Origin of the sequence: Deinococcus aetherius, assembly GCF_025997855.1 — a bacterium.
GTDB classification, from domain to species: domain Bacteria; phylum Deinococcota; class Deinococci; order Deinococcales; family Deinococcaceae; genus Deinococcus; species Deinococcus aetherius.
Genome location: NZ_AP026561.1, coordinates 56,811 through 287,496 on the forward strand (window position 1 = coordinate 56,811; position 230,686 = coordinate 287,496).

Annotated in this window: 189 protein-coding genes, 4 pseudogenes, 2 CRISPR repeat arrays and 1 riboswitch (1 of these 196 running past the window's edge); of the genes and pseudogenes, 94 read left to right on the forward strand and 99 right to left on the reverse strand. The window is 68.7% G+C overall.

Features of this window, described 5'->3' with window-relative positions:
• Positions 1-82: 82 nt before the first annotated feature.
• Together DAETH_RS16560 and DAETH_RS16565 are read left to right on the forward strand one after the other, a co-directional pair.
• Positions 83-367 (forward strand): DUF3006 domain-containing protein, encoded by a 285-nt coding sequence (locus tag DAETH_RS16560; protein WP_264777820.1) that lies wholly within the window; start codon positions 83-85, stop codon positions 365-367.
• The gene (locus DAETH_RS16565) at positions 364-1,380 is read left to right on the forward strand and encodes an excalibur calcium-binding domain-containing protein (RefSeq protein ID WP_264777821.1); all 1,017 of its coding nucleotides are present in this window, start codon (positions 364-366) and stop codon (positions 1,378-1,380) included. The genes DAETH_RS16560 and DAETH_RS16565 overlap by 4 nt, the downstream gene beginning before the upstream one ends.
• A gap of 470 nt (positions 1,381-1,850) precedes the next feature.
• Here the strand turns inward: DAETH_RS16565 and DAETH_RS16570 are convergent, their stop codons facing one another.
• The 4 genes from DAETH_RS16570 to DAETH_RS16585 are packed head-to-tail and all read right to left on the reverse strand — an operon-like array spanning position 1,851 to position 6,812.
• Positions 1,851-2,864, reverse strand: a complete 1,014-nt coding sequence (locus DAETH_RS16570) for a hypothetical protein (RefSeq protein WP_264777822.1) — start codon at positions 2,862-2,864, stop codon at positions 1,851-1,853.
• A gap of 55 nt (positions 2,865-2,919) precedes the next feature.
• The gene (locus DAETH_RS16575; protein ID WP_264777823.1) at positions 2,920-4,641 is read right to left on the reverse strand and encodes a hypothetical protein; all 1,722 of its coding nucleotides are present in this window, start codon (positions 4,639-4,641) and stop codon (positions 2,920-2,922) included.
• A gap of 39 nt (positions 4,642-4,680) precedes the next feature.
• Positions 4,681-6,516, reverse strand: a complete 1,836-nt coding sequence (locus DAETH_RS16580; RefSeq protein WP_264777824.1) for a beta strand repeat-containing protein — start codon at positions 6,514-6,516, stop codon at positions 4,681-4,683.
• An 11-nt stretch (positions 6,517-6,527) separates the two neighbouring features.
• Positions 6,528-6,812 carry a hypothetical protein gene (locus DAETH_RS16585; protein ID WP_264777825.1) on the reverse strand — a complete coding sequence of 95 codons (285 nt, stop codon included), beginning with the start codon at positions 6,810-6,812 and terminating at the stop codon, positions 6,528-6,530.
• 297 nt (positions 6,813-7,109) lie between these two features.
• Between DAETH_RS16585 and DAETH_RS16590 the strand changes: the two genes are divergently transcribed.
• Complete coding sequence (locus DAETH_RS16590) at positions 7,110-9,950, forward strand: ATP-binding protein (RefSeq protein ID WP_264777826.1); 2,841 nt, start codon at positions 7,110-7,112, stop codon at positions 9,948-9,950.
• A 946-nt stretch (positions 9,951-10,896) separates the two neighbouring features.
• The gene (locus DAETH_RS16595) at positions 10,897-13,017 is read left to right on the forward strand and encodes a UvrD-helicase domain-containing protein (protein WP_406585123.1); all 2,121 of its coding nucleotides are present in this window, start codon (positions 10,897-10,899) and stop codon (positions 13,015-13,017) included.
• 213 nt (positions 13,018-13,230) lie between these two features.
• Here DAETH_RS16595 and istB read toward each other — a convergent pair whose 3' ends face one another.
• Together istB and istA are read right to left on the reverse strand one after the other, a co-directional pair.
• Positions 13,231-14,031, reverse strand: a complete 801-nt coding sequence (gene istB / locus DAETH_RS16600; RefSeq protein ID WP_264776794.1) for an IS21-like element helper ATPase IstB — start codon at positions 14,029-14,031, stop codon at positions 13,231-13,233.
• Positions 14,028-15,314 (reverse strand): IS21 family transposase, encoded by a 1,287-nt coding sequence (istA, locus tag DAETH_RS16605; RefSeq protein ID WP_264776795.1) that lies wholly within the window; start codon positions 15,312-15,314, stop codon positions 14,028-14,030. The genes istB and istA overlap by 4 nt, the downstream gene beginning before the upstream one ends.
• 423 nt (positions 15,315-15,737) lie before the next feature.
• Between istA and DAETH_RS16610 the strand changes: the two genes are divergently transcribed.
• Positions 15,738-18,224 (forward strand): NACHT domain-containing protein, encoded by a 2,487-nt coding sequence (locus DAETH_RS16610; protein WP_264777828.1) that lies wholly within the window; start codon positions 15,738-15,740, stop codon positions 18,222-18,224.
• A 1-nt stretch (position 18,225) separates the two neighbouring features.
• Here DAETH_RS16610 and DAETH_RS16615 read toward each other — a convergent pair whose 3' ends face one another.
• The 3 genes from DAETH_RS16615 to DAETH_RS16625 form a co-directional block, all read right to left on the reverse strand.
• On the reverse strand, positions 18,226-18,435 hold the full coding sequence (locus DAETH_RS16615) for a hypothetical protein (RefSeq protein ID WP_264777829.1): 210 nt from the start codon (positions 18,433-18,435) through the stop codon (positions 18,226-18,228).
• Positions 18,436-18,715: 280 nt separating this feature from the next.
• Entirely contained in the window at positions 18,716-18,976 is a 261-nt protein-coding gene (locus DAETH_RS16620; RefSeq protein ID WP_344870182.1) for an RNase H family protein, read from the reverse strand.
• Positions 18,977-19,090: 114 nt separating this feature from the next.
• On the reverse strand, positions 19,091-19,666 hold the full coding sequence (locus DAETH_RS16625; RefSeq protein ID WP_319993756.1) for an HU family DNA-binding protein: 576 nt from the start codon (positions 19,664-19,666) through the stop codon (positions 19,091-19,093).
• 25 nt (positions 19,667-19,691) lie between these two features.
• Between DAETH_RS16625 and DAETH_RS16630 the strand changes: the two are divergent.
• Positions 19,692-20,403: pseudogene (locus tag DAETH_RS16630) on the forward strand (IS6 family transposase).
• 124 nt (positions 20,404-20,527) lie between these two features.
• On the opposite strand, the gene DAETH_RS16635 reads toward DAETH_RS16630, so the two are convergent.
• From DAETH_RS16635 to DAETH_RS16655, 5 genes are all read right to left on the reverse strand, one after another.
• Positions 20,528-21,022 (reverse strand): hypothetical protein, encoded by a 495-nt coding sequence (locus DAETH_RS16635; protein ID WP_264777830.1) that lies wholly within the window; start codon positions 21,020-21,022, stop codon positions 20,528-20,530.
• 215 nt (positions 21,023-21,237) lie between these two features.
• Positions 21,238-22,755, reverse strand: a complete 1,518-nt coding sequence (locus DAETH_RS16640; RefSeq protein WP_264777831.1) for a ThiF family adenylyltransferase — start codon at positions 22,753-22,755, stop codon at positions 21,238-21,240.
• Complete coding sequence (locus tag DAETH_RS16645; protein ID WP_264777832.1) at positions 22,752-23,291, reverse strand: MPN domain-containing protein; 540 nt, start codon at positions 23,289-23,291, stop codon at positions 22,752-22,754. Before DAETH_RS16645 ends, DAETH_RS16640 begins: the two co-directional genes overlap by 4 nt.
• The gene (locus DAETH_RS16650) at positions 23,288-23,725 is read right to left on the reverse strand and encodes a hypothetical protein (RefSeq protein WP_264777833.1); all 438 of its coding nucleotides are present in this window, start codon (positions 23,723-23,725) and stop codon (positions 23,288-23,290) included. The genes DAETH_RS16645 and DAETH_RS16650 overlap by 4 nt, the downstream gene beginning before the upstream one ends.
• A 3-nt stretch (positions 23,726-23,728) precedes the next feature.
• Positions 23,729-24,043: a hypothetical protein gene (locus DAETH_RS16655; RefSeq protein WP_264777834.1), complete on the reverse strand. Its 315-nt coding sequence runs from the start codon at positions 24,041-24,043 to the stop codon at positions 23,729-23,731.
• A 352-nt stretch (positions 24,044-24,395) separates the two neighbouring features.
• Between DAETH_RS16655 and DAETH_RS16660 the strand changes: the two genes are divergently transcribed.
• From DAETH_RS16660 to DAETH_RS16675, 4 genes and pseudogenes are all read left to right on the forward strand, one after another.
• Positions 24,396-25,592, forward strand: coding sequence for a helix-turn-helix domain-containing protein (locus DAETH_RS16660; RefSeq protein ID WP_264777835.1), 1,197 nt, complete (start codon positions 24,396-24,398; stop codon positions 25,590-25,592).
• Between the two features lie 20 nt (positions 25,593-25,612).
• Positions 25,613-26,500, forward strand: coding sequence for a HipA family kinase (locus DAETH_RS16665; RefSeq protein WP_264777836.1), 888 nt, complete (start codon positions 25,613-25,615; stop codon positions 26,498-26,500).
• On the forward strand, positions 26,497-27,372 hold the full coding sequence (locus tag DAETH_RS16670) for a DUF3037 domain-containing protein (RefSeq protein ID WP_264777837.1): 876 nt from the start codon (positions 26,497-26,499) through the stop codon (positions 27,370-27,372). Before DAETH_RS16665 ends, DAETH_RS16670 begins: the two co-directional genes overlap by 4 nt.
• A 233-nt stretch (positions 27,373-27,605) precedes the next feature.
• Positions 27,606-27,956: pseudogene (locus DAETH_RS16675) on the forward strand (IS6 family transposase); the annotation flags it as partial.
• Between the two features lie 98 nt (positions 27,957-28,054).
• Here DAETH_RS16675 and DAETH_RS16680 read toward each other — a convergent pair.
• Positions 28,055-28,736 (reverse strand): annotated as a pseudogene (locus tag DAETH_RS16680) (IS6 family transposase).
• Between the two features lie 311 nt (positions 28,737-29,047).
• A complete protein-coding gene (locus DAETH_RS16685) occupies positions 29,048-29,272 on the reverse strand; it encodes a helix-turn-helix domain-containing protein (RefSeq protein WP_264777838.1) in 225 nt (74 codons plus the stop codon).
• Between the two features lie 104 nt (positions 29,273-29,376).
• Between DAETH_RS16685 and DAETH_RS16690 the strand changes: the two genes are divergently transcribed.
• The 5 genes from DAETH_RS16690 (at position 29,377) to DAETH_RS16710 (ending at position 36,304) form a co-directional block, all read left to right on the forward strand.
• On the forward strand, positions 29,377-30,027 hold the full coding sequence (locus DAETH_RS16690; RefSeq protein ID WP_264777839.1) for a hypothetical protein: 651 nt from the start codon (positions 29,377-29,379) through the stop codon (positions 30,025-30,027).
• Between the two features lie 170 nt (positions 30,028-30,197).
• Positions 30,198-30,779 carry a hypothetical protein gene (locus DAETH_RS16695; RefSeq protein WP_264777840.1) on the forward strand — a complete coding sequence of 194 codons (582 nt, stop codon included), beginning with the start codon at positions 30,198-30,200 and terminating at the stop codon, positions 30,777-30,779.
• A 1,412-nt stretch (positions 30,780-32,191) separates the two neighbouring features.
• Positions 32,192-34,135 (forward strand): hypothetical protein, encoded by a 1,944-nt coding sequence (locus tag DAETH_RS16700; protein WP_264777841.1) that lies wholly within the window; start codon positions 32,192-32,194, stop codon positions 34,133-34,135.
• Complete coding sequence (locus DAETH_RS16705) at positions 34,135-35,169, forward strand: TniB family NTP-binding protein (RefSeq protein WP_264777842.1); 1,035 nt, start codon at positions 34,135-34,137, stop codon at positions 35,167-35,169. Before DAETH_RS16700 ends, DAETH_RS16705 begins: the two co-directional genes overlap by 1 nt.
• A gap of 292 nt (positions 35,170-35,461) precedes the next feature.
• Positions 35,462-36,304 carry a nucleotidyltransferase domain-containing protein gene (locus DAETH_RS16710; protein ID WP_264777843.1) on the forward strand — a complete coding sequence of 281 codons (843 nt, stop codon included), beginning with the start codon at positions 35,462-35,464 and terminating at the stop codon, positions 36,302-36,304.
• 436 nt (positions 36,305-36,740) lie between these two features.
• On the opposite strand, the gene melA is transcribed toward DAETH_RS16710, so the two are convergent.
• The 6 genes from melA to DAETH_RS16740 all read right to left on the reverse strand — a co-directional run bounded on the left by melA (position 36,741) and on the right by DAETH_RS16740 (position 43,513).
• A complete protein-coding gene (gene melA / locus DAETH_RS16715; protein ID WP_264777844.1) occupies positions 36,741-38,087 on the reverse strand; it encodes an alpha-glucosidase/alpha-galactosidase in 1,347 nt (448 codons plus the stop codon).
• 108 nt (positions 38,088-38,195) lie between these two features.
• On the reverse strand, positions 38,196-39,506 hold the full coding sequence (locus DAETH_RS16720; RefSeq protein WP_264777845.1) for an ABC transporter substrate-binding protein: 1,311 nt from the start codon (positions 39,504-39,506) through the stop codon (positions 38,196-38,198).
• A gap of 110 nt (positions 39,507-39,616) precedes the next feature.
• The gene (locus DAETH_RS16725; RefSeq protein ID WP_264777846.1) at positions 39,617-40,537 is read right to left on the reverse strand and encodes a carbohydrate ABC transporter permease; all 921 of its coding nucleotides are present in this window, start codon (positions 40,535-40,537) and stop codon (positions 39,617-39,619) included.
• Positions 40,538-40,602: 65 nt separating this feature from the next.
• Complete coding sequence (locus DAETH_RS16730) at positions 40,603-41,529, reverse strand: carbohydrate ABC transporter permease (protein WP_264777847.1); 927 nt, start codon at positions 41,527-41,529, stop codon at positions 40,603-40,605.
• 15 nt (positions 41,530-41,544) lie between these two features.
• Entirely contained in the window at positions 41,545-42,558 is a 1,014-nt protein-coding gene (locus DAETH_RS16735; RefSeq protein WP_264777848.1) for a LacI family DNA-binding transcriptional regulator, read from the reverse strand.
• 142 nt (positions 42,559-42,700) lie between these two features.
• Positions 42,701-43,513, reverse strand: a complete 813-nt coding sequence (locus tag DAETH_RS16740) for a hypothetical protein (RefSeq protein WP_264777849.1) — start codon at positions 43,511-43,513, stop codon at positions 42,701-42,703.
• A 174-nt stretch (positions 43,514-43,687) separates the two neighbouring features.
• Here DAETH_RS16740 and DAETH_RS16745 point away from each other — a divergent pair, with 174 nt between their 5' ends.
• The 7 genes from DAETH_RS16745 (at position 43,688) to DAETH_RS16775 (ending at position 53,181) form a co-directional block, all read left to right on the forward strand.
• Positions 43,688-45,697: a tetratricopeptide repeat protein gene (locus DAETH_RS16745; protein WP_264777850.1), complete on the forward strand. Its 2,010-nt coding sequence runs from the start codon at positions 43,688-43,690 to the stop codon at positions 45,695-45,697.
• A gap of 555 nt (positions 45,698-46,252) precedes the next feature.
• Positions 46,253-47,260, forward strand: a complete 1,008-nt coding sequence (locus DAETH_RS16750; RefSeq protein ID WP_264777851.1) for a LacI family DNA-binding transcriptional regulator — start codon at positions 46,253-46,255, stop codon at positions 47,258-47,260.
• Positions 47,261-47,371: 111 nt separating this feature from the next.
• Entirely contained in the window at positions 47,372-48,622 is a 1,251-nt protein-coding gene (locus DAETH_RS16755) for an extracellular solute-binding protein (protein ID WP_264777852.1), read from the forward strand.
• 75 nt (positions 48,623-48,697) lie between these two features.
• Complete coding sequence (locus tag DAETH_RS16760) at positions 48,698-49,675, forward strand: carbohydrate ABC transporter permease (RefSeq protein WP_264777853.1); 978 nt, start codon at positions 48,698-48,700, stop codon at positions 49,673-49,675.
• 1 nt (position 49,676) lies between these two features.
• Positions 49,677-50,555, forward strand: a complete 879-nt coding sequence (locus tag DAETH_RS16765; protein WP_264777854.1) for a carbohydrate ABC transporter permease — start codon at positions 49,677-49,679, stop codon at positions 50,553-50,555.
• Positions 50,552-51,814 (forward strand): glycoside hydrolase family protein, encoded by a 1,263-nt coding sequence (locus DAETH_RS16770; RefSeq protein WP_264777855.1) that lies wholly within the window; start codon positions 50,552-50,554, stop codon positions 51,812-51,814. Before DAETH_RS16765 ends, DAETH_RS16770 begins: the two co-directional genes overlap by 4 nt.
• Positions 51,815-51,837: 23 nt before the next feature.
• Positions 51,838-53,181, forward strand: coding sequence for a GH1 family beta-glucosidase (locus tag DAETH_RS16775; protein ID WP_264777856.1), 1,344 nt, complete (start codon positions 51,838-51,840; stop codon positions 53,179-53,181).
• Between the two features lie 224 nt (positions 53,182-53,405).
• Here the strand turns inward: DAETH_RS16775 and DAETH_RS16780 are convergent, their stop codons facing one another.
• The 4 genes from DAETH_RS16780 to DAETH_RS16795 form a co-directional block, all read right to left on the reverse strand.
• On the reverse strand, positions 53,406-53,873 hold the full coding sequence (locus DAETH_RS16780; protein WP_264777857.1) for a hypothetical protein: 468 nt from the start codon (positions 53,871-53,873) through the stop codon (positions 53,406-53,408).
• A 347-nt stretch (positions 53,874-54,220) separates the two neighbouring features.
• Positions 54,221-54,688, reverse strand: a complete 468-nt coding sequence (locus DAETH_RS16785) for a hypothetical protein (protein ID WP_264777858.1) — start codon at positions 54,686-54,688, stop codon at positions 54,221-54,223.
• 372 nt (positions 54,689-55,060) lie between these two features.
• Positions 55,061-56,173 carry a glycosyltransferase gene (locus tag DAETH_RS16790; protein ID WP_264777859.1) on the reverse strand — a complete coding sequence of 371 codons (1,113 nt, stop codon included), beginning with the start codon at positions 56,171-56,173 and terminating at the stop codon, positions 55,061-55,063.
• A 33-nt stretch (positions 56,174-56,206) separates the two neighbouring features.
• Positions 56,207-57,385, reverse strand: a complete 1,179-nt coding sequence (locus tag DAETH_RS16795; RefSeq protein ID WP_264777860.1) for a glycosyltransferase — start codon at positions 57,383-57,385, stop codon at positions 56,207-56,209.
• Positions 57,386-57,788: 403 nt separating this feature from the next.
• Between DAETH_RS16795 and DAETH_RS16800 the strand changes: the two genes are divergently transcribed.
• Entirely contained in the window at positions 57,789-58,085 is a 297-nt protein-coding gene (locus tag DAETH_RS16800; protein ID WP_264777861.1) for a hypothetical protein, read from the forward strand.
• Positions 58,086-58,355: 270 nt separating this feature from the next.
• A complete protein-coding gene (locus DAETH_RS16805; protein ID WP_264777862.1) occupies positions 58,356-58,604 on the forward strand; it encodes a hypothetical protein in 249 nt (82 codons plus the stop codon).
• Between the two features lie 71 nt (positions 58,605-58,675).
• On the opposite strand, the gene DAETH_RS16810 is transcribed toward DAETH_RS16805, so the two are convergent.
• From DAETH_RS16810 to DAETH_RS16820, 3 genes are all read right to left on the reverse strand, one after another.
• Positions 58,676-60,679 carry a PIG-L family deacetylase gene (locus tag DAETH_RS16810; RefSeq protein ID WP_264777863.1) on the reverse strand — a complete coding sequence of 668 codons (2,004 nt, stop codon included), beginning with the start codon at positions 60,677-60,679 and terminating at the stop codon, positions 58,676-58,678.
• A gap of 221 nt (positions 60,680-60,900) precedes the next feature.
• The gene (locus tag DAETH_RS16815) at positions 60,901-62,064 is read right to left on the reverse strand and encodes a glycosyltransferase family 4 protein (protein ID WP_264777864.1); all 1,164 of its coding nucleotides are present in this window, start codon (positions 62,062-62,064) and stop codon (positions 60,901-60,903) included.
• Between the two features lie 290 nt (positions 62,065-62,354).
• The gene (locus DAETH_RS16820) at positions 62,355-64,184 is read right to left on the reverse strand and encodes a right-handed parallel beta-helix repeat-containing protein (protein ID WP_264777865.1); all 1,830 of its coding nucleotides are present in this window, start codon (positions 64,182-64,184) and stop codon (positions 62,355-62,357) included.
• 304 nt (positions 64,185-64,488) lie between these two features.
• Here DAETH_RS16820 and DAETH_RS16825 point away from each other — a divergent pair.
• Both DAETH_RS16825 and DAETH_RS16830 read left to right on the forward strand, forming a co-directional pair.
• Positions 64,489-65,227 (forward strand): annotated as a pseudogene (locus DAETH_RS16825) (IS6 family transposase).
• A gap of 68 nt (positions 65,228-65,295) precedes the next feature.
• Positions 65,296-66,114 (forward strand): SGNH/GDSL hydrolase family protein, encoded by an 819-nt coding sequence (locus DAETH_RS16830; protein WP_264777866.1) that lies wholly within the window; start codon positions 65,296-65,298, stop codon positions 66,112-66,114.
• Positions 66,115-66,200: 86 nt separating this feature from the next.
• On the opposite strand, the gene DAETH_RS16835 is transcribed toward DAETH_RS16830, so the two are convergent.
• From DAETH_RS16835 to DAETH_RS16845, 3 genes are all read right to left on the reverse strand, one after another.
• Positions 66,201-67,172 (reverse strand): Ig-like domain-containing protein, encoded by a 972-nt coding sequence (locus DAETH_RS16835; protein ID WP_264777867.1) that lies wholly within the window; start codon positions 67,170-67,172, stop codon positions 66,201-66,203.
• 314 nt (positions 67,173-67,486) lie between these two features.
• On the reverse strand, positions 67,487-68,857 hold the full coding sequence (locus DAETH_RS16840) for an MBOAT family O-acyltransferase (RefSeq protein WP_264777868.1): 1,371 nt from the start codon (positions 68,855-68,857) through the stop codon (positions 67,487-67,489).
• A complete protein-coding gene (locus DAETH_RS16845; RefSeq protein ID WP_264777869.1) occupies positions 68,847-69,950 on the reverse strand; it encodes a hypothetical protein in 1,104 nt (367 codons plus the stop codon). Before DAETH_RS16845 ends, DAETH_RS16840 begins: the two co-directional genes overlap by 11 nt.
• Before the next feature lie 568 nt (positions 69,951-70,518).
• Positions 70,519-70,603, forward strand: a riboswitch (cyclic di-GMP riboswitch).
• Positions 70,604-70,959: 356 nt separating this feature from the next.
• Here DAETH_RS16845 and DAETH_RS16850 point away from each other — a divergent pair.
• Positions 70,960-73,386 carry a carbohydrate-binding domain-containing protein gene (locus tag DAETH_RS16850; protein WP_264777870.1) on the forward strand — a complete coding sequence of 809 codons (2,427 nt, stop codon included), beginning with the start codon at positions 70,960-70,962 and terminating at the stop codon, positions 73,384-73,386.
• 411 nt (positions 73,387-73,797) lie between these two features.
• Positions 73,798-75,771, forward strand: a complete 1,974-nt coding sequence (locus DAETH_RS16855; protein WP_264777871.1) for a right-handed parallel beta-helix repeat-containing protein — start codon at positions 73,798-73,800, stop codon at positions 75,769-75,771.
• 267 nt (positions 75,772-76,038) lie between these two features.
• Here the strand turns inward: DAETH_RS16855 and DAETH_RS16860 are convergent, their stop codons facing one another.
• The 5 genes from DAETH_RS16860 to DAETH_RS16880 all read right to left on the reverse strand — a co-directional run bounded on the left by DAETH_RS16860 (position 76,039) and on the right by DAETH_RS16880 (position 82,535).
• Positions 76,039-77,241 (reverse strand): glycosyltransferase family 4 protein, encoded by a 1,203-nt coding sequence (locus DAETH_RS16860; protein ID WP_264777872.1) that lies wholly within the window; start codon positions 77,239-77,241, stop codon positions 76,039-76,041.
• Positions 77,238-78,131 (reverse strand): glycosyltransferase family 2 protein, encoded by an 894-nt coding sequence (locus tag DAETH_RS16865; protein ID WP_264777873.1) that lies wholly within the window; start codon positions 78,129-78,131, stop codon positions 77,238-77,240. The genes DAETH_RS16860 and DAETH_RS16865 overlap by 4 nt, the downstream gene beginning before the upstream one ends.
• 37 nt (positions 78,132-78,168) lie before the next feature.
• Positions 78,169-79,494: an O-antigen ligase family protein gene (locus tag DAETH_RS16870; RefSeq protein WP_264777874.1), complete on the reverse strand. Its 1,326-nt coding sequence runs from the start codon at positions 79,492-79,494 to the stop codon at positions 78,169-78,171.
• A complete protein-coding gene (locus DAETH_RS16875) occupies positions 79,475-80,755 on the reverse strand; it encodes a flippase (RefSeq protein WP_264777875.1) in 1,281 nt (426 codons plus the stop codon). The genes DAETH_RS16870 and DAETH_RS16875 overlap by 20 nt, the downstream gene beginning before the upstream one ends.
• A 100-nt stretch (positions 80,756-80,855) precedes the next feature.
• Entirely contained in the window at positions 80,856-82,535 is a 1,680-nt protein-coding gene (locus tag DAETH_RS16880; protein ID WP_264777876.1) for a tyrosine-protein kinase domain-containing protein, read from the reverse strand.
• Positions 82,536-82,960: 425 nt separating this feature from the next.
• Between DAETH_RS16880 and rfbF the strand changes: the two genes are divergently transcribed.
• The 6 genes from rfbF (at position 82,961) to DAETH_RS16910 (ending at position 89,445) form a co-directional block, all read left to right on the forward strand.
• Positions 82,961-83,731: a glucose-1-phosphate cytidylyltransferase gene (gene rfbF, locus DAETH_RS16885; protein ID WP_264777877.1), complete on the forward strand. Its 771-nt coding sequence runs from the start codon at positions 82,961-82,963 to the stop codon at positions 83,729-83,731.
• Between the two features lie 4 nt (positions 83,732-83,735).
• A complete protein-coding gene (gene lhgO, locus DAETH_RS16890; protein ID WP_264777878.1) occupies positions 83,736-84,980 on the forward strand; it encodes an L-2-hydroxyglutarate oxidase in 1,245 nt (414 codons plus the stop codon).
• Positions 84,977-86,041, forward strand: a complete 1,065-nt coding sequence (locus DAETH_RS16895) for an NAD-dependent epimerase/dehydratase family protein (protein ID WP_264777879.1) — start codon at positions 84,977-84,979, stop codon at positions 86,039-86,041. Before lhgO ends, DAETH_RS16895 begins: the two co-directional genes overlap by 4 nt.
• Entirely contained in the window at positions 86,038-86,586 is a 549-nt protein-coding gene (gene rfbC, locus DAETH_RS16900; RefSeq protein WP_264777880.1) for a dTDP-4-dehydrorhamnose 3,5-epimerase, read from the forward strand. The genes DAETH_RS16895 and rfbC overlap by 4 nt, the downstream gene beginning before the upstream one ends.
• Positions 86,583-87,884: an NAD(P)H-dependent oxidoreductase gene (locus DAETH_RS16905; protein WP_264777881.1), complete on the forward strand. Its 1,302-nt coding sequence runs from the start codon at positions 86,583-86,585 to the stop codon at positions 87,882-87,884. Before rfbC ends, DAETH_RS16905 begins: the two co-directional genes overlap by 4 nt.
• 307 nt (positions 87,885-88,191) lie before the next feature.
• Positions 88,192-89,445, forward strand: a complete 1,254-nt coding sequence (locus DAETH_RS16910; protein WP_264777882.1) for a LacI family DNA-binding transcriptional regulator — start codon at positions 88,192-88,194, stop codon at positions 89,443-89,445.
• A 64-nt stretch (positions 89,446-89,509) separates the two neighbouring features.
• Here the strand turns inward: DAETH_RS16910 and DAETH_RS16915 are convergent, their stop codons facing one another.
• From DAETH_RS16915 to DAETH_RS16945, 7 genes are all read right to left on the reverse strand, one after another.
• A complete protein-coding gene (locus DAETH_RS16915) occupies positions 89,510-90,766 on the reverse strand; it encodes a glycosyltransferase family 4 protein (protein ID WP_264777883.1) in 1,257 nt (418 codons plus the stop codon).
• Positions 90,763-92,061, reverse strand: coding sequence for a UDP-glucose dehydrogenase family protein (locus tag DAETH_RS16920; RefSeq protein ID WP_264777884.1), 1,299 nt, complete (start codon positions 92,059-92,061; stop codon positions 90,763-90,765). The genes DAETH_RS16915 and DAETH_RS16920 overlap by 4 nt, the downstream gene beginning before the upstream one ends.
• On the reverse strand, positions 92,058-94,058 hold the full coding sequence (locus tag DAETH_RS16925) for a heparinase II/III family protein (protein ID WP_264777885.1): 2,001 nt from the start codon (positions 94,056-94,058) through the stop codon (positions 92,058-92,060). The genes DAETH_RS16920 and DAETH_RS16925 overlap by 4 nt, the downstream gene beginning before the upstream one ends.
• Before the next feature lie 19 nt (positions 94,059-94,077).
• A complete protein-coding gene (gene asnB, locus DAETH_RS16930; RefSeq protein WP_344870026.1) occupies positions 94,078-95,952 on the reverse strand; it encodes an asparagine synthase (glutamine-hydrolyzing) in 1,875 nt (624 codons plus the stop codon).
• A 128-nt stretch (positions 95,953-96,080) separates the two neighbouring features.
• Positions 96,081-97,496: an exopolysaccharide biosynthesis polyprenyl glycosylphosphotransferase gene (locus DAETH_RS16935; protein ID WP_264777887.1), complete on the reverse strand. Its 1,416-nt coding sequence runs from the start codon at positions 97,494-97,496 to the stop codon at positions 96,081-96,083.
• Between the two features lie 636 nt (positions 97,497-98,132).
• Positions 98,133-99,194, reverse strand: a complete 1,062-nt coding sequence (locus DAETH_RS16940; protein WP_264777888.1) for a spore photoproduct lyase family protein — start codon at positions 99,192-99,194, stop codon at positions 98,133-98,135.
• 81 nt (positions 99,195-99,275) lie between these two features.
• Positions 99,276-100,064, reverse strand: coding sequence for an aminoglycoside adenylyltransferase domain-containing protein (locus tag DAETH_RS16945; RefSeq protein WP_264777889.1), 789 nt, complete (start codon positions 100,062-100,064; stop codon positions 99,276-99,278).
• Between the two features lie 77 nt (positions 100,065-100,141).
• Between DAETH_RS16945 and DAETH_RS16950 the strand changes: the two genes are divergently transcribed.
• Positions 100,142-101,347 carry an MFS transporter gene (locus DAETH_RS16950; RefSeq protein ID WP_264777890.1) on the forward strand — a complete coding sequence of 402 codons (1,206 nt, stop codon included), beginning with the start codon at positions 100,142-100,144 and terminating at the stop codon, positions 101,345-101,347.
• Between the two features lie 221 nt (positions 101,348-101,568).
• Here DAETH_RS16950 and DAETH_RS16955 read toward each other — a convergent pair whose 3' ends face one another.
• The 5 genes from DAETH_RS16955 to DAETH_RS16975 form a co-directional block, all read right to left on the reverse strand.
• The gene (locus tag DAETH_RS16955) at positions 101,569-102,654 is read right to left on the reverse strand and encodes an NAD(P)-dependent alcohol dehydrogenase (RefSeq protein ID WP_264777891.1); all 1,086 of its coding nucleotides are present in this window, start codon (positions 102,652-102,654) and stop codon (positions 101,569-101,571) included.
• Positions 102,655-102,814: 160 nt separating this feature from the next.
• Complete coding sequence (locus tag DAETH_RS16960) at positions 102,815-104,350, reverse strand: mannitol dehydrogenase family protein (RefSeq protein ID WP_264777892.1); 1,536 nt, start codon at positions 104,348-104,350, stop codon at positions 102,815-102,817.
• Positions 104,351-104,457: 107 nt separating this feature from the next.
• The gene (locus DAETH_RS16965; RefSeq protein ID WP_264777893.1) at positions 104,458-105,315 is read right to left on the reverse strand and encodes a carbohydrate ABC transporter permease; all 858 of its coding nucleotides are present in this window, start codon (positions 105,313-105,315) and stop codon (positions 104,458-104,460) included.
• A 1-nt stretch (position 105,316) separates the two neighbouring features.
• Positions 105,317-106,249, reverse strand: coding sequence for a carbohydrate ABC transporter permease (locus tag DAETH_RS16970; protein ID WP_264777894.1), 933 nt, complete (start codon positions 106,247-106,249; stop codon positions 105,317-105,319).
• Between the two features lie 86 nt (positions 106,250-106,335).
• Positions 106,336-107,664: an ABC transporter substrate-binding protein gene (locus DAETH_RS16975; protein ID WP_264777895.1), complete on the reverse strand. Its 1,329-nt coding sequence runs from the start codon at positions 107,662-107,664 to the stop codon at positions 106,336-106,338.
• A 245-nt stretch (positions 107,665-107,909) separates the two neighbouring features.
• Here DAETH_RS16975 and DAETH_RS16980 point away from each other — a divergent pair, with 245 nt between their 5' ends.
• Together DAETH_RS16980 and DAETH_RS16985 are read left to right on the forward strand one after the other, a co-directional pair.
• The gene (locus tag DAETH_RS16980) at positions 107,910-108,935 is read left to right on the forward strand and encodes a LacI family DNA-binding transcriptional regulator (RefSeq protein WP_264777896.1); all 1,026 of its coding nucleotides are present in this window, start codon (positions 107,910-107,912) and stop codon (positions 108,933-108,935) included.
• Positions 108,936-109,041: 106 nt separating this feature from the next.
• Positions 109,042-109,395, forward strand: a complete 354-nt coding sequence (locus tag DAETH_RS16985; protein WP_264777897.1) for a hypothetical protein — start codon at positions 109,042-109,044, stop codon at positions 109,393-109,395.
• Between the two features lie 89 nt (positions 109,396-109,484).
• Here the strand turns inward: DAETH_RS16985 and DAETH_RS16990 are convergent, their stop codons facing one another.
• The 7 genes from DAETH_RS16990 to DAETH_RS17020 all read right to left on the reverse strand — a co-directional run bounded on the left by DAETH_RS16990 (position 109,485) and on the right by DAETH_RS17020 (position 115,780).
• Complete coding sequence (locus DAETH_RS16990; protein ID WP_264777898.1) at positions 109,485-109,907, reverse strand: hypothetical protein; 423 nt, start codon at positions 109,905-109,907, stop codon at positions 109,485-109,487.
• Positions 109,908-109,920: 13 nt separating this feature from the next.
• Positions 109,921-110,523, reverse strand: coding sequence for a YceI family protein (locus tag DAETH_RS16995; protein WP_264777899.1), 603 nt, complete (start codon positions 110,521-110,523; stop codon positions 109,921-109,923).
• A gap of 27 nt (positions 110,524-110,550) precedes the next feature.
• The gene (locus DAETH_RS17000; protein ID WP_264777900.1) at positions 110,551-111,420 is read right to left on the reverse strand and encodes a VOC family protein; all 870 of its coding nucleotides are present in this window, start codon (positions 111,418-111,420) and stop codon (positions 110,551-110,553) included.
• Positions 111,421-111,517: 97 nt separating this feature from the next.
• On the reverse strand, positions 111,518-112,312 hold the full coding sequence (locus tag DAETH_RS17005; protein WP_264777901.1) for a helix-turn-helix domain-containing protein: 795 nt from the start codon (positions 112,310-112,312) through the stop codon (positions 111,518-111,520).
• Between the two features lie 272 nt (positions 112,313-112,584).
• A complete protein-coding gene (locus DAETH_RS17010) occupies positions 112,585-113,421 on the reverse strand; it encodes an SDR family NAD(P)-dependent oxidoreductase (RefSeq protein ID WP_264777902.1) in 837 nt (278 codons plus the stop codon).
• A gap of 2 nt (positions 113,422-113,423) precedes the next feature.
• Positions 113,424-114,914, reverse strand: coding sequence for a flavin-containing monooxygenase (locus DAETH_RS17015; RefSeq protein ID WP_264777903.1), 1,491 nt, complete (start codon positions 114,912-114,914; stop codon positions 113,424-113,426).
• On the reverse strand, positions 114,911-115,780 hold the full coding sequence (locus DAETH_RS17020) for an alpha/beta fold hydrolase (RefSeq protein WP_264777905.1): 870 nt from the start codon (positions 115,778-115,780) through the stop codon (positions 114,911-114,913). The genes DAETH_RS17015 and DAETH_RS17020 overlap by 4 nt, the downstream gene beginning before the upstream one ends.
• 191 nt (positions 115,781-115,971) lie before the next feature.
• Between DAETH_RS17020 and DAETH_RS17025 the strand changes: the two genes are divergently transcribed.
• Positions 115,972-116,607, forward strand: a complete 636-nt coding sequence (locus DAETH_RS17025) for a TetR/AcrR family transcriptional regulator (RefSeq protein WP_264777906.1) — start codon at positions 115,972-115,974, stop codon at positions 116,605-116,607.
• On the opposite strand, the gene DAETH_RS17030 is transcribed toward DAETH_RS17025, so the two are convergent.
• Positions 116,556-117,491: a DMT family transporter gene (locus DAETH_RS17030; protein ID WP_264777907.1), complete on the reverse strand. Its 936-nt coding sequence runs from the start codon at positions 117,489-117,491 to the stop codon at positions 116,556-116,558. The genes DAETH_RS17025 and DAETH_RS17030 overlap by 52 nt on opposite strands.
• Before the next feature lie 295 nt (positions 117,492-117,786).
• On the opposite strand from DAETH_RS17030, the gene pcaDC reads away from it, so the two are divergent.
• From pcaDC to DAETH_RS17090, 12 genes are all read left to right on the forward strand, one after another.
• Positions 117,787-118,989, forward strand: a complete 1,203-nt coding sequence (gene pcaDC, locus DAETH_RS17035; protein WP_264777908.1) for a bifunctional 3-oxoadipate enol-lactonase/4-carboxymuconolactone decarboxylase PcaDC — start codon at positions 117,787-117,789, stop codon at positions 118,987-118,989.
• Positions 118,986-119,723 carry a protocatechuate 3,4-dioxygenase subunit beta gene (pcaH, locus tag DAETH_RS17040; protein ID WP_264777909.1) on the forward strand — a complete coding sequence of 246 codons (738 nt, stop codon included), beginning with the start codon at positions 118,986-118,988 and terminating at the stop codon, positions 119,721-119,723. The genes pcaDC and pcaH overlap by 4 nt, the downstream gene beginning before the upstream one ends.
• Positions 119,723-120,355: a protocatechuate 3,4-dioxygenase subunit alpha gene (gene pcaG, locus DAETH_RS17045; protein ID WP_264777910.1), complete on the forward strand. Its 633-nt coding sequence runs from the start codon at positions 119,723-119,725 to the stop codon at positions 120,353-120,355. Before pcaH ends, pcaG begins: the two co-directional genes overlap by 1 nt.
• 9 nt (positions 120,356-120,364) lie before the next feature.
• The gene (gene pcaB / locus DAETH_RS17050; protein WP_264777911.1) at positions 120,365-121,714 is read left to right on the forward strand and encodes a 3-carboxy-cis,cis-muconate cycloisomerase; all 1,350 of its coding nucleotides are present in this window, start codon (positions 120,365-120,367) and stop codon (positions 121,712-121,714) included.
• Entirely contained in the window at positions 121,711-123,009 is a 1,299-nt protein-coding gene (locus DAETH_RS17055; protein ID WP_319993757.1) for a thiolase family protein, read from the forward strand. Before pcaB ends, DAETH_RS17055 begins: the two co-directional genes overlap by 4 nt.
• Positions 123,006-124,358 (forward strand): 3-oxoacid CoA-transferase, encoded by a 1,353-nt coding sequence (locus DAETH_RS17060; RefSeq protein WP_264777912.1) that lies wholly within the window; start codon positions 123,006-123,008, stop codon positions 124,356-124,358. Before DAETH_RS17055 ends, DAETH_RS17060 begins: the two co-directional genes overlap by 4 nt.
• Positions 124,359-124,454: 96 nt before the next feature.
• Positions 124,455-125,105, forward strand: coding sequence for a hypothetical protein (locus tag DAETH_RS17065; RefSeq protein ID WP_264777913.1), 651 nt, complete (start codon positions 124,455-124,457; stop codon positions 125,103-125,105).
• A 329-nt stretch (positions 125,106-125,434) separates the two neighbouring features.
• Positions 125,435-126,280: a DUF4394 domain-containing protein gene (locus DAETH_RS17070; RefSeq protein ID WP_264777914.1), complete on the forward strand. Its 846-nt coding sequence runs from the start codon at positions 125,435-125,437 to the stop codon at positions 126,278-126,280.
• Between the two features lie 94 nt (positions 126,281-126,374).
• Complete coding sequence (locus tag DAETH_RS17075; protein ID WP_264777915.1) at positions 126,375-127,118, forward strand: cadherin-like domain-containing protein; 744 nt, start codon at positions 126,375-126,377, stop codon at positions 127,116-127,118.
• Positions 127,119-127,233: 115 nt separating this feature from the next.
• Positions 127,234-127,758, forward strand: coding sequence for an RNA polymerase sigma factor (locus DAETH_RS17080; protein WP_264777916.1), 525 nt, complete (start codon positions 127,234-127,236; stop codon positions 127,756-127,758).
• A complete protein-coding gene (locus tag DAETH_RS17085; protein WP_264777917.1) occupies positions 127,755-128,744 on the forward strand; it encodes an anti-sigma factor in 990 nt (329 codons plus the stop codon). The genes DAETH_RS17080 and DAETH_RS17085 overlap by 4 nt, the downstream gene beginning before the upstream one ends.
• Before the next feature lie 16 nt (positions 128,745-128,760).
• Positions 128,761-129,867, forward strand: a complete 1,107-nt coding sequence (locus DAETH_RS17090; RefSeq protein WP_264777918.1) for an NHL repeat-containing protein — start codon at positions 128,761-128,763, stop codon at positions 129,865-129,867.
• Between the two features lie 510 nt (positions 129,868-130,377).
• Here DAETH_RS17090 and DAETH_RS17095 read toward each other — a convergent pair.
• From DAETH_RS17095 to DAETH_RS17120, 6 genes are all read right to left on the reverse strand, one after another.
• Complete coding sequence (locus DAETH_RS17095; RefSeq protein WP_264777919.1) at positions 130,378-130,671, reverse strand: hypothetical protein; 294 nt, start codon at positions 130,669-130,671, stop codon at positions 130,378-130,380.
• Between the two features lie 17 nt (positions 130,672-130,688).
• Entirely contained in the window at positions 130,689-131,861 is a 1,173-nt protein-coding gene (locus DAETH_RS17100) for a zinc-dependent alcohol dehydrogenase (RefSeq protein ID WP_264777920.1), read from the reverse strand.
• A gap of 9 nt (positions 131,862-131,870) precedes the next feature.
• Positions 131,871-132,608: an SRPBCC family protein gene (locus DAETH_RS17105; protein ID WP_264777921.1), complete on the reverse strand. Its 738-nt coding sequence runs from the start codon at positions 132,606-132,608 to the stop codon at positions 131,871-131,873.
• A 247-nt stretch (positions 132,609-132,855) separates the two neighbouring features.
• Positions 132,856-133,530 carry an amino acid ABC transporter permease gene (locus DAETH_RS17110; RefSeq protein WP_264777922.1) on the reverse strand — a complete coding sequence of 225 codons (675 nt, stop codon included), beginning with the start codon at positions 133,528-133,530 and terminating at the stop codon, positions 132,856-132,858.
• 77 nt (positions 133,531-133,607) lie between these two features.
• Positions 133,608-134,384 (reverse strand): transporter substrate-binding domain-containing protein, encoded by a 777-nt coding sequence (locus DAETH_RS17115; RefSeq protein WP_264777923.1) that lies wholly within the window; start codon positions 134,382-134,384, stop codon positions 133,608-133,610.
• Between the two features lie 196 nt (positions 134,385-134,580).
• Positions 134,581-135,432 (reverse strand): VOC family protein, encoded by an 852-nt coding sequence (locus DAETH_RS17120; protein ID WP_264777924.1) that lies wholly within the window; start codon positions 135,430-135,432, stop codon positions 134,581-134,583.
• A 199-nt stretch (positions 135,433-135,631) separates the two neighbouring features.
• On the opposite strand from DAETH_RS17120, the gene DAETH_RS17125 reads away from it, so the two are divergent.
• The 12 genes from DAETH_RS17125 (at position 135,632) to DAETH_RS17180 (ending at position 149,793) form a co-directional block, all read left to right on the forward strand.
• Positions 135,632-136,771, forward strand: coding sequence for an HD-GYP domain-containing protein (locus tag DAETH_RS17125; protein ID WP_264777925.1), 1,140 nt, complete (start codon positions 135,632-135,634; stop codon positions 136,769-136,771).
• Between the two features lie 138 nt (positions 136,772-136,909).
• Positions 136,910-138,229 carry an MFS transporter gene (locus DAETH_RS17130; RefSeq protein WP_264777926.1) on the forward strand — a complete coding sequence of 440 codons (1,320 nt, stop codon included), beginning with the start codon at positions 136,910-136,912 and terminating at the stop codon, positions 138,227-138,229.
• Complete coding sequence (locus DAETH_RS17135) at positions 138,172-138,756, forward strand: PTS transporter subunit EIIC (protein WP_264777927.1); 585 nt, start codon at positions 138,172-138,174, stop codon at positions 138,754-138,756. The genes DAETH_RS17130 and DAETH_RS17135 overlap by 58 nt, the downstream gene beginning before the upstream one ends.
• Before the next feature lie 53 nt (positions 138,757-138,809).
• Positions 138,810-139,946 carry an N-acetylglucosamine-6-phosphate deacetylase gene (gene nagA / locus DAETH_RS17140; protein ID WP_264777928.1) on the forward strand — a complete coding sequence of 379 codons (1,137 nt, stop codon included), beginning with the start codon at positions 138,810-138,812 and terminating at the stop codon, positions 139,944-139,946.
• The gene (locus DAETH_RS17145; RefSeq protein WP_264777929.1) at positions 139,943-140,974 is read left to right on the forward strand and encodes an SIS domain-containing protein; all 1,032 of its coding nucleotides are present in this window, start codon (positions 139,943-139,945) and stop codon (positions 140,972-140,974) included. The genes nagA and DAETH_RS17145 overlap by 4 nt, the downstream gene beginning before the upstream one ends.
• 425 nt (positions 140,975-141,399) lie before the next feature.
• Complete coding sequence (locus tag DAETH_RS17150; protein WP_264777930.1) at positions 141,400-141,762, forward strand: response regulator; 363 nt, start codon at positions 141,400-141,402, stop codon at positions 141,760-141,762.
• Positions 141,763-141,770: 8 nt separating this feature from the next.
• Positions 141,771-142,184, forward strand: coding sequence for a chemotaxis protein CheW (locus DAETH_RS17155; protein WP_264777931.1), 414 nt, complete (start codon positions 141,771-141,773; stop codon positions 142,182-142,184).
• 36 nt (positions 142,185-142,220) lie between these two features.
• Complete coding sequence (locus DAETH_RS17160) at positions 142,221-143,522, forward strand: ABC transporter substrate-binding protein (RefSeq protein WP_264777932.1); 1,302 nt, start codon at positions 142,221-142,223, stop codon at positions 143,520-143,522.
• A gap of 37 nt (positions 143,523-143,559) precedes the next feature.
• Positions 143,560-145,413, forward strand: coding sequence for a methyl-accepting chemotaxis protein (locus tag DAETH_RS17165; RefSeq protein WP_264777933.1), 1,854 nt, complete (start codon positions 143,560-143,562; stop codon positions 145,411-145,413).
• An 11-nt stretch (positions 145,414-145,424) separates the two neighbouring features.
• Positions 145,425-148,172: a hybrid sensor histidine kinase/response regulator gene (locus DAETH_RS17170; RefSeq protein ID WP_264777934.1), complete on the forward strand. Its 2,748-nt coding sequence runs from the start codon at positions 145,425-145,427 to the stop codon at positions 148,170-148,172.
• Entirely contained in the window at positions 148,169-148,993 is an 825-nt protein-coding gene (locus DAETH_RS17175; protein ID WP_264777935.1) for a DUF4388 domain-containing protein, read from the forward strand. The genes DAETH_RS17170 and DAETH_RS17175 overlap by 4 nt, the downstream gene beginning before the upstream one ends.
• 23 nt (positions 148,994-149,016) lie before the next feature.
• Positions 149,017-149,793: a response regulator gene (locus DAETH_RS17180; RefSeq protein ID WP_264777936.1), complete on the forward strand. Its 777-nt coding sequence runs from the start codon at positions 149,017-149,019 to the stop codon at positions 149,791-149,793.
• A gap of 55 nt (positions 149,794-149,848) precedes the next feature.
• Here the strand turns inward: DAETH_RS17180 and DAETH_RS17185 are convergent, their stop codons facing one another.
• The 7 genes from DAETH_RS17185 to DAETH_RS17215 form a co-directional block, all read right to left on the reverse strand.
• Entirely contained in the window at positions 149,849-151,078 is a 1,230-nt protein-coding gene (locus DAETH_RS17185) for a hypothetical protein (protein WP_264777937.1), read from the reverse strand.
• A 572-nt stretch (positions 151,079-151,650) separates the two neighbouring features.
• Entirely contained in the window at positions 151,651-152,172 is a 522-nt protein-coding gene (locus DAETH_RS17190; RefSeq protein ID WP_264777938.1) for a hypothetical protein, read from the reverse strand.
• Between the two features lie 2 nt (positions 152,173-152,174).
• Positions 152,175-154,526 (reverse strand): molybdopterin oxidoreductase family protein, encoded by a 2,352-nt coding sequence (locus tag DAETH_RS17195; RefSeq protein ID WP_264777939.1) that lies wholly within the window; start codon positions 154,524-154,526, stop codon positions 152,175-152,177.
• Positions 154,527-154,712: 186 nt separating this feature from the next.
• Positions 154,713-156,236 (reverse strand): family 10 glycosylhydrolase, encoded by a 1,524-nt coding sequence (locus DAETH_RS17200; RefSeq protein WP_264777940.1) that lies wholly within the window; start codon positions 156,234-156,236, stop codon positions 154,713-154,715.
• 62 nt (positions 156,237-156,298) lie between these two features.
• A complete protein-coding gene (locus DAETH_RS17205) occupies positions 156,299-157,399 on the reverse strand; it encodes an ABC transporter permease (RefSeq protein ID WP_264777941.1) in 1,101 nt (366 codons plus the stop codon).
• A gap of 115 nt (positions 157,400-157,514) precedes the next feature.
• Positions 157,515-158,486 (reverse strand): ABC transporter permease, encoded by a 972-nt coding sequence (locus tag DAETH_RS17210; protein ID WP_264777942.1) that lies wholly within the window; start codon positions 158,484-158,486, stop codon positions 157,515-157,517.
• A gap of 91 nt (positions 158,487-158,577) precedes the next feature.
• The gene (locus tag DAETH_RS17215) at positions 158,578-160,347 is read right to left on the reverse strand and encodes an ABC transporter substrate-binding protein (protein WP_264777943.1); all 1,770 of its coding nucleotides are present in this window, start codon (positions 160,345-160,347) and stop codon (positions 158,578-158,580) included.
• A gap of 204 nt (positions 160,348-160,551) precedes the next feature.
• Between DAETH_RS17215 and DAETH_RS17220 the strand changes: the two genes are divergently transcribed.
• Genes DAETH_RS17220 through DAETH_RS17230 form a run of 3 tightly spaced genes read left to right on the forward strand, consistent with a single transcriptional unit; the run spans position 160,552 to position 163,594 of the window.
• Positions 160,552-161,706: an anhydro-N-acetylmuramic acid kinase gene (locus tag DAETH_RS17220; RefSeq protein WP_264778076.1), complete on the forward strand. Its 1,155-nt coding sequence runs from the start codon at positions 160,552-160,554 to the stop codon at positions 161,704-161,706.
• The gene (gene murQ, locus DAETH_RS17225; protein ID WP_264777944.1) at positions 161,703-162,599 is read left to right on the forward strand and encodes an N-acetylmuramic acid 6-phosphate etherase; all 897 of its coding nucleotides are present in this window, start codon (positions 161,703-161,705) and stop codon (positions 162,597-162,599) included. Before DAETH_RS17220 ends, murQ begins: the two co-directional genes overlap by 4 nt.
• On the forward strand, positions 162,596-163,594 hold the full coding sequence (locus DAETH_RS17230) for a serine hydrolase domain-containing protein (RefSeq protein WP_264777945.1): 999 nt from the start codon (positions 162,596-162,598) through the stop codon (positions 163,592-163,594). The genes murQ and DAETH_RS17230 overlap by 4 nt, the downstream gene beginning before the upstream one ends.
• A gap of 38 nt (positions 163,595-163,632) precedes the next feature.
• On the opposite strand, the gene DAETH_RS17235 is transcribed toward DAETH_RS17230, so the two are convergent.
• Positions 163,633-164,091 carry an HU family DNA-binding protein gene (locus tag DAETH_RS17235; protein ID WP_406585121.1) on the reverse strand — a complete coding sequence of 153 codons (459 nt, stop codon included), beginning with the start codon at positions 164,089-164,091 and terminating at the stop codon, positions 163,633-163,635.
• A gap of 367 nt (positions 164,092-164,458) precedes the next feature.
• Between DAETH_RS17235 and DAETH_RS17240 the strand changes: the two genes are divergently transcribed.
• Entirely contained in the window at positions 164,459-166,147 is a 1,689-nt protein-coding gene (locus DAETH_RS17240) for a long-chain-fatty-acid--CoA ligase (protein ID WP_264777947.1), read from the forward strand.
• A 69-nt stretch (positions 166,148-166,216) separates the two neighbouring features.
• On the opposite strand, the gene DAETH_RS17245 is transcribed toward DAETH_RS17240, so the two are convergent.
• Positions 166,217-168,793: a YhgE/Pip domain-containing protein gene (locus tag DAETH_RS17245; protein ID WP_264777948.1), complete on the reverse strand. Its 2,577-nt coding sequence runs from the start codon at positions 168,791-168,793 to the stop codon at positions 166,217-166,219.
• A 71-nt stretch (positions 168,794-168,864) separates the two neighbouring features.
• Here DAETH_RS17245 and DAETH_RS17250 point away from each other — a divergent pair, with 71 nt between their 5' ends.
• Positions 168,865-169,446 (forward strand): TetR/AcrR family transcriptional regulator, encoded by a 582-nt coding sequence (locus DAETH_RS17250; RefSeq protein WP_264777949.1) that lies wholly within the window; start codon positions 168,865-168,867, stop codon positions 169,444-169,446.
• Here DAETH_RS17250 and DAETH_RS17255 read toward each other — a convergent pair.
• Genes DAETH_RS17255 through DAETH_RS17265 form a run of 3 tightly spaced genes read right to left on the reverse strand, consistent with a single transcriptional unit; the run spans position 169,443 to position 171,862 of the window.
• Entirely contained in the window at positions 169,443-170,135 is a 693-nt protein-coding gene (locus DAETH_RS17255; protein ID WP_264777950.1) for a helix-turn-helix domain-containing protein, read from the reverse strand. The two genes, DAETH_RS17250 and DAETH_RS17255, sit on opposite strands and share 4 nt — an antisense overlap.
• A gap of 24 nt (positions 170,136-170,159) precedes the next feature.
• Positions 170,160-171,137 carry an alpha/beta hydrolase gene (locus DAETH_RS17260; protein WP_264777951.1) on the reverse strand — a complete coding sequence of 326 codons (978 nt, stop codon included), beginning with the start codon at positions 171,135-171,137 and terminating at the stop codon, positions 170,160-170,162.
• A gap of 20 nt (positions 171,138-171,157) precedes the next feature.
• Entirely contained in the window at positions 171,158-171,862 is a 705-nt protein-coding gene (locus DAETH_RS17265; protein ID WP_264777952.1) for a histidine phosphatase family protein, read from the reverse strand.
• Between the two features lie 369 nt (positions 171,863-172,231).
• Here DAETH_RS17265 and DAETH_RS17270 point away from each other — a divergent pair, with 369 nt between their 5' ends.
• The 11 genes from DAETH_RS17270 to DAETH_RS17320 all read left to right on the forward strand — a co-directional run bounded on the left by DAETH_RS17270 (position 172,232) and on the right by DAETH_RS17320 (position 186,915).
• A complete protein-coding gene (locus DAETH_RS17270) occupies positions 172,232-174,541 on the forward strand; it encodes a CRISPR-associated endonuclease Cas3'' (RefSeq protein ID WP_264777953.1) in 2,310 nt (769 codons plus the stop codon).
• Positions 174,542-174,554: 13 nt separating this feature from the next.
• On the forward strand, positions 174,555-175,253 hold the full coding sequence (cas5c, locus tag DAETH_RS17275) for a type I-C CRISPR-associated protein Cas5c (protein ID WP_264777954.1): 699 nt from the start codon (positions 174,555-174,557) through the stop codon (positions 175,251-175,253).
• A complete protein-coding gene (gene cas8c / locus DAETH_RS17280) occupies positions 175,250-177,160 on the forward strand; it encodes a type I-C CRISPR-associated protein Cas8c/Csd1 (RefSeq protein WP_264777955.1) in 1,911 nt (636 codons plus the stop codon). Before cas5c ends, cas8c begins: the two co-directional genes overlap by 4 nt.
• On the forward strand, positions 177,157-178,077 hold the full coding sequence (gene cas7c / locus DAETH_RS17285) for a type I-C CRISPR-associated protein Cas7/Csd2 (RefSeq protein ID WP_264777956.1): 921 nt from the start codon (positions 177,157-177,159) through the stop codon (positions 178,075-178,077). The genes cas8c and cas7c overlap by 4 nt, the downstream gene beginning before the upstream one ends.
• Before the next feature lie 55 nt (positions 178,078-178,132).
• The gene (cas4, locus tag DAETH_RS17290) at positions 178,133-178,738 is read left to right on the forward strand and encodes a CRISPR-associated protein Cas4 (RefSeq protein ID WP_264777957.1); all 606 of its coding nucleotides are present in this window, start codon (positions 178,133-178,135) and stop codon (positions 178,736-178,738) included.
• Positions 178,735-179,763, forward strand: a complete 1,029-nt coding sequence (gene cas1c / locus DAETH_RS17295) for a type I-C CRISPR-associated endonuclease Cas1c (protein ID WP_264777958.1) — start codon at positions 178,735-178,737, stop codon at positions 179,761-179,763. Before cas4 ends, cas1c begins: the two co-directional genes overlap by 4 nt.
• Positions 179,760-180,053, forward strand: coding sequence for a CRISPR-associated endonuclease Cas2 (cas2, locus tag DAETH_RS17300; RefSeq protein ID WP_264777959.1), 294 nt, complete (start codon positions 179,760-179,762; stop codon positions 180,051-180,053). Before cas1c ends, cas2 begins: the two co-directional genes overlap by 4 nt.
• Positions 180,054-180,235: 182 nt before the next feature.
• A CRISPR array of direct repeats spans positions 180,236-182,126; the repeat unit is 37 nt; unit sequence GTTACAGCCGTCTTTTAGGGCGGCTGAGGATTGAAAC.
• Between the two features lie 280 nt (positions 182,127-182,406).
• Positions 182,407-183,846, forward strand: coding sequence for an argininosuccinate lyase (gene argH, locus DAETH_RS17305; protein WP_264777960.1), 1,440 nt, complete (start codon positions 182,407-182,409; stop codon positions 183,844-183,846).
• Between the two features lie 33 nt (positions 183,847-183,879).
• Positions 183,880-185,124: an extracellular solute-binding protein gene (locus DAETH_RS17310; RefSeq protein ID WP_264777961.1), complete on the forward strand. Its 1,245-nt coding sequence runs from the start codon at positions 183,880-183,882 to the stop codon at positions 185,122-185,124.
• Positions 185,108-186,049 (forward strand): carbohydrate ABC transporter permease, encoded by a 942-nt coding sequence (locus DAETH_RS17315; RefSeq protein ID WP_264777962.1) that lies wholly within the window; start codon positions 185,108-185,110, stop codon positions 186,047-186,049. Before DAETH_RS17310 ends, DAETH_RS17315 begins: the two co-directional genes overlap by 17 nt.
• A complete protein-coding gene (locus DAETH_RS17320) occupies positions 186,046-186,915 on the forward strand; it encodes a carbohydrate ABC transporter permease (protein ID WP_344870023.1) in 870 nt (289 codons plus the stop codon). Before DAETH_RS17315 ends, DAETH_RS17320 begins: the two co-directional genes overlap by 4 nt.
• 129 nt (positions 186,916-187,044) lie before the next feature.
• Here DAETH_RS17320 and DAETH_RS17325 read toward each other — a convergent pair whose 3' ends face one another.
• Both DAETH_RS17325 and DAETH_RS17330 read right to left on the reverse strand, forming a co-directional pair.
• Entirely contained in the window at positions 187,045-188,094 is a 1,050-nt protein-coding gene (locus DAETH_RS17325) for a helix-turn-helix transcriptional regulator (RefSeq protein WP_264777963.1), read from the reverse strand.
• 45 nt (positions 188,095-188,139) lie between these two features.
• Entirely contained in the window at positions 188,140-189,750 is a 1,611-nt protein-coding gene (locus tag DAETH_RS17330) for a tetratricopeptide repeat protein (RefSeq protein ID WP_264777964.1), read from the reverse strand.
• 477 nt (positions 189,751-190,227) lie between these two features.
• Positions 190,228-194,936: direct repeats of the CRISPR family, unit length 37 nt; unit sequence GTTGCAGCCTGCCTTTGGGTGGGCTGAGGATTGAAAC.
• Positions 194,937-195,080: 144 nt separating this feature from the next.
• On the opposite strand from DAETH_RS17330, the gene DAETH_RS17335 reads away from it, so the two are divergent.
• Positions 195,081-195,353: a hypothetical protein gene (locus tag DAETH_RS17335; RefSeq protein ID WP_264777965.1), complete on the forward strand. Its 273-nt coding sequence runs from the start codon at positions 195,081-195,083 to the stop codon at positions 195,351-195,353.
• A gap of 71 nt (positions 195,354-195,424) precedes the next feature.
• On the opposite strand, the gene DAETH_RS17340 is transcribed toward DAETH_RS17335, so the two are convergent.
• The 13 genes from DAETH_RS17340 to DAETH_RS17400 form a co-directional block, all read right to left on the reverse strand.
• On the reverse strand, positions 195,425-196,501 hold the full coding sequence (locus DAETH_RS17340) for a phosphotransferase family protein (protein WP_264777966.1): 1,077 nt from the start codon (positions 196,499-196,501) through the stop codon (positions 195,425-195,427).
• Positions 196,498-197,301 carry an SDR family NAD(P)-dependent oxidoreductase gene (locus DAETH_RS17345; protein ID WP_264777967.1) on the reverse strand — a complete coding sequence of 268 codons (804 nt, stop codon included), beginning with the start codon at positions 197,299-197,301 and terminating at the stop codon, positions 196,498-196,500. Before DAETH_RS17345 ends, DAETH_RS17340 begins: the two co-directional genes overlap by 4 nt.
• Before the next feature lie 3 nt (positions 197,302-197,304).
• Complete coding sequence (locus DAETH_RS17350; RefSeq protein ID WP_264777968.1) at positions 197,305-197,721, reverse strand: type II toxin-antitoxin system VapC family toxin; 417 nt, start codon at positions 197,719-197,721, stop codon at positions 197,305-197,307.
• Positions 197,718-198,047 (reverse strand): AbrB/MazE/SpoVT family DNA-binding domain-containing protein, encoded by a 330-nt coding sequence (locus tag DAETH_RS17355; RefSeq protein WP_264777969.1) that lies wholly within the window; start codon positions 198,045-198,047, stop codon positions 197,718-197,720. The genes DAETH_RS17350 and DAETH_RS17355 overlap by 4 nt, the downstream gene beginning before the upstream one ends.
• 48 nt (positions 198,048-198,095) lie before the next feature.
• Complete coding sequence (locus DAETH_RS17360; protein WP_264777970.1) at positions 198,096-199,352, reverse strand: acyl-CoA dehydrogenase family protein; 1,257 nt, start codon at positions 199,350-199,352, stop codon at positions 198,096-198,098.
• A complete protein-coding gene (locus DAETH_RS17365) occupies positions 199,349-199,684 on the reverse strand; it encodes a hypothetical protein (RefSeq protein WP_264777971.1) in 336 nt (111 codons plus the stop codon). Before DAETH_RS17365 ends, DAETH_RS17360 begins: the two co-directional genes overlap by 4 nt.
• Positions 199,681-200,127, reverse strand: a complete 447-nt coding sequence (locus DAETH_RS17370; RefSeq protein WP_264777972.1) for a PaaI family thioesterase — start codon at positions 200,125-200,127, stop codon at positions 199,681-199,683. The genes DAETH_RS17365 and DAETH_RS17370 overlap by 4 nt, the downstream gene beginning before the upstream one ends.
• Positions 200,124-200,630, reverse strand: a complete 507-nt coding sequence (locus DAETH_RS17375) for a macro domain-containing protein (RefSeq protein ID WP_264777973.1) — start codon at positions 200,628-200,630, stop codon at positions 200,124-200,126. The genes DAETH_RS17370 and DAETH_RS17375 overlap by 4 nt, the downstream gene beginning before the upstream one ends.
• Entirely contained in the window at positions 200,627-201,076 is a 450-nt protein-coding gene (locus tag DAETH_RS17380; protein ID WP_264777974.1) for a PaaI family thioesterase, read from the reverse strand. The genes DAETH_RS17375 and DAETH_RS17380 overlap by 4 nt, the downstream gene beginning before the upstream one ends.
• Positions 201,073-201,531 (reverse strand): MaoC family dehydratase, encoded by a 459-nt coding sequence (locus DAETH_RS17385; RefSeq protein WP_264777975.1) that lies wholly within the window; start codon positions 201,529-201,531, stop codon positions 201,073-201,075. The genes DAETH_RS17380 and DAETH_RS17385 overlap by 4 nt, the downstream gene beginning before the upstream one ends.
• Before the next feature lie 66 nt (positions 201,532-201,597).
• Entirely contained in the window at positions 201,598-202,374 is a 777-nt protein-coding gene (locus DAETH_RS17390; protein ID WP_264777976.1) for an SDR family oxidoreductase, read from the reverse strand.
• Between the two features lie 111 nt (positions 202,375-202,485).
• Positions 202,486-203,343, reverse strand: a complete 858-nt coding sequence (locus DAETH_RS17395; protein WP_264777977.1) for an alpha/beta fold hydrolase — start codon at positions 203,341-203,343, stop codon at positions 202,486-202,488.
• Positions 203,343-205,139: an acyl-CoA dehydrogenase gene (locus DAETH_RS17400; RefSeq protein ID WP_264777978.1), complete on the reverse strand. Its 1,797-nt coding sequence runs from the start codon at positions 205,137-205,139 to the stop codon at positions 203,343-203,345. The genes DAETH_RS17395 and DAETH_RS17400 overlap by 1 nt, the downstream gene beginning before the upstream one ends.
• Positions 205,140-205,302: 163 nt before the next feature.
• Between DAETH_RS17400 and DAETH_RS17405 the strand changes: the two genes are divergently transcribed.
• Positions 205,303-206,277 carry an NADPH:quinone oxidoreductase family protein gene (locus DAETH_RS17405; protein ID WP_264777979.1) on the forward strand — a complete coding sequence of 325 codons (975 nt, stop codon included), beginning with the start codon at positions 205,303-205,305 and terminating at the stop codon, positions 206,275-206,277.
• Positions 206,277-206,750: a MerR family transcriptional regulator gene (locus DAETH_RS17410; protein WP_264777980.1), complete on the forward strand. Its 474-nt coding sequence runs from the start codon at positions 206,277-206,279 to the stop codon at positions 206,748-206,750. Before DAETH_RS17405 ends, DAETH_RS17410 begins: the two co-directional genes overlap by 1 nt.
• A gap of 200 nt (positions 206,751-206,950) precedes the next feature.
• Here DAETH_RS17410 and DAETH_RS17415 read toward each other — a convergent pair whose 3' ends face one another.
• Positions 206,951-207,931: an aldo/keto reductase gene (locus tag DAETH_RS17415; RefSeq protein ID WP_264777981.1), complete on the reverse strand. Its 981-nt coding sequence runs from the start codon at positions 207,929-207,931 to the stop codon at positions 206,951-206,953.
• Positions 207,932-208,089: 158 nt separating this feature from the next.
• Between DAETH_RS17415 and DAETH_RS17420 the strand changes: the two genes are divergently transcribed.
• The 11 genes from DAETH_RS17420 to DAETH_RS17470 all read left to right on the forward strand — a co-directional run bounded on the left by DAETH_RS17420 (position 208,090) and on the right by DAETH_RS17470 (position 219,788).
• Entirely contained in the window at positions 208,090-208,239 is a 150-nt protein-coding gene (locus tag DAETH_RS17420) for a hypothetical protein (protein WP_264777982.1), read from the forward strand.
• On the forward strand, positions 208,236-208,673 hold the full coding sequence (locus DAETH_RS17425; protein WP_264777983.1) for a response regulator: 438 nt from the start codon (positions 208,236-208,238) through the stop codon (positions 208,671-208,673). Before DAETH_RS17420 ends, DAETH_RS17425 begins: the two co-directional genes overlap by 4 nt.
• A gap of 659 nt (positions 208,674-209,332) precedes the next feature.
• Positions 209,333-210,703: an LCP family protein gene (locus tag DAETH_RS17430; protein ID WP_264777984.1), complete on the forward strand. Its 1,371-nt coding sequence runs from the start codon at positions 209,333-209,335 to the stop codon at positions 210,701-210,703.
• A gap of 173 nt (positions 210,704-210,876) precedes the next feature.
• On the forward strand, positions 210,877-212,376 hold the full coding sequence (gene glpK, locus DAETH_RS17435; RefSeq protein WP_264777985.1) for a glycerol kinase GlpK: 1,500 nt from the start codon (positions 210,877-210,879) through the stop codon (positions 212,374-212,376).
• An 88-nt stretch (positions 212,377-212,464) separates the two neighbouring features.
• On the forward strand, positions 212,465-214,042 hold the full coding sequence (locus DAETH_RS17440) for a glycerol-3-phosphate dehydrogenase/oxidase (protein WP_264777986.1): 1,578 nt from the start codon (positions 212,465-212,467) through the stop codon (positions 214,040-214,042).
• 156 nt (positions 214,043-214,198) lie between these two features.
• Positions 214,199-215,230, forward strand: a complete 1,032-nt coding sequence (galK, locus tag DAETH_RS17445; RefSeq protein ID WP_264777987.1) for a galactokinase — start codon at positions 214,199-214,201, stop codon at positions 215,228-215,230.
• A gap of 52 nt (positions 215,231-215,282) precedes the next feature.
• A complete protein-coding gene (gene galE / locus DAETH_RS17450) occupies positions 215,283-216,284 on the forward strand; it encodes a UDP-glucose 4-epimerase GalE (RefSeq protein WP_264777988.1) in 1,002 nt (333 codons plus the stop codon).
• A gap of 187 nt (positions 216,285-216,471) precedes the next feature.
• Entirely contained in the window at positions 216,472-217,599 is a 1,128-nt protein-coding gene (locus tag DAETH_RS17455) for a substrate-binding domain-containing protein (RefSeq protein WP_264777989.1), read from the forward strand.
• Positions 217,596-218,351: a molybdate ABC transporter substrate-binding protein gene (modA, locus tag DAETH_RS17460; protein ID WP_264777990.1), complete on the forward strand. Its 756-nt coding sequence runs from the start codon at positions 217,596-217,598 to the stop codon at positions 218,349-218,351. Before DAETH_RS17455 ends, modA begins: the two co-directional genes overlap by 4 nt.
• Complete coding sequence (locus DAETH_RS17465; protein WP_264777991.1) at positions 218,348-219,124, forward strand: ABC transporter permease; 777 nt, start codon at positions 218,348-218,350, stop codon at positions 219,122-219,124. Before modA ends, DAETH_RS17465 begins: the two co-directional genes overlap by 4 nt.
• Positions 219,125-219,146: 22 nt before the next feature.
• On the forward strand, positions 219,147-219,788 hold the full coding sequence (locus DAETH_RS17470) for a DsbA family oxidoreductase (protein ID WP_264777992.1): 642 nt from the start codon (positions 219,147-219,149) through the stop codon (positions 219,786-219,788).
• A 6-nt stretch (positions 219,789-219,794) separates the two neighbouring features.
• Here the strand turns inward: DAETH_RS17470 and DAETH_RS17475 are convergent, their stop codons facing one another.
• Positions 219,795-221,207 (reverse strand): replication initiator protein A, encoded by a 1,413-nt coding sequence (locus tag DAETH_RS17475; protein ID WP_264777993.1) that lies wholly within the window; start codon positions 221,205-221,207, stop codon positions 219,795-219,797.
• Positions 221,208-221,939: 732 nt separating this feature from the next.
• Here DAETH_RS17475 and DAETH_RS17480 point away from each other — a divergent pair.
• On the forward strand, positions 221,940-222,716 hold the full coding sequence (locus DAETH_RS17480; protein WP_264777994.1) for a ParA family protein: 777 nt from the start codon (positions 221,940-221,942) through the stop codon (positions 222,714-222,716).
• Positions 222,713-223,585, forward strand: a complete 873-nt coding sequence (locus tag DAETH_RS17485) for a ParB/RepB/Spo0J family partition protein (protein ID WP_319993758.1) — start codon at positions 222,713-222,715, stop codon at positions 223,583-223,585. The genes DAETH_RS17480 and DAETH_RS17485 overlap by 4 nt, the downstream gene beginning before the upstream one ends.
• A 48-nt stretch (positions 223,586-223,633) precedes the next feature.
• Here the strand turns inward: DAETH_RS17485 and DAETH_RS17490 are convergent, their stop codons facing one another.
• The 7 genes from DAETH_RS17490 to hpaB all read right to left on the reverse strand — a co-directional run.
• Positions 223,634-224,344, reverse strand: a complete 711-nt coding sequence (locus DAETH_RS17490) for an HAD family hydrolase (protein WP_264777995.1) — start codon at positions 224,342-224,344, stop codon at positions 223,634-223,636.
• A gap of 91 nt (positions 224,345-224,435) precedes the next feature.
• On the reverse strand, positions 224,436-225,806 hold the full coding sequence (locus DAETH_RS17495) for a glycoside hydrolase family 32 protein (RefSeq protein ID WP_264777996.1): 1,371 nt from the start codon (positions 225,804-225,806) through the stop codon (positions 224,436-224,438).
• A gap of 82 nt (positions 225,807-225,888) precedes the next feature.
• A complete protein-coding gene (gene hpaI, locus DAETH_RS17500; protein ID WP_264777997.1) occupies positions 225,889-226,665 on the reverse strand; it encodes a 4-hydroxy-2-oxoheptanedioate aldolase in 777 nt (258 codons plus the stop codon).
• Positions 226,643-227,503 carry a 2-oxo-hept-4-ene-1,7-dioate hydratase gene (gene hpaH / locus DAETH_RS17505; protein WP_264777998.1) on the reverse strand — a complete coding sequence of 287 codons (861 nt, stop codon included), beginning with the start codon at positions 227,501-227,503 and terminating at the stop codon, positions 226,643-226,645. Before hpaH ends, hpaI begins: the two co-directional genes overlap by 23 nt.
• Positions 227,500-228,597 carry a sulfite oxidase gene (locus tag DAETH_RS17510; protein ID WP_264777999.1) on the reverse strand — a complete coding sequence of 366 codons (1,098 nt, stop codon included), beginning with the start codon at positions 228,595-228,597 and terminating at the stop codon, positions 227,500-227,502. Before DAETH_RS17510 ends, hpaH begins: the two co-directional genes overlap by 4 nt.
• Before the next feature lie 108 nt (positions 228,598-228,705).
• Entirely contained in the window at positions 228,706-229,692 is a 987-nt protein-coding gene (hpaD, locus tag DAETH_RS17515; RefSeq protein ID WP_264778000.1) for a 3,4-dihydroxyphenylacetate 2,3-dioxygenase, read from the reverse strand.
• Positions 229,685-230,686, reverse strand: partial view of a 4-hydroxyphenylacetate 3-monooxygenase, oxygenase component gene (hpaB, locus tag DAETH_RS17520; RefSeq protein ID WP_264778001.1) — the 3' portion only. Its footprint extends 486 nt past the window's final position; the window shows 1,002 of its 1,488 coding nt (coding positions 487-1,488); its start codon lies beyond the right edge, outside the window — the gene reads right to left on this strand; it ends in the stop codon at positions 229,685-229,687. The genes hpaD and hpaB overlap by 8 nt, the downstream gene beginning before the upstream one ends.

Genomic DNA, 230,686 nt, shown 5'->3' on the forward strand with positions numbered 1-230,686 from the left:
GATTTCTATCGCGCAGCGGGGGTCATGACTTGCGGCTCAAGTTGAGCCCACGCGGCGCACCTTCCTGCGCTACGTTGCGAGCATGACCTCGGAACCGCCCGAGCCGATGCTCACCGGCCGCCTGACCGTGGACGCCCTCGAAGGCCACCTCGCCCGCGTGGAACGGGAAGACGGCTCTCTCCAGGACTGGCCGCTCACGAGCTTGCCCAGGGGCGTGCGGGAGGGCGACGTGCTGCGCTGGCACGTCGAAGGTCGCCACCTAACCTTCGAGATCGATCTCGAAGGGACGAGGGAACGGCGTCAAGCTGCCCAGGCTCAGCTCGACGCCCTGAATGGCGCCGTTCCTGCCGGGGAGATCAACTTATGAGGCGGCTCCTGGCCCTCGCTGCCCTCTCCCTCGGCTTGGCCTTAGCCCAGTCCTCCGGTGCCCTGTCCATCCGGTTCCTCGACGTGGGGCAGGGCGACGCCGTGCTGGTGACCAGCCCCGAAGGCAAGTCCCTCCTGTATGACGGCGGACGGAGCGAACCCGTCCTGCAAGCCCTGCTCCGCCAGTACGGGGTGAAGAGCCTGGACCTCGTCGCCGCGAGTCACGCAGACGCGGACCACATCACCGGGTTGATTCCCGCCATCAACCTCTACAAACCGCGCTTCTTCCTCAACAATGGCATCGCGGGAACCACCCAGACCTGGGGGAAGCTGGTGACGGCCGCCCAGAAGGCCGGAACACAGGGCCTGGTCGCGAGGGATCAAGTCATCAACCTGGGCAGCGTGAAGATCACCGTCCTCCCTCCTCCACCCGGTCTCCCGAAGAACGAGCAGAACCTGAACTCGATAGGGCTCCTCGTGCAATACGGGTCTTTTCGCGCCTTGATGACCGGGGACAGTGAGACTGCGGAGACCGCCGCCTGGCTGAAGAAGTACCCCGCGAGCTTCCTCGGCCCGGTGGACGTGTACAAGAGCATTCACCACGGCGCCAAGAACGGGGACAACCTGGCGTGGCTGAACGCGGTTCGGCCGAGGAACGTGGTCGTCAGCGTCGGACCGAATAACTATGGGCACCCGACGGCGGAGGCGCTCGCCCTCTATCGGCAAGTGGGGGCGACGACGTACCGCACGGACCAGCAAGGAACAGTGACCGTGGTCGTGCAGCCGGGAGGGCGGTTCGCCATCACGACCGAGCGCGGGACACCTGTTCCTGCGAATCGCGCGACCACACCCGCGACCCCAGCCCCTGTTGGCCCGTCGGTCACCACACCCGCACCACCTTCCTACCGGACCTGCGCCGAGGCGCGGGCGGCGGGTGCGGCCCCCCTTCGGCGGGGGCAACCCGGGTACAACCCCGCAACGGACCGCGACGGGGACGGCGTCGCCTGCGAGTAAACGTCGGGTCGGGCGGGAGAGCCCTGGGCCTCTCCCGCTAGCATGACCGGGCGTGGCATGCACACTGCGGCTGGATCGCTGAACTATGGTGACCAGAGCTGCGTGTAGTGCCGGCGCCTCCCCCACACTCGCCCCCATAGTTTCCGATGCCATGTCACCATCGACGGTCGTGACTTTAGTCGTAAAGGTGTGCTTTCCAGGAGCGAGGAAGGTCATGGTCAGGTAGGCCGTCTGCCCCTCGTAGGTGTAGGCGTCGGCCCTGGAGGTCTGCCCCTACACAGCGCAAACACACCACGTCCACGGTCACCTCGGTCCCCACACGCGGCAGCCCACACGTCCACCCTCATCTCGGCGCGCCCCGGCAGCCCTTACTCGCGACGGTCGCTGCGGTGTTCCCGCAGCGCGAGAGCTGGCCACGGAGGACTCCGTGGCCAGCTCTCCCCTGTTCCCAGCGGCAGGACTCCCCGCACTCACAACAGGGCGGACTGCCTGTGCCGTTTGGGAGCTGCCACGAGTTGTTCGTCGATGTTTTGCACGAGCCTCTGCCAGGAAAACACGATGACGGCTAGAACGATCAGGAACGTCAGCACCATCACCAGGGTGCCGAGCAGATCGTCTGATGTGCCGGACAACCGGTTGGCGAGGCTGTCGAGCAGCGCACCCAGGGTGATCAACCCACCGAATGCGCCCCAGAGCGTCAGCAAGGAGGCGAGCAGGTACCCCCACACGGGGCCCGCCTGCCGGTCGGGATGCGCGGCCAAAGAGTGCAGGGTGGCCCGGTACAGGAGCGGGGCGGCCAAGCCGAGCAGGGTGAAGACCACCCCGGTCAAGGTCACGAGTGGAGTGACACTTTCCGCGATCTTCGTGACGCCGCCGACCGTGGTAATCAACCCCGTGATAAGAGCCAAGTTGCTGCCCCAGGATTTTTCTGGTGCCCACTCCGCCGCGAACATTTCCTGCCCCAGCGCTCTCCGCACCCGCAGGGCGACGCCCAGAATGAAGAGGCAAGCGAGGACGAAGGGCCACAGCAGCCGTTGCACGCCCGTTCGACCCAGGAGAGAGGGCTTCTCGACCGCAAGGGGGGTGAGGATGGCTGGGCCTCCCTGGGCGGCGCGCAGCACGAGATGACCTTCCAACACTGAGCGTCGCCCGAGCAGCGTCCCCAATGCGGCAGAGTTCACCTTCACCCGGACGGTCCGTGCCCGTTGCGGCTGGATTGGCGTGAGGGCCGTGCCCGCTGCTTCACACATTGGCACGGCGGGTGCGTCGAACGCCACCGGCACGCTGTTCACACCATTGACCCATTCCCCCTCCAAGGTAGCGGGAGTGGTTCCCCGGTTCATCACCGTGACGAAGGTGCAGGGCGAGGCGGCACGGATGTCCAAGGGGCGAGGAGTTCCCGGCAGCAGTTCAATTCCCTGGGCCCCAGCCACTGAGGTCCCCAGCAGCGCTGCCCATACCAGCGGACGCATCCATCTGTTCATGCTCTCCTCCTAGACTTCGATTTCCGAGTGATTGTGCTGGGCGCGGGACAAGGGCTTACCTCACTTGGGATGCAGAGAAGTTGCCCTGCGCGTCCTTCGTGACCTGGACCTTGAACACGGGAAGGAGTGAAGTGTCGCCGCCACCTCCACGTTCCGGCCCGACGTCCAGACGAACCGGATCGTAGGAGCGGTTCTGTGTGCCCAGGAGGACCGTCGCCGTTCTGCCGCTCGCCCGGGCGTAGTTGTTGAGGCCCACGGCATAGATGCCGGGTTGCAGCTTCGCCGTGTCGCAGGTCGCATAGTAGTGCTCGGGGCCGTTCGCGGCCGTGTTGTCCACGTCGAGGTAGCCCACCGAGCCCACGCCGTTGCCGTAGTACACGTGGCTGCCGTCCGGCTCCGTCACGTGCAGGTCCACGTCCCCCGGGCCGTCCCAGGTGAGGGTGACGGTGAAGAAGCCTGCCGACGCGCCGGAAGCGGGGGCCTGCAAGACCTTGAGTTGGTCATCCATGTACCCCTTCACCAGTGGATAGGCGGGCAGGCTCGCGTTCAGATACGTTTCCAGCATGAAGTGCCCGGTCGGGTCCTCCAAAGGCCGGAAGGGAACATCCACATTTGGCCCCTGCGTGAACCCCAGGCTTGAGCCAATCGCCCCGATGATGAGGTCTTTGCTGTTGAGGACGTAGGGCCCCCTCACCGTGGCGCTGGCAGGGGCGACATGGACAGTCTTGAGGCTCTCCGTCGTTAGGGAGGGCTTCACCCGGTCATACACCGCGTTGAGAAACAAGTTCCCCTGGGAGTGGGCCACCGCGAGAATCTTCCTACGCTCCAGAATCAGGGCGTTCATCTGGGTCACCATGCTGTGCACCAGCGCTTGGTCCGGCGCCTGCCGGATGACCTGCTCGGTGTACCGCTTCGCGGCGTCAGCGACCGTTTGCCGGAGAAATTGCAGCGCCAGATCCTGGGGAGAACCCGGGAGAATGCGGTCACTCGTCCTGCCCCGGAGGGCCTGCCAGATTAGTTCCCACTGGCCGCGAATCTCGGGTGTCTCCCGCTCCTTTTGGCGGAAGGACTCCGCGAGGTCCCCCAGCAAGCCCGCGGTCGGGTTATAGAACCGGCGGTACAGCAGGAGTTCGTTGTTAGGACCGTAGGTCCGGCCGTACAGGTCGTACAGCGCGATGATCACGTTCCCGGCGTCCATGAAGGTGTTCTGCACGCCGTTGAAGAATGCGATGACGTACCCGGAACTGGCGCAGGCGTCTGAAGGTACAGCCGCGGCTTGTCCCCTCAGGCTGGCGGCGGACGAAACCGGGGCGTCGCAGGAGGGCACGTCGTTCAGTACGGCCCCCCCAACGCTCTGCTCGAACTTTAGGTAGGCCTCCACCCGTTCCGCCGTGTTCACGGTGAAGTCGAACACCTCGTCCGTTACCCCGGTGTGGTCAGAGACGGCCTGCGACGCGCAGGCCAGGGTGCGTTGCAGGTCCGCCCCGCGCTCGTAGGCGGAATCCCGGGTCATCGGTGTGGTGAGCAGGCTTTGAACCGCACCGGCGAACGCCGACACACGCTGCTTCTGCACATCGCTCAGCGGATACTGAGCAATGACTCGGTCGACGTCGTCCCGAACACCATTGCTGTTCGCGTCAAGTCCGGCCACAGAGGCTGACCGGTCGAGGTCCACCTCACCCGTTGGGGAGGGGGTGGGGGGCAGGTGGGCGTGGTCGGGACAGGCGGTGAGCAGCAGCGGGACGGTAATGAGAATGGACAGATGGACTGGACGCATGGCCGCTCCTCCGTGGGCAGGTTTGCTTTAAGGCTGGGATCATTGCTCCGTGAGAACGTTGTCCGGCGTATTTCCGCTGACGCTGCCCCCGGCCTGTGAGTAGCTGGCTCTCCTCGTGTTCAAGACACCCCCGCCACGCGTCGTCGCGCTGTTGCCCGTGACGCTGCCTGCCGTAAGGATGAGCTTGCCGTCGTTGTAGAAGCCGCCTCCGTTCGATCCTGTCGCCCGGTTCCCACTCACAACCGCGCCCGACAGGGTGAACTCACCTGCGGGGTCCACGTTGAAGGCTGATCCGATGAACACTCCCCCGCCGAAGGGCGCCGTGTTGCCGCTGATCGTGCCCCCGCTGGCGGTCATCTTCGCCCCGGCATACAGACGTACGCCGCCCGCGCCCTCGTTTCCCTGGTTGTCGGGGACCGCATTGCTGGTGATGGCGCCGCCCGTCATGGTCACCTGACCCCCCACGGTGAGCCCTCCTCCCGTCCGGGCCGAGGTGTTGCCGCTGATCTCGCCGCCCGCGAGGGTGAACTTGGCCGTTCGGTTAACCCGCACGCCGCCGCCGCCGTCCGTCATGGCCGTCACGGTGTTCCCCGTGATGCGCCCACCATCCATGAGGGCGTCCGTGTAGGACCCGAAGACGGCGCCGCCACCCGAATTCCTGGCCGTGTTCCCCCGGATCAAGGCCGTTCCGCCTAAGTGCACGGTGGCCGGGAACTGCTGAGGGATGTTGCTGCTCAGGCCCCCACCGTTTTCCGTGGCGGTGTTCCCCTCGATGACGCCGCCGGTGAGGTCGAGGTCGTGCCAGGTCTGGAGCCCACCGCCGTACATGCTGGTGTTGCCCTTGATCGTCCCACCCGTCACGCTGGCCTTCGCGCGCAGCCACAAGCCGCCCCCGGCGTTGTCCGCCGTGCCGGTCGTCCGGTTGCCCTCCACCGTGCCGCCACTCATGGTAAAGGTGCCGTATAGAAATTCCGTGCAGTCGTTCGTGGTGCAGCGGGCCTGGGCGGCGACGCCCCCGCCGTAGTACGTGGCCGTGTTGTTGCTGATGGTGCCACCCTCGACCGTCATGGTTCCGGTGGTGAACACGCCGCCGCCCGCACAGCCGCTGGCATCTGAAGCCGAGGTCCCGGTGAAGGGCAGGGTGCAGGCGTTGCCGCTGATGCTGCCCGACTTCAGGGTGAGGGTGCCGGTGGTGATGTTGCGGATGCCCCCCGAGGTAAAGGTAGCGGTGTTGCCGTCCACCTTGCCGCCGTCGATGGTCAGGACACCCACGTTATAGATCCCGCCGCCCGCACCCGTGGTCTCGTTCTCCAAGTCAGGGGTCGGGGGGCTAGCGTCGTTACCCGTGACCATGGTGCCGCTGTTCAGGAGGAGGACCCCACCCTGAAGGTTAGCAATGCCGCCGCCGTTGTTGGCCCGGCCACCGCTGACCGTCGTGCCGTCGAGCGTCAGACTGCCCTGATTGGCAATAACGCCGCCATAGGTTGCCAGGGAGGTGGCCTGTGCGCCGATGCCACCTCCGGCCCCCACGAGCGTGATGGGGCTGCCCACCCCGCCCTTCAGCGTGCCTCCCTTGAGCGTCACCTCTGCTCCGGAGGCGACCTCCAGCACCCGGCCCTTTCCGGCGGCGTCGAGCGTCACCCCGTTCGCCACGAGGGTCACGTCCTTGTCTATGGTCAGCGGGCTGGCGAGCGTCACCGTGCCGGAGGTGGTAAAGCGCAGGGTGTCACCGTCTTTCGCGACGCTCAAAGCCTCACGCAGGCTGCCGGGGCCGGAGTCGGCCGTGCTCGTAACGGGGGTTCCCGGCAACCTGGTCGTGGCGCAAGCGGCGAGCATGAGCGTCAGGGTCAGGGCGGGCAAAACGGTCTTCTTCATCGGAGTCCTCCTTATTCCTGCCGGGTCCCAGGGGGAAAGCCCAAATTCAAGGCAGGGGTGCGGCGGGGTGCGGAGGGTGACGCCAGCAGGGCGGAGCGGATTGTGGGCTCAGGGCAGGCTGGGCGGGCGGGGGCGCACACCTCGCGCTCCAACCACTCCAGCAGCGCCAGCGGGCTGTCGAAGCTGAGGGGCCTCGACAGTCCAGAGCCACTCACCTGAGCCCACCACTCCCCACCGATGTCCTGCCAGCGCACTTCGAGGCTGAACCGGGCGCGGCACTCCACGGGTGGCGTCATCTCAGAGCTCCCGGGACGGGTCGGATGACCCGTCGTCCGGCAGCAGCGGCAAATGGGTTTCCTTCATCAGGAACAACAGACAACACACCTCCCTTCGCGCGGACGCCTGGTCTGCGCGGCTGTGGCCAACGGACGACTGGGGACGGGACAGGCGCCTGGAAAGGAATCGCGCCGCGGCTTGGAGAGCCGCATTCACCGTACCGGCCCGGCCGTTGCAGAGCCGTTGCACTCCCGGGGGGTCAGGGGATTACAGTGAACTGTCACTCACGGACACCGGCCCCTCTTTCCGGAGGACCCATGCTCGAGCTGACCGTCCTGGGCCCCCCCCACTGCACCCTGGGGACAAGCCCCCTGCCCCTGCGTCCACGCCGCCTGCTGCTGCTCACCTACCTCCTGCTAGAGGGTCCCCTCGACCGCGGCCCCCTCGCGGCCCTCTTCTGGAGCCACCTGGAAACAGGGGAGGCGCGTGCCAAGTTACGCCTGGAACTGCACCGCCTTCAGCATTCAGTGGTCGGCCCCTGGCTCAGGCTTGCGGGGGAACGGGTCGGCCTGGAGGCGGAATGTGACGCCCGGCGCGTCGAGGAGGCCGTCCGGGAGCAGCGCTGGGAGGAGGTCGTCGCGCTGAGCCGGGGTGAACTGCTCCAGGGGCTGGCCGACGACGCCCCGGGCGTGCAGGGCTGGCTGGAAGCCCGACGTGAGGGGTTCGCCCTGCAACTCCGTGAGGCGCTGGAACATTCAGCCGAACGCGAGGAGCGTGTGGGGCGGGTGGAGGCCGCGCTGACGTACCGTCGGCGACTCCTCGCCCTAGAGCCCATGTCAGAGGCGTATTGCGACGCCCTGATCTTGCGGCTGCGTGCCCTTAGCCGCAGTGGCGAGGCGCATACCCTCGAAACTCGCTTCCGCGAGCGTTTTCAAAAGGAATTGGGGTACGCGCCGCAACTTCGCTCCATGGTGCCCGGCGTCCAGGCGGCTCTAAGCCACGAGGTCCCGGTCCTCCCGCCTCGCCCTCCTGCGCGCCCCAGTCTGCTCGATCCCCCTCTGGTCGGCCGCGAGGACCTGTGGGCGGCGCTCGACCATTGGTGGGCCTCCCCCACCCCCGTGGCGCTGCTCGAGGGTGAGGCGGGCATCGGCAAGTCGCACCTCGCGGCGGACTGGGCCCAGCACCACGCGGCGAATATGACGGTCGTCCTGCAAGGGGTGGAGATGGGGCGCCAAGTGCCCTACTACGCGCTGGTCGAGGTTCTGCGCCACGCCCCGCCCGAACGGCTGCATGACCTGCAACCGGTCTGGGCCCGGGAGCTCGCCCGGGTGTGGCCGGACTGGCCGGGGGCGCTGGACTCGGACCTGGGGGAGCGTCCCCCCGCAGCCGGGACTGCCCTAGGGTTGCTTGAAGCCCTGTCTCAGGCGCTGCAACTCGTGGTGCAGGACGCGCGCCTGGTCCTGCTGGAGGACGTGCACTGGCTGGACGACGCCACCCTTGGCGTCCTTGAACACGTGCTCCGCCGCTGGGGGACGGGAGGGAACGCGCCACGGTTCCTCGCGACCGCCCGGCCGGGGGAACGGGTGGAGTCCCCCCAGCTCCATGCCTGGCTGCTCGACCTGGAGGGGAGGAACATGCTGCGGCGTCTGCCGCTCACCCCCCTGGGCGAGTTGGCCGTCCTCAAGCTGATTCGGCAACTGTCGGGCTCCCCGCACGCCACGGGTTTCGCGCGCCGATTGGCGCGGCTGAGCGGGGGCAATCCCTACGCGCTGCTTGCCTTCGTGCAGGGCCTGTTCGAGCAGGGTGAACTCGCCCTAGCCCCAGGGGGGGAGTGGCTCCTTACGCTGTCTCTGGAGGCGCTTGAGGCGCAGCTCAACCCCAACCTGCGAGAGGTGCTGCTCACCGCTGTTACCCGCCGGGGTGAGGTGGTGCTGCGTTTCCTTGGGACTGCCGCGCTCCTGACCCCGCCCCTCGACTTCGAGGCCGTTCGTCAGGGGGCCGGGCTGGAGGAGGAGCAGGCCCTCGACGCCCTGGAAGTGGCCCTCGCCCACCGGTGGCTTCGGTCCTCGGAGGGTGGCGGCTACCGGTTTGGGCACGACCTGCTGCGCCGCGCGGTGGAAGCGCAGCTCACCCCGGAGCGGGCGAGGCGACTTCACCTGCGCCTGGCCGCCCACCTGGAGCACGCGGGGACCAGCCCTGCTGCCCTCGCCCATCATCTGGAGCAGGGCGGCGAGCGCGCCCGGGCCTACCCTCTCTGGCGCGCGGCCGCCGAGCAGGCCGATGTCGTGTGGGCCCACCACGAGGCGCTGAAGTTCCTGAGTCACGCCCTGGCCTGCACGGACGACGTGGAGCAAAGGACCGACCTGCACTTGGAGCGCGGCCGTCATGCCCGGTTCCTGAACGCCCTCACGACCTGGGAGGCGGAACTGGACCAGGCCGCCGCCCTGCTGCACCCGATGCCGGGGCAGCCCGGCGGGCAGCGCTGGGCGATCCAGCGCACGCACCTGCTGTGGCACCGGGGAGAGCGGGCAGCGGCCCTTGCCTTCAGCACGCCGTGGCTGGAACCACGGGCCTCCGAGGAGGGAGTGACCCTGCTGCATGACCGAGCCTGGATCCTGCTGGAGTTGGGCCGTCCGGCAGAGGCCCAGTCCGCTCTCCAAGCAGCGCAAACGGCGCTGCCCGACCTTTCGGCCCGCCTCAGGGCCAATCTGCTCAACACGCAGGCCTCGGTCTGCTATGAGTTACAGGACGTTCCAGGGGGTCTCGCCTGCGCCCAGGAAGCCATCGCCCTGTTTCGGGATTTGGGAAATCGGCCGGGTATGGCCTCGGCGCTGACCACCCTGGCCTGCCTGCACTATCTGCAGCAAGACGCCCTTGCGGAGCGGAACGCCCTGGTGTGGGGCCTTGAGTGTGCACGCGAGGCGGGGCACCTGCACCTTCAGCGCAGTCTGCTCAACCTTCTGGCGCTGTTCTGCCTGCGGCAGGCCGAGGGGATGGAAGGCCTTTCTTACGCGACGGAGGGCCTGGAACTCTGTGAAGATCTTCAGGATTCCCGGGGCGCGGCGCAATTCTCAGAATACTTACACGCCCTGTCCGGGCTGCGCCACGCGGCTGGAAAGGGGTTGGAAGAGCTAGGAACAGCCGAACCGCGGGTGTGATGACAAGGAGGAAGGAATGATCACGCTGCTGCTGCCCGCCTTGACGTCCACTGCCGTAGCCGGTGGGACGCCATCCGCTATATACACCAATTGTGAAGTGGACCCGGTGAAGTGCAATTGTGAAGTCGACCCAGTGAAGTGCTTAAAAAAGACGGCTGGCCCCGCCGCCACACGTGCCTCTAGTCCCAGGCCTTCCCCTTGCCAACCCGCCAACCCCAATTACGCCTATAAGCAACTCATTGTGAGACAGGCGCCTCCAACTCGAAGTAGTCGCCTTCAAGGATACACACACGTGACCGTGATCCTGAAAAGCAAGGTGCTGGGTAATGGACGGGGTGTTCTTTCCGTTAAAGACACTGTGTTGGGGAAACAGCTGTTGAAAGGATTCACGGTGACTAACATTTTCAAAAGGGATGGACTGATTGTTGTGGAGTTGTGTTACCCGGCTCGTCCCCTACCATAAAGGTCACCCTACGATATGAAGCTCTGCCGAGGCGCGCTTTTTCCCAAGGCCACGCCGCAGGGGTAGTCGCCTGGGGAAGCAAGCAGCCCTGAAACTATCTCCGGGTGCCACAGTGGCCACCTGCGTGACTCGAACATCTGCCCGAATCGCACCGGGCAGATGCAGCTCCGCTGGACTTGGGGCGTGCGACTTGAGAGTGAATTCAAACGTGTCGGGAGCGCTGAGTGCGAGCGGCTCTGCTGAGGGTGGCGACGGGCGTCGTTCACCTGGGCTGCTTCACATTGCACGCCGTAATGGGGGGAGATACTGCGTCTCCCACGTGCTGGCCTGCCTCCTCGCTTTGAAAGGACTGACGATGCCTCTCCCCTCTCCTCATAGGACACTGCGGTGACGTACGTGTCCTGGAAGGGCGGGCGGCTGAGGACGGAGACGGCGAAACCACGAGCGATCCCTCGGCACTTCACGCCGCAGCAACGCGCCTTTGTGGTCGCGGTTCGAGAGACGGAGCGACACCTGGTCCTGCGTGCAACCGCCGGGAGCGGGAAAACCACGACCTTGACGGAAGCGGCCTGGCACCTCGACATCACGCGTCCTGTCGTGTATTTCGCGTACAACAAGCACTCGGTCACCGACGTGGGTCCTCGCTTGCCGCCCCGAGTCTGGGCGAGCACCCTGCACGCTTACGGCCTGCGGGTGCTGAGTCGGGAGCGGAACGCCTCCTTAGACGTGGACGAGGACAAGAGCCTGCGGTTGGCGGGGCTGTTGTACGCGGGGGAGCGCGTGGAACGCCGCGTGCTGCGCGCTGCTGCTCGTGCGTGGGATGCCGCCCGCGAGCAGGCGTTGGACGGTGGTGCGCATGAGGACGATCTCGTGGCGCTGGCCCTCGCCGCCGAGTGGCCTGCGGAGCAAGGTCTCAGCGCTCTCCGGCGAGTCCTGCACGGGATGAAACGGCTGAGCTTGCACGACTGGCAAGCCGGAGGGCGGCCGGACTTCACCGACTTTCTGTGGCTCCCGCTGGAACTCGGGTGCGCCGAAGGCACCCTGGGTGTGGCGCTGGTGGACGAGGCCCAGGACCTCACGCCCTTACGGCAACGCTTCGTCACGCACCTACTTGGTTTGAGCGGCGACAGCCGCCGAGCAGGTCGTCTGATCGCAGTCGGAGACCCCGAGCAGGCCATCTATACCTACGCGGGGGCAGACCCGCAAGGCTTGTGGCGGCTCGCCGAGCGCTTGAGTGCTCAGGAGTTGCCGTTGAGCGTCTCCTTCCGCTGCCCGGTGAGCCATGTGCAACTCGCACGGAATGCGAGTACCTTCATTCAGGCGGCCCCGCAGGCGCGGCTGGGGACGGTCGAGCACCTGGCAGCGGACACGGCGACGTACACGCGTGGGGACGTGATCCTCTCTCGCCTGAACGCGCCACTGGTCCGCGCCGCCCTGCTGCTGATGACGCGGAACGTCAGCGTCAACATTCGGGGTCGTGATCTGGCGATCCGTCTGGAGACGGCCGCGCAGGATGCCTTCCCGCTCCCCTTCACGAAGGACGAGATCAAGGACCTCGTGAACGTCGTGTACGAAAAACGCGCTACGCCCCTGGTCAAGAAGGCCAAGGAGGGGGACCTGGCGGCGAAGAAGGCGTTGGGGGAACTCAAGGACCTGTGCGCCTGCCTGCGCCTGTTGGCCTTACGCGCGGTGAACGTCGCGGGTGGGATGGCCAACGTGACCGACGTGATGGACGTGTTGCGAGGCCTGTACCACGAGGACGCGGACGTGCTGCTCAGCACCGTTCACCGGGCGAAGGGCCTGGAGTGGGAGCGGGTGACGCTGCTGTACCCGGAATTGATGCCCTCCCCGCACGGGGATCCCGAAGAGGAGCGCTGCGTGCTGTTCGTGGCCCTGACGCGCTCCAAGGACACGTTGCGCTTGGCGTACGGAAAGGAGAGTTGGGCGAACGGCTGGAGATTAGAACCTGCCACGCTGCCCGAGAACGAGACGACGCCCCTCCAAGAGGCGGAGATCGTGATGCCGGAGGAAGCGGAGGGGCAGCCAGCTCAGGTGGAGGACGCGCCTCCTCCCCGGCGGTTACCAGTGCGGCCGGTCCCGCCCCCTGCGGTGAGCGAGCGGGTTCACCATGCCCAACGCTTGCGGGAAGTGCAGGTGCCCCAAGACGTTGAAGACCCGCGCGGCTTGCCCTTGTACGGCGGGCCGGATCCCATGCTCGTCCTCGCGCTACGCGAGCGTCTGGAAGTCCTGTTGGAGGAACCCCGCCCGGCGCTGCGGGAGTGGGCGGAAGGCTCGCTCACCCTGCTGCGGACGGTGGGGAGTCGTCAGGTGCGGGTGCACGCGGCGACCTTGAAGCAAGTGGAGCGCGCGGCGAGTCAGGCCCGCCTTGCGGTCCCCTTGATGCAGGCCCTGACCGCCACGCAGGTCCCGGTGGTGGTGTTCGAGGCGCACTTCGCACGGGTGCGAGCGGGGCAGGTGATGCGGCGGGGCGAGCGGGTGTGGAGCGTGACGGTGGACGGGCAGGCCCTGCGCTTTGAGCCGCGCACCGGGGAAGTGTTGGGGGAACTCTTCACGCCGCTTGCCCCGCACTTACAACGGAAATAGGAACGCTGGTCCTGATCGTCCAGCGTCCGGTCAGGCGGACTCAACTCGCGTCCAAATGGGTGTGAGTGTCTCGAAGGGGGGGTCGAACAGGCCGGGCTGGCCGCCCTGCTTGAACACTTGCTGGAAGTTCTCGGGCCGCAGCGCCTTGCGCTGTCAATGTCGGGTTCGTCGTGAGCAGTTTCGGCGGAATGGGTGTGACCACCCCCCTGACGTTTACGGCCGCTGCACCTCCTGACTCGCCTCGCTGTTCCCCAGCAGCGCGCTGGGGAACAGCCCGGACTTTTTCTTCTCCCGCAGGCGATACGACTCGCCCTTGATGTTCAGCACATGGCTGTGGTGCAACAGGCGGTCCAGAATGGCGCTTGCCACCACCGGGTCCCCCAGTACCTCACCCCAGTCGGCGAACCCCTTGTTCGCCGTCAGAATCACGCTGCCCCGCTCGTACCGCGCGGCGACCAACCCGAACAGGGCGTTGGCGGCTAAACGGTCATACGGCCAGACCCCGAACTCGTCGATCACCAGCAGCTTTGGCTTGGCGTAGTACCGCAGGCGGTGTTCCAGTCGATTCAGGGCCTGCGCTTTGCGCAGGTCCTCCATGAGCTGCCCGGCCCGCACGAACAGCACCGTCTCCCCGTGGGTGATGGCGGCCAGGCCCAACCCCACCGCCAAGTGCGTCTTCCCGACGCCGGGCGGGCCCAGCAGGATGACGTTCTGCCCGTCCGCGGCGAACGACAGCGTGCTCAGCTCCTTGACCAGGCGCTTGTCGACACTCGGCTGGAAGGCGAAGTCGAACTGCTCCAGGGACCGCATAAAGGGCAAACGGGCCTGCTTCAACCGCCTGGCACGGCCTTCCTCGTCCCGGGCCGTGACCTCGATCCGCAACAGGTCGGCCAGAAAGTCCGCGTACGGCAGCTCCTTTTTGGCCGCCGCGTCCAGACGGCTCTCCAGCAAGCTTGCCGCATGCGGCAAGCCCAGGGCCAGCAGGTCATCCCGGCACCGCAGGGTGGCGATCATGCCTCACCATCCCGGAACACGGTCGCCAGCACCTCTTCCAGGGTCGCCGTCTCCCCAACGGCGACCAACGCCTCGTACTCGGCCAGCGGGCGTTGCTCGACCCGCATCTCGGGCAGGCCCTCGGTCTGGGTTGCCAGCAAGGCCCGGCGGCGCCGGGAGTCGTCTCCGGGTGTGGGCAGCCCGTCGTACTGCGCTTCCGCCAGGAAGCGCGCTCCCCGTTGCGCCGACCGGGGATGCACCGCGATGCGCATCCCCCCGCTGAAGAGCTGTACCTCCAGGTGGTCAGCCTGCACCTCGACCGTCTGCCCGGCGTAGCGCCACGGGACGCCGTAGAAGTTGCCGCCGTACGACACGAACCCGTCCCAGGCCACCTTGCGCACCTCCCGCACAAACACCGACAAAGATTCCAGTGAAGGGAGTGGGGTCAGTGTCGGGCGTTCCAGGGCGAGCCGTTCCACGGGCTTCTCGCGGGTGGTGCCGTGAGTGCGGACGTTCGCCACATGGTCAAGCCAGTGCCTGGCTTGACGGTTGAGATCGGCATCGTCCACGAACCGTGCCCCCAGCCAGAAGTTCTTCTCGACGTACCCGACCCCACTCTCCACCTTTCCCTTGGTACGGGGCCGGTAGGGGCGGCACAGCCGAATCGAGAAGCCCAACCGCAAGGAGAAGTCCAGAAACTGCGAATTCCAGACGGGCTCGCCGTTCTGATCGCGTTCGAGGACCACCTGTTTGGTGTTGTCGTACAGGATGGTCTGGGTCAGTCCGCCGAAATAGGCGAACGCGTTGAGATGGCAGCGGATGAAGCTGGCGGTATCGGCCTTGCGGATGAACTCCACGTACAGCGCCCGAGACCAGCCCAGCACCATCACGAAGGCCCAGATGGAACGGGTCTGCCCTTCGAGGTTCAGGTAGCTGTAGCGCCCGAAGTCCACCTGCGCCTGCACCGCAGGCGCGGTCTCAAAGCGGGGCGTCACCCGGGTGGCGGACACGGGTGTCCGCCGAAATGGGCGGATAAAGTCCTTGACCACCGTGTACTGCCCGGTGTAGCCCTGGACTTGCACCTCGCGGAAGAGGACGACCGCACTCAGGACGCCCTGCCCGATGCGCTCCTTCAGGTAGGGGACATAGGGGTCGAGCTTGCTTCCCCGTTTGGGACGGGGTTTGGGCTGTGGGAGGCCCGGGGCTCGCAGGTACTTCTTGACGGTGTTGCGGCTGAGGTCGAGGGTGCGGGCGATGCCGCTGATGGTCTGTCCTGTGGCCTTGAGTTCGATGATTCGTCGCACCTGGGCGCCTCCGAGCATCCTGACCTCCGATTCACCGCGAATCGTAGGCCGGAGGGGGCTGCTACCTCGAAGTGGTCAAATCTGTTCCGCCCCTTCTGGTCATGTTGAAACCGCCACCGTCAGCGCAGGCGTGTCGCGTACGCAAGGTGTAGGTGAGCCGCAAGGTGGGTGGCCTTCATGAACGGTTCCTCGTCGAGGGTGGTGCCTGGATGTTCCACCCCACAGTGGGCGAAGGGGCGCGTATTCTCGTAGAACAGCGGTGTGCGAATCATTTGCAGCGCGAATGTCTGGGCGCGTGAAGTAACGCGCGTTGGAGAAGCGTGCTCGGCGGGAAGTTGCCGGGTGTTGCCTCCGCCCAGGGGAGCCGCGCGCCGCAGGCGTTATCTTGCTTTGGAAACTCACCACCTTGCGTTCGGAGAACACGTGCATAACGACGATAAACGGCATTACCTGGAGTCCATCCTTGAGGCGCCCTTCCGAAAGGACGTGGCCGTACCTTTGCTCCGGCGCGTCCCCGGGGTTGAACATGTCACTGACGTTCATGGCCGCAATGAGAGCGGTGCCGACATCATCTACTTCGAACGTGATGCCCTGCACTTCCCGACGTGCGTGGGCGTTCAGTTGAAGGTCGGGCACATTGACTTGTCAACTTCCCGTAAGGGCACCACCTTTGCCGAGGTGAAGAATCAACTGGACCTCATTTCCCGTGCCACGTTTCATTTGACGGCACCAGCCGGAAAGCATAAAATCTCGAAGTTCATCGTGATGACGACGGGGCGCATTTCCGAACGCGCCCGCGAGGAACTCGCGAAGCTCGCCCATGAATACAAGCTGAACATCAATTTCCTCGACGGCGAGCGCGTGATCGAACTCGTCGACAAGCTGTGGCCGGACTTCTGGAGTCACATCGACAAGGGCACGGCCGATTACGCCAGTTCCCTCCGCACCCGGTACACCGAGGTCGAGGATGTTGTCAAGTTGGGTGCGAGGAAATCTCGACCGATCGACACGCTTTACGTTCGCATGCGCTTGCAGGAGATGCTGGACGAACGGATTCTCGATCTCAACGGCGAGCAGGTCAGCGTCAACCCACCAAAGGTCGTCGATGAGTTCGAATTGCTGAACGACCCGGGCTTGACGCTCCTCATCGGGGAGAGTGGCTCGGGCAAGCGGCTGATCCTGCGCCGCCTCCTATTCGAGCAAATCGAGCGCAACAGCCACCTGCCCAATGGTGGGCTCCTGCCATTCCTGCTAGACGCCAAGGTGGTGGCCGGAGATGACGCGGACCTGGAGGTGCATCTACGGCGTGAACTGACCGAGAACAACGGTGGTCAGCTACTCGAAGGGCTGGACGAACGCCTGCGGGACCAGGGGGCGGTGATCCTGGTGGATCGCCTGACACGCGTTGCCGAGCCCGAGCGCGTGCGTTCCGTTCTCAGGCGGATGGAGACGCTGTACGGCCGCTACCCCAAGGTGCGGATGATTGCCGCGTTGCGTGACTCCGAGACGTTTGAAGTAACGGAGTTCACGGCCTTCAAGCGGTGGCAGGTCCAAGCGTTCGAACAGACGCAGGTCGTTTCCCTCGTCAGCAAGTGGTACACCGCACTCGAACACCCGGAAGAGGGACACCTGCACGCCGTCGTCGAGCAGCTCGTGCGGAACGTCATCCAGGGCAGCCTGCCACGCACACCCCTCGTCTACACCCTCAACTTGGTTTTGCTTGAAAACAACCAGCAGACGACTAACCTTGCGGATGTACTGGACAAGTACGTCGACCTGTATCTGGGCAAGTGGGACGACGAGCTGAATGTCCCCTCGGTGTACGACTTTACTTTAAAACGCTCGTTCCTGAGTGAGCTGGCCTTCCGGATGCTGGAGGACGGGGTTGACCGGCTGGACCGGCACGAGGTCATCACGTTCTTTGACAGCCTGTTCGACCGCATGGGGCGCGACCGGGGCAGCGAGGAAATTTACAGCGAGATCAAGCGCGGCGGACTGCTCGTCGAGGGAAACGGCCTCGTGCGGTTCGTCCTGTACGCCTTTCAGGAGTGGTTCGCAGGCCATCACATCTACCGGCGAAAGGACGACGCGTTCGTCATCGAACGGCTCGACGAACGCTTCTGGGGACAGGCCATCATCTTCTACGCAGGGTTGAAGCGGGCCTGCGACGACCTGCTGGAGAGCGTGTACACCCTGAAGGAAGTTGGAGATTTCCCTGTTCAATTCTATCGCTCGTACCTAGCTGGCATGATCGCCGTCAATGCTGACGAGTCCTCCGGGGACCACAAGCGTGAAGCGGTTCGTTACGCTCTGTACGGGTACCTGATGCTGCTGCGCCGACTCGGCTTCATCTTCCGGCGCGCCACGGGGCAGGTCGGGGAATTGTACGCGGGCATGGTCGTGGACTTCATGCTGTATTACGGGGTCGGTTCCGCCCGCCTGTCCCTTCAGTACCGCGAGCTGATGTTCGACAATCCCACTCGGCCCGTGGTGAACGCCCCTGAGGTCGGGCTCACGGCGTTTAACGCCACCGAGGTGGACCTGCCCCGGTTGTTCATCGCGTCGCTCATGACCCGCCTCGGGGTGCCCGGCTACCGGGACGCCATGAACGTCATCCTCAGGAGCAGCAATCCGTACATCCTCATGCTGTTGTACATCCGGCTCAACCACATGATCGACCTGAACCTTCAGCTCACCCCGGATCAGGACCTAAGGGAGTTGCGCTCGCTCCGCCGTGAGGTTCACCGGAAGCTTTCACGCAACAAGGAAGCCGCGCGGAAGCTGCTCGCAAAAAACAAGCGAATGGCGCAGAGCGCTTACATCCTGCCGCCTCTAGAAGAGGTCATGCAAAACCCCGCGCGGTTTCTGAACGCATCGGAAGCCGACGAAACGGTGGCGGAGACGGATTGAATTACTGCCCGCCCGCGAGGCGGTACAGACGTTCAAGTTGGACGGCGAAGTCGTGTATCCTGCGCGGCGAGCCGTTCAACTCGCGTGCGGTCCTGTCCACCGACTGCTGGGGGACGGTGAGTGCATGAAGCACCAGGAACGGATCGCGGGCGCCGCACGAGGCGTTCTGAGTTCCACTGCGTTGTACCTGCATCACCCGCCTGCCGTCCATGTGCCACTCCTTGTCCCCGTCCCCGGGTCAAAATACCCTACCACGCTGCTGGTTCCTCTGGTTTCCCCGGACCACAATCTTCATGGACGGTTGAGGGGTCACCGGAAGGACTTTCCTGCTTGGTTCAGCATGCGCGCTCTACGCTCGACAGTGCCGCAGTCGCCTAGCCTGCCAGGGAGTCCGAGGTGGTAAGGGTATGCCCGCGGGCGGCGTCGGAGATGGCCTGCCACAGGTCGGGGTTCTTGACCTTCTTCCACCCCTTGGCCTGCCACCCCGCCAACTAGCCCTGCTCGAGGGCGTCGATGACGTAGCGGGAGTCGCTAACAACGTGGACCTGGCAGGGGCGCTTGAGGGTCCGCAGCCCTTCCAGGAGGGCGGTGAGTTCCATGCAATTGTTGGTGGTCTGGGGCTCGCCGCCGGAAAGTTCGCGGTTGTGTGCACCGCTGGTGAGGATGCAGGCCCAGCCGCCGGGGCCCGGATTGCCCGAGCACGCTCCGTCGGTCACGAGGCGCACGGCGGTGTGACGAGGCGTGTCTGGCATGGAGCCTCCAGTGTCGAACGCCTAGACCGAGGGCTGAATGTGACTCAGGCCGTGGACTGCTGCACCTGGGGCAGCAAGAAGCGCCCCGTCTAAGGCACTGAAGTGAAACGAGGTTTACTCGCTGGCTGCCGCGTCGCCCGTGCCGCCGAGCGCTCCCTTGAGGGTGTTGGCGACTTTGAACGCGACTTTGCGGCCCGCGGGGATTTGAATTCTCTCGCTGGTGCCGGGGCGCACGCCGGTGCGGGCGGCCGTCTGCTTCACGCTGAGCGTCCCCAGGCCCGGCAGGCCGACACTCTTCCCGCTCCTCAAAGCGTCCACGATCACTTCCATCGCGGCGTCCACGACCTGACCGGCCTGTTTCTTGGGCAGGCCACTCTGTTGGGCGACCCCCTCGACGAGCTGCGTCTTGGCGATCTTGCCGCCCTCGCTGCTCTCGGTGAGAGCTTGCGGAGCCGGTTCTGCTTCCACCACTTGCTGCTTGGCCGAGGTCTTCTTCGCCGGAGCCTTCGCCGCTTTTTTGGTCATGGCCTGCAGCGTGACCGCTGCACTCTCCGAATGCAAGCCGTTGTTCTCGAACGCCTCCAAATCCCGGGGACTCAGGCTCGCGTCGAGTACGAACGTTTCCACCGTGAATCCTGCCGGCACGTCTTCCGCCGCCTGCCGTTCTAATTCCGTCCGCAGTTCTGGCAATGCAATCTCGGTAGGCTAGCGAGCTGTGTCTGACCGGAAGCCGTACCGCCACCGTTTCCCGCTGAGCGTCATAGGCTACGCCGTCTGGCTGTACCACCGCTTCCCCCTCAGCCAGCGAGACGTCCAGGAGTTGCTGCAAGGGCGCGGCATCCAGGTGAGTCACGAGACCCTGCGGCAGTGGAACATCAAATTCGCTCCCTTGCTCACCGAGGAACTCCGCCACCGGGAACCCCGACGTGCCCTCCCAGTGGCATCTCGACGAGGTCTGCGTGCCGGTGGGAGGTGTTAGACATTGGCTGTGGCGTGCTGTGGATGAGCACGGCGCGGTGCTCGACCTCCTGCTCCAGCCACATCGGGACACCCAGGCCGCCCGAACCTTCTTTACCCGGCTGCTCGGTGAGTACAAGGTTCCCGAGGTCATTCACACCGACAAACTCTGGAGCTATGGAGCGGCCATCCGAGAACTTCCCGTGCTCCACGACGGAGAGCACGTTCAGGTGGCCTCGACAGCCCACTGCAACAACCTGACCCTGCAAGCGCACCGGCCCACCTGGCAGCAGGAGCGACAACACCTGGGCTTCAAGCGACGACGACGGACCCAGGAGTTCCTTGCCCTGCACGCCCGAGTCTCGAACCTTCACCAGCACACCCGAACCACCGTCTCCGCCCCCCTGCGACGAAGCCACCTGCAGTGTGCCCTCCAGGTTTGGCGTGAGGTGGTGCGACAGGCCGCCTGAAGTTCAGGCGGCCTTGCTGCAAACGTCGGCCTGCTTGCTGTTAAGTTGCCAGAACTACTGAAAGACATCGTTTATAGAGGACCATCCACTATGTGAGGTCCCCTCTCAAATGCTTTGCTGCGCTTCAGCTTGGCGGGTCAGCAATTTCCTGCCTGAGCACCACAGCACGCTTCAGGATGCTTAGGCGCAGGTGCAGACTGGTGAGCAGGTCATTCACGAGGAACGCCGCGATCGTGAACCCAACCGCAGTACCTAAAAGAACGCCAGACGCCTGCTTTGCTACGCCGACCTCCTTAGCGATGCCGATGTAACCGGCTGTGAGGCTGAGCACGATGGCGAGAACTCCTCCTTGTCGCACGCCACCCAGCAGCAGTGAAACGTTCTGCTCAAGGACGCCGACACGCTGTTCCAGCTGCTGAGTGGCGTGTCGCAGCGTACGCAGGGGAAGGAGCAGCAACTGCTCGAGAATCTTCGTTTCACGTTGGCTGACCGTCACCATCGTGTCCATCACATCATGGACGGAATGCCGTACGTCAGACCAGAGCCGAACGGTGCCGACGATGATGGCGAGGAGCAGCCACAGCACGGCAACTCCAACACCCCACCAGAAGAGGGTCAAGCTGTTGAAGATAAACGCTCGCGCGATGAGGACGAGTGCGGAGACAGGGAGAGCCACGACCATCAACACCACCGCAGCGAGGCGCCTCGGATTTACCTGCCACTGCGCTGGGCTCCGAAGCAGCGTTGCGATGGGGTCGGGGCGCACTGGGCGTAGCGTCTCGTAGACCGTCGGGACTTGGTCTAGCTCCTCTTTGACAGTAGCGACGTCCAACATCAGGTCACCACCAGCGTCCGCGCGACGAGGGCGCGGAATTGCTGGATGGTAGCTCGGCGCTCGGTGCAGGTACAGCGCTGCCCCCGTGCTAGGTCCACGGTCACGCCGAATGCCGGGCCGCGGAGCACGTCGAACTGATAGCGCGGAGCGAGGGGTGACGGTCGTCCCTCGACGTGCCGGACAAGTTCGGCGACCACCATGCAGGCGCTGAGGCAGGCGACGAACGGCACGGAAGGAGCGAAGCCCTCGCGCTGCTGGTCATCGGTGAGGGTGCGCATGACGCCCTCGGCGACCACGGAGCAGATAGGCCGCCCCACCTGCCCGGCGAGCCAGGCGCGTTGGTGCTCCGGTGCAGCGTGGACGTCCGCGTCCGTCACCAGATCGTCCGGTTGAGCGAGCCGCAAGGGAGCAAGACCAGTCGCACGGACCTGCTGGGTGGCGGCATCGCGGACTGGCAGTTCGAACAGGCACAGCAGGCATGCCACGTCCTCGTCCGCCGGGTGGCAGCTCACCTGGCACATCAACGGGCCAATGGCCCCGTCAATGACCACGTCCGGCCAGAGTTGTTGCTGCACGCTGTGACGAGCCTCCACGTTGTCGAGGCCGTTCAGCACAACCCGGTGAATCGGCAGGCCGTCCTGGCTCCCGAACGACAGGTCCTCCAGGCGGGCTTCGTGCGCGTACACCGGTGAGGAGGGAAGGCGTGAACGCAGGAACCCGGCGAGTTCCCCGGCCTTGGCCTTCCCGAGCCCGTCTGGCCCCAGCAGCAGGCAGGTCCCGAGGTTCTCGTCACCGTACGTTTGCCGGTCAACGATGTCGATGCGGCCGTGCAGGGGCAGATCGGCCAGCAGTGCCGCGATGCCGTTACCGATGGCGCCCGCGCCGGTGAGGAGCAGCGAGACGTGCAGTTCCGATGGAAGGGGTGGCCCGGGGTCGTTCCCACCCGTCTCAAGGCTGTCGAGCGAGAAGGTAAGGTTGTCGAACATCGCCGCCCGGTCAGGCTTCACGGGCAGCAGGCGCTTGAACACCTCGGCCGCGCCAAGAGACGCGGCAGCCAGCGCACCAACCGGGTTCCACTGGTCACAGGTGTTGTCCAGAGGCGTTGGACCTGAGGTGACGCGCGCGAGCCAACCGTTGCTGTTCACGGACGTCCACGGCAGGTCAGGACGGGCCGAGCTGCCCACGTTCAACACTGCTGCGAACGCCTGCGGGTTCGGGGGGGTAGTCACGAAGCGCACGGTTGAGCCGAACTCGATGTGCCGTGCGAGGGCGGTGCTGGTCGCAGCCAGTTCGGCAGCTTCCGCAGGCAGGAACACGGTGAGATTCAGGGTGGTGCGGACAAGCAGACGCAGCGCATGCTGGAAGGAGGCCGCGCCATTACGCGTGAGCAGCACCTCAGGTTCGCCGGTCAGGAGAACCTGAGCCTGGATGAAGCGGTGGAGGTCACCGGCTTCCGGACGGGTCGTCGCCGCAGTCTTCACCAGCCGGCTGAAAGCGAGGTCGACGTCGACGCTCATGCGCTCCCCTCCCCCACGGTCAGCACCTCAACCTCCCGGTCGTCCGGGAAGAGGATGCGGGCCTGCATTTCGTGCGCGTTGAGCAGGCGGTACCCCGCCCCGGGTTCGTACACGTGGAACCCGAAGTCACTCGTGCGGGTGTGCGGATTAAGAGCGTAGTCGGGCGCCACGGCGGACAGGTATGACGGGACACGCAGACCGTACGCGTGGTCCACCCGGGAGAAACGCACGCCAGACCCGGGGCCATGCGAGTGCACCTGCCCGACCAGACGGACGCCGAGGTCGTAGGCGAGGTCCCCGACCTCCGCGAACAACTTCGGGTCGATGGTGAGCAGATCCGGCGCTTTGGACACGAGGGAACCGCGCAGGACGGCGACGTGCGTCACCTCGGCCATGCCCTCAGTGCGATGGCCGAGCCACAAGGCGACGCCCTCGTTGCCGCGGCGCCCGTCCCGGGCCATCTCTGCCAGGGACGTGCGGACGGCGGCCTCGGGTAGCACCCACGTCGTGATGGTCGGAAAGAACGAGGTTGTCATCCGGCCCTCCCCGCGAAGGTGTGGTCCAACGTTTCCTGGAGGGTACGCAGGACTTTGAGGAGGACGTTGCCGTGGGCATGCCAGCGGTAGTTGGGGTCGAGACGCCACTCCTGGTGCAGGGCGAACCCCTCTGCCGTGTAATTCGAGCAGATGTCTCCTGGTGGCCGGAAGCCCTGAGCGTGAGGCCAGGCGCGGGGTAGGTCTTCCCGCTGGGTTTCAGGGTCACGGAACTTCACGGAAGGAGCCTCGTTGGGGTAGTCCGTCCAGCGGAGGACAGCATGAAACGTCTCGGTGGGAGTACTGGCGGGCGTGAGGGAAGCGAGAACCTCCAGCGGTGCGGGGCACTGGAGGTTCCACTTCGCCGCTTCCGCCAGCTCCTGCACCCTGGAGAAGTCCTCGTCCAGGGTGAGTTGAGCGAAGCTGGGGATGGTCACGGCTCAGCCCTGAGTGATGAACTGGGTGAGGGTGAACTTCGCCTCGGGGTGCCCGCCGAGCAACTGCCCCAGCGTCTGGTTGGGGTCGGACAGCTTGGAGCGCTCGTAGACCAGCTCGTAGTGAACGGTACCGCCGTCCTCAGCTGCCCCGTCCATCAGCCCGAAGGTGCGGAGCACCTCGAGTTTGAGCTGACCGACCGTGGTGGTGGGGTCGAGGTGCGCGTGGTACGGCTTTTCGGCGGCGGGGTACTGCACGCGGACATTCACTTCGTGCGGTTTGGCCTGATGGGGGGCGAGCGTCTGATTCTGGCTGGTCATTTGTGAACCACCTCTTTCGGGCGTGACCTTGACGGTGGGTACAAGGCCAGGTAGGGTGGTTGCATCAACAGCATCCACCGGCGACTTCGGTCGACTGGTCGTCACCTCGCTTCGAGCGGCAACTCGGGCGGGGTTCGTCGTTGTGCCTCTACGGCGCGGGTCCACTCATGGCCTTCTTGTACCACGCCCGCAGCACGGATTGCAAGAAGCCACATGGGTGAGCGTTACTTCTGGTCCAGAAAATGCCCTTCAGAGCGGAGAAACGTTTACTACGGCCACTAGCTTTTCTAACGCTTTTCGTGTAACATCACTTTGGGGAAGTGTAGAACGCATGACCCTGAGGGGAAAGGAGATGACGACCATGGACTTGGGCAACCGCTTGAAAGAGCGCCGGGAACGCGCCGCGCTGACCCAGGAGTACGTCGCGAAGCAGCTTGGGCTTTCGCGCGAGGTTTTATCGACCTGGGAGACAGGGACTCGAAAACCGAATGACAAACAGCTTGAGAACCTTGCCGTTCTGTACCGCACGGACCTGGCTTACCTGAAGCTCGGGCGCAGTGCCGGAGACAAGGACCGCCAGTTGCTGCTTCAGGACTTACCGCAAGACGACGCGGTGATCAGCGCTTTCACGCGTTGGCTCGATTTCCTCGACTCGTGGGCTGGCTTCCTGCAAGCCCAAGGCGACCCTCTCCCCGGGCCAGGCAAGCCTCCGCGTGCCTTGGACCAGGGCGGCAATGTCACGGACGCTCGAAAGGCACCCACCTTCGCTCTGGAAGCACGACACGAGTTCAAGCTCGCCTTTGACGCTATCCACGATCTGGAAACGCTTCTCGACGAGCAGAACGTATTGGTATATAAGACGCCTATTGAGAGTATGTCGGCTTCAAACGAAATTGTTTCGGGTGCCTTTTATAATCATCCACGACTAGGTTACTGTATCTTCGTTAATACCAAGCAACACGATGCAAGAATAAGATTTACCCTTGCCCATGAGTTTGCTCATGCTTTATACCATTATCGTGCGGGAGGAATTATAAGTCGCAATGGTGATAGAAACCCGAGAGAAACATTTGCAAATGCGTTTGCATCACATTTTCTCGTTCCGGGGAAGGCCTTGCGAGAACAAGTTAATGAGATTGGAGGTAAGGAGTATTTAGACAGCATGCAGGCCTTCAGACTAGCGTGGCACTTCAATGTCAGTTATGCCATGATGCTTTTCCGGTTGCATAATGAAAAGTTGATTAGCATGAATGACATGAACGAATGGGCGTCCTACAATGTAGGTAAACTTGCGAAGAACTGGGGGATTCGTGCGAGTGATAGCTATTTTGCTATCCCTGCAAACGCCGCCAACGAAATTGCAAAGTATCCGATCTCCGTCCTGAAGCGCGTCAAGCTTGCTTGTGATAAACATCAAATTGAGCCGGATGGAGCGGCTGCCCTCCTCAGTGTTTCAAAGGAGTCTCTTGTCGAAGGTTTGTTGCAACAAAGACGTGTCGACAAGAGCGATGACCTACTTGAACTTCACGAGCTGCTCGCTGTCCGTTGAAGAATGAGCGAATCAACTGTATGCGCCCACACCTCTACGCGACCAGCCATGTCGGACCTCTCGATCACGGCAACTCTCACGCGCAAATCCTGCTCGACGAAAATCACGTTGCGTGGGTTGTGAAGTCACTCGCCAGCGCTCAGCAAGGACCCACCCGCGGCCGCGCCCTATTCAACGATTACGTCGCCACGCGCGTTGCGGAACTGCTCAACCTACCAGTACCTCAAGTTTCGGTCATCCTGGTGGAGGACGTCCTGCTCGACGCCTTTCCCACGTTGCGTACGCAAGCATTCGGTACATTCACCCCCGGGTTTCACCTGGCTATTCGTTACCATCAGGGCGTCACTCTCCGTGACTTCCGCAGCGCTGGTCTCTCAAGCCTTGCGGATCGGAGGGTAGTGAACAAGCTCGCTGCGAACGCGGTTGTGACCTTTGATACCTGGACCTGCAACCCTGACCGAGCAGTTGAAACGGATCTCGGCTTGTATGAGAACGAGGGCAATTTACTCTTCGAGACCTCGCGACCAGGTGAATTACGCCTGATGATGCTTGATCAGGGGCAAGCTTTTGCAGGAGACTGGCACGACCAACCGGATGGAAACCCATTCAGTCGATTGGGAGCATGGCCGCTCCGCTTAATGGGACACCTTAACCTCTTCGTGCGCGGACGTTGGCTCGACCTCGAGTCCTGCTTGGAATACGTCTCCCACATACAGCACGTCCCGCTCGTCGATCTGCGGAGCATTGTTCACGAGGTTCCGTGGGCATGGCGTGAAGGAATCAGTGAAGCTGAAATCGAAGAGCTTCTGCTGTACCTGATTAGACGTGCGGCACACCTTGAAAAGCCCATGTACCAGGAACTCACGGCTCTCCCCGAACGCATGCACGCTCGCAGGAGGCTCACATGAACAGTGTCATGCGCGCTCACTACGCCATGGTGCAGTTCATTCCAGACCGGGTAAGGGATGAGCGTGTGAACGTTGGCGTTGTGCTTCAATCACCTGATTATGGCTACGCTGCCATGACATATCGTCGACACATGGACGCCGCTCTGCGTGCCGTGCATCCACAAGTCGACGCGCAACTTGTTCGGCTGCTCGTGCAAGGTCTTTGCGCAACCTTCGCGCCTTATGACAGCGAACCGCATTTCCCACGTCTATTCCCACTTCAACTGGGTGAAGAACACCCAACCCACCCGACCTTTCTCGAGCGGTTCAACACACCGCACGGTCAGGTGCATTTCACTCCCCCGAAGGTGGTGCTTGTCAGCGATGCTCAGGGCTTCACAGCAAAACTACGTCAATTGCGGGAGCGCTTGCTTGACGTACCCAACGTTGCCGTGGAACGGCCGACCATCACCAAAGGCGAACTGGAGAAGAATGTCGTGGGTGCCCTTAAAGCACGCCGTGTGCCCCTGGTGACTGAACCCCCAGCGTTTCCAGGTGAGAGATGGCCTCACAACCGCTTTGATGCACTGAACTTGCGTAGCAACCGACGACACTTGCAGTTCCTCTCGTACGACATTGCAGATCCGCCCACCGCCGCTGCTAAGGGCTTTGTCATGTCTGTCATGGACCTGAAGTCCGGAGGACACCGCTACCGTGATGATCAGTTCGGCGTGATAGTCCAGAGACCGGAACATTTCACCTCAAACAAAGATGACTACGAGGCGCTGCTGCGCATCTGCCGCTTCAACGGCATCACCGTTTTTGAGAATCACCGGGACGATGTTGAACGCCTTGCGGCTGGGCTGCTCAGTGAGCATGGCCTCGCGGTGTGACTGGGGAATTCCGTGGGGTAGCCGGACTGGGGACGCGTGATTCTTGATCAGAGCACCGAGGAGTTGACACGTGTGTCAACTCCTCGGTGCTTTAGCAAGACTTTGTCAGAAGTGGAGAAAGAGGTCGACAGAAAGGCGCACGAATAGCGATGGCTCCCCAACCGCCGAAAAGTTCGATCGGGAAGGCAGGGGCGGGCGGTTCTGGCAAGTTAATGCCGGTAGGCTAGTGAGCCGTGACCGACCGGAAGCTCTATCGCCACCGTTTTCCCCTCAGCGTTATTGGTTACGCTCTGCGGCTGTACCACCGCTTCCCACTCAGTCAGCGTGACGTTCAGGAACTGCTCCACGAGCGTGGTGTTCAGGTCAGCCACGAGACCTTGCGACAGTGGAACACGGGGTTCGCGCCGCTCCTGACCGAAGAACTGCGTCACCGAGAACCCCGGCGGGGTTCTCGGTGGCATCTCGACGAGGTCGGCGTCGAGGTCGGTGGAAAGAAGCATTGGCTCTTCAGGGCGTTGGATAAGGACGGGGCTGTGCTGGACATCCAGCTTCAGGAACACCGCGACACCAAGGCGGCCAGGTCGTCTCCACCGCCCGCTGCAACAACCTGGTGGAACAGTCGCATCGGTTCTGGCAACTTAACCTCAGCGGGGCCGTAGTAGCGTAGTGGGCGGCTTGATTCTCAAGCCGCCCACTGCATTGCCTCTCGCCAGAGGAGGAGTGCTGCGGATTGGTTGCTTCGTCTGAGGGCAGCGGGGACCGTGGTCCGGGTGGAGCAGTGAAGGTTCGAGATTCGGGCATGTAGGGCAAGGAATTCCTGCGTTCTCTGCCGTCGTTTGAAGCCGAGCTGGCTGCGTTCCTGCTGCCGGGTCGGTCGATGCGACTGTTCCACCAGGTTGTTGCAGCGAGCAGTGGAGCACGGGAAGTTCCCGCAGAGCTGCCCCATAGCTCCACAACTTGTCGGTGTGAATGACCTCCGGGACGTCGTATTCCCCCAACAGGCGCACGAAAAAGGACTTAGCGGCCCCAGTGTCGCGACGTTCCTGAAGCAGGATGTCCAGCACTTCCCCACGTTCGTCCACTGCCCGCCACAACCAGTGGTTGACCCCGCCGACCTTGACGCACACCTCGTCCAGATGCCACCAAGAACCCCGACGGGGTTCTCGATGACGCAGTTCCTCGATGAGGAGCGGCGCGAATTTGATGTTCCACCGTCGGAGGGTTTTGTGGCTGACCTGAACACCGCGCTCGTGGAGCAGTTCCTGAACGTCACGCTGGCTGAGGGGGAAGCGGTGCTAGAGCCGCAGGGCGTAGCCGATGACGCTCAGGGGAAAACGGTGGCGGTAGGGCTTCCGGTCAGGCACAGCTCACCACCCTACCGGCATTAAGTTGCCAGAACCGCATCGCCTGTTGGACGATGTTTCGCCTTCTCGTTAATTTTTGCACCCAGCGCATCTCAACGGACTTTTGAACGGGAGTCAGGTGCTTGGGTCTGACCGTCACGCTGCACTTCGCGCACTCCAACATGGGGAGCCACTGCCGTCAATTTTCCTCATCCGCCAGGCGCAGCTTAAGAAGAGAGCTAACCAAGCCGCCGTACCCACTCCTAAAAAGCTTTGACGGGGCTGACGACAACTCACCTCGCGTCAACGGGTCTGCCGTTCTCAACACCCGACTACAACAACTCTCTGAGCGGCACCCCCACCCCGGCCGCCAGCAAGTGCATGTTGTCCACACTGATATTGCGTCGCCCCACCTCGACCTGGGCGATGTAGGACCAGGTGATCCCGCTGGCCTCGGCCAGGTCCTCCAGCGTCATCCTCCTCTTCTGACGTTCCTCGCGTAGACGCCGCCCGAAGGTCAGTCTCGACTCCGTCGGGCCCTTGTCCGTCTTCGCCACCGCCCCAGGCTGGCGATCCCTCTACACAAGGGCCATTCAGTTAAAGCCATGTTGATTTAAGTCATGTTAGGTTCTGAGCACCGCGTTCAGGAGGTGCTCCACCTATGGGAAGAAGGTCTGTCCTGCTGATCCTCTCCACCCTCGCCACGGCCCACGCTCTCCCACCGGCCGATTGTAGCCAGTACGTCTTCGTGCGCCCTACCAGTCTCAGCTACCTGTCGCTGCCGCAGTTCCCGAACGAAGCCGAGACCGTCGCCATCGACTTCCTCGAACCACAGGGGGCGGCCAAGCCGGTCAGCCTCTGCGGCTTCACCTTCAAACCCGACGTCGTGAACCGGGTCCTGACGGTCAGTGCACCGCGGCTGTCCAAGTTCTCGACCCTCTTTCGGGAGAAGACGAAGGCAGCAAGCAAGATCTTTTTAGAGAACGCTTACCGGGGGGCGGGGGGAAGCGTCCCCATCGAGGACTCCTACGTGGTCTTCGATCCGGCCTCCTACGTCCTCACCTTCCAGCTCCCGCGATACCAGCAGGCACCCTCTCGCTTCACAGTGGGGGTCAAGGTCGATGGGGGTCCGATTCAGCCTCTGTACTTCAACCGCAAGGTCCAGAAGGTCAACGTGCTGAGGACCGCGAGGGTCGTCGACATCTACGCCAAGGGGGGGCCGAACGATTCCGTGAGCTGGCAGCGCGTTCGGATGGACCTCAAGGGCGCCGTGATTGAGATGTACCGCCAGGCGACTTTCCCGACACGTTGACCACGAGGGCGTGAAGGAGCCCGGAATCGGCCCCTTCGTCTCGTCGCGTCCCCTTCGCTTCCCGAGGGAAGCTGCCGCAGGGCGGCTCGGCAGCAGAGAAGCGTCCCCCGGCTGTCCCCTGTTCATGGAGGCCTCTCATGGCCCCAGCCTGTCCCTGAAAGGAGGGCCTCATGCCACGTCGACCGAGCCCTGAAGGAGAACGGGCACTCCGGACCGTCCTCGCGGGCGGATTCACCTTCTACGGGTTGATCAGCGCGCTCCCTGAGCTGCCGGTTCCCCTCCCCGAGTGGGTTTACCGGGAGGTGGTGGGGGACCAGCACCTGTCCGTCCGATGTCAGGCCATCGGGGTGCTGCCTCACGGACACGACGCCGTGGTGCTGCAGGCGCTCCTGAACCTACATGGACAGGCTCCCCTCCCACACGGACAGGTGGCCTGCACCAGTGACGCCCTGCGCGAAGCCACCTCGTCCCTCTCCCCCGACTTGTCCTTGACGGATCGGCAACTGCATGACTCGCTCAAGCGCCTGAAGTCCGCCACGCTGACCGTGACGCGGCAGCAGGGGCCGCGGGGCAGCACGGCTCACCTGAGTTTCCTGGACAATCTCGAGTTCGACATTCGAGAGCGAGCCGACGTCTTTTTGCTGGACACCGTGAGTGTCCGGCTCCCGGAGCGAATCCTGCGACTCGGGCAACTGGATACCCCCAATCGACGGAGCGTCCCTGTGGAAGAGCTGCTGGAGCTGAAGCCGTAAGAAAGGGCCGATCTGCAGATGAGTGACCTCCTGCTTATCTGTCCCCAAAAGAGCCATCATCAGTGTTCTGACGCTGACTCCTTGGAGAGAACGTACCCCAACTAACCTGGCCGTTTCAGGCTTCGCTCGGCTTCACCTCCTGGGGCCCCATCTGATGGCGACTCAACGCTCGTCGCCCGCACAGCAGGGACTACAAGCGCTCTGCTACTGATGGATTTTATTATAAATCTGTACGGTTGACGCCGACTCCACTCGAGCCTGAGTACATTTCGCCTGCCGATTTGGCCACCAATTACGCTACATCACGAAAGTATCTTTCCCACCTCGCTGCCACAATAGGTGCAGGCCACTCGCGCGGCTTATAGAGACCCATACGCTCGCAAAGCTTCAGGAGAGTGGCGGGTTTAAGACAAACACCGGTAAGCACATGCCAGCGCCGAGCTAGTTCCCTGTAGGACGGCGTGACGCAGACGGCCGTCGAGGTATCAAAGAATTTCAGGAACAAGGCGTGCTGCTCGGCCGGGACGATGGGTGGACGCCCTTGCTTCCTGGGCACGAGGGAACGTCCCTCGCGCCGCATTCGTGCCAGACGCTCCACCGAGGAGAGGCTGACGCGGTGGGCACACGCCACATCAGCCTGCCGTTGACCTTGGTCAAGGTCGGCCAGGATGCGCTCACGAGTTGACATTGGAATGGCCCGCATAACCGTACCCCCAGAGTACTTTATCCCCTTCAATGTTTGTCAGCATGTGAGCGCAACCGCTCCTGGCGCGGAAAAACTTGCTTTCGGCCTTCGGACGAAGTACCATCACGGCCAGGTCAAGGAGTCGGGTCAGGCCTGAACAAGGAGGGCACACCCGGCACCCCATCCGTCTGGAGCCTCGGTTTCCCTAACACGTTGCTGGGAGCCTGGGGTAACGAGCCTTCCGCCACATCCACCGGTCACCACTGAATTCGGCGCCTTCCGGACGTCGCTACTCCTGTCATGTAGGCCAGTTCCCCAAGAGGCTGGGCTGCGACGGATGAATCGTGCTGTTTCAAAACAACAGGCCAAAGCCTTGACGGAGGGGGACGGATGAACCTAAACCAGCTGATCGCCACCAAGCCTCAGCAGTTGTCACCGAGGAACAAGCGGGTCCTACGTGAACAAGGAGCACGGGCCTGTCCGGCTCAATGAGGTGCCGTTTGGACATTGGTCAGCCCCATCTGTGGGAGGCCCGGGATTGTACGCGGCGAACGAGGACTGCCAGGGAGGTAATCCCCAGCAGGGAACGCAGACCTTCGTCGCAGGGCCATCTCGGCCCCGCCGAGTTCGAGCAGTCAAGGCGAGTCACTTCACTCTCTGCCCGCCGCTGCGGGTCAACTCCAGCTCAAGAGGACAGGTTCCGGAGAGAGTCCTCCGTGGGGACACTATGACCACGACGAACGAGTACAAACCCGGGCGGACCGTGTACCTGGGCGACGAGCCGTACGTTCTCGTGTCGGTGCTCGACTTCGAGCACGTGCATGCTCGGCACCCGAACACAGGCGTCCTCAGGGTGTTAAAGCGTGTCGACATCATGTTCCGCCCGCCGCAGACTCCGCCGCCGCAGCTTCAGCACGAATCAATGTTCACTGACGCGCAGTGGGCCGAAATGCAGCGCAAGCGTGATGCGGTCGCGCCGATTCTCGCCCACCCCAAAAATACGGCCGCGCGCCACGGCGCCATCAGGGCTCTTTCCAAAGAACTAAATGTAAGTCACGTAACAATTTATGAGTGGGTACGCAACTTCGAGGAGGCCGGCATGCCCGGGCTGGCCCGCAAGGTGAGATCAGATCGGGGTTCCCGCCGGATCAAGCGCCAGAACGGCGAGAGGTTGGATGCGTCGGCACAGGCCGCTTTTGACACGCTCCTGAACGACCTCATCAAGACGCACTATACCGACCACCCCCTCACGTCCAAAAAGACAGCCATCGCACGAATCCAGGCCGGGCTGAAGGCCGAGGGGTGGGCCGACGCGCCGTATCAAACTGTCTGGAAGTGGCTGGACGCCGCGCGGCAAAAAGAGCCGGAAGCTTTTGCTGCCAAGGAACTGGGCGAAGAGGCTGCCGAGAACCGGTATGCAGACAAGCAGGGGACGGTCCCGGTCGGCGAACATCCGTTGGATTTGATGGACATCGACCACGTGTACCTCGACCTCGAACTGGTCGTGGGACAGAAGCGGCTGCCCGTCGGCCGCGTATGGATTACCCTCCTGCTCGACACGCGGACGCGCATGGTCTGGGGGTTTTACGTCTCCTTCGATCCGCCGAGTGTACAGTCGCTGGCCATGTGCCTGCGTCATGCCGTCCTGCCGAAGGAGGCATGGTTACGCGAACTGGGAATTGAGGGGGTGGAATGGCCCTCCTGGGGATTTTTCAAACGGATTCGACATGACCACGGTCGGGAGTTCTACTCGAAAAGCTTCGACCGTTTCCTTGACAAGTACAGCATCGAGCGCGTGCCGCGCCCCCCGTCGAGGCCACGCTGGGGGGCATACATCGAGAGGTTCGCCGGGACGCTCAACCGTGAACTCCACGAGGTGAGGGGCACGACCTTCCACAACGTGGCCACCAGAAAGGCACACCGTCCCAGACACGAGGGCCGACGGGACGCGGTCTTCGTGATTCGGGAATTGGAAAAGTGGCTGGCCGTCCTGATCGGCCAGGTGTACCACAATCGGCCTCACAAGGGGCTGGGGATGTCGCCGCTGGAGCGATTCCGGCGAGACGTGTTCGGAGAGGGCGGCCAGCCCGGAATGGGTCTGCCAGCGCAGATTGACGACCCATGGACCTTTGCCATCGACGCTCTGCCCACCGAGGAACGCGGCGTCCAGGATGGTTCGGTCGTCACCCTGAATTACCTGAAGTACCATGCTCCCTGGCTACGGGATTTCCTGGGCAAAAAGGAACCGCTGGCATTCAAGGTCAACAGACACGACATACGTACTCTGTACTTCTTTCATCCCCAATGGAAAAAGTACGTGCCTTTACCGTGTAAGCTTCCAGATTTGCCACCCATCACCATCTGGGACATGAATGAAGCGAAACGGATAGCACGAGCCAAGTTTGGAAATGATCTGGATCAGGAGAAAGTCGTCGCGGGCTATTACCTGATGCGCTCCCTGGAAGAGCAGGAGTACGAGAAGTCTGTCGCCGCCCGCCGGGCCGGCGCCCGTCGTGACGAGGCCACCCGGCATACCGAGGAACTGAACAACCTCGCACCACCCGAGAGCGGGGCAGAGCAGGAATCGGCCGACTCAACGATGCTGGGTTGGTTGGATGAGGGCGACATTGAGGCTTATGCCGAACGGCCGATGAGTGACAGGGACCGGTAATGTTCGAACATCTTGGACCCGAAGCCCGAGCCGTGCTGGAACTCGGTGACGAGGAGCGGATCGCCTACATGCAGCGGCAGCGTTGGTTTGACCACGACCACGCCAAGCTGATTATGAAACGCCTTGAATCATTGCTCAAGCACGAGCGCAACAACCGCATGCCCTGTGTTGCCATCACTGCGGAAACGAATAATGGGAAGACACTCCTGCTGGAGCGGTTCGAACAGGATCACCCACCGATGATCGTCCCGGTTCCAGGGGGTCATCGTACCGAAAGACCGGTGCTTCGTGTCAGCCTAGTGGAAGACACAACCAACATACATATTTATAGACAGATTTTGACTGCGGCTGGAGTTCCTTATCCAAGACGTCCAGATTCACTCGAATTGCTAAAACAAATTCAGCATACGATCGAAAATATCACAAAGACCAGGATAATAGCTATTGATGAGGGTCATAACATCAGGAAATACCCGCCAAGGCAACTTGAAAATGCCCTGGGAGCGCTTCGCTCCATCGCCACAGAGTGTAAAGTAACCCTGGTTATGGCCGGACTGCCAGAAATGCTGTTCATGTTAAACAGTGATCGTCAGCTAGAAAATCGATTCAAGATTGTTTATGAATTGCCCCGGTGGACTGAAGGCCTTGGCTTTCAACAACTACTGAAGGCTTTCGAGCAAGGCCTGCCCCTCCGCGAACCCTCAAACTTGTTCTTGCCGCCTCTCGCTCCTCGATTATTAGAATTGAGCGGTGGTCTGATTGGAGAGCTCCATGAAATCCTGGCACGTGCTGGCGAGGAGGCCATACACAACAAGAAAGAGTACATCAATGTTGCGCTTCTGGAGGAAATGGGATTCGTGTCCCCGATGGCACGTCGGGTCGCGAAAGAAAGTCAGGTTGGAGTTGCTGTTAATGAACGCATTGCCGAAGAAGCTAAGGCTCAGTTGCAGGACAAGGAGCGCCGCAAGAAAAAAACGCGGAGAGCTCAATCTATACCTCCTTCTAAAAGCGCAAACGAGGCCCCAAAAAATTAAATGCATTGCTGTTACCTGTTTGGTAACAGGAGCCTAACTTGGAGGCTAATATTCGTTTTTAATTCGATAATTTAAACTTAATTGTAAAAACCACACCGGCGGAGGTGGAGGACGGGGGGCACCGAAGAATTTTACAATAACAATCCTTATTGTAAAAACATGGTCGCGTTCAGGCCGGGTCAAGAGCGAGGGGGGTCACCCGGGCAGGGATCATCGCTCTCTGACGGGAAAGACGGGAGGATGAGAGCTGCGGCATCGAGCGATGTCAAGGCCAGCCGGGGTACAACGGGGAATGACCCGAGACGACCGCGCGGCCCGCATCGCCGCCGAGTACGCCGCCCTTCCCGAGGTTCTCGCCGTGGCGCTGGGAGGCTCGCGCGCCGCCGGGAACCGGGACGAGCACTCCGACATCGACCTGTACGTCTACAGCCACCATGAGGTGCCCGTGCCCGCGCGGCGCGCCCTGGCCGAACACCGGGGGGAACGTGTCGAGGTGGACAACCGCTGGTGGGAGCCCGGTGACGAGTGGTTGGAACGTGGAGACGGCCTGCACGTCGACGTGATGTTCCGCCGCGCCGCCAGCTTCGAGGACCACCTGACCGCCCTGCTGGAACGCCACGAGGCGCGGCTGGGCTACACGACGGCGCTGTGGCACAACCTGCGCACCTGCGAGGTGCTCTTCGACCGCGAGGGCTGGCTCGCGGTCCTGAAGCGGCGGGCGGACCAGCCCTACCCGGACGGGCTGGCGCGGGCGATCATCGCCCTCAACTTTCCCCTCCTGCGCGGGGCCCTCGGCGCCTACCCCAACCAGATCGCGCTCGCCGTGCGGCGGGGGGACCTCGTGGCGGTCAACCACCGTCTGACGGAATTCCTGGCCTCGTCTTTCGACGTGCTCTTCGCCCTGAACCGGACGCCGCATCCCGGCGAGAAGCGGCTGCTCACCCTGGCCGCCCGCCTGCCGCTCGTGCCCGAGGACTTCGCGGGCCAGGTGGAACGGCTGCTCGCCTTCACGCCGGGGACGCTGGGTGAGGTGCCGGGCCGGGTCGAGGCGCTGGTGGACGCCCTTGTCCGGCTCTTGCAGGAGCGCGGCGAACTCCCGGCACCTCGGGGAACGGAGGCCCGGGCCCTGCCCTGAGACACTCGACGTGAATCGCGAAACGGGTGGTCAGGGCGCTTTTGTCGTCCGGGAGCAAGGAGGAAAAAGACCCCGGTCGAGGGGGCGGGAAGACCTTCGCCCCCGCCCTCCGTTCGACCAGTCGTCCTGCGCGACGGGCGCGGCGCTGTTCCTGTGCGGGAGGAAGGGCGGAAAGGGTCTCCCCTGCCCGCCCGATTCCGATACGCCCGCACCCCGGGTTCTGCTCGTTCACGTCTAGGGACAGGCGACCCCCGAGGAGTCAGGTGTGTGCGAGGAGTTGCCCCGGCCGTGTGCCCCCTCCCTACAGACCCAGCCCTCCAGACCGGGCAGCGCCGCCACGCGGACGGGAGAAGGCGACGGAACTTCGAGGAGCCGGGGATTGTCCTCCGCCCGCCGCTCCCGGATCATCCCGCTGCGTGCCCCACCCACCCCGACCTCAGTCCGCCGCCAGCCCCCTGCGCAGCCCCTCGGGCACCCAGTCGCCGTGCTCGGCGAGCAGGTCGTCCACCAGCGCCCAGATCTGGTCGAGGTCGAGTTCGGCGGCGGTGTGCGGGTCGAGCATCGCCGCGTGGTAGATGTGTTCCCGGTTGCCGGTCACGAGGGCCTCCACCGTCAGCGCCTGAACGTTGATGTTCGTCTGCATCAGGGCGGCGAGTTGGGGCGGGATCCGCCCGATCCGCGTGGGCTGGATGCCCTGACGGTCCACCAGGCACGGCACCTCGACGCTGCACTCGTCGGGCAGGTTGGCGATCAGCTTGCCCGCGCTGCCATCCGAGGGACTGTTCATCACGTTGCCGTACACCACGCGCGGCTGCCCGGTCACCATACTGTGGATGATCAGCGACCCGTACTCCACGGAGCGGTGAACCTCCAGCGGGGCATCGGGGTCCTGCAACTTCGTCCGCAGTTCCTCCCAGCCGCCGATCTGCGCCTCACAGCGGCGGGGGTACTCGTCGAGCGGCACGTTGAAGCGCTCGACCAGATCCTCGCGGCCCCGCTTGATGAAGTACGGCACGTACTCCGAGAAGTGCTCGCTCGACTCGGTGACGAAGTAGCCGAGTCTGCGCAGCATCTCGTAGCGCACCCGGTTCCAGGCCGGGACCTGGCCCGACTCGGCCAGTTCCATCAGCCGGGGATAGAGGTCCACGCCTTTGTGCTCGAACTTGAGGTAAAAGGCCATGTGGTTGATCCCCGCGCAGAGGTAGTCGATCTCCTCCACCGGGATGCCCAGATCCTGTGACAGCTCATAGGCCGTGTGCTGCACCGAGTGGCACAGGCCGACCGTCTTGATGGGCGTCTGCCGCGCGAGGCCCCAGATGTTCATCGCCATCGGGTTGACGTAGTTCAGGTGCAGGGTGTCCGGGCACAGCCGCTCCATGTCCCGGCTCATGTCGAGCAGCACGGGCACGGTTCGCAGCGCCCGCATGATCCCGCCCACGCCCAGCGTGTCCGCGATGGTCTGCCGCAGCCCGTAGCGCTTCGGGACCTCGAAGTCGGTCACGGTGGCGGGCTTGTAGCCGCCGACCTGGATCATGTTGATCACGAAGTCGGCCCCGTCGAGGGCCCGCTCGCGGTCGGTGGTGGCGGTGACGGTGGGCCGCGCGCCGACTGAGCGCGCCACCCGCCCGGCGACCTGCTCGGTCACGTCGAGGCGTTCCTGGTTGATGTCGAAGAGGCGAACGTCGGCCCCTGCGAGTTCGGGAAAGCCGAGGATGTCCCCGAGCAGGTTCTTGGCGAAGACGGTGCTGCCCGCACCGATCATGGCGATTTTGGGGGAAGTCATGGGACACCTTCTGAAGGAGAGTGGGAGGCGAGGTGGTTTTGAACGTTCAACCCTCGCGCGGTGGAAGGAGGGCCCCCAGCGAATTCTGGGAGCCCCCGTGGGCCGCGTTTACTTGAAGAGGGCGTTGACCTTGGCGTTGGCGTCCCCCAGCACGTCCGCCGCCTTGGCCTGGCCGAGGAACACCTTCTGCATGGTGCTCGTCATGATGTCGTTGACCTGCGCGGCGGCGTCGGTGATCGGGAAGAGGAAGGTCCCGCCCTTGGCCTTGGCCTGGTTCACGAACACGCTGGAGTCCACGCCCCGGGCCTTGTGCGCGGCGACAGCGAGGTTGGTCGCCGAGGGGATGGCGGGCAGGACCACGCCCGTGCGCCCGACGACGTTCTGGCACTCCGCCGAGGCAAGGTACTTGACCCACTTCCAGGCGGCGTCCTGGTTCTTGGAGCCGACCCAGATGGAGTCCGCCAGCCCGTTGAACATGCTCTTGCGGGTGCCGTCCGGGCCCTTGGGCAGCGGGGCGATGCCGACCTTGAAGGGCAGCTTCGAGGTGTAGTCGCTGATCATCCACGAGCCGTTCGTCACCATGACGGCCTTGCCCGCGCGGAACAGCGAGTCGCCGCCGCTCGCCTGCACCTCCTGGAAGCTCGGGATCAGGCCGTGCTTGAGGTTGAGGTCAGCGAGCCACTGGATCGTCTGGGCGAAACGGGGGTCGTCGTAGTTGTACTTGGTCCCGAACAGGCCGTTGTTGTGCTTCCAGCCGGTCGTCGCCGTGTAGAAGGCCCACTCGGTCTGCCCGTTGAAGCCCGCCCCGTAGGGGGTCATGTAGCCGTACTGGGCGACCTGCTTCTTGTTGAACTTCGGCGACAGACCGTTGTTCCCCTGCTTGTCGAGGGTCAGCCGCGCAATGGTGCGCTGCCAGGTGCCGCCGTCTTTCGGGTTCCAGGTTAGGTTGGCGAGGTCGGCAGGCTTGAGTCCGGCCTTCGCCAGCAAGTCGGCGTTGTAGAAGATGGCGACGGTGTCGAAGTCCTTGGGCAGCCCGTACCGCTTGCCGTCCTTGGTCCAGAGCTGTGCGAGGCCGGGGTAGTAGATGTTGGTGGCGACCTTGTCCCGCTTGATCAGGGGGTTGATGTCCACGAGCTGATTGTTGCGGGCGAACTCGGGGAAGTACGCGAGGTGGTTCGTGAACACGTCCGGCGCCGTGCCGCTCACGAAGCCGGTCGTCAGGCCGGTCCAGTAGTCGTTCCAGCCCTTCTGGGTGATCTTGACCGTGATGTCGGGGTTCTTCTTGGTGAAGTTCACCGCGCACTGCTGGTAGGCCGGTTGCTGGTTGGCGTCCCACAGCCAGTATTGCAGCGTGGTGGCCGCACTCGCGGTGCTCGACAGGGTGCAAAGGGCGGCGGTCAGGGTCAGGAGCTTTTTCATGGGGTTTCCCTCCGGGGAAGTGGGGAGTGGGCGGGGAGACGCGGGGCGGACGACGACGGTGGGTGGCTGCGGTGGGGGTGGCGAGCGGGTGCCGGTCACGTCTGCCTCCCCTACTTGGTGCCGCTGAAGGCGAGCGACTCGACCACCCGGCGGCCCAGGAAGACGAGCAGCAGGAAGACGGGGATCGCGGCGACGAAGGTGCCCGCCATCAGGCCGGTCCAGTCGGGGACGCCCTGGGGGGTCTGCGACTTGAAAACCTGGAGGGCCACAGGCAGGGTAAAGGACGCCTCGTCCTTCGCGATCAGGAAGGGCCAGAAGAATTCGTTCCACATGCCGATGGCGGTCAGGATGGCGAGCGTGGCGAGGGGGCCCTGGCTCATGGGCAGGGTGATGCGCCAGAAGATCGTGAAGGGCCCCGCCCCGTCGAGAAAGGCCGCCTCCTCGGTCTCCCTGGGCAGCGACAGGAAGAATTGCCGCAGGAAGAAGACCGCGAAGGGCGTCATCAGGATGAAGGGGGCCACCATGCCGGGAATCGTGTTCAGCCACCCCAGGTTCTTGATCGTGATGAAGTTGGGGATGAACAGCACGATCCCGGGAATCATCATGGCGACCAGGAACAGGGTGAAGATCGCGTCCCGCCCCGGGAACTTCAGCCGCGCGAAGGCGTAGGCTGCCATCGCCGAGAAGAAGGTCTGCCCGAGCACGATCAGGCCGGTGAAGATTACGCTGTTTTTCATTGCCGCGAGGAAGTTCACCGCGCTGCCCGAGCCGCCCGCCGCCTGCGCCTCCTCCAGGCTCACCAGGCCCAGGACCCGCTTGAAGTTGATCAGCGTGGGCTCGCTCGGCCACAGCGAGGCGGCCTCGGTGAAGAGGGACCGGCTGCCCGTCAGCGCCGTCTTGAGCACGATCCAGATGGGGAACAGCGAGATCAGGATGACGAGCGTGAGGGCCAGGTAGGCGAGGAGCCTGCCGAGGGGAAAGGGTTTGCGGGGGCGGTGGTGGGCCGTCTGGGTCGTCGGTACGGTGGTCACGTTCGTCTCCTTGAACTCGGGAGCCTGAACTCCTGTCGGGCGACTGGAGGCTGGCGGCTGGCGACTCAATCCAGGTCCGACTCGCCCGCCCTCAGCAGGCGCATCTGCACGAGCGTGAACAGGATCAGGATGGCGAACAGCACCATGCTCATCGCGGTCGCGTAGCCCATCCGGAAGAAGCCGAAGGCGTTCTGGTAGATGTAGTACACGAGCACCTTGGTCGCGTCCGCCGGGCCGCCCGCCGTGGCGACGGCCACCGTGTCGAAGATCTGAAAGGAGCCGATCACCGAGGTCACGAGCACGAAGACCGTCACCGGTCTCAAGAGGGGCAGGGTGATCCGCCAGAAGGTGTTCGCCTCGCTCGACCCGTCGATGGCCGCCGCCTCGTACACCGTGCGCGGGATCGCCTGGAGCCCCGCGTAGAAGAGCAGCGCGTTGAAGCCCATGTGCTTCCAGACGTTCACGAGCGCGATGGTGGGAATCGCCTGCTCGGCGGAGTTGAAAAAAGGCTGCTTGCCGATGGGCGTCAGATCCAGCCACTGGTTCACGATGCCCAGCAGGGGGTCGAGCATCCACAGGAAGATCATCGCCACGAGCACGTTCGAGAGCAGGTACGGCACGATCAAGAGGCCCTTGACGAACATGCTCTTCACCAGCCGGTCCATCGCCACCGCGAGCAGCAGCGAGAGAATGGTCTGGAGCGGGATGTTCCACAGCACGTACTTCACGGTGATGCCGAGAGCCGACCAGAACCTGGGATCGCGCACGACCTCCTGGTAGTTGGCGATCCCCACGTTCTTCGGCTCGCTCAGGAGGTTCCAGTCGGTGAAGCTGATCTGGAGGCCGCGCAGCGCCGGGTACAGGTAGAACACCACGAAGCCGATGATCGCGGGGAGGATGAAGAGGTAGCCCACCATCCAGCTCAGGGAGCGGCGCCGCGCGGGCGCCCGTGCGGGAACGACGAGGGTCTCTCTCTGGACGGGAACAGTCATGGGGGACCTCCGGGCTTACGCGGACTCGCGCGGGACGAGGGTGACGGGAAGCTGGACCTCGGGCGGCCCGTGACCGGGCACGCGGCCCTCCATACGGCCCAGGAGCCGCCGCACGGCCAGGCGGGCCATCTCGGCGTAGGGGACGTGAACGGTGGTCAGGCTGGGCCCGGTGTAGCGCGCGAACTCGAAGTCGTCGAAGCCGCTCACCGCCACCTCGTCCGGCACCCGCACCCCCAGCGTCCGGGCCGCGAGGAGCGCCCCCGCCCCCATGCGGTCGTTGCCGCACAGCACGGCGTCCGGCCGGTCTCCCCCCTCCCACAGGTGGCGGAAGGCGAGTTCGCCCGCCTCGGCGGACCAGTGCCCCCCCAGGAGGCGATGGCGCACCTCGTGGGCCCGCGCGGCGGCGAGAAAGCCCTCGCGGCGCAGGATGGCGCTGCTGCCCAGGTCGTCGCCCGGCACCACCAGGGCCAGGTCGCGCCGCCCGCGTGAGACGTGGTGGGCGACGAGCCCCGCCATCCCTCCCACGTAGTCGGCGGTCACCGAGGGCAAGAACCCCTCCGGGTCGGCGCGGTCGAACAGCACCGTGGGAATGTCCCACAGGGCCAGCCTTCGCATCCACCCGGTGGGCAGGGTGGTGCTCATCACCACGACGCCCCCGAGGCTGCGCTGCTTGAACGCCGCGTGCAGCGCCTCGAAGCCCTCCGGGTCATCCCCTCGCAGGAACGCCGTGGTGATGTTGTACCCCCGCGCGTTCGCCTCCGCGATAAAGGCCGACTGCACCAGGTTGCGGTAGGGGTCACTAATCTCGTCCGCCGCGTGCCCGTAGAACGCGCAGCACAGCGTCGTCACGCGCGACTCGCGCAGCGCCTTGGCGGCCGCGTTGGGGTGGTAATCGAGATCACGGATGGCGGCGAGCACACGCTCCCGGGTCGCCGGGCGAATGGACGGGTGCTCGTTGAGCACGTTGGACACGGTCTGATGCGAGACGCCCGCGTGCGCGGCGACATCCCGGAGCGTGGCTCGGGTCATCACACCCCCTCGGCTTCTTGATTTGATCGTTCAAAAGAAATTTGACAGGTTGGTGTGAAATTGTCAACGCCCGGTGAAGGGCGTTTGGACCGGGTTCAAAAAATGGGAGGCGCCGGGCTGGGACGGCGCCTCTCCTGCCCGGTCAGTCGTGGGGCGAGGCGGCCGGCCCCCGCCCCTCCCCGCGCCGGGCCGCCCACTCGTCGCGCCTGTGCCGCGCCTGCCGCGCCGCCGCCGCCCAGAAGGCCTCCTCCGCCTCCACCAGCCCCGCCGTTCCGTCCCGCACCTCGCGGGAGGAGGCGTCGCCCCGGTAGTCGGTGACCTCCAGACGGGCGAGCAGGGAGCCCGCCGACGCGTCGCGTTCCAGCCGCAGGGCGGCGGCGAGCACGTCGGCCTCCCGGCGGCCCGAGGCGAGACGCACGAGCGCGGCGTAGCCGTGCGACAGCGTCTGGAGGTCGGCCACGCTGGGCGCGTAGACCCAGGGGCCGAACTCGCCGAGCAGGCTCAGGAAGCCGCTCCATTCCGTGTCGAAGACGGCGGCGAGCACCTCCCGCGCGCCCTGCCCGCCGCCGAGCCAGGGGCGGGCGCGCAGGAGGTCGGGGGCGAGCGTCTCCTCCCGCGCGAGTTGCCCGCCGAGTTCCCGCGCCCGCGAGGGCAGCGACACGTCGTGGAGTTCGACGAGGTGGGTGAGCCTGCCCCGCGCGGCGGACGTCAGCCGCACGCTCCGGGGAGAGGGGACGCCGAGCAGGGCCCAGGCGACCCGCGCGAGCGCCCCGGCGTCCAGCGCGACGCCCTGTTCCCGCAGCGCGCCGTCCAGCGTGGCGAGCGGCTGGCCGTCCTCCCCGGCCCGGAAACGGGTCACCACCTCCAGGGCGGCCTCCTCCCCCACCGCCCGGCCCTGCTGGCGGAGGGTGTGCCCGAGGATCTGTGCCCGGGCGCTCAGCGTGTTCGTGTCCATCGCTCTCCCCGGGTGGGCGGGGGCCAGAGACCCCTCTCCACGCCTGGGCCAGGGTACAGCGGGCCGTGAGGCCAGCCGCCCGGGAATGGCCTTCATCGGGAACGTCGGTCCGCCGCCTTCCCCCGCCTCCGGCCCTGTAAGAGGCCCGACAGGCGGGCAGGAACAGGATGAGGCGTGATCAGCCCTTTCGACAACGCGGCGGGTTTGGGAGGGGCCGACACCCGGGCACAGGTGGACGCGCTGGTCGAGGCGGCGACCGCACTGCTCAAGATCGACGACCTCCGCGCCCTGGAACTTGCCCGGGAGGCGGGCCGAAGGGCGGACGGTCCCTACCCGCACGGCCTGGCGCAGGCCCGGGTGGTTCAGGCCCGCGCCCTGATCGAGCAGGGGGAGAGCAGTCAGGCCGTCGCCCTGCTGGAAGACGCGGCCAGAGTTTTTGAGACCCTGCGGGACGACCGGCGCCAGAGGGAAGCGTTGGAGGCGCTGGGCAGGGCCTACCTCCATCTCGGCGAGACGACCGTTGCCGAGAAACACCTGTACGCCGCCCTCTCCCTGTGTGCCGACCGAGGGCCGGAGATGGCCCAGCTTCTCAATCTGATCGCCGGGGTTCATCACCGGGGCGGCAACTACCTGGGGTCGCTGGAATCCCTCAGCCAGGCCCTGGGCATCTACGAGGTGCTGGGCGATCCTCAACAGATGGCGAGCGCCCTGGGGAACATGGGGATTCTCAACACCAGTCTGGGCAACTACCCGGAGGCCCTCTCCTATCTCACCCGGGCGTTCAGGATTCTCAACGAGGGGCGACAGGACGAGAGGATGCGGGCGTTCGTCCTCCAGAATCTGGGGCATCTCTACCTCGATATGGGAGAGCCCCTGAACTCCATCCCGTACTTCGAGGAGGCGCTCGGGCTGGCGGGCAAGTTGCAAGACCGGCTCACCGTGGCGGCCGCGACCCTGAACATCGCCGCCGCGATCAGCCGCTCCGAGAATTACGAGGAGGCGGAGCCCGTGTTCCGGGATGCCCTCCGAATTTCCCGGGAGATCCAGTACCGACACGGGGAGGTTTCCGCCCTCGACGGGTTAGGCGGTGTGCTCGCGCGGCGGGGTCAGTGGCGGGACGCGGCCGCCGCCCACGCGGAGGCGGTGACCATCGCCCGGGAGATCGAGGACTTCGAGGGCGAACTGGACGCCCTGCACCACCTCGGGCAGGTGCAGGCCGAGCTGGGGGACCTCACCGGGGCGCTCGCCTCGCTGGAACGCACCCTGGAACTCGCGGGGCAGGCCGACCACAAGAAGACGGTCTACGAGGTGCACCGCGCGCTCGCCCGGGTCTACAAGCGGGCGGGCGACTTCGAGCGGGCGCTGCACCACCACGAGCGCTACCACGGGGCGGAGCGGGCGCTGTTCAACGAGGAGCGCGACAAGAAGACGAGCGAGCTGACGGCGCAGTTCGACGTGGAGCGCGCCCGGCACGACGCCGAGATGCAAAGGCTCCAGCGCGAGGTGGCCGAGACGGCGCGTGAGCAGGCCGAGGCCCTGGTCCGCGAGCGCACCCACGAGCTGGAGCAGGCGCAGGTGGAGATCGTCACCCGCCTGGCCGTGGCGGCCGAGTACCGCGACGACCTGACCGGCGAACACACGCAGCGCGTCGGGCATGTCAGCGCCCTGATCGCGCAGGAACTGGGCCTGCCGCACGAGGACGTGGCCCTGCTGCGCATCGCCGCCCGATTGCACGACGTGGGCAAGATCGGAATTCCCGACGCGATCCTCCTCAAGCCCGGCAAGTTCACCCCCGAGGAGTTCGAGCGGATGAAGGCGCACACCTTGATCGGCGCCCGCATCCTCTCGGGCGGGCACTCCCGCCTCCTGCGCATGGCCGAGGAGATCGCCGAGTCGCACCACGAGCGCTGGGACGGCACCGGCTACCCGTACGGGCGGGCCGGGGCCAGCATCCCGATCACGGGCCGGATCGTCTCGGTGGCCGACGTGTTCGACGCCCTGACGAGCGAGCGGCCCTACAAGCGGGCGTGGCCGTACGAGGAAGCCCTCGCCGAGCTGCGCCGCAACGCGGGCATCCAGTTCGACCCGGAGGTCGTCGAGGCGGGGGTGCGGGTCTTCACGCAGACCAACTTCCTCGGCCGGAAGCGTGGGGACACCGGGGAACCCACCTTGAAGCCGCACTGAGCCGGGAAGCCGCACTGAGCCGGGCGCTCCCCGACGTCGTCCACTTTCGCCGCGCGGCGCGGTTGCCGCCGCTCTCCCCGCCCGCGCCGGTCACCCCGCAACTCACCGTGAGGCTGCTGGCTGGAGGTCAGCCCGCCCCGGGAGGAGGTGCCCCTCTCCTGGGATGATGGCGCTCACCTGCCCGCCGTGGGCCTTCGTCGGCGCCCGGAAGAGGGCGAAGCGCGTGAAGACAGGCTCACGGGGCCCTCTGGGAACGCCCGGCCCGTGGCCCCTCGTCCAACGTGGAGCTTTTACGTAGGGAAGCGTCTCTCCGCCCTTATCGGTGTGGATGGGAAATATTTTCTGCTCTGCCGCCGGCCTCGGCTGTCGCTCCTTTGAAAGCCTTTTCATCCCCTCGCTGCCTGACGGAACTCGTCCCGGATACTCTTGATCTGGGAGTACGGCAAACGCCAATTTTCCGGGAGATGAGGGCGCCTGCGGGACGTTCACAACAGGCCGAGTTGGAGACCATTTGACAGCGCTTTCAGAGTGTGGGTATCCTTGCATTAAGCACGTATGGAATCTTCTGTCACGCTCGCGCAAGTGGCGCGTGCGGCCGGGGTGTCGGCCAGCACGGTCTCACGGATCCTGAACGGCACGGCCAACGTCAGTGTCGAGAAACGGGAGGCCGTGGAGCGCACCCTCGCGCAGCTCAACTACCAACCCAACGTGCTTGCCCGGGGGCTCGCCGGGGGCCGCACCATGAACGTCGGCGTGCTGACGCAGGACATCTCCAGCCCCTTCTACGGGGAGGCGCTGCGCGGCGTCGAGCAGGGGCTGGCGGGCAGCGGGTACGTGCCGGTGTTCATGAGCGGCCACTGGCACGAGAAGGAGGAAACCGAAGCCATCGATCTGCTTCTGGCCCGCCGGGTGGACGCGATGCTGATTCTCGGCGGCGTGACCCCGGACGCGGGGCTGCGCGAGGTGGCCGGACGGGTGCCGCTGGTCGCCATCGGCCGGTCCCTTCCAGACCTTGGCCGCCAGTGCCTGCGGGTGGACAACCGCCACGGGGCCTTCCTGGCGACCCGGCACCTCATCGAGCTGGGGCACCGCTCCATCGCGCACATCGCGGGTATTCCCAGCCACCGGGACGCACAGGACCGGCTGGAGGGGTACCGGGAGGCCCTGGCGGACGCGGGCATCGGCTTCGACCCGGACCTCGTGCTGGCGGGGGACTTCCTGGAACACTCCGGCTTTCTCGCCACGACCCGCCTGGTCGAGGGACGCGGGTTCTTCACCGCCATTTTCGCCGCCAACGACCAGATGGCGTACGGCGCCCGGCTCGCCCTGCACCGCAAGGGCCTGCGGGTGCCCGAGGACATCTCGCTGGTGGGCTTCGACGACCTGGCAGGCTCGGCGTACACCTGCCCGCCCCTCACGACCGTTCGCCAACCCGTCCACGAGATGGGACGCGCCGCCGCCCGGTGCGTCCTGCGGATGCTCGCCGGACAGCCACCCGCGCTGCCACCGCTCCAGGTTCAACTCGTCTTGCGTGAATCCACCGCGCGGCGCCGCGCGGGTTGATTCACCCATGCCGCTCCCGCAAACGCCGCAGGAGGTCCCAGGGCAGAGATGAAAGCGCTTTCAACCCCCGTCGCCCCGCGTTCCACGTCCCCCGGCCTCAAGGAGGCTCCCATGAAGAAGCACGTCTTGATCGTCAGCGCCCTCCTCCTCGCCTCCGGCGCCCTCGCCCAGCAAAAAAAGACCATCACGGTCGGCGTGTTTCCCGACCTCGACAGCGTGGTGAAGGCGGCCCTGCCGGGCTTCTACAAGACGCACCCGAACATCGAGGTCAAGATCAACTCGCTGGCGTACGCCGACCACCACAACGCCCTCACGACAGCGCTGGCGACGGGTAACGGGGCCAACGACGTGGAGGCCATCGACTTCGGGTACGTCGCCAAGTTCGCCGAGGGGGGCGGGCTGGTCGACCTCTCCAAGGCGCCCTACAACGCGGCCCAGTACCGCAACCGCTTCGTGGCGTACACCTTCCCGCAGGCGATGACCCAGGACGGGCGCATGGTCGCCATGCCCACCGACATCGGCCCGGGCTCGATGTTCTACCGCACCGACTTCCTGAAGAAGGCGGGGGTGCAGCCCACCGAGCTCAACCGGAGCTGGGACTCCTACATCGCGGCGGGCCGGAAGATCGTCGCGGCCAACCCCGGCACCTTCCTGATCCCCGACGCCTCGGAGGTCGCCACCATCATCATCCGCACCGGCCTCAAATCAGGCGAGGGCCTGTACTTCGACCAGGCGGGCAAGGTGCTGGTGGGGCCGGACAACCCCCGCTTCGTGCGCGCCTTCACGGTCGCCAAGCAGATTCGGGACGCGAAGCTGGATGCCCGCGCCGGGGCCGCCTTCAGCAGCGACTGGACGACCGCCTTCCAGAAGGGCAATCTGGCCTCGGAGGTGAGCGGCGCGTGGCTGGTGGGCCACATGCAGAACTGGCTCGCCAAGGACTTCGCGGGCAAGTGGGCCGCCCAGCAGCTTCCCGGCAACTCCTACACCTCGTACGGCGGCTCCTTCTACGGCATCCCCTCGCAGAGCAAGAACAAGGCCGAGGCCTGGGAGCTGATCAAGTACCTCACGACCGACCCCAGCCAGCAGATTCTGGCGTTCAAGACGACGGGCGCCTTCCCCGCCCTGCGCGCGGCCCAGACGGCGCCCCTCTTCAACGAGGGCGTGCCCTACCTCGCGGGCCAGAAGGCGCGGGTCCTGTGGCGGCAGGCGGCGAACCAGATCAAGCCCATCGACGTGAACCGCCTCGACCCCGTGGCCGAGCAGATCGTCAGCGACTCGCTGAGCGCGGTGCTCGACGGGTCCAAGACGGTCGAGCAGGCCCTGGGCGAGGCGCAGCGCCTGATCCAGCGCCGCGCCCGCTGACACTTACCTCTGGGGGTCGCGCGTGCGGCCCCCGCCTGTCTTGGCCCCACTCGTCCTGAAGGAGAGGCCCCCATCGTGAGAGCCGGGACTTCCGCCGCCACGCCGCGTCTTTCCCTGGGAGCGCGCTGGAACAACTTCCAGCGGCGTTACGCGCCCTACATCTTCATCAGCCCGTTTTTCATCCTGTTCGCCGTCTTCGGGCTGTTTCCCATCGTGTTTTCACTGTACCTCTCGTTCCACGAGTGGCAGCCCGCCGCCGGGCTGGGGAGCATGGAGTTCGTCGGCTGGCGCAACTTCACCGACAACCTCACCGACCCGACCTTCTGGCAGTCGCTGAGGAACACGGCGGTCATCGCCCTGGAGTCGGGCATCCCGCAGCACCTGATCGCCATCCCGCTCGCCTTCGCCATCCACATGGGCCTGCGGCGGGTGCAGGGTCTGGTTACGGCGCTGTACTTCCTGCCGTACATCACGTCCGTCGTGGCGATCTCGGTGATCTTCGTGACCATCTTCAGTTGGCAGTACGGGGTGCTGAACGTGCTGCTGACGGGCCTGCGTAACCTGCCGCTGATCGGCGGCCTGTTCCCGGCGGAGAAGATCAACTGGCTGGGCAACCGCGAGTTCCTGCAACCCGCCGTGGCGAGCGTGGTGGTGTGGCGTTACGTCGGGTGGAACGTCGTGCTGTACCTCTCGGGGCTCCAGGCGATCCCCCGGGACCTGTACGAGGCGGCGAGCGTGGACGGGGCGACGACCTGGCAGCAGTTTCGCCACATCACCCTGCCGCTGCTGCGCCCGATCATGTTCGTGGCGGTCACGCTGACCCTGATCGGCAACCTGCAACTGTTCGAGGAGCCGTACATCATCGCGGGCGACTCGGGCGGCATCGGGAACATGGCCCTCACGACCGTCATGTACATGTACCGCACCTACAACTTCTACTCGGACGCGGGCCTCGCCGCCGCGATGTCGTGGCTGCTCTTCATCCTGATCGGGGGACTGACCTTCGTGAACAACCGTGTCTTTGGCCGGGGTCGCCTCTCGGGGAGCGACTGAGATGGCCGTCGCCACCCCCCGCCCGCGCCGGGCCGCCGCCTCTCACCGGCGTCCGGGGACCATTCCCCTCTCGCGCGGGGCCGCCGTCGCGCTGCTCGTGCTGGGGGCGCTGATCACCGTCTTGCCCTTCTACTTCATGTTCGTCTTCGCCACCCACACGCGCGGCGAGATCTTCAACCTGCCGCCGCCCGTGTGGTTCGGGGACAACCTGGGGCAGAACTACGGCAGCCTGCTGGAGCGCACGCCCTTCTGGCGCAACCTCTGGAACAGCTTCTACCTCGCGGCTATGACCACGGTCACCACGCTGTTCTTCTGCTCGCTGGCGGGCTTCGGCTTCGCCATGTACAACTTCCGCTTCCGCGAACCCCTCTTCGGCGTGGTGCTGGCGACGCTGCTGATTCCGAACGCGCTGAACATCGTGCCCTTCGCGCTGATCATGCAGGCGTTCGGGTGGATCGACACGCCGCGCGCCCTGTGGGTGCCGGGCATGGCGAGTGCCTTCGGCATCTTCCTGATGCGGCAGTACATCGGCAGCGCCATCCCCCGGGAGCTGGTGGAGGCGGCGCGCATCGACGGCGCGACCGAGTTCGGCATCTACCGCCGGGTGATCCTGCCGCTGTGCGGGCCCGCCCTCGCCACGCTCGGCTTGGTCACGTTCATCAACTCGTGGAACAACTTCCTGGGGCCCTTGATCATCTTCCGCAGCGCCCAGACCTTCACCGCGCCCCTCGCCCTGCGCAGCATGCAGGGGCTGGTGAACACCGACTGGGGGGCCCTGATGTGCGGCGTGGCCCTCACGGTCGTGCCGCTGCTCGTCATCTTCTTCTTCGCGTCCCGCCAGCTCATTGAAGGACTCACCTCGGGGGCGCTCAAGGGATGAGGGCGCTCCTGGCGACCCTGCTGCTGGGGGCCCAGGCGGCACCGGCTGTGCCCGCCACCCTCACGCTGGGAGGTGAGGGCACCCCCCTCTCCCCCCTGGCGGTGAACGGCTTCAACGCGAGTTGGCAGATGCCGGTCGTGGACGCCCTGGGCGCGGTGCGTTCGGTGGCCCCGACCTCCCTGCGCTTTCCGGGCGGCAATGTCGGCGACGAGAACGACCTCACCGAGCAGGCGCTACGGTATTTCAAGGCGAACCTCGACCTGACGAGACCGGGCACCGCCGCCGTCGTGCAGACGAGGGTCTTCGCCACCCGTGAGGGCGCCCGCAACCGGCCCGAGGACGCGGCGCAGGCGGCCCGCGCGGCCGGGGCCCTCGGGTTGAAGGTCACTTACTGGGAGATCGGCAACGAGCCCGACCTGTACACGACAAGTCGCGGGGACCCGAGCTGGACGCCGGAGAAGTATTGCCGGACCTTCCGGGCCCAGCGCGAGGCCATTCTGAGGGTCGACCCGGGGGCGAGGTTCGCCGGGCCCGCCGTCTCGAAGGGCACCGGCGCCGCAATGCACTACCTGGAGGGCTTCGTGAAGGCGTGCGGGGACGTCGTGGACCTGCTGACCTGGCACGAGTACCCGACCGACGGCACGCTGGAGGACGAGGCGGCGCTGGCGACGGCGCCGACGGTGACCGGGCACGTGCAATTCGTGCGCGACCTGCTGCGCGACCCGGAGCGAAATCCCCTCGGGCACACGCGCGACGCCCGGCTCGGCGTGACGGAGTACAGCCTGTCTTGGAGGAGTGACCGCCCCAGGCACCTCGCCGACCAGGTGGGGGCGCTGTGGGCCGCCGAGGCCGCCCTGCGGCTCGCCGAGGCCGGGGTGAGCCTCACGAGTTACTTCGCGGTCATCGCCGCCGGGAGTCACGGCCTGGTGGACCTGGCGGGCGTGCCGCGCCCCACCCTGTACGCCTTCCGGCAGGTGCGGCACTTCCGGGGCACGGCGCTGCCGGTGCGGTCGAGCGACCCGGCCCTGTGGCCCCACCTCGCGCAGGACGGGCGGCTGCGCACCCTGCTCGTGACGAACACGGCGGCCGAGGACCGCCTGCTCGCCACCGACCTGCCCGGGTACGCCCTCATCGGCGCGAAGACCTTTACCGAGAAGACGGTGCAGGACGAGGCGGACTTCATCCGGCTGACGCTCGGCGCCACCCTCGACCTCCCCGGCCGCTCCCTCACGCGGCTCGTCTACAAGCGCCTTTCCTAGCTCCCAGGCGGAGGACCCTCCCCATGACGATCACCCGCAACGACTTTCCCGACGGCTTCGTATTCGGCGTCGCCACATCCTCCTACCAGATCGAGGGGGCCGCCCGCGAGGACGGTCGCGGGCCCAGCATCTGGGACACCTTCTGCCGGGAACCGGGCCGCATTCGGGACGCCTCGAACGGGGACGTGGCTTGCGACCACTACCACCGCTGGCCGGGTGACCTCGACCTGATCCGGGGCCTGGGCGCGGACGCCTACCGCTTCTCGGTCGCCTGGCCGCGCATCCAGCCGGACGGGAAGGGCCGGGTCAATTCGGCAGGCCTCGACTTCTACGAGCGTCTGGTGGACGGGATGCTGGAACGCGGCCTGGAGCCCCACGCGACCCTCTACCACTGGGACCTCCCGCAGGCCCTCCAGGACGCGGGCGGCTGGGTCAGCCGGGACACCGCGTTCCACTTCGCGGAGTACGCCCACGTCGTCGCCGGGCGCCTGGGGGACCGCGTAGTGAGCTACGCGACCCTGAACGAGCCGTGGTGCTCCTCCATCCTCAGCTATCAGATCGGCGAACACGCGCCGGGATTGCGGGACCGCAGGCTCGCGCTGGCCGCCGCGCACCACCTGCTGCTCGGGCACGGGGAGGCGGTGGCGGCGATGCGAGGCCTCGTGCGGGAGGCGGGGCTCGGCATCGTCCTCAACCTCCAACCGGCCTACCCCGCCTCGGACCGAGGAGAGGACGTGGCCGCCGCCCGCCTCGCCGACGGGACCTTCAACCGCTGGTTCCTCGACCCCCTCCTGCGGGCGGAGTACCCCGAGGACATCTGGGAGGCGTACGGCGCCGACGTGCCCGAGGTTCAGCCCGGTGACCTCGCCCGCATTGCCCAGCCCACCGACTTCCTGGGGGTGAACTACTACAGCCGCAGCGTGAACGGGGCGAGCGGGAACGTCCGGCCCGCCGGGTCGAGCTACACGCAGATGGGCTGGGAGGTGTACCCGCAGGGCCTGACCGACCTGCTCGTGCGCCTGAAAGGGGACTACCCCGACCTCCCGCCCCTGTTCATCACGGAGAACGGCGCCGCGTACCCGGATGAACCCAGCGGCGACCGGGTGCACGACCCGGAGCGCGTGAGGTACTTCCAGGCCCACCTGGAGGCGGTGGCCCGGGCCGCCCGGCAGGGGGTGGACGTTCGCGGGTACTTCGCCTGGAGCCTGATGGACAACTTCGAGTGGGCCTACGGGTACACCCGCCGCTTCGGCCTGGTGTACGTGGATTACGAGACACAGGCGCGCGTTCTCAAGGACAGCGCCCGCTGGTACCGCGCGCTCCTCACCGGCCAGCCCAGCGACGTGCCCGTCGCGGCCGACGACTGACCGCCCCTTTCGCCAGGTCGCCCGGGAAGAGGGTCTGCCCAGCCCCATCGCGGGCGACGCTGTTCCCTCCCCGCCCGACCTTCCCGGGGCCTCCCGCCGCACCGCACTCCCCGACCGGGATGAGGGCGACGCGGGGGCACCGGGCGGCGGAGGCGGGGCGGGCGGAGGGCGAGCCGTCATGGGACGTGTCTGCCCCACCCCTCGGGGCCGGGCACCCGCCCGGCTCACCAGAGCTTGACGGGTTTGGACAGGGGGACGCGTCCCTCAAGTTCGTCCAGCCGCCGCTGGGCCTGGCGCGTCCACTCCTCGACGCCGACCTCCCGCAGCAGACCCAGCGCCTCGCGCATCGTGTGGGCGGCCCTCCCCCGCTGCCCCGCCGCCTCCTCGATCTCCGCGCGTTCCACCGCCACGATGGCGCGGTCGCTGAGGTTCTTTGAGGCCCGCGCGCTGTTCGCCGCCCGGCGCAGTTCCTCCTGCGCCTCCTGGAGCCGCCCCTGCAGGCGGTACGCGTGGGCCAGGTTCACCTCGATGTCGATGCTCCCGCCGAAGTCCATCAAGTGGGCGAAGTCGCGCGCCCGCAGACTCCAGCGGACGGCCTCCTCCAGTTGCGCCCCGGGCGGCTCGCGCGGGTCCTGCGCCTCCTCGTGGAGCCGGAAGTGCACGGCGGCGAGGTTGTTGTACTGCGCGTGCATCGCCCACGGCCAGTGCCCGCGTGTGAAGTGACCCAGCGCCGCCCGGTAACGGCGGGCCGCCCCCGGCAGGTTCCCGTCCTGCTGGGCGAGATACCCCAGCCCCGCCTCGATGGCCCCCCACTGGCGGTGATGCCCACCCCCAGCAGACGCGCGGCTCGGGCGTAGGCGGTCCGGGCCGGTTTGGGCCGCACCTTGCGCATGTGAAAACGCGCGGTCTGAATCCAGGCCAGGGCCTCGACCTCGCGGCTGGGAAGGGTCGAGGCGTCCTCCCGGTAGCGGCGCAACTGGTCTTGCAACGCCTTCACGGCGGCCCAGCCCTCCTCGTGGGAGGCGCTGACGGTTTTGACTCAGGCGACCATCGCCAGGGCCCGCAGGTGCTGGTCGGGCGACGGCTCGGCGAGGAAGGCGGCCCGCGCGTGCTCCTCGGCGGCCTCGTAGCGGCCCTGCTCGAAGGCGGTCGCGGCGAGCACCAGCAGCCGGGCCGCCTCCAGGGTGTCGGGCCGCATGGGCGTTCCCTCGTTGAAGGCCCAGGCGGCGAACTCCTCCGGCCCCGCCAGGTCGTGCGAGACGGGGCCGGTCTCGGCGACGTTGAGGGTCCAGCGCTTGGTCTTCTCCCGGGGCGCGAAGGTCACGAGCGGGGCCCCCAGTTCGCCCAGGCGCATGAGCAGGCGGGAGGCGGCGTTCTTGAGGACGGCGTCCCCCAGGTGGGTCCAGCCCCGGGCCCGGCGAAACTCGCCCACCTCCGCCCCACCCTCGCCCCGAAGCGTCAGGGTGCCGCCTCTGGTGTGGAAGTGCAGGCCGCTCGGCTCGGTCATGTCCTTCGATGGTACGCAGCCTGGACAGGGACGGCACCGCCCTGAGAATGAGTGAGAAAACGGGCGCCCGCGCGGTGGTCAGGTCGCCTGGGGCTGGCTTCATCCCCGGATCAACAGGGGTCGAGCTGTCCTTGGCGTACCCGGGAGGTGTCACCCTGACAGCGAGGGGTCCCCTCCAAGGAAGAGGAGACGCTGCGCCCCGCTCGGCACGACATCCTTGTTGTGCAGGGTGTTCCAGGGAGGGTTCTGGGTGAGGACTGGGAGGCCAGCGGCACGAGCGCTGCTCTCCCCGCTCAGCCGCGCCCTTTCTCACCCGGTTTCGCTCCCAGGCGTAGCGAACCCGAGTGCGCCTTCACCGTCCCCGGGCGCACCTCACGAGAACCAGCGACGGGCCCGGGCGAACCGGCTTCGGGGGGCCGAGTCGCCCGACCTGGCCGTGAGTTCACCGTACAGGGCGTCGAGACGGCGCCAGGTGTGCTCGATGTTGAATTCCTGTCGTGCCCGCTCGTAGGCGGCGTCTCCCAGCCGCCGCCGGAGGCCCGGGTCCTCCAGGACGGAGCCGAGGGCGGCGGCGAGGGCCGCGTCGTCCCCGGGCGGGACGAGCAGACCGCTGGCGCCGTCCTCGATCATGTCGGGAATGCCGCCCACGCCCGTCGTCACGATGGCGACTCCGCGCGCCATCCCCTCCATCAGGGCGAGGGGCTGCCCCTCGAAAAAGGAGGGCAGCACGAGGACGTCCGTCTCCTCCAGAAGCCGCGTCCCCCGCTCGGCGTCGACCCAGCCGAGGAGTTCCACGCTCTGCGAGAGGCCCAGCTCGGCGACGAGGGCCTCCACGGCGGCTCTCTGGGGGCCGTCGCCGGCCAGCAGGAGCCGCGCTTCGGGCGGGCGCCCGATCCGCGCCCAGGCACGCAGCAGGCCGAGGGGATTCTTGCGCTCGATCAGCAGACCCAGGAACAGGATCCGGGGCGGCCGGTCGGGGCGGTGCGGCGCGGGGCCGACCGCGACGCCGTTGGGGACGGAGGTCACCCGCGCGCCGGGCGCGATGGCCGTCACGGCGCGGGCCAGGGAGGGCGAGAGGGTGACCACCCGGTCGGCGCGGGTCAGGGTGGCGCGCACGAGGGGCCGCAGGGGGCGCGGGCAGCGGGCGTAGAAGTCGGCGAACTCCCCCGCGTGCAGGTGCAGCACCGTGGGGACGCGGAACACGAGCCGGGCCACCCACAGCAGCAGCCCCTTGCGGGCGAAACTGCCGTACGCGGCGGAGTGCAGGTGCACGATGCGCGGGCGGGCCGTGAGACAGCGCCGGACGAGGTGGGCGGTGCCGGAGGCGAAGAGGGCGAGCCGTCGCCGCGCCGGACCGTCGTCGTGGGTGACCACAGTCTCGACCCGCCAGCGGGTGAAAAGCGGGGTGGCGCGCAACGCGGCGACGTACCCGGCGATGCCTCCCCGCGCGGCGGTCGTCACCCACAGGACCCGGGGCGGGGTCATGGCCTCACCGCCGCCGGGCTGCCCCGCTCTCCCCTACCAGGAAGGCCGGACACGGGTCCTCTCCCCTTCCGGGCGGGAGCGCCCCGCCGCGCGGAAGAACACGTCGCGGAACTGGGTGACCATGCGCGCCGTCGAGAACACGGCCTCGGCGCGGGCGCGACCGGCCGCGCCCAGGCGCCCGCGCAGCGCCGGGTCGGCGGCGAGTTCTCGCAACCGGGCCGCGAAGCCCGCGAGGTCCCCGTCGGGCACCAGGAAGCCCGTCTCCCCGGGCACGACGATCTCGTTGGGGCCGTAGTGGATGTCCATCGCCACGACCGGCAGCCCGCACGCCATCGCCTCCACGAGCACGTTGGCGAAGCCCTCGGCGCGGGAGGTGAGCAAAAAGGCGTCGTGCTCCGCCAAAAAGGCGTGCGGGTCGTGGACGTACCCCACAAAACGCACCACGTCCTCCACCCCGAGTTCACGGGCGAGGGCCTCCAGCGGGCCGCGCTCGGGTCCCTCCCCCGCCACGTCCACCCGGAAGTCGGCCCCGGCGCCCCGCGCGAGCGCGGCTGCGCGCAGCAGGCGGTCGAAGCCCTTGCCCGGCACGAGGCGGCCCATCGCCGCGAAGCGGGCCGGGGCCGAGGCGGCGCGGGGCGCGGGGAGCGGCGGGATGGCGGTGGCGTTGTACACCACCCTGCCGCGCCCCGCCCGCGCCCCCCCGCGCACGAACTCGTCGAACAGGCCGCGTGTCGGCACCACCCAGGCGTCGGCCTGCGCGATCACGAAGCGGCGCAGCAGCCGCTTGGCCCGGCCCCGGTCGTCCAGGTTGTCGAGGGCGTTCTCCTCGTTGGCGACGTGGATGAAGCGCCCCCGGCGGGGCAGGCTCGCCACCGTCAGCCCGGCATACCACAGCCGGGTGTAGACGATATCGGGCCGGAATTCGCGGATGCGCGCCGCCAGAAGCGGCCGGGCACGTTGCAGGTTGCGCGCCGCGTGCAGGGCGCCCTGCTCCCCGTCTCGCAGCGGGGCCACCGCCAGGTCGCGCAGAGGCAGCGCGCCCACGTTCAGGCGCCGTTCCAGCTCGGGGTCGAGCCGGGCACTGAAGAGCGTGACGAGTTCGCACTCGAATTCCTCGCGCGGCAGGCCGTGGAGCAGTTGGGCGAGCTGGACCTCGGCGCCGCCAGGCGCCAGGCCGGGCAGGACGGCCATCAGCCGGAGCGGGCGGGTCACGGGCTCCTCCTGGAGGGACGGGGATCGTTCATGCAGTGTCTCCTGTGGGGTCGCCCCCGTGGTCCGGGAGGCCGGGCCGGGGCCACCCACCGAAAGGACTCCGCCGACGACCAGGGCCCTTCGGGCGTACCCGGAGGAGGCGGGGGGCGTCGGGCGTTGGATGCGGCACCTCCGGGAATGTGAACGAGACGAAGCGGCGTAGGAAATCCTCCTGGGCGCCCCTGCCCCGGACGCGGCCAGGACCGAGTGGGCCTCTCAGCAGTGTTGTGCTTTTGCCACCGGATGGAAAGATCACCCCCTCTGCGCAACCGCTATCCAATGGGTGATCAACGGTTGTGCAGCCCCGGCGCACCATGCCTTCGCCCCCATTCGCCCTGGTAGGGGCAACACCGCCATCGGCCTCTTGAACGCTGCGACCACGGCGAATAGTTTTGGCGTCGGGGTGATGGGCTCGTTGCTGCCGCCCAAGCTCATCGAGGGCCACACGATCAGAACCGTCGCCACCACGGCCACCAGGACCGAAGGTGCCAACAACGTGCTTTCCCAGAGGAACTCCGTCAACGGCTACCGGCTTCACAGCATCAAGATCACGATCCTTCAGGGTCACGAGACCGACATGCTGACCATCTCGAACGGCGTGATCAAGAACAATACCTTGCAGAGCGCAGTGGGGACGACACCTCCGTCTCCTTACGGCTGAACGCGCCGGACAGCGTGGTCGTGCAGTTGAATTCCACCGGCAGCCAGGTCCTGACCAAGGGCAGGCTCAACGTCTTTTCTACCTCACCGGGCAAAACCGGCACATATGCCTCTCCCCGAACCTGCCGCTGAGCGCCCCCTCGACAGCCCTTCCAGCACCGCCCGGAGGCGGGCTATCCGTGTCCTCGCAGCCTTGGTCAACCCTTGAAATTGGGCGGCGGCACGGGCACCGGGACGAGGCTCCGGGCAAGCTGGGGCACAGGGAGGACCGATGTTGAAGCAGACAAGGCACGAAGACCTCGTGATCTACACCTCGGATGACCCTGAGCAGCGCACCCGCGCCGTGGTGGAGGACGGGGGCCGCTACACCCTGGTAGAGACCCTGGAGGCGACCTACACCGAGAACGAGGGGGCCGCCTACAACCCCGAGCAGTTCCTGGAGACGGTCACCGACTACTACCGGCAGGGACGCGGACAGCCGATCGAGAGCCCGCAGGCGGGGCTGGGCGAGGGCGGGTAGGCCCACGTTCCCCACCTGTGGAAAAGCAAGGCGCCCACCCCTCTTGCCGGGTGGGCGCCTTGCTACGGCCTTCAGGGTGCTTGCAACCCCGTCCAGGCCGTGTCGTTCTGGCCCCTGCGGTAGATGATGTTGTCGGTGCCGCGCGCCAGGGTCATCAGGCGCCCCGAGGCGTCCGGCATCGCCCCGATGAGCGAGACGAAGGAGCCGCCCAGGTTGCTCCAGTCTCCCCAGCCCCCGTTCGGGCCGGTCTGTTTGATGCTCTGGACGCTGCCGCCCACGCTGCGCACCGACACGGCGATGGTACCGTCCTGATTGCTGCCCGCTACCGGGGACCCGGTGAACTGAACGTCGCCGAGCTTGCTCCAACCCCCCCAGCCTCCCGAGGGCGTCTGCCAGCGGTGGTACAGCTTGCCGTCGCTTCCCCGCACGAACACCTCCAGGCGCCCGTCCTGGTCCCGCCCGGTGACCGGGTGAACGTCGGTCCCGAAAGAGCCGCCCAGGGACTGCCAGGCTCCCCACCCGCCGCTCGGCGCGGACTGGGAGACGGTGTAAATCGCCCCGTCGCTGGCGCGGACGAACAGCACCAGGCGGCCGAAACGGTCGAGGGCGACCGCCGGGCTGGAGGTGAACTTCGGCCCGCCGATGCCCGCCCAGCCCCCCCAGCCGCCGTTCGGCGCGAGCTGCGACTTGATGTACATCTGGCCGTCATTGCCGCGCACGAAGACGACCAGGGTGCCGTTGGCCTGCTGGGCCGCCACCGGGATCGAGGAAACGACGCCTCCCAGATTGACCCAGTCCCCCCAGGCCCCACCGCTGCTCACCTCAGTCTTCACCATCACCTGGCCGCTGTTGCTGCGCTCGAACGCGGCGAGGCGACCGTCCGCCATGTTGACCACCGTGGGCGGCGCGGGGTAGTTGCCCCTCAGGTCCTCCCAGGCGCTCCAGGTGGAGCCTCCCGGCGTCGTCTGCACCATCTTCAGGGGGCTGCTGCTGCGGTCGCCGATCACGAAGGCGGCCAGACGGCCGTCGGCGAGGCGGGCCACGCTGCCGCCCTGGGTCACGTCGACGTGGAAATACTGCCGCCAGCTCCACTCGACGTAGAACCCGCCGGACTCGCCCGGGGCGACGCATCCCACCCCGCCGCTGGGGGGGCAGATGATCGGGTCGTAGTTCGCGTACGTCTTGAAGGCGCCCACCTTGGTGTTGAACTGGTCCGTCGTCACGTTGTACGGCTCCACGCCGATGTTGTAGTCCCGGTGCTGCACGGTGACGTGGGGGGCCGTGTAAGCCTTGTCGGCCGCCTCGCCAAAGCGTCCGGCGGCGATGTGGTCGGGGTGTTCGGACCGGGTGCCGTAGACGATGGGGGCCGTGTCCTGGATGTGGACGTACTTGGCCTCGGAGACGGTGAGCACGTTCGTCAGGACATTGAGCACCTGCTGACGGGTAAAGGTGTTCGAGTTGTCCATCGTCGGAGCGACGAGGGTGGGGTCCGAGCTCTCCCACAGGGCGCGCATGCTCACGCCGCTGCTGTTACTCTCGCGCATTCGCAAGAACATGAGGCGCACCCGGGGATTGCCCTGCAACACCGAGGTCCGAATCGCCTTGCCCGCGAAGGTGTAAATCTGCTGGGTCCAGGTGTTCGGCACGCCGGACATCCGGGCGTACGCCTCTCGCTCGCCGTCCTCGCGGTTTCGCCAGTACTGCTGGTAGTCCAGGCCGTACTGCTGGGTCCCGTACTCGTTGTCCCCCGCCGTCAGAAAGACCGTGACGACGCAGTGGTTTTGCGAGACCGCCGTGGCGATGTCCGGGTTCATAAAGAGCAGGTCGTCGTCCTGGTGGGCGACGAAGAAGACGTCCTGCGCGTCGTTGCACAGGTCGGGGGCGAAGCTGAGCGAGTTCACGAAGGGCAGCGACGTGATCTCAAAGTTGGACGACGAGTTGGAGGGCATATAGGCCGACAACCCGCCCTTCGCCGAACCTCCGGCGGAGTTGGAGGGCACGTCGGAGGGGTTGCTGCAAGCCCCCAGAAGCAGGGCGGTAGCCAGCGGCAGGGCCAGGAGACGCAGACGAGGCATGGGACAATGACCTCCCGGAGGGGAACAGAACGTCCGGGTCCGGTCTCACCATTCGCTCTTCCGCTCCCGTTGGTGACCGACGGTAGGAGCGGCCTCGTTGCTACCCGATGCCTCACTCTAAACTAACTGGCACCTCATGTAAATACTTCACAAACTCGGTTCCACCGGGGGAAGTGGGGGCATAACGACCTAACGGTCCCCAACCACCCTTCATCGGCCCTTTACTCACCACGGGCCATCTCCTCCAGGTGCGGCAGCATCCGGTCGACGACGCGCTCCCAGGTGAACTGCTGCCGCACCCGGTCGTAGGCCTGGCGCCCCAGCTCCTCGGCCAACCCGGGACCTTGCAGCAGCCGCAGCATGGCCGCCGCCAGCGCCGGGGGGGAGCCCTGGTCCACCAGCAGGCCGGTCTGGCCCTGTTGCACGATCTCGGAGGCGGGGCCGACGTTCAGCGCGACGCAGGGCAGGCCGTGGCCCATCGCCTCGCAGAAGACGTGGCCCCAGGGCTCGAAGGACGGCATCACGAAGAGGCGGGCCCGGGCGTAGAGGTCGGCGAGCACCGCCCGGTCGCGCACCCGCCCGATCCAGCGCACGCCCGGCTGGGGCGGGGTCTTGGGCAGGCGGGGGCCCACGATCCAGAGTTCCGCCTCGGGAAGCTGGGCGCGGACTTCCTGGAAGGCCCGCAGAACGTCCAGGCCCCCCTTGCGCTCGAAGTCGATGCCGACAAAGAGGGCGACCGGCTCGTCGTAGCGTTTGTGCTCCAGGGACGAGGCCATCAGGTTGGTGCCCGCCCCGACGCGGACGACCCGCGCAGGATCGCAGCCGTAGTCCTCGATCAGCGAGCGGGCGGTGAAGTCGCTCCAGGGAAACAGCCGGGCCGCGCCCCGGTACACGTCCCGCTCCAGGCGCAACCACTCGGCCATCGCCCCCCTGGAGAGGGGATGGTCGACGGGGTAGTACCGGCGCGACATCTCGAAGGTGGCGTCCAGATACACCGCGTAGGGTTTGGGGGCCGAGCCGGGGGCGAACTGCAGGTAGGTCTGGAGGATGACGTCGTACTCCCCCCGCTTGGAGTCGAGGTAACGCTGCGCCACCGCCGTCCTCTGCCGGAAGAGGTGGGGGTTGAAATGCATGTTGCGGCGCCAGTCGGTGATGTTGGGCCGGAACTGCCTCAGCTTGTTCACGAGGTCGGCGGCGGGCGCGAGGGTGGGTGAGGTTCTCCCGACGACCTGGACCCGCTCGTCGAGCGCGCGGTAGAGGGCCGCGTTGCGCGAGAATTCCCTCTTGTAGTCGGTGATGAATTCGAGGTCGAGGCCCACCAGGCGCAGCTCACGCGCCGGGGTCCGCCCCGCTTCGGGGGCGCCGGGCACACTCTCCTTCAACATGGGCCACGACCCGGAAGACGGAGGGGGAAAGAGAATCCCGCCGCCCCAGGAGGCGCGAGTTCCCGGATAGCCGAGACCGCCCCGCCCCCGGGCAAGGGAGGCCTCCTCTCGCAGCTTGGAAGAGCACGCATCTGGGCAGACTGTATCGCAAGACGTCCGAGGCCGGGGACCTTTCTTACGACCACCCCCCCTCGGGGGAACACGCCCGCGCGGCAGGCAGCCTCCGCTTCATTCTGGGGAATGATCCGTGGACTACGGCGACAGCAGCGGCACAGGAGACGGGTGGCGGCTCAGCATTCGTTGGAACGGCAACCGTTCACCCGTCCCACGACGCGCTGTGCCACGCCCACCCCGAAGGAGTTGCCGCCGACGGTCGTGTCGGAGTTGTCGTTGTCCGCGTACACGCCCGACCCGGAATTATTTGCGAAGCGGTTGTTCTCCACGCGGGTGCGGGCCACGCCACTGTCGAGCAGCACGCCGATGACGGGCCCGTCGAAGGTATTGTTCGCCACGCTGACCCCGTTGGCAGATACGATCAGGCCGGAGCGTGCCCAGGGGTCCTGGCCCCGCACCGTGTTGCCGCGAAAGACGGTCCCGTCCGCCTCCAGGCGCACCCCACGGCGAGTGCCGACGATCTCGTTGCCCTCGATGACGATGTCGCGCGAGGGCGGCCCTTTCGAGAAGGTGTTCACGCGGACGGCGTCTTCCTCGTAAAAGTGCCCCGGGCGATAGGTGCTCTCGATCTTGTTGCCCGCGACCCGGCCGCCTTGCACCGAGTGGAACAGGATATACGAGGTGCCGTCGGCCGCCCACGGGTGGCGGTTGCGGATGGTGTTGCCCTCAACCACTGCACCGGCCACCGACGTGCTGTAGCCGGGACGCGGCATGATCTTGATACCGTCCTTGCCGAAACCGTCGATGGTGTTGCCCCGGTAGGTCGTGTTGGCGATGCCCTCCGTCTTCGTGGCGGTGTTGGTGATGTTCCTCAGGACGTTGCCCTCGGCCAGAAAGTTCTTGCCGCCCCACCCGAAGATGCCCAGGCCCGGCGGCTCCTTGTAGTTCCCGCTGCCCGGGTCACCGAGCCCCGTGACCGTGTTGCGCAGGATCTTGACGTTGTTGCTGTTGCCCGTGCCGATGCCGTTGGCGTAGGCCCCGCTCACAGTGCTGTCCTCGATGACGACGCCGTCGCTACCATCGGCGCTGATCCCCACCGAGTGGGTGCGCTGTACGTTCAAGCCGCGAACGTGCACGTCCCGGCTGTCCTCCACATGCAGCCCGTCAGCGCGTTGGTCAAACGGCGCGACGTCGTAGCGGGCCCGCCCGACGATGGTGAGGTCGCGAACGGTGAGGTCCTGGGCGTTCGTCAGCGTGAGCATGCCGAGGGCGTCCCCGGCCTGGAAGTCGTCGCTCGCCCGAAGGGTGGCGTTCGAGCCGTAGATCGTCTGGTGCTTCAGCCCGTCGAGGCGGACCGGCCGCCCGATCACGTAAGTCCCCGGCGGGAAGTAGATGTCTTTGCCGCCCGCGTTGCCGATGCGCGCGAGGACCGCCGAGTCGTCCGTCACCCCGTCCCCCTTGGCCCCAAAGCTCTTCACGTCGAGGACGTCCCCGGGAGTTCGCCCGGCGGGCGGGGCAGCGTCCTGGAGGGGAGTCAGGGCGAGCTGGTCGAGCACGGCGTTGCGGTCCCTGTCCTGCGCGCCGTCGTACGCGTCATTGACGAATACGATGTCGAGCCGCTGCCCCGGCCGCAGGGAAACGTTCGCCAGGGTCTGCAGGGCGTACTCGCCGTTCGTCACCGTGACGGCCCCGACCCGGCGCCCGTCCAGGCGCAATTCGACGGTCGGCCAGCCCTGGTACGCCTCGCCTCGTGCGCGAATCCCCACGGTGTAGACGCCGGGTCGGAAGGACCCGGGCAACACCTGCCCCACCGACCCGCCGTTTGAGGCCAGCAGCACGGCACGCCCGTCACTCGCGGCCTTATCGGAAATGATCCAGGCGGAGTCCGCGCCCTGGCGTGTGGGCAGCGGCTGGTCGTTGTGCCCCCGCGCGTGCTCCGCCTCTATCTGCCAGGGCGTGAGGTCGGCTGGAGCCTGAACCGCCAGGGCAAACAGGGCGCCTCCCACCAGACTTCCTGACATGAGCGCGAGCGGCCGAAAGCGGAATCTTTTGGAATTGGACATAGGTGCAAAACCTCCAGGGTCGGGATCGGGTGCGGCGCGGTGACAAAGCGGGGGAGCGTCCACCCCTCCTCTGCCGATGCTCCTCCATGCCGAATGTGCTTCGGAACGCACGGCCGCGCTTTGAGAAGTTTTATACACTTGAAAATGCATTTCAACATGAAGAAGATGTGGCCCTGTCCGTGTGGTGGGCGCTCTGCCGCCCTTTCCCCAACCAGGTTGTGGCAGGTTGTTAGGGGAGGGTGGCGCGTTGTTGAGCGGTCAGAAGCTCCCGGGCTACCGCTTTTCCCTCGCCGTGATCGACGACACCGTGTGGTTGTACCACCGCTTCACGCTCAGCTCCCGAGCCGTCGAGGAACTCCTCCTGGAAGGGGGGATTGCCGTCACCCGTGAATCCACTCGGACCTGGTGCACGGGGTGCAGTAAGCTCTTCGCTCAGGACCTCCGCCACCGGGAACCCCGACGTCCCCTCCCGGTGGCACCTTGACGTGACGGTGCGTGGACATCGGTGGGATCGAACATGGGCTGTGGATGAACACGGAGCCGTGCTGGACGTTTTCTTTCAGGAACACCGGGAGACCGAGGCGGCCAAGTCGTTCTCCCGCCGACGGTGAGGGGAAGACGACGTGCCAGAAGTGGTTCACACCGACAAGCTCCAGTGCGGTGCAGCACTTGGGAAACTCCCCGTGCTCCACGGTGTGGAGCACGTTCAGGTCAGAGCTACGGCCCGTCGCAACAACCTGACCCTGCCATCCCATCGACCGACACGACGCTGTGTTCGGCAACAGCGAGGGTTCCGATCACGATATTGGGCGCAAGGCGTTCTCGACTTGCACGCCCGAGTGACGAACCTTCACCAGCCTGCCCGCTCCACCTCCCCTGCTGCCGAGCGTCGAGAACACCAGCAAGAAGCCTTCCAAACCTGGCGTGAAGTGGGGGTACAGCAGCCCGCCTGCCTTTCCGAAGCTTCTCCGCCTCCCGGAAGCTAACAACTTGCCACAACCGGACACGGTGGAGGTGGCGGCGCGCGGCGCGGACTCCGGCGGCTGGCCTGCCGTTGGCCCACGTTCGGGCGGCAAGCTGCCGGGGATCACCGACGGCCAGACGGACACGTTCTCACCCGGGCCCTCGGCACCCTCACCTTTGTGCCCGGCCAGCCGTCAGAGGACGGCTCCACCAAGGATCTCCATGCGGGCCCCAACAGGAGCCGCGAGGCCACCGCCGCCGACCTGCGGCTGCTTTCGGTCGGCCGGGGCGCATCCGCGACGCCTCTCCGCCTCATGCCGCCGGAGACTCGATCACCGACGGCTACAGCATTCCGGGCGGCTACAGGATCGAACTGTTCCGCAAGCTCTCGGCCCGGGTTGCCGGGCTGGACTTCGTGGGCTCGCAGGAGAACGGCCCGAGTGCCCTGCTCGACCGCGACCACGAGGGGCACAGCGGCTGGCGCATCGACCAACTCGCCGCGCAGGTGGACGGCTGGCTCGACGGTCACCCGCCGCACACCATCCTGCTGATGATCGGCACGAACGACCTCATCCAGAACCGCGACCCGGCGAACGCTCCCGCCCGCCTGGGCGCCCTGCTCGACCAGATGAGCGCCCGGCGGCCAGAGGCCCGCATTCTGGTGGCCTCCCTTCCGCCGCTGGCGAACGCGGCCCAGAATGCCTGGGTCGAGCGGTTCAACGCGGCCCTCCCCGGGGTCGTCAAGACGCGGGCGGATCAGGGCAAGAAGGTGGCTTTCGTGGACGTGGGCGCGGCGCTCACCCTCGCCGATCTCGCCGACGGGGTCCATCCCGACGCGGGCGGGTACAGCAAGCTCGCCCGCGTCTGGTACGAGGCGTTGCGGCGGACGCCGGGGACCCCGGGGCCCTGATCTTCACCCCTTCCCCGCAGACGGCAGCCGAGGCGCCACCGCTCCCAGGTCGCGGGAGTGGCGGCGCCTCGGCCGGGTGTCGGGGCTCAGGGAACGAAGGACCCCGTGTTGAACCGGACGTCGAACTGCCCCCCGCTCAGGATGGTGGTGACGGGGGCGGTGGTGTCGAGGGTCAGGGCGTGAACGGCGATGTAGTACGTGTTGCCGGGCGTCAGCCCCGGCGCGGGGATGACCGCCGTGGGGTTCTTGACGTACAGGGGCGGCTGAAAGCCCGCGACCTCAGCAAGGTAGCTTCCATTTGGCATCACGTTGTCCCACACGGCCGTGACGGCCGAACCGTCGTACCCCGTCTTCCGGATGTTGGTGGGGACGGCGGCCGAGTTGGTCAGCGAGGTGATCTTGGTCGTGGAGGTCCACTCCTCGCCGTCGACGTTGAACTTCACCGTGTAGTCGCCGAGCACCGCAGGAATGACCCCCGTTTTGGTCCAGCCGAACTCGAACCAGTGGAGCCCGCTGCCGTCCCCCCTGGGGAAGTAGGTCGAGACCGCCGGGTCGAATGAGGGGCTCTGGCCGCCGTTCCAGCCAGAGGGACCGCTGACGGTGAAGCTGACCTTGGCGGGGTTAAGCCCCGTCTTCGTGCGGTAGCGGAAGAACATCGCGGTGTCGAAGCCGTTGTCGCGGACGCCCGCGAAGACCTCCAGGCCGTAGGTTCTCAGGGTGGCCGTCTTGTTCCCCGCCACGCCGTCCACCGTAGCGCTGATGGTGGTCTCCCCGAAGTGCCTCGCCGTCACCACGCCGTTCGCGTCGATGGTCGCCACGTCGGGGTTGCTGGACTTCCAGGTGACGGTCTTGCCGGTCAGGGCGGTGCCGTTCGCGGCCCGGGCGACGGCCGTGAACCGGGTGGTCGTCGCCGCGTCGTTGAGCTTGACGTTGAGGTCGCTCGGCGCCGTCACCTCGACGCTCGCCACAGCCGAGGGGGTCGGAGTGCGGGTACCGTTACAGGCGGCCAACAGGAGGGAAACGCTGGTCAGGAGGGCGAGGGTGCGGTAGTTTTTCACGGTTGACCTTCTTTCGGGGAGGACGGTGCGAAGGGCGGGAACGGCCCGAACCGCTCTGGCTCGGCCGGGTGCCGAAACGGTGGGAGGGCTGGGCCGGGGGTTCGTGAAGGCTGTCGCCGGGTCTCGTGAACCCCGTCCTTCCCGTTCTCAGTTCCCGCTCACGTCCCCGAAGTGTAGGGCCGGGCCGAAATGAGCGACGGTAACTCAGCCGCCGGGCCCGGCCTGCGGTGGGGAAGGGTTCTCCTCTCACCGTGGTGCCAGAAGGCGGCCTCCCCACGGGGCCGGAGCGGCGTGGGGAGGCCGGGGGGTGGGGCTCAGAACTGGTAGTAGAGGAAGGTGCTGTTGGCACCGTTCATGAAGAGGTAGGCGAGGAGCAGGCTCAGGGCGTACACGGGGGCCCAGCGCACCGTCTTGGGGAAGCGGATGTCCCAGGTCTCGGGCAGGGTGTTCACGGCCACGAAGCACAGCACGCACAGCACCATCAGGGTCTGGGGGATGTCCCCATTGCCCGTGCCGATGCCCACCATCTTGCCCAGCCAGTCGAGGGCCATGGACAGGCTCTCGGAGCGGAAGAACACCCAGCCCACGATCACCAGGAGGAAGGTGCCCCAGCGGTACAGCAGGGGCGGCCAGCGCTTCAGCCAGGGCTGGAGGGCGCGGTCGATCACCAGCAGAATGCCGTGGTAGGCTCCCCAGATCACGAAGGTCCAGTTCGCCCCGTGCCAGAGGCCGCCCAACAGCATCACGATCACGAGGTTGACGTTCGTGCGGGTGGGCCCCTTGCGGTTGCCGCCCAGGCTGATGTACAGGTAGTCGCGCAGCCACGAACTCAGGCTGATGTGCCAGCGCCGCCAGAAGTCGCCGATTCCGAGCGCCTTGTAGGGCGCGTTGAAGTTCTGCGGGATGCGGATGCCGAAGAGGTAGCCCAGGCCGACCGCCATATCCGAGTACCCGCTGAAGTCGAAGTAGAGCTGGAAGGTGTAGCCCAGCGCGGCCACCCACGCGCCCAGCATGGAGAGGTCCCCGTGGTTGGCGAGCATGGGGTCGACCAACCGCGCGATGGTGTCGGCGATCACCACCTTCTTGATCAGGCCGACGGCGAAGAAGCCGACGCCGAGCGCCATCTGGTCGGTTTGGGGCGGCTTGTCGATCCGCTCGAGGTCGGCCTCGATCTGCCGGAAGCGCACGATGGGCCCGGCGACGAGCTGCGAGAAGAGGCTGACGTAGGTCAGGTACTCGAAGATGTTGCTCGTGGCGCGCACCCGGCCCGCCGCCACGTCCACGACGTAGGAGATCGTGTGGAAGGTGTAGAAGCTGATGCCGATGGGCAAGATGATGTTCAGGAGGGGCGGCGCGATGGCGGGGTCGACCGCGTGCAGGCTCTCGGCGAAGAAGTTGTAGTACTTGAAAAAGCCCAGCAGCGCCAAGTCCACGCAAATCGTGCCGATCATCCAGGCCCGCTTGGTCTTCTGGTCCTGGGCCCGCTGGATCATCAGGCCCGAGCCGAAGCTCACCAGGCTGGAAAACAGCATCAGGAAGCAAAAACGCCAGTCCCAGTACCCGTAGAAGATGTACCCGCTAATCGTCAGCAGGATGTAGCGGGCCTGCTTTTCCCGCAGCAGCCAGAACAGCGCGAAGACGACGGGCAGGAATGCGAAGAGGAAGATGTCGGAATTAAAGACCATTGGGGTTCCCCTGGGGACTCAGCGGTCGCGCCCGGAGCGAGGTGGGCCGGTCGAGGACGGGCGCGCCGCCCTCCTCGCCCAGCAGGCGGCTGCTCAGCAGCTCCGCTCCCCGGTTGTCGATGTGCGCGCAGTCGTACCAGTCCTGCGCGTTGCTGCCGAAGCGCTCGGGTGAGGCGTAGTCGCGCACGGTCACGCCGGTGCGGCGGCCGAGGTCCTGTAGGGCGGCGCGGGTCTCGGCGAGCAGCCTCGTGTAGCGGGTCTGGCTGGCGAGCAGGCGGGTGGTGGCCGGGTGCAGCGGGGAAATCCAGATTTCCACCTGACCGCCGTCTGATTGCACCTCGCGCACCAGGGTCTCCAGGTACCCCCAGCGGCGGGGCGAGAGGGACCGCATTCCCCCGTAGGTGGTGAGATAGCCCGGCAGGCAGGCGTTCACTTCGCGCGTCAGATCGAAGGTCCCGGCAGCCCGCTGCTGTTCACGGCCAGGGTAATGCAGGTAGCCGTTGGCCGTGAACTGCATGAAGGGCACCCGGTTCTCAGAGCGCGCCCTCGCCGCCACCACCTTGAAGGTGTCTCTCAGGAAGTCGACGGTGAACATGTCCTTGACACGGCTGGCGTTCGCTGAGAGACCCACGAGCGCCGCTCCTCCCTGGTCGCGGTTGAGCATCCCGCGCAGCTCCGCGTTGGTGCGGAAGTTCGGGAAGAATTGGTCGTCGTTGTGCAGGGCTTCCACATCCAGCCCCAGCATGACCCGTCGAATGGGGGCACCCTGCGCCTTCGCCCAGCGGTAGATCGCCAGGTAATCCTCCGCCTTGGCCGCGTCCACCGTGAAGTTGAAAAAGCGCAGTCCGGTCTTCTCGCTGAAAACCTCCGGGTCGAGCTTCATGCTGCGGCTTGATCCCAGGATCAACCCCTGAACCGGGGCCTGCCGCTGATAGGCGCGGAAGAAATCCATCTTCTGCCGCCGAGCGTCCAGGGTGACGGTGGGAAAGCGGCCTCCCCCGAACTGGCCGTGGGGGTCCACATACCAGAGCAGGCCGCCCAACGCGATCACGAAAACCGCCAACCAGCCGAGCACGGCGCCTAGAAAGCGCATGGCCACCCCACTCCGGGATCTCCGCACGCCCGGCGGCGGGTGCGTGGCTGTCTACCAGGCTGTAAATACGTCACACTCATGTTCACCTCTGGGGTTGCCGGAACGCCCAACACTTACGGGAAGCCCGGCAGGCACAGGAAGGGGCGGTGAAACGCCCAGGGCCCCGTTGTCGTCGGGAAGGCCACCCAGACGCTGCGCCTGCGGTCCAGTCAGTATTCATCTCTAACAACCTGAGCCACGGTTGCTCAGCAGCCCAGGACCTGGCCCCTTCAGGGGCATGTCGAAGGCGTCTGTGCGCCGCTTTCGGCATGCTTTCGAAAGAGGAGGACTTCCCCATCTCCTCAACGTCTTAATCTGGCAGCTCCCCCTCTTGGCGCACCCCTACCCCTCCTCCCCCGTGCCCGATGAGCGTGCAAAGTCGCCGAACTTGGGCTCCCACACAGAGTTTATCGTTTTTCCCTCTGCAAGAGAGCTGGGGCTCTCCTCCTCCTGAGGGCGACGCGAAGAACAGCACAGACCTTAATTTCTTAACCTGTAATTAAGCTGAAATAAAAGGGACATTAACTTAGCGGCACCGGGATGCGATGAACCTCGACCACTGAACCGGGCACCTGGGTCGAGCGGAGCAAGTGGTGCGACCGACCTGGAGGCAAAACGTGTTGTATTTACCTATGTTTGAGGGTGGAACTCTCGGCGCGAGGCGCCTGGGAATTCCGAACGAGAGTGGAAAACGAAGGGAATGGGACTGGTGGGCACAGACCGGCCGGGGATCAGCGCCCCGTGCGGTCGTCCGGGCCAGGGAAGTACGGCGACGGCTCCCATGTGAGGCCATCGGCCGACACGCCTAGCGGTGTGACCCAGATACGGGGCGAACGATTGCCCCGCTCGACCGAGCCCAGAACGTAGCCCCGCCCCGACCAGCGGGCGAACTCTTCCGCGCAGGTCAGTGCCGCAGCGTCTCGCTGCCCGCACGTCCTTGCTGCTGGACCTTCTAACCCAGGAGTTTTCCATGACCTCTTTCCCCATTCGCACGAGCACCACCCTGTTCAAACTCACCCTGCTCGGCCTGCCCCTGCTGCTGGCCGCGTGCTCGAACTCGGATTCCACCCCGCCGACCCCAGAGACGACGCTGACCGCCCCCGCCTCCAGCTCGCCCGCAGCGACCCTCGAGGCCGAGCAGGGCCAGACCCTCGTGCTGCCGGGCACCGACCTGTCGGCGCAGGCTGCGGTCGAGCCCGGAGCCCCCACGGGGGGGCAGGTTATCAGCGACTCGAACGCCAGCGGGGGTCAGGCGGTCAGCCTGCTCTCGACCGGCAGCGCCGTGCGCTTCACCGTGCCTGCGGGAGCCGCGTCCGGGAACTACACGGTTCGGGTGCAGGGCCGCGCCGTGGCTTACAACGGCAACCCCATCGTCGCCGTGCAACTCAACGGCAGTGAGAAGGGCCGGGTAGAACTCACGACCACCTCCTACTCCGCCTTCACAGTGGGCACTTTTGCGCTGAAGGCGGGCGACGTCCTCACCGTGGTGTTCACCAACGACGCGTACGGCGGCACGCCCTCCACGGACCGCAACGCCGTGGTGGACTATTTGATCCTCGACCCGGCGAGCACGGGCTCCACCTCCGGCGGCACGGCGGTGAAGGTGGACGCGGTGCCGGGGGCGGGCGCGAGGACCAGCGGAAGCTACGTCACGTTGCTCGGCAACGGCGCCACCGCAAACCTCACGGTTCCCACCGGGGTGAGCGGCACCTACCGGCTGCAACTTCAGGCCAAGGGAGACGTGTTCCAGGGTGAACCCGTGGTCGAGGTTCGCAAGGGCGGCGCGGTCCTCGGCAAGGTGACGGTGGGCGCCACGGCCGGGCTGTACGACGTCGGCAACCTCTCGCTGCAGCCGGGGGACCAGCTGAACGTGGTCTTCGTCAACGACTACTCGACGGGGCCTTGGCCGAACGACCGCAACGCCATGATCGACTACGGCGTGTTCACGCCCGTTACCACGGCGGCTCCCGCGCCGGTGGCGGCCCCCACTCCTACCCCCACCCCCGCCCCCACCCCCACGGCGACGGTCACGACAGGCACCGACGTGAAGACGTTCGGCGCGAGGGGAGACGGCCGCACCGACGACACGGCCGCCCTTCAGCGGGCCGCCGACAGCAAGCAGAGCCTCTACTTCCCGGCGGGCACCTACGTGGTCTCGAAGCCGGTCGTGTTCAACTCCACCTCGGGGCAGGTCATTACGGGCGACCCGGCCGCGCTGATCAAGATCTCGAGCGCCTGGAACAACGGGGGGGCGAACTTCGGCGCGCTGACCTTCAGAAATCCGACCAACCTCACGGTGAAGTCGCTGGCCTTCAAGGGCTTCACCAACCTGGGCGACACCTGGGGTTCAAGTCGGCAGGAGGGCATCCAGGTGTACGGTGGCAGCAACGTCACCTTCGACGGCATCACGGTGGACAGCGCCCATTCCTTCGGAATCAACGGGGACGACGTGAGCGGCTACAAGGTCACGGGCAGCAAGATGACCTATATCCACGGCAGCGGTATCGGCTGCGGCAACTGCACGAACGTCGTGGTTTCAGGCAACTACGTCACGGGGACCGCCGACCCGAGTACCCCGATGGATCAGGGCAACAACACGTCTGGCATCGGCATCTTCCTCCAGAACGGGAGCGGCGCCCTGATCGAGAACAACACGATCAAGAACCAGTGGGACACGGCGACCAAGACCGAGGGCATGAGCAACGTGACCTACCGGGGGAACACGGTCGATACCTTCGGCAAGGACGCCATCAAGGTGATGTACCTTCCCAACGATCAGGGCGGCAGCGGCCAGGTCGTCAAGAACGCCCTGATCGAGAACAACGTCGTCAGGAACTTTACCCACTGGCGCTACGACGGCACGGGCGGCCTCCTGGTTGCCGGCGTGGACGGAGCGACCCTGCGCGGCAACACAGTCTACGGCCCCGGCAAATCCATCGATTCCAACGGGATCACCGTCGCCAGCTTCTCGGACAACGTCCCCCAGAACCGCAACGTCACGGTCGAGGACAACACGGTCTTCGAGGCCCGCAGGGGCATGGTGATCAAGAGCGACACCGCCACGGTGGCCCGGCGCAACCGCTTCTCCAGCACGAGCGGCGCGATGACCCGCTGCGTCGACCTGGATCGCGGAAACGGCACGGTGCTGGAGGACAACACCTTCGAGGGCTTCACGAACATCTGCGTCCTGGCCTACAACAGCATCGACAATATCACCCTCCAGCGCAACACCTACAAGAGCGGCCAGGCCGGGCTGTGGCTGAACGCGAACGATTCCACCGGCTTCAAGGTTCTCAGCAACTCCTTCGAGAACGTGCCCGAGCCGCTGCCCTACCAGGGCACCGTGGCTCAGTGCAGCGGCAATACAGGCACCGGCGTTCGTAGCGAGTGCCGTTAAGGCCAGCTCCCGACCGACCCTGCCCCCGCGACCCCTCCCCTGCTCCCGCTCACACCGGGACGGGAGGGGCCTTCGCTTGGTCCGCACAAGCGCCCCTCATCTCAACGGCGGATGGGATTTGAGCCACGGGCCCAGGCCGCCACTCATCAAATCTTTTCCACATCCGGTCTGCTTATAGTCTTGAACGGCCAAGACGTAGATGGCCGCTGTTTCTTGCTGTGTCGCCTGAAGCGAACTTCCTGTTTTTAGGGAAGTTGACGTTTTGTCTTCGTCATCTCCATCAATCTCCAACCGTCATAAATGACGGTTGGAGCATTACTGCTTTTTGAGCAGTAGTGTTTTAATTTTCCTTAACAAAGGCGAAGTTTTTCATTTACAAAGGCTTCATTCCAAAGTAAGGTTGCTGACGTTATGAATCAGACTCAGGTTGCTTCCCGTTCATCATTCGCTCTGCTCGTCACCGCCGCGCTGCTGGTGGGGTGTGGAGTTTCCCGGCCGGGGGGCACGTCGGGCGGAGAGGAAGTCGCCCAGCAACTGGAGGCGGAGCGCGCCGGCACCGTCTCGCTGTCCGCGAACGAGGTCCAGGCGCTGACGGTGGTTGACTCTGGGGTGCCCAACGGGGGGAAGGTAATCAGTGACGCCGCCGCGAGCGGGGGGCAGGCGGTGAAGCTGCTCAGCAACGGCAACGCCGTGCGCTTCACGGTGCCTGCGGGGTCGGCGGCGGGGAACTACACGGTGCGGGTGCGGGGGCGGGGGGACCTCTGGGGCAACCTCTACCGGGAGAGCCCCATCGTGACCCTGCGGGTGAACGGGGCGGAGAAGGGCAGGGTTGAGCTGAGCAGCGCGACCTACGCCGTCTTCACGGTGGGGACCTTCGCTCTCAAACCGGGCGACACCCTCGACGTGACCTTCATCAACGACGCCTATGACGGCGCCAACGACCGCAACGCCGTCATCGACTACCTGATCATCGACCCGGCGGGCACGACCTCGGCGCCCACCTCCCCGAGCACCCCCACTCCCGCGCCGGGCACCGTTTCGGGGAATGCGGTGGATGTCAGGAGTTTCGGTGCCAAGGGTGACGGGGTGACCGACGACACCGCAGCTCTGAACCGCGCTGCCGCCGGGGCGGCCGGGAAGGACATCCTCTTTCCGGCAGGCACTTACCTCGTGAGCGGCCCCGTGGTCTTCGCCAACCTGAACGGGCGGACAGTGAGCGGCGCGGGGGCCACGATCAAGGCGGCGCCGAGCTGGGTTCAACGCGGAAGGGACATCGGCATCCTGACCTTCAGGAACGCGCGCGACGTGACCATTCGGGGGTTTACCCTCCAGGGCTTCGCCAACCGCAACATCTCGGCTTTCGCCTACCGCATGGACGGCCTGATCGTGGAATACAGCCAGAACGTCACCGTGGAGGGCACGGAGGTGCGCGAGGTCCAGTCCGTCGGCATCAACGGCGAACATTCTCAGGGCTTCAAGGTGCTGGACAGCCGAAGCCTGCGGGCTCACGGCCACGGCATGGGGTGCGAGGACTGCCGCAACAGCGTGTTCCGGGGCAACACCATCGTGGGCGATGCCGACCCGAACGCCTCAGTGTCCAACCAGAACACGGGCATCGGGCTGATGCTGCAACTGGGAGACACCGTCCTGATCGAGAACAACACGATCAAGAACCAGTGGGACACGGCGACCAAGACCGAGGGCACGAACAACGTGACCTACCGGGGCAATACCGTGGACGTGTTTGGCAAAGACGGGATCAAAATCCAGTCCTTCCCGAGTGGCGGCGTCAACCGGGTGTACGGCGGCGTGATCGAGAACAACAGGGTGAGCGGTGGCCGGCGCTGGCGTAAGGATGGGGGCGGACTCGCACTGCTTCAGGGCGTGGTCGGGGGCAGGATCAGCGGCAACAAACTCTACGGTCTGGGCAACCCGAATGTTCCGGACACGGGCATCGTGCTCAACACGTTCGGCAGCCCGACGCGGGACGTCGTGGTTGAGGACAACGAGGTCAAGAACGCGTACGTCGGTCTGATGCTGGCGGCCGAGAACGGCACGGTGGTCCGCCACAACACCTTCACGAGTGACGCCCGCTCCATGAAGACCTGTATCGAGATTCCCGGCAGCCCGAACAGCCTGATCGAGGGAAACACCTTCAGCGGGTTCCGGGAGATCTGCACGGTGGTCTACGGCGGCCGGGACACGACCATCGGGCGCAACACCTACCGTGACGGTGACACTGGAGTTTTCGTCAACGGAAGCACCCAGCCGGGCTACCGGATCCTGAACAACACGTTTGACAGCACAGTGTCGCGTCCCATCAACATCCAAGGCAGCCCGACCTGCTCGGGTAATACCGGCGCCGTTCCGAAGGTGTGCCAGTAGGATTCGAACGCTGAGTCCGACCCGTTCGCAGCGACTTCCCAAGCAGCCAGGTCAGGCTCCGAGACAGGGGGCGCAGGAGAAACGGCAGGTCGCCTTCCACCGGCCACCTCACTTCGACCGCCCACCATCCCGACTTTTCGCCTCGCCCGGGCTGGAGGGGTTGGAAGTTCCTCTCTCCGGGGCTGCGGGGAAACCGGAGAACGAGCTTCCCCCGATTCGTCAGCGAAAGCCCCGCCCTCTTTCGGCGGGGCTTCTCCTGTCTTCGGCTCAGGCGCTTGCGCCCGCCGGGTCCAGCCCGTCGATGATCCGGCGCAGCGCCCGCCCCGCCGCGTCCCAGTTAAGGCGCCGGGTGTACTCGTCGTACGCCGAGCGGCACAGGGAAGCGTACCCGGCAGGGTCACCCCACAGCTCCATTACCTGCCGTGTGATCTCGGCGGGCGGGGTGCCGAGTTCAACCAGCAGGCCGTTCACGCCGGGGGTGATGGCGCTGGGGATGCCGCCCACGTTCGTGCCCACCGAGGGCAGGGCAAAAGCACTGGCCTCCGCAAAGACGATCCCGAAGCACTCGGCCTGGGAGGGCATGAGGAAAAAATGGCTCTCGCACAGCAGGGCGGCCAGGCGCGCGGTTCCCTCGGGTGTGTTCTTGTCCAGAAAGCCGTGGAGCTTTACGAAGTCCGGAAGGGGGCCGGGGGGCGTGACGCCCACCACATGCAATTCACACGGCACCCCCGCGTTCCGAAGAAGCCCCGCGACCTCGAGCACGCTGGGGCCGCCCTTGCGCTCCCACTCCACCCCGATAAACAGCAGCTTCACGACCGGATCGGCCAGCCGACGGGCGATGAGCGGCCCGAGGTCCGACGGTGAGAGTTGCACGTCGAGGTTCGCGCCGAAGGGGACCACGTGGACCTTGGCGGGGTCCACCCCGTAGAGGGAGATGGCCGACCGCGCCGCCCAGTCCGACGCGTAGATCACGGCCGCCGCCCGGTGCAGCGCCAGGGACTCGAACCGGTGGCCGAGCGCCTCGGATTCCCGGCTGAGGCCCCGCAGGTCCGGGTAGAAATTCAGGAGGGCCCCGAAGGTGGCGTCCCCCCAGCACACGATGGGTTTACGCTCCCGCAGCAGCGCGACGGGCATGCTGCCGGCGCTGAACACGAAATCGTAGTCGAGGGCGGCGGCGCGCTCCTCAATCTGCCGCGCGTACCGCCGCAGGGTGAAGGGGGTGCGGTCCCGCACATACTTGCGCCCATTCACGCGTGCCCAGGCGGCCTTGGCGCGGACCAGGGGCGACGTGAAGGTGGCGAGCCCGTCCACGCACGCCACGTCGTACCCAGCGGCCTCCAGGCAGCGCCGCATCCGGAAGGAGGTGCCCGACCAACTTCTCTTGTCGCCGCTGTCTTGGATGCTGATATACAGCGCCCGTTGCAGCGGACGGCGGGCAGGCGCCGAGGGCCGCCCGGCCGTGGCCGTCACGCCCCCGCCCCGGAGCGGCGAAAGCCCTGGAGGGCCCCCCGCGTGACAGCGCGCGCCCTTCCCCACTGCCCGCGCAGCACCCGCTTGAGCAGGTGAAAACCCGGCCCGGCGAGGATGGGCACGGCGGGCAGGGGCGCGTGCTTGCGAAAGAAGCGCACGGCGCTCCGGGTGAAGTTCAACTCGAAGGTCTCGCTCTTGGTCGTCCGGGTGTTGCCCTCCCCCATGCTCGCGCTGCCCACGTGCCACACCCGCGAGCCGTCCGCCACCGCGAGCCCCCAACCCGCCGCCCGCAGCCGGAAGCCGAAGTCGGCGTCCTCCCAGTACATGAAAAAGCGCTCGTCGAACAGCCCGACCTGCTCCAGGGCGGCGCGGCGCACCAGCAGGCTCGTCCCGCCCAGGAAGTGCAGCCGCTCGCGGGCCACCGGCCCGAAGTACATATCGGCGTCGCCTCTCCACAGCCGCACGAAGCCGCCGCCCCAGGCCTGCACCTGTTCGGGCACCCGCATATCGTAGAGCACCGAGGCGACGGCCCCCGTGCGCGGCTCGGCCTCCAGGGTGTTCACCAGCTCGCTGAGGGCGAGGGGGTCGACCACCGTGTCGTTGTTCAGGAACCAGACGTGCTGGGCGCCGTGCTCCAGGGCCCGCCGCGCACCCACGTTGTTGGCGGCGGTGAATCCCACGTTGCGCGCGATCTCGATGAGTTCGAGGTCCGGCCAGCGCTCCCGCAGCTGGGCCAGCGAGTCGTCGGTGGACCCGTTTTCCACCACCAGGACCCGGAAGGCCGGGTACTTGAGGTCGCGCAGCGAGGTCAGGCAGGCGTCCGTGAAGCGCCAGCCGTTGTAGTTGATCAAAACGATGGTGACGGGGGGGTGTTGAGAAGAGGTCTCCATAGCACGAGCTGCCTTTCTTAATACCTTTCGTGGCGCTTTACAGGGAAACCGCACCGGACGGCGCGGCCTGGAGATCGGCCGTCTCACGCCTGGAGGAGGGCTGCCGCTTCCAGGCGCGGGCGTTCAGATACGCGGCGCACAGGCACAGCGCGAAATTCCAGTCGGGCGTGGTGAACACGATGGTGTACGCGCCGACGAGCGCGATGTACAAGGTGGTAAAGGCGAAGGGAAGGACCAGTTGTCCGCGTGCCCAGACGGCGCGCACGAGCGGTTGCACGATGCCGAAGGCCACGAGCAGCCCCAGCCCGACGTACCCGAAGGTCCACAGAATCGAGTGGTACGAGTAGTGCAAGTCGTTGGTCGCGCCCGTGAGCAGGTCGGGATTGCTCGGAATCAGGGTGTGGGTACCCACGCCAAAAAGCCGCCGCTCCTCCGTGTTCACCAGGCTGAAGGCAAGTTTGACCTGCCGCTCCCGCCAGTCGATGTTGGCACGGTCGAGAGTGAGGCGGTCGGAGTGCGTGAGGCCCGTCAGGGACGCGCCGAGCGACGCACCGAAGGACGAGAACGTGAAGACCAGCGCAAGGGCGTTGACGGCGACGAGCCCCCCGAGCGCGACGCGGGCCAGGCGCAGGTGGGCCACGGGACGTTGCAGGAGCCTGACCAGGACGTACAGCGAGGTCAGAAGCAGGGCGAAGATAATCGAGCCGCGCGAGAGCGTGACGAGCAGGGCCGCCGTGAACAGGGCCACCTTGAACACCTCGGGCCACACCCGCAGGGTCCGGGCCGACAGGACACGTTCGAGCGAGATCAGCAGCCCGAGAAACACCAGGGCCATCCCCGGGTAGAACACCCGGGCGAACCCGCCGACGCGCTCGTAGATACCGAAGTCGTCTGCGAAGGCGAGCGCGCCCGTTCCGGCCGCCCCGGGATGCACCCCGGGCAGGGCGAAGGCGAGCAGGGCCCGCAGTGCGGTCACGAGGCTGAGCAGCATGATGACGCGCTCGACCTGCGCGTCGTCGTGGCGGCGCACCCACAGCCAGACGAAGGGGGCGAGCAGGAAGCCGCCGAACTTGTAGAGATAGATAGAGGCCCCGACGGTGGAGGCTCCGGTCACCACGAACACCCCGTAATGCACGAGGGGCAGCAGTCCCAGCAGCACCAGACCGAACAGCGGCACCCCCCGGGTGCGCAACGCGGCATAGGCCAACAACGCCAGGCTCAGCACGAGCAACCCGAACAGCGCGGCATTGCCCAGGGCGTCGTTCACCCGTTTGGCGAGGCCAAAGACGGACAGCGTGCCCAGGTACAGGCTGAAGATGCCCGCGTGCAGCCAGAAGTCGACCTTACGACGTGACAGATGCACGTTCCACCTCCTTTTCCGGACGGGCACGCAGGGTGTTGCGGCAGACCAGAAGCAGGCTCACGAGGATGGCCACTTCCGTCAGGACGACGGCGCTCGCCATCCCCAGTGGGCCGTACCTGGGCACCAAGACGACGATCAGGAGCGCGCTCAGGGCCGTGCCGCCGATCACCACGGTGTTGAAGGCGCGGTCTCGGCCCAGCGGCAACAACCACAGGATGCCGAGCACCAGATTCAAGGACACCACCAGCGGCAGGAAGGCCAGGACGCGCAGCACCGGGACGGACGGCAGGAATTCAGGTCCGAGCAAAATCCGCACCCACAGCGGGGCCCCCAGCGCGGCGGCCAGGCACAGCACCACCCCGGCGCCGCCCACCAGGCGCACCCCGCTCGGCAGGAGCGCACGGGCTTCGGCCATGCTGTGGTGCGCGGCGCGGTTGAAGCGCGGGTACAGGGCCCGGCTCAGCGGTTGCAACACGCCCTGGAAAGCTCGCGCGATTCGGTCGGCGCCGTTGTAATACCCCAGGAGACGCGGCTCCACGAACAGCCCCAGCAGGAAGGCGCTGCCGGTGGCGGAAACGCTCGACGCCGCCGAGAACACGAACAGGCTCCACCCCCCCTTCAACGCGGCAAGCGCGCGGCCCAGGCTCGGACGCAGCAGCGGCACGTCCCGGTGGGCGATCCGCAGGGCGAGCACACTCGACGTCAGGGCGGCCCCGCCGTTGAGCACGGGCACCCACCACAGGTCGGCGGGGCCGCGCACCAGGGCGAAGATCCCGGCCGTCGCCAGCACCTTCGCGCCCACATCCAGCGAGGAGGCGACGCCCGCGCGTTCTATCCCCACGAAGTACCACATCAGGTTCGAGGCCTGGGCGAGCGTCCAGAACACGCTCGCCCACAGCAGGGCCGGGTGGTCGCGCAGGGTCGGGATGAGGACCGAGGCGCCCAGGGCGAGCAGGATGGCGGGCAGCGCCAGCAACAACTTCGCGCTCATCACCCCGGACATCACCTCGGCCAGCCGGGACGAGTCGTCGCGGGCACGGGCCACCTCGCGGTTGGCGGAGAAGTCGAAGCCGTACTGCACCAGCATGCCGAGCAGGCCCGCGAAGGCCTGGGCGAAGACCAGCAGGCCCAGCGCCGCCGGACCAAGCACGCGGGCCAGAAACGGCGTCGTGAGGAGGGGCAGAACGAACGTCGCCGCATGCACCGCGTACAGGGCCACGAGATTCCCCACGAAGCGCCGACCCGCGCCAAGCACGTTCATCTGGCCCGGGCCTCCGCGCCTGCCCGGACGCTCCGCAGACGGCGGTGAGGGCGCTCCCCCCGGGTTGGGAGCTGGAGCAGCGCGGCCCGCACAATAGGCCTCACAGGACCCTCGACTCGGGCTTGGGGGCAGCGGCCGGGGTGGAGCGGCGGGCGTAGCCGTAGCCGTAGCGCGCCACCTGGCCGCGCGGGTTGACCTTGTTCAGCGCCACGCCGAGCACGTTCGCGTTCACCAGGAGCAGGGCGTCGAGCACGCGCTGCACGCTGGCGACCGAGGCGCGCCCCGCCTCCAGCACGAGCAGCACACCCGCTGCATGGGGAGCGAGCACCAGGGGGTCCGCCACGGCGAGCGCGGGCGGGCCGTCGACCACGATCAGGTCGTACCCGGCGCCCCACTGCGTCATCGCCTCGCGGAAGCGCTCGGCAGGGAGGTGGGCCTGGGTCTGGGCGTGCATTCCGGGCGCGGGGGCGAGCAGATGTAGGTTGTCCCGCAGCCGCCGCGCCTGCGCGGTCACGGGGCGGTCCAGGGCGCCGAGCAGGTCGCGGCTTTCCTCGCCGGGGAAGGGCACGGCGCCGGGCAGGTCCACCCACTCCGCCGTCTGGGCCCCGGCCTGCCAGATGCTCGCCTGGGAGGGCCGGCGCAGGTCCGCGTCGATCAGGAGCACCCGGTCGCCGCTCGCAACGCGGGCGTCGGCGATAGCGGCGCTGATGTTCGACTTGCCGTCCCCGCTGAACAGCGAGGTCACGAGCAAGACGGGCGGCCTGCGCTCGCCCTTGGGCAGGACGCTCTTGACCCCGGCGGCGAGGAAGGCGACGCTGTCGGACCAGCGGCCCTGCCTCAGCGCCACAAGAAGCGACTGGCCCCGGCGCAACAGCCGGACGCGCGGCACCTCGCCCAGCAGACGCAGGTTGAGGAACTTGAGGTCGGCGTCGGAGGCCACCATGCGGTTGACCGAGGACCACAAGACCAGCAGGGCGCTCAGCAGCAGCAGGACGAAACCGCCGACGAGCACGGCGTTGCGCAGCGGCTTGGGCGCGACGGGCTTGAGGGGCACGGCGGCGGGCGCCACGACGCTCAGCGAGCCCACCACCGTTTCGCGCAGGGCGGTGAGGTTGTTCAGGGCGTCGAGGCGGTTGGCGCGCTGGGCCAGCAGCGTCTGTTGCAGGCTGGTCGGTGTGCCCACCACCGGGCCCGCCGCCGCCAGACGGCGCTCGACGTCGGCCAGGCGGGTGCGCAGGCCGTTGATGGCCGCGTTGACCTTCACGAGCCCGCGCTCGGTGTCCCAGTCAACGAGTGCGTCGGCCGCGAGGTTCGCCAGGCGGGCAGCGACCACCGGGTCGCGGTGGGTGGCGCTGAGGGTGTAAGTGCCGTTGCCGTAGATGTCCTGCTGGCCGGACACGTCGAAGACCCGCCCCCGGCCGCTGGCGATGTCCTGGGCGAGACGGTCGGCGAGCACGATGCGCTGGGCCCGGGTCAGCTCGGGAACCTCCGCCAGGCGGCGGCGCACCACGCCGAGCACGTTCTCGCTTTGCAGCGCCCCCTCGATGGCCCCCGCCGGGAGGGGCGGGGGGCTGACCACGGTATTGCCGACCGAAGGGTTGCTGGTCTGGCTCCCCGCCGAGAGGATCAGGGTCTTGGCCTGGTAGACCGGCGTCTGGCGGCTGGAGAGCAGGTAGGTCACGGCCCCGGCGGCCAGGGAGAGCAGCAGCACCAGCCACGTGAAGCGCTTCAGGGCGCGGAGGGGACGCGAGAGGTCGAGATCGTCATTCATCGGGGGCATGGGGGTGGGTCCTCCTGGACGGCGGCGAGAGCGGGCGGGAAGGGTCGCGCGGCGGGGTCACGAGCTTCTGAACGGGGATGGGGGCGGCGGGAGGAGGCGGACGGCTCCGGCCAGCGCGGAGACCGCCGGGAGACCCGCTGCCATCCAAACTCTCGACATGAAGACTCCTTCCCCCTGGCGGGGTGCTTCCCATGATGCTCAGGCCCGCGAAGTGATCAGCCGTTGCTCAGATACGGGGTGCGGCAAGATGCGGCCATGAGAGACGGATGGCCGGGCCCGCACGCCCCCTGGAGGCTGGCACCTCCGGGCCGACTGTGCGTCAGCCGCTGTCACAGCCCCCTCACATTCTGCCGCCCTCACGAGAGTTCAAAGGAGAGCCTGTCCATGACCCATCCTCATCCCGCCCGCCTGCCCGGGAGCCCCGCGTGAAAGCCGTCATCCTCGCCGGGGGCCTGGGCACCCGCATCAGCGAAGAGAGCACCACCCGTCCCAAGCCGATGGTCGAGATCGGTGGGCGCCCCGTGCTGTGGCACATCATGAAGATCTACTCCGCCCACGGGGTCAACGACTTCATCATCCTGTGCGGCTACAAGCAGCACATGATCAAGGAGTACTTCGCCAACTACTTCCTGCACATGTCCGACGTGACCTTCGACATGCGCACGCAAAACGCCACCTACCTGTGCAACCAGGCCGAGCCCTGGCGGGTGACCCTGGTCGACACCGGCGAGGACACCCTCACGGGCGGGCGCCTCAAGCGGGTGCGGCACTACCTCGGCGACGAGACCTTCTGCTTCACCTACGGCGACGGGGTGGGCAACGTGGACATCACCAGGACCATCGAGTTCCACCGCAGCCACGGTAAGCTCGCCACCATGACGGTGATGCAGCCCCCCGGCCGCTTCGGCGCCGTGTCCATCGAGGACGGCGGGGCCGTCACCTCCTTCCAGGAGAAACCCGACGGCGACGGCGGCTGGATCAACGGCGGCTTCTTCGTGCTGGAGCCTTCTGTCATCGATTACATCGACGGCGACCAGACGACCTGGGAGGCCGAACCCCTCAAGGGTCTCGCCCACGACGGGCAACTCGCCGCCTACCGCCACCCCGGCTTCTGGCAGCCGATGGACACGTTGCGCGACAAGCATTACCTCGAAGACCTCTGGAAGGCGGGCAAGGCCCCCTGGAAGACGTGGTGAGAGCGTGAGATACGACTTCGCGGTGATCGGCGGGGGCATCGTGGGCCTCGCCACGGCCTACGCCCTGGGACGGCGATATCCCGACGCCCTGATCCTGGTGCTGGAGAAGGAGGAGGCGCTGGCGCGGCACCAGACCGGCCGCAACTCGGGCGTGATCCACAGCGGCATCTACTACGCGCCCGGCAGCCTCAAGGCGCGGCTGTGCCGGGCGGGGAACGTCAGCATCCCCGAGTTCTGCGACGAGCACGGCATCCCCTACGACCGCTGCGGCAAGGTGATCGTCGCGACCCGCCCCGAGGAGCTGCCCGGCCTGGAGAAGCTGCGGCTGCGCGCCGGGGAACACGGCCTGCCCGTGCGGTCCCTGAACGCCGAGGAGGTGCGCGAGATCGAGCCCCACGTCGAGGCGCTCGCGGGCCTGCACGTCGCCAGTACCGGCATCGTCGATTACACCGAGGTCTGCCTCGCCCTCGCCCGGGAGGTGGAAGCGCGCGGCGGCAGGATTCGTCTGGGCACCCGGGTGGAGGCCCTGCACCGCGACGAACGCGGCTACCGCATCGAGACCAACGCGGGCCCCTTCGCTGCCCACTACCTCGTGAACTGCGCGGGGCTGCACAGCGACCGGATCGCGCGGATGGCGGGCTCGGACCCCGGCTGCCGGATCGTGCCCTTCCGGGGCGAGTACTACGAGCTGCGGCCCGAGAAGCGCCACCTCGTCAAGCACCTGATCTACCCGGTGCCCAACCCCGACTTCCCCTTCCTGGGGGTGCACTTCACCCGGATGATCGACGGCTCGGTTCACGCGGGGCCGAACGCGGTGCTGGCCTTCGCGCGCGAGGGCTACCACAAGACCAAGGTGAACCTGCGCGACCTCGGCGACGCGCTGAGCTACTCGGGCTTCCTGCAACTCGCGCGCAAGAACGTGGGCGAGGGGGCGAAGGAGATGTGGCGCTCGGTGTCCAAGCCCGCCTTCGTGCGCAGTCTCCAGGCCCTCATCCCCGAGGTGACGGAGAATGATGTCATTCCCAGCGAGGCCGGAGTGCGTGCCCAGGCGCTCACCCCCGACGGGAAGCTGGTGGACGACTTCCTGCTGATCGACGCTCCCGCCGCCCTGCACGTCTGCAACGCGCCTTCCCCCGCTGCCACGTCGTCCCTGGAGATCGGGAAGACCATCGCCGCCCGGGTTCAGGCGCCCGCCCACCTCAAGCCCGTTCCGACTCAAGGGCTCGCCGCCGAAGGAGTGCTCGCATGAAGATTCTCGTCACCGGCACCGAGGGCTACCTCGGCTCCCTGCTCGCCCCCGAACTCCTGCGCCGGGGCCACACCGTCCTCGCCGTGGACACCGGCTACTACAAGGCGGGCTGGCTCTACAACGGCACCGACACCACGGCCCTGACGCTCAACAAGGACCTGCGGCAGATCACGGCCCAGGACCTGGAGGGCGTGGAGGCGGTCGTCCACATGGCCGAGCTGTCGAACGACCCCCTCGGGCAGCTCCTCCCCAACATCACCTACGACATCAACCACGCGGGCTCGATCCGGCTGGCGAAGCTCGCCAAGGCGGCGGGCGTCACGCGCTTCGTGTACATGTCCTCGTGCAGCGTCTACGGGGTGGGCGGGGCCGACTTCGTGGACGAGACTTCCGAGGTCAACCCCCAGACCGCCTACGCGGAGTGCAAGGTGCTCGTCGAGCGCGACCTGCGGGAGATGGCGGACGACACCTTCACGCCGACGTACCTGCGCAACGCCACCGCCTTCGGTGCCTCGCCCCGGATGCGCTTCGACATCGTGCTTAACAACCTCAGCGGGCTGGCGCGGACGACTGGGGAAATCCGGATGACCTCGGACGGCACACCCTGGCGGCCCCTCGTCCACGCGCTCGACATCGGGCAGGCGATCATCGAGGTGCTCGAAGCCCCGCGCGAGGCCGTCCACAACGAGGCCTTCAACGTGGGGAGCACCCAGCAGAACTACCGGGTGCGCGAGATTGCCGAGATCGTGGCGGAGGCCTTCCCCGGTTGCAAGCTGTCGTTCGGCGAGAATGGGGCGGACAACCGCAGCTACCGGGTGAATTTTGACAAGATTCACGCGGCGCTGCCAAACTTCCGCTGCGCGTGGGACGCCCGGCGCGGCGCCCAGCAGCTCGCGGCCCTCTTCGAGAGAATTGACCTCCAGGCCTCCGACTTCGAGTCGCGGGGCTACACCCGGCTCAAGCAGCTCGAATACCTGCTGCGCACCGAGCAGATCGACCACGACTTCTACTGGCGGCCCACCCCGGTGCCCCAGCCCGTCCTCGAAGGGAGGGGCGCGTGATCTTCACCGAGACCAAACTGCGGGGGGCCTTCATCATCGACCTGGAGGTCCGGGAGGACGAGCGCGGGGGATTTGCGCGCACCTTCTCGCAGGATGAGTTCGCGGCGCACGGCCTGAAAGTGGACGTGGTGCAGGCGAACCTGAGCTACAACCACCGTGCCGGAACGTTGCGCGGGATGCACTACCAGCTCCCGCCCGCCGCCGAAACGAAGCTCGTGCGCTGCACGCAGGGCGCGATCCTCGACGTGATCGTGGACCTGCGGGAGGGTTCGCCCACCTACCTCCAGCACATCGCCGTCGAGCTGACCGCCGAGAACCGCCGGGCGCTGTACGTCCCCGAGATGTTCGCGCACGGCTACCAGGCCCTCACCGACGGGGCTGAGGTCGTGTACCAGGTCGGCGAGGCGTACACCCCCGGCTATGAGCGCGGGCTGCGCCACGACGACCCGCAGTTGGGCATCCAGTGGCCCATGCCGGTGACGGTGATCTCGGCGAAGGATCAGGCGTGGACATTGCTCTCGGAGCGTGAAGGGGTGACGACATGATCATTGTGGACACCGCCCTGCGCCGCCGTGAGGCCGAGGGACGCCCGGTGAAGGTGGCGATGATCGGCGCGGGCTTCATGGGTCGGGGCGTTGCCAACCAGATCATCAACTCGGTGCCGGGGATGGAACTCGTCGCCGTCTCCAACCGCAACGTCGCCAGCGCGGAGCGGGCGTACACGGAGGCGGGGCGCACGGACTTCGTGCGGGTGCAGACGCAGGAGGGGCTTGAGGACGCGATCCGCCGGGGCCAGCCCGCCGTGACGGAGGACGCCCTGTTGCTGTGCCGTTCCGAGCAGGTCGACTGCGTGATCGACGTGACGGGCGACGTGGAGTTCGGGGCGCAGGTGACGCTGGAGGCCATCGCGCACGGTCGGCACATGGTCACCATGAACGCCGAACTCGACGCGACGGTGGGGCCGCTCCTCAAGCGCCGGGCGGATGCAGCGGGCGTGATCCTGACGGCGGCGGACGGCGACCAGCCGGGCGTGCAGGCGAACCTCTACCGCTTCGTGCGGAGCATCGGCCTCACGCCGCTGGTGTGCGGGAATATCAAGGGCCTGCAAGACCCCTACCGCACGCCGACGACGCAGAAGGCCTTTGCCGAACGTTGGGGCCAGAACGTGCAGATGGTGACGAGCTTCGCGGACGGCACCAAGATTTCCTTCGAGCAGGCCATCGTGGCGAACGGCACCGGGATGCGGGTCGAGAAGCGCGGGATGCGCGGCACCGAGTTCCCCGGGCACGTGGACGAGCTGACGAAGATGTACGACGTGGACGAGCTGCGGCGCCTGGGCGGCGTGGTGGACTACACGGTGGGAAGCAAGCCGGGTCCCGGCGTCTTCGTGCTCGCCACCCACGACGACCCCAAGCAGCGCCACTACCTCAACCTGTACAAGCTCGGCGAGGGTCCCCTCTACTCCTTCTACACGCCCTACCACCTCTGCCACTTCGAGGTGCCCTTATCGGCGGCGCGGGTGGTGCTGTTCGGGGACGCAGTGTTGCAACCCCTCGGCGCTCCGACGGTGGACGTGATCGCCACGGCGAAGACCGACCTGCCCGCCGGGACGGTGCTCGACGGTCTGGGCGGCTACCACACCTACGGCCAGTGCGAGAACGCGGACGTGGTGGCGGCTCAGCAACTGCTCCCGATGGGCCTCGCGGTGGGTTGCCGCCTGCGCCGGGCCGTCACGCGGGACCAGGTGCTCACGTACGACGACGTGGAGTTACCGCAGGGCTCATTGGCCGTCGCCCTGCGCGCCGAACAGGACCGGATGTTCGCGCCGGTCGCGGTGAGCTGACGCCAGATTTATAGCTTGGAGAGAGGGTGGCGGAGTAGTCGCCACCCTCTCTCCTTTGTCAAACCCACCGAATAAAGGTCAGGTAAAAACTGATTAAGCTGGTCAGACCTGACGTGTTATGAGAATTTCATATTTCACATTTCAGTGAAAATGAAGTACGCTCGATTCTGTGCTGCTGTGCTCCTCATCGGGGAGAAGCTACATGAAAGCGACCGCCGTCTCACGGCGTCTGAACTGAGCTGATCGTTTCCTTACTATACCTCAACTCGACAGGAACAAGGTGCGTCAGGCACCGGCGGGGGCCAATTTGAAGAAATCCATTTCCAACCGGGATGTGGAGCGTATTGCCCATCACGCCGGGTTGACGACCGAACAGGTGCGGGCGGCGCTTGCCATGCGCGGCGACGTGTTTCCGGAGTTGCAGGACCGGGTGGCGGCGAGCGCGAGCGAGTTGCGTTACACGATCACGGTGCGCGACCGTGTGGCGATGGCGGCCGGGACGTCGGTGGCGACGGTCAACCGCGCGTACCGGCCGGAGGCCCGGCATCTCGTCCGCCCCGAGGTCTTGCAGGCCATTGAGCGGGAGGCGGCCCGGATGGGGTACACCCCCGACCCGGTGGCGCAGGCGCGGCGCACCCAGCAGAGCACCATCGTGGCGATCTGCCCCGAGATGACGCACCTGTCGAGCCCGTACCACGCGGCCCTGATCCGCGCCCTGACCGAGGTCGTGACCGAGCGCGGGCTGTACCCGGTAATCACGCCCATTCCACAAGACCGGTTGCTGCCCGACATCGCGCAGTCGAGCATCACCAGCCTGGTGGTGCTGTGGGAGGGGCCCCGCACGAACCAGCAGGCGGCGGCCCTGCGCGCGGCAGGACGGCAGGCGGTCCTCATTGGGCACCACGAGCGGCTGCCCAGCGTGGCGCCAGACTGGACCGAGGCCTACGAGCGGCTCACCCACCGTGCCCTGGAGCAGGGCTACGACATGCTGCACCTGGGGTACTACAGTGAGCAACGCTGGGCGGCGAGCGCCCGCCTGGAGGGCATGGCCCGCGCGCTGGCGAGCAGCCGCCACCAGCCGCGCCTGAGGCTCTGGCTGCACCCTGACCTCGACCTCACGCGGGCGGTGGAGGCGCTGCACGCGCAGGAGATGTACGCCGCCGCCACCCTGCTCACGGTGCTGGCCGGGACACCGGGCGCCCTGGAACGCCGCCCCCGCCTGGGACTGGAGGGCATCATCCAGGAATTGACGGAGGAGTTGCGCCGTCTCCAGAAGGACGGCAGCCAGCGCGTCGCGCTGCTCGGCTACTCCGACATGACGATCCGGCAGCTCATGTGGCAGCTCACGGCGGACGGCTCCGGGCTGCGGCTGGGCGACCACCTCGGGCTGGCGGGGCACGACAACCTCGAACCCATCATGCGCTACCTCAACCCGGTGCTGACCACCATCGCCTACGATTTCAGCGACTTCGCCGGGCAGCTGATCGACCAGATCGACCCCGAGAACGAGGGCGGCTTCACCGGTCTTCCCACCGAGCTGATCCTGCGCGAGTCGCTCTGACCCGAACCGGCCCCGCCCCGCTCACCCCCGCAAGGAGGAGCGTGGGCGGGGCCGGTTTGTGGGTTCAGGAGCCCGCTTCGGAGCCCAATCTTCCCAGCGGCAGGGGCGTTCCCGTGCCCAGCGCCCGCGCGTAGGCGGCGCGCAGGACCGGAACCTGATGCTCCCAGGCGAGCTGATCGCGCATCCGGCGCAGCCCGGCCTCCCCCATCGCCGCCCGTCGCTCCGGGTCGTCGAGCAGGGTGAGGAGTTCGTCGGCGAGGGCCTGCGCGTCGTTGGGGCGGGCGTACACCGAGGCGTCCCCGGCGGAGGCGCGGCCCTCCTTGAGGTCGAACTGCACGATGGGTTTGCCCAGCGACATGTACTCCACGATCTTGTTCATTGAGGAGACGTCGTTGAGGGGGTTGAGAGGGTCGGGGTTCACGCACAGGTCGCAGGCGGTGAGGCGCTCCAGAAGGTCGTCGTCGGGGATGCGCCCGGTGAATTCCACGTACTCGCCGATCCCGAGCCGCTCGGCCAGGGCCTTGAGGTCCGCCAGGCTGGAGCCGCCGCCGATCAGCATGACCTTCACGTCGCGCCGTCCCCGGTCCACCATCTCGCGCACGGCGTGGAGGAGGTAGTCCACCCCCTCCTGGGGCCCCATCACGCCCAGATAACCGACGAGGTATCGGAAGCCCGCCCGGTGCCGCTCGCCGCCCGGCCGGGGCCGGAAGCGCTCCAGGCTGGGGGCGCTGCGCACCACGAAGACCCGGTCGGGCCGCTTGCGCCCGCGTGTGAGGGCAATCTTGCGGTAGGACTCGTTTGTGGAGATCACCACGTCGGCCAGCAGGTAGGTCAGCCGCTCGGCGAGCACGAGGGCGCGGTAGGGCAGGTCCTGACGCCCGAACTTCGTGATGTACAGCTCGGGGTTGACGTCGTGCTGGTCGAAGATGAAGCGGGTCCCGTACAGCAGCTTGAAGGGGGCCGCGACCAGAAAGATCAGGTCGGGCGGATTGCAGGCGTGGATGACGTCGAAGCCGCGTTCGCGTCGCACCCGCCAGGCCAGGCGCGTCTCGTGCCACAGGGCGGCGAGGTACTCGCGCACGAAGCCCAGGCCCGCGTTGCTCTCGGGGGGCAGGGGGTGGCGGTACACCGCGATGTCCTCGATGGTCTCGAACCGCTTCTCGTACCCCTTGCCGGTCGGGCAGATCACCGAGACGAGGTACCCCGCGTCGCGCAGGGCGGTCGCCTCCATCCAGACCCGGCGGTCGAAGGGGACGGGCAGGTTCTCCACCACGATGAGGACCCCGCGCTTGAGTGCCCCGGGGGCGACGCCTTGGCTCACCAGGCCACCCCACGGATATGGAGGTGCGCGGGCGCCCCCTTCAGGCTCGCCACGTCGAAGACGGGCACGTCCGGCCCCAGGCCCTCCAGGATGCGCGCGAACTCGGGGAGATTCTGGGTGACCACGACCGCCTGGGCGTCGTGGACCAGTTCCTCCGGGTCGTCGGTGAGCAGGCGCGAGACGTGGGGCAAGCGGCGCTCGATGTACTCCTTGTTCGCGCCGAGGAGCTTGGCGGTCTGCACCGCCTGATCGAGGATGCGGACCTCGCACCCCTTGCCGATCAGCCGCTCGACGAGTTCGACCGCCGGGCTCTCGCGCAGGTCGTCGGTGCCCGCCTTGAAGGCGAGGCCGAGCACGGTGACGCGCCGGGCGCCGGTGGCGAGCACCGCGTCGGCTACCCGCTCGATCTGGCTGCGGTTGCTCTGCGGCAAGGAGGCGAGCAGCGGCACGGGCACCTCCTCGCGGCGGGCGAGGTGGAGCAGGGCGCTGACGTCCTTGGGCAGGCAAGAGCCGCCGTAGGCGAAGCCGGGGCGCAGGTACGCGGGCGAGATGTTGAGCTTGGTGTCCTGCACGATGAGATTCATCACCTCGCGCCCGTCCACGCCCATCGCCTTGGCGAGCAGGCCGATCTCGTTGGCGAAGGTGATCTTGAGCGCGTGGAAGGCGTTCGCGGTGTACTTCACCATCTCGGCGACGCGCGGCGCGACCACCAGCAGGGGCGCGGGCACGTCCGCGTACAGCTCGCGCAGAGCGGCCTCGGCCACGGGGTCGTCGCTGCCGATGATCGTGTACGCGGGGGCGTCGAAGTCGCGGATGGAGCTGCCCTCACGCAGGAACTCGGGGTTGAAGGCGACGTGGACGTCGGTGCCCTGAGCGGCTTCCCGCAGGATGCCCAGGCAGGTCTCGGTCGTGCCGGGCAGCGCGGTGGAGCGCAGGACGACCACGTGGGGGCGGCGGGTCTCGGCGAGAGCCTCCCCGATCTGCTCGCACACGCGGTACACGTACGAGAGGTCGAGCGCCCCGTTGGGCTGGCTCGGTGTGCCCACCGAGACGATGCTGAGGTCGGCCTCGCGCACCGCGCCCAGCACATCGGTGGTGGTCCGCAGCCTCCCCGACTGCACGCCCTGGAGCAGCAGCTCGTCCAGCCCCTCCTCGACAATGGGCGAGCGGCCCGAGGCGATCATCTCGCACTTCTGGGGGTTGACGTCCACCCCGATGAGGGTGTGGCCGCGCTGGGCGAGGCAGGCGGCGGTAACCGCTCCAACGTATCCGAGACCGAAAACGGCGACTTTCATAGAACCTCCAGGGTGGTGTGCAGGGTGACGGGCAGGGTGGCGGTGAGGGTGGCGCGGAGAGAGGGGCTGGCCTGCCGGGCCCCGTAGCGCGGGGAGTACCAGCCGAGCGGGGTGGTTCCGGAGGCGGGGTCGGTCTCGCCCTGGTCGCAGCGCACCCGGAGCCGCCCGTCGAAGCGCACCCGCAGGGCGCCGCCCGGCCAAGAGACCCGCCACGCGTCCGGGGACTCGGGCTGGACCTCGCAGTCAGGGTGCAGGTGCAGGTGCAGGCGCAGGTGGTGGCGGCCCCGGCCCCCGATGTGGTCGGTGACGCTCAGGAGTCGGCCGCTCAGGTCCAGCTCCCGCTGGTGGACGGGCGCCCCCAGCAGGCGTTCGTAGCCGTCGTGCGAGGCCACGAGCCGCCCCCCCTCCTCACGGGGCTCCCACAACTGGGCGATGGCCCCGACCCGGTGGGCCCACAGGAAGGCGCCCGCCTGGGTGCTCTGGTCTTGCAGGTCCACCTCGACGGTGTTGTGCGCGGCGGTCGAGCGGAAGTAGCGCCGCCACTGCGCATCGGCATGGTAGGCGGACGTGCCCGGGTCCACCACCACCTCCTGGGGGCCCACCGACAGGGTGAAGTGCAGCGCGTCCGCGTGCCCGTGGTCGCCCAGGGCCGTGGAGCCCAGCGCCCCGACCGCCGTGAGCACCCGCACCTCGCGGGGGGTGCCCTGTCCTGACCCCAGCACGTACAGCCCCGCGTCGGGGTAGGCGAAGCTCGCCTCGAAAGCCTCCGGCTCGTAGCGCAGGGGCACCCGGTCGTCACCGAGCAGCAGGGTCGCGCCGAGTCGCCCGCCCTGGGGCTCGGGCACGGGCACACCGAGCCAGTCGCGGCCCACCCGCAGCAGCCAGTCCACCCGGGGGGCGCCGCGCGGCTCGAACTGCACCGCCAGCGCCTCGTCCGAGTCCCCGTAGCGGGGCAGCAGGTCGCCCGGGCCGCGCAGGCGGTCGATCACCCGGATGGCCCGCGCCAGCCGCGCGAGGTAGGCCGGGTGGAAGGCGTCCCCGCAGCGCTCGCCCAGCAGGGCCGGGAGGAGGAGGAGTTCGGTGGCCCAGACGTGGTGCCCGAAGCTCAGCTCGCGGTTGACCCCGCTCTCGAGGAGTTGCAGGGTGGCCTCCCGCGTCAGGGCCGCCTTGGCCTCGCGCTGCCACCCGGGGGAACCCGAAAAGACCGGCCAGGTCACGCTCGCCACGTACTGCCCGGCCAGGGCCGCGAGCAGGCTGGCCCCGCCGGACGCCCCCGGCCGCGTCTGCTCCTCCAGGAACTCCTGGTGGCGGTGCACGCTCGGCCACAGCGGGGAGTCGGGCCCGAACCACACCCCCCACTGGGGGTGGGCACGCAGCAACTCGTAACACCACGCCCAGGCCATGAGCCGCAGGCCCGCCTCGGCACCGCTCAGCCAGTTGACGCCCCTTTGCGGCGGGTTCGCCAGGATCCAGTCGGCGATTCGGGCCGCCGCGCCCGTGGCGTAGCGGTCCTCGCCGGTCAGCGCGTAGGCGATGGCGAGCACCGTCGTGTGGTGGTGTCGGCTCTTCTCCCAGATCGTCCTCAGGCGGCCCTGCACCTCCGGGTCGTGACTGCTGGACGCGGGCCCGCAGGCGTCGGGGTCGGCGTAAAGACCCGTCACCTCGCAGCGGTGCCAGTCGGTGAGGCCGCCCGGGGTGGGATCGGAGGGCGCGTCCGCGAACGTGAAAAAGCGCCAGCGGCCCTGCAAGATCTCCCCGGCCTCGCGCAGCAGGGCGGCGCGGGTCGCCTCGTCCACCGCGCGCCTCAGACGGGGCGGGCTCAGCGGCAGTCCGTAGAAATGCTGACGGTGCGGGCGCTCAAACAAGACGTTCTCCACTCTTCCCGCCGCCTGCTGGCGTCCGCGCGCTCCGGCCTGCCCCCGCCCGACCCGCCACGCTCCCTCCTCCGGGGTCCTCTCCCGTCTCGCCCGCCTCGCCCCCTGGGATCCGGTGCTCACGCCTGCCCCCGCGCCGCCCTCATGCCATCACCGCCCGCGCCCGCACGGCCTGCAACCACAGCTCCAGGCACACGGCGGTCCAGGCGAGCTTCGCGCCGCCCGTCTGCGAGAGCGCCGCCGGGGCGAGCAGGGCCTCCAGTTCGGCCGCCGACATCCAGGTTCGCAGGCCCGCCGAGGGGGAGAGCAGCAGGTCGCGGGTCATGTCCCGCAGCGCCGGATTTGTGGTCATCCACTCGCCCAGCGGCAGACGGAAGCCGCTCTTGGGCCGCTCCAGCACCGCCTTCGGCAGCCGGTCCCCGAAGGCCTGGCGCAGCGGCATCTTGCCCCGCAGCCGCTGAATCTTGACCCGGCCCGGCAGGGCGACCGCCCAGGGGGTGAGCCGCACGTCGAGCAGGGGCACCCGCTGCTCGATGGACGCCTGCATGGTCGTGTAGTCCCCACGGTGGAGCAGGTTATTGGGCAACCACGCCTCCAGGTCGAGCACCTGCATCCGCTGGAGGTCCGACCATCCCTGCGGGTACCCCTCCAGGCGGTCCTCGACCCAGTGCCGGGCCCGCTCGGGGCGCGCCCCGGCGCTCACCAGGGCCCCCACCAGGGAGGGCGGCGCGTCGTCGTTGGCGAACCAGCGCATCCAGCGCGCCGCGCGGTCGGGCTCACCCAGGGCGTCGGCCGCGATGCCGAGGCGGCCCCGGCGTCCCAGCCAGCGGTTCCCCAGGCGCATGGCCGGGCCGAGCGGGCGGGCCAGGCCGTCCACGGCGTACTTCGGGTAGCCGCCGAAGGACTCGTCGCCGCCCTCGCCGGAGAGGACCACCTTCACGTCCTGGGCCGCGCGCAGGGAAAGCTTGAGCATGGCGATGTCGGCGGGCTCCGAGAAGGGGCCGTTCAGCGAGCCCGAGAGTCGGGGGGCGAGCGCCGCGAAATCCTCCGCCCCCACCGTCACGGGATGCAGCCGCGCCCCGATGTGGTCGGCGACCAGCCGCGCGTACGGCAGCTCGCTCGCCTCGGAGGACGCGCTCTCGAAGCCGACCGCGTAGGCGTTGAGGGGACCCTCCCCCGCGCGCGAGGCGAGGACCTGGGCGACCACGCTGGAGTCCAGCCCGCCACTCAGGAAGCAGCCCAGCGGCACGTCGGCGAGGGCGTGGTGCTCGACGGAATCGAGTACCCGGCGGCGGACCTCCTCCGGGGAGACGTCGCCCACCCCCTCCTGGCGGCAGCGTTCCACCTCCTCGACCACGCTGCTGAAGCGCACGTGGATCACCGCGTTCGCCTGCGGGGCGACCAGCAGCGCGGTGCCGGGCTCCACCCGCTTGACGTTCTCGTACAGGGTATTCAGGCCCGCCGGGTGACGCGAGGCGAGGGTTTCGAGCACCGAGCTGAGGTCGAGGTCGGTGGACACGCCCGAGAGGTCGAGCAGGGCGCCGATCTCCGAGGCGAAGAACACCGAGCCGTCGCGTCCGCGCGTCCAGAAGAGCGGTTTGATGCCGAAGGGGTCACGCGCGATCACCGTGTTCCCGTCGCGGCGGTCGTGCAGGGCGAAGGCGTACATGCCGCGCAGCCGCGCGAAGCCCGCCACCCCCCAGGCGAGGTACGCCGCCAGGATCACCTCGGTGTCCGAGCGGGTGGCGAACTCGTACCCGCGCGCCTCCAGCTCGCGGCGCAGCTCCAGGTAGTTATAGATCTCGCCGTTGAAGACGACCGTCGTGAGCCCGTGCACGTCGCTCATGGGCTGCGCGCCGCTCGACAGGTCGATGATGCTCAACCGCGCGTGGCCCAGGTGGGCGCTTCCCACCAGCGCGGTCGTCTGCGCGTCCGGGCCCCGGTGGCACAGCGCCGCCAGCCCGAGGGTTTCTGTGGCCGTGGGCCGCCTGCGCACACTTCCGATAATTCCGCACATGTCCTGTTACCCTCTCCCCCGGGCCCTATGCCCATTCCCTCGTCCGGCCCCTCGGCGAACCGCGCCGCCCCTCTCCCCCGCCCCTCGCCCTACCCCCACGGCCCCCCGGTGCCGCCCGACGCCTTCCATCAGTGCGCTCCCTTGCGCCTGAGCACCACCTGGACGGTCGCCGCCAGGAGCGTCAGGTCGAGCCACGGGCTCCAGCGGCGCACGTACTGAAGGTCCATCTGCACCCGGCTCTGGAAGCTCGCGCTGCTGCGGCCCGACACCTGCCACCACCCGGTCATGCCGGGACGGCAGCTCAGGATCACGTCGGCGTGCGGCCCGATCTTGGGACGTTCCCGCGCGAGGTAAGGGCGCGGCCCGACGAGGCTCATGTCTCCCAGGAGGACGTTGATGAGCTGGGGCAGTTCGTCGAGGCTGGTGCTGCGCAGCAGTCGGCCCACCCGGGTCACGCGCGGATCGTCTTTAAGCTTGTGGTAGGTCTCGTAGTAGGCCCGGGCCTCGGCATCCTGTTCGAGCAGCTCGGCTAGCCTCTCCTCGGCGTTCTCGTGCATGGTGCGGAACTTCCAACAGCGGAAGGACCCCCCGCGCCAGCCCATCCGGGGCGCCCCGTACAGCACCGGCCCCCGCGAGTCGAGCGCCACCGCGAGCCCCACCAGCAGCAGCAGCGGCGTGAGGACCGGGAAGAGCAGGGTGACCACCAGGAGGTCGAAGACGCGCTTTTGCCGCAGGTCGCCCGGCTCCAGATGGCGCCGCCGCGCCTCCAGCACGCTGAAATTTCCCAGGTGGTGCGAGCCCGCCCAGCGGCTGTCCGAGGCAGGCTGGCTCACCATCACGAGCACCCGGCGAAATAGGGCGAGCGGCCCGTCGAGCAGCCGGTCCCGCACGGCGTAGGGGATGTTGGGCACCGCCAGGATGGCGACGTTGGCCTGGCCGTCCGCTACCGGGTGGTACCCCAGGCTCCAGTCGCTTTTGAGCGTCTGCATCAGCAACGCGGCGGCCTCCCCGTGCCCGATCACGGCCACATCCACCCCCCACGCCCCGGCGCGGTGCAGCAGCCACCGCGCGCCGACGCGCGCCAGCAGCGCGGCTGGAATCCCCAGGCCCAGGCCCAGGACGAGCAGCAGCGCCGCCGCCCCCACGCCCAACTGTCCGGCGAGCGCGGCGCCCAGCAGGGTCGGGAAGGCCGCCGCCGCCGGGATCACGGTGCGCCGCAGCCGCTCGCTGGCGTCGAGGCCGTACCCGGGGTAACTGCGAATCAGCACCGCCGCCATCAGCCAGGTGGCGGTGAAGCCGAGCTGCCAGGGCAGGCGGCCGATATGGGTCACCGTGAGATGAAGCACCAGCCCGCAGGTGAACCACACGGCCAGCGCCTCGGCCGCCGCGAGCACCAGGCCGTTCATGAGCGCCCGCCGGTCGAGGTCCCCGGTGGTGGGAACTTGGACCCGCACGTCGGGCGACTCGCCGGACGAGGCGGTGCTCGCCGAGGCCGGAGCCTCGCTGGACCGCAAAAGTTCTTCCGAGATGACCGAGTGCGTCACGCGCGTTTCCCCCTGGAGCGGCGGGCGGGTTCCTTCGCCGCGCCCCGCAGGGTCGGTATCCGAGCCCTGCCCTGTGCCTGCCTCCGAAGGTAGGGGTTTTCAAAGATGATCAACGGACGCTCAGGCGGCCGAGCAGCGGGAAGAAGCGCGCCGCCCGCAAATTCGAAGGTTTTCCGACAGCAAGAGCCGTGTGCGGAAGACCGAGCCGAGCTTTCTTGTCGTGGCACAAAACGTGACAAGCCTCACTTTAATCTGAATTTTCTCATATTACATCTGTTTCCAGTCGGCCTTGTCTGCATTTTTGCAGGCCATTAGTCGATTCAAGTGGCTCCGTTGTCATTTTATGAAAAAGTAAGGAACTTCCTTAGTTTTTATTATCCCTGCCAGGAGGATAGAGACGGTTTTAGAAAGCAACTCTTCCCTTGGGATACCTTGCCGCTTATAGGACGTTGGGGGAAATCACCACGTACATATCCAAATTTTGGAGTTATGAACAAATTTTCAGGAGTGCGAAATTCTTTATGTGCATATGATTAAGGTTGAAGTGTCGGGCGTCACGTACATCCCCTGAGCCTCCCACCCGAGGACATGCCCTCACCCAGCGGTGGGGGCGTTTTCCTGTTCAGGGACGGAGGCTCAGAAGGCGTACCGCACCCGGCACTCCGGCAATTCGCGCGCCAGCAACTCGGTGAAGCGGGCGACTGCCTTGCCCTTGAAGCCGTGGCGGTAGCGGATGTTCTCGCCGCCGTGCTCCGAACGCTTCGTCTCCTGCCAGCCGGGGCGCCACAGCAGCCGCTCGGCCCGGGGATGCCAGCCCAGGTTGACCTCGTGCAGCGCGGCGTTGTGCGTCAGGAAGATCACCTCGGCGGCGAGTTGCGCGCGTGCCTTCTCCGAGAGCGAGTCCCGCACCTCGCGCAGCAACTCCGCGTAGTCGGCGGTCCAGCCCTCGTAGATCACGACGGGCGAGAAGTTGAGGTGGACCTCGTACCCGGCCTCCACGAAATCGTTCACGGCGGCGATGCGTTCGCGCATAGGCGAGGTCCGCACGTCGAGCACCCGGGCGACGGAGCGCGGCATCAGCGAGAAGCGCACGCGGGTCTTGCCCTGGGGGTCGTAGGTCAGCAGCTCCCGGTTCACGAACTTGGTGGCGAAGGACGCCTTGGCGTTCGGCAGCTCGCGGTAGAGCGCCACGAGGTCGCGCACGTTGCCCGAGAGCAGGGCGTCCACGCTCAGGTCGCTGTTCTCGCCCACGTCGTAGACCCAGAACCGGGGATCGACCTGATTGGGCTCCGTCTTGGGCCCCAGCCTCTCGGCGTGACGGCGCAGCGCCCGCAGGGTCTCCTCGATGTTCACGAACGTGGTGATGGGGTTGGCAAAGCCCTTCCGGCGGGGGACGTAGCAGTACGCGCAGCTCATCGCGCAGCCGTTGGCGAGCCCGGGGGCGATCCAGTCCGCGCTGCGCCCGTTCTCGCGCACCGTGAAGGTCTTGCGCACGCCCAGCACGAGCACCTGCCGCTTGAGCCGCACCCAGTCGCGCACCAGGCCCGCGTTGCCGTGCAGCCCGGGAATGTTCCAGTGGGAGGGCACCTCGGTTCGCCCCACGTCCGGGAAGCGGGCCAGGATTTCGCGGCCCCGCGCGTACTCGGTCACCCGGGGCTCCAGGTAGATGTGGCGGATGTCGAGGAGCCAGGGGGGCATGTTTCCAGGAGAGCACGGACGAGGGCGGGCCGCCGTCCCCGATCACCCAGAGTGCCGATTCCCAGAGGGGAAGGGGCGGGGTCAGGAGGCCGCCTCCCCCTCCCCCGCCGTCCAGCGCACGAAGCGCATGACCTCGGGCAGCGTTCCCGGGTCGGGCGTGTCGTCGAGGTGCCAGGCCCGCGAACGCCCGACCAGGGCGCGCCACGGCTGCGGCAACGCGCCCAGGGCCCAGGCGACGGCGCGGGGCTTGCTCGGCAACTCGCCCGTGAGCAGGGTGAAGAGCGCCCGGCACATCGTCTGGACGGCGAAGGCCTGATAGCTGCGGCGGCGCAGCCACGCGGGCTCGTCCGGCTGGGAGGCCCACCAGCGCAAGGCCTCGCGGACACTGGCCCGCAGGTCCTCCGGCGAGATGGGCCCGACGAGCGTCCCCGGGTCGGGGCCGAGCAGGGTCACTCCGCGCTCGCGCACGATCCAGCGTTCGAGCACCCAGTCGGCGCCGTGCTCGCCCCGGGAGAAGGCCCAGTCCGAACCCACCGTGGGGTGGCGCCGCTCGTGCGGGCCGAAGTGCCGCAGCGCCGCCCGGTCGATGTAGGACCCCTCCAGGTGGCCCGCGTACGGATTCTCCAGCACGGCGAGTCGCGCGTGGAGGTCGGCGAGGGCGGCGAACTGATCGTCCGACACCGGGCGCCCCGTCACGACGAGGAAGTCGATGTCGCTGGACTCCGGGTCGAAGTCACCGAGGGCCAGGGAGCCGCGCAGGTAGACGCCGACGAGGTTGTCCTCCAGCGCCGCCCGCACCCCGGACACGAGGGCGTCCAGCATCGCGCGAACCTCGGGGGTGAGGCGGGGGTCGTTTTCGGGGAGGGGCATGGTGTGCCGTCATTCTGGGGAAGACCCGGACCTCCCTCAAGGGGAACTAGAGTGCAAGGGGAACTAGAGTGGCGACCGTGACCACCCGGCTCAACCTCTCCTCTCTCACGGGCAGCCTGCCGCGTCCCTTCTGGGTGATGTGGTGGGGCACCCTGGTCAACCGGCTGTGCGGCTTCGTGGTGCCGTTCCTGACCCTCTTCCTGACGGCGGAGCGCGGGCTCACGCCCGTGCAGGCGGCCCTCGCGGTGAGCGCCCTGGGGCTGGGGAGCTTCTTCGCCCAGCTCGTCGGCGGGGTGCTGGCCGACCGCCTGGGGAGGAGGCGGGTAATGCTCCTCGCGCTGGCGCTCAGCCCACCCTTCCTGCTCGCCCTGGGCTTCGCGCCGAGTTACCCCCTGATCCTCGCCTCAGCGCTCGTCTTCGCCCTCGTCGGGGAGATGTACCGCCCGGCTGCGAACGCCGCCGTCGCGGACCTCGTTCCCCCCGAGGAACGGACCCGCGCCTACGGGCTGATGTACTGGGCGGTCAACCTCGGCTTCGCCTTCGCGCCCCTCCTGGCGGGGGCCATCGCGGCGCGGTCGTACGCGCTCCTCTTCGTGGTGGACGCAGCCACGCTGCTGCTGTACGGCGCGTTCATCCTCCTCGGCGTGCCGGAGACGAGGCCGCAGGCCGCGCCGCGCGGGAAGGGAACGGGAGCCCTCGCCGTGCTGAGGCGGGAACCGCTTCTCCTCGCGTTCTCGGGGCTCACCCTGGTCTTCGCCCTGATCATGAACCAGGCGTATGTGACTCTTCCCCTCGCCATGCGCGCCGACGGGCTGGGCGAGGGCACGTACGGGCGGGTCATCGCGCTCAACGGGCTTCTCATCGTGGCGGTGGGGCTCTTCTCCGCGCGGCTGCTCGGCCGCTTCCCCGCCCCCGCCGTCCTGAGCGCGGCCCTGCTCTTGATGGGCGGAGGGTTCGGGCTCAACGCCCTGGCGGACACGGCCCCCCTGTACGCACTCGGTGTCCTGGTGTGGACGCTCGGGGAGGTGGCGCAGGCGGCCGTGGCGCCCGGGCTCGTCGCCGCGCTCGCGCCCGCCCACCTGCGCGGAACGTACGCCGGGGCGCTGGGGGCCACCTGGGGCCTGAGCGGCTTGATCGCCCCCACGCTGGGCGGCTGGGCCCTGGGGCACCTCGGCGACGGGCTGTGGTGGGGCTGCCTGGGGCTGGGAGTGATCGGCGCGCTCGGCTTCGGGCTGGTGGCGGGGCCGCTGGGGCGCCGACTGGCGGAAGCCGGGGAGCCGTGAGGAATCCCGGGCGCCGTCTTCACCTGGCCCTCAGCGAGTTGACTCCCCGGGTAAGCGCGGTACAAGGTGAGGCACCAGAGTCCGAGGCCGCCGTGGGTCGCGGCCCACGCAGGGGCTCAGCCGCTGGAGAGCCGGGCGCCGGGCGGCCACTGGACGGGCAGGGGCACGCGGCCTCGTAGACGCACCCCTGCCCCCCGCATGTGGGTGGGGCGGCTGATATCTCAGCCCACGTCGATCATGACCTTCATGCTCGCGCGCTTCTCGCCGCCCGCGAACTCGAAGGCCTCCGGCGTCTGCTCGAACGGATAGCGGTGGGTGACGAGCGCGTCGAGGTCCACGGCCCCGCTCTCCACGAGCGCGATGGCCGCCGGGTAGCAGTTCGCGTAGCGGAACACACCCCGGATGCTCACCTCACGGCTGGCGGCCGAGACGATGTCGAGACTCACCTCCGGGTCGGGCGGCAGGCCCACGAGAACCGTCGTGCCGCCGGGGCGGGGAGCGGCGAGGCTCAGGCGGGTGGTCGGCAGGCTCCCGGCCGTCTCGAAGGCCGCGTCCACCCCGGCGTGCGTCTCGGGCAGATCACCGCGCGTGATCTCACGGATGCGGGTGATGGGGTCCTCGTGCCGGGCGTTGACCGTATGAGTCGCTCCCACCCTGCGGGCGAGGTCGAGCCGGAAGTCCTCCAGGTCCACCGCGATCAGGGTGGTCGCCCCCGCCGCCCGCGCCGCTTGCAACGTCGTGCAGCCGATGGGCCCGGCCCCGAAGACCGCGACGCTCTGCCCGGGCGAGACAGCCCCCCTGCGCGCCGCCCACACGCCCACCGCGAGGGGTTCGATCAGGGCGCCCGCGTCGTCGCTGATGGCGTCGGGCAGGGGGAAGGCGAAGTCGTCGGGCCAGATGACGTGCTCGGCGAGGGCGCCGTGGACGGGCGGGGTCGCCATGAAGGTCATCTCGGGGCAGAGGTTGTACTCGCCGCGCTTGCAGTAGGCGCAGCGGCGGCAGGGGTAACCGGGCTCCAGCGCCACCCGGTCGCCAATCTTGACGCGCGTGACACCCTCGCCCACCGCGTCCACCACACCCATGACCTCGTGGCCGAGGACCAGGGGGGCGGTGACCACGAACTGCCCGATCCTGCCGTGGGTGTAGTAGTGAACGTCGCTGCCACACACGCCGATGCGCCGCACTCGCACGCGGACCTCCCGGGGACCGGGGGCCGCCACCTCGCGCGTCTCCCAGCGCAGGTCACGGACGCCGTGGAGGACGCTGGTGCGTGAGGAGCGGGGGGAGGAGGAATCGTAGGTCGGCATGGTCGCCCCTTTCTTGAGTCCCTGGGACGGGCAGTTGAGCGACGGATCGACTTGGACGCTTAGCGCGCCTCCCTCCCCGCTCAAGGGGGAGGGGAACCCAGGCAAGCGTCCAGCCGGAAGAGGACGAGGATGGCGGCGGGCCTGGAACGTTGGGCCGCGTTCACCTCTGCCGGGAGGAGGTCAGGAGGGGGTCGGGGGCGGCGGAGGTGGGATCGTCCGCGAGGGCTCTCATGGCCTCGACGGGGCCCCCAAGGCTCAGGCGTCTGCGGGCGTCGAGGTACGCCTCCCGGAAACGCCCGTCCTCGCCCAGGTCCCCGAAGACCTCCCGGAGGTCGAGGAAGGCTCCCGGCCGCTCCGCCTCCCGGCGCACCGCCCCGGCCAGGGCCTCCGCGCGCTGGTCTTGCAGGGGCGGCAGCCCGCCCGCCGCGCCGTCCCCGCGCGTGACCGCCTCCAGGTAGCAGCTCCAGGCCGCGACGACGAGGGCGGCGTGCCCGATCTCGCCGCCCCGGGCCAACTGCTCGCGCACGACCGGGAGCAGGAACTTGGGAATGCGTTCCGAGCTATCCACGATGAGGCGGGCCAGGGTGTCCCGAATCGCCTCGTTCGAGAACCGGGCGATGAGTTCGTGGTGATAGGCGCCGAGGTCGATCCCGGGCACCGGCCGCAGGGTCGGCGTGCCCTCCCGCTCCATGTACCCCAGCAGGAAGCGGGCGAAGGGCGGGGCCTGACAGGCCTCGTGGACGAACGTGAACCCGGCGAGCAGGCCCAGGTAACCGACCGCCTGGTGCGAGGCGTTCAGGAGCCGCAGCTTCATCAGCTCGTAGGGCTCGACGTCACCCACGACCTGAACGCCCACGAGTTCCAGCGGGGGGCGCCCCAGGGTGAACTCGTCCTCCAGAACCCACTGGGTAAACGTCTCCGCCACGACCGGCCACCCGTCTTCGACGCCGGATTCGGCCGCGAGGTCCCGGCGGTCCGCGTCGGTCGTCGCGGGCGTGATGCGGTCCACCATCGAGTTCGGGAAGGCCACGTTCCGGCCCATCCACTCCCCGAGTTCGGGGTCCTTGAGGCGGGCAAACGAGGTCAGCGCCCGGCGCGTCACGTGGCCGTTGCCCTGGAGGTTGTCGCACGACATCACCGTGAAGGGCGGGACGCCGCGCTCCCGGCGCCGCCGCAGCCCCTCGGTGATGAAGCCGAAGACCGTGCGGGGCGCCGCCCCCGGACCGAGGTCGTGCCGGATGTCCTCGCCGGAGGGGTCGAACTCTCCGGTCGCCGGGCTCACGCTGTAGCCCCCCTCGGTGACGGTGAGCGAGACGATGCGGGTGGCCGGGTCGGCGAGGCGTTCCAGGACCCGCTCGGGGTCGTCCGGGGCGAACAGGTACTCGGTAATCGAGCCGATGACCCGGGCCTCGGACCTGCCGTCGGGTGAGCGTGTGACCAGGGTGTACAGGTGGTCCTGGGCGGCCAGCACGTCCCGCATCCGGGCGTCCGACGGCAGGACGCCCACCCCGCAGATCGCCCAGCCCTCGCCCGCCCCGGCATTCAGCAGCCGGTCGATGTACATGGCCTCGTGCGAGCGGTGAAAGGCCCCCACCCCGAAGTGGACGATCCCCGGGGTCTGCCGCCGTGGATCGTAGGCGGGGACGGCCACCCCCGGACCGAGGGCGTGAAGTGTGGAGAGGGACAGTTTGACCATAGGGAATTCTCCTGAACAGCTTGAACGGACTTCGACCGGCCAGGGGTGCGTGTTGTCCCGGTTCCCCCTTCCCCGTCAAGCCCGGGCGGGGGGAAGGGCCGGGGCCCTCACTTCACGGCCCCGAAGCTCAGGCCGCGCACGAGTTGCCGCTGCGCAATCCAGCCGAAGATCAGCACCGGCAGCACGACCAGGGTGGCGGCGGCGCTCAGTTGCGCCCAGAACAGGCCCTGGCTGGTCTTGAACTCGCCGATGAACACGCTCAGGGGCGCGGCATCGGCCGAGGTGAGGTTCAGCGCGAAGAACACCTCGTTCCAGGCGAAGATCAGCGCCAGCAGCGCGGTCGCGGCGATCCCGGGCATGGAGAGCGGCAGCGCGATCCCGAAGAACTCCTGGGCCACCGAGGCGCCGTCCACCTTCGCCGCCTCGTAGATGGCGAAGGGAATTTCCGACATGTACGAGTGCATCATCCACACGACCAGGGGCAGGTTCATCGTCGTGTACATCAGGATCAGGCCGAGCCGCGTGTCGAGCAGCCCCAGGTTGCGAAAGAGCAGGAAGAGGGGCACGATCACGCCCACGGCGGGCATGAACTTGGTCGAGAGCATCCAGGTCAGCACCCCCTGCGCCCGGCGGGTGGGGTACACCGCGAGCGCGAAGGCGGCGGGCAGCCCCAGGACGAAGGCGAGCAGGGTGGAGCCCACCGCCGCGACCAGCGAGTTCGTCAGGGCGGGCAGGTAGCTCGGCAGCGCACGCTGGAAGTTATCCCAGATGGGGGTGAAGAAGAAGACGGGCGGCGTGGCGAAGGCCTGCGCCTCGGTCTTGAAGGCCGCCATGATCATCCAGATCAGGGGAAACAGAAAGGCCAGCGCGAGCAGGTAGGTCAGCAGCGTCAGCAGGATGTTGCGCAGGCGGTGGCGGTCACCCACGGTGCGGGACGCCGGGCCGGAAGTTGGAACCGTGGTCATGTCAGCCTCCCCGGTTGCTCGCGGTCGTGCGGTTGATCAGCCTGAGCAGGTACACGGCCAGAATATTCGTCAGGATCACCGTCAGCACCCCCGCCGCGCTCGCCAGGCCGATGTTGTACTCGGCAAAGGCCTTCTGGTAGATGAAGTACGGCAGGTTCGTGGTGGCAATGCCGGGACCGCCTGAGGTCGAGCCGTAGATCTCGCCGTAGACCTGCAAGAGCGCGATGGTCTCCATCAGCACGACCACCTGGATGGCCTGCATCCAGTGGGGGAGGACGATGTGCTGGAACTCCTGCCAGGGCGAGGCGCCGTCGAGCCGCGCCGCCTCGATCTGGTCGTCGGGCAGGCTTTGCAGGCCGGTGAGCAGGATCAGCGCCGCGAAGGGCGTCCACTCCCAGGTGATCATCAGGATGACCGAGAACATGGGGAACTGGCCCAGCCAGTCCACGGGCGCCTGCCCGAAGTTCTGCGACACCCACGCGAAAAAGCCCGAGGTGGGGCTGAGCAGCATGTTCTTCCAGATCACCGCCGTGACGATGGGCATGACCAGAAACGACGAGATCAGCAGGGTCCTGAGGAGTGCCCGCCCCAGGAACTCGCGGTTGAGCAGCAGCGCGAGCGCCGCGCCGATGATCAGCGTCAGGATCAAGGTCCCGCCCGCCAGCACGACCGTGTTCAGCAGGATGCGCAGGTTCTGCGGATCACTCAGCAGCGTCACGTAGTTCCCGAACCCGATGAAGGGTCGGCTGGTGGGGTCCACGAGGTTGTACCGGAAGAACGAGTAGTACACCGTCATGAAAAACGGCACCTGCGTCGTCAGGATTAGGTACAGCATCGCGGGCCAGATCAGGGCGGCGGGGGTGAGCCGGATACCGCGTTTGGGCGCGGGCGGCACCCGCGTCGTGGTGGTGGGCAGGGTTTGAACCGTGGTCATGGGATCACCTCGTAGGGGGCGGGGGGACCGGGAGGCGCCTGGCTTCCTCCCGTCCCCCCGCTTCCAGCGTCAAGCCTCCGGGCGCGTTACTTCTGGAAGCCGCCCTCCTTGGCAACCCGGTTCGCGGCGTCCTGGCCCTGCCTCAGCGCCTGGTCGATGGAGGTCTGCCCGCTCAGCGCCCCCGCCATGTACTGCCCGACCTGGGTGCCGAGCGCCTGGAACTGCGGGATCGACACGTACTGGATGCCGGTGTAGGGCACCGGGTCCTTGGTGGGCTTGGTCACGTCGGCGCGGTTGATGGAGCTCAGCACGAGGTTGCTGAACGCCCCGGCGGCCTTCTTGTAGTTGGGGTTGGTGTACGTGCTCGTGCGGGTGCCGGGGGGCACGGCGGCCCAGGTGCCCTTGGTCTTGGCGACAAGGTTGATGTACTCGGGGCTCGTGGCCCAGGTCAGGAACTTGAAGGCGGCGTCCTCCTTCTTGGTGCTCTTGGGAATCGCCAAGTTCCACGACCAGAACCAGTTGCTGCCGCGCGGGGTGCCGGGGCCGACAGGCGCGTTGGCAAAGCCCACCGAATTCACGATCTTGGAGGAGGAGGGGTCGGACAGGAAGCCCGCCGCCACGGTGGCGTCCACCCACATGCCGCACTTGCCCTGGCTCATCAGGGTCAGGTTCTCGGTGAACCCGTTGCTCGTAGCGCCGGGGGGGCCGTACTTCTTCAGCGTGTTCACGTAGAAGGTCAGCGCGTTCTTCCAGGCAGGGGTGTTGAGCTGGGCCTGCCAGTTCTGGTCGTACCAACGCCCACCGAAGGTGTTCGCCATCGTGGTGATGAAGGCCATGTTCTCGCCCCAGCCGGGCAGGCCGCGCAAGCAGACCCCGTACACGCCCTGCGAGGGGTTGTGGATCTTGCTGGCGAAGGTCTGGATCTGCTGCCAGGTGGGGTTTTGCGGCATGGTCAGCCCGGCCTTCTTGAACAGGTCCTTGTTGTAGAAGGTCATGCTCGACTCGGCGTAGAAGGGGACGGCGTAGAGCTGCCCGTTCACGGTGAGCGCATTACGTACGCTGGGGAGGATGTCGTTGAGTTTGTACGAACTGGCGATGGCGGGGTTCTTCTGGAAGAGGGGCGTCAGGGGATCGAGCCAGCCGTTCTTGGCCCAGATCGGCACCTCGTACACGCCCACCGTGGCGACGTCGAAGGAGCCCGCCCCGCTCGCCACGTCCAGGGTGATCTTCTGGCGCAGCTCGTTTTCCGGCAGCACGACCCACTTCACGTTGATGTCCGGGTACTTCTTGTTGAACTCCGGGGTGAGCTTTTGCATCGTCACCATGTCGGGGTTGTTCACGGTGGCGATGGTGATCGTCGTCGCGGCCTGCGCGGTCGCGCACAGGGCAAGGCTGAGCAGGGCGAGTCGCTTCATGGGTGAAACCTCCTGGGACCGCGTGGGACGGCCTGGCGTGGGGCGGGCGACCTGGGGCAAGCAGGAACCTCGCGGGCTTGGGCCGGGGCCTCTCCCCCGGACTCCGTTTAGAATGGTCTCGTGTCCACGATTGAAACACACTCCGGCGAGCACGTCTAGTCCTCCAAGGTTGGACTGAGTACAGACATGGACACGGGGCCATCAGCGGGGCGGCGGCCCGGAGGGGGCGGGCCTACAATGCCCTCGTGTCCACGATTCAGGATGTCGCCCGGCGGGCGGGCGTCTCCCCCACGACGGCCAAACGCGCGCTGCGCGAGCCCGAGAAGCTCACGCCCGAGACGCTGGCCCGGGTGCGGACGGCCATCGCCGAGCTGCACTACGAGCCCGACGTGCGGGCCGGGAGCCTGCGGGGCGGGCATAGCCGCACGGTGGGGCTGGTGGTGGGAAGCATCGTGGAGCCCTTTTTCGCCGAGTTCGCGCGCACGGCGGGGCGCACGCTCCAAGCGGCGGGCTACACCCTGATCATCACGGAAAACGAGTACTCCGCCCGGCAGGAGCTGCCCGAACTCCAGCGGCTGTACGGCCAGCGGGTCGCGGCGGTCCTGGTGCGGCCCGGGTACGGCCCGGAGAGCCGCGAGTATCTGGAACGGCTGCGGGGGCGCGGGGTCTTCGTATTCGAGTACGACTACCGGCCCCCGGGCTCGTCCTTTCCCAGTCTGACCCTGGACAACGCCGCCGCGATGCGGGGGGCGGTGGCGTACCTGCACGGTCTGGGCCACACCCGCATCACCACCCTGGGCACCTACGACCCGGTCGTCCTGCCCGAGGAACGGTCGCGCGCCTTTCCGGGGGCGATGCGCGAGCGCGGTCTGGAGGTTGTGCTCGCCTACCGGCGCGTCGCCCTGCCAACCGAGGACACCGCCTACACGCTGACCCACGAGCTGCTGGGCCTGCCCGAGCCGCCCACCGCCCTGATCGCGCTGGCGGGCACGCAGGCGGTGGGCGCCTTCCGGGCCATCCGCGAGCGGGGGCTTACGCTGCCCCGGGACCTCTCGCTGCTGACCTTCGACAACTACCCCTGGACGGCGCTCGTGGACCCGCCCGTCACGGTGATCGAGCAGCCCGTGGAGGCGATGGCCGAGGCGGCGGCGCGGGCGGTAGTCGGCGCGCTGGAGGGCGGCGAGGTGGACCAGGGGCACCGGGTCATGCCGGGGCGGCTGATCGTGCGCGGAAGCTGCGCCGCGCCGCCCAGGGAGAGGGCGGGACGCTGAGCCCGGGGGGCGTTCGGGAAGACGCTTCGCCTGGCGTACACTGAAAGAACCCTTCAAGCCCTCCCGCCGCCCCGAAGGCGGCCGCCCTCCCCCACACGAGGACAGCATGGACCAGCGGGTCACAACCAACTCGGCGGGGCGCACGCTCGCCTGGGTCCTGCGGGGGCTGGGCGCGCTGCCGCTGCTCGCCTATCCCCTGGTGCTTCCGGCGAGCCTGATGACCCTGGGCACCTCCGACCCCAACTCGCCGCCCGCCGCCCTCGTCGCGGTCAAGCAGGCCTTTTGCTGGGGCTCGCTCGCCTACCCGCTGGTGTATGTCGGCGGCCTCGCCCTCGCCGAGCGGGCGGCCGGGCGGGGCGGGGCGCGCGGCAACGTGACCTGGAGCGCGCTGCCCCTGCTGTACATGCTCGGCCTGGGCGTCCTCTTTCAGGCGTGGGGGGCGCTCGACCGGGCGCGCTGAGGTCTTCCGGTCACCCCCCCGGCGAACCCTTCCACATGAAGGGGAGGCCCGCACGACCGCCGGGCCTCCCCTCTGCTGCCTGGTCCGCCTCACCCCACCCGACCCCGCGCCCACAGCCACAGCCCCCCGAACACGAGGGCGGCGAGGCCCGAGCCCAGCGCCACGAGGTTGCGCACCAGCTCCACCGTCTTGACCTGGAGGGGGTAGAGCCCCCGCTCGCGCAGGTACACCTCGCTGACCAGCCGGGCGCCGTCCTCGCCCTCGCCGGGGAGGAAGGCCGCCGGGTCGCGGATGATCATGAGCTGGGGCGAGCCGATGGGGGTGCCCGGGCTGTCCCCCTCGCCGAAAAGGGACGCGGCGGCGTTGGGCTCGACCCGCTGCACGAGCGCCGCGTCCCGGGTAAGAAGGGCGCTCACGGCGAAGCTCAGGAGCAGGGCGACGAGCGCGAGGAGGGCGAGCAGCCCCGCCGCGCGGCGCAGGAGGGGCAGGCGCGTGGGCCGGACGAGACGCATGGGCGCGGGCGCCTTACCCGTCGCTGGCAATGAAGCGCACCGCGAGGGTGAGGTCGTTGCTCACGCGGCCCGCGTCGATCTGGCCGTGCTTGACCCCGAAGTCGCTGAGCTTGATGTTGAAGCGGGTACTCACGGCGAGGACATTGCCCTTGAACCCCGCCGCCTTCGTCGTGTCGTTGGCGGCGGTGTAGCGCACGGTCGCCTCGGTCGTCAGCGGCCGGGTCACCCCGTTCATCGTGAGGGTGCCCACGATCCGGTAGCGGTCGCCGCCGAGGGGGGTGACCCGCGTCGCCGTGAACTTCACGTCAGGCGTCTTATCGAAGTTGAGCCACTGCGAACCGCGCATGTGCCCGTTGCGCGCGGCGATGCCGGTGTCGATGCTCGCCCCGTCGATGATGACCGTGCCCCCACCCGCCTTCGCCTGCGGGTCGAAGGTGAGGCTGCCCCGGACCTTGTTCGTGCGGCCCGTGAAGTTCTCGACCGCCGTCTCGCTCTCGACGGTCACGACGTTGACGTTCTCGGAGGAGGTCGCCACCTCGAACTTGACGGGCGCGGCGGCGGCGAGGGGAAGGGAAAGCGCGGCGAGGGCGAGGAGACGCAGGGCGTTTGTGTTCATGGTTGCTCCCGTGACAGGAAGAAGGGTTCAGGCGGTGAAGGCGAGCCGGGTGCCGAAGGGGTCGCGCACCTCCAGGGTGCCGCCCGCGTGCGAAGGTTCGGTGAAGGAGACGCGGCGCAGCCGCAGGCGACCCGCGAGCGCGTCCAGGGCCTCCGCGTCCGGGAGGTGGAGCCAGACACGTTCGAGGTGCGCGCTGCCCCCCGGCGCGGCCTCCCCGCCCAGGCTCTGCCAGGTGTTCAGGCCGAGGTGGTGGTGGTAGCCGCCGACGGAGACGAAGAGGGCCCCCGGCCAGCGGCTCACCACGTCGAAGCCCAGGGTGCCCGCGTAAAAGGCCTCGGCGGCGCCCAGGTCCGCGACGCGCAGGTGGACGTGCCCCATCACGGTGCCGTCCGGCAGCCCGGTCCAGGGCGCGGGCGGTCCGGCCTCCAGCAGCAGGCCGGGGAGGTCGATGGGGTCGCCCGCCATCCGCACCTCGCCGCCCACCCACCGCCACTCCCCGCGCGGGCGGTCGCGGTAGACCTCGATGCCGTGGCCGTCGGGGTCCTGGAGGTAAAAGGCCTCGCTGACGAGGTGGTCACTCTGCCCCAGCCGCACCCCCAGCCCGCCCGCGTGCCGCACGAAGCGGCCCAGGTCGGCGCGGGTGGGCACGAGCAGGGCGAAGTGGTACAGGCCGGGGCTGGAGCGGGGAGCGGGGGCCGCGCCCGGAAGCTCGCGCAGGGCGAGGAGCGTGCGGCCCCCCACCCCCAGCCGCGCCGCGCCGTCCCCGGCGGCGAGGACCGTCAGCCCCAGCACCTCCCGGTAGAAATCGAGGCTGCGCCCGAGGGAACCCACCGTCAGTTCGACGTGGTGGAGGGTGAGGTCGGGGTGGAGTCGGGGGGCGGGGAGGAGATCGGGCATGGGCACCTCGGGGAGAGGGGGGTGGAGTCAGGATCGCTCGCCGTCAAGGTACAGGGCCCCCTCCCGGGCCGGAATGGCCGAAGCGGACGGGGGCATGTCATTTCTTCCAGGCGTCGCGGAAGTCCTGCGGGGGCACGCCGACCGCCGCTTTGAAGGCCCGGCTGAAGGAGAAGGGGTCGGCGAAGCCCACCCGGGCGGTGACCTCCTTCACGCTGAGGTCAGTGAAGCTCAGGAGCCTGCGGGCCTCCAGGATCACCCGGTCCTGGATGAGCCCCTTGGCGCTGCGGCCCAGGGCGGCGTTCGTCGCGCGCGAGAGCCGCCTGGCGGACACGTTCAGGCTCGCCGCGTAGTGGGCGACGTCGTGGTGCAGGGCGAAGCTGTGTTCGAGCCGCTCCAGGAAGCGCCCGACGACGCCGGCCTCGGCCGCCTCCTCCCCGCCGAGCCCGGCGGTCACAGTGCGGCGCACGAGCACGAGCAGGGCTTCGGTCAGGGGCCGCAGCAGGCTGAAGTCCCCGCTCTCCTGCGCCCGCCCGTACTCCCGCTCGGCGAGGTCGAGAACGCTCTCGGCGGCCCGCTGCACCTCGGGGGCCACGGGGTAGGTCCGGTCCCCCTGCGAGTAGTTGAAGAGCAGGCGGCCCACCTGCCCCGTGGGGGTGCTGCCCAGCAGGTCCTCCGTGAAGGAGATGGCGTGTCCGTTCAGCCCGCGCATCTCCCGGAAGGCGTGCACCTGCCCCCGCGCGACCAGGGACACGCAGGGCCCGCGCAGCTCGCCCACCCGTCCGTCGATGGTGTGCGTCCCCGTGCCCGAATGAATCCAGATCACCTCCTGGAAGTCGTGGCGGTGGGGGCGGAAGGTCTCCCCGGGGCTCGTCGTCCGGTTTCGGATGGGCATGACCACCAGGGGTGGCCTGCCATACCCCGCGAGGGGAACGTAACGAATGACCGTCGGGGACGACATACGTCCTCACGGTGCCACAGACGCGGATTAGGCGGCTGAGCCGTTCGCCCGCCGCCCGTGCCCTGCCCCGCCACCCAGGGCGGAGAGCAACAGCGTGTCATGCCCCGCGCCAGCGAAGCCCGCCCACCGCGCGGAGGGCAAACCTCTTCGCCCTGACTTGCCCACTTGCGCGGCAGAGCGGGGCGCCGGACCTGATGATCCCGGCCCTAGGATCGCCCCACCCGCCCCTGCAAGGCCGCCAGCACCCGCCCGTACGACCCCGGCAGCAGCCGCGCGAGGAGGTCGAGCACGGCGGCGTCCGACCCCACGAGCACGCGCGGCTCCCGGTGCGCCACCCCGGCCAGGATCACCCGCGCCGCCCGGGCGGGGTCCATCCGCAGCAGTCGCTCGAACTCCCGCTGCCCCGCCCCTGCCTCGGCGGCGCCGACCCCCGAGCCGAGGCGGGCATTGCGGGCGATGTTCGTCCTGATTCCGCCCGGGTGGACGGTCGTCACGCCCACCCCGCGCCCGGCGAGTTCGTGCCGCAGCACCTCCGAGAAGCCGCGCACCGCGAACTTGCTCGACGAGTAGGCGCTCTGCCCCGCCGGGCCGATCAAGCCGAAGAGGCTGGAGACGTTCACCACGTGCGAGTCGGGCGTGGCGAGCAGCGCGGGCAGGAACGCCTTCGTCACGGCGACGACCGCCCGGAAGTTGATGGTCATGACCCACTCGAATTCGTCGAGGGTGAGCTGCTCGAAGCTGCCGCTCAGCGCCACGCCCGCGTTGTTGATCAGCAGGGTGAGGCCCCCGTGCTCGCGCAGCACGTCGTCGGCGAGGGCAGGAATCTCGTCAATACGGCTCAGGTCGAACCCGTGGGTGGTGATCTTGAGGTCCGGGTACTGGGGGCGCAACCGGGCGACGAGGGTTCGCAGCCCCTCCTCGTCCCGGTCGATCAGGGCGAGGTGGCTGCCGCGCGAGGCGAGGTCAACCGCCAGTGCTCGCCCGATCCCGCTCGCCGCGCCCGTCAGGACGGCGGTCCCGCCCGCGTACTCGTAGGGCCGCACGGTCAGGCGCTCCGGGAGAGGGGTGGCAGGGGGCGGGGGCTCAGCCAGGCGCGGTACAGCGAGGGGTCGAAGCGCCGCAGGGTCTGCCGGAAGCGGGCCGCCCGCTCGGGCCACAGGGAGGAGTTGCGCCCGTTCGCGTCGATGTACCAGCTCGTGCAGCCGCCGACGTTCCACACGGAGTTCTGAAGTTTGCCCTGAAGGATCTCGCTGTACTCGGCCTGCGCCTCGGGGCGGGGCTCGATGGCGAGGAGGTGTTCGCGCCCCAGGTACTCCAGCGCCGCCACGATGTAGTCGATCTGCGCCTCCATCATGTAGACCATGCTGTTGTGCCCGAGCCCGGTGTTCGGCCCGATGATCAGGAACAGGTTGGGGAATCCTGCCACCGCCGTCCCGTGCAGCGCCTCCATGTGCGGGTCCCAGACCTCGGCCAGAGACCGGCCGCCCCGCCCGAAGATGCGCCGGGCGATGGAGGGCCGCGTCGCCTCGAAGCCCGTGCCGCCGATGAGCACGTCGAACTCGCGCTCCTGGCCGTCCGCCGTGACGATCTTCGGGCCCCTGACCTCCGTAATGGCCTCGGTCACGAGTTCGACGTTGGGCTTCGTCATCGCCGGGTAGTAGTCGTCCGAGACGAGGATGCGCTTGCAGCCCAGGCGGTAGTTCGGGGTGAGCCTCACGCGCAGGGCGGGGTCGGGCACCTGCGCCTCCAGGTGCTTGTGCCCGGCCTCCTCCGCCAGCTTCCTCACCCGCTCGTTGGTGAAGGTCAGGAAGCGGGCCTCGGCCATCCCGAAAATCCACTGCCGCGAGAGACGTTGCAGGCCGGGGTAGCGGCGGAAGAGGTCACGGCGGCGTTCACTCGTCTCCGTGTCCATCCGGGGCATCACCCAGGGGGCCGAACGCTGGAAGACGGTGAGCCTCCCCGCCACCTTCTGTAGCTCGGGGATGAACTGGATGGCGGAGGCGCCCGTGCCGATCACCGCGATCCGCCTGCCGTCGAGGTCAACGGAATGGTCCCACCCCGCCGAGTGGAAGCGGGGGCCCGCGAAGCTCTCCAGCCCCGGGATGATCGGCCACTTCGGCTCGACGAGGGGACCGTGCCCGGAGATCAGGACGCGGGCGGTGTACTCGCCCTGGTTCGTCCGGATGCGCCACAGCCCCTCGCCGTCGTCCCACTCCGCGCGCTCCATCTCGTGCCCGAAGCGGATGTGCGGTCGCACGCCGAAGTCGTCGGCGACCTGGCGCAGGTAGGCGAGGATTTCGGGCTGGCGGGCGTAGCGGTGGCCCCAGTCCGGGTTGGGGGCGAAGGAGAAGGAGTAGAGGTCGCTCTTCACGTCGCAGGCGCAGCCGGGGTAGGTGTTGTCGCGCCAGGTGCCGCCGACCTCATGGGCCCGCTCGAAGATCAAGAAGTCCTCTATGCCCCGGCGCCGAAGGTGGACGGCCATCCCCAGCCCCGCGAAGCCGCTGCCGACGATGGCGATCTGATGGTGGGTGCTCACGCTGGAACCTCCTGCAAGAAGTCGAGGACGAGGCGGTTGAACGTGTCCGCCCGCTCCAGTTGGGGCATGTGTCCGGTGTCCCTGAAGAGGTGGGTGCGGGCGTGGGGGTGGGACTTCCGCGCCGCTTCCAAGAGCCGTGCAGGCAGGATCACGTCGTGGTCCCCCCAGATGATGAGCGTCGGCACCCCCTGCCGGACGAGGCGTTCCTGCAACTCCTCGCGCCACGCGGCCTTCGCCCCGCGCCAGTCGCCGAGGTCGCGCAGCACCCGCAGGAAGGCGCGGGCGGCGTGTGGCTGGCGCGAGAGGTCGAGGGCCCGCGAAATGCGCTCCTCCGTGGCGAAGGTCGGGTCGTGGAAGAGGGAGCGGACGGTCTGGCGGGCGTTGCGGGCAGTGGGCCGGAGGAGCAGTTCGCCCAGACGCGGCACGGAGAGGGCCCGCAGGACGGCGGCGACCTCCCGCCCGAAGCCCGCGCTGTTCACCAGGATCAGGGCTCGCGTGCGCTCCGGATAGGCGACGGCGAACCGCTGGGCGACCGCCCCGCCGAGTGAATTGCCCATCAGGGCGACCGGTCGGGTCTCTCCCACCGCGTCGAGAAAGTGCGCGGCGAAGCGGGCCAGTCCCCCCAGGGAATACGGCACGTCCGGCTTGTCGGTGTACCCGAAGCCGATCAGGTCGAGGGCGTAGACCCGGTAATGCTCGGCCAGGGGCGCGATGTTCGCCGACCAGTCCTCCAGGCTGCGCCCGATGCCGTGCAGCAGCAACAGGGGCGGGCCGTCGCCCTGAACGACGTACCGGGTCCGAACGCCGCCGACCTCGGTGAAGGTGGGGGCGGGGTGGACGGCGGGGGCGGAGACGGGAGCGGTCATGGCAGGCCTCCAGAGGACGACGGGATTGAGGTTTTCCCAGTATGCGAGCCTTTGCTCGTGTTCTCAACTCGCGTTTGGGGTTCCACCCTACGCTGGGGAAGGTGCGGCGGGGCGCCCTTTTTGCCGCCACTCCCTCGCCTCCACAGGGGCAAGGCTCGCGTTTTCCCCTCCCCACCCCCTATCCTCCCGACATGACCTCCCGCCCGCCGACGCGGCGTGCCCCGCAGCAGGAGCGCAGCCGCCAGATGGTCGCCCGGCTCCTGGGCGCCGCCGCCCGGCTGTTCGCGGAGCGGGGGTACGAGGGGACGACGACGAACCACATCGCCGAACACGCGGGGGTGTCGGTGGGGTCGCTCTACCAGTTCTTTCCCGACAAGGCGGCGCTCCTCGCCTCCCTCCAGGCGACGTGGACGGGGCAGCTGCGGCTCGCCCTCGACGCGGTGCTGCGGGACGCGGCGAATCAACCCCTGGAGGACGTGATTGACCATGTGCTCGGGGTCCACACGCGGCTGAACGCCGACCCGCCCGGCCTGCTCGGGCTGCTGCTCGTCACGCCCTCGGCCACGTCGGAGCAGGAGAACGAGACGGTGAGGGCGGAGGTGCAGGGGCGGCTGGAGGGGATTCTGGAGGTGCGCGCCCCGGGGCTGGGCCCGGAGAGGCGCTCGGCAGTGGCGCGGATGAGCATTCACATCACCAATGGCCTGTACGTGCTCGGGGGGTCGGGCGGGGGAGCCGACCCCGCCGTCCGAGAGGAGGTGAGGGCCGCCCTCCTCGCCTACCTGCGGCCCATCGTGCGGGGCGTGGGCGAGGACACGCCCGGGGGCTGACGGCGCCCGCCCGTGACCACCGTGGCAACCCCCGCCGCCGCGATGACCGCCATTCCGACCAGGGTGAGCGCGTCGGGAACGTGGTGGAAGACGACCCAGCCCAGCAGCCCCGCCCACAACAGTTGCAGGTAGGTGACCGGGGAGATCAGGGAGGCGGGCGCGTAGCGGAAGCCCAGGGTCAGGAAGAAGTGCCCCACCCCTGCCGTGAGCCCGAGCGACAGGAACAGCAGGACATAGGTGAGCGTGAGCCCTTCGCCTCCCCAGAAAAAGGGCAGAAGCCCCCCGAAGATCAGCGTCCCCACGAGCGCCGAGTTGAACAGCAGGGTCAGGGGTTTCTCGGCGCTCAGGGTGCGCGACATGAGCTGGTAGCCGGTGTTCGACAGGGCGCCGAGCAGGGCGAAGACCACCCCGAGCGCGTCGAGGTTCCCCGTAGGCCGCGCGATCAGGAGAACGCCCGTGAACCCCAGCACGGCGAGCATGGCCCGCAGGGGCGTGAGGCGCTCGCCGAGCAGCGGCCCCGCGAGCAGCACCACCAGCAGCGGGGAGATGAACACGATGGCCGACGCCTCCGCCACGGGAAGGCGGTGCAGCGCCAGCCCCACGAACAGGCTCGTCGCCGCGAGGCACAGCGAGCGCAGGGCCACGGGGGCGGGGCGTGCGGGCGAGACGAGTTCCCGGCCCATCCTGGGGGCGAGGATGGCCGTCATCAGCAGGAACTGCACCGCGTAGCGCGTCCAGGCGACGAGCGGCACGGGGTAATGCGCGGTGAGGTACTTCGTCGTGGTGTCGAGACAGGCGAACAGCAGCAGGGCGACCCCGTAGAGGGCCACACCGCGCAGCGGGCTCTTTCCCGTGGCCGCCGGGGTGCCGGTGACGGCGCTCAAGGGCGAGGGCTCCGCTCATCTGGGCCGGGCAGGATGGGGGGTGAACCTACGGAGACCGTCTGCATCGAAAGACCTCGCGGGACGCTGGAAGGCGGGGCCCGGAGCCCCGAACCCGCCTACCCTAACAGCGCCGGGAGGGCGGCGCCACAGCCCGTTCGCCAGTGACGAACATCTGGCTTCCGCCACGCCCACAGAATCTCTATCGTGGGCCTGACCATTCCCCCTCCGCCCCGGCGTGCTCCGCGCCGTTCCCAGTGGCCTCCCCTGCCCGGGGCGCCGGTCAAAGGAAGCTGCCATGTCCACCCCCAGCACCCCCTCTGCCCCCGCCTCCCGCTTCGTCACCGTGGGGGACGTGACCCTGCATGTCCGCCGGGAGGGCGCCGCGACGGGCCTCCCCGCCGTCGTCTTCCTCAACTCGCTCGGCAGCGACCTGCGCATCTGGGACGAGGTGGTTCCCGCCGTTGCCGGGAGACATCCTGTGCTGCGCTACGACAAGCGCGGGCACGGCCTCTCCGACGCGCCCGCCGGGCCGTACTCCATCGGGGACCACGGCGGGGACCTCCTCGGGCTGCTGGACGCTCTGGGGATCGAGCGGGCCGTGCTCGTCGGCGTGTCCGTCGGCGGGATGATCGCGCTGGACCTCGCCGCGCGGGCCCCGGAGCGGGTGGCGGGCCTGCTCCTGTGCGACACGGGGGCGCGGATCGGGACCCCCCAGACGTGGGAGACGCGGATCGCGGGCGTGCGGCAGGAGGGTCTGGGTGCCATCGCGGACGGCATCCTCTCGCGCTGGTTCACGCCGGAGTTTTTCGAGACGCGGCCGGGCAACGTGCGGGGATGGCGCAACATGCTCACCCGCATATCGGCGGACGGGTATGTCGCCACCTGCGAGGCCATCCGGGACGCGGACCTGCGCGATGCAGCCCGGAGTGTCCGCGTGCCCGCCGCCGTCCTGTGCGGTGACGCCGACCTCTCCACCCCACCCGAGGTGGGGCAGGAACTCGCCGCGCTGCTGGGGGCGCCCTTCCACCTCATCGAGAACTGCGGGCACCTGCCCTGTCTGGAGCGGCCAGCGGAGGTGGCCCGGCATCTGCTGGCCTTCCTCGACAGGCTCTTTCCACCGCCGGACGACCGCTACGAGCAGGGGATGCGGGTGCGGCGCTCGGTGCTGGGGGACGTGCATGTGGACCGGGCCACGGCGGGCGTCACCGACCTCGACCGGGACTTCCAGACCTTCATCACCGAGTACGCCTGGGGCGGGCCGTGGTCGCGGGGACACTTCGACACGCGCACCCGGCACCTGATCACCCTGGCCCTTCTCGCCGCCCTGCCGCGAGAACACGAACTCGCCATGCACCTGCGGGCGACCGGGAACACGGGCGTGAGCGAAGCGGACCTGCGTGAACTCTTCTTCCACGTCGCCGTCTACGCGGGGGTGCCCGTCGCCAACCGCGCCCTGGGGCTCGCCAAACAGGCACTCGCCGAAAGGAATGACTCATGACCGCCGACCAGCCGACCGACCGGCCCCGTCCGCGCCTGCGCACCCTCGACCCGGCCGTCCACCCCGCCTACCTCCACGAGGCCTACACCAGCAGCGTGAAGCGGGCGCCCCACGAGTTGCTGATCCCCCTGCCGCACACCCTGGCGGACGACACCGGGCCCGTCTTCGGCGTAGGCCGCATCCAGCCCGACGACAACGACACCACCCGCAACGCCCGGGTGAACGGCGAGCCGCTGGGTGAACGCATCATCGTGCGGGGGCGGCTGCTCGACTCCTCGGGGCAGCCGGTGCGCGGGGCATTGATCGAGACGTGGCAGGCGAACGCGGCGGGGCGCTATGTCCACACGCGGGACCAGCACGCGGCGCCCCTCGACCCCAACTTTACGGGGACGGCGCGGATGCTGACCGACGAGGACGGGGAATACCAACTCGTCTCCATCAAGCCCGGCGCGTACCCCTGGCGCAACCACCCCAACGCCTGGCGCCCGGCGCACATCCACTTCAGCGTGTTCGGCCGGAACTTCTCGCAGCGCCTCGTGACCCAGATGTACTTCCCAGGCGATCCCCTGCTCGCCTACGACCCCATCTACGGTGGCATCCCCGACGAGAAGGGGCGGCGGCGGCTGATCTCGCGCTTCGACCTGAGCCTCACGCAGCCCGAGTGGGCGCTGGGCTACCGTTTCGACCTCGTGCTGGGGGGCGACGCGCAGACGCCCTGGGAGGAGGCGCACTGATGCCGCTGAGCCCCGAGACCTCCAACATCCCCGCCGAAGACTTCGGGCCCTCGCCCAGCCAGACGGTCGGGCCGTACTTCCACCAGGGGCTCGTCTTCGGGCAGGGCCTCGTCCACGGGGAGGAGAACGTGATGGTCTCCCCCACCAGCCCGGCGGCGGGCGAGCGCGTCACCCTGCGCGGGCGGGTGCTCGACGGGGACGGCCAGCCCGTGCCGGACGCCCTCGTCGAGGTGTGGCAGGCCGACGCGAACGGGCGTTACCCCCACCCCGCCGACCCCGAGCACGCGCAGGCCGACCCGCACTTCCGGGGTTTCGGGCGCTCGGACACGCGGCGTCCCGGCGACACGTTCGTCTTTCACACGGTCAAGCCGGGGGCCGTCGTCCGGCCCGGTCAGCCCACCCTCGCCCCACACCTGCAACTGTGGGTGGGAATGCGGGGCCTGCTGACGCACACCATGACGCGCGTTTTCCTCGGGGACGAGGACAACTCGGCGGACCCGGTGTTTGCCAGCATTCCGGCAGAACGGCGGCACACCCTCCTCGCGCGGCGGGAGGAGACGCCGGGGGGGACGGTGTACCACTTCGACATCCGAATGCAGGGGCCGGACGAGACGGTGTTTTTCGATGTGTGAGGCGGGGGCGTGAGCTTCACTCCCCTCGACTCCACCCTGTACGGCCCGTTGTTCTCCTGCCCGCCCGTCTCGGAGCTGTTCAGCGATGCCCGGCAACTGGGATACATGGTGGAGGTGGAGGCAGCGCTGGCAGCAGCCCAGGGTCGCCTCGGCGTCATCCCCGCCGGGGCAACGGAGGCAATCACACAGGGGGCGGTCACGTTCCAGCCCGACTTTTTAAAGCTGCGAGAGGGGGTCGCCCAGGACGGCTTTCCCATCATCGCCCTACTCGCCCAGCTTCGCGCCGCTCTTCCCGACGAGGCCGCCGAGTTCGTCCACTGGGGCGCGACGACGCAGGACATCATGGACACGGCGCTCGTCCTGACGCTGCGGGACGCGCTGGAGGTGATGGAGGGGTCACTGCGGCTCCTGATCGAGCGGCTGGCCGGGCGGGCGGACGAGCATCGCCACACCCTGATGGCCGGGCGCACCCACTCGCAGCAGGCCCTGCCCATGACCTTCGGGCTGAAGGTGGCGGGGTGGCTCGCGCCCCTGATTCGTCACCTCCAACGCCTCCGGGAACTCCGCCCGCGCCTCCTCGTCGTCCAGTTCGGCGGGGCGGCGGGGACGCTGGCGGCGCTGGGGGGAGACGGGCTGCGGGTGCGGGCGGAACTCGCGCGGGAGTTGCGGCTGGGCGAACCGCCGCTGCCCTGGCACACCGGGCGAGACAACCTCGCCGAGCTGGCCGGGTGGCTCTCGGGCGTCACGGGCAGCCTGGGCAAGCTGGGCCAGGACATCATCCTCCTCGCCCAGTCGGAGGTCGCCGAGGTGCGCGAGTCGGGCGACCGGGCGCGGGGCGGGTCGAGCACGATGCCGCAGAAGAGCAACCCCATCGGAAGCGAACTCCTCGTCGCCGCCGCCCGAATGAACGCGACGCTGCTCTCCGGGGTCCACCAGGCGATGATTCAGGAGCACGAGCGGGGCACCCACGGCTGGCAACTGGAGTGGCTCAACCTGCCGCAGATGGTCGGGCTGACGGCGGCCAGCTTGGAGCGGGCGGCGGGGCTGACGGCGGACCTCTTCGTGGACGAGGCGCGGATGGAGGAGAATATCCGGCGGTCCGGCGGGCTGATGATGGCAGAGGCGATCACCTTTGCCCTCGCCGGGCCCCTCGGGCGGCAACGGGCCAAGGCGCTCGTGAAGGAGGCCGTGCCCGTCGCCATCCAGGAACGCCGTCCCCTCGTGGACGTGCTGCGCGAGCGGGTGGACGCCCCCGTGGACTGGGATGCCCTCACCGAGCGGCACTATCTGGGGACGACGAACGACATGATCGACGCGGTGCTGAAAAGCGCCGCCGAACACACCGGGAGAACTCCGTGACTCAAGCCGACAAAACAGCCATCCAAGCCCAGGACCTGCAAGACCGTGACGTGGTGATCGTCTCTGCCGTGAGAACTCCAGTCGGGGCGATTCGCGGTTCCCTCTCCGCCGTCCGCCCGGACGACCTCGCCGCCCTCGTGGTGAGGGAGGCGGTGAGTCGGGCGGGCGTTCCCGCCGATCAGATTGAAGAGGTCATCCTCGGCTGCGCCAACCAGGCGGGCGAGGACAACCGCAATGTGGCGCGCATGGCCGCCCTCCTCGCCGGATTGCCCGAGACGGTGGCGGGGCTGACCGTCAACCGCCTGTGTGCCTCGGGCCTCTCCGCCATCAACACCGCCGCCCGCGCCATCCGCAACGGGGACGGGGACGTGTATATCGCCGGAGGGGTCGAGAGCATGACCCGCGCGCCCCTCACCATGCCCAAGGGTGCCCAGCCCTTCGCCAACGGCAACGTGACCGTCTACGACACGACGCTGGGCTGGCGTTACCCCAACCCCGCGATGGAGGCGATGTTCCCGCTGGAGGCGATGGGCGAGACCGCCGAGAACATCGTCGAGCGCAGCCGGGAGGGGACCTACGCGGGCGGCGAGATCACCCGCGAGGACCAGGACGCCTTCGCGCTGGAGAGCCAGCGGCGGACGGTGTGCGCGCTCAACGGGGGGTATTTCAAGGACCAGATCGTCCCCGTCGAGATCAAGGGCCGCAAGGGCGTGACCCTCTTCGACACCGACGAACATCCCCGTTACAGGCGCGAGGGGGACACCTTCACGCTGGCGACGGACGAGGCGACCCTGGCCGGACTCAAGCCCGCCTTCCGCAAGGGCGGCACCGTGACGGCGGGGAACGCCTCGGGGCTCAACGACGGGGCGGCGGCCATCGTCCTGATGAGCGCCGCGAAGGCCCGCGAACTCGGCTTGACGCCCCTCGCCCGCTGGGTGGGCGCGGCGTCGGCGGGGGTGGACCCGCGCGTGATGGGGCTGGGGCCGATCCCCGCCACCCGCAAGCTGATGGAGCGGCTGGGCCTGGACGTGGCGGACGTGGACCTCGTGGAGCTGAACGAGGCGTTCGCCGCGCAGGGAATCGCCTGCATCCGCGAGCTGGGGCTCGATCAGAGCCGGGTCAACGTGAACGGCGGCGCCGTCGCCCTCGGTCACCCGCTGGGGATGAGCGGGGCGCGGCTCGTCGTGGCGCTCACCCACGAACTCGCGCGCCGGGGGGCCAGGACCGGGCTCGCCACCCTCTGCGTCGGGGTCGGGCAGGGGGAGGCGGCGCTGATCGAGCGGGTGGAGGCGTGAAGCGCGTTCCCGTCGTCAGCGCCCAGGAGGCCGCCGCGATGGTGAGGAGCGGGCAGACCCTCCTCGTCGGCGGCTTCGGCATGACCGGCAATCCGGTCCACCTCACCCACGCGCTCGCCGAACTCCCCACGAACGACCTCACCTACGTCGCCAACAACGTCTCCGAGCCGGGGCTGGGGGGTGGGCGGCTGCTGCGCAACGGGCAGCTCAGAAAGGCGGTCGGCTCCTACTTCACCTCCAACCCGGAGGCGGTCAAGGCGTACCAGGCGGGCAAGCTGGAGGTTGAGCTGTTGCCGCAGGGCACCCTGGCCGAGGCCGTGCGGGCGGGCGGAGCCGGGCTGGGCGGCTTCTACACCCCGACGGCCGCCGGGACCGTCATCGCCGAGGGGGCCGACACCCGTGTCCTGAACGGGCGGGAGATGGTCTTCGTGCCCGGCATCCGGGGGGACGTGGCCTTTATCCGGGCGTGGCGGGCCGACCGTGCTGGCAACCTCCAGTACCGCCTCACCGAGCAGAACTTCAACCGGGCGATGGCGACTGCCGCCGACCTCGTGATCGCGGAGGTCGAGGAGATCGTGGAGGTCGGGGAGATTCCGCCCGAGCATGTCCACACGCCGGGGCTGTACGTGGACTATCTGGTGGAGGCGCGGCTCAGCCTGGACGACCTCGGCTCCAGCGCCGACGTGAAGGGCAGCGGTAAGAAGGTGGACGAGGCGCGGATGCACATAGCCCGCCGCGCCCTCCGCGAACTCCGTCCCGGCGACGTGGTGAACCTCGGCATCGGCATTCCCACCCTGGTCGCCGACCTGATCACACCGGAGCACGGGGTCAACCTGCACACCGAGAACGGGATGCTGGGTGTGGGGCCCGCGCCCGAGGACGGCGGCGCGATGGAGTACCCGGTGAACGCGGGCAAGATTCCCGTCACCGCCCTGCCCGGCGCGAGTTACTTCGACTCCGCCGACTCCTTCGGGATGATCCGGGGCGGGCACGTGGACGTGGCGGTGATGGGCGGCCTCCAGGTGGACGAGGCCGGGAATCTGGCGAACTGGGCGGTCCCGGGCAAGCCCCTCCTCGGTGTGGGCGGCGCGATGGACCTGGCGAGCGGGGCGCGGCGGCTGATCGTCACCATGACGCACACCGACCCGGACGGCACCCCTAAGATCGTCCCCGAATGCACGCTGCCCCTCACGTCGCGCGGCAGCGTGGACATGGTGATCACCGACAAGGCGGTCTTCGAGTTCCTGGACGGCGGGCTCACCCTGACCGAGTTGATGCCGGGGGCGACGCTCGACGAGGTGCGGGCGGGGACGAGCGCGAGGTTCGCGGAGCGGCTGAACGTGGAGTGAGGCGGAGGGGATCGCGGGGGCTTGTGGTGGCCTCTTCGACCCGCGTTCCGTGCCTGCGCCCGGCCGTCCGGCGGGTGGCAGCGGGTAGTGTGAGGAATGCCGCCCGACTCCACCACGCTCGTTGTCCACGACCCGGAGCAGGCTGCTTTTCTGGTGGACGCCACGCGCAAGCGGCTCCTCGCCCCCTTTCTCGGCCGGGAGCGAACGGTGCGCGAGGCGGCGGTGGAGTTGAGGGAAAAGCCCAGCGGGATGAGCTACTGGGTGGGGCGGATGCTCGACCTCGGCCTGCTGCGCGAGGCGGGCACCCGGAGGGAGCGGGGCAGGTCCGTCCGGCTCTACCGCTCGGCGGCCGACGTCTTTCACATCCCCTTCGAGGTCATCCCCGGCGACGCCTTTCTGCTCGCGCGGCAGCAGACCTTCGGCCCACGCTGGGACGCTTTCCTGCACAGCGTCGCGCGGGTGTGGCAGCAGCATTTTCCCGACGGCCACGCGACCTTCGCGCGTGACGAGTTCGGCACTCCCCGCACCGAGTTTCGCCTCCCGCCGCTCGACCCCGTCCGGGAGGCGAACCCGGAGCCGATCATCCTGAACACCTGGCGGGCCCTCCCACTCGACACCCAGGCGGCGGTCCGCCTCTTCAACGAACTCACCGACCTCCGCGAACGCTACGAACGCGAGGCCCACGAGCGCGGTTACCCCCGCACCTTCCTCCTGCACCTGGGCCTGGTCGAGGAGGCGCGGTATTAAGCAAGAAAGGCGCGCCGCCGCGTCCCCAACCCATTCCAGGACGGCCCTCCCGGCTTCATGAACGGCAGGGCAACTCACGACCCCCCTTCCCTGCGGTGAGCGCGTCCCCTCGCCCGGCCAGGGCACCTGAACCTGCCCCATTTTACGGCCCGGTCTAGAGACCCCGACGGGCTGAGAGGCTGGGGGCCGCCTCGCCTTCCCCGTGACCTTCATCCAGCTTTTATCGTCGCGCGTGCGTGCATCCACCGGCTCAACCCGTGCGTTGTGTGTGGGTGAAGGCGGCACGGCGGGAGCTGCCCTTTCCAAATTCACCCCGCACGGGAGATACCATGTCGAACTCCATTCGCGTTCTGAGCCTGACCGTCCTGTCCGCCGCCCTGGTCGCCTGCACGCCCAACCTGGCCGTGCCCCAGCCCAGCGAGGCGCCCCGGGGCCGCACCGTGTACGGCGTGAGCAGCGCCAACCAACTCGTGCGCTTCGGCAGCGAGAATTCCGGCACCAGCCTCACCACGCGGGCCATCACGGGCCTGGGGGGAGGCGAGAGCATCGTCGGCATCGACTTCGGCCCCGGCCCCGGCCCGTCGGCAGGGCTCCTGTACGCGGTGGGCAGCTCCAGCCGTATCTACACCCTGAACCCCGAGACGGGCACGGCGACGCCGGTCGGCACGGCGCCTTTTACCCCGGCCCTGAGCGGAACGTTCTTCGGGGTGGACTTCAACCCGGTGCCCAACCGGATGCGGACGCACAGCGACGCCGAGCAGAACCTGCGCCTGAATCAGGAGACGGGGGCGCTGGCGGCGGTGGACGGCACGCTGCGCTATGTGGACGGCGACGTGGCAGCCGGGCAGAACCCCGCCCTCGTGGGCACCGCGTACACGAATTCGGTGGCGGGCGCGACGAGCACGACCCTGTTCGCCCTCGACGCGGCGCGCGACGCCCTCGTGATCGTCAACCCGCCGAACGAGGGGCTGCTGAACACGGTGGGTGCCCTGGGCCTGGACATCTCGGAGAACGCGGGCTTCGACATCACGCCGCAGGGCACCGCCTTCGCGGCCCTGACCCCGGTGGGCGGGGGGGCCTCGACGCTGTACACGCTCGACCTGAAGACCGGGCGCGCCTCCGCCCTCGGCGCGGTCGGCGACGTCACCCTGCGCGGCATCGCCGTCGCCCCCTGACGTGCGCCGGGTGGGCGGCCCTGTCCCCACCCGCGCCACCTCCTGAGCCGCTCAAGCCTTTCGCCGCCGCCACCCACGCTCCCGGAGGTTTTCCATGTCCCTGCATCCCCGACTGTGGTTCCGTTCCGTCCTCGCCGCCTCGCTCGCCCTGTCGCTCGCCGCCTGCGGTGCGGGCGTCCCCACTCCTCAGAACGAGGCACCGACCGGCCGCGTCACAGACGCCGAGGTCACCTCGCAGGGTCTGCTGGACTTTCTGGTGGGACCGACCACCACCGATGCGCGCGACGACGCCACGGCCACCGAGACCGGGCGCACCATCCTCATCCTGGTGCTGGGCAACGACCGGGGGCGCAACCTGAGCGTCGCGGCGCTCGGACGGGCCGCGAACGGCACCGTCACCCTCGACGGGGCGCGGGTGCAGTACCGCCCGAACGACGGCTTTACCGGCACCGACACGTTCACGTACACGGCGGCGGGCGAGCGCGGCCAGGACACCGCCACCGTGACCGTGAACGTCCTGCCGCGCAATCCAGAGGCGCCCACCGCGAACGACGACACCGCCCAAACGGCCGCGAACACGCCCGTCGGCATCGCCGTGCTGGCGAACGACACCGACCCGGACCGCGACCCCCTCACCGTGCTGAGCGCGTCCCAGCCCGCCAACGGCACGGCCGAGGTCGTCTTCAACGGCTTCACCGGGCGCTCGGAGGCCGTGAAGTACACGCCCAACCCGGGCTTCACCGGCACGGACACCTTCACCTACCAGATGAGCGACAGCGACGGTTTCAACGAGGGTGACGGTGGGGACACCGCCACCGTCACCGTCACCGTTCGCTAGCCGGGAGGGTGGGGAGGGCGGCACCGATCTGCCGCCCTTTCCATGCCTTCTGGGGGAGGGCCGCCCCCTGACCACCGCGCCGTTTAGGATGAAGCCGCCCAGGATGAACACAGACATGGAAGAGGCTTTGCTCGTTCGCCTCGGGCGCGGCGACGAGCGCGCACTGGACGAGCTGTACGCATTGCTGAGCGGCAAGGTGTTCACCCTCGCGTGCCACATGCTGCAAAGCCGGGAGGAGGCCGAGGAGGTGCTGCAAGACACGTTCCTGAAACTGCACCGCCACGCGGGGGGCTACCGCCCGGAGGGAGACTCGGCGCGTGCCTTCGTGTACGCCATCGCCCGCAACGACTGCCTGTCGCGCCTGCGGGCCCGCAGGAGCCGCCCGGTGGCGGGCGAGTGGGACGTGCATGATCCCGCCACGCCCCTGAGTGCGCCGCACACCGACGCGCTGCACACCGCGACCGTGCGTCAGGCGCTCGGCCAGCTCGCGCCCCCCGACCGCGAGTTGCTGGAGGGGTCCTTTTTTCACGGGTACAGCCACCCCGAGCTGGCCGAGCGCAGCGGTCTGCCGCTGGGCACCGTGAAAAGCCGCCTGCGCCGCGCGCTGCTCAGCCTGCGCGACTACCTGGGGGACCCGTGAGCGTGCCGCGCGAACTCCTGGCCGGGTACGTGCTGGGCACCCTGGAGGCGGACGAGGTGGCCCGCGTGGAGGCCGAACTGCGCGTGTCGGGTGAGGCGCGCTCAGAGGTGCGCGCCCTGCGCGCCGCCCTGTTCGGGCTCGCGGACGACCTGCCGGAGGTGCCCGCCCCGCCCGGCGGCTTGGAGCGGCTGCGCGCTCGGCTGAGGAGCGAACGTGTCCCCGCCCCCCGCGTCCGGCCTACTCCACGCCCCCCCGGCCAACCCCAGCCCCGCCTCTGGGCGGGCGCCCTCGCCGCGTGCCTCGTCCTGCTGGTGGGCCTGCCGCTCAGCTGGCAGACGTACCGCACCTACGAGGGTGCCCTGGCCGACACCCAGCGCCTCACGCGCTTTCTGGCCGAGCGCGATGTGCGGCGCGTCGCCCTGCGCGGCGAGGGCGGGCAGACCCTCGGGAGCGTGCTGCTGGCCGGGGGCCGGGCGCTCTTCGTTCTGGCGAAGGCCCCGGGAGCAGGCCAGGCCTACCAGGCCTGGGGGCACAGCCACACCGACTGGAAGCCCGGCAGCTCCGAGCGGCTCGTGTCCCTGCGCGTCGTGCGTGACGAGGTGTTCGAGGTGGGCACCGGCGAGTTCAGCGCCCTGTACCTCAGCCTGGAACCGGCGGGCGGCAGCGCCCAGCCCACCCGCCCGCTCAGCCGGGTGTCGTTGAGCGGCGCGGCGCAGGCGGACGCGCTGGTGATCTCGCAGCCTCCCGGCGGCGCGGTGCTGACCCGGCCGAGCGTGATCGTGAGCGGCACGGTGCCGGGGGGAAGCGCGCAGGTGCGCTACGCTCTGAACGGGAATCCCCCGGTCACCACGGCTGCGGCGGGCGGTCGCTTCACATTCACGGTGGGCGGGTTGCGTCCGGGCCGCAACGAGATCCGGGTGGACATCCCGGGCGTTACGGGCACCGATCCGCAAACGGTGGTCGTGACGTTCAGGCCCGAACGCTGAGACCTCCAGGAGGAGCATGAGCCACCGTTTCCGCCACCCCTTGCCCCGTGCGTCCCTCACGGCCCGGCGCCTCCTGTGCGCGCTGGTCCCCGCGCTGCTCGGCGTGCCCCTGGCCCTCACGGCGCCTGCCCCCGCGACGCGGGTGCTTGCGGTCAGCAAGCCGCCCGCGCCCGTGTTGCCGAGCGACCCGGCGCCGGGCCGGCTGTTCGGGTCGCCGGACGACCTGTCCTCGGCCCGCACCCTCTTCACCACGGCGGGTGGCCCACGAGACCTGGGGTACGTGGTGTTCGGCGGCGGCGACGCCTACATCACCTTCGACGACGGCCCGGACGCGCGGGCGCCGGGCGGCTTCATGGTGGTGCGGGCGCTGGGCGGGCGACCCGGCGGGCACTTCGACGCCGGGCGGGACCGCTGGCTGAGCGGGCCCCGCGCCGCCCTGCAACAGCCCAAGGACCTGGAGCTGGCTCCGACCCGCCGCGCCGTGATCGTCGCCGACTTCGGGGCCGCGAACGTCAAGGTGTTCGACATGGCCGCGCGCGGGGACGCGGCGCCCCGGTTCGTGGCCGCGAACCTCGGCGCCCCTGGACGCCGCCCGTGGGGTCTGGCGTACGACGAGCGCGCCGACCGCCTGTTCGTCGGGGCCACCGACGGCACGCTGCTCGTGTACGACCGGTTCCTGGGCTCCAGGGGCGGGGCGGGGCCCAGCCGCACCGTGATGCCCACGCTCCGGGGCGAGGGGGTCAGCGCGAACCTGCACGACCTCGTGTACGTCCGCGAGCGCGACACGGTGATCGTGCTGGATGTCGGCCCCGCCACTGAGACGAACCAGGCGGGCTTCGACACCGACGGCAGCCTGCTCGTGCTGCGGGGCGCCAGCCGGGCGAGCGGCCGCACGCCCGCGCACCTGCGTGTGCGCGGACCGGCCTCGCAGCTCGGCAATCCGGTGGGCCTCACGCTGGACGGCGAGCGGGTGTTCGTGGCCGAAAAAGCCCGCGACGTGGTGCTGCGCTTCGACGGTCTGCTGACCCTGGCAGGCGACCGCGACCTCGCACCGAGTGCGGCGGTCAGCGTGATCGAACCGGAATCCGTGGCGCTGATGCCCGGCCCCCCGCGCCCGCGTTGACGCTGGCCCCCGCCCGGCTCCTCCGGGGAGAACGTCCCCTGGGGACCGGCCCCTGACGATCAGGGAGGGCCTCCCTTCCACCCCTCAGGGCAGCGCGAGCGGCGGAAACCTCAGTGGCCCGGCCTGCGGGGACCGGCAGGGGGTCGCCGTGAAGCTCGCCCACCTGCACGTTCCCCGCAGGAACGCGGATAAAGCCGTAGCGCACGCTCGTCTCCCCGCCTGCTCAGCAGGAGCACGACGTGGCCGCCCAGGGAACCGCTCGCCACGGTGGCCTGTCCGCGCAGGGCCCGCAACTTGGCCGGGTTCGGCCGGTCCCAGCGCACCGGGCGCTCGAAGGGGCCGCCCTCGCCCATCCGTTTCGCGGTGAGGTTCGGGAATCACGTCCGCCCACGTGCCGAACGGGCCCCGACCCCTCCGTGCCAGGAGGCGGTGCAGCAGGCGGCCGAACGTTCAGGCCACCTGCTCAGCCAACGCGCTTTGCCGGGGTTGAGTCGTCAGAACCTGGCCCATTCAGCGCGAGTCGTCCACCGGCCCCTGCGGGGTGAAGAGGGAATCGCTCTCGGCGGTCTGCCCCTCGTCGTCGCCCAGGTCGAGGGGCTTGCCGAAGTCCTCCCCCACCCCCTCGATCCGCAGGGCGTAGTTCGGGGCGAGGCCGTCCAGGTGGTCCTCCCGCACCGTCCAGAAGACGTCGCCGCGCACGTGGTTGTGGGCGTAGCGTTTGGCTTCCAGAACGTCGCCGAACTCGCGCTGGAACTGCTCCACGCCGCCCTGGTCGCGGACCTCTATAGTCAGTTTGTAGGGCATGTCGTCTCCTTTCAGGCTCAGGGCGTGAACACGGCGCGCACCATGCCGTCCTCCTTGTGCTTGAACATCTGGTAGGCGCGCGGGCTGTCTTCCAGCGAGAAGCGGTGGGTCATCAGGTACGAGGGGTCGAGTTCGCCCCTGACGGCGTGGTCGAGGAGTCGCGGGAGGTACGCCTGCCCGTGCTGCTGGGCGGTGCGGACGGTCAGGCCCTTGTTCATGACCACGCCGAGCGGGAACTTGTCCATCACCCCGTACACACCGACGATGGAGAGGATGCCCCCCTTGCGGCAGGCCATGATCGCCTGCCGGAGCGCCTGCCCCCGGTCGGTCGCCAGCCGCAGGGTCTGCTTGGCGCGGTCGTAGAGGTACCCCGGCCCGAAGCCGTGCGCCTCCATCCCCACCGCGTCGATGCAGGCGTCGGGGCCGCGCCCGCCCGTCATCTCGTGGAGGACGGCCAGCACGTCGGAGTGTTCGGCGTAGTTGATCGTCTCCGAGCCCACATGCTCGCGCGCCATTCTCAGCCGCTCGGGAAAGCGATCGATGCCGATGACACGCTCGGCGCCCATCAGGAAGGCGCTCTGCTGGGCCATCAGCCCCACCCCGCCGCAGCCCCACACCGCCACAATGTCGCCGGGCTGGATGTTGCAGAAGTCGGCGGCCATGTACCCGGTCGGCGCGGCGTCGGAGAGGAAGAGCGCCTGCTCGTCCCGCAGTCCGTCGGGAACGTGGAAGCAGCCCACGTCGGCGTGAGGAACGCGCATGTACCCGGCGTGCGAGCCCGCGTAGCCGCCGAAAGCGTGGGTGTAGCCGTACACCGCGCCCGTCGGGTAGCCCCCCAGCAAGGGAGCCTGGAGTTCCGCGTTCGGGTTGGTGTTGTCGCAAAGCGAATAGAGGTCCTGCTGGCAGTACCAGCAGTTCCCGCAGGAGACGAAGGAGGGCACGACCACCCGGTCGCCCTTCTTCACCTTCTTCACCTCGGGGCCCACCTCCTCCACGATGCCCATGAACTCGTGCCCGATCACGTCGCCGGGGCGCATGGAGGGGATGTACCCGTCGATGAAGTGCAGGTCCGAGCCGCAGGTGGTGGACATCGTGATCTTCAGGATCACGTCATGGGGGTTGACGATCTCGGGGTCGGGGACGGTCTGGACGCGCAGGTCGTTCACGCCCTCCCAGCAGAGTGCTCGCATGGTGGCTCCTTAGACGCTCACTCGCGCGGAGGGGTTGCGGTCGAGGGTGGGAATCTCGCCCGTCTCGGCGAGGCTCTTGAAACGGCGCAGGGCGTCTCCCACGGCGAGGGAGGGGAGTTGCCTGAGGACCGCTCCCGCCGGACCACCGGGGACGAGGCCGGGCGGCGGCTGGAAGCGCATTCGCAGGGTGACCTCGGTGCCCCGGTTCCCCGGCGCGGGGCGCATGGTCAGCTCGCCCTCGTTCGGCAACTCGGCGCCCGGCATCGACTGCCAGCGCAGGAGTTCGCCGGGGCGGCTCTCGATGATCACGGCGTCCCACTCGAAGGTGCGCCCGCCGGGAAGGGGCATCCGCCAGTGGGCGTGGTTGGTGTCGGTCGGCGTAACTTCCGCGATGTGGCCCATGATCCGGGTCGTGTTTTCGGGGTCGCGCCAGATGCGGTACAGCTCGTCCGCCTCCCCCCCGACGGTGACGACGCGCTTGCCCTCCAGCGCCCCGCCGCCCTGGCTCTCCTGCCGCCCGCCGAGGGTTCGGTACAGCAACCACCCCCCGCCCGCTGCCATCAGGACGCCGCTCCAGCGCAGGCGCCTCAGGCTGACCGTGAGGAGCGCCCCGCCGAGGAGCGCGAGGGCGAGTTGCTGCCGCTGCCTGGGGTCGGGTTTGATGATCTCCGCCTGCACCGCCGCCAGCACGTCCCCGACTCCGGGCGTGTCGGGTCCTCCCCCGCCGAGCGGGCCTCCTGCGTCCATGTGGCTCCCTTCCGGCTGGCTGGGGACCGAACCCTCACCGGCCTCGTCATTGATGTCTGGTGGCGGACTTCCGAAACGCGGGGCTTGCCAGCGGTTGAACTGCCAAGAACGTATTCGGGTGGCGTGGGCGGGTCAACACGCGGGGCCGTGGCTCAAGTCTTGACCAACCCGGCCGCGTGTCCTTCCGGGATGGGCTGAAGGGGGCGGGAAGCCGGGTTGAGGGACTTCTCACCCGGAGCAGGGAGGTTCAATGGCGGGCAGCGAGCCGGTACGGACGGTTCAGGCGCGATTCCAACCGCCTGAAGAGACGGGCCGCGACGTTCGAGAGGAGGAAATAGATCAGGCCGATGGCGAGGTAGAGGGGCACGGGCTGGTAGGTGACCGACACCAGACCACGCGTGGTGAGGAGCAGCTCGGTCACGGTGATCACGCTGGCAAGGCTCGAATCCTTGAGCAGGCCGATGAACTGGTTGCCGAGCGCGGGCACGGCGACGCGCGCCGCCTGCGGAACGAGGACGAGCCGCAGCACCTGGAGGGGCTTGAGGCCCAGGGCGCGGGCCGCCTCCGTCTGGCCCCGGTCCACGGCGTTCAGGCTGCCCCGGATGATCTCGGCGGCGTAGGCCCCGGTAAAGAGGCTCAGTCCCAGGACGGCAGTGTTGAAGGGCGAGAGGCGCAGTTGCGGGACGATCTGCGGCAGGGCGAAGAAGAGGAAAAAAAGCTGCACGAGTAAGGGCGTGCCGCGAAAGATCTCGATATAGACACCGGCGAGGGCACGCAGGGGCCAGACCCGCGACGTGCGCCCGAGAGCGCCGACGAAGCCCAGCGCGAGGCCGAAGACGCTGGCGAGCAGGGTCAGCGAGAGGGTGATCTGGGTGCCGCGCCACAGGGCACGCAGGACATCGGGGGTGAAGACATCGAACACGGTGGGGCCTCCACGGGAAACAAGACGGGGGCCGCACGGCCTTCCTTCCCCGTGCGGCCCGGCGAACACCTCCCGGCTTAGCGGCCCGGCGTGGTGATGTCGGCGCCCAGGTACTTCAGGCTGATGTTCTTCAGGGTGCCGTCCACCCGCATCGCGTTCAGCGCCCGCTCCACGGCGGCCTTGAGCTGGGGCTGGTTCTTGCCCACGGTGATGTAGGGGTTGTCCTGCTGGAGGACCGGGCCCGCCGCCTTGATCTTCTGGCCGTTCTTGATGGCGACGCTGCCGACCGTCCGGGTGGTGATCATGCCCCCCGCGCGGCCCGCCCCGAGCGCCAGGTAGATCTCCGGCTCGCCGCTGTAGGTGGCGACGTTCGGGTACTTGCGGTCGCGCAGGAACTTCTCGAACACCGTGCCTTGGGCGACGGCGACCGGAGCGCCCCCCAGGGTGTTCAGGCTGGTCGCCGTCGAGTTCGCGGGCACGAAGAGCTGGAAGCCGTCGTAGTAGTAGGGGCGGCTCAGGAAATCCACCGCCCGCTCGCGCTCGGGGGTCTTGCTCTGCGAGGCGACCGCCATGTCGAACTGCCCGGCCTGAAGCCCGGCGATGATCGAGGGGAACTCGGCCTTGATGACGTTCACCTTGACCCCCAGGCGGCGCCCGATCTCGCGGGCCACGTCCACGTCGAAGCCGACGAGCCCGCCGTCGGGGCCCGGCTGCGAGAAGGGCGGGTACTCGCCGCTCATCACGACGCGCAGTTCGCCGCGCTTCTTGATGTCGGCGAGGTCGGCGTGCGCGACGGACGCGGCACCGAGGGCGAGGGCGGAAAGCAGGGAGGCGTACTTGAGCACTGTGGTCATGGAAAACTCCTGTTGAAGAGGGAAGGAAGTCAGACTGACCTTAACGTCTCCGGGCCGGGGCGGGCCCTGAGGTTTCCTTGACCTCCGGCCCAGGGACCGACCCACGCGGCGGCGAAAAGGCCAGAGCCTGTGCCGCACGGTACGTGAGGGCCGCGCCGGAGTCCGCAGGACCGGGTACAGTTGTGAGGATTTCGACTCAGCCCTGCCTGGGGGGAGGAGGCACGAACTCGAAGACGTGCCCCTCCGGGTCGCGCACGGCCAGCCCCTCCCCCGTCTGAACGCAGGGCAGCCCCTCGGTGCGGACGAGCGAGCGCACGGCCTCCACGTCGGCGTAAAAGCGCACGTGGGCGTGGTCCCCCCCGAACATGTCGGCGAGGCCCACCTGCGGGTCCCAGGCGTACAGCCAGCGGCGCGGGGTGCCGTTGCCGTCAGGCTCGGGCCCGGGGCCCAGGGTGAACTGGGCGAAGTTCCGGTCAGGCTGCTCCTTGGCGAAGGCGAAGCCGTAGGCGCGTGGCAACCGCTCCAACATAGCCTCGTAGTCGCCGAAGGCCAGGGCCACCTCGCGCAGCCCCATGACGGGGAGGGCGTGGGGCGGGCGCGCGACCGGGGCCGGGGGGTAGGCGGGTTGCCGCTCGTCCGCCAGGTCGACCCCACGCAGTTCCAACCCGTGCCCGAAGGGATCGAAGAAATAGACGGTGGGGTCGGGGCGCTCGGGGGTGCCGAGGTCGATCTCGGTCCAGGTCAGGCCGTGCTCGTCGAGGATCGCCTTGCTGGGGTCCAGGTCCTCGGGGCGAATCTGCCAGGCGTAGTGCAGGTGTGAGGCGCCGCGCGCGCGCAGGGGGGCGAGGCGGGGGTCGTTCGCCTGCCTTGTGATCGGCTTCCAGAGGGTGAGGGTCTGGGCCGGGTTCACCTCGAAGCGGGCGACGCCGCGCTCCTCGTCGTGTTCCAGAAGGGTCAGGCCGAGCACCTGGGTGTAGAACCGGACACCCTGGGGCAGATGGTTGACCTCCAGCGTGAGCCCCGCGAGGTCGAGGATGGGAGAGGTCATGCCGCAGGGTAAGGGGCTGCGCCGCCCTCCCGCCTTGGGCAAGGATTGAGGGTGCTTCCGCTTCGGGCCCCCGTATGAGGGGGAGGGGCGGGTTGACGCCGATCAGGACGTGGATTTCCGTTTCATGAAGATGGACGGACGGAAAGTGCATTGACACGGCGTCCGAGAAGTGTAAGAGGCAGGCTTTTACCCTGCGGGGGTGACTGCGCCCTTCATCCCCCGGATTTCGGACCTCACCCCAGGGCACGACGCCCGGACCTCGGCCGCGCAGTCGGTGGTGACCCTGACGCGGGTCGCCCTGGCCGCGCCGGACCTCGTGGCGGGCGTCACGCCGACACTGGAACACCTCGTCGACGCGACGGCGGCGGTGGGGGCGGTGTACCTCGGGCGGGACGGCGAACACCGGCCGCGTTACGGGGTGCGGGCGACCTGCGGCGAGGTGCCCCAGGCGCTGAACCCCCCCGGGGGCCTGCCCGCCGACCTGCCTCTGATGCGCGCCCTGGAGGGCAGCGCCCGCCCGCTGTTCTTCGACGGCATCAACTTCGACCGCCCCAGCTTCGCCAGCACCGGCGACCTCACGTTCGCCGACCCTCGGGAGGGGGCGGGGCCGGGCGTGGCGAGCCTGGCGGCGGCTCCCATCCGGGTCGGCAGCGGCCCCCTGCTGGGCGCGTTCGTGATGTACACCTCCCAGCCGCACGTCTGGGACCCGGAGGAGGAGGCCCTTTTCAGCATGGTGTCGGGCACGGTCGCGGCGCTGGCCGGGCGCCTCGCCGCCGAGGAGCAGGCCACCGTGGCGCGGGAGGCGGCGCTGCGGGCGCTGGGGCAGATGCTCGAAACCTGGGACGGCGACTCGCTCGGCCACACCGACCGGGTAACAACCCTGGCGATGCGGCTCGCCGGGCGGCTGGACCTGTCCGCCGGGCAACGCCAGGCGCTGCGCTGGGGCGCCTACCTGCACGACATCGGGAAGGTCACCCTGCTGGGGGCCCTGCTTCCCCGGATGGCCCCGGCCACCGAGGGCGACGGCTTCGCGCAGATGCTCGGCTTCCTGCCCCCGGCGGCCCTGTCGGTGATCACCGACCGCCACGAGTATTGGAACGGCGGCGGCTATCCGGCAGGCAAGGCCGGGACCCAGATCAGCCTGGAGGCGCGGCTTTTTGCCCTCTGCGACGCCTACGACGGGCTGACGAATCCCCGCCTCCACGAGCTGCCCTGGGACCCCGAGGAGGCCCTGGCCGAACTCCAGAGCCGGGCCGGGCAGGAATTCGACCCCGAACTCGTCCGGCTGCTGCTGGAAGTCGTGGGGGAGTCGCTGAACGAGCAGGTGGGCGGGGAGTAGCTCGCTCCCCGACCCCATCCTGCGGCGCCAGGAGCCCCTTGAGGTTCCGGGCGCCGCCGTTGGCCTCCTGGTGCGGAAGGACCGGACTCGGCGCCGGGAAGTTCGGTGCCCTTTACATCCGGTCGCAGAACTTCGGCGGTGACGCATCTGCGCCCCACCCTCCCCGTCCTTTCCGGGAAGATGCGGGGCGTGCTCGCCTCCCTCCGCCAACTCCACCCCAACGTGCGCGTTCGCCTGGTCACGACCTTTCTCGGCAAGGTGACGGGCACGACCGTCCTGCCCTTCCTGGGGCTGCTGTTCGCGCGGGAGCACGGGGCGGCAGTCGCGGGCCTGATGCTGGGCGCGGGGTACGTGCTGCAATTCCTCGTCGGCCTGTACGGGGGGGCGCTGTCGGACACGCGGGGGCGCAAGCGGATCATGGTGTGGGGCGAGGGGGCGAAGGTCGCGGCGTTCGTGGTCATGCTTCTCGCCGCGCTGGGCGGGGCGGGCAGCGGGTGGATTTTCGCGGCGACCCTCGTCCTGGCGCTGGGGAACGGCCTCTCGTCTCCGGCGGGCGAGGCGATGCTGGTGGACGTGAGCACGCCGGAGAGCCGCGCCTTCATGTACGCGGTGAACTACTGGGGCAACAACCTGGGGTACCTGCTCGGCGTGCCGCTGGGCGGGCTGCTGTTCCGGGACCACCTCCCGGTCCTCCTCGGGCTGCTCGTTCTCGTGAGCGGCGTGATCCTGTGGGCGACCGCCACGCGGATTCAGGAGAGCTGGCGGCCCACACCGGGGGCGCGGCCCGGGGGAGCGCCCGGCCTGGGGCAACTGCTGAACAGCTACCGCCTCGTGGCGCGTGACCGGGCCTTTCTCGTGCTGACGCTGGGCGGCGTCCTCGTCCTGACCATCGAGTTCGCCCGAACGACCTTCCTCGCCGTGCGGCTGGATCAGGACCTCGTGAACGCGGTGGTGAACGTGCCGGGGCTGGGTCCGCTCGCCTTCGACGGGGCGCGGGCCCTGAGCCTGCTCACCGTCGTGAATACGCTGCTGATCGTGCTGGGGACGGCGCCGGTCGCCCGCTTCCTGACGGGCCGCGATCCCCGGCGGTGGATGGTCGTGGGCTTCGGGCTCTTTGGCCTGGGGTACGCCTCGGCGATGCTGCTCTCGGCGCCGCTAGCCCTGACCCTCGCCGCGCTCGTGTTCTCGGTGGGGGAGCTGCTGTACGTGCCCACCCGGCAGGCGGTCGTGGCGGACATGGTGCCCGCCGAGCGGCGCGGGGCGTACATGGCGGTGAACGGCCTCGTCTTCCAGCTCGGCAAGTGGCTCGCGGCGCTGGGGCTGGTGGTGTGGCCGCTGCTGGGGAGTGTGGGCATGGCGGCTCTGCTGCTCGGGCTGGCGGTGTCGGGGAGCGTGCTGGGGTGGCAGGCCACGCGCCGTCTGCCGGGAACGGGGAGGGTGGAGCGGGCGGCGTCCTGAGGCGGGGGCCGCGTTCGTCGACGAAGTTTCTCCCCCGGGCCCAAGGTGGGGGCGTCGCTACCGGATTGGCGGGAGGGGCGGGGGTCGCCGCGCTCGCCGCCCTGGTAGGCTTCCTGGTCATGAACGCGACGATGAGCGCGTACCTGGGGCTGGGGGACGCGGCGAGGTTCGCGGAGCTGGGCGAAGGCGCAGCCGGGCGCCTACGCGACGGTGCTGGGCATACCGACCCTCCAGACGAGCGTGTCCTGGGCGGGATCATCATGGGGCTGCTCTCGGCCTTCCTCTACATCCGCTCCAAGGACATGCGGCTCCCCGCCTTCCTGGGCTTTTTCGCAAGGCGGCGCTTCGTGCCCATCGGGACGGCGGCGAGCGCCATCGTGCTCGGGATCATCCTGACGTACCCCTGGCCGCCCGTGCAGCACGACCTGAACGCCTTTTCCAATGTGGCGACGCAGGGGGCGCCCGTCGAGTTGACCAACCTCGCGCCGGGGCAGCGGGTGGCGGGCGGGACGGTCCGGCTGGTGTAGACGGTCAAGGGTTCCGCGTTGTCCCCCGGGGCCCCGTCTGCGAAGGTGAGCCCATGACCGACCCCCCCCGCACCCTGCGCGGCCTCCTCGTCCTTCCCGGGGGGGTCACTCCGGGTGAGGTTACCTTCGGTCGGCGGATAGAGGGCGTCACGCCGGACGCCGCTCCCAGTGGCGAACACTTGATCCTCCCCGGCTTCATCGACACTCACGTCCATGGCGGCGCGGGCGGGGACACAATGGACGGCGCGGGGGGGGTGCGGACCCTCGCCCGCTTTCACGCCCGGCACGGCACGACCACGCTGCTCCCCACGACGATCACGAACCGGTGGGAGAACGTGCTCGCGGCGCTGGCGGGCGTCCGGGAAGTGATGGAGGCGGGAGGCGTGGGGGGTGGAGCAGACGTGATCGGCGCGCACCTGGAAGGCCCGTTCATCAGCCCGGGGCGGCTCGGCGCGCAGCCGCCGAACGCGGTGGACCCCACGCCGGACCTCGTGGCGGAGGTCTTGGAGACGGGGGTCGTCCGGGCCGTGACCCTGGCGCCTGAGCTGTCCGGCGCCACAGAGGCAGGCATGGCCTTCGCGCAGGCAGGGGTACGGGTCGGCATCGGGCACACCCGGGCGGACGCGGAGACCGTCACCGCCTTCCTGAATGCCCTCTCCGAAATGGGCGCCCACACCTGCGCCACCCACCTCTTCAACGCGATGGGGGGAATCGAGGGCCGCACCCCCGGTCCCCCCGGTGCCCTGCTCGCCGACCCTCACGCCTTCATCGAGGTCATCCTCGACGGCATCCACGTCCACCGGACGGGCTTTCTCCTCGCCCGCGCCGCCGCCCCGGGCCGCGTGCTCTTGATCACGGACGCGATGCGTGCGGCGGGGCTGGGAGACGGGGAGAGCGAGCTGGGTGGGCAGCCCGTCACCGTGCTGGACGGGAAGGCGACGCTCGCGGACGGCACCATCGCCGGGAGTCTGCTCACGCTGGCCACGGCCCTGCGAAACGCGGTGCGGGCGGGCATTCCCCTCCCCGAGGTGAGCGCCATGCTGAGTGAGACCCCCGCCCGCTCCCTGGGTCTTTCGGACCGTGGCCGCCTGAAACCCGGTTTGCGGGCCGACCTCACCGTCCTCGACGCCGACCTCAACGTCATTCAGGTGTACGTCGCCGGAGCCCCGGTGCTGGAGGACCACCCATGACCACCCCCGACCCCCTGATGCTGCAAGAAGCCCGCGAGGCCCCGCAGGTCGTCACCCGGCAAATGCGCGAGAACGCGGCGGCCTGCCGGGACCTGGCCGCCGCCCTGCGCGAGCGCCGCCCCCCCTACGCCGTCACGGTCGCGCGGGGCAGCAGCGACCACGCCTGCACGGTGCTCAAGTACGCGCTCGAAACGCACCTCTCGCTCCCGGTCGCCAGCCTGGGGCCCAGCGTCCACACCCTGTACGGGGCGCGGCTCGACCTGCGCGGCGCGGTGGTGATCGCCGTGTCGCAGTCGGGGGCGAGTCCCGACGTGGTGGAGAACGTCCGCATGGCCCGGGAGGGAGGCGCGACCACCGTCGCCCTCGTGAACGTGGAAGGCAGCGACCTCGCCCGCGAGGCGGAGTTCGTGCTCCCGCTGCGCTGCGGGGAGGAACGGGCGGTGGCCGCCACCAAGAGCTACCTCGCCAGCCTGACCGCCGCCCTCCCCGTGATCGCCGACCTCACTGGGGACGGGGGGCTGACCCGCGCGCTGGAAGCCCTGCCGGACGCCCTGGAACGCACGCTCACGTTGGAAGAGCAGGCCCGCGACCTGGCCGAGCGGTACCGTTTCGCGGACAACCTGCTGCTTCTCGCGCGGGGGCTGCACTTCGGGGTGGGGCAGGAGGCGGCCCTCAAGCTCAAGGAGACGTGCGGGATTCACGCGGAGGCGTACTCGGCGGCCGAGTTCAGCCACGGCCCCAAGAGGCTCCTCGCCGAGGGGGTGCCGCTGCTGGGCTTCACCTCCGCCGACGCCGCCGGGGAGGTGACCGCCCGCGCCTATGCCGACCTGCTGGGCAGCGGGGCAGACCTGCGGACCCTGGGTCCCGCGCCGGGAGGTACCCTCACCACACCGCAGACCGGCCACGCCCTCACCGATCCCGTGCCCAGCGCGCTCGCCTTCTACCTCTTCGCCGGCCATCTCGCCCTGCACCGGGGGCTGGACCCCGACGCGCCGCCTCTCCTCAGCAAGGTGACGCGGACGCGCTGAGCCCGGAGCGGCAACCCTGGGCCCGGACACGTTCATGAAGAATGTGTCCACCACTACCCTTTCCTCCCACCGACACCCAGAAATAGGCCCTTTATCTTTCAACATCGAATCAAGGCGCGTGGGTTGTGATGAGGTTGTGAGACTCAAGGACGTACCGTCTCCCTGTCGGTACTGACGGCGGGGGCAGTTCTTCGTGAAGCCACCTCGAGGTGCTGATGTCCTCGGGGAGGTGGCCGCCGTGTCCCCTTCGAGCTTTCCAGTCACCCCCGGACGGCGCGAGGAGGCGCCGGGCGCACCGCCTGCGCCGCTTCCCCTGTCCGGAGCGCCAAACGCATGTCGACCACGGCCCCGCGCCCCTGGTCGCCGGGATCGTCCACCGCCCTCTCTCCGCCACCGCGCGTGGCGCCCCCTCCAGGAGTAGACGTATGGCAAAGATTCTCGTCGCCGATGATTCCTCCGCCGATCTCGCCCTGATGGAGAGCATTCTCCGGTCCGGGGACCATCAGGTCATCACCGTGAACGACCCCACCCAGGTGGAGGCCCGGGTGGCGACCGAGCGCCCCGATCTGGTGATGCTCGACGTCGTGATGCCCGTGCAAAACGGCTACGAGGTGCTGCGGGCCCTGCGCAGGAACACCCAGACCCAGGGGATCAAGGTCGTGCTCGTGTCGAGCAAGGGCAACGACACCGACGTGCGCTGGGGGCTGCGCCAGGGGGCGAGCGAGTACGTGACCAAGCCCTACACGCCCGCGCAGATTCTCGACTCCGTGCGCCGCGTGGTGGGCTGAGGCTCGCCGTGCAAGGGCGCCGGGTCCTGCTGTTTCGCCTGGGAGAGCGGGTGCTCGCCGTGCCCGCCGCCGAGAGCCGCGAGGCCTTCGAGCCGGGGCGGGTCGCCGCGCTGCCCCTGGACCGCCGGGTCCTGCTGGGGCTCTGCGCGGTGCAGGGCCGCCCGGTCCCACTCGTCAACCTCGCCGGCCTGCTCGGCGAGCCCGGGCCACCCGCCGGGCTGGCCCTGCTCGTCGAGACGGGAGGACAGCCCCTCGCCTTCCCCGTGGAGACCGTCCTGGGCTTCGAGACGCTGGCCGCCCCCACCTTCGCCCCCCAGGACCTGCTCGCCGAGGCCGCCACGGCCGACGCGGGAAGCGTCCACCACCTCGACCTGCCCGCGCTCGTGCAGACCGTGCAGGCGCAACTCACCGCCGCCCTGTAGGGCCCTTCCCCGCCCCCCCGCCCCAAGGAGCACCGTATGCAGAGTCCAGCCGATCCGCCCAGACCCCCCGCCCACCCGGCGCGCGGACCCCGCGCCGTCCCCCCCCTCGCCCGGCTGGTCCTGGGCGCCCTCCTGGCCGCAGGGTCGGGCTTCGCGGGGGCGGCGTCCACGGGCACGCCCATCAAGATCGGGATGAGCGCCGCCTTCACCGGCTCCTCGGCGGGGCTGGGGATCGAGTACTACCGGGGGGCCAAGGCGTACTTCGACGAGGTGAACGCCCGGGGGGGCATCGGGGGCCGCCGACTGGAACTCGTGGCGCTCGACGACGGTTACCAGCCGGACCGCACGGTGGCGAACACCGTCCGGCTGGTCGGGCAGGAGCGGGTCTTTGCCCTCTTCAACTACGTGGGCACGCCCACGCTGACGGCGGCCCTGCCGGTACTGAAGTCCTTCGACGCCCAGGGCGTCAGTCTGGTCGGCAACCTGACGGGCGCGCAGATTCAGCGCAACGTGCCCTACAGCACGAACGTCTTCAACATCCGCGCCTCCTACGCGCAAGAGATGGAGGCGCAGGTCGAGCAGCTCTGGGCGGCGGGGTTCCGCAAGTTCGGCGTTTTCTACCAGCTTGACGCCTACGGGCGCAGCGGCGAGGAGGGAGTCGCCCGCGCCCTCGCGCGGCACGGCGCCCGCATCACCGCCGAGGCGACCTACCGGCGCGGCGTCACGGCGGACGCTGACATGGGCCCTGCGATGACCCACCTGCGGGAGGCCGGGGTGGAGGTCGTCCTCAGCGCCACGACCTACGAGGCGGGCAGCGCCTTCATCCGAGCGACCCGCGACGCCGGGTGGAACGTGCCGATCACCAACCTCTCGGGCGTGAGCGCGGACAACCTGCTCGGCCTGCTTCAGGCGGCCGGGCGCAAGACCGGGCGCGACTACACCCGGGGCCTGCTGAACACCCAGGTCGTTCCGTCCTACAACGACGCCCGGTTCCCGGCGGTCGGCGAGTACCGGAGATTGATCGAAAAGTGGAAACCCACCCTCCCGGCGGGGGTCCAGAACTCGACCTACCGGCCCGTTGCCTACAGCTTCCTGGGGCTGGAGGGCTTTCTCAACGCCAAGGTCATCGTCGAGGGAATGCGTCGGAGCGGGCCCACCCTCACCCGCCCGGGGTTTCGCAGCGCGCTGGAGCGCATGGAGGAGCTCGACCTCGGCATCGGTGAGCCGCTGACCTTCAGCCCCTCCCGGCACCAGGGCCTCAACCGCGTGTACCTGACGGCGGTGCAGGGTGGCCGCTGGGTCACCGTGAACCGCTGGCAGCTCCGCCCCGGCCAGTAAGCCCCCGGCCCCCCTTCCCACTCCCCGGAGAGTCCCCATGTCCAACCCCTCGACCAGCCTCGGGAACCTGAACGCCGCGCCCGAAGCCGCCGACCTCACCCCCATCTCCGCGCCGCGCCGCGTGCGCCGGGCGCTCAAGCAAAAGCGTTTTGTCAGTCTGCAACGCCGGGTCACCCTGTACCTGTCCGGGCTGATCGTCGTCCTGACCGCCACGGGCATCGTGGTGTCGGTCAACGGCCTGCGCGATTCGCTGAACACCGAGTACCGCTCCAAGGGAGAGGCGATTGCCCAGTCCCTGGTGAGCGTCACCCCCAACTACCTGGCGACCGAGGACGTGAGCCAGCTTCAGAGCCTGATCGACAACTACGCGCGGGTGCAGGGCGTGGCCTACGTGCTCGTGGCCGACCGCCAGGGGCGGCCCATCGCCCACACCTTCGCGCCCTTCGTGCCCGCCGGGCTGCTGGAGACGGAAAAGGACGATCACGGTGAGCCGGGGCAGCAACGCCTGACCTACCGCGACCCGGAGACGGGCCAGACCCGGCGCGTGCTCAACATCGACACCCCGGTCTCGGGCGGTTACCTCGGCGAGGTGCTCGTCGGGATGGACCTGGGCGTGATCGCCGCCCAGCAGCGACAGGCGGCCCTGCTCCTCGCGGGGGCGCTGCTGCTGGCGGGCGCGCTGGCCCTGGCGGGCGGTGTGATCTTCAGCCGCCGCCTGGTGCGCCCGGTGCAGCGCCTCGCGGCGGTCTCGGAGCGGGTGGCCCAGGGCGACCTCAGCGAGCGGTCGAACGTGCGCTCGAACGACGAGATCGGCCTGCTCGCCCAGTCCTTCGACCAGGCTATCGAGCAGCTCCAGCAGAACGAACTGGGGGCCCAGCGCGAGCGCGACGAGGCCCTGCGGCTCCAGCAGAACATCGGCGACTTCCTCGACGTGACGATGGACATCGCCGACGGCGACCTCACCCGGCGCGGGCGCGTCACCGAGGACGTGCTGGGCAACGTGGTGGACTCGATCAACCTGATGGTCGAGGAGCTGGGGACCGTGCTGCAAAGCGTCCAGGCCGCCTCCCAATCGGTGAGCGGCGGCGCCCAGGCGATGCTCGGCACCACCGGCGAGATCGTGCAGGGCAGCGAGGCGACCGCGGGCGAGGCCCAGCGGGTGCGTGACCAGGTGCAGGAGGTGACGGCCGCGATCCGCCGCATGGCCGAGATCGCCGCCGCGAGCGCGACCGCCGCCGGGCAGGCGCTGAGCGCCTCGGTGCAGGGGCAGGAGGCCGTGAAGGACACCCTGGGCGGGATGCAAAACGTCCGGCGCGAGGTGCAGGACATCTCCAAGCGCGTCAAGTCCCTGGGTGACCGCTCGCTGGAGATTCAGGAGATCGTGGATACTATCACCCGCCTCTCCTCGCAGACGAACCTCCTCGCGCTGAACGCGGCCATCGAGGCGGCGGGCGCGGGCGAGGCCGGGAGCCGCTTCGCCATCGTCGCCGACGAGGTGCGCAAGCTCGCCGAGAACAGCGCCCAGGCCACGGGCCGCATCGCCACCCTGATCAAGACGGTGCAGGGCGAGATCCAGGAGGTGGTCGCCTCGGTGGAGGACGGCACCCGCGAGGTGGAGTCGGGCTACCGGGTCGCCACGACCGCCGGTGAGAGGCTCCAGGAACTCGGCGCCCTCGCCCAGCAGTCGGCCCAGCTCGCCGAGAGCATCAGCGCGGCCACGACCGAGCAGGTGCGCGGGGTGGAGCAGGTGGGCCAGGCGGTCGGTGAGATCGCCCAGATCGCCGAGCGGTCGAGCGCGTCCGTGCAGCGGGGCCGCCAGGCCGCCGAGGAGCTTCAGGAACTCGCCGGGCAGCTGGGCGGCAGCCTGGAACGCTTCCGGCTCCCCGGTTAGGAGGGGTGAGGATGACCGCGCACTCCGCCGACCTGCTGGGCGCCTACCTGCTCGAAAGCTGGCAGAACCTGACCCAGCTCGAAGCCTGCCTTGCCGAGCTGCGGGCCGGGCACGACCCCGGGGCCGTGGACGCCCTCGTCGTGCTCTACCACCGGATGCGGGGCAGCGCGGCCCTCTACGGCTTCCCGCAGATGTCGAGCCTCGCCGCCCTGGGTGAGCGGCTCCTCGAATCCCGCCCGGAGTTGCCCGAGGAGCTGAGGCAACAACTCCTGGGCGTGCTGCACAGCGTGACGGTCTGTCTGCGCAGTGCACTGGAGGGGGTGGCAAGCGGCCAGGGCGAGGGCGAGGTGGGGCTCACCTTCGCGGGAATCGGGGGCACCCGGCGGCTGCAAGACCTCCTCGCCGCCCGGCCCACTGCCTTCCGCGCCCCGTCGGCTCCCGAGAGGGCCAAGACTCCGGAGGTTCCAGGCACCCCTGCCGGTCTGGAGGCGAAGCTCCGCGCCTTCCGCGAGGGGCAGAGCGACCTGTGGGGGTACTTCGCCCCCGAGGTCCGTGAGCATCTGGACGCCCTGCGCACCGGGCTGGAGGCGGGCGAGTCGGGCGACGTGACCGAGATGTTCCGCGCCGCCCACACGGTCAAGGGCAGCGCCTACATGGTGGGCTTCGAGGTGCTGGGCGACTTCGGGCACGGCCTGGAGAACCTGCTCTCGGCGGTGCGCGACGGCGAGCGGACCCTCGACGCCCCGGCGCGGCAGGCCCTCCTGGAGGCCACCTCCGTGGTCGAGCGGCTGCTGCGCGCGGCGGAGGGCGAGCCCGACGACCTGGCGCCCGTCCTCGCGCGGCTGAGTCGGCGGCTGACCGCGCTCGTGGACGGGGAGGTCCCCGAGCCCGAGGCCCCGGCCCCCCAGGCCCCCGGGCCCGAGGCGCCGCGCCCGGCGAGCCCCGAGCGCCGCGAGAGCGTCCGGGTCGATCCCCGCCGCCTCGACGCCCTGATGGACCTCGTGGGCGAACTCGTGGTGTCGCGCGCCCGGCTGGGGCAGACCCTCTCCCAGCTTGCCGGTCTGACGCAGGCGATGACGGACAGCCACGCGCGGGTCGGTCGGGCGGTGCGCGACTTCGAGGAGAGGTACCTCAACCCCGACATGGTGCGGGTGGGCGAGGGCACCGCGACCTCGCGGGCGAGCGTGGGCGAGCTGTTCGACGAGCTGGAGTTCGACACGTACAACGACCTCAACGTCCTCGCGCGGGCGGTCACCGAACTCGCCGCCGACTTCGGGGAGGTGCGCTCCAGCTTCGGGACCGGGCTTTCGGGTCTGCGCGACGAGAACGAGCGGCTGGGCAAGCTGCTGCGGCGGCTGCGCCAGGAGGTCGCCCGCACGAGCCGGGTGCCCTTCGGGCAGGTCACGACCCGGTTGCGCCGCTGGGCCCGGGGCCGCGCCGAACCGCTGAACCTGATCACCGAGGGCGAGCGGGTGGAGGTCGAGGCGGGGGTGCTCCAGGGCCTCGCCGACCCGCTGCTCCACCTCGTGACGAACGCCGCCCACCACGGTCTCGAACCCGGGGGGGAGCGGGTGCGGGCGGGCAAACCCCCGGTGGGCACCATCCGCGTCCGCGCCGTGGCGCGCGGCCACCACCTCGACGTGGAGGTCAGCGACGACGGGCGGGGCATCGACGTGGCGGCGGTGCGCGAGCGGGCCCTGGCGCGCGGGCTGCGCTCGGCGGCCGAACTGGCGGCCATGACGGACGAGGCCGCCCTGCACCTGATCCTGCTCCCCGGCCTCTCGACCGCCCGCGAGGTGACGGCGGAGGCGGGGCGCGGGGTGGGCATGGACGTGGTGGCGAGCAACGTCCGCCGCCTGGGCGGGGAACTCCTGATCCGCAGCCGCCCGGGCGAGGGGACCACCTTCACCCTGCGGGTGCCGCTCACCGTGCGCGTGGCGGAGATCGTGCTCGCCCGGGTGGGGCGGCAGACGGTGGCGTTCGCCACCAACAGCGTCGCCGCCCTGCGCGAGGTGGACCCGGGCGAGGTGCTGGGGACCCCGGCGGGCGAGGCGGTCGAGCACGAGGGGCGGCGGGTGCCCCTGCACCCCCTGCGTCCCCTGTGGGGGCTGCCGGAGTCGGGCGCGCGTGGCCCCCGCCGCGTGGCGGTGCTGCACACGGCCTCGGGGCTCACGGCGGCCGAGGTGGACGAGTTCCTGGACATCGAGGAGGTGTCGCTGCGCCCGCTGGAGCCGTTGCTCGCCAGCCTGCCCTTCCTGGCGGGGGCCACGGTGACGAGCGGCGGCGAGGTCGTGCCGCTCCTCGACCCGGGGGGCCTGGAACGTCTCGCCGGGCAGCCCCGGCTGTGGGCGCCCCGGCTGGACACGCGGGGGACCCGCCAGCAGGCCCGGTTGCTCCTCGTGGACGACTCGGTGAGCGTGCGCCGGGTGGTGGGGCGGATGCTCGAACGCGGCGGCTACCGGGTCGTGACGGCCGCCGACGGTCAGGCGGCGCTGGAAGTGCTCGGGCAGGACGCGGCCTTCGACCTCATTCTCAGCGACCTGGAGATGCCCCGCATGAACGGTTACGAACTGATCGAGGCCCTGCGGTCCCGCGTGAGCACCGCCTCAACCCCCGTCGTGGTGATGACGACCCGCGCGGGCGAGAAACACCAGCGCCTGGCCTTCGCGCTGGGCGCCACCGACTACTTCAGCAAGCCCGTGGACGAGACTCTGCTCCTGCGGCGGCTGGGCCAACTGTGTGCCGGGGGTGCGGCGTGAATCCCTCCCGCAGCGTGCTGTTCGTGATGGGCAGCTTCGCGCGCGGGCGGGCGCACGCCCTGCTGGGCAGCGGTCGCGGCCTCGACGCGAGCTTCGCCGAGGGGGCGCTGTACGCCCTCACCCGCCTGGAACGGATCGTGCCCGACCTGATCGTGTGCGACGAGACCCTGGCCGACATGGGCGGCGAGGACTTCTTCGAGATCGTCCGCAACGATCCCGCCACCGCGCGCTGCCCCTTCCTCCTGATCGCGCGGGAGAAGCCCGCCCGCCTCGTGGGCCCCCTCGACCTGTGGCACGCCCCGGGGCTCTCGCCTCAGGAGCTGATCGGCGTGGTGCTGGAGCATCTGGAACGGCTGGGCACCCGTCCCCCCGAGGTCCCCGGGGAGGGCGAGAATTCCTTCAGCGACGACCTTCTGCTCGACGACGCGCAAGACGGGGGCCCCACGCCCGACGAGGCCCTGGACGAGGGCGGCGCCGGGCTCCATGGCACGCTGGAACTGATCGGCCTCTTCGACCTGCTGACCTTCCTCAACCAGATGCGCAAGAGCGGGCAGCTCCTCGTGCAGTTTGGCGAGGTCGTGGCGCAGTTCGTCCTCGACGGCGGGGAGGTCGTCTCGGCCGAGTACGGCGTCCTGAGCGGCGAGGCGGCCTTTTCCCGCACCTTCGCGATGACGGAGGCGACTCCCGGGGCCCCCTTCACCTTCCATCCCCTGCGGCAAAGCGAGGTCCGGGGCCTGCCCCACACCATCACCACTCCCACCCAGCACCTGATGCTGGAGGCCACCGTGCAGCTCGACCACACGCGGGCCGCCCACGGCTGACCCCCCCCTTTCCAAGGAGCCCCATGCCCGAAGTTCTCGTCGTCGACGACAGTGTCAGCGTCCGCAAGGCGCTGGAATTCAGCCTCGCCCCCCACGGCCTGACCGTGCTCGGCGCCCCCAGCGCGGAGGAGGCGCTGCAAACCCTCAGCGCCCACCCGGGCATCGACCTCGTGATCGCCGACATCGTGATGCCCGGCATGGGCGGCTTCGAGCTGTGCCGCGAGGTGCGGAGCCACCCCGACCTCGCGGGCCTGCCCGTCCTCCTGATGAGCGGCGTCGTGAACGACGGCATGTACCGCCAGGCGCAGGAGGCGGGCGCCGCCGGTCTCCTGAAAAAGCCCTTCACCTCGGGCGGGCTGCTGCCGGTGGTCCAGCGTGCGATGCGGGGACCGCAGGTGACCAAGGGCCCCGGCTCTCCCGCGCCCACCTCTCCTGCGGCGCCCGCCGAACCCCCCAGGCCCTCCGCGCCGCCCTCCCGGCACGCCGCCCTCCTCGGGCAGCTCGCCGAGGCGCCGGGCATGGTGAGCGCCGCCGCCTACGGGCGGGACGGCAGGGTCCTCACCCACGTCGGCGAGGCGCTGCCGGACGAGGTGGGAAGTTACGTCCGCTTCTTCCTGGGCGCGGCCGAGGGCCTCGGGGCGCACGTGAGGGGTCAGGGCCTGAACGTCCTCCAGATCGAGTTCGCCCAGCGGACGCTGCTGCTCGCCCGCGACGGCGACGCGCTGTACACGTGCCTGCTGCGGGAGGCGAGCAGCGCGGGCATCGTCAAGTACCTGCTGCGGCAGGTGGTGGCGAACTGAGCGGGCAGGTCCGCTCACCGGCACCCACCCGCCCGGTTCCCCGACCAGCCCCCGCTCACTCGTCGTGGGGCGGGGGCTGGTCGGGATCGCAGTAGTCGATGGCGGCGCCCCGGCGGAAGTTCCCGACCACGATCTCCCGCTTGAAGGGGTAGCCGATCCGCACCCCCTCGGCGGCCCGCTCGAAGGTGAAGTGCTGGCCCCTCCGGACGGGGGTGTCCCCGATCACCAGGGGCCGCTTCGCCTCGTAAATCGCGCAGTACGGGGTGCAGAAGTAAAAGCCCAGGGGCTCGCCCCGCTCGTCCCGCGCCACCACCGCGCCGCCCGTCTCCACCGCCCGGCGAATCTCATCCCACAGGGCCAGGCTCGCCGCCGGGTCGGGGTCGAGGGCCCACATCTCGTCGATCACGCGCCCGGCGTTGGGATCGTTTCGCAGCGAGGCCACGCTGCCCGGGTCGGTCATCGCCCAGGGGTCGAAGCCGGGCTCCCCGGGCAGGGCCGTGCGGTGAAAGGGCGCCTTCACCCCGGTGGCCCGGGGAGCACCCGCCCGGCCCCCCTCCGTCAGCAGCGCGGGGTAGCTGATGAACTGGCCCACCCGGTACAGGCCCTCGATGGCCCGTTTGGCGTGCTCCTCGATCTGCTCGTGCAGGGCCACGGAGGCGCCGGGGCGGTACATGCCCGAGACGTAGTTCGCCGCCGAGAGCGCCTCGGCGAAGAGGCCGCGCAGCCGGGCGAGTTTGGATCGGTCGGCCTCCGGGGTGCCCTGCTCCAGCGCGTGCATCGCGGCCTCGGCGTGCAGCCGCAGGGCGTCCAGGGCCGCGATCATCGCGTCGAGGTGCGGCCTCGGGCAGGGCTCGACCGGCGACCAGTCGGGCAGGCGGGCGGGCAGGGTCCCGGCGGGCAGGTCGAAGCCGGCGTCGTGTTCGGCCTGGCTCGCGTAGCCCAGCCAGCGCCCCACCTCGGTGTAGTAACCCTGCACCTGATCGAAGGTCACGGGCGGCACGAAGCCCGCCGTGCCGGGGTCGGCGGCCTCGTCGGCCTCCAGCATCCTGTCGCCGAGCGTCTGGAGGGTAAAGGCGTTCCAGGCGCAGGCGAGTTCCAGCCCGACGTGCCGGGGAACGGCGAAGGGGCTCTTCCCGCTGAGGGTCAGGTCGAAGCGGCGGCGTTCGGCGGCGTCAAGCAGGGGATGCACCTGCGCGCCCGCCCGGCGGTAGGCGTACAGCGTCTCCGCGTCCCGCTCGCCCCTTGCAAAGGCCCGCACACGGGTCCACACTCCTGGGGTTTCCACACCTGCACACTACGGCAAGGAGCGCCCCGGCGTTCCCTCACCTGCCCGACCCACCCGCCGTACCCCCCTCTCAACGCTTGCCGCGAATCGCGAAACCGGCGAAGAACCCGTTTTCGTCGTCGGGCAGCAGGACGAGCGGCGCTCGTTACCCCTCTCTCCAGCCCTCTCCTTTGGAGCTTTTCAAGTCTGCTTCGCAGCTTTGCAAGCCTCCGGCAAGGGGAGAGGGAGAAAAGCCGGCCTTTCTCTCGACGGAGGGTAAGGCGTTCCTTGGCCCTGGGCGAGCGGCTGGGTTGGTCACACGCCCCCTCACCCATTGCTTCGCACCGTCCTCTCTGCTTCGCAGCTTTGCAAGTCCCACGGGGGAGAGGGGCAACAGCGCGAAAACGCCAGGTCACAGGCACATCCAATCTGCTTCCTTCTGGCGTGGACATCCTGAACCCGGTCGAGAGAAAAGCCTGGGAGAAAAGGACCTCGACTGAGACGCTGTTCTTCGTATTGCACCTCAAGCGTTCTCACCCGGCCGGCCCGGATCAGGGCGCTGTCGTGCCTCACATCCTGCGCCCCACCGCTCCCTATCCCCGGGGCCGGAAGAGGGTCGTCTTCCCGGTCGAGTCGGGCACGAGCAGGGTCTGGGGGGCGCGCTCCTTGAGGTGCATCTTCAGCCAGGCGAGCTGGACGTGGTTGCGCCGCAGGGCCTCCCGGCAACTGAGCTTCAGGGACTCGTCGCGCAGGTGCTGGGCGGCCTGGGTAAGCACGACCCAGGAGGCCTGGTTGTCCTGCGCCATCACCCACAGGTGCCCCAGTTGTCGGAGCAGGGTCAGCATCACCGACCCCTCCCGCATGCCGCGCGCCGCGTCCCCGAAGAGGTGGTGGAGCAGGCCCGGGTCCTGCGGGCGCCCGCCGTAGCGTTCGAGGAACGGCCGCAACTCCGTGACGTGATCGTCCGACCAGGCGGCGAAGGTCTCGCACTCGCGCGGGAGGTCGGGTTCGCCCGAGTGCTGTTTCGCCACCAGCCGGAAGGCGCGGGCGAGCCCCTCCTCCCCGCCTTGCAGGAGGCCCAGGTAGGTTCCGACGTGCCCGGTCTGCGTCTCCACGGCTAGTCCCCCTGCCCCGCGACCGTCTGCGGCTGCCGCTGGCGCGCGACGTGCCCCTCCGTCACGCGGCGAACTCGCACGGCGGAGGCCTTGTAGTGCGGCTGTTTGCTCACCGGGTCCACCTCGTACAGGGTCAGCTCGTTCACGGCGCGGGGGCGGCCCGGGTCGTCCCAGTAGCCGTAGTGGAAGGGGATGAAGAGGGTGCCCGGCTCGACGCCCCCCAGCCTCGCGCGCTCGAACACCGTGCCCCGCCGCGAGGTGATCTCCACCCAGTCGCCCTCCGAGATGCCGTACTGCCCGGCGTCCTCGGGATTGATCTGCACGAATCCGTCGGGCGCGGCGGCATTCAGTTCGGGAGAGCGCCCCGTCTTCGTGCGGGTGTGGAAGTGATACACGCGGCGCCCGGTCGTGAGGATCAGGGGGTACTCGGCGCCGGGCTCCTCGTGGAGGGGGCGGTAGGCGGCGGCGCGCAGCCTCGCCCGGCCGTTCGGGTCGTTCGCGCGGTACTCCTCCTGCTCGGCGCCCGCCCCCACCTCCAGGTCGTGCCCGTAGGTCTGGCAGTAGCCCCAGCGGGTCGGGAAGACGCCGTCCGCGTACAGGCGCTCGGTGCCGTCCGGGCTCCCCTCGTGACACGGCCACTGGATGCCGCTGCCGCCCAGGAGCCGCGCGTGGCTCAGGCCGCTGTAGTCGCAGGGCCGCCCGCGTGTGAGTTCCTTGAAGGCATCGAAGGCTCCCTCCGCGTCGTGCCACCCCACGAGGGGCTGTCCGTCCCGGTCGCGGAAGTCCATCCGCCGCGCGTAGTCGAGGAAGATGTCGAGGTCCGACTTCGCTTCACCCGGGGGCTCCACCGCCTTCAGCGAGAGGTGCACGGTGCGGTCCGCGTTCGTGAAGGTGCCCGTCTTCTCGCCCCAGATCGCGGCGGGGAGCACCACGTCGGCAAGGGCGGCGGTCTCGGTGAGGAAGGCGTCCTGCACGACGAGGAAGAGGTCTTCCTTGGCGAGGATGTGCCGGGTGCGCGCCAGGTCCGGCAGGGACACCGCCGGGTTGGTGCAGATCACCCACAACATCTTGACCGAGCCGAGTTCCGCGAGCCGGAAGATTTCGAGCGCGTGCGCAGGCTGGGCGCCGTGCGGGATGGAGTCGGGGGACACGTTGAGGAGCCGGGCGACCTCCCGGACGTGCTCGGGGTTGAGCCAGTTGCGAAAGCCCACGAGTTCCCCGTCCGCCCCCGTCTCGCGGGTGTTCTGCGCGGTGGGCTGGCCGTTCATCTGGAAGACGCCGCTCCCCGGCTTGCCGATCAGCCCGCGCAACAGGTGGACGTTGTTGATCTGGCACGCGGCGGCCGTCGCCTGGTTCGACTGGTACACCCCTTGCAGCGCGGCGGACACGAGCGTCGGCGACGTGCCCACGATCTCGGCGGCGGCGCGCAGCTTCTCCGCCGGAACCCCGCTGATCCGCTCCACGAGTTCGGGGGTGTAGACGCCCACGGTGCGCTTCAGGTCCTCGAAACCGACCGTGTGGGCCTGCACGTACTTCTGATCGACGTGCCCGTTCTCGATCAGGAGGTGTTGGAGACCGTTGAGAACGGCGACGTTCGTGCCGGGGCGGAGCTGGAGGTGGAGGTCCGCCCGCTCGGCGGTGGGCGTGACGCGCGGGTCGATCACGACGAGCCGGGGCCGGTCGGGTCCCTCCAGCCGGTCGAGCATCCGCATCCACAGGACGGTCTGCGCCTCGGCGAGGTTGGTGCCCACGAGGAGCAGGGCGTCCGTCACGTCGATGTCGCTGTAGGACCCCGGCTGGCCGTCGCAGCCGAAGGACTCCTGGAGGGAGGAGGCGGCCGTCGCGGTACACAGCCGCGTGTTGCCGTCCATGTTGCGGGTGCCCAGGCCGACCCGCCCGAGCACGGCGAGGGTGTGGTACTCCTCCAGGAAGAGTTGCCCGGTGTTGTAGATGCCGATGCCCAGCCCGGTGTGCCGCTCGACGATCTCCTTCGACCGCTGAACGATCAACTCCATCGCCTCGTCCCAGGTCGCCCGTTCGAGCCTGCCGCCCCGGCGGACGAGGGGGTGGGTCAGTCGGTCGGGGCTGCCATTCGCCTCCCACCCGTGCAACCCCTTGGGCCCCAGCCGCCCCCGGTTCACCCGGTCCACCTCCCGGCCCCGCACTCCAACAATTCGTCCGTCCTTCACGCCGATGTCGAGCGCGCAGCCGTTCGAGCACAGGACGCAGGCCGACTGCACCCAACGGTCGGGCTCCTCCACGACATGTTCGTCCACGCGGGCGGACCATTCGCCCCGGTAGGGCGTGCGCTCTCCCCAGATGTTCCCGATGCTGTCGCGCGTTTCGCGGGCCATGCCGCCTCCTTCTGAGCTGTGGTTGATCGGGCTCCACGCTAAGCAGGGGCGGCCGGGAGCAAATGCAAGAATTCACTCATGTTCTGCCTTTCAACGTCGAATCGTAAGGAACTTCGGAACGCGGAACGGCAAAGAGGGGCAGGATTTCTCCCACCCCCAGCTAAGGATTGAAGTTTCCCCGCCGCCCTACGGCACGGTCAGCGCGGGAAGGTCCGTCACCTTCCCCGCCGGGGCCGTGACGACTTCCCCGGTCACCCCGCCCACCTCCACCCGCACCGCCCGGTCGGGCACGTGCAGGAAGCCGTAGCCGCCCACCCCGTTCGTCGTGGTGCGGGCGACCTCCTCTCCCGACTCGTCGAGGAGCCGCACCGTCCGCCCTCCCAGGGGCGCCGTACCCGTCGTCGCCAGCGTGCCGCGCAGGGCCCGCAGCGCCGAGGGGTTGGGGCGCACCCAGCGGACCGGAGTCGCGAAGGGCCCGCCGGGTCCCGCGAGCTTCGCGGTGAGTTCGGGCAGAACCTCGGCGGCGGTGCGCTTCCCGGCGTTCACGTCCGCGTCGGGCGTGCGGTACGAGTACCCGGCCCAGCCGATGCCCAGGCCGCGTGTCTTGCGCACCTGGCTGAGGATGCTGCGCTGGTCGTTGAGGTAGATGGACGACCCACTCACCTGAAACACTCCCGGCGAGCGCACCCGCAGCCCCGCCGCGTACGCCGCCCAGGTGTTGAACCACCCCGCCTGCTCGGGCACGAAGTCGCGCTTGTAGTTCATCATCACGTTCAGGTCGAGGTAGCCCTCCCGCACCCAGGTCAGCCAGTCCTGCAACACCTCGTTATAAGTGCGAGTCAGCGCGAAGCCCTCGTCCGTCGTCGGCCCCGCCCCGTAGGTGATCGTGGCGGCGTTGACGCTCACGTCGGGCCTGACCGCCTTCACCGCGAGCGCCGTGTCCCGCACGAGGTTGGTGACCTGGGTGCGGCGCCACCCGGCCCAGGCGGGGTCTTCGGGGGCGGGCGTGCCGGTGGCCCCCGTCTCCGCGCGGAAGCGGGCGAGCGCCGTCTCGTTGTAGCCCCAGCTGTTCGGGCCCCCCACCGGGTTGAAGTCGGGGTAACGCACCCGGTCGAACTGGATGCCGTCCACGTCGTAGTTCTGCACGACCGAGACGTACATGTTGCGGATGTACTCAGCAGCGTCGGGGTGCCCGGGGTCGAGGAGCCAGTCGCTCCCCGCCTTCACGGTGCCGTCGAACTTGCCCAGAATCCAGTTGTCGCGCCCCGCCCTGTCCGGCCCGTGCGCGTTGAAGGCGTGCGCGGGGCTTTTCGGCGGCGTGGTCGAGTTCCAGATCGCCGTCGTGATGATCCAGGCGTGGACCTGGAGGCCCAGCGGGTGCGCCTTCTCGATCAGGTAGGCGAGGGGGTCGAAGCCCGGGGGCACGGCGGGGTCGTCGGTCGGCGGCATGGCGGCCTTCAGGCAGTAGCAGTCGCCCCGGCGCCCCACCTGCGCGAACAAGACGTTCACGTTCATGGCGCGGGCATCGGCGACGAGCCTGTCCACCTCGGCGGGCGTCTTGATCCCGGGCCCGAAGGCGTCCACCCACAGGCCGCGCAGTTCGACCGGGGCGCCTTGCGGGATGGGCGTGGGGGCAGGCGTGGCGGGCGGCGTCTGAGCGGCGGCGACGGCAGACAAGCTCAGCAGGGCGGACAGAAAGGCGGTTTTCATAAGACTTGCCCCACAGGATGACGAATCGGAGACGGTCGGGGCCGAAATTCCCCGGTTCCTGTCTATCCCCGGCTCTGGGTATCCGCCGCATCGCGCAGCGCGTCCCCGAAGAAGTTGAAGGCGAGCACCGCCAGGAAGATGAAGAGGCCGGGGATCAGGAGCCACGGGTACAGCCGCAACGTCTGGAAGTTCTGCGCGTCCTTGAGCAGCAGGCCCCACGAGGTCATCGGCTCCTTGATCCCCAGCCCCAGGAAGCTCAGGGCGCTCTCGCCCAGGATGTAGCCGGGCAGGGCGAGCGTGGCCGTCACCAGCAGGAAGGAACTGAGGTTCGGCGTGATGTGCCGCAGGATCACCCGCAGGTCGCGGGCGCCGATGGCCTGCGCGGCGGTCACGTACTCCACCCCGCGCGCGGCGAGCACCTGCCCCCGCACCACCCGCGCCAGCCCCGCCCAGCCGATCAGCGCGAGCACGGCCACGATCCCCAGGTAGACCCAGGTGCTCGGCCACTTCGCTGGAATCAGCGTCGAGAGCGCGAGCAGGATGGGCAGGCGCGGGAACGAGAGCAGCACCTCCACCGTCCGCTGGATCAGGTTGTCGGTCCACCCGCCGTAATACCCGCTGACCCCGCCCAGCACAATCCCGATGGCAAACGAAATCAGCACCCCGATCACCCCCACCGTCAGGCTGACCTGCGCGCCGACGAGCGTGCGCGAGAGGAGGTCGCGGCCCAGCTGGTCGGTCCCGAGCGGGAAAAAGTTGTTCCCCTCCGGCACCCCGAAGAGGTGGAGGTTGGACCGAATACCCAGGAAGCGGTACTCGTCTCCGCGCACGAACAGGCGGATGGGCACCGGGTTTTCCCGGTCCTCCACGTTCTTGCGGGCGAACGTCACCGGGTCGCGCTTCTGGGTGAAGCCGTACACGAAGGGGGCGCGCAACTGCCCCTCGTGGACGATGTGAACGGGCTGCGGCGGCTGGTAGCTCGCCTCCTCGTGCTGGGTCGTGATGGCGTAGGGGGCAAGGAAAGGCGAGAACAGCGCCAGCCCGTACAGGAAGAGCAGCAGCCAGCCGCCGATCACGCCCAGGCGCGACTTGCGGTAGCGCCGCCACGCCATCGCCCAGGGGGAGGGGGCGGCCGGGGTGGAGGGAGCGGGAACGGTGGTCATGGGTGCCTTCGGCGGTGAGTGGTTCGTGGGAAGTGGCGAGTGGGAAAAGCGCAGCGGGAGCGGAGGCGTGAAGCCGAGGCTCCCACGAACCACCGACCACCGACCACTAACCGCCTCACCCGTACCTCACGCGCGGGTCCGCCCACGCCAGCGCCAGGTCGGCGAGCAGGTTGCCGACGAGGAGCAGGAACGCACTCAGCATCAGCAGCGTCAGGGCCGTGTACTGGTCCTTGTTGACGAGGCTGTCGTACAGGAGGGGCCCGATGGTGGGGAGGTTGAGGACGATGGAGATGATGATCGTGCCGCTGATCAGGGTGGGCAGACTCAGGCCCGCGAGGGTGATCAGCGGGTTGATCGCGTTGCGGACGGCGTGGTGCCAGATCACCCGGTTCTGCGGCAAGCCCTTGGCCCGCGCCGTGCGGATGTAATCCTGGCTCAGCACGTCGAGGGTCGAGGCCCGCATCTGCCGCATCAGCCCCGCGACTCCCTCCAGCCCGATGGCGAGGACCGGAATCCACAGGTGGTTCAGCAGGTCGAGAACCCGCGCCCAAGACCACGGCGCGTCGATGTAGTCCGGGCTGAAGAGCCCCCCCACGTTCGTCCCCCCGAATTGCAGCACGAGCGCGACGAGGAGGAGGGCGGCCAGAAAATCGGGGATGGCGAGCCCCACGTAGCCCAGGAAGTTCGCCACGCTCGCCGCGAACCCGTGGCGGTTGAAGGCCGTGTACAGCCCCAGCGGCACGGCGATGATCCAGGTGAAGAGCAGCGTGATCAGGCTGATGAAGACCGTCCACCCCAGCAGGTCCCCTATTACGCTGACGACCGGGCGGTTTTGCAGGAAGGAGTACCCGAAGTCGAACCGGGTGATCACCCCCCACACCCACCGCCCGTACTGCACGATGGCGGGCTGGTCGAGGCCGAGCTGACGGCTGATCGCCGCCGCCGTCTCGCGGGTGAAGCGCGGGTCTTCGAGGTACTGGTCGGTAAAGCTGCCCGGCTGGAGCTTGATCACCGTGAAGCACACGGCGCTGATCACGAGCAGGGTGGGAATCATGCCGAGGAGTCGGCGCAGGGTGTAGGTCAGCATAGGGGGTGAGTGGTCGGTGGGAAGTGGTGAGTGGGAGCTTCAGCGTGGTGCTTACGCCTCGGCTGCGCTTTTTCCACTCACCACTTCCCACTTACTTCTGGTAGATGAGCGGCACCGGGTTGTACCCCGGAATCACCCCGAGGTTGTAGATGTAGTTGCCGTACTTGTTGCTTATCGCGCCGATGTTCTCGGGCTTGGCGAGCGGCGTGACGGGCAGGTTCTGGGCGAAGAGGAGCTGCCAGCGGGTGTAGAGCGCCTTGCGCTTGCTGCGGTCGGTGGTGGTCGCCGCGTCGTTGAAGATGGTGTAGACCTGCCGCTCCCAGGGGGCCATGCGGGCCATGTTGGGCGTGCCGCCGTCCTGAGCGGGCTGGAGGCTGCGGTGCCAGTAGTACAGGGCGCCGCCGGGCTGCCAGATCGGCTTGCGCAGTTCGGGGTCGGGCTGGTCGCCGAAGGCGTGCAGGATCATCTCCCAGTCGCCGCTCTGCCCGGTGGAGAGCAGGTTCTTGGCGAGGATGCCCTTCAGGTTCACCTTCACGCCCGCCTTGGCGAAGTCGTTCTGGATGATCGTGGCGATGGCGGGATAGACGGAGGAGTCGGTCGCGTAGGTGAGGTCGAATTCCAGGTTCTTGCCCCGGCTGATCTCGCGGATGCCGTCACCATTCGTGTCCTTCAGGCCCAGCGCGTCGAGGGCAGCCCCGGCGGCCTTGAGGTCGAAGGCGCCGAGCTGCTTGGTGGTGTTCGCGTACCACTCCTTGTTGACAGGCGCGACCCCGTGCCCAGGCAGCCCGGCGAGGCCGTTGTACACCGTGTCGATGATGCGCTCGCGGTTGAGGGCACTCTGCATGGCGCGGCGGAAGCGCACATCGCCGAAGACCTTGGCGAGGGCCGCGTCCTTCGCGTCGAAGTTGTACGCGACGAAGGGCGGGCTGCCGAAGAGGGCGGTCGAGCGCATCACCTTGAAGGGGGCGCCCGCCACCTCGCGCCCCTTGAGGTCGGGGAACTGCGCGCCCGTGATGTTGAGCTGGTCCACGTTCCCGGCGAGGAACTGCGCCACCTGCGCCTGCGGGTCGCGGATGATCAGGAATTCGAGCTGGTTCAGGTACGGAAGCTGGGTGCCCTTGCCGTCCACCTTCCAGTAGTTCGGGTTCTTTGTCAGCGTGACCTTCTGGCCGGGGGTGTAGCTGGCGAGCTTGAAGGGCCCGGTCCCCACGACCTCCGAGGGGGAGACATTGCTCGGCCAGGCGTTGTTGATGTCGGCGGCCTTCGCCCCGCCCTCCTGCGAGAACTTCACCAGCTTGTGCTTCGGCATGACGAAGGAGCGCATCTGGAGTAAGAAGGCCGGGCTGGGGCGCGGCAGGACGAACTGCACGGTGCTGGGGTTGACCTTCTTCACCTCGACCTGCTTGCCGTCGAGCTTGAAGTTGGCGGCGTCCCCGGCGCGGGCCTCGGGGTTCATGATGATCTGCTCGTACGTGAACACCACGTCGTCGGCGGTCACGGGCTGGCCGTCGCTCCACTTCGCGCCCTGCCGGAGTTTGAAGGTGTACGTCTTCCCGTCGGGGCTGACGGTCCACGACTCGGCGAGGGCGGGCTCGACCTTGTAGGTGGCGTAGTTGAACTCCACCAGCCCGTCGAAGAGTTGCTGGGCGATCAGGCCGAGGTTGTTGTCGATCACCCCGTAGTAGTTCAGGCTCTGCGGGCTGTCGCCGAGGACAAGGGTGTACGTCCCGCCGGGTTTGCCGTCGGTGATGCCGAGGTTGCCGTACCCCGTGACCTTCTTGGGCGCGGCCTGAGCCGTTCCAGACAGGGCGCCCCCGACGAGGGCGAGGGTGACGAGGGCAAGGGTGCGTCGGTCGAGCATGGAGACCTCCGGAGGTCGGCGCGAGATGGGAAGGACCTCAATTGTGGTTAAGGTTGGGCCTCAGAATAGGTCCGCCCCCCCTCCTCCGCAACCCTCGCCGCCCCGCAGCCCCCCGGGTGGTATGGTCACCCGGATGTCGCCCCCCCACTCCCGCCCCGTCGCTGCCCAGGTGAAACCGTGACCGCTCCCCGCGTCCTCGGCCTGATGAGCGGCACGAGCGCAGACGGGATCGACGCGGCGCTGCTGGAGTTGCCGGGGTGGCCCAAGTTGGGGGCCGGGGGGAGGTGGCCCGGCCTCCCCGGAGGTGTGCCGCGCGGGCGGGTCGTGGAGAATGTGTTTACCCCCTTCTCCCCCGAATTGCGGGCGGCGGTGCTGGCGGCGATGCGCGACGGGACGAACGCCGCCGACCTGACCCAGCTCCACTGGTGGCTGGGCGAGGTGCTGGCGGAGGCGGCCCTCCCGCTCGCCCCATCCGCCGACCTGATCGCCTCCCACGGGCAGACCATCCAACATCACTCACGGCCTGACCCGTCGCGCGGCTGGGTTCGGCCCGCCACCCTGCAACTCGGGGAGGCGGCGATGATCGCGGCGCGGACCGGAAAACCCGTCGTCGCCGACTTCCGCCCGGCGGACGTGGCAATCGGTGGGCTGGGGGCCCCCCTGGTCCCCTTCGCCGACTGGGCGCTCTTCGGGCAGGAGGGCAGGCGCCGGGCCGTCCACAACCTCGGCGGGATCAGCAACCTGACCTACCTGCCGGGGAAGGACCGTTCGGGCGTCCTCGCCTTCGACACCGGCCCCGGCAACTGTTTGCTCGACGAGGTGGCGGGCATAAACGGGCAGACCCACGACGAGGACGGGCGGCTCGCGGCGGCGGGGCGAGTTCACGAGGAGACGCTGGCCGTCTGGCTCGCGCACCCCGAATTGCAGACGCCCCCACCCAAGGCCACCGGGCGCGAGGTCTGGACCCTCGCCCGTCTCCCCCGTCCCGCCGACCTCGACCTCCCCGACCTCGCGGCGACGGCGACGGCCTTCACCGCACGCACAGTCGCGGACGCCTACCAACGCTGGATCGTTCCGCATGGCCTGGATGAGATCGTGGTCGCGGGGGGTGGGGCGCGCAATCCTGTCCTCATGGCGGCCCTGCGCGCGGCCCTCTCTCCCATCCCCGTGCTCACCTTCGAGGAGGTGGGCTGGGCCGAACACGGCTTCACCGATGCCACGCGCGAGGCGGCGGCCTTCGCGTTCCTGGGCTACGCCCGGGCGCAGGGGTGGGCGAACACCCTCCCGCAGGTGACGGGGGCGCGGATGGGCGTGAGCGCCGGGAAACTCCTGCCCCCGCCCCCGGAGGACCAGCCATGACGACCGACCCGCGACCCACGGAGGGCGTGCATCCCGACCACCCGGACCTCGACCGGCTGGGCGCCCTCGCGCTCGTGCAAGCCCTCGCCGACGATCAGCGGCGGGCGGTGGAGGCCGTACGGGCGGCGACTCCCGCCCTGGCCGGGGTGGTGGAGGCGGCCCTGCCCCGCCTGGAGCGCGGCGGGCGGCTCGTGTACGTGGGCGCAGGGACGAGCGGGCGCCTCGGCGTGCTCGACGCGACCGAACTGACCCCTACCTTCTCCTGGCCGCCCGAGCGCGCCGTGCCCCTGATTGCCGGGGGCGAGCGCGCGATCCGGCAGGCGGTCGAGGGGGCGGAGGACGACGCCGGGGCGGGCGAGCAGGACGTGCGGGGGGCGGGGGTCGGGCCGGACGACTTTCTCATCGCGGTCGCGGCGAGCGGCACCACCCCCTACGTCCTCGGCGCGGTGGCGGCGGCGCGCGAACTCGGGGCGCTCACGGTCGGGGTGGCGAACAACCCGGGCACGCCCCTCCTCGCCGCCGCCGAGTATCCGGTCCTTCTCGACACCGGGCCGGAGGCTATCAGCGGCAGCACGCGGCTGAAGGCCGGGACCGCGCAGAAGATCGCCCTGAACACCCTGTCGAGTGCGCTGATGGTGCGGCTGGGCAAGGTGTACGGCAACCTGATGGTGGACGTGCGGGCGAGCAACACCAAGCTGGAGGCCCGCGCCCTGCGCCTGACCCGCCACGCGACCGGCGCGGGCGAGGCGGAGGCGCGGCTGGCCCTGGCGGAGGCGGGCGGGCGCGTCAAGACGGCCATCGTGATGCTGCGCCTGGGGGTGGACGCGGGCGAGGCCGAGGCCCGGCTCGCGGCGGCACATGGACACGCGCGGGCCGCGCTGGGGGAAGGATGATTCCCGGGCGCACCCGGAGCCTGCTCGACCAGGCCGTCGAACAACAGGGCCTGTGTGGAGCGGCCCTCGGCGTGGTGGACGCGGCTGGGCAGAGGGAGACCTACGGGCTGGGCCGGGCGGCGCGCGAGCCCGAACCGCATCCGCTGAGCGAGGGAACGTGGTGGGACCTCGCCAGCCTCACCAAGCCCCTCTTCACGGCGCGGGAGGTGCTGCGCGGGGTCGAGGACGGGCTGCTCGACCTGGGCGACCCCCTCACCGCCCACCTCCCCGACCTCGCGTGGATGCAGGAGACGCCTCTGAAGGCCCGGACCCTGCGGCAACTTCTGACACACACCGCTGGTCTGCCCGCCTGGGCGCCCCTCTACACCTGGGGCGACGCGGCGACGATCCGCACCCGCCTCCTCCAGGAGCCCTGGCCCGTGAAGGAACCGGGGGAGGTCGTCTACAGCGACCTGGGGTACATGCTCCTCGGGACGGTGCTGGAGCGGGTGCGCGGGATGCCCCTGCGCGAGTTCGGGCTGGACGGGGGGCTGACCTTCACGCCCGACCCGGAGTGCAGCGCCGCCACCGAGCGTTGCCCATGGCGCGGCCGTATGCTGCGCGGCGAGACGCACGACGAGAACGCCTGGGCGCTGGGCGGCGTGGCGGGTCACGCGGGGCTATTCGGCACGCTCGCCGGGGTGCTCGGACAAGCAGAGGTGCTGCGCGGAGGCTGGCTCTCCCCCGCCGCGCAAGTCGCCGCCACCCGTCCACATACAGCGGGCCGCTCCCTCGCCTTCGTCACCGCTCAGCCGGGCTGGAGCGGCGGCAGCCTCTGCGGCGAGCGGGCCTTCGGGCACACCGGCTTCACGGGCACCGGGCTGTGGGTGGAGCCGGAACGCGACCTCGCGTGGGTGCTGCTCACCAACCGGGTTCACCCCTCGCGGCACGGCACGCTGGACATCCAGGCGCTGCGGCGCGCGGTGGGGAACACGCTGCTCGCGGCGCGGGCATGAAAAAACGCCCCTCGCGGGGCGCCCGGATGCAGGAGTTCTTACTCGGCGACGGCGTTGTCGTCGGTGACGCCCAGCGCGCCCTTGAGGGTGGAGGCGACCTTGAAGGCGACCTTCTTGCCCGCAGGAATCTGGATCTTCTCGCTGGTGCCGGGCCTGACCCCGGTGCGGGCGGCGGTGGCCTTGACGCTCAGGGTGCCCAGGCCGGGCAACCCCACGCTCTTGCCGCTGCGGATCGCGTCCACGACCACGCCCAGCATCGCGCTCACGGCTTCCTCGCTCTGCTTCTTGGTCAGGCCGGTCTTGTCGGCGACCTGCTCCACGAGCTGGGTCTTGGCGACCTTGCCGCTGCCACCCCGGGCCTCGCCGCCGCCGTTGCCGCCACCGGCGTTCGCGCTCGCCTCGTTCACGTCGTCGCGCTGGGCTTTGGCCGCGCCCCGCGTGGAGCCCTTGGCAGCGGCAGGCTTCTTGGCGGGGGCCTTCGTCGACTTTTTCGTCATGGTGAGCAGCATGACATATGTTGCTCCGCTCGTGAAGGGGGGAGGAACGGAACAAGTCCCTCTGGCACGCATTCCTTAAGAAAGAGGCTATATTTTTGCCCTCCTGGCGCGCATTTTTGACGGAGTTCACTTATTCGGGCGGCGCCGGGTGTCCTCCAACCCCCACCCAGAGGGTCTCGCCGCCCCTTCGTCCCGGGACAGGACAGGAATGCGCGGTCGTTGCTCGTCACGTGACGAGCAGGAGGATGGTCTGCGGGGACGTGCGCGCGGGCGCGGGTTTGCCCTACACTCTGGGCCACACGCCCTATACTCCCGCCCGCCAGCCGCCCCAGCGCGGCGGCCCGGCCCCTTTCCCCGGAGGTTTCCCATGACTCAAGAAGGCCTGACGTCCGCTCCCACCGCCGAGCCCGCCACGGGGTCCACGGCCACCCGCTACTGGCCCGCGGGCAAGCCCCGTACGCTGACCCTGCCGCGCGTGGGCCTGATGCACAACCTGCGCGTCTCCGCCGAGCGGTACCCCGACAAGACGGCCCTGTGGTTCTACGGGCGCGAGGTGAGCTACCAGGAGCTGCGGGAGGGGGCCGAGCGCCTGGCCGGGCACCTGAAGGCGCAGGGGATCGGGAAGGGCGACCGCGTCGCCGTGTGGCTGCAAAACAGCCCGGCGTGGGCCGTCGCCGCGCACGCCGCGTGGCAGATCGGCGCGGTGGTGGTACCGCTCGCCCCCATGCTCCAGCCGCGCGAGTTCGGCTTCTTCCTGCAGGACGCGGGGATTCGCGTCGGGGTGGTGGGCGCCGAGCTGTACGAGAAGGCCAAGCAGGGCGGCCTCGGGCACGCGGTCGTGGCGAATGTCTTGCTGGGCACGGACGCCGCCAAGGCCGGGGTGCCCCTCCCCGAGGGCCTGAACGTGACGCCCGAGCTTCAGGAGGGGGACGTGACGCTGGAGGACGCCCTGAAGTCCCACCCCGCCCCCGCCGCCGAGACGGGCCCCGAGGACCTGTGCGTCATGCCGTACACGAGCGGCACGACCGGGCTCCCGAAGGGCTGCATGCACACGCACGCCACCGTGCAGGCGAACATCTTCGGGGCGGGCGCGTGGGTGGACACCACGGTGGAGGACGTGTTCCTGGCGACCCTGCCCTTCTTCCACGTCACGGGCTTCGTCAACAGCCTGCTGGGCCCGCTGTGTGCGGGCGCCAAGGTGGTCGTGCTGGCCCGCTGGGACCGGGACGCGGCCCGCGAGCTTATCCGCGCGCACGGCGCGACGATGTGGACGAACACCGCCACGATGGTGATCGACATGATGGCGTCCCCGAACTTCGATCCCCAGGACCTGCGCAGCCTGCGCAACGTCACGGGCGGCGGCGCCTCCCTCCCGGCGGCCATCGGCCAGCGGCTCCTGGACCAGACGGGCATCACCTTCTGCGAGGGGTACGGCCTGTCCGAGACGATGGCCCAGACCCACTCCAACCCCAAGGGGCGCCCCAAACTCCAGTGTCTCGGCATCCCCCTTTTCGACGTGGACGCGCGGGTGGTGGACCTCGACACCGGCAAGGAACTCCCGCCCGGCGGGATCGGCGAGATCGTCATCCACGGGCCGCAGGTCATGCAGGGCTACTGGAACCGCCCCGAGGCGACGGCCGAGGCGTTCACCGAGCTGGACGGCAAACGCTTTTTCCGCTCGGGCGATCTGGGGTACATGGACGAGGAGGGGTACTTCTTCTTCACCGACCGCCTCAAGCGCATGGTGAACGTCTCGGGCATGAAGGTCTGGCCCGCCGAGGTCGAGAACACCCTCCACGGCCACCCCGCCGTGCAGGAGGCCTGCGTGATCGCCGTGCCCGACGAGCGCACCGGCGAACACGCCCGCGCCCTGATCGTCCTCAAGCCCGGCCAGCAGGCGAGCGGCAAGGACATCGAGACCTGGGCGCGCGGCGTGATGGCGACCTACAAGGTGCCCCGCGACTACCAGTTCGTCGAGTCCCTCCCGCGCGGCGCGACGGGCAAGGTGGCGTGGCGGCAGCTTCAGGAACAGGCCCGGGCGCAGACCCAGGGCTGAACCTGCCAAAGAGGAAGGAGGGGCCGCGCGACCTGGCCCCTCCTTCCCTTTGCCTGTGGAGGCCTTCTCCTACCCCTGCCCCTCGCTCAGGATCGCGGGCCGGACCCGCCCGTCGGGGACGAACAACCAGCGGCGGCCGAGCAGGGAGAGCGCGGCGGCGACGAGGGCGATGAGGGCGAGGCGGCCCAGGGCGGGGGCGTACACCCCGTCGTAGGAGCCGAAGATCGTGGCGCGCAGGGCCTCCACGGTGTCGGCGATGGGGATGACGCGGTTCAGAGCCTGGAAGAGGGGGCCGGAGAGTTCTACTGGGTAGGTGCCCCCGCTCGCCGCGAGCTGCACGATCAGGAGGATCAGGGCGAGGAGCCGCCCCGCGCTTCCCAGCAGGGTGACGAGGGCGAGCACGACGGCGAGGAAGGTCAGGCTGCTCGCCACGCTCGTCAGGAGCACGCCGCCGGGGTTGCCGTACTCCACCCCCAGGAGGTGAACGCCCAGCACGACGAGGAGCGCCTGCGCCGTCACCACCAGGGCGGGCACGGCGGCCTTGCGCAGCACGCGGGCGAGATGGCGCGTGCCCCGCCCGCTCTCCGGCAGCGTGGTGTACGGGAACACGAAGGTCGTGAGGGTCACGCCCACCCACAGGGCCAGCGCCATGAAGTACGGGGCGAAGGCGGTGCCGTTGTTCGGCACGGCGGCGGTCCTCTCCTCCCGCACCTGCACGCTCTGCGCGAGGCCGTCCGGGTCGCCCACGAGGGTGCCCACGTCCGGGGGAATCTTCGCGTACAACTCGTCCAGGCCCTCGTGCAGGCGGGCCGTTCCAACCTGGAGGTCGCCCGCGCCGCTTGCCAGGTCCCGCGCGCCGCTCTCGACCCGGGCCGCGCCCCCCGCGAGGTCGCCGCTCTTCCGCGCAAGGGTGCCCGCACCGTCCCGCAACTCGTTCAGACCGGCCCGCGCCGGGAGTTGCTCGGTGATCTGCCCCAGCGCGGACTTCAGCCGTATGTTGCCGTCGGCGAGGCGGTTCACGCCCGATTGGAGGCCCTTCGTCCCAGTCTGGAGTTGGCGGGCCCCCAGCGCCACCTCACCCGCGCGGGCGGCGAGGGTCTTCGCCCCGGTCTGGAGCTTCCCTGCCCCCGCCTGGAGCCCGGCGGTTCCGGTGGCGAGCGCCCGGCTTCCCTCGGCGAGCTTCTGGGCCCCCGTGGCCGCCTCCCCCGTCCGGGCGGCGAGGGTGGCCGCGCCCTCCCGCAGGGTCTCCGCCCCAGCCTGAAGCTGGGAGGTGGCGGCGGCCAGGGTCTTCGTTCCCCCCACGAGTCCGCCCGCCCCCTGCGCGGCCTTCCCGGCGCCCCCAGCCAGGGTCGCGGCCCCGCTCTGAAGGTCCCGGGCGCCCTGGGCGAGAGGTGTGCCGGGGGCAGCGGCCTGAGCCCCCGCCGCGAGCTTTTCGGCGCCAACAGACAGATCACGCGCGCCGTCTGCCAGACCATCCACCCCCTGATCAAGGATGGGCGCCTGGGCGGCGAGTTGGTCCGCCCCCGCATTCACCCGGGCTGCGCCGCCCGCGAGGTTCGCCGCTCCACCGGAAAGCTCGGACGCGCCCTTCCGAAGCTGCCCCAACCCGTCCGTGAGTCCCGGCGCCCGGGCGGCGAGCCCGGTGGCCCCGGTGTTCACCCGGCCCGCACCTGCCGAGAGGTCCCCCGCTCCCTTTGCGAGGTGTTCTGCCCCAGCCGCAAGCGCCGTCATGCCGTCCGCGAGGCGAGTGCTGCCGGTGACGAGCCTCCCGGCTCCCGCCCGCAGGGGGGCCAGTTGCGCCTGACCGGGAGCGGCGGCCTCGACCTTCCGCAGGGCGTCGCCGAGTTTTGCGCTGCCCCCTGTGAGGCGAGTGACGCCGCCGGAGAGGTCCTTCGCCCCTGTGGACAGTGCCCGCGCGCCCTCGCTCACCCGGGCCGTACCCTCCGCCAGCGTCCCCGCTCCGCTCGCCAGCCGTCCAGCTCCCTCGTCGAGGCTCGCGGCCCCATCGCGCAGTTTCCCGGTGGCCGCCTTCAGGCTCGCGAAGCCCCGCCCCACGTCCTTCAACCGGGTCTGCACGACCTCCCAGCGGTTTGTGCCCAGGCGCGCGTTGATGTCCTCGGCGAGGGTCTGGGCGACGTTTCGTCCCACCCGGCTGGCGAAGTAGCTCGTGCCCTCGGCGGTGTAGAGGTGCAGGAGGCCGTGTTCGCGGCGCTCGCCGTTCACCGCGCGTCGGCTGAAGTCGGCGGGAAAGGTCAGCGCGAAGTACACCTGCCCGGCCCGGACGGCGGCCTGCGCCTCGGCCTCGGTGCGGTAGGAGACAAGCCTCACGGGCGGGTCCTCGCGCAATTTTGCCAGCGTCTGCGTCCCCACGTTGACCGACCGGCCCTCCCGCGTCGTCCCCCGGTCGAGGTTCACGACGGCGACGGGCAGGTCCCCCAGGTTCCCGTACGGGTCCCACACGCTGCCCAGGTACACGGTTGAGTACAGCAGGGGCACGGCGGTGATCGCCAGCGTGCCCAGCCACATCAGCGGATGCCGCCACAGCCCCCGCTCGGCGGGCGTGAGGACGCGCAGGTCGTCCCGCAGGGAGCGGCGCGGTCGTCTTCCGTGAGGTGGGGGGGTGAGAGGAGAGGACGAGTCGGTCATGGGTCCAGTCTTCACTCCCTGTTGACAGATTGTCAAGTGACAGAGCGTCAGAGAGGATGTACGCTGGGCCCATGACCGGCCTTTCTAAACGCCTCGCGTCCACCGACCGCCGAGCGCAGATTCTCGACGCCGCCGAGGCCCTGTTTATTGAGCGGGGGTTCGAGGGCGTGTCCATGCCCGACCTCGCCGGGCGGCTGGGTACGTCGCGGCCCACGATCTACACCTACTTCACCTCCACGGAGGCGATGCTCGCCGCGCTGCTCGAACGGCGGCTGGGGGCGCTGTGGGAGCGCGTCGCGCCCCTGCTCCCGCAACTCGCCACGGGCGGGGCGGAGGAGTTCGCGCACCTCACCCGAGAGCTGCTGCACGAGCGCGAGCTGCTGCTGCTCCTCCACAGCGGGGGCGGCCCGACCTTCCAAGCCCACCGCCGGGCCTTCCTGCACGGGCTGGAGACGCGGCTGGAGGCCCACCGCCCCGCCCTGCCGGAGCGCCGCCCCCACCTCCTGCGCCTCGTGATCCTGACGCTGGAGGCCGCCACCCTGGCCGCCCTGCACGGCGAGTTGCCGGGAGGGGGCGACCTGCCGGAGACCCTCGGGGCCTTCGTGCGCGGGGGGATGGACCGGGTGCTGGGGTGCGGGCAGGAGGGGAGTTAGCCGGGGTCGGCGCCGAGGAAGCTGCTGACATCGCGGCTCACCCCACGGAAGTGCGCCGGGTCGTGCTGCAGGGCTCCACGCGAGGCGAGCAGGGTGACGGTGCAAACTTCGCCGCGATCACCACCGAGGTCTTGCCGCCCCTCAGCGGCGGCCTCATCGAGGAGGGCACTTATGGCCTGAACCAGAGAGCGATACCGCTCCCGAGACAACCGCAGGCTCAAGGCATCGAGGTGAGGGGGATGGCTTTCCTGAGCGGGGTGGGTGGGCAAAGGCGGGAGCGGGGCAGGCCGCTCGCGGTCGCCGAAACCCACGATCTCCTCGTCCCCTTCATGGCTCTGTCTCCAGGCACGTCCATAGGCTCTCAGGAAGGTGGAGGTCAGCGCCTGCACCAGGGCGTCTTTCCCCTCGCCGTCCAGCGGCGGAAGGAGAGCAAACGGAAAGCGAAACTCCCGCGCCACGAGTTGCAAGAACATCTTCCCACCCTCGCGCCTCACCTCCCGCAACAGGCCAAACTCCATCAACTTCCGGGCGTGGTGATGGACGAGATTCGCCGGTTGCCCCAGCGTCACCGCCACGTCGCTCGGCGAGGCGGGCGAGAGGAAGCGGCCCAGAAGTTCGATGTCTCCCCGCAGCGCACGGGCCTGGGCGGGGTCGGAGACGCGGAGCACGTCCAATTGTTCACTCGTCATGCCCGCAGGATGACGGGAAGGGTTTCAGTCGGCGACGGTGGAGGCTGAAAGGTTCGAGCCGGCGGATTCCTTGCCCTCCGACAACTCCGCCTTCAACCACCCCGCCGCCCGGTCCATCAGCTCGGCGGCGGCGGGCGAGAGGGCCGTCATGTTGGCGAAGCCGTGGATCATGCCGGGGCCGGGCTGGTGCTCGGCGCGCACGCCCGCCTGCCGCAGCGCCTCGGCGTAGGCGATTCCCTCGTCGCGCAGGGGGTCGAACTCGGCGGTCAGCACCAGGGCGGGCGGGAGATCGTGAAGCTGGGCGGCGTGGAGGGGGCTGACGTGCGGGTGCGCGGCGTGGGCGGGGTCGGCGAGGTACATCTGGCCGAAGAAGGTCATGCGCTCCTCGGTCAGGAAGTACCCCTGGCCGTTCTCGCGGCGGCTGGGGTAGCGGTCCACGTTGACGAAGTCGGCGGCGGGGTAGATCAGGAGTTGGGCCCTGACCGCCGGACCGCCCTCGTCCCGGGCCCGCTGGGTGCAGGCGATGCACAGGCTCGCGCCCGCGCTGTCGCCCGCCACGGCGAGGCGGGAGGTGTCGGCGCCCAGTTCCTCCCCGTGAGCAGCCGCCCACACGAGCGCGGCGTAGGCATCGTCCACGGGGGCGGGAAAGCGGTGCTCGGGCGCGAGGCGGTACTCGACGCTGAGGACGGCGGTATTTGCCCCCGCGCACAGCTCGCGACACACATGGTCGTGCGTCTCGATGGAGTACGCGACGAAGCCGCCCCCGTGGAAGAACACGGTCAGGGAGTGCGGTCCCTCCCCCACCGGGGTGTAGAGCCGCGCGGGCAGTTCGGAGGCCGGGCCGGGAATAGTCAGGTCGCGCGTCCCGGCGATGGTCACGTCGCGCTTGGGCGAGCGGGCCGCGCCCTCGATTACAGCGGCTCGCATCTCCTCCAGCCCGTTCGGCTGGGGCGCGGCGGCGAACTGGAGCAGGACTTCTTTCAGGTGGGGGTCGAGGGGCATGGATGTTCCTTTCGCGGCGCCTAGCGCCAGGAGGTGAGATCGGGGCCGAGGTGCCCAATTTCGTTGAAGGAGTCGAGGCTGGACCGCCCGCCACCGTAGGTGATACGGGTGAGGCTGCCGTTCCTGACCCGCCAGTTCAAGGTCAGGGCCGAGTCGTCGGGGGCGCGCAGGACGGCGGCGACGGTGACGCCGATGACCCCGCCCGAGGAGAAGGCGAGGACGGTGCGGCCCGACGGCCCGGCGAGCAGTTCCCGCAGGAAGGCGTGGACGCGGGCGCGGAAGGCGGCCCAGGTCTCCACCTCCGCGTGCGCCACCTCACCCCGCAGGTACGCCCCCGCGAGAGGTTCGAGCATCCGCTGAAAGTAGCGGTTGCGCTCCGGCCCGCCCCTTCCCTCCTCCGAGGCGCGCAGCAGGGCGGCGAAGGCCGGATCACGGGCGGCGAGGAGCGGCCCCAGGGTGCGGATCAGGCCGTCGCCGTCGTACTCGGCGAGACGCGGGTCCACCACGGGCTCGGGCCAATCTCCCCCCGCCGCCTGGGCTGCCAGCCGGGCGCTCTCCCGCTGCCGCACGAGCGAGCCGCAGAACACGTCCGTGGGCTCCACCCCCGACTCGGCGAGGAAGGCGCCCACCGCACGGGCCTGTTCCTCCCCCAGCCGCGAGAGGCGGTCGGTGTCGGCCTCGAAGGGGGTGGCCTGCCCGTGACGGACGAGGATCAGAGTGCTCAAGCGGGCGCCCCCGGCGTGAGGATCAGCGACGGTCGGATTTCGGCGTGGGGCACGTCGGGCAGGGTAGCGCACGGGACCGACCGTCGGCATCAGGACGACCTTGAGGAAGGGCAGCCACGTCCAGGCCGCCCGGGCGAACGCCGAACGGGGCAGGTCACCGGTAGGAGGCCTGGCAGAGTGACTGTGTTCCACTCACGAAAGCGGAGTGCGCCTCACCCACACCGGAGGGTGCGACGGCTCCGGGACAGGGGGAGCACAGGATGGGAGCATGGCACCCACGTATTGGAACGTGCCCGGGCGGCGGGAACGTTCGCCGGACATCTCCTTCACCAGCTCCGGGGCTCCAAGACGGATGAGGGGAGGCCGTGCATGACACCCCCTCCACCCGTCTTTATGGGTCACAGCCCCAGCCGGGAAAATCCACGGTGGCAGACCCTGAAGGACCATGTGGAGGGCGTCACCCGCCGCCTGGAACATCACGTCCGCTACATCGGCGTCCCGGAATTAACGCCCCACGCGCGGCTCACCGGCTACCTGCACGACCTGGGCAAGTACCGCGAGAGATTCCAGAAGCACCGTCTGCAATGGAACCCGCGAACTGCACAGCCGGAGGCTTTTCCCGAGGAGGCGGTGCCGCACAGCGACGCGGGGGCGAAGGTGATCGAACACCTCCTGACGATGGACCGGGAGGACAGGAGCGAGCTGCCGTTTGTGATCGCCAACCACCACGGGCGCCTGAGAGATGTCGATGCCCTGAACAAGCGACTGAACGACGCGGAAGTCGAAGAAGTGTTAAAGCTCTTGGACCTCGCCCTGGCCGAGATGCCCGAACTCGGCGACCTTCTGGACAGCAAACTCCCCGACCTGCCCCTGGAGGGCACCGAACGCGCCTTCCTGATCCGCCTGTTGCTGGGTGCCCTGGTGGACGCCGACCGGCTGGACACCGAGGAGCACGGCAGCCCCGGCAAGGCCAGGCTCCGTGACCTGCACGCCGCCGAGCAGGGCGAGATGAAGTTGCTTCTCGGGCGCTTGCAGGCCGAGCAGGACCGCAAAACGGCAGAGGACGCCCGTGACCCCAAGCCCATCAACGCCCTGCGCCGCGAGATGTACGCGTCCGCGCTTGACCAGGCCGAACTCCCCCCCGGCTTCTTCCGACTGACCATGCCCACGGGGGGCGGAAAAACCCTGACCTCGCTGGCCTTCGCGCTGCGACACGCGCACCTGAAGGGGTTACGGCGGGTGGTCTACGCCGTGCCCTTCACCACCATCATCGACCAGACGGCGAGGGTCTTCCGCGACGTGCTGGAGCAGGAAGGCGAATTCAAGGTTCTGGAGCATCACAGCAACTTGGAGGTGAAGGAGAAGCAGGAAGGCCGGGAGAACCAGACGACCGCCACAGAGCTGGCGACCGAGAACTGGGACGCGTCCGTGATCGTCACCACCACCGTCCGGTTGTTTCAGGAGACCCTGTTCGGCACCCGCACCGCGCAGCTCCGGCGGCTGCATAACCTCACGGGCAGCGTGATCGTGCTCGACGAGGCGCAGAGCCTTCCCGCCCATCTGCTGAACCCCGTGCTGGACGCCCTGAGCTTCCTGGTGAAGCACGCCCGTTGCAGCGTGGTGCTGTGTACCGCCACCCAACCCGCGCTGGACGAGCGCCTGGGCTTTCCCGCCCTGAAAAACATCCGCGACCTCGTGCCGAATGCCGCCCATTATTTCGACGCCCTGCGCCGGGTGGAGTACGAATTCCGCCTCACGGAGCCGACCCCCTGGCCTGGCCTCGCCGCCGAGCTGCTCACGCACCGGCAGGTATTGTGCATCGTCAACACCCGCCAGCACGCGCACGACCTGTTCGGGCTGCTGGGGAAGGATGAGGGACACTTTCACCTCTCCACCAACATGTGCCCGGTTCACCGCAAGCGCGAACTGGCGAGTATCCGCGAACGGTTGAAGGCGGGCCTGCCCTGCCGGGTCGTCTCCACCCAACTGATCGAGGCCGGGATCGACGTGGACTTCCCCCGCGTCTACCGCGCGATGGGGCCGCTGGAGGCCATCGTCCAGGCCGCCGGGCGATGCAACCGCGAGGGCGGGCTGGGCACCGGCCACGTCGTCGTCTTCCGCCCCGAGGACCACCGGATGCCCAAAGGGGACTATCAGGTGCGCGAGAGCCTCGCGGGCACCGTGCTGAGGGAGAACGCAAATCTGCACGATCCGAACGTCTTCGCCCCCTATTTTCGGGACGTGTACGCCCGCGTGAACCTCGCCCCTCCCGTTCAGGTGATGGGCAAGGACACGTCCTTCGAGAAGGCCCACGCCGGACTCTACTTCGAGCAGGTCGCCGCCGCCTTCCAGATGATCGAGGGCGAGATGGTGCCCGTCGTCATCCGTGGTTACGACCCCGCGAGGGTGGACGCCCTGCTCGCCACCATCCGTGACGCGCACAGCAAAGGCGAAAGCCGTGACGCTTGGCGGGCCTTACAGGGCTACACGGTCAACCTCTACGCCCATCAGGCCAAGACACTCGCCCACCTCCTCACCCCCGTCCCGGAACTGGAGGAGCGGGCGCGGCGCCTCGACGTGGACCCACCCGACATCCGGCAGTGGCCGCTGACGGCGAGGTACGACGACCGGCTGGGGATTGTCGCCGCCTTCAACGACGACCCGTACACCGCGTTCTGAAAGGAGAAGTCATGTGCTGGAACTGAAAGTCTGGAGCGACTACGCCTGTTTCACCCGTCCCGAGAACAAGGTGGAGCGCGTCACCTACGACGTGATGACCCCCTCGGCGGCGCGGGGCGTGCTGGAGGCGGTGTTCTGGAAACCCGAGTTCGAGTGGCGGGTGCGGGAAATCGCCGTGCTAAGGCCCATCCGCCGCTTCAGCATCCTGCGGAACGAGGTGAATGACGTAGTTTCAGAGCGATCAGCGAAAGGCTGGATGACTTCTGGAGGAGGGTATTACGCGGACGACAGCAAGAACCGGGCGCAACGGCACGCGCTGGTGCTGCGCGACGTGTGTTACGTCATCCGGGCGGACATCGTGCTGAAGCCGCACGCCACGGACCCGCTTCAGAAATACACCGAGATGTTCACCCGCCGCGCCGAGAAAGGGCAGGCGTTCCACCAGCCGTACCTGGGCAACCGCGAGTTCACCGCCTTTTTCGGCCCGCCGGACGGCTCGGAAACGCCCATTGACCTCAGCGAGGACCTGGGCCGGATGCTCTTCGACCTGCACTTTCAGGAAACCGGGAAGGGCCGCCTGAAGTACCGTGCCCACGGTGAGGGCGGCGCCCGCTGGGCCACCGGCAACGCCGCGCCGCGCTTCTTCAACGCGAGGCTGGAACGGGGCATCCTGCACGTTCCCCATCACCTGTACGGCGAGGTGGACGCATGAGCCTCCTGCACCAACTCCGCGAGTACGAGCTGCGGATGCGCCGGGAGGGCAAGAAGCCCGTCTCGGAAGGGGAGCAGCCGGGCGGCGACGAGATGCCCTTCATGTACGCCCTGCAACCCGTCCGCTGGGAGGTCAGGCTCAGGGGTGACGGCACGGTGCTGGACGTGCAACCCCTCAGCAGTGGCAAGACGAAGGGGAAGGATTTGGGGAGGCCCACACCGGCGCCGAACGTTGTACGTGCCTCTGGTGTTAAGTCAAAGCTCCTCATGGACAATGCCGAATACGCTCTTGGCATCGTTCGTAAGGAAGGCGATCCCAAGGTTAAGCAGCGTCACGACGCCTTCAGGGCACTCGTCCAAGCATGTGCCGAGGCTACAGGGGAACCCAGCGTGCAGGCGGTGGCGGGGTTCCTCGCCGGACACGACCCGGCCAGCTTCAGGGAAAAATATCTGGCCGTTTTTCCCGACTTTGCCCCCGATACCAACGTGACGTTCAGTGTGGATGGGGTGGAGCCGCTGACGCTTCCCGCCGTGCAGCGGTTCTGGGCGGGCCAGTTCGGGCAGGGGGACGCCGAGGCCGACGGCACAACCCTGACCGCCGAATGCCTGATTACAGGTGAGATCGGCCCGGTCATGGAACGCGAGCCCGTGAAGATCAAGGGCATCCTGAGCGGACAGGTGGCGGGGATGAACTTCATCAGCGCCAACGCTCAAGCCTTCGAGTCCTACGGCTTGCAAGCCTCCCAGATCGCCCCGGTCAAGTTCGAGGCGGCGGAGCAGTACGCCAACGGCCTCAACCGCCTGCTGGCCGACCCGAATACCAGCCTGAAGGTGGGCGGCGTGACCTACGCCTTCTGGACGGGCGAGGGGGCCGTGCCGCTCGTGGCGAGGGCGTTGCAGGAACCTCCCGCAGAGCTGAAGAGCAGGTTCGCCATTCAAAAGAGACGCGAGAAGAAAGCCCGTCCCGAGGAGGTCCGGCAGACCCTCTGGGGCATCTTCCAGGGCGAGCAACCCACGCTGAAGCCAGGTGCCGCGTTCTACGCGGTCGGTCTGACACCTAGCGGGAGCCGGATCGCCGTCCGCACCCACCTGACGAGCACCGTTCAGGCGGCGGTGGACAACCTAAGCGACTACTTCGCCGCGCAGGCCCTGGTCGGCGTCCGCGAGGAAGACGCGGGCAAGACTTATAGCGTTTTGGACTTGGTCCGCGCGATGTACCGCGATGTCAACAAAGCCCACACGGCGCCGGACGTGGACGCGCTCGTGCAGTTCGCGCTCTCGGGGCGACCCCTGCCCGAGGCGTTCCTGGCGCGGCTCGCCGCCCGCAACCGCGCCGACGAGTACCGGGTGACCCGGCCCCGCGCCGCGCTGACCAAGATGGTGCTTCTCTCCCGCGACTGGAAGGAGTTGGACATGGAAAAAGACTCACTGGACGCCCTCGACCCCGGGCAGCGCGAACCGGCCTATCACTTAGGTCGCCTGCTCGCCGTGCTGGACGACATTCAGGGCAGCGTGATGAAGGCGAACACGACGCTCGTGGACCGCTTCTACGGCTCGATGAGCACGACGCCCTACGCGGTGGTGGGTCGTCTGATCCACGGGTCGCAGGCGCATCTGCAAAAGCTCCGCAAGGAGAACGAACCCGCCTACCGCGCCAAGCAACGCGAGCTGGAGGACGTGATGAGCCGCCTGAGGGACATTCCCGCCAAGCCTCTCACCACTGCCCAGCAGGCCCTCTTCGCGCTGGGCTACTACCACCAGCGGGCCGAGATCAGCGCCGGGATTCGGGAGCGCACCGAGGCCAAGAGGGAGCGGGAGGCGCAGGCCAAAGCCGCCCAGAACCTCCCGACCGGTCTTTTCAACACCCAGGAACAGGTTGACCCCCAGGAACAAGGAGCCGCCCAATGACCACCGCGACCGCTGAACAGTCCTCCGCTACCGCGCCTCACCTGAACGCCACCAACCGCCACGATTTCGTCCTGATGTTCGATGTGACGAACGGCAACCCCAACGGCGACCCGGACGCCGGGAACCTCCCCCGCGTGGACCCCGAGACGGGCCTGGGCATCGTGACGGACGTGTCCCTCAAGCGCAAGGTCCGGAACTACGTGGATGCCCTGCGGGGCGGCGAGGACCGCTACAAGATTTACGTCCAGCAGGGCGCCATCCTCAACAACCAGCACGGCCGGGCGTATGCGGCGCTGGGCAAGGACCCGAAAAAGGCCACCCAGGGTGACATTCAGGCCGCGAAGAGGTGGATGTGCGAGAACTTCTTCGACATCCGGACCTTCGGCGCCGTGATGAGCACCGAGGTGAACGCGGGCCAGGTGCGCGGTCCCGTGCAACTGACCTTTGCGCGCAGCGTGGACCCGATCCTGGGACTGGACGCCGCCATTACCCGCGTGGCCCTCACCAAACCCGATCCCAAGCAGGCGGCGGAGGACGAGACGGCCCGCAGCGGCACGATGGGCCGCAAGGCCTACATCCCCTACGGTCTGTACGTGGCGCACGGCTTCTACGTGCCCGCCTTCGCGCGGGACACCGGCTTCGGCGACGAGGACCTGGCCGTGCTGTGGCAGGCCCTGGTGAACATGTGGGACCTCGACCGCAGCGCCTCACGCGGCCTGACCGCCTGCCGGGGGCTGTACGTGTTCAGCCACTCGTCGCCGCTGGGGAACGCTCCGGCCCATAAACTCCTCGACCTCGTGAAGCCGAAACGGAAGGACGAGGTGACCGTAGCCCGCAGCTTCGACGACTATCAGCCGGTCGAGGTGGACACGTCCAGGCTGCCGCAGGGAGTCACGCTGACCCGGCTGGACGAATAAACCTCACCCACAGGCCGAGTCCCCCGCTCGGCCTCTTTCCTTTTCGGGAGGTGTTATGGACAACCCAATTCCCCTCTCCGCCCTCCAGCATTTCGTGTTCTGCCCGCGCCAGTACGCGCTGATTCACGTTGAACAGACCTGGACCGAGAACGCGCAGACGGCACGCGGGCGGGGCCAGCACGAGCGGGCGCACGGCGGCGGCACCGAGGAGCGGGGTGGGGTGCGGACCCTGCGCGCCCTGCCTCTGGTGTCGCGCCGTCACGGCCTCGCGGGGGTGGCGGACGTGGTGGAACTCCTGCCGGACGGTTCGCCCCGCCCGGTCGAGTACAAGTCGGGCCGCGCCAGGCCCCGCCTCGCGGACGAGGTGCAGCTCTGCGCGCAGGCCCTCTGCCTGGAGGAGATGTTCGGCGTCAGCATCCCGGAAGGCTTCATCTACCACGTCGCCAGCCGGGGGCGCCGGAACGTGGCCTTCACTCCCGAACTGCGCGGCGCGGTGCTGGAGGCGCGGGACGGCGTGAGGGCCCTGCTGGGGAGCGGCGAGTTGCCCCCACCCGCCGCCGACGAGCGGTGCCGGTTGTGCAGTCTCTTCGATGCCTGCGAGCCCTTCGCGCCGCGCGACTTCCCGCCCGGCTACGACCCCTTCGACACGAGGCTGCTATGAGGACCCTGCTCAATACCCTGTACGTGCAGACCCAGAAGAGCTACCTGCACCTGGACAACGACAACGTGCGCGTGGAGGTGGAGGGCGAACGCCGGGGGATGCTGCCCCTGCACCACCTCGATGGGATCGTGGTGTTCGGGAACGTGCTCCTCAGCCCCTTTCTCATCCAGAAGCTGGGCCGCGCCCACAAGCCCGTCACCTGGCTGACCGAGTGGGGCCAGTTCACCGCCCGCAGCGAAACGCCGGTCAGCGGGAACGTGCTGCTGCGCGTCGCTCAGCACGCCTGCACCTGCGACCCGGCCCGCACCCTCGCCGTCGCCCGGTACATCGCGGCGGGCAAACTCCAGAACCAGAAGACGACCCTGCTGCGTTCGGCCCGTGAGGCCGCCGAGGAGGACGCCCCCGCGCTGCGGCAGGCGGCACGGGACATCAACGCGCAGATCGCCGTCCTGCCCCTCGCCGAGACGGTGGACGAGGTGCGCGGTATCGAGGGCACCGCCGCCCGCAGCTACTTCGAGGTGTTCAGCCTGATGCTGCGCGTGAACCGTGACTTCTTCTGGCTGGGCGAACGCACCCGCAGGCCTGCCCGCGATCCCATCAACGCCGTGTTGAACTACGTGTACACCCTCCTGGCAGGCGAGTGCGCCAGCGCCTGCCAGACGGTCGGCCTCGACCCCCAGATCGGCTTTCTCCATGCCCTGCGCCCCGGTCGCCAGAGCCTCGCCCTCGACCTGATGGAGGAACTGCGGCCTGTCGTCGCCGACCGGGCGGTCGTCACCCTGATCAACCGCCAGCAGCTCACCCCGCGCGACTTCACCCTGCACGAGGGCCGCACCGTCACCCTCACCGAGGACGGGCGGCGCACGATCATCAAGCACTTTCAGGAGCGCAAGGCGGAGGAGGTCCATCACCCCCTCACCGGGCGCAAGACACCCCTCGGCCTGATTCCGCACGTCCAGGCGCGGCTCCTTGCCCAGCACCTGCGCGGCGACCGACCCCACTATCCGCCGTACCTCCACCGATGATCGACCTGCTGATCACCTACGACGTGTCCACCGAGACGCCCGCCGGACGCAAACGCCTGCGCCGGGTCGCCAAGGTCTGCGTCGCCTACGGCCAGCGGGTGCAGGGCAGCGTCTTCGAGGTCAGCGTCAGCGAGGTGCAACTCGTCGCCCTGCGCGAGAAACTGCTTCAGGAGATGGACCCGACTGAGGACAGCGTCCGCATCTACCGCCTGCGCCAACCGCGCGAGAAGTTCGTGGAGGCATTCGGCCGGGACGGGTACCGGGATATGAGTGCGCCGCTGATCCTGTGAGGCTGGCGCGAACCTCGCGTGACGGGAAAAAGGCGGGAGGTCGGCGCGGCGGGAAAGGGCCGAATGGGACGCAATCCTCTTTGAAAGGGAGAGTTTAGGAAGTGTGCCGCCAAACGTCGCGAGGTTGGTTCGCGTCGAGGGCAGGGTGGGAGACGCGTGCAAGGGCCCTCGGCTTGTGAACCGTTACAGCCGTCTTTTAGGGCGGCTGAGGATTGAAACTTTGCCCCGGAGTCGAGGTGGCGCGGATTGTACGGAGTTACAGCCGTCTTTTAGGGCGGCTGAGGATTGAAACGGGTTGTCCTGGCCGAACAGCAGCGGCTGCACGGGTTACAGCCGTCTTTTAGGGCGGCTGAGGATTGAAACCTCGTCCCCTGTGGTCTGCACGCCGTCCACGATGTTACAGCCGTCTTTTAGGGCGGCTGAGGATTGAAACCGCCCCATGCTGCGCAGCTCTAGCAAGTTGATGGAGTTACAGCCGTCTTTTAGGGCGGCTGAGGATTGAAACCCGTCGCCCACGGTGCGGCCGTCTATGGCCTGGTTACAGCCGTCTTTTAGGGCGGCTGAGGATTGAAACACGGTGACGGGGGTGGGTCCCATCAATGGTGAGAAGGTTACAGCCGTCTTTTAGGGCGGCTGAGGATTGAAACAACGGGGCGACGGAGCTAACGAATTTCCGCGCCGCGTTACAGCCGTCTTTTAGGGCGGCTGAGGATTGAAACAAAAACGAGGTTAGCCGCCGGGATGTTGAAGGTGGTTACAGCCGTCTTTTAGGGCGGCTGAGGATTGAAACCACGAACGCATCAGGATGCCCGACCCCAGCAGCAGTTACAGCCGTCTTTTAGGGCGGCTGAGGATTGAAACCGAGCCCTGGAGTGGGAAGGGGTTGTGCGGGGTCGGGTTACAGCCGTCTTTTAGGGCGGCTGAGGATTGAAACCCGGCAAAGTCATGGTCGCTCCATGTGGCGGCCGTTACAGCCGTCTTTTAGGGCGGCTGAGGATTGAAACCCAGCCCCGCCGCGATGCCCGCCACAGCGGCGGAGTTACAGCCGTCTTTTAGGGCGGCTGAGGATTGAAACGCGGCCTTCTCCATGCACGCCGTCGCCGGGGCCTCGGTTACAGCCGTCTTTTAGGGCGGCTGAGGATTGAAACCTGGAGCACTCCGGTGTCGCCATCGTTGAGCAGGTTACAGCCGTCTTTTAGGGCGGCTGAGGATTGAAACGTTGGCAAAACCACGGGGGCTATAGACGGCGTAGTTACAGCCGTCTTTTAGGGCGGCTGAGGATTGAAACCTGCCCGGCGGCCTGGACGTGCGGACGGGGTACGGTTACAGCCGTCTTTTAGGGCGGCTGAGGATTGAAACCTCGCCCCCGCGGCGGGGTGGTCGCTCATGACGGTGTTACAGCCGTCTTTTAGGGCGGCTGAGGATTGAAACAATTGTGTAGCCATAGATTTTACGACTGTTATACGAGTTACAGCCGTCTTTTAGGGCGGCTGAGGATTGAAACCCAACATGTTTGGTAATGCGCGGGGAACATCCGGTTACAGCCGTCTTTTAGGGCGGCTGAGGATTGAAACGCCGAGGCCACGAGGTACGCCCGCGCACGGGCCGAGTTACAGCCGTCTTTTAGGGCGGCTGAGGATTGAAACGGTTTTTCAGTCTTTGGGGGGGAAGCATCCCGAGGTTACAGCCGTCTTTTAGGGCGGCTGAGGATTGAAACGTTTCGGTCGGGGTCGGCGCCGCCGCCGATCCGGGTTACAGCCGTCTTTTAGGGCGGCTGAGGATTGAAACGTCGCGGTGCCCGGCGTGCCGCCCGTGCCCGTGCCGGTTACAGCCGTCTTTTAGGGCGGCTGAGGATTGAAACAAGCCGAACGCGGCGCGGCCCCCCTCGCCCTGAAGTTACAGCCGTCTTTTAGGGCGGCTGAGGATTGAAACGGGTTGGCCCTGGAGCTGCTGGAGGGGCTGCCGTCACGGCCGTCTTTCGGGGCGGCTGAGGATTGAAACGCGCCGCTGCAACAGGTCCCCGCAACGCTGCTCATGTTGCAGCCGTCTTTCGGGGCGGCTGGGAATTGAAATTACAACATCATGGGCATCACGCTGGCCGGGATGCTGGGCTGTAACCGTCTCTTGGGCAACTCAGGATTGAAATCCGAGAGCGCACGAACTGGAGCACGGGCGCGTCACCACTTCCAACCGTCCCACCAGCCCGGACCCCACTCCAACAAGCGTTGCCGTCGCCCCCAGAGGTGGGGCTATCCTGCCCGAGCCGTTCGGAACAACTTTCAGATGGGAGCGAAGATGGACCAGCCGCAAACCCTCAGGAGCCGTAACCTCACCCAACCCCTTCAGGCCGTCCATGTGGCATGACACCTACCTGAGCACGGTGCTTGGTCCCGATTACGCCCACGCCCGCGCTCACCTGCTCCCCCACCTGTTCGACGCCCTGACGGCCCACGCGCTGATGCTGGACGCTCAGGGCGTTTCGCAGGCGGACCGTGCGGTGGCCGGGTTGCGGGTGCTGCGCCGGGACCCCTTTCCACCCCACGATCCGTGTGTCGAGGACGTGTTCTTCGCGCTGGACCAGAGGCTGGCCGAGTGGGACGCCGGGGCGGCGGGTGCTCTGCGAACGGCCCTCTCCCGCAACGACCTCGACATGACGCTCTACCGGCTGAGCGCGCGGGAGCATCTGCTGGATGCCCTGCGGCGCCTCCTCACCCTGCGCGGCACCCTCCTCGACCTCGCCGGGCGGGAAGTCGAGACCGTGATCGTCGCCTACACCCACCACCAGCCCGCGCAGCCGACCACGCTCGCGCACTACCTCGCCGCCGTGGAGAACGTGCTGTCACGGGACACGGAGCGGTTCCTGGGGGCGCTGACGCGGGTGAACCTCAGCCCGATGGGGGCGGTGGCGTTGGCCGGAACAAGTTTCCCCACCGACCGCGCCCTCACCGCCCGGCTGCTCGCCTTCGACCGCCCGGTCGAGAACACCTACGACGCGGTGAGCACGAGCGACTGGCAGGTGGAGTTGGCAGGAGTCGTCACGGCGGCGGCCACCACCCTCTCCCGCACCCTGTACGACCTGCTGCTCTGGGCGTCCCGGGGGTTGATCTCGCTTCAGCATGGATTGACCCAGGGCAGCAGCATCATGCCGCAGAAGCGCAACCCGGTCGCCCTCGAACATGCCCGCGCGAAGCTCGGCAAGGCGGTCGGCTCGGCCCAGAGCGTCGTCCTCTGCGCGCACAACATCCCTTTCGGGGACGTGAACGACCCGGGGACGGACGTGCAACCGCCGCTGCACGCCATGTGGCAGGAGTTCGGGGAGGCGGTGGACCTTCTGAGCGCGGCGCTGGCTGATCCACGCATCGCCCGGGCCGCCTGGCGACGCGAGGCCGAGGAGGGGGACGCGATGGTCACCGAACTCGCCGACACCCTCGCCCGGCAGGGGGGGCGCGGGTTCCGGGAGGCGCACGCCACTGTCAAGGCTCTGCTGGCGCGGCTGGAGGCGTCGGAACGGGGCGTCACCTCGACCACCGTGGAGGACCTGCACGCCCTCGGCGTCAGCCTGTCCGAAGAAGAGCTGCGGAGCGCGCTCGACCCGGCGGCCTTCGTCGCTCGGCGTACCACGCTGGGAGGGCCCGCGCCGTCCGTGATGCGCCCTGCCATCGCCGCCGCACGCACTCGTCTGGAGGGGGACTGGCAGCGGCAGGAGACTTACCTGCGCCGTTTCGCCGAGGCACGCGCCCACCTGGAAGGCGACCGGAACCACGTCTCCCTCACCCACGCTTCCGGCGAGTAGGCTGAAGCTCCCTCAGCACCCAAGGAGAAGACGATGAACAGGACCCTCACGCTGGCCGCCCTCCTCTCCCTCTCCGCCGCCTCGGCCGCGCCCGTCACGCTGACCTACTGGCAGTACGACTTCGCCAGCAAGGTCGACACGATGAACAAGCTGATCCAGAAGTTCGAGGCACAGAATCCAGACATCAAGATTCGGCAGGAAACCTTTCCCTACGACGCCTACAACCAGAAGGTCGCCTCCAGCGTGCCCGCCGGACAGGGCCCCGACGTGGTGAACCTCTTCTACGGCTGGCTGCCGCAGTACGTGGACAGCGGCTACCTCCAGCCCCTCCCGGCGAAGGACTTCCCGGCGGCCCAGGTGGACAAGACCTTCGTGCCGATGGTGCAGACGAGCAAGATAGGCGGCCAGTACTACGCGCTGCCCACGGCGGTCCGCACGCTCGCGGTGTTCTACAACAAGGACCTGCTGAGGCAGTCGGGGGTCCTGACGCCGCCCCGCACCTGGGAGGACTTCATCGCCGCCGCGCAGAAGGTGGTGAAGGGGGCCCCACCGCGCTTCACTACGCTGGGCTTCGGCATCCAGCCCGACGGGCAGGACTACCACGTCGTGCGCGAGGTACTGGTGCGGCAGTTCGGCGGCTCGCCGTACAGCAAGGACGGCAAGAAGGTCGCCTACGACAGCGACGCGGGCCAGAAGGCCATGAGCTTCTACACCGACCTCTTCACCAAGTACAAGCTCGGCACGCCCAACTTCTTCCCCGGCAACAACTCCTACCGCGACGCCTTCATCGCCGGGAAGGTCGGCATGATCATCGACGGGTCCTTCGCGGTCGGCACCATCCAGAAGGGGGCGAAGTTCAACTGGGGGGTCGTGCCGCTGCCGGTCCTCAAGGCCAACGGGGTCCGCAGCAATTTCGGCTCGTACTGGGTGAACGGGATAACGAAAAATGCCAAGGGCGACAAGCTGAACGCGGCGGTCAAGTTCCTGAAGTTCCTGACGAGCGAGGACACCCAGCGCACCTGGCTCCAGTCGGTCGGCGAGATTCCCGCGAGCAAGAAGCTGTCGAACGACCCGCAGCTCCGGCGCGATCCCGTCTACGGTCCCTTCGTGTACGCCCTGCCTTTCGCGCACTCGACCCTCTTCGTGGACGAGGCCGGGCAGCGCAAGGCGTGGGTGGACGCCATCAACACGGTGATCCTCCAGAACGGCAGCACCGCGAATGCCGTGAAGAGGGCGGCGGCGGACGAGCAGAAGATTCTGGATGGCTACTACAAGTGAGGTGAGGGGGGAGCGGGTCCAGGCGCGTTCCCCACGCCGCAGCAGCCTGAAAACTCACCAGACGCGCACCGCCTACACCTTCCTGCTGGTGCCGCTCCTCTTCTTCCTGGTGGTGCGCTTCCTGCCGACCCTGATGGCCCTGCGGCTGAGCCTCTTCGACTGGAATATTCTGAAAGAGGTCCAGCCCTACGTCGGGCTCGACAACTACCGGACGCTGGTGGGGGACGAGCGGTTCGGGCAGGCACTCAGGAACACGGCGCTCTACACGTTGATCGGGGTGCCGCTCCAGATCGTGCTCGGTTTAGCCGTGGCTTTGATGCTGGGGCGGGTCCGGGCCTTGCGTGGCCTGTACCGCGCGCTGTACTTTGCCCCCTACGTCACGCCCATCGTGGCGGCGGCGTGGGTGTGGCAGTGGCTCTTCAGCCCGCAGTTCGGGCCGGTGAACACCTTCCTGACGTGGCTACATGTCCCGCCGCAGCCCTTCCTCACTTCACCGAATCAGGCCCTCGCCACGACCGCCGGGCTGGTGGTGTGGCAGAACCTGGGCTTCCAGATCGTGCTGTTCCTGGCAGGGCTGGCGGCCATTCCCCGCTCGTACTACGAGGCGGCAGAGATCGACGGCGCGAGCCCCTGGCAATCGTTCCGAAGCATCACCCTGCCGCTTCTCAATCCCACCCTGGTCTTCAGCGTGGTGACGGGGACGATCTCGTACCTGCAACTGTTCACCCAGGTCGTGAACCTCAACTTCACCGACCAGGGCGGGCCGCTGGGGAGCACGATGACGGTGGCGCTCTACATCTACCAGATCGCCTTCGGGCGCTACCAGATGGGGTACGCCTCGGCGATCACGGTGGTCCTCTTCGTGCTCATCCTGGCGATCACCCTGCTGCAACTGCGCTTCCTGACCCGGAGGTACGAGGCGTGACGGTCACGGCGCCCGCTCCCCCGACTCCCTCGCCCCGCCGCCGACTTGACGTGCGGACGGCCCTCGCCTACCTCGTGCTCACAGTCGGCGTGGTCGTCACCCTCTTTCCCTTCGTGTGGATGCTGCTGACGAGCCTCAAGAGCTTTCAGGAACTCTTCAACCTGACCATCCTGCCCGCCGAGCCGACGCTGGGGAACTACGGGCAGGTGCTGACCCAGACGCGCTTCCTGCAATGGTTCGCCAACAGCCTGCTCGTGGCGGGGGTGACGACGGCGAGCGTCCTCTTCTTCGACTCGCTGGTGGGCTACACCCTTGCCAAGTTCGACTTCCCCGGCAAGAACCTCATCTTCATCCTGATCCTCTCCACCCTGATGATCCCGACCGAGATGCTGGTGATCCCGTGGTTCGTGGGCGTGAGCGACCTGCAACTCACGAGGAGCGTGCCCGGCGCGTATCTGGCGATCATGTTCCCGGGGCTGATGAGTGCCTTCGGCGTCTTCCTGATGCGGCAGTTCTTCGAGAGCCTGCCCACCGACTTGCTGGAAGCGGCGCGCATCGACGGCATGAGCGAATTCGGCATCTTCTGGCACATCGCCCTGCCGCTCGTGCGGCCCGCGTTGGCGAGCCTCGCCATCTTCACCTTCCTGGGGAACTGGAACGCCTTCCTGTGGCCCCTGATCGTGATCCAGCAGCCGCAGTTCCGCACCCTGCCCGTCGGCACGGCCCTCTTCAACGGGGAGGCGGGCACCCAGTGGGGCCTGATCATGGCGGCGAGCAGCCTCGCGGTGATCCCGGTGCTGCTCGTGTTCGCCTTCTTCCAGCGCCAGATCATCGAGGGAATCGTGCTGACGGGGATGAAGGGTTAACCTGGGTTGCAGCCGTTTTTCGGGACGGCTGAGGATTGAAATATCGCCGGGATTGGGATGATGTGGCTAAAGATGGGGTCGCGGCCGTCCTTAGGGGCGGCTCTTCCTTTTGTCAACCTCCCCTCCCCCTCACGCCACCCCACCCTCCGGGAAGTGGGTCGGCTCCGCCTCCGCCCTCGCCAGCGCTGCGCGCAGTTCGGCCTGCCAGTGGGCGCGCAGGGCGGGGGGGCCGAGCACTTCCGCCCGGGCGCCGAAGGACATCAGCCAGGGCAGGACCTCGCGGGGAAAGCCGCGCTCGTCCACGGGGGCTTCCAGGCTCGTGTCGATGCTGCCGTCGGGGTTGATGACGGGCTCGCTGAGGTGAGCGTAGCCGCCCTCCAGGATGCGGTAGGCGGCGTCGGCGCTGAAGCGCAGGTGCAGGGTGACCGTCTGCCGCCCCGGGCTGCCGATCACGCCCCAGGCGGCGTGGAAGAACTCGCCGGGGTCGAAGGACTCGGGGATGCGGTAGGTCGTGTCGCGCAGGACATACAGGGCGCGCATCCGCGAGAGCTTGAAGGTCCGCACGTCGTGGTGGTAGGTCGTCTCCCGCCCGATCACGTACAGGTCGAGGTTGCTGGGATGCGCCTCGATCAGGTACGGCTCGATGATGTTCGTGCGCCACCGTCCGCTGCCCCCCGGCTTCTGGTACTCGAAGCGCAGGGGGTGGCCCCCCAGCCACGCGGTCGCGGCGTGCTCCAGATTCAGGTCCTCGCGGCTGCGGCGCCGCCCCAGATCCGAGAAGCTGCGGGCGACGACGGGCTGCACCCGCTCGGGCAGCCAGGTCGTCAGGCGGGTCAGGGCGGCGTGGTGGTGGACCCGGTGGCCGGGGGCGCGGTGGTACGTCAGCCGGGCGGCGGCGTGCAGGGCGAGAACCTCGACCGGGTGCAGGGTGGTGCGGTGGGTGCGGATGGTGTAGCGCGGCGGGCGGCCCGGGAGCCGCTCGAAATCCTGCGGCTCCAGCCGCTCCAGGTCGAGGAGGTCCCGCTGCACCGCGCGCTCGATGGCGGGCCAGCCCTCCCCGCCGACGCTGGCCGTGGGAAAGAGCCGCAGGGCGAGGTCGCGCACGCTGAGGTGCCCCTCACGCAACATCCGGGCGATGCGGAAGAGACGTTCCGCCTTGGCGAGGTCTTCGGGAGCCATGTCCCCCATGCTGGACGGATGCTGTCGCCAGCCCGTCGCGCTTTTTCAGGTGCCCTCGATCACAACAGGAGACGTGAGCGCCCCATGCTCATTCCGCCAGTCGAGGACCCACTCGTCGAGGCGGCCCTCGCAGAACACGTCGGCGCGTTCCGGGGGTGGGAGTTCCAGGGGCAGCCAGCGCGGCTCGGGGGCGAGGCGGATGACCTGGCCGTCGGTGGTGACGGCGCCGGGCCAGCCCAGGGCGTCGCGCAGTTCGCCCAGGGTGCGGCTGAGTTCCTTGCGGCGGGCGTCGGGGCCCGTGCCGGGGAGGTCCAGGGCTTCGAGGGCCAGCTCGCGGGAGACGCTGCCGCCGCGCACGAGCAGCAGGGCGAGGAGGGAGGCCGCCGGACGCCCCGGGCGCAGGGGCAGGGCCTCGCCGTGCATCCAGGCGGTCACCGGGCCGTCGGCGCTCACCCGGACGGTCCAGGGCACGGGCGGGATCGCCTCCTCCCCCACCAGCGCGAAGGCCGCCGGGAAGAGCCGGGCGACCTCCAGAGTCCACACGTCCCGGCCCGGCACCCCGCGCATGGATTCGCGGGCCTCCTCCTCCCGGCCCTCCAGGCGCAGCAGTTCGGCCCGCACGACCCCGGCGAGGCGGGCGTCATCGCGACGCCCCTCGTCGGCGCGGGTCAGGGTCTCGCGGGCGCCCTCCCGGTCGCCCAGCCGCAGCCGCTCCGCCGCGATCTCCGCGAAGAGGGGGTGGCGGCCCTCGTCCAGCACGTCCGCGTGCCGGGCCGCCTCGAACAGCACGGCCAGCGCCTCGTCGGAATGGCCCCACAGGCTGAGGGTCCGGGCCTCGCCGCGCATCGCCAGCACGCGGTCGGGGACCGACTGGGCGTGCCGCTCGGCCTCCCGGAAGGCGTGCCGGGCGCGGGGGAACTCGCCGTGGGCCCGCCACACCCCGCCCAGGCCGCGCCACACCAGCGAGAGGTGACGCCTGCCCTCCTCCCGCCGCGCCCACCCCAGGGCCTCGCGCAGGGCCCGCTCTGCCGCCCGTAGGTCCCCCAGCCGCAGACAGGTGATGCCGAGGTTCGCCCCCGCCGACGCCTGCGCCCAGGGGTCTCCCCCCACCTCGCTGACGGCCCGCGCGAATTCCGCCCGGGCGGCCTCGTCCTCGCCCCCCCACGAGAGCGTGACCGCGAAGTCGAGCCGGACGAGCCCCCGGTCGCGTCCCCCCGCCCGCTCCAGCGCCTCCCGGAAGGCCGGTCGCCAGTCCCCGCCCAGCGACCGCAGCGCCTGGGCCCGGAAGCGCGCCGCGACGGGGGCGTCCGGTCCCCCCAGGCCCGCCTCCGCCAGCCGCAGCGCGTCGTCCCAGCGTCCGCGCGTGCCCGCCAGGAACGCCTCGAAAGCCGGGGCCGCCCCCGGGGCCCGCGCCGCCACCTCGGCCATCAGCTCCGGGTCGCCCGACCGGTAGGCCACCCAGCCCAGCGCCCGCGCCCATTCCGGCCCGGCCCACAGCTCGCGCGGCACGTCCTCCACTATTCCCCGCAGCAGCACCCCGTCCGAGCGCGAGCGCACCGACCGCGCCGCCGAGAGCACATGCAGCCGCGCCGCCTCCCACTCCCCGGCGGCCAGCAGCGCCCGCACATGGGCCACCAGTTCCGCGAACGCTCCCACGCGCACATTTTAGGGAAAAGGGAGAGGGGGCACCCTCCCGGCGCCCCCTGCCTCCCCGTCCCTTACCCGCCGACCGGCCAGCTTCCCTCGTTGTTCGGCGACGAGCGGCCGTCCCCGCCGCCCTGCGTCACCGTCAGCCCACCCACCAACAACGCCAGAACCACCAGCAGTTTCCGCATACGCACTCTCCCTTCCAGCGGCAAAAACGCCCGCTGGGACGCACTGGCGTGTCCTTCACGCCCTGTGCTCGCGGAGAATGCGGGCCCGGCCCGACACTGGCTGTCGGGCCGGAAAGCCCGCGCGAACCCGCCGCGACGTGAAAACGCCGGGAGGTTCGCGCGGGGTGGAAAGGCCCGTCCTAGACGGGGAGGGGTTGGAACGAGGATCGGCGGCGGATCAGGAGTTCAGCGGCAGCAGGAGGCGTTCGCGCGTCTGCCCGCGAGACTTGCGTATGGGACGGGGAAGCGCGACACTACCGTTGCAGCCTGCCTTTGGGTGGGCTGAGGATTGAAACCCGGTGCCGGGGTTGTCCAGCATGGTGATCGTGTGGTTGCAGCCTGCCTTTGGGTGGGCTGAGGATTGAAACGCTGAGGACAACCTTGAGGTGAGTGACGAGCGCCTCGTTGCAGCCTGCCTTTGGGTGGGCTGAGGATTGAAACCCGCAGTCCGTTGCCCGGGAACTTGCGCGACTGTTGCAGCCTGCCTTTGGGTGGGCTGAGGATTGAAACCGCACGGTGGACCGCATTTGGCACCGCTGCCTGCGTTGCAGCCTGCCTTTGGGTGGGCTGAGGATTGAAACCTGCGCAACATCATCGGGGGCGCCAACCACCTGCGGTTGCAGCCTGCCTTTGGGTGGGCTGAGGATTGAAACGGATCGTCCACCGCACGCCACCCGCGGTTCGTCTTGTTGCAGCCTGCCTTTGGGTGGGCTGAGGATTGAAACACGTTCCCGCTGTTGCCCTGGGCGCCGATGACTTGGTTGCAGCCTGCCTTTGGGTGGGCTGAGGATTGAAACGCGCGCAACGCCGTTGCCCTTTGCCCCCCGCTTTCACGTTGCAGCCTGCCTTTGGGTGGGCTGAGGATTGAAACACTCCGTCGAACACGAGGACGTGCCGGTGCCACGCGTTGCAGCCTGCCTTTGGGTGGGCTGAGGATTGAAACCACGTCGCCTCGCTCAGCAGGGGCGCGAGGGCGCGTTGCAGCCTGCCTTTGGGTGGGCTGAGGATTGAAACCGTTCGTACTCGGCGAACGCGGCCCCGATCTGGAAGTTGCAGCCTGCCTTTGGGTGGGCTGAGGATTGAAACGGGATCTCGACGGGCACGCGGGCGCCGTGGAAGGTTGCAGCCTGCCTTTGGGTGGGCTGAGGATTGAAACTCGATCACGTCGTAATCGTCCTCGCCGGGTTGCCGGGTTGCAGCCTGCCTTTGGGTGGGCTGAGGATTGAAACAACGTGATCGGGCACGACGTGATGAGCCACCAGGTTGCAGCCTGCCTTTGGGTGGGCTGAGGATTGAAACCCCCCTTCCGCATCAATCTCTCCCGCCAACAGTTGAGGTTGCAGCCTGCCTTTGGGTGGGCTGAGGATTGAAACATTGACTGGCGCCAGCTCCCCAGCCTGACCGACGCGGTTGCAGCCTGCCTTTGGGTGGGCTGAGGATTGAAACACCCTGACTGGCCTCTCCCCGAACACCCTGTATTACGTTGCAGCCTGCCTTTGGGTGGGCTGAGGATTGAAACCCGGCCCTCACGGTGAAACGAAGAGGGGCATCGGTGTTGCAGCCTGCCTTTGGGTGGGCTGAGGATTGAAACACCATCCTGCGCCTGACGCCTGACGAGCGCCCCAGTTGCAGCCTGCCTTTGGGTGGGCTGAGGATTGAAACAGGGACAGGTCGTGCATGGGAGACTCCTGCGCCCTGTTGCAGCCTGCCTTTGGGTGGGCTGAGGATTGAAACCAGCACGTCCAGCATCTCCCGCGCGCCCCGGGCGTGTTGCAGCCTGCCTTTGGGTGGGCTGAGGATTGAAACAGGGACAGGTCGTGCATGGGAGACTCCTGCGCCCTGTTGCAGCCTGCCTTTGGGTGGGCTGAGGATTGAAACCATCCCTCGCCCGGGTCAAACGTAGTGTGTGTGATGTTGCAGCCTGCCTTTGGGTGGGCTGAGGATTGAAACGCCCCACCACCTGCACGTCCCCCCGCTCGTGGCGCGTTGCAGCCTGCCTTTGGGTGGGCTGAGGATTGAAACCTGTTGGAGCGCACCGTCAGCGGGCCCCACCCCGCGTTGCAGCCTGCCTTTGGGTGGGCTGAGGATTGAAACACCTCGTTGAGCAAACGCCAGATGCCCGCTGCACGGTTGCAGCCTGCCTTTGGGTGGGCTGAGGATTGAAACCTCCAGCAGGCGGAAGAGCTGGAGAGGTTGAGGGCGTTGCAGCCTGCCTTTGGGTGGGCTGAGGATTGAAACCGTGTGCGCAACGAGAGCCAGGGCCTCGTCCTCGACGTTGCAGCCTGCCTTTGGGTGGGCTGAGGATTGAAACGTAGCTGGCCGGTTTCAATGGCCCGCCTCCGCGCGTTGCAGCCTGCCTTTGGGTGGGCTGAGGATTGAAACAAGACCGTGCTGAGCTGGTTCGGCCTCGGAGCGGCGTTGCAGCCTGCCTTTGGGTGGGCTGAGGATTGAAACGTGATCTTGCTGACTCCGACCCAGACAGCGAGCCTGTTGCAGCCTGCCTTTGGGTGGGCTGAGGATTGAAACAACTCCTGGCACAGGACCTCGTGCTCGACCCGGAGGTTGCAGCCTGCCTTTGGGTGGGCTGAGGATTGAAACGATCATGCTTCGTGCCCTACTGGTTTTGACAACAAGGTTGCAGCCTGCCTTTGGGTGGGCTGAGGATTGAAACGTGGCGGATGACGGTGGTAGATCGAGTCTCGGTGTTGCAGCCTGCCTTTGGGTGGGCTGAGGATTGAAACTTCGGCGGGATGTCGCAGGAGGTGGCGGGGCAGTGTTGCAGCCTGCCTTTGGGTGGGCTGAGGATTGAAACCAGGAGGAGGGCGCCGAGGCCGGGAATCACGGGGTTGCAGCCTGCCTTTGGGTGGGCTGAGGATTGAAACCCCTAAAGTCTCCCCCCTTGAGATAGGAGCCGTCCGGTTGCAGCCTGCCTTTGGGTGGGCTGAGGATTGAAACGCGGGGCTCTAGGACACCCGGCGGCGCATGGCCTCGTTGCAGCCTGCCTTTGGGTGGGCTGAGGATTGAAACGACGCCCGCCTGCGCACGCTCCGCGCCCTGCTCTCGTTGCAGCCTGCCTTTGGGTGGGCTGAGGATTGAAACGTGAACTGGCCCGTGTCGAGGAGCTGGTAGCCGAGGTTGCAGCCTGCCTTTGGGTGGGCTGAGGATTGAAACTTGGTTCATCTGGGCAACGTGCCTGCCCAACAACACGTTGCAGCCTGCCTTTGGGTGGGCTGAGGATTGAAACTAGCCAGCCGTAGAGGCGGTGGCAAAAGCCAGGTGGTTGCAGCCTGCCTTTGGGTGGGCTGAGGATTGAAACCTGTTGAATGGTTTTCCCGTGGCTGCACATTGGCGTTGCAGCCTGCCTTTGGGTGGGCTGAGGATTGAAACTAACAAAATCTGCACATTTTGCATTTGCTCCGTGGTTGCAGCCTGCCTTTGGGTGGGCTGAGGATTGAAACGCGGAAAGCCTCAAGCGGGCACCGGACGCGGCCCAGTTGCAGCCTGCCTTTGGGTGGGCTGAGGATTGAAACAGCGGCGCGTACGTCAGCCGCCCGTCCAGGACGTGTTGCAGCCTGCCTTTGGGTGGGCTGAGGATTGAAACCAGCACGTCGCACGGACCCAGGGCGACGTGACCCGTTGCAGCCTGCCTTTGGGTGGGCTGAGGATTGAAACTTCCAGGTGGCCTCGCCCGCGAAGGCGGCGGCGGCGTTGCAGCCTGCCTTTGGGTGGGCTGAGGATTGAAACGATCCCAACACCGCCCAGTGGGCGCTGAAGTGGGAGTTGCAGCCTGCCTTTGGGTGGGCTGAGGATTGAAACACGGCCGTCCCGCCTCCCCCGCCCTGCGCCCGTTGCAGCCTGCCTTTGGGTGGGCTGAGGATTGAAACTTGTCTAAAAGGACGAGACTCACCCCGTTAAGATGTTGCAGCCTGCCTTTGGGTGGGCTGAGGATTGAAACAAAGCCCGGCCGGAATGGAGCCGGATGTGGGAGGGTTGCAGCCTGCCTTTGGGTGGGCTGAGGATTGAAACGCCGCCCGCTACGGGGTGAGCGTCGCCCAATCGGTTGCAGCCTGCCTTTGGGTGGGCTGAGGATTGAAACAGGACGGTCGCGGCGGCAATGAGGTGTGGGGGTTGCGTTGCAGCCTGCCTTTGGGTGGGCTGAGGATTGAAACACGGCCTATGACGTTTCACGCCCGGCCGCGTTTCGCCGTTGCAGCCTGCCTTTGGGTGGGCTGAGGATTGAAACATGCTGGAAGCGGCGAAGGTCCTGACCGATGAGGAGTTGCAGCCTGCCTTTGGGTGGGCTGAGGATTGAAACTGCTTGCCGGGTTGGGGGTAAGACTGGGGGTGCGGTTGCAGCCTGCCTTTGGGTGGGCTGAGGATTGAAACGGAGTCACCCGGAGCACCCTTTACAAGCACCTCGGCGTTGCAGCCTGCCTTTGGGTGGGCTGAGGATTGAAACACCGTCAGGTCACGCGGACGCTTGAACGACAGCGCGGTTGCAGCCTGCCTTTGGGTGGGCTGAGGATTGAAACTGCGTCGGCATCGCCATTTACGCCACCGGGCAGGTCGCGTTGCAGCCTGCCTTTGGGTGGGCTGAGGATTGAAACTGGGCGTCCCGCTCGCCCTGGTCAATTCCCTCGGGCGTTGCAGCCTGCCTTTGGGTGGGCTGAGGATTGAAACAGGACCCAGGCATCAAGCGGGGCCCAGTTGAATTGCGTTGCAGCCTGCCTTTGGGTGGGCTGAGGATTGAAACCGCGACGACCTTCCAGGAACGGTTCACGGTCGCGTTGCAGCCTGCCTTTGGGTGGGCTGAGGATTGAAACACAGGTCCACCACCATGAACAGCGTCAGCGTCACAGGTTGCAGCCTGCCTTTGGGTGGGCTGAGGATTGAAACGACGCGCACCGGGGCAAGCTGTGAGGGCTGACCGGGTTGCAGCCTGCCTTTGGGTGGGCTGAGGATTGAAACGCCTGGGACGGCCGCAGCCAGTCCTACCGCGCGCCGGGGTTGCCCTCCGCTCAGGCGAAGGCGGAGGGCAGGGCAAGGGTTACCGTAGGAGGAGACGCCCAAACACCACCCCCTCCCGGCTCCGACCGGGGAACGGAGCCCCCGATGATGCACCCCGCCCTCCTGACCGCTGCCCTGCTGACCTTCCTTCTCGCCGTGCTGACGCTGGGCATGATTCTGGGCGTCAACCTGGGCAGTCACGGGCACTCCTACGTCCCGGTGGGGGGCACCCTCCGCCTGCCGGGCCCCACCCGTCACACCCTCGGGCGGCTGCGTGCGGCCCTCTACGTCCTGCTGCTGGGCACCGCCGCGCTGCTGTGGCTGGCGTGGCTCTGGCGCGTGTCCTTGCCCATCGCGCAGGGCATCCGGCTGACGTAGGAGGACCCGACACGGACCATGAAAGATGCAGCCCAGTTCCGCACAGGCTGCATCTTCCTGAAAGGGACCCTCTACCCCCCCGCCTCCCCGATCCGCCGCCACGCCTCCCCGATGAGCCACTGGGCCTGCCCACCCAGCGGGGCGAAGCGGGCGTCCCTGGTCTGCCCTGCGCGGTAACGGGCGTAAATCTGCCCCACGATGACGGCGAGCTTGAAGTGGCCCAGCACCTCGTACCATGCAACGTTCGACACGTCCCGCCCGCTCCGTTCGGCGTAACGGCTCAGGAACTCCTCGCGCGTGTAGTAGCCCTCGGCGCTCGCCACCGCCCCCACCCGGTTGGGCTCTCGGCCCGGCATTTCTGGCATCGTCCAGTAGGTGAGGGTGAGGCCCAGATCCACCAGGGGATCGCCCACGGTGGTCATCTCCCAGTCGAGGAGGGCGACCACGCGGGAGGGATCGTGCGGGTCGAGCATCAGGTTGTCGAGCTTGAAGTCGTTGTGGACGAGGGTGTGGGCCGTCTCAGGGGGCGTGTTCGCGGTCAGCCACGCGATCACGTCCTCGTCATGCAATTCGTCTACCGGGGGCATGTCATCCGTGCGGGCGCGGCGCCAGCGTCCGGCCCAGCCCTCGACCTGACGCCGGTTGAAGCCCTCCGGTTTCCCGAGGTCGCGCAGGCCCGCAGCAAGGATGTCCACCGCGTGCAGATCGGCGAGGGTATCCGCGAGCGCCTGCGAGAGCCTCTGGGGAGCGCCTTGCAGGGCGGCGTACTCGGGCGGCAGCCGCGTCCTCACGACCGTTCCACGGCGCCGCTCCATCAGGTAGAAGGGGGCGCCGATCACCTCCGGGTCCTCGACGAGCAGGATGGGCTTCGGGGCGACGGGCAGGACGGGGTGAACACGCTCCAGCAGCCGGAACTCGCGCGGCATGTCGTGCGCCTTCGCCGCCACCGGGCCGAGGGGCGCGCGGCGCAGGACGTACTCCTGATCACCTAGCCGGAGGAGATAGGTCAGGTTGGAGAAGCCGCCGGGGAACTGCTCGACCGTCAGCCGGTCCACGTCCCCCTCCACCCGGCCGCGCAGGACCTCCCGCAGCGAGCCTTCGGGCAACTCCTCGCCGGGGCGGACGGGGGCGGTGTCCGGGCGGGTCATCGGGCCTGCTCTCCTGCCTCGAAGGCGCGGCCCCCGTGCGCGGCGAGCAGCGCCATCGCCTTCTCGCGCAACCGGCGCATCTTGCCGATCCAGCCGTCGTAGTCGTTCGCCTTGTTCTGGAACGACTGGAGGGTCGTGGGGTGCGTCGTGATCAGGAAGCCGTCCCGCCGCAGCACCTCCAGCGTCTTCTCGACGAGTTCGTCCGTCGTGATCGCCGTCTGCTGGAGGATGGGCGCGTTCTGGATCATCGGGGTCCAGACGCCCTCGGGGCACAGGCAGGAGACCTTGATCCCCCGGTCGCCGTAGGTGATCGCCAGCCACTCGGCGAAGGCGAGCGCCGCGTGCTTGGTGACTGCGTAGGGGGCGGAGTGCAGCTCGGTGAGCAGTCCCGCCGCCGACGCCGTGTTCAGGAGGTGGCCCTCGCCGCGTTCCAGCATATGCGGCAGCAGGTGGCGGGCGGCCCAGACGTGGCTCATCACGTTGACCTTGTGGATCAGGTCCCACTGCTTGTCGGGCGTCTCCGGCCCCTCGCCGATGGCGATGCCCGCGTTCGAGCAGAAGAGGTCGATGCGGCCTTCCCGGGCGATCACGCCGTCAATGAGGGCCTGGATGTCCTCTTCCTTCGCCACGTTGGCGGGCACGAAGCGGGCACCGATTTCCACCGCCTTCTGGGCCCCCACCTCGGCGTTGAGGTCGGAGGCGATGACGGTGGCCCCCTCCCGCGCGAAGCGGGTCGCCAGCGCGAGGCCGATGCCGGAGGCGGAGCCGGTGACGACGATGACTTTGTTCTGGAATTCCATAGATCAGGTTCTCCTGAGGGTCAGGACTTCGAGTTCGGTGAGGGGAGCGTAGTCCGCCGGGTTGAGGGTGAAGAGCGGGAAGCCGCTGACCTCGGCGTGAGCACCGATCAGGTAGTCCGTCAGGGGACGCCGGGGCATCCCACCCCCCGACGAACGCCGCCGCGCCGTGTAACCGGCGTGCAACTCACCGACCCGGCGCCACACCGACCGGCCCAGCGTCCAGTCCACCTCGATCCCGGCATCCCGCAACCACTCCTCGGCGTGAGGGTCACGCGGCATGAGTTCCGCGACGACGGGGCCGCAAACGATCAGGTGGGGAACACTGTCAAGCCAACCCGCGACCGCCTCCGACCCGGGTTCCCGAAACCTTACCGAGAGGATCACGTTGGAGTCCAGGCAGACGGAGACGGGCCGGGTCATTTGAGCAGGTCTTCGATATAGGTGATCTTCTTGACACCCGGTCCGCTTTGCAGGATTTCGCGGTCGCCGGGCTCATGCCGCATGTCGCTGATGTACTCCTCGGCGGTCATCCCTTCCGGGGGCTCCAGCGTGCCGATGGCCTCCGCGAAACTGCGTCGGCGCCTCCTGGCTGGTTGAAGGGTCACGGTCTCGCCCTCCTCCACGAACTCCACGACGCTCCCCGACTCCAACCTCAGCCGGTCGCGCAACGCCTTAGGTAAGGTCACCTGCCCCTTGCTCGTGACGGTCGCTCGGTGAACGCGGCGTTCCAACGCCTTGGTCGCCATCCTTACTCACCTCCTTACCCTACCTTAGCACCGAGCCGCGCCGCCGGTTCAGTCCCCCACCACCTCGGCCCGCCGCTCCTTCGCCCGTTGCTGCCGCTTGATCTCCTCCTTCGCCACCGTCTCGGTGTGAACGATGTCGGGGCCGTCGGCGAGGCGCAGGGTGCGGGCCTGGGCGTACATGTTGGCGAGGGGCGTGTCCTGGCTGACGCCCGCGCCGCCGAAGACCTGGATGGCGCGGTCGATCACCCGCAGGGCGACGTTGGGCGCGACGACCTTGATCGCTGCGATCTGCCCGCGCGCCTCCTTGTTGCCCACCGTGTCCATCATGTGCGCGGCCTGCATGGTCAGCAGCCGCGCCTGGTCGATCTCCATGCGGCTGTGGGCAATCGCCTCGCGGACGTGCTGGTGCCCGCTCAGCGGCTTGCCGAAGGCGACACGTTCGGAGGCACGTTCCACCATGAGGTCCAGCGCCCGCTCCGCCTGCCCGATCAGCCGCATGCAGTGGTGGATGCGCCCCGGCCCCAGCCGCCCCTGCGCGATCTCGAAGCCGCGCCCCTCCCCGAGCAGGAGGCTTGCGGCGGGTACCCGCACGTTCTCGAAGGTCATCTCCGCGTGGCCGTGCGGGGCGTCGTCGTAGCCGAAGACGGTCAGCATCCGCTCGATGGTCACGCCGGGCGCGTCCATCGGAATCAGGATCATGGACTGCTGGAGGTGACGCTCGGCCCCCGGGTCCGTCTTGCCCATGAAGATGCTGACGGCACAGCGGGGGTCGCCCGCGCCGGAAGTCCACCACTTGCGCGCGTTGATCACGTACTCGTCCCCGTCACGCACGATGCTCGCCTGGATGTTCGTCGCGTCGCTCGACGCCACCTCGGGCTCGGTCATCGAGAAGGCGGAGCGGATCTCGCCGTTCAGGAGGGGGGTCAGCCACCGCTCCTGCTGCTCGGGGGTGCCGTAGCGGGCGAGGACCTCCATGTTGCCGGTGTCGGGCGCGTTGCAGTTGAAGATTTCGGGCGCCCACCACACCCGGCCCATGACCTCGCACAGGGGAGCGTACTCCAGGTTGCTCAGGCCGGGGCCGAACACGCCCTGCGGGTCCGAGGCGGGCGGCAGGAAGAGGTTCCACAGGCCCTGGGCACGCGCCCTCGGCTTGAGGTCCTCGATGAGCTGCACATGCTCCCAGCGGTTGCCCTCGTTGACCTGACGGTTGAACTCGGCCTCGTTGGGGTAGATGTGCTCCTCCATGAAGTTGCTCAGGCGGGCGTGCAGGTCGCGGGTGCGGGGCGAAACGTCGAACATCGTCATAGGGGTTCCTCCTCCAGCTTCAGGGGGCGAAAGTGGGCGGTGTGGTCCTCGATGCCGATGAGGACCTCGCGGTGGATGCCCCCGCCCTCCCGACGCACGGAAAGGCCCAGGGCCAGGATGCGGTCGAGCAGGGCCTCGGCGCGGTTCAGCAGGGCGGGGTCGGGATCGCTGACTACCTCCTCGGCGAGGCGGGCGTCCTCCTCGAACAGGGCGCGGTAGGGCTCGAAGGCGGGCAGGGGCTCGAACCCGCAGTGGACGCTGAAGGGCTCGACGTGGCTGAGCGGCATCCGCGCCAGCAGCACGCCGTCGCGCTCCAGCAGGTAGACGGTCACGCCGTTTCCTCCCGGCCCGGACGCCCACCGACCGGGGAGATCGTCGCCAGCGCCGCCGCGACGTGGGTGTCCTCTCCCCTGCCCCGGGCGTACACGTCGGCCCGCACGATAACCTGGCGGCGGCCCGCGCGCAGGACCTCGCCGCGTGCCCACAGCGTTTCCCCCTTGGCGGGGGCGAGCAGGTTGAGCTTGTACTCGGCGGTCACCACGTCCCCGGCGACCGAGGCGGCGGCCCAGGCGCTCACGGTGTCCGCGAGGTAGCCGATCACCGCCCCGTGCGCGTATCCATGGTGCTGCGTCAGGACGGGCTTGAGGTCAATCTCGATCTCGACCCGCCCATGCTCGAAGTGGGTGAGGCGCGTGCCCATGAACTGCGTGAACTCGCTCGTCTCGATGGCGCGTTCCAGGAGGTCACGGATGAGGGAGGGGTCATGGGCGGTCATGGGGTCACGCCCGTTTCGACGGTGGGAAGGTCGTAGACGGTGACGGGGAGGCCGTGGTTGACGAGTTCTTCGAGGATGATCGGCTCGATGAGGGACCAATCACCCCCCGCCACACCCGCGCCGATGCGGGGCATGTGGACACTGGCCCCCAAACACCGCGCCTCCTCTCGCACCTTTGCGAGCCCCCCTCGGATGGCCTCATACCGCACGGGCGGCACTCCCGTCGGGCGGTTTTTGCGCGCGATGTCGCGTTGACCGATCAGGTTTGCCACCGTCAGGTCAGGCGCGACGGGGACGAACTGGACCTCACCCAGCACGAACGGCTGCCCGGTTTCCCCCAATGCCCAACGCTTGTACGCCCGTTCCGGCTCCCGGTGACGTCTCGACAGCGCGAGCACGAAGCCCCGGCCCCAAGCGCCCACATCGTTGCAAATATGAACGAGCACCTTCGGCCCCTCGCCCTGTGGCAGGGTGGCGTCACCATCCATGTAAGCCAGCGTCATCCTGGCCCTCCCCCCGCAGGCGGCACGTCCGCCGTGACGATGGTGCCGAGCGCGGTGGCGACCAGCCGCTCCTCATCCCCCTGCACGGCGAAGATGTCGCAGCGGGTGACGGCCTGACGCCTCCCGGCGCTGAGCACGCTGCCCCGAGCGACGAGCGCCTCCCCCATCCCGGGCCGCACGAAGTTGATCTTGAACTCTGACGTGAGCACACTCGGCCCCAGCGCCGCCGCTCCCATGAAGGTGAGGGCGATGTCGGCCAGCGCCGCCTGCACGCCCCCGTGCGCGAAGCCGTGGTGCTGAGTGATCTCCTGCCGGAAGGGCACCCGCACGACCACACCGGAGGGCGACATCTCCTCGACCCTCGCCCCCACGAGCACGCTGAAGGGCTGCGAGTCGAGGACACTCTGGGCGAAGGCAACCGCGTCGGTCCCGTCGAGAGTCGTCACAGGTACACCCGCATCACCGTTTCAGCGGTGGCGGCGGGGCGCTCACTCCCCTCGATCTCGACGGTGTTGGCGACGGTGAGTTGGACATAGCCCTGTCCGTCCTCCACGCCCACCAGGATCGCCCGGTTACGAAGGCGGCTCCCCACGGGCACGGGCGAGATGAAGCGCACCCGGTTCAGGCCGTAATTCACAACCATCCGCGCCCCCTCCAGCCGGGGAGCGCCGCCCCCAGTCATGAAGTGCCCCGCCAGCAGAGAGAGCGTCAGGAAGCCGTGCGCGATGGGGCCGCCGAAGGGGGTCTGCGCGGCCCGCTCGGGGTCCACGTGGATGAACTGGTGGTCCCCGGTCGCGTCGGCGAACCTGTTCACCATCTCCTGCGTGACGCTCACCCAGTCAGATAAGGCGATCTCCTGGCCAATGCGGGAGCGGAGGTCGGGGAGGGGAATGGTGGTCATGGTGCCTCCTTTGGGGCCGTCAGCGGTCAGCTCTCAGCTTTTCTTGCTGACGGCTGATAGCTTCCTTCAAATCGCCGTCACCCCGCCGTCCACCGCGATGTTCTGCCCGGTCATGTACGCCGAGGCGTCGCTGGAGAGCAGCAGGGCGAGGCCCTTGAGGTCCTCGGGCCCGCCGAGACGGCCCAGGGGCGTGGCGCCGAGGATGGTTTCCTCCCCGTAGGCGATGGTGCCCTTGGTCATCTTCGTGGGGAAGTAGCCGGGGCAGATCGAGTTGACGGTGATGTCGTACTTGGCCCACTCGGAGGCGAGGGCGCGGGTGAAGTTGACGACGGCCCCCTTGGACGTGTTGTAGGCCACGGTTCCGGCCATGCGCGGGCTGTTGCCCTTGAGCCCGGCGACGGAGGCGACGTTCACCACGCGGCCCGAGCGGGCGGGGATCATGCATAGCCTGCCGACCGCCTGTGTGAGGAGGAAGAGGCCGTTCACGTTCAGGTTGATGACCTTGAGCCACGCCTCGAAGGGGTGCTCCTCAGCGGATGCGCCCCAGGTGGCCCCGGCGTTGTTCACCAGAATGTTGATCGGGCCGACCTCCGACACGATGCGCTCGACGAGGGGCTCGATGGTGTCGAACTGGGAGAGGTCGTTCTGGTAGACGTGCGCGGTGATCCCCAGCCCTTCCAGGTGGGCCTTCGCCTCGTCGAGTTCGTTCTGTTTGCGAGCGGTCAGGACGACGGTCGCGCCGTACTCGCCCAGCCCCTCCGCGATTTGCAGGCCGAGGCCGCGTGAGCCTCCGGTGATCAGGGCGACTTTGCCGGTGAGGTCGAAGAGTTCCTTGAGTGCCATAGAGGGTGCCTCCGGTCGGGCTGGGCGAGTCGGGTTGAACCTGTGCCTCCCACCATAGGGAAGAATGTACGTGCGCGTCAATTTTGAACGTGGGCGGACAGTGAGCGTGGGTTAGTTTGTTTGCTCTTGCAAAAACCCGCGCAGGTCCGCCAGGAATTCCTGTGGGCGTTCGAGGTGCGGCATGTGCCCCGTTCCCGGATACACTTGCAAGTCCGCCCCTGAAATCCCTGCCGCCAGCCGCTCGGCGTTCGGCAGGGGAATGAGGTCGTCGCGCTCGCCGTGCAGCACGAGGGTGGGGACGGTGAGGCGGGCGAGCCCCGGCGTCGTGTCGTGCGCCCGGATCGCCCGGAACTGCCGCTTGAAGCTCCCTTCGCTCATGGGGTGGCGCTCGGCGTGCCGGGCGGCGAGTTCGAGCATTCCCGGGTTGGCTTCGGTGAAGCCGTCGTGCGTCATCAGCGTCAGGGCCTGCTGTGCCCGTTCCCGCGCCTCCATATCGGCGGGCAGGAAGAGGGCCGCCCTGCCCCGCTCGGTGGCCGGGGTCGAGTCTGCCCCGCCCGGCGTCGTGGAGACGAGCACCAGCCCGCGTACGAGTTCCGGGTGCCGCAGCGCGAGGTGCTGCGCGACCATCCCGCCCATGCTCAGCCCCACGACGAAGGCGGGCGCGGCGTCCACCGCCCTCAGGAACTCGGCGGCGTCATCCGCGAGGTCCGCGAGTGTGAAGGCGTCCTCGAACGGGTCCGAGTCTCCGGTGTCCCGGTGGTCGGGCGCGAGGGCGCGGTACTCCTTCCCGACCTCCGCGACGACCCCCTCCCACCCCAGCCGCGAGCCGCCCAGCCAGGCGAGGAAAAGGACGTTGGCGCGCGGGTGAGGCGGGGAGACCTCCAAGTAGGCGAAGTTCCTGCCCCCCAGCGCGACCCGGTGAAAGTCCTCTCCCGCTGACGGCTGAGAGCTGACGGCTGACCGCTCCATCAAAACCACGCCGCCTGCATGTCGAATGTCGTGCGATCCGCGCTCGCCAGCAGGTCCGCGTGCGCCTTCACCTTCGGCAATTCGTGCGTGGCAAAGAAGCGGGCGGCCTGGAGCTTGCCCCGGTAGAAGTCGGCCTCGTCGCCCCGCGCCTCGGGAAGCTGACGGGCCGCAGCAATGGCCTGCCGCAACCACATCCAGCCGATGACGGTGTGCCCCAGCATTTCCAGGGCGCTGTTCGCATTCGCCAGGAAGAGGTCGGGGCCAAGTTCAGGGGCCTGGGTGAGGATGGCCCGCAGCGCCCCGGTGCTCTGAGCGACGGCCTGGTGCAGCGCCGTGCGAATCTCGTCGAGTCCCTCCAGGCCCTCGGACGCCCGCAGGTCGGCCTGCATCCTTTCAAGCAGCACCTCCAGCCCACGCCCGCCCGCTTGAGACACCTTGCGGCCCAAGAGGTCGTTCCCCTGAATCCCCTCCGTGCCCTCGTGGATGGGGTTGAGGCGGTTGTCACGGTAGTACATCTCGACCGGGTAGTCGCGGGTGTACCCGGCTCCGCCCATGACCTGAATCGCGTCGCTCAGCGCCTCCTGGCTGTACTTGCTCGGCCAGCTCTTGACGACGGGCGTGAGCAGGTCGAGGAGGAGTTCGGTCTCACGCCTCACCTCCTCGGGCCCGGTCTCGATCTCGTCCTCCAGGTGGGCGGCGTACAGCCCGAGCGCGAGGCCGCCCTCCACGAAGCTCTTCTGCCGCAGCAAGAGGCGCCGCACGTCGGCGTGCTCGATGATGGCGACGGGCTCGCTTCCCGGGTCCTTGTTGCTCGCGTGCCGCCCCTGCCGCCGCTCGCGGGCGTACTCCAGGCTAGCGAGGTAACCCGCGTACCCCAGCATGACCGCGCCCATCCCTACCCCGATGCGGGCGCCGTTCATCATGTGGAACATGTACCGGAGGCCCTGGCCGGGCTCGCCGATCAGCTCCCCGACCGTCTCGCCGCCCTCCCCGAAGTTGAGCAGCGTGTTCGTGGTGCCCCGGTAGCCCATCTTGTGATTGAGTCCGGCCAGGACGACGTTGTTGGATTCGCCGACGCTGCCGTCCTCGTTCACGCGGTATCTGGGCACAATAAAGAGGGAGATGCCCTTCACCCCGGAGGGAGCGCCCCTGATGCGCGCCAGGACGAGGTGGACGATGTTCTCCGACAGTTCGTGCTCGCCCGCCGAAATCCACATCTTCGTGCCGGTGATCGAGTACGTGCCGTCCTCCCTCGGGGTGGCGGTGGTGCGGATGTCCGCCAAGCCCGACCCCGCGTGTGGCTCGGAGAGGGCCATCGTGCCGAACCAGCGGCCCTCCAGCAGGGGAAGCATGTACTTCTGCTGCTGCTCGGGCGAGGCGAAGACGCGTTGCAGGTTGGCGTTCCCGATGGTCAGGAAGGGATAGCTGCTCGTGCCGATGTTCGCGGCCTTGAAGTGCGCGTGCATGGCCTGCGCGACCACGTTGGGCAGCCCCAGGCCGCCCAGCTCCTCGTCGGCATGGGCGCTGAAAAAGCCTGCCTCGCGGAAGGCCTTCATCGCCTGGGCGGCGGCGGGGACGAGTTTGACCTTGCCGTCCACGATGTGCGGCTCGTTGAGGTCCGACTCGCGGGCGTGGTTGGCGAAATACTTGTCGGCGACGTTGTAGGCGAGGCCCAGCACGTCATCGTACACCTCGCGGGAGTGCTCAGCGAAGCGGGGGCGCTCAGGCAGCGAGGCGGTGTCGAGCACCTCGTAGAGCTGGAATTGCAGGTCGCGGCGGGACAGGAAGGGGGCCATAAGGTCGCTCCTTTGCATGGAAGAGGGGGTTGCGCTGCTTCGGTGCCGTCAGCTTAGGCCGCGTGTACGCACACGTCAATTTCGTACGCGGGCGTTCACACACCCGGACGGGAACCGTACACTGGGCACCACTCAGCCGTCTTTTTCCCCCAGGAGGTTTCCCATGCGCGCCCTGATCTGCGACCATTTCGACGAGCCCGAGGCCCTGACCGTCCAAAGCGTGCCCGACCCCACCCCCGGCCCCGGCCAGGTCGTGCTCGACGTGGAGGCGGCGGGCGTGAACTACCCCGACGCGCTGATGGTGCAGGGGCTGTATCAGGTCAAGCCGCCCTTCCCCTTCACGCCGGGGGCGGAGGCGGCGGGCGTCGTCTCGGCGGTCGGGGAGGGGGTGCAGGGCATCCAGCTCGGCCAACGGGTCGTGGCATTTACCGGCACAGGTGCATTTGCCGAGAGGCTGCTCGCCCCCGCAAATGCGGTCATGCCCCTCCCGGAGGGGATGGACGCGGCCGTCGCCGCCAGCCTCCCTCTCGCTTACGGCACGTCCATGCACGCGCTTGTGGACCGGGCGCAACTCCAACCAAATGAAACTCTGCTCGTCCTCGGCGCGGCGGGCGGGGTGGGGCTCGCGGCGGTGATGATCGGGAAGGCGCTGGGGGCGCGGGTCATCGCGGCGGCGAGTACCCAGGAGAAGCTGACCCTGGCCCGCGAGCACGGGGCGGACGAGACACTGAACTACGCCGAAGGGGACCTGCGGGGCGGCCTCAAGACGTTGACGGGCGGGAAGGGGCCGGACGTGATCTTCGACCCGGTGGGCGGGGACCTCGCCGAGCCCGCCTTCCGTTCTATCGGCTGGGGGGGTCGGTATCTCGTGGTGGGCTTCGCGGGGGGCGACATTCCGAGGCTGCCCCTCAATCTCCCTCTTCTGAAGGGCGCGTCGTTGGTCGGCGTGTTCTGGGGCGAGTTCGCCCGGCGGGACCCGCGCGGCAACGCCCGCAACCTCGCGCGGCTGGCGGGGTGGGTGGGGGACGGGACGATCCGGCCGCTGGTCAGCGAACGTTACCCGCTGGAACGCGCCCCCGTGGCCCTGCGCGCCCTGCTGGACCGCCGGGTGACGGGCAAGGTGGTGGTCACGCCCTGATGACGCCGAGCCCGGAGACACTCACCTTCTACACGACCGCCGAACTCGCCCGTGAGGCGGGAGTGACGCGGCGAACCGTGATGCACTACGCCGAACTGGGCCTGCTGACCCCCGATCAGGTGACGGCCTCGGGGCGGGCCCTGTACGGGCCCTACGCGCTGCGGCTGCTGCGGGACGTGATGGACCTGCGGGTGCTGGGCGTGCCCCTCGACGAGGTGCGCGACATGGTGATCCTGCGCCGCGCCACGCACGACATCGACGGGACGTACCGCCGTGACTGGACCCGGGCCGACATCCCCCTCGGCGACGAGCGGCTGCGGGCCGTCCACGCCCGGCTGCGGGCGCTGAACGCCGCCTACGCCCGGCAGGCCGAGGGCCTCGCCCGGTTCGACCGCTGGCTCACCAAACGCTTCACGGGGGGCGACGTGGACCCGCTGCCCGAGCCTCCGCTGCCGGAGGACATGGAGGGCTGAGGGAAGACCCGGGGATCGGGGGACTTCTCCAAGAGCCTGTCTGAACAGGCGGCGTTCCCCCTGCCCGTGGTCAAGGCCCGGTTCTGATCCGCCGCCGCGCACTTCGGGGTCGAGAGGTTCCTGTGCCCGCGCTCCCCCGGCGGACCTGGGCACGGGATAAGGGGAGGAGGTCGGGGACGACAACCCTCGCGGGCGAGCCCTCAGCCCCCCGTCTTCACGTACCGGGCGGTGCCCTCGTCCAGCACGAGGTCACCCGCTCCCGCGCTGTCCTCCAGTTGTTCCAGGGTGTAGGCCCCGACGATTGGAAAGACCGGGAAGGGCTCGGCGGTCAGGGCCGCCAGCGCCACCTGATTCGGCGAGCACCCGAGCCGGGCCGCGACCTCCCGCACCCGCTCCAGCCGCCCGAAGTTGGCGCCGTTGTAGTACACGCGCCGCACGTGCCGGGCCGAGGGCGAGGCCACCCACCACCTTCCCCGCCCGTACTTCCCACCGAAAAAGCCGTTCGCCTGTGACGAGTACGGCACCGCCGCCAGCCCGGTCTCGCGGTGCAGTTCCCGGGTCGCCTCGTCCATCACGACGAGGGTGGGGTCGCCCAGGGAGCCGGGATTGGGTTCGGCGAGGCTCCAGCTCATCTGGTTCGCCACGAAGGGACGCTTTCCAGCACGTCGGGCGTAGGCGTTCGCCTCCCGCAGCCTCGCCGCGCTCCAGTTCGAGGCCCCCAGGGCACGGATCAGTCCCGCGTCGGCGAGGTCGTTCAGCGTCTCGACGATGTCCGCGACCGGGCGGGTGGGGTCGTCGCGGTGGAGCCAGTACAGGTCGATCCGGTCGGTGCGCAGGTCCCGCAGGCTTCCCTCCACGTCGAGCCGCAGGTCCTGCCGCGACAGGCGCCCGCGCCGCATGTCCTCCAGCGGCGGGTGGCCGCCCTTGGTGGCGAGGACGACCCGGTCGCGCGTGCCCGGGGTCGCCAGCCAGCGCCCGAGCATTTTCTCGCTGCGGCTTCGCTCTCCGGGCAGCCAGTCGGAATAGACGCGGGCGGTGTCGAGAAAGGTGCCGCCGAGGTCGAGAAAGCGGCCCAGCAGCCGCAGCGAGGCGGCCTCGTCCAGCGTACTTCCGAGGGCCACCGTCCCCAGGGCGATCACGGAGGGCCGGAGGTCGGTGCCGGGGATGGCCTGGTCGCGCATGGGTGGCCTCAATGTACGGGGAGACGGGGGCCGCGGGGGCCGGGCCCGCTCAACAGTGGCCGCCGTGAAGCGGATGGGACAGTCAACGTGGCGTTAAAGGAACAGGGCACCGCGCTCTGTCCAGGTTCTGTGACACGTTGCCTTTAGAATGTGGCCCCATGAAGCCTTCTCTCCTGTCGGCCCGTCCGGGCGGCCTGGCGGCGGGCGTGGATCGGGCGAGCTTCCGGCGGCGGGGCGGGGAACGCGCGGTGTCCGGCCTCTCCCTCCTCCCCACGTCCTGTCGCCCGGCCGAGGTTCCGCAGCCATGAAGTCCATAGACATCCTCCTCGTCGAGGACAACGCGGCCGACATCCTGCTGACCGAGGAGGCCTTCAGCGAGGCCGACTTTCCCCACTCGCTGCACCTCGCCCGGGACGGGGTCGAGGCCCTGGCCTTCCTGCGCCGCGAGGGCGAGCACGCGTCCGCGCCGCGCCCCGACGTGATCCTGCTCGACCTGAACATGCCCCGCATGGGCGGCTTGGAAGTCCTCGACGTGCTCAAGGTGGACCACGACCTGCGCAACATCCCCGTGATCGTGCTGACCACCTCGCGCGCCGAGCAGGACATCTGGCGCAGCTACAACCTGCACGCCAACGCCTACATCCCCAAGCCTGTCACCCTGGAGGAATTCGTCGAGGTCATCCGCTCCTTCGGCGCCTTCTGGTTCGCCACGGCGGCCCTTCCCCCCGATCACCAGCCGTAGGGGTGGGGCGAGGTGGGCCCTGCCGCAAAACGTCCCCACGAGCGTGAGGAACGAGTTTCAAGCACAACCTTCCTGCGAACGACTCCTCGGGCCATCCCCACGGCATAGGGAGAACGTGTCGGTGCCCGGTGGAGGCGTCGTCCTCGGTCGGGTCGCGTGGCCTCCCTGGGAAATGTTGAAGGAAGCTCGCCAAAGTGAGTGGAGCGCTGGGGGCGGCTGAACGACGGGAGCAAAACGGGCGGCGAACGACCGGAGGACCGCGCGTCGGTTCATCCCCATACCCCCGGGCAAGACGGGACAGCGCCGAGGTCCCGGTCGCTACGTTCGGACCATCCTCACCCACATGGAGAAAACGGTCAGGATGAACGTCGTCCGGCTGGACAGGTGTTCCTCACTCGCATCGGGATGATCCGGCACCCGGTAACGCCACGGGCACGAAGAGGCCGTGTTCCCCTCTTTCCGCCGCTCATCAGCGTGGAATCAGCGTGGGGGGCCTACATTACCTTAACGGAAGAGGAGCGGTTCTTGGACCTTCGGTGGACGCTCTTTCCTGACCTCAAGGCTAGGATGTAAACGCCCATGACCCCCGCCCCACTCTCCAGTCCCAAGTCGCCCCACCGTCCACGAAGTCGCCCTCTTTCCCCACGGCGGTGGGCGGCGTGAGGCGGTGGCTGCCGTGGGCGCTCCTGCTGCTCGTGGTTCTGGGGGGCGTGGGCGGCTACCTGTACCGCGAGAAGCGCGAGACCGGCGAGATCGCCCGGGCCGTGTGGCAGGAGTTGCCGGGCCGGGGCGACCCCGAGGAGGCGGAAGCCGAACCGTTGTTTCAGGACCTGAAGCCTGAAAAGCTGGGGGCCGGACAGGCTCAGGAACCGCCGGTCACCCCGACCCCAGCGCCGACCCCGGCCGAGCAGCCCGGGCCGGTTCAACAGCCGACCGTGACGCCCGCCGTCCCACAGGCCACCGAGGCGCCTCCACAGAGCCCAAGTCAGGCTCCTCGGCGCCCCTCCGAGACGCCCGCCTCATCTCCCCCGGCCAGGACGGCGGGGGCGGCGACCATCCCCGCTCGACAGGCGCCCGAAGCCGCGCAGACCGCCGGCAGACCCCAGCCCACGCCAAACGCGGGGACGAAAGCCGCCGGGCCGGCACCCGTCGAGCCGTCGGTCGCCGCCGTACCCCAACCCGCCGAGCCCCCGGCGCAGGGTTCCGCCCCGGATTCACGACCGGCTCCGAGGCCCGAGGCTCCGGCGGCCCGGGTGCCCGCGCGTACGGTGGGGCAGAACGACGGGGGCAGCATGCGCCCCAACCCCTTTTCCAACAACGTGCATATCCTGCTGATCGCCAACGACCAGGAGAAGATCGGCGAGGGCCGGGCGGACTCGATCATGCTCGTCACGCTGAACCCCGACCGGCGGGTCGTGACGCTGCTGAGCATTCCGCGCGACACGCGGCTCTCTATTCCGGGGCACGGCCTGGACAAGGTGAACCACGCCTACCGCTTCGGGGGGGCCGCCCTGCTCAACCGCACGCTGCAACGCTTCCTGGGCTTTCCCTTCCAGTACTACGCCGAGATCAGCTACGGCGGCTTCCGCAACATGATCGATCAGGTGGGCGGGGTGGACGTGCAAGTGCCCTTCTCCTTCGACTACGAGGGCTACCACTTCGGGAAGGGGCCGATGCACCTGGACGGCAAGACGGCGCTGGCGTACAGCCGGATGCGCAAGCTCGATCCCCGGGGGGCCTTCGGGCGCGAGGACCGTCACCAGCAGATCGTGCGCGCCCTGATGCTGCGGCTCAACGACATCCCGCTGAACGACACCGTGCGGCTCAACGACTTTGCCCGCCAGCTCATCCCCTTCGTCCGCACCGACCTGGGCCCGAGGATCATCGTCAACCTGCGCCGCGCCCATCCCTATACCGACCGGCTGCCCGTGAAGCTCGGCGTGCGCGGGCACGGGCAGATGATCGGGGGCATCTACTATTTCATCGTGAGCGACGCGGAACGGCGGCGCCTGCACCTCGCCCTGCGGTAACGGGAGGGAAAGCGGCGCCCGGAGGTGGTTTACGGCCACCCCACCGGGCGCCGCTCTCCGTGGATTCTGTGCCATCGTGGACGCCGAGCCAGGCGCCCACCCCGCCTCCAGCCCCGACCGGCTGGCGGACGACCAACCTCCACGGCCCAAGACCCCCACCAAGGAGCCTTCCCATGTCCCCATTCATCCTCGCGCTCGACCAGGGCACGACCTCCAGCCGCGCCATCGTCTTCGACCGGGAGGGCTCGGTCGTGGCGGCCGCCCAGAAGGAGTTCGGGCAGCTCTTCCCCCGGCCCGGCTGGGTCGAACACGATCCCCTGGAACTGTGGAGCACCCAGAGCGGCGTGGCGCAGGAGGCGATCACCCGGGCGGGGCTGCGGGCGGGGGACATCGCCGCCATCGGCATCACCAACCAGCGCGAGACGGTGGTCGTGTGGGACCGCCGGACCGGCCAGCCCGTCCACAACGCCGTCGTCTGGCAGGACCGCCGCACCGCGCAGACGTGCGACGCCCTGCGGGCACAGGGGTACGAGGCGACCTTCCAGGCGAAGACGGGCCTCGTCCTCGACGCCTACTTCAGCGGAACGAAGGTCGCGTGGATCCTGGACCACGTGCCGGGCGCGCGGGAGCGGGCGGAGCGGGGCGAACTCGCCTTCGGCACCGTGGACTCGTGGCTCGTCTACAACCTCACGGGCGGGGCGAGGCACCTCACCGACGTGACGAACGCCAGCCGCACCCTGATGTTCGACATCCACAGCGGGGACTGGGACGACGAGCTCCTGGCCCTGCTGAACGTGCCGCGCGCCCTCCTCCCCGAGGTCAGGAGCAGCAGCGAGGTCTACGGGGAGACGGCGGAGGGCCTCTTCGGGCGCCGCATCCCCATCGCCGGGATCGCGGGGGACCAGCAGGCGGCCACCTTCGGGCAGGCGTGCCTGGAAAGGGGCATGGCAAAAAATACCTACGGCACCGGCTGCTTCATGCTGATGAACACGGCCGCAGAGGCCGTGCCGAGCCGTCACCAGCTCCTCACCACGGTCGCGTGGCAACTGGGGGGGGAGCGCACGTACGCGCTGGAGGGCAGCGTCTTCGTGGCGGGCGCGGTCGTCCAGTGGCTGCGCGACGGGCTGGGGATCATCCGCGAGAGCCGCGAGGTCGAGGCGCTGGCGACGAGCGTGGAGTCGTCGGGGGGCGTGTTCCTGGTGCCCGCCTTCGTGGGGCTGGGGGCGCCCTACTGGGACCCCTACGCGCGGGGTACGCTGGTCGGCCTCACGCGCGGCACGACGGCGGCTCACATCGCCCGCGCCGCGCTCGAATCCATCGCCTTCCAGTCGGCGGAATTGCTGGGCGCGATGCGACAGGACGGGGGCGGCGAACTGCGGGAACTGCGGGTGGACGGCGGAGCGAGCCTCAACAACCTGATGATGCAGTTCCAGGCCGACATCCTCGGCGTGCCCGTCGTGCGCCCCCGGGTGACGGAGACGACCGCCCTGGGGGCCGCCTACCTCGCCGGGCTGGCGGTGGGCTACTGGTCGGGCCAGGAGGAGATCGCCCGGCAGTGGCGGGCGGAGCGGACCTTCGAGCCGAGAATGGACGCGGACGAGCGCGAGCACCGCCTGGGCCGCTGGCGCCGGGCCGTCGAGCGCAGCCGTGCGTGGGAGGAGGCGGGGGGCTGAGGACATCCGGGCCTTCTGAACCGGCGCCCCGTGTGGGAGCATCCGTTCGGCCTGTCCGCCCCAGCCTCCCCCACCCGAAAGGAAGTCGATGCCCCCTCTCCACGACCCCCGCTCTCCCCTCCTCGCCGCCGCCACCGCCCCGCAGGTCTGGGACCTCCTCGTGATCGGGGGGGGTGCGTCCGGCCTCGGCACCGCCGTCGAGGCCGCCTCGCGCGGCTACCGCACGCTGCTGCTGGAGGCGCACGACTACGCCAAGGGCACCTCCAGCCGCTCGACCAAGCTCGTCCACGGGGGGGTGCGCTACCTCGCCCAGGGGAACGTGGGTCTGGTGCGCGAGGCCCTGCGCGAGCGCGGCCTGCTGAAGAAGAACGCCCCGCACCTCGTCCACGACCTCGGCTTCCTGATCGCCTCCTACACGTGGTGGTCGCGGCCGTTCTACGGGATAGGGCTGAAGGTGTACGACGCGCTCGCCGGGCGGCTGAACCTCCAGCCCAGCCGCCTCGTGGGTCGCCGCGACGCGCTCGGCAACATTCCGACCCTGAAAGAGGACGGGCTGCGCGGCGGCGTCCTGTACTTCGACGGGCAGTTCGACGACTCGCGGCTGGCGATCACCCTGCTGCGCACCCTGGAGGACCACGGCGGGGTGGCGCTCAACTACGCCCCGGTCGTCGGACTCCTCAAGGAGGGGGGCCGGGTCGCTGGGGCCCGCTTCCGCGACGGGGAGACCGGGCAGGAGCACGAGGTCCGGGCGCGCTCGGTCGTGAACGCGACGGGCGTGTTCGTAGACAACGTCCGGCGGATGGACGACCCCGGGGCCCGGGCCATGCTCTCGCCCAGCCAGGGGGTGCATGTGGTCGTGGACCGCCGCTTCCTGCCGGGAGACAGCGCCCTGATGGTGCCGCGCACCGACGACGGGCGGGTGCTCTTCGCGGTGCCCTGGCACGACCACGTGGTGATCGGAACCACGGACACCCCCGTCCCCGAGGCGGGCCTGGAACCCCGCGCGCTGCCCGAGGAGATCGAGTTCATCCTGAACACCGCCGCGCGCTACCTCGACCCGGCGCCCACCCGCGCGGACGTGCGGAGCGTGTACGTGGGCCTGCGCCCGCTCGTGCGCAACGAGAAAACGGACGGGGCGGGCTCCACGGCGGCCCTCTCGCGCGACCACCTGATCCGCATTTCGGACTCGGGGCTGATCACCCTGACGGGCGGCAAGTGGACGACCTACCGCCGCATGGGCGAGGACACGGTGGACCGGGCCGCGAGGCTCGCCGAGCTACCGGGGCGCCTGAGCCTGACCCAGGGGCTGCCTCTGCACGGCTGGAGCCCGCCCGAGGAGACGGCGGGGCGCCCGGAGCACCTGCGGGTCTACGGCTCGGATGCGGAGAAGATCGGGGCGTTGCCGGGCGCGGGCCGTCTCCTCCACCCCGACCTCCCCTACACCGAGGCGGAGCTGCGCTGGGCGGTGCGGCGGGAGAGTGCGCGCACCGTCGAGGACCTCCTCGCGCGCCGCACCCGCGCCCTGCTGCTGAACGCCCGCGCGAGCCTGGAGGCCGCCCCCCGCGCCGCCGCCCTCCTCGCCGAGGAGCTGGGGAGGGACGGGGCGTGGCAGGAGGCGCAGGTGAGGGCGTACCGGGAGGTGGCGCAGGGGTATCTCCTGGCCTGAAGGGACGCTGGGGGGCGGACTCCACTCCCATTCGCCGGGAGACCTCTAGGATGGGCGGGGTCAGAAGCCCCTCTCCACCCCTCCCACGCAGAATGGAGTCCCCATGCTCAAATTCAAGTTCCCAACTCTGACCCCACTCCCCCGGGGGGTCACCGCATGAGCTTCCGGGAGGTCTTCGGCCGCGAGCCCGAGGTCACCGCGAGCGCGCCGGGCCGCGTCAACCTGCTCGGCGAGCACACCGACTATCAGGGCGGCTTCGTGCTGCCAACCGCGATCCCACAGCGGGCGACCGTGAGCGTGGGCCGCAGCGGCGGCGGCGAACACCGCCTGCACAGCGCCAACCTTCACCGGACGCTGACCGTGCCCCTGGGCGAGCGGGGCAGCGACTTCGCCCGCTACGTGATCGGCTGCATCGAGCTGCTGGGGGTTACCGACGCTCTGGACGTGTATATCGACAGCGACGTGCCGAGCGGGGGCCTATCCAGCAGCGCGGCGCTGGAGGTCGGCACCCTGCGGGCCCTGCGTGAGCTGTACGGGCTGGGGCAGGACGACGTGGAACTCGCCCTGATCGGCCAGCGGGTCGAGCACGAGTACGTGGGCGTGAAGTCGGGGATCATGGACCAGATGGCGAGCAGCCTCGCCGACACGGAGCACATGCTCTTCCTCGACACCCGCAGCCTGGAGCGCCGGGTGTACCCCTTCCCGGCGGGCGCGGAGGTCCTCGTGATCGACTCGGGCGTGCCGCGCACCCTGGCGGGCAGCGGCTACAACGAGCGCCGCGCCCAGGTCGAGGAGGCCGCCCGCCTGCTCGGCGTGCCCGAGCTGCGCGACGTGACGGACGTGGCGGCGGTCGAGGCCCTTCAGGACGACCTGCTGCGCCGCCGCGCCCGCCACGTCGTCCTGGAGAACGCGCGGGTGCTGGAGGCCCTGCACGCCGACGCGGGGCGCTTCGGAGAGCTGATGAACGCCTCCCACGCCAGCCTCAAGGACGACTACGAGGTCTCCCACCCCAAGGTGGACGAACTCGTGGCGCTCCTCCAGGCCGACCCCCGCGTGTACGGCGCCCGGATGACCGGGGCGGGCTTCGGCGGGGCGCTCGTGGCCCTCGTGCCGCAGGAGGAGGCCGTGGACATCGCCGACGGCGTGCTCGCGCGCTACAGCGGGCAGGGCCGGCGCGTCGTGCCGTGAGAACCGGGCCAGGCCATCCCCCCTTATCCCCCACTTTCCCGGAGGTCCACCCATGAACCTACTCGTGACCGGCGGTGCCGGGTACATCGGCAGCCACACCGTCCGCCGCCTGATGGAGGCGGGGCACCACGTCACCGTCCTCGACAACCTCTCCAGCGGCCACGTCGAGGCGCTGCCCCCGGGCGCGGCCTTCGAGCGAATCGACCTGCTCGACTTCGGGGCCGTGCGCGACCTGTTCGGCCGCGTCAAGCCGGAAGCCGTGGTCCACTTCGCCGCCCTGATCGAGGTGGGCGAGAGTATGCGTGCTCCTGGGCGCTACTACCGCAACAACGTGGTCGGCAGCCTCAACCTGCTCCAGGCGAACGCGGAGACCGTCAAGGCGCCCGTCGTCTTCAGCTCCACCGCCGCCGTGTACGGGGACGCGGAGGTGACCCCCATCCCCGAGGACGCGCCCAAGGGCCCCACGAGCGTGTACGGCGAGACCAAGCTGATGACCGAGCACATGCTCGACGCCTTCGAGCGCGCCCACGGCATTCGCAACGTCAAGCTGCGGTATTTCAACGTCTGCGGCGCCGAGCCGGGCGGGGCCATCGGCGAGGCTCACCCCAACAAGACCCACCTGATCGAACTCGCCCTGCTCACCGCCCTGGGCCAGCGCGAGAAGATGATGATCTTCGGCGAGGACTACCCCACCCCGGACGGCACCTGCATCCGCGACTACATCCACGTCGTGGACCTCGCGGACGCGCACGTGCTGGCGGTCCAGGCCCTCCAAGGCGGCGCGGCGAGCAGCACCTACAACGTCGGGCTGGGGCACGGCTTCAGCGTGAAGCAGGTGCTGGACGCGGTGGACGCGGTGATCACCGAGGACGGCCTGCCGCCCCTGAAGCGCGAGATCGCGCCCCGCCGCCCGGGCGACCCGCCCAGTCTCGTCGCCGACAGCCACCGCATCCAGGGGGAACTCGGCTGGACGCCGCACTTCACCGACCTGAAGGGCATCATCCGCACCGCCTGGGAGTGGCACCGCTCGCACCCGCACGGATTTCAGAAGTAACACCGCAGTATCAAATCCACCCCGTCCCCCACAAGCGACGGGGTGAATTCACTGGCTGGCGGCCCTGTTCCCCGTGAGCCGGAAGGGCGTTGTCGCCCGCTCGTCACGTGACGAGCAGCGTCTGTCTCCATCTGTCCAGATGTAACCCCGCGTTGACCTGCCGACGCCTACAAGTTACGTTGGGCGGGTGGAACAGCGAACAATGGTGGTCCAGCGTGTCCGGGCATGGCGGGAGCGGGCGGGAATCGGCGCCGCCGAACTGGCGCGGCGGGCGGGGTTGACCCGGCAGGCCCTGCACCGGGTCGAGACGGGGGCGGTCGAGCCGGGTATTCACACGGCCCTGACCCTGGCGCGGGAGTTGGGCACGGCGGTCGAGACCCTCTTTGAACTCGCCCCGGGGGAGACGCTCGCCGAGCCCGTGGGAGACGCGCCCGCCCCGGGGAGCCGGGTTCGGCTGGCGAGGGTGGGGGAACGGACGCTCGCGCTGCCGCTGGGGGCGGAGGACTCGTTCACCTGGGCGGCGGACGGGGTGGCGGGCCCGCCCCGTCCGGACGGCGCCCTCCCCGTCACGCCGACGGGGGACGCCCTCGCTCTGGCCGCGCGCACCGTGGTCGTGGCGGGCTGCGATCCAAGCCTGCGCCTGCTCGCGGCGGCGGTGCCGGGTGCGGCGGGGCGGGTGCTCGTGCGCTCCCTGCCCAGCGAGGAGGCACTCCGCACCGTGGCGCGCGGGGAGGCTCACGGCGCCGCCGTTCACCTGTGGGACACCGGGACGGGCAGCCTGAACCACGCGGCGCTGGACTTCGCTCTCGGGCCGCTGGGCTTCAGCGTCCACCGGCTGTGGACCTGGACGCAGGGGTGGATGGTCGCGCCGGGCAACCCGCGCGGCATCCGCCGGGCCGCCGACCTCGCCGGGCGGGGGGTGCGGCTGGCGAACCGCCCGCCCGGCGCCGGGAGCCGCGTGCTGCTCGACGCCTGGCTCGCGGAGGCGGGCGTCTCCCCCGCCGACGTGGGCGGCCACGACCGGCTGGTCGCCTCGCCCGCCGAGGTCGCGCGGGCGATCCGGGCGGGGGAGGCGGACGTCGGCGTGGGGCCGCAGGCGGTGGCGGCGGCGCACGGGCTGGACTTCGTGCCCGTGCAAGTGGAGCCCGTGGAACTCGTCGTCCCGGCGGCGCACGCCCGGCACCCGGCGCTGGCGGCCCTGCTCGCGGCGGCGGCCTCCCCCGCCCTGCACGCCCAGCTCGCCACGCTCGGCGGCTACGACCCGGCGGGGGCGGGGCAGGTCACCCTGGTGCGGCCCGCGCGGAGGTCGGCGTGAGGCGCACCCTCGCCCTGCTGGCCCTGGCGCTCGGGAACGCGGGGGCCGCCCCCCTCACCGTCTTCGCGGCGAGCAGCCTCACCGACGCCTTCACCGAGATCGGGCGGGCCTTCGACGCGCAGACCGGGAACCGCACGACCTTCTCCTTCGCGGGATCGCAGGTTCTGCGCACCCAGCTCACCCAGGGTGCCCGGGCGGACGTCTTCGCCTCCGCGAACGCCGCCCAGTTCGACCCGCTCGTGGAGGAGGGGTTGATCGCCTCCGGGCAGGCTTTCGCCCGCAACCGGCTGGCGGTGATCACGCCCCGGGGGAGTACGGCCGTGCGGACCCTCGCGGACCTCACGCGGCCCGGGCTCAAACTCGTGCTCGCCGAGCGCGCCGTCCCGGTCGGCGACGCGACCCGGCGGGCCCTCGACCGGATCGCGGCCTCGGGCACCTACGGGGGGGATTTCGCCGCCCGCGTCCTGCGCAACCTGGTGAGCGAGGAGCCCAACGTGCGCCAGGTCGCCCTCAAGGTGAGTCTGGGGCAGGCGGACGCGGCGGTCGTCTACGTGAGCGACGTGACGCCGACCCTGCGCAGGAGCGTGCGAACTGTCGCCCTCCCGCCCCGCTTCAACCCGCCCGTGAGTTACCCCGTCGGCGTGCTCAGGGGCAGCCCGAACGCGGAGGAGGCCCAGGCCTTCGTGCGCTTCGTGCGCGGGCCGGAGGGGCAGCGCATCCTGCGCAAGTGGGGGTTCTTGCCCGCCCCATGACCCGGCCCCACCCCGTTCCCGTCGCCCTCAGCCTGGCCCTCGCCGCCTTCCTGCTCCTCCCCGTCGCCGCGCTCCTCGCCCGGGGGCTCGGCGCCGACTTTCTGCCCACCCTGCGCTCGCCCGCCGTGCTCGACGCGCTGTGGGTGAGTGCGTTCACGACGGGGGCGGCCCTGGCCCTCACCCTCGCGCTGGGCACCCCGGTCGCGTACCTGCTCGCGCGGCGGCGCTTCCCGGGGCGCACCGTGCTCGACGCCCTGCTCGACCTGCCGATGGTGCTCCCGCCCGTGGTGGCGGGGGTGGCCCTTTTGCTGACCTTCGGGCGGACCGGGTGGCTGGGCCGCCCGCTGGAGGTCGCCGGGGTCTCCCTCGCCTTCACCCCCGCCGCCGTCGTGCTCGCGCAGGTGTTCACGAGTGCGCCCTTCTACGTCCGCGCCGCCAAGGCGGGCTTCCTCGCCTTCGACCCCGACGTGGAGGCCGCCGCGCGGGTGGACGGGGCGGGGTCCTGGGGCACTTTCTCGCGGGTTACCCTGCCCCTCGCCCTCCCCTTCCTGCTGGAGGGGGCGGTGCTCGCCTGGGCGCGGTCCCTGGGGGAGTTCGGGGCTACCCTCCTGTTCGCCGGGAGCCTGCCGGGCCGCACCCGCACGGTGCCCCTCGCCATCTACGGGGCGCTGGAGAGCGACCTCGCGCCCGCCCTGGTGCTCAGCGCGGTCATGGTCGTGCTCGCCTTCGGGGTGCTCTTCGCCCTGCGCGTCCTGGCGGGGAGGCGGGCCTGAGCCCGTGTGCTAGCGTCCGGGCATGACAGCCCCCACCCCCGGGACCGGCGTGACGGACGTGTACTTCGACTTTCTGTGTCCCTTCGCCTGGCGCGGGGTGGAGATGGCGGACGTGCTGCGGCGGGAACGGGGCCTGGGCTTCCGGCTGCGCCACTTCTCGCTGGTGCAGGGCAACCACCCCGAGAATCCCGACCGCAAGGCCCCGACGTGGTGGTTGCACGAGCAGGGGGCCGGGGAGGGCGAGCCCTTTCAGCAAGGCAGCCTGCGCGCCTTTCTCGCCGCCCACGCGGCGGCCCGCCAGGGGGAGGACGCCGCGTGGAACTTCACCCTCGCCCTTTTCCGCGCCCGCCACGAGCGCAAGGCCGAGCTGGACGAGGAGACGATCAGGAACGCGGCCGAGGAGGCCGGGCTGGACCTGGACCAGTTCGCCCGTGACCTCGCCGACGACACGGGGGTGCGGGAGGAGCTGGGCGCCGAGCTGCGGGACGCGGCGGCCCTGGGCGTCTTCGGCACGCCCACCTTCGCGCTGCCGGAGGGACACGCGGCTTACCTGCGCTTCTCGCGCCTGACCCGGGACCCAAAGGACGCGCAGGACCTCTGGAGCCTGTACGGCGAGGTCCTGCGCTCGGGGGCGGGGGTCGAGACGATCAAGCGCCCCCGCTGAGGGCTGTCACTCTCCCCCCGGCACGAGCTCCAACCGGGCCCGCAGGTCGCGGATCATCGCGGCCCGCTCCCCGCTGCTCACCCCGCGCAGCACCCGCGCCTTGACCTCCAGCGGGTCTTCGAGCCCCTCGTCGAGCGCGAGACGCAGGGTGTCGAGTTCGGTGAGCTTCAGGTCGTTGCGCAGCAGGAAGGTCAACGTGCGCATGACCTCCTCGACCTGGACCTCGCGGGGCGACGCTCGTAACGCCTCGTCTCCCCCCTCCTCCTCGATTTCCTCCTGTAAGGGCCGTGAAGGGGTCTTGGAGTCCTCCTGTGCACTCTGACTGCGCCCTTGCCTTCGCTGACCCTTCTTGGGCCCTTCTGGGGGCGGCACGGGCCCTTCGGGGAGGACATACTTCTCCGGATTCTTGAGGAGATCGATGAAGAACGCGGGGCGGCTGCGGGGTTTGTACCCGTCCGCCATGATGCCCTGGTAGCGGGCCAGGGTGTCCTCGACGGTGTCCTCGCCGTGTTCGCGCACGAGTTGCAGGGCGCGGGTCTGGGTGATGCCGACGTCCGCAAGGTCCTCCATCAGCCCCGGGCTGGGCGGGATGAAGGCTTCCCCGAAGGTGTAATGCAGGTATTTCTTCTTGCCGCGCCCGACGTACTCGACGTTTTTCAGGAAGCCCTTTTCGAGCAGTTCCTCGTGGGCGGCGTCGAGGGTCCGCTGGGCCAGGCTGGGGCGGTCGGTCACGATCTTGCAGGCCTGCGCCCACTCCATCAGGCCGACCTGGAAGGTCATCGCCACCCGCTCGGGCTGCTCGGGGTCGCGGCGCTGGGCGTCCAGCAGGCGGTAGATGGCCCGCGTGGGCGGGCGTCCCAGCGTCTGCATGAAGCTCAGGTCGAGCGGCTTGATGTACCCCGAGCGGACGCTGCGCGCGATCTCCTGCGGCAGGGTGATCTTGAGGATGCTGGTGGCGTCCAGACGGTCACTCTCACCCGAGGTGAATTCCAGGCGGTCGATGTACCGGAAATTCACGTTCGTCCAGCGTTTGCGCGGGTGGTCGCGCCACCCCTCGGAGATGAAGTAGTTCGTCGTGGTCAGGCGCCGCAGGCTCTCGTCGAGCGCGGCGTAGTAGCGTCCGCTGTGGTCGAGCCCCGCCATCTGGAGGAGCTGGTAGGGCGTGCAGGTCACGCTGCCGCCCGGCGGGGCTCCCTGGTCGATGTACAGGTTCACGAGCGCGGCGGTGATGTCGGTGTCGATGCCGTGCGGCACCCCGTACTCGGGCATGGCCTGGCAGGTGACCCGGTAGCGCCTTTCGCCGTCCTCCAGCTCCACGTACCAGTCGCGGTAGCCAGGGGGGATGCGTTCCTGAACGCTGATCAGGCTCAGCCGGGCGATGTTGAGTTCGTCGAAGCGTTTGATGCCGTTTTCGGACACCGGGGACCCCCTGTTGTTGTTTTTAAATCTTTTAAAAGATCTTTTTAAAAGATATGTTGAAACAACATCACACGGCAGGTCGACTCGCGTCCCAGACGGCCTCCAGGGGGTGAAACGGCGCAAGTTGTCCGATAGTTTGGCGCAAGTTGTCCGATAGTTTTGGCCCCCAAACGGCGCAAGTTGTCCGATAGGTAGACCCTAAACGGCGCAAGTTGTCCGATACCTTCGGCGCAAGTTGTCCGATAGGTAGACTTTGAAAACGGCGCAAGTTGTCCGATACCTCAGCCCCGAAACGGCGCAAGTTGTCCGATAGTTGGAGGCAAAACGGCGCAAGTTGTCCGATAGGTAGACTTTCTGGAAGCACGCGCTGGAAAACACCGTCCAAGACGGTGCCTAATCAAAAACGGCGCAAGTTGTCCGATAGTCCCCATTCTCAGAACGGCGCAAGTTGTCCGATAGGTAGAGTTACTGTATGTAGCGTAATTAAGGCGGTAGGTTACGTAAGTGACAGTCAATATGAGCGGCTTTTTCGAATTCTCGGACACCCCCGATGGGGGAAGGGGTGGGGGAAGCACCTTGGGCGACGACTGCTCCTTTGACGGAGCCCGCCTTCTGACCCCTCCTTCTCCGAAACGGCGCAAGTTGTCCGATAGTCGCTGCTCTCCGGAGCCTCGCCCGGGCCGCTCGTCACGTGACGAGCAAAGGGACTGACCATCGGGTAGGCTGGGGGGAATGCGCACGCTGACGTTCTTCAACCACGCGGGTGGGGTCATGAAGTCGAGCCTGACCCGCGACGTGGGGTACACCCTCTCGCAAGCGGGGCTGCGGGTGCTTCTCGTGGACCTCGACCCCCAGGCGAACCTGACCGACTGGCTGGGCGTGAGCGGCGTGACCCGAGATCAGACGGTGTACGACACGGCCACGCGGGGCGAGCCTCTCCCCTCCCCCGTTCCCGCTCACGGCCTGCACCTGATTCCCAGCGACGTATCCCTGGCGCTCGCCGAGGGGCAGATGATGGGCGTGGTGGGGGCGCACCTGCACCTGCGGCAGGCGCTTCAGGCGGTCGCCGCCGAGTACGACGTGACGCTGGTCGACAGCCCGCCCAGCCTGGGGCAGCTCTCGATCCTGGGGGCGCTCGCCGCCGACCACCTGATCGTTCCTGTCCCCACCCGTCAGAAGGGCATGAACGCGCTGGCTGGGCTGAGCGAGGCGATGGCGACGTACCGCAAGCTGCGCCCGGACCTCACCGTCGCCCTGTACGTGCCCACCCTGTACGACGCGCGGCGCTCGCACGACCGCGAGGCACTGGCGGCCCTCCAGAAGTTGCTGCGGCCACTCGCCAGCCCGGTGCCCGACCGGGGGGCGGTGTGGAACGACAGCGCGAGCGCCGGGCAGCCCGTCGGGGTGTACGCGCCCGGCTCGCCCGTTCACCGTGACGTGCTGCGGGTGACGGCGGAGATCGCCCGCGCCGCGCACCTCGGCGTGCAGATCCCGGGGGTGGAGGCGTGACCCGCAAGGCCCGGCCCGCCATCGGCGCCCGCCTGAGCGGTCTGGTGGAGGGGGTGGAGACGCTGGGGCAACCCGCCACCACGACCCTGCCGGTGGACTCGCTGCGCCCGGGAGTCTTCCAGCCGCGCGTCCACTTCTCGCCCGAGGCGCTCGAAGAACTCGCCCGCAGTATCCGGGAGCAGGGGGTGCTCCAGCCGCTCCTCGTCCGGCCGCTGGGGGACGGGGGCTACGAACTCGTGGCCGGGGAGAGGCGCTGGCGGGCCGCCCAGCTCGCGGGGCTGCGCGAGGTGCCCGTGCTCGTCCGCGACCTCACTGACGAGCAGGCCCGGCTCGCCGCCGCCGTCGAGAACCTGCAACGCGAGAACCTCAACCCGCTGGAGGAGGTGCGCGCCCGGCTCGCGGTCGCCGCCTCGGCCCTGGGCGTGCCCCCGGGTGAGGCCGCCGCCCGCCTCTTCGCGCTCGACCGCCGCCCGGAGGAGAACCCCGAGGCGATCGCCCGGCTCGACGCCCTCTTCGGCGCCCTCGGACGCGAGACTTGGCGCAGCTTCGTCAAGAATCGCGCCGCCGTCCTCAACCTCCCGGAAGACGTCCAGGCGGCGGTTCGGGAGGGGCTGGACTACCGCAAGGCTCTTGTCGTCGGCCGGGTGGCGGACGAGGCGCGGCGGGCCGAACTCCTCGATCTCGCCGGACAGGGGGAGACCGTGCAGGGGCTGCGAGAGCGGCTGCGGCCCCCTCAGACGGGCGACCCGGCCCGGGAGGTCGCCCGCCGCCTCGCCGACCGGCGCACGCTCGCCCGCCTCGACACGACGCGGCGCCGCAAGGTCGAGAGGCTGCTGCGGCAGATCGGCGAGCTGCTGGACGAGGGTTAGGGGAAGTCGCTCGTCACGTGACGAGCAGCGGGGAAGGCCAGGCCGAAATCACTCGTCCTCGCCCTCCCCGCTGCCCCCCAGGGCTGCCTGAGCCGCCTCCAGGACAGGGCCGCCCCCCGGGGTCAGCGCGTAGTCGCACAGGGCGAGGAAGGCCGCGTCCGAGGGGGCGGCGCTCGCCCCGAGCGTGAGGGTGACGTCGCCGAGTTGCGAGAGGACGTAGTTGACGGCGCTCTCGGGGTTGATCTCGCGCGGGAGCATGGTGAGGGCAGTCGTCCCCTCGATCAGGCGCAGCCGACCCCGGAAGGGGCTCTCGTCCAGCCAGGTTCGCCACTCGCGGGCCGCCGCCGCAAGGGCGTGGGTGAGGTGGTGGGGGTGGGTCAGGGTCGCCATCAGGGGGCGCCCGTGCCGCTCGTGGAGGTGCGCTTCGGTGCCGAGTTGCCCCAGCCAGCCGATATGCTGGGCGGCCTGGTGGGCCAGGCGCAGGGCGCCCTCGTACTCCTCCAGCGTCTCTGCGGTGAGGCGGCGCCACGCCGGGTCCTCCTCGCCGTCCGGGGTGAGGACGACGGCCCCGTGTCCGAGCACCTGCCAGGAGGTGAAGGCTGCCGGAACCTCCAGCAGGCCCTCCTCGTCCAGCCCCGTCACGGGGACGAGTTCGGCGCCCGACAGCAGGGCCGCGAGGGCGACCTGCGCGGTGCTGGGCTCTTCCCCGGGGAGGAGCGCGGTCAGGATGCCCTCGGGATTCACGAATGCGACGATCATGCGTGCACTGTAGAGCGTGGGGTCGCGGAAAGAGGCGGCGCCCCGCTGTGATGTCCGGGAAGCAGGGCTGCTCGTCACGTGACGAGCAAGCTCAGTCCGCTGGCCGGTCCGACTCCCCCGGGGTTTGGGAGAAGGCAGGGCTGAGCGTCCAACCCCGGCAAGTCGCCCCGCCGCTCGCCGTCAGGGTGCAGAGGCGATGTTCCGGTGCTGTGCGCAGAGTCGCGCTTCGTCCGTCGGCGAAGACCTCTACGACGGAGGCGTCGAGCAGGAGCCGGAGCGAGGCGCCAGGACTGGGCAGCGTCACTACGTGGGAGGAGGTCAGGATCGAGACCTCCCCATCGTTCCCCTCCAGCCGGACGAGGGGGTGCCCGTCCTGCTCGATCACGAAGCTGCCGCCGCCCGGCAGGCGCAGGTCGAGGTCGAGCCGGGTGGGGAGAAGTTCGCCGGGGCAGACCGCGCGCTCCCGCAGGGTCAGGAGTTCGCGGGCGGGGGTCTGCCAGACCCGGCCCTCCCGCACCTCGATCTCGCGGGGCACGCTCAGGGCGCCCGACCAGCCACTCGCCAGCTGGATGTCGGCCGGTCTCACCTCGCGGACCCAGCCGATGAGGAGAAGGCGTTCCCCGGGCGCCCGGTACGCCTGCGGAGCATAGAAGAGGGGCGAGTGGTCGAGCGGCTCCCCGCGCGTCACCTCGAAGGCGTCGCCACGGAGCGTGCCCGTCACGGCGAGGGTGCCGTCCGGGCCGCCGCCCCTCATCCGCGAGGCGATCAACATGGCCGCCTCCCCGAGGTCGAGGAGTTGAGCGCACTCCCAGACCTCGCCGGGGTCCTCCCCGCCCGCCTCGCCGAGGAGCAGGGCACCCAGGAGGCGCCAGGTGCGCAGGTCCTCCCCGGCGTACAGGAGCGCGCCGCCGCCCCGCTCCTCAGTACCGATTCCCACGACGAGCCGCCATTCCCCGCGCCCGTCCTCCCCCTCGACGCGCCGCAAGGTGGGATCGCGCCACGCCGTCAGCGTCAGGCCGGGCACCTCCCCCGAGCGAGGCCAGCGAAGCACCGCCTGCGGGTGGGCGCGGAAGCCGTGGAGCGAGCCGTCGGGGCCCTCCACCCCCGGCGCGACGTTCACGCTGGCGCTGCCCGCCTGATGCGTCGGGTCGCTCACGCCCGTGTACACCAGAGTCGGCACCCCGCCCTCGTAGACGAGCGAGCCGCTCCAGCAGCCCTCGCGGTCGTGCGGGGTGCCCGGCAGCAGGGCGAGCGGCGCGTCCTCCCAGGAGGTGAAGTCGCGGGTGCGGGCCTGCCCCCAGTGCATCATGCTCCAGCAGGCCGCGTGCGGGTTGTACTGGTAGAAGACGTGGTGCCACCCGCCGTGATGCCCCAGCCCGACGGGGTCGTTGAGCCAGCCGCGCGGGGCGGTGAAATGCCATGAGGGGCGCTGCGGGTCGCTCAGGTCGCGGGAGGCGGACATGGGTCACAGCCTGGCCCAACCTCGGCCCGGGGGGCTGAACAGGCCGCCCCGCCTCTGCTCGTCATGTGACGAGCAAGCGCCCCTACCCCTTGAAGCGGGCCGCCAGGCGGGAGGTCGCGCCCGCGAGCAGGGTCACGTCCACCCCGACGGCGACGAAGGTGTAGCCCCATTCCAGGTACGTGCGCGCCACTCCCTGGTCGGTGGCGAGGATGCCCGCCGCCCGGCCCGCCGCCCGAATCCGACCCGCCGCGTCCCGGATGGCCGCCTGCACGTCGGGGTGCCCGGGATTTCCCAGGTGGCCGAGGCTGGCGGAGAGGTCCGCCGGGCCGACGAACACGCCGTCCACCCCCTCCACCCGGGCGATGTCGTCGAGGGCACTCAGGGCGGCGGCCGACTCGACCTGGAGGAGGAGGCAGACGCCCTCGTCGGCGTGTTTGACATACTCCGCGTCCCGGGAGAAGCCGCTCGCGCGGGCGAGGGCACTCCCGACGCCGCGTATCCCGCGCGGGGGGTAGCGGGTTGCCGCCACGAGGTCCCGCGCCTGCGCCGCCGACTCCACCATCGGGATGAGCAGGTTGCGCGCCCTGAGGTCGAGGAGCCGCTTGATGATCACCGCGTCCCCGACGGGCGGGCGCACGACCGGGTGAGCCGGGTAGGGGGCGACCGCCTGAAGCTGCCGCAGGGTCGAGCGCACATCGTTCGGCGCGTGCTCCCCGTCGATCAGGAGCCAGTCGAAGCCCGCCCCGGCACAGATCTCGGCGCTGTAGGGGTCGGCGAGGGCGAGCCAGAAGCCGAAGAGGGTGTCTCCCCGGGCGAGGGCGGTCTTGAAGGGGTTGTCAGGGCTGGTGTCGTTGACCACGAGGCTCCCCGGCGAAGCGGCACGAGAAGGTTCCCAGCCGCCCGTAGTCGAAGGTGAACACGTCCCCGGGGGAGATGTCCACCGGGCGGATGAAGGACCCGGCGAGCACGACCTCGCCCGCAGACAGACTCTCCCCGTGCGGCGCGAGCCGGTTGGCGAGCCAGGCGACCCCGGACGCCGGGTGACCGAGCACGCCCGCCGCCACCCCCGTCTCCTCGATCACGCCGTTGCGAATGCACAGGGCCGCCGCCCAGCGCAGGTCGAGGCCGTCCGGGCGCACGGCCCGCCCTCCCAGGATCACCCCGGCGTTCGCGGCGTTGTCGCTGATGGTGTCGGTCACGCGGCGGGGCCTTCCGGTGCTGGCGCTCACCCGCTCGATCCGGGCGTCGATGATCTCGGCGGCGGGGGTGACGTACTCGGTCGTGCGCAGCACGTCGAACACGTTGACCCCCGGCCCCCGCAGGTCGGCCCGCAGGACGAAGGCGAGTTCGACCTCCACCTTCGGCGCGAGAAACCGCGAGAGGGGAACGTCCCCGTTCGGCTCGAAGAACATGTCGTCGAGGAGCGCCCCGTAGTCGGGCTCGTCGATCCGCGAGGCGAGCTGCATGGCGCGCGAGGTGAGGCCGATCTTGTGGCCCACGACGCGCCGCCCCCCAGCGAGCTTGTGCGCTACCCACGCGCGCTGCACGGCGTAGGCGTCCGCAACCGTCATGCCCGGAAAGCGCTCCGAGAAGGGGGAGAGCTGGACTCCGCTCGCCTCCGCCGCCTCCAGCTCGGCGGCCAGGGCGGGCAGCTCGGCGTCCGGGATGAGGCGCTGGGGGTGGGGGCCTGGCGTCACGGCGACCTCTCGCGCACGTCTACCTCGACGGGCAGGGGATGGGTGATCATGTATCCGCCTCGCGCCGGGTCGTGGGCCCCGGGCTGGGTGCGGTCCCGCGCGTCGGTGGCGCGGGCGACGAGGGTGCGGCGGCCGGGACGGATGGGCGTGTGCCAGGCGAAGCGCCAACGCCGCCAGACGTGAGGCGTGGGCGGATCGAGGAACTCGGCCTCCCTCCAGGTGCACCCGCCGTCCACGCTGACCTCGACCCGCGCGACATCCGTCTCACCCGCCCACGCCGCCCCCGCGACCTCGTAAACGGCGTCGCAGGGCACCTCCTCGTGGGGGGCTGGGCGGGCAATGGTGGCCTTGACCTCCATCGCGCCGATGGGCCGGAGCTGGGGCGGCAGGCCGTCCCGCGTCTCCCAGTAGGCGTAGTCCACCGTCTGGAAGTACCCCTGGAAGGGCTCGGCCGTCACCTGAACCGACGTGAGCCACTTCACCGACGCCATGCCGTACCACCCCGGCACGACCGCGCGCACGGGGAAGCCGTGGTTGGGGGTCAGCGCCTCCCCGTTCATCCTGTAGGCCAGCAGCACGTCGCCCAGCGCCTTGTCCAGGGGAACACTCCGCGCGTAGGGGATATCACCGGGGGTCGGCAACGGGTCAGTCAACGTGCCCCGGTCGGCGCCCTCCAGCACCACCTCGCAGGCCGTGCCGAGGAGTCCGGCCCTTTCGAGCACCTTTGAAAGCGGCACGCCGGTCCACTCGGCCGTGCCCACCGCGCCGAGTTCCCAGGCCACCCCGCGCCGCCGGGGCGTCAGGAAGACGCGCCCGTTCCCGGCGCACTCCATCGTCGCCGTGAGGGTGCGCGCGGGCAGGGCGCGCAACTCGGCGAGGCCCAGCCGGAGGGGACGGGTGACCGCTCCACCTACCGTCAGGCTCCAGTCCTCGGCGGTCAGGAATGGAGTGGGAAAGTGGCTGCGGACGTAGAAGCTCGCCGTGGGCGTCACCCGGGCGTTCAGGTTCCGGAAGGGAAACTCCAGGTTGGGCGGCGACTGCTCGCGGGTGATCAGGTAGGGCGCGGGGCCCAGGTCTGGGGGGGATGGCGGCATGAAACCTCCTGGTGGAATGGGCGAAGGGTGCGGATGCCCGGTCATTCTCCGGGACACACAGCAGAAAGGGCAAAAAGCGCGCGGCTCCCTGCCCCACCGCCCTCCCGGCTAGATGACGTGGACGGGCATTCCCCGCAAGTCCCCCTCGACCGGCTCCACCCAGCCGCCCTCGAAGGCCTCCAGGCGCGAGCCCTCCTCGAACCAGCTGCGGGGGGTCCTCGCGCCCCAGAGGGTCTGGCGGCGGGGGTCGTCGCGCTGCCAGCGGATGGGCTCGAAGTCGGGGTCCACCGTCACGTAGTCGCTGGTGTACAGCTCGATGCGGTGGCCGTCGGGGTCGCGGACGTACAGGAAAAAGGCGTTGGAGATGCCGTGCCGTCCGGGGCCGCGCTCGATGCGCTCGGGCTGCCGCGCCCCCGCCAGGATGTCGCAGGCCCGGATGATGCTCATGGCGTCGGGCATCCAGTAGGCCCAGTGGTGCAGCCTCGGCCCGGCGCCGTTCGTCATGGCGAGATCGTGGACGCCGCCCCGGCGCTGCACCCAGGCGGCCCAGACCCGCCCCGTCTCGTCCTCGGTGAGTTCGGAGGTGCGGAAGCCCAGCCGGGAGCCGTACCATCCCATCATCCCCTCCACGTCGGGCGTCATCACGTTCACGTGGTCCACCCGTTGCAGTCCGGGACCCCGGTGGAGGTGGTAGTCCTGAAGCAGCCAGGGGTGGGTGCGGCTCTCGCGGTAGAAGGCGACGGGCACGCCGAAGGGGTCTTGCATCCGCAGCAGCCGGGGGCGGTCGAGATCCTCCTCCCAGCGGTAGGGGAGACCCTCACGTTCGGCCAGGGCGACGAGAGCGTCGAGGTCCGCGTCCCCCCGCACCCGGTAGGCGAGGTGCCGCACCCCCGCCCCCGGCGCCTGCTCCAGCTTCAGCGTCCACTCGCGGTCCTCCACGCCGCGCAGGTAGAGGGCGCCGGGTTCCTCGTGGAGCACGTTCAGGCCGAGCAGTCCCACGTAGAAGTCCCGCGAGGCGGCGAGGTCGGTCACGGTGAACACCGCGTGGGCGATGCGGATCACGTCGGGGCGCGGTTCCGTGAGCGGGTCAGTCATCCGCCGCCACCTCCGCCGCCCGGTCCACCCGGCCCAGGAACTCGTGCACCCGCGCCACGTAGGGCCGCTTGTCGTACACCTCGTACAGGGCCGAGTGCATCCGCACCGGGTCGCCGAAGAAGAACTTCTCGTAGAGGTTCTGGCGCCCGCCGAAGGAACTCAGCGTCATGTCCCAGGCGAGGCGGAAGAGACGCAGCCGGTCCTCCGCGCTCGCGCCCGCCGCCTGGAGGTACTTGGTGATCATCGGCCCGAGCGGTCCCTCGCGGTCAGCCTTGCTCGGCATCATGATGATGCCCGAGGCGCCGAGGAGTTGCAGGAGTTCGTTCAGGCGGGGGTAAACCGCCGGGTAGTAGTTCCGGGCGGCGTCGAGGGGACCGCGCGCCGGGGTCATCACCCCATAGCTGTTCAGGGTGGCTCCCTCACGCGCCGCGATCTCCAGGGCCCGCATGATCTCCAGGGTGACGATGATCTCGGCGACCTTGCTCTGGACGTGCTGGAACCCACCGCTGCCGACCGCCTCCACCATCGCCTGCGCGGCGCCCAGGAAGGCCTCGGTCTTGGCGATCTTGAGGTTCACGACCTGATAGGCCATGTGGAGCACGGCGTCGGTTCCGGCGTAGGCTTTGTTCGCCAGCTCCACGTCGTACAGCAGGAAGACGCGCTCCCACGGCACGAGCACGTCGTCGAAAATCACGAAGGCGTCCTGCTCGTCGAAGCGGCTGCCGAGCGGGTGGTCCTCCGGGTCGCGCCCCACGTCGAAGGGTTCGCGGCACTGGAAGCTCAGGCCGGGCGCGTTCGTCGGGAGCGCGAAGCCCATCGCGTAGCGGCTCTTGTCGGCGTTCTCCTTGAGGACCGTCGAGGGGAACACCAGAATCTCGTCCGCGATGGGCAGCGTCGCCATCATCCGCGCGCCCCGCACGACCACCCCGTCCTCCCGTTCCTCCACCACGCCGAGCGCGATGTAGGGGTCGGGGAGTTCGGACGCCTGCTTGGC

Excerpts from the sequence above, each read along its gene's own strand:
- DAETH_RS16560 (WP_264777820.1), top strand. The coding sequence starts at position 83 with ATGACCTCGGAACCGCCCGAGCCGATGCTCACCGGCCGCCTGACCGTG.
- DAETH_RS16565 (WP_264777821.1), top strand. The coding sequence starts at position 364 with ATGAGGCGGCTCCTGGCCCTCGCTGCCCTCTCCCTCGGCTTGGCCTTA.
- DAETH_RS16570 (WP_264777822.1), bottom strand. The coding sequence starts at position 2,864 with ATGAACAGATGGATGCGTCCGCTGGTATGGGCAGCGCTGCTGGGGACC.
- DAETH_RS16575 (WP_264777823.1), bottom strand. The coding sequence starts at position 4,641 with ATGCGTCCAGTCCATCTGTCCATTCTCATTACCGTCCCGCTGCTGCTC.
- DAETH_RS16580 (WP_264777824.1), bottom strand. The coding sequence starts at position 6,516 with ATGAAGAAGACCGTTTTGCCCGCCCTGACCCTGACGCTCATGCTCGCC.
- DAETH_RS16585 (WP_264777825.1), bottom strand. The coding sequence starts at position 6,812 with ATGACGCCACCCGTGGAGTGCCGCGCCCGGTTCAGCCTCGAAGTGCGC.
- DAETH_RS16590 (WP_264777826.1), top strand. The coding sequence starts at position 7,110 with ATGCTCGAGCTGACCGTCCTGGGCCCCCCCCACTGCACCCTGGGGACA.
- istB (WP_264776794.1), bottom strand. The coding sequence starts at position 14,031 with ATGATCGCCACCCTGCGGTGCCGGGATGACCTGCTGGCCCTGGGCTTG.
- DAETH_RS16615 (WP_264777829.1), bottom strand. The coding sequence starts at position 18,435 with ATGGACGGCAGGCGGGTGATGCAGGTACAACGCAGTGGAACTCAGAAC.
- DAETH_RS16620 (WP_344870182.1), bottom strand. The coding sequence starts at position 18,976 with ATGCCAGACACGCCTCGTCACACCGCCGTGCGCCTCGTGACCGACGGA.
- DAETH_RS16640 (WP_264777831.1), bottom strand. The coding sequence starts at position 22,755 with ATGAGCGTCGACGTCGACCTCGCTTTCAGCCGGCTGGTGAAGACTGCG.
- DAETH_RS16645 (WP_264777832.1), bottom strand. The coding sequence starts at position 23,291 with ATGACAACCTCGTTCTTTCCGACCATCACGACGTGGGTGCTACCCGAG.
- DAETH_RS16655 (WP_264777834.1), bottom strand. The coding sequence starts at position 24,043 with ATGACCAGCCAGAATCAGACGCTCGCCCCCCATCAGGCCAAACCGCAC.
- DAETH_RS16660 (WP_264777835.1), top strand. The coding sequence starts at position 24,396 with ATGACGACCATGGACTTGGGCAACCGCTTGAAAGAGCGCCGGGAACGC.
- DAETH_RS16665 (WP_264777836.1), top strand. The coding sequence starts at position 25,613 with ATGCGCCCACACCTCTACGCGACCAGCCATGTCGGACCTCTCGATCAC.
- DAETH_RS16670 (WP_264777837.1), top strand. The coding sequence starts at position 26,497 with ATGAACAGTGTCATGCGCGCTCACTACGCCATGGTGCAGTTCATTCCA.
- DAETH_RS16690 (WP_264777839.1), top strand. The coding sequence starts at position 29,377 with ATGGGAAGAAGGTCTGTCCTGCTGATCCTCTCCACCCTCGCCACGGCC.
- DAETH_RS16695 (WP_264777840.1), top strand. The coding sequence starts at position 30,198 with ATGCCACGTCGACCGAGCCCTGAAGGAGAACGGGCACTCCGGACCGTC.
- DAETH_RS16700 (WP_264777841.1), top strand. The coding sequence starts at position 32,192 with ATGACCACGACGAACGAGTACAAACCCGGGCGGACCGTGTACCTGGGC.
- DAETH_RS16705 (WP_264777842.1), top strand. The coding sequence starts at position 34,135 with ATGTTCGAACATCTTGGACCCGAAGCCCGAGCCGTGCTGGAACTCGGT.
- DAETH_RS16710 (WP_264777843.1), top strand. The coding sequence starts at position 35,462 with ATGACCCGAGACGACCGCGCGGCCCGCATCGCCGCCGAGTACGCCGCC.
- melA (WP_264777844.1), bottom strand. The coding sequence starts at position 38,087 with ATGACTTCCCCCAAAATCGCCATGATCGGTGCGGGCAGCACCGTCTTC.
- DAETH_RS16720 (WP_264777845.1), bottom strand. The coding sequence starts at position 39,506 with ATGAAAAAGCTCCTGACCCTGACCGCCGCCCTTTGCACCCTGTCGAGC.
- DAETH_RS16730 (WP_264777847.1), bottom strand. The coding sequence starts at position 41,529 with ATGACTGTTCCCGTCCAGAGAGAGACCCTCGTCGTTCCCGCACGGGCG.
- DAETH_RS16735 (WP_264777848.1), bottom strand. The coding sequence starts at position 42,558 with ATGACCCGAGCCACGCTCCGGGATGTCGCCGCGCACGCGGGCGTCTCG.
- DAETH_RS16740 (WP_264777849.1), bottom strand. The coding sequence starts at position 43,513 with ATGGACACGAACACGCTGAGCGCCCGGGCACAGATCCTCGGGCACACC.
- DAETH_RS16750 (WP_264777851.1), top strand. The coding sequence starts at position 46,253 with ATGGAATCTTCTGTCACGCTCGCGCAAGTGGCGCGTGCGGCCGGGGTG.
- DAETH_RS16755 (WP_264777852.1), top strand. The coding sequence starts at position 47,372 with ATGAAGAAGCACGTCTTGATCGTCAGCGCCCTCCTCCTCGCCTCCGGC.
- DAETH_RS16765 (WP_264777854.1), top strand. The coding sequence starts at position 49,677 with ATGGCCGTCGCCACCCCCCGCCCGCGCCGGGCCGCCGCCTCTCACCGG.
- DAETH_RS16770 (WP_264777855.1), top strand. The coding sequence starts at position 50,552 with ATGAGGGCGCTCCTGGCGACCCTGCTGCTGGGGGCCCAGGCGGCACCG.
- DAETH_RS16775 (WP_264777856.1), top strand. The coding sequence starts at position 51,838 with ATGACGATCACCCGCAACGACTTTCCCGACGGCTTCGTATTCGGCGTC.
- DAETH_RS16780 (WP_264777857.1), bottom strand. The coding sequence starts at position 53,873 with ATGCACGCGCAGTACAACAACCTCGCCGCCGTGCACTTCCGGCTCCAC.
- DAETH_RS16785 (WP_264777858.1), bottom strand. The coding sequence starts at position 54,688 with ATGACCGAGCCGAGCGGCCTGCACTTCCACACCAGAGGCGGCACCCTG.
- DAETH_RS16790 (WP_264777859.1), bottom strand. The coding sequence starts at position 56,173 with ATGACCCCGCCCCGGGTCCTGTGGGTGACGACCGCCGCGCGGGGAGGC.
- DAETH_RS16805 (WP_264777862.1), top strand. The coding sequence starts at position 58,356 with ATGTTGAAGCAGACAAGGCACGAAGACCTCGTGATCTACACCTCGGAT.
- DAETH_RS16810 (WP_264777863.1), bottom strand. The coding sequence starts at position 60,679 with ATGCCTCGTCTGCGTCTCCTGGCCCTGCCGCTGGCTACCGCCCTGCTT.
- DAETH_RS16815 (WP_264777864.1), bottom strand. The coding sequence starts at position 62,064 with ATGTTGAAGGAGAGTGTGCCCGGCGCCCCCGAAGCGGGGCGGACCCCG.
- DAETH_RS16840 (WP_264777868.1), bottom strand. The coding sequence starts at position 68,857 with ATGGTCTTTAATTCCGACATCTTCCTCTTCGCATTCCTGCCCGTCGTC.
- DAETH_RS16845 (WP_264777869.1), bottom strand. The coding sequence starts at position 69,950 with ATGCGCTTTCTAGGCGCCGTGCTCGGCTGGTTGGCGGTTTTCGTGATC.
- DAETH_RS16850 (WP_264777870.1), top strand. The coding sequence starts at position 70,960 with ATGACCTCTTTCCCCATTCGCACGAGCACCACCCTGTTCAAACTCACC.
- DAETH_RS16855 (WP_264777871.1), top strand. The coding sequence starts at position 73,798 with ATGAATCAGACTCAGGTTGCTTCCCGTTCATCATTCGCTCTGCTCGTC.
- DAETH_RS16865 (WP_264777873.1), bottom strand. The coding sequence starts at position 78,131 with ATGGAGACCTCTTCTCAACACCCCCCCGTCACCATCGTTTTGATCAAC.
- DAETH_RS16875 (WP_264777875.1), bottom strand. The coding sequence starts at position 80,755 with ATGAACGTGCTTGGCGCGGGTCGGCGCTTCGTGGGGAATCTCGTGGCC.
- DAETH_RS16880 (WP_264777876.1), bottom strand. The coding sequence starts at position 82,535 with ATGCCCCCGATGAATGACGATCTCGACCTCTCGCGTCCCCTCCGCGCC.
- DAETH_RS16895 (WP_264777879.1), top strand. The coding sequence starts at position 84,977 with ATGAAGATTCTCGTCACCGGCACCGAGGGCTACCTCGGCTCCCTGCTC.
- DAETH_RS16905 (WP_264777881.1), top strand. The coding sequence starts at position 86,583 with ATGATCATTGTGGACACCGCCCTGCGCCGCCGTGAGGCCGAGGGACGC.
- DAETH_RS16920 (WP_264777884.1), bottom strand. The coding sequence starts at position 92,061 with ATGAAAGTCGCCGTTTTCGGTCTCGGATACGTTGGAGCGGTTACCGCC.
- asnB (WP_344870026.1), bottom strand. The coding sequence starts at position 95,952 with ATGTGCGGAATTATCGGAAGTGTGCGCAGGCGGCCCACGGCCACAGAA.
- DAETH_RS16940 (WP_264777888.1), bottom strand. The coding sequence starts at position 99,194 with ATGCCCCCCTGGCTCCTCGACATCCGCCACATCTACCTGGAGCCCCGG.
- DAETH_RS16945 (WP_264777889.1), bottom strand. The coding sequence starts at position 100,064 with ATGCCCCTCCCCGAAAACGACCCCCGCCTCACCCCCGAGGTTCGCGCG.
- DAETH_RS16955 (WP_264777891.1), bottom strand. The coding sequence starts at position 102,654 with ATGCCGACCTACGATTCCTCCTCCCCCCGCTCCTCACGCACCAGCGTC.
- DAETH_RS16960 (WP_264777892.1), bottom strand. The coding sequence starts at position 104,350 with ATGGTCAAACTGTCCCTCTCCACACTTCACGCCCTCGGTCCGGGGGTG.
- DAETH_RS16965 (WP_264777893.1), bottom strand. The coding sequence starts at position 105,315 with ATGACCACGGTTCCAACTTCCGGCCCGGCGTCCCGCACCGTGGGTGAC.
- DAETH_RS16970 (WP_264777894.1), bottom strand. The coding sequence starts at position 106,249 with ATGACCACGGTTCAAACCCTGCCCACCACCACGACGCGGGTGCCGCCC.
- DAETH_RS16975 (WP_264777895.1), bottom strand. The coding sequence starts at position 107,664 with ATGAAGCGACTCGCCCTGCTCAGCCTTGCCCTGTGCGCGACCGCGCAG.
- DAETH_RS16985 (WP_264777897.1), top strand. The coding sequence starts at position 109,042 with ATGGACCAGCGGGTCACAACCAACTCGGCGGGGCGCACGCTCGCCTGG.
- DAETH_RS16990 (WP_264777898.1), bottom strand. The coding sequence starts at position 109,907 with ATGCGTCTCGTCCGGCCCACGCGCCTGCCCCTCCTGCGCCGCGCGGCG.
- DAETH_RS16995 (WP_264777899.1), bottom strand. The coding sequence starts at position 110,523 with ATGAACACAAACGCCCTGCGTCTCCTCGCCCTCGCCGCGCTTTCCCTT.
- DAETH_RS17000 (WP_264777900.1), bottom strand. The coding sequence starts at position 111,420 with ATGCCCGATCTCCTCCCCGCCCCCCGACTCCACCCCGACCTCACCCTC.
- DAETH_RS17005 (WP_264777901.1), bottom strand. The coding sequence starts at position 112,312 with ATGCCCATCCGAAACCGGACGACGAGCCCCGGGGAGACCTTCCGCCCC.
- DAETH_RS17020 (WP_264777905.1), bottom strand. The coding sequence starts at position 115,780 with ATGACCGCTCCCGTCTCCGCCCCCGCCGTCCACCCCGCCCCCACCTTC.
- DAETH_RS17025 (WP_264777906.1), top strand. The coding sequence starts at position 115,972 with ATGACCTCCCGCCCGCCGACGCGGCGTGCCCCGCAGCAGGAGCGCAGC.
- pcaDC (WP_264777908.1), top strand. The coding sequence starts at position 117,787 with ATGTCCACCCCCAGCACCCCCTCTGCCCCCGCCTCCCGCTTCGTCACC.
- pcaH (WP_264777909.1), top strand. The coding sequence starts at position 118,986 with ATGACCGCCGACCAGCCGACCGACCGGCCCCGTCCGCGCCTGCGCACC.
- pcaG (WP_264777910.1), top strand. The coding sequence starts at position 119,723 with ATGCCGCTGAGCCCCGAGACCTCCAACATCCCCGCCGAAGACTTCGGG.
- DAETH_RS17065 (WP_264777913.1), top strand. The coding sequence starts at position 124,455 with ATGCCGCCCGACTCCACCACGCTCGTTGTCCACGACCCGGAGCAGGCT.
- DAETH_RS17070 (WP_264777914.1), top strand. The coding sequence starts at position 125,435 with ATGTCGAACTCCATTCGCGTTCTGAGCCTGACCGTCCTGTCCGCCGCC.
- DAETH_RS17075 (WP_264777915.1), top strand. The coding sequence starts at position 126,375 with ATGTCCCTGCATCCCCGACTGTGGTTCCGTTCCGTCCTCGCCGCCTCG.
- DAETH_RS17080 (WP_264777916.1), top strand. The coding sequence starts at position 127,234 with ATGGAAGAGGCTTTGCTCGTTCGCCTCGGGCGCGGCGACGAGCGCGCA.
- DAETH_RS17090 (WP_264777918.1), top strand. The coding sequence starts at position 128,761 with ATGAGCCACCGTTTCCGCCACCCCTTGCCCCGTGCGTCCCTCACGGCC.
- DAETH_RS17095 (WP_264777919.1), bottom strand. The coding sequence starts at position 130,671 with ATGCCCTACAAACTGACTATAGAGGTCCGCGACCAGGGCGGCGTGGAG.
- DAETH_RS17100 (WP_264777920.1), bottom strand. The coding sequence starts at position 131,861 with ATGCGAGCACTCTGCTGGGAGGGCGTGAACGACCTGCGCGTCCAGACC.
- DAETH_RS17105 (WP_264777921.1), bottom strand. The coding sequence starts at position 132,608 with ATGGACGCAGGAGGCCCGCTCGGCGGGGGAGGACCCGACACGCCCGGA.
- DAETH_RS17115 (WP_264777923.1), bottom strand. The coding sequence starts at position 134,384 with ATGACCACAGTGCTCAAGTACGCCTCCCTGCTTTCCGCCCTCGCCCTC.
- DAETH_RS17120 (WP_264777924.1), bottom strand. The coding sequence starts at position 135,432 with ATGACCTCTCCCATCCTCGACCTCGCGGGGCTCACGCTGGAGGTCAAC.
- nagA (WP_264777928.1), top strand. The coding sequence starts at position 138,810 with ATGACCGACCCCCCCCGCACCCTGCGCGGCCTCCTCGTCCTTCCCGGG.
- DAETH_RS17145 (WP_264777929.1), top strand. The coding sequence starts at position 139,943 with ATGACCACCCCCGACCCCCTGATGCTGCAAGAAGCCCGCGAGGCCCCG.
- DAETH_RS17150 (WP_264777930.1), top strand. The coding sequence starts at position 141,400 with ATGGCAAAGATTCTCGTCGCCGATGATTCCTCCGCCGATCTCGCCCTG.
- DAETH_RS17160 (WP_264777932.1), top strand. The coding sequence starts at position 142,221 with ATGCAGAGTCCAGCCGATCCGCCCAGACCCCCCGCCCACCCGGCGCGC.
- DAETH_RS17165 (WP_264777933.1), top strand. The coding sequence starts at position 143,560 with ATGTCCAACCCCTCGACCAGCCTCGGGAACCTGAACGCCGCGCCCGAA.
- DAETH_RS17170 (WP_264777934.1), top strand. The coding sequence starts at position 145,425 with ATGACCGCGCACTCCGCCGACCTGCTGGGCGCCTACCTGCTCGAAAGC.
- DAETH_RS17180 (WP_264777936.1), top strand. The coding sequence starts at position 149,017 with ATGCCCGAAGTTCTCGTCGTCGACGACAGTGTCAGCGTCCGCAAGGCG.
- DAETH_RS17195 (WP_264777939.1), bottom strand. The coding sequence starts at position 154,526 with ATGGCCCGCGAAACGCGCGACAGCATCGGGAACATCTGGGGAGAGCGC.
- DAETH_RS17200 (WP_264777940.1), bottom strand. The coding sequence starts at position 156,236 with ATGAAAACCGCCTTTCTGTCCGCCCTGCTGAGCTTGTCTGCCGTCGCC.
- DAETH_RS17205 (WP_264777941.1), bottom strand. The coding sequence starts at position 157,399 with ATGACCACCGTTCCCGCTCCCTCCACCCCGGCCGCCCCCTCCCCCTGG.
- DAETH_RS17210 (WP_264777942.1), bottom strand. The coding sequence starts at position 158,486 with ATGCTGACCTACACCCTGCGCCGACTCCTCGGCATGATTCCCACCCTG.
- DAETH_RS17215 (WP_264777943.1), bottom strand. The coding sequence starts at position 160,347 with ATGCTCGACCGACGCACCCTTGCCCTCGTCACCCTCGCCCTCGTCGGG.
- DAETH_RS17220 (WP_264778076.1), top strand. The coding sequence starts at position 160,552 with ATGAGCGGCACGAGCGCAGACGGGATCGACGCGGCGCTGCTGGAGTTG.
- murQ (WP_264777944.1), top strand. The coding sequence starts at position 161,703 with ATGACGACCGACCCGCGACCCACGGAGGGCGTGCATCCCGACCACCCG.
- DAETH_RS17230 (WP_264777945.1), top strand. The coding sequence starts at position 162,596 with ATGATTCCCGGGCGCACCCGGAGCCTGCTCGACCAGGCCGTCGAACAA.
- DAETH_RS17235 (WP_406585121.1), bottom strand. The coding sequence starts at position 164,091 with ATGACGAAAAAGTCGACGAAGGCCCCCGCCAAGAAGCCTGCCGCTGCC.
- DAETH_RS17240 (WP_264777947.1), top strand. The coding sequence starts at position 164,459 with ATGACTCAAGAAGGCCTGACGTCCGCTCCCACCGCCGAGCCCGCCACG.
- DAETH_RS17245 (WP_264777948.1), bottom strand. The coding sequence starts at position 168,793 with ATGACCGACTCGTCCTCTCCTCTCACCCCCCCACCTCACGGAAGACGA.
- DAETH_RS17250 (WP_264777949.1), top strand. The coding sequence starts at position 168,865 with ATGACCGGCCTTTCTAAACGCCTCGCGTCCACCGACCGCCGAGCGCAG.
- DAETH_RS17255 (WP_264777950.1), bottom strand. The coding sequence starts at position 170,135 with ATGACGAGTGAACAATTGGACGTGCTCCGCGTCTCCGACCCCGCCCAG.
- DAETH_RS17260 (WP_264777951.1), bottom strand. The coding sequence starts at position 171,137 with ATGCCCCTCGACCCCCACCTGAAAGAAGTCCTGCTCCAGTTCGCCGCC.
- DAETH_RS17270 (WP_264777953.1), top strand. The coding sequence starts at position 172,232 with ATGACACCCCCTCCACCCGTCTTTATGGGTCACAGCCCCAGCCGGGAA.
- cas8c (WP_264777955.1), top strand. The coding sequence starts at position 175,250 with ATGAGCCTCCTGCACCAACTCCGCGAGTACGAGCTGCGGATGCGCCGG.
- cas7c (WP_264777956.1), top strand. The coding sequence starts at position 177,157 with ATGACCACCGCGACCGCTGAACAGTCCTCCGCTACCGCGCCTCACCTG.
- cas4 (WP_264777957.1), top strand. The coding sequence starts at position 178,133 with ATGGACAACCCAATTCCCCTCTCCGCCCTCCAGCATTTCGTGTTCTGC.
- cas1c (WP_264777958.1), top strand. The coding sequence starts at position 178,735 with ATGAGGACCCTGCTCAATACCCTGTACGTGCAGACCCAGAAGAGCTAC.
- cas2 (WP_264777959.1), top strand. The coding sequence starts at position 179,760 with ATGATCGACCTGCTGATCACCTACGACGTGTCCACCGAGACGCCCGCC.
- argH (WP_264777960.1), top strand. The coding sequence starts at position 182,407 with ATGTGGCATGACACCTACCTGAGCACGGTGCTTGGTCCCGATTACGCC.
- DAETH_RS17310 (WP_264777961.1), top strand. The coding sequence starts at position 183,880 with ATGAACAGGACCCTCACGCTGGCCGCCCTCCTCTCCCTCTCCGCCGCC.
- DAETH_RS17315 (WP_264777962.1), top strand. The coding sequence starts at position 185,108 with ATGGCTACTACAAGTGAGGTGAGGGGGGAGCGGGTCCAGGCGCGTTCC.
- DAETH_RS17325 (WP_264777963.1), bottom strand. The coding sequence starts at position 188,094 with ATGGCTCCCGAAGACCTCGCCAAGGCGGAACGTCTCTTCCGCATCGCC.
- DAETH_RS17335 (WP_264777965.1), top strand. The coding sequence starts at position 195,081 with ATGATGCACCCCGCCCTCCTGACCGCTGCCCTGCTGACCTTCCTTCTC.
- DAETH_RS17340 (WP_264777966.1), bottom strand. The coding sequence starts at position 196,501 with ATGACCCGCCCGGACACCGCCCCCGTCCGCCCCGGCGAGGAGTTGCCC.
- DAETH_RS17345 (WP_264777967.1), bottom strand. The coding sequence starts at position 197,301 with ATGGAATTCCAGAACAAAGTCATCGTCGTCACCGGCTCCGCCTCCGGC.
- DAETH_RS17350 (WP_264777968.1), bottom strand. The coding sequence starts at position 197,721 with ATGACCCGGCCCGTCTCCGTCTGCCTGGACTCCAACGTGATCCTCTCG.
- DAETH_RS17355 (WP_264777969.1), bottom strand. The coding sequence starts at position 198,047 with ATGGCGACCAAGGCGTTGGAACGCCGCGTTCACCGAGCGACCGTCACG.
- DAETH_RS17360 (WP_264777970.1), bottom strand. The coding sequence starts at position 199,352 with ATGACGATGTTCGACGTTTCGCCCCGCACCCGCGACCTGCACGCCCGC.
- DAETH_RS17370 (WP_264777972.1), bottom strand. The coding sequence starts at position 200,127 with ATGACCGCCCATGACCCCTCCCTCATCCGTGACCTCCTGGAACGCGCC.
- DAETH_RS17375 (WP_264777973.1), bottom strand. The coding sequence starts at position 200,630 with ATGACGCTGGCTTACATGGATGGTGACGCCACCCTGCCACAGGGCGAG.
- DAETH_RS17385 (WP_264777975.1), bottom strand. The coding sequence starts at position 201,531 with ATGACCACCATTCCCCTCCCCGACCTCCGCTCCCGCATTGGCCAGGAG.
- DAETH_RS17390 (WP_264777976.1), bottom strand. The coding sequence starts at position 202,374 with ATGGCACTCAAGGAACTCTTCGACCTCACCGGCAAAGTCGCCCTGATC.
- DAETH_RS17395 (WP_264777977.1), bottom strand. The coding sequence starts at position 203,343 with ATGGAGCGGTCAGCCGTCAGCTCTCAGCCGTCAGCGGGAGAGGACTTT.
- DAETH_RS17400 (WP_264777978.1), bottom strand. The coding sequence starts at position 205,139 with ATGGCCCCCTTCCTGTCCCGCCGCGACCTGCAATTCCAGCTCTACGAG.
- DAETH_RS17405 (WP_264777979.1), top strand. The coding sequence starts at position 205,303 with ATGCGCGCCCTGATCTGCGACCATTTCGACGAGCCCGAGGCCCTGACC.
- DAETH_RS17410 (WP_264777980.1), top strand. The coding sequence starts at position 206,277 with ATGACGCCGAGCCCGGAGACACTCACCTTCTACACGACCGCCGAACTC.
- DAETH_RS17415 (WP_264777981.1), bottom strand. The coding sequence starts at position 207,931 with ATGCGCGACCAGGCCATCCCCGGCACCGACCTCCGGCCCTCCGTGATC.
- DAETH_RS17420 (WP_264777982.1), top strand. The coding sequence starts at position 208,090 with ATGAAGCCTTCTCTCCTGTCGGCCCGTCCGGGCGGCCTGGCGGCGGGC.
- DAETH_RS17425 (WP_264777983.1), top strand. The coding sequence starts at position 208,236 with ATGAAGTCCATAGACATCCTCCTCGTCGAGGACAACGCGGCCGACATC.
- glpK (WP_264777985.1), top strand. The coding sequence starts at position 210,877 with ATGTCCCCATTCATCCTCGCGCTCGACCAGGGCACGACCTCCAGCCGC.
- DAETH_RS17440 (WP_264777986.1), top strand. The coding sequence starts at position 212,465 with ATGCCCCCTCTCCACGACCCCCGCTCTCCCCTCCTCGCCGCCGCCACC.
- galK (WP_264777987.1), top strand. The coding sequence starts at position 214,199 with ATGAGCTTCCGGGAGGTCTTCGGCCGCGAGCCCGAGGTCACCGCGAGC.
- galE (WP_264777988.1), top strand. The coding sequence starts at position 215,283 with ATGAACCTACTCGTGACCGGCGGTGCCGGGTACATCGGCAGCCACACC.
- DAETH_RS17465 (WP_264777991.1), top strand. The coding sequence starts at position 218,348 with ATGACCCGGCCCCACCCCGTTCCCGTCGCCCTCAGCCTGGCCCTCGCC.
- DAETH_RS17470 (WP_264777992.1), top strand. The coding sequence starts at position 219,147 with ATGACAGCCCCCACCCCCGGGACCGGCGTGACGGACGTGTACTTCGAC.
- DAETH_RS17480 (WP_264777994.1), top strand. The coding sequence starts at position 221,940 with ATGCGCACGCTGACGTTCTTCAACCACGCGGGTGGGGTCATGAAGTCG.
- DAETH_RS17490 (WP_264777995.1), bottom strand. The coding sequence starts at position 224,344 with ATGATCGTCGCATTCGTGAATCCCGAGGGCATCCTGACCGCGCTCCTC.
- DAETH_RS17495 (WP_264777996.1), bottom strand. The coding sequence starts at position 225,806 with ATGTCCGCCTCCCGCGACCTGAGCGACCCGCAGCGCCCCTCATGGCAT.
- DAETH_RS17510 (WP_264777999.1), bottom strand. The coding sequence starts at position 228,597 with ATGCCGCCATCCCCCCCAGACCTGGGCCCCGCGCCCTACCTGATCACC.
- hpaD (WP_264778000.1), bottom strand. The coding sequence starts at position 229,692 with ATGACTGACCCGCTCACGGAACCGCGCCCCGACGTGATCCGCATCGCC.